Here is a 230,686-nt window from a genome sequence, read left to right as displayed (position 1 = left end):
TCTCGACCGGGCCGCCTCGGGGAGGACGAGCAGCGTCGTCCTGGCCGGCGACGCCGGGGTCGGCAAGACCCGCCTGCTCGACGAACTCACCGCCCGTGCGGCAGCGCGCGGGGTCCGGGTGCTGCTCGGGCACTGCGTCGACCTCGGTGACGTGGGACTTCCGTACCTGCCGTTCGTCGACCTGCTGCGCCCGGTGGCGGCCGACCCGGAGCTGGTTCCCGCCGCGGCGTCGAACCCCGTGCTCGCCGCCTTGCTGGCTGGGCAGCCCGTGTCCTCCCTCCCGGTGCTGCCGGTCACCGAGGGCCGCGACCTGAGCCGGCCGCTGCCGCACCGGGCGGCCCCCCAGCCGGTCGACGACGGTCGGCTGCAGCTGTTCGAATCCGTGGCCGGGCTGATCTGCGAGCTGGCCTCGAGCACCCCGCTGTTGATCGTCCTGGAGGACGTGCACTGGGCCGACAGGTCCAGCCGTGACCTGCTGCGGTACCTGCTGGCCCGTCTGGTCGACGTGCCGGTGGCGGTGGTGGCCTCCTACCGCGCCGACGACCTGCACCGCCGTCACCCGCTCCGCCCGCTGCTCGCCGAGCTGGTGCGGCTGCCCGGGGTGGAGCGCCTCGAACTCGCGCCGCTGCCCGACTCCGAGGTGGGCACCCTGGTCCGCCGGCTGGCTGCCGGCGCCGGGTCGCTGCCCGAGTCCACGGTGGAGGACGTGGTGGCGCGGGCGGAGGGCAACGCCTTCTACGCCGAGGAGTTGCTGGCCGCCGGTCTCCACGGGGAGGCGCTGCCGCTGGGGCTGACCGACGTCCTGCTGGCCCGGGTGGAGCAGCGCTCACCGGCCGCTCAGCAGGTGCTGCGCACCGCGGCGGTCGCCGGCCGCCGCGTGCGGCACGAGCTGGTGGCCGCCGTCGGGGAACTGGGTGGCGGCGAGCTCGAGGAGGCGCTGGCCGAGGCCGTGCACCACCACCTGCTGGTCGTCTCCGACGACGGCTACCGCTTCCGGCACGCGCTGCTACGGGAGGCGGTCCTGGCCGACCTGCTACCGGGGGAGCGGGTGCGCTTGCACGCGGCCATCGCGACCTACCTGGCTCGGGAGCCGGGCGCCGGGACGGCGGCGGAGCGGGCCCACCACGCGCGGGAGAGCAACGACCTCCCCGGTGCCCTGAGCGCCTCCCTGGAGGCCGCGACCGCGGCCTGCTGCGTAGGCGCCCCCGCCGAGCAGTTGCAGTACCTGGAGGCGGTGCTGGCGCTGTGGTCGGCGGTGCCTGACGCCGCTGAGCGCGCCGGCCGTGACCAGGTGGCTCTGCTGCTGGAGACCGCGGCCGCCGCGCGGATGGTGGGGGAGCTGCACCGTGCCGTCGCGCTCCTGAGGTCGGCGCTGGACCTCCTCGGCACCGACGCCGACCCGGTCACCCGAGCTCGGGTGCACTACACGTTGGCCCAGGCCATGGTGCGCGTCGAGGACCTCACCGGGGCGCACCGGGAGAGCAGCGCCGCCATGGCGCTGGTACCGGCTGACCCGCCGTCGGAGGTGCGCACCTGGGCGGCCGCCACGCACGCCCGGATGGCTTACTCGCTGATGCTCGTGGACGAGGGCGACGCGGCGGCCGAGGAGGCGCTGACCGCCGCCGACGCGCTGGGGCTGGACAGCGCCTGGTCCGATACCGCGGTGTCCCAGGTGCGTTCACGGCAGGACACGGACGCGGCCGCGGTGCAGCGCCGGCTGGACGAGGCGCTGATGCGCGCCAGCCGGTCGGGCGACGTGGACGTCGAGATGCGCGTCCTGTTCAACCGCGCGACCTTCGCCTTCGAGGACGGGCGGATCGCGGAGTCCCTGGACTGGACGCGGCGAGCTACGTCGCGCGCTCGAGAGCTCGGTATGGAGTGGTCGTTCTACCCAGCGGAACTACGCCACCTGCAGGTGACCGCGCTCTACATGCTGGGGCACTGGGACGAGAGCCTGGCCGAGGCCGATCTGCTGGCCCGCGTACCGGAAATGGCAGCGCACGTCCGCGCTGCGGGCCTGCTCGTGCAGGTGGGGCGGGGAGACGCCGAGGCGCAGCAGCGGCTGGCGTGGGCGAGAGAACTGATTCCGCGGTTGAACGCGCACGTGCTGCTCTCCCTCGTGACCGCCGCCGCGGAGATCGATCTGGCTGCGTGGGCCGGGGACGCAGAGGCCGCGGTCAGGATCGCCACTGACACCTCGCGCCGGCTGCAGCTGCTCTGGGAGTCCGACCACCTGGGCGTGCTCAGGCTGGTCGCCTCGGCGCTGCACCCGGTGGCCGACGCGGCGGTGGCTGCGCGGCTGCTCGGCGATACCGGCGCCGCCAGGCGGTGGACGGCGACGGGGGAGCCGCTGGTGGACATCGCGCGGTCTGCCGTGGCGGGCTTCCGGGAGCAGGTCGGCGAGATGGGCGTCGAGGGGACGGCGTGGTTGGCCCGGGTGGAGGCCGAGACAGCGCGATTGCGCGGGGACGCGACGACCGAGCTGTGGCGCGCCGCGGTCGAGGCGTTCGGCTTCGGGCACGTCTACGAGGAGGCCCGGTCCCGCTGGCGGCTGGCGGAGGCGCTGCTGGCCTGCGACGACCGCGCCGGGGCGGCGGAGCAAGCGGGGCTCGCCCATGAGGTCGCCGTCCGGCTGGGAGCGGTGCCGCTGCGCACCGCGCTCGAAGCGCTGAGTCGTCGTGGGCGGCTGGACGTCGGGGGAGTGCGGACCGTCGACGTCTCCGCCGTCATGACGCCGCGCGAGGCCGAGGTGCTGCGGCTGCTGGCGCAGGGCCGGACCAATCGCCAGATCGGTGCCGAGCTCTACATCAGCGAGAAGACCGCGAGCGTGCACGTCAGCAACATCCTCGCCAAGCTCGGCGCGAACGGCCGCACCGAAGCCGTCGCCATCGCCGCCCAGCGCGGCATGCTCGTCTGACGGGCGCGTCGCCGCTTCGCTCGTGACCGTTGGACCGCATCGGCCCAAGAATCCCTTCGGTCTGGGTCGCAGAGGTCCACCGCTCGCCGTCGACCGCGTCAGAGCATCGTGCGGAGGCGTTCCCGGCGGGCGCGGAGGACGTCGACCGAGGCGGACGCCGACGGCGGGCCGGGCACCGACTGCCGCAGCTGGGTGTGCACCACCGCCTGCGGCTGGGACGTCCTCGCCGCCACCCGGTTGACGAGGCGGTTGATCTCCCGCCGCAGCTCGGCGGCGTCGCGCCACGAGCGGCCGGCGTCGTCCTCATCCGGGTGGTCCTCGACGAGCATGACGTCGTCCCCGTCGGTGCGGTGGCTCGCGGCGATACGCAGGCGCAGCTCGTCGTCCCGCTTGGACAGCAGCTCGGCGGTCTGTGCAGGCGTCAGCAGGCCGGGGATCCCGAGGAACTCCTCGTCCTCGGCGTCGACGACCACCGTCGGACCCGAGCCCTCACCGGTGTGCGCGGTCCCGCTGTGGAGGATGTGGGCGAAGCGGGCGTCGGCCTCCAGGGCCTCCCACTGCTTCAGCCCCTCCTCGTCCTTCTCCTTGGGCGGGAGCGGCTCGAGGTCCAGTTCGTCGCCCTGCACCGTCTTCGGTGGGGGCATGACGTGGTTGCGTTCCTCCTCCATGGAGGCGGCCAGCGACAGCAGCGGCCGCACCGCGGGCAGGAACACCGTCGCCGACTCGTGGACAGCGCGGGAGCGGACGACGCGGCCGACGGCCTGGGCGAAGAACAGCGGCGTCCGGTAGGAGGTCATCCAGGCCAGGACGGCGGCCCGCGGGACGTCGACGCCCTCGGAGATCATCCGCACGCAGACGGCGATCCGGGCCGACCCGGTGGCGAAGCGCTCGATCTTCTTCGAGGCCTTCGGGTCGTCGGAGAGGATCAGCTCGGCCGCCTTGCCGGTCACCCGGCGGACGATCTTGGCGTAGGCGCGGGCGTCGTCCTGGTCGCTGGCGAGGATCAGCCCGGCGGCGTCGGGCATGCCGCCGTCTTCGCGCAGGTGGGTGATCCGGTCGTCCATCGCGGCGATCACGTGCGGCACCCACTGGCCCTTGGGGTCCAGTGCGGTTCGCCAGGCCTGCATCTCGACGGACTTGGTGCCGGCGTCCGACAGTGACGCGGCCACCACCTCACCGGCGGAGTTCCGCCAGCGCGACGTCCCGGTGTAGGCGGCGAAGACGACCGGCCGGACGACGCTGTCGGCCAGCGCCTCCTTGTAGCCGTAGGTGTAGTCGGCGCGGCTGACCAGGCCGACGCCGCGCTCCCCGTCGTCGCCCTCGAAGGTGTCCTCCTCGTAGCGGACGAAGGGGATGCGCTCGTCGGGCTTGGTGCGGAACGGCGTCCCGGTGAGGCAGAGCCGGCGGGCGGCGAAGGAGTAGGCCTCCTCCACCGCCTCGCCCCAGGAGAGGCCGTCACCGGCGTGGTGCACCTCGTCGAGGATCACCAGGCTCTTGACGGCGGTGGCGCGGGCGGCGTGCAGCATCGGCTTGCCGGCGACCTGCGCGTAGGTCGTGACGTAGCCCTGCGTGCCGGCGCGCACGGGGCCGACGGCGTTGGTGAGGCCGGGGTCCAGGATGATGCCCATGGCGTCGGCGGCGTCGGCCCACTGCATGCGCAGGTGATCGGTCGGGCAGACCACCACGACACGGGCGACCTCGCGCCGGGCGAGCAGTCGGGCGGCCAGGGTCAGGGCGAAGGTGGTCTTGCCCGCGCCCGGGGTCGCCGTCACCAGGAAGTCCTTCGGCGACTGCTCCTCGTACTGCGCGAGAGCGGCCTGCTGCCACGCTCGGAGCGGCCGGCTGTTCGTCTGCGGGCTCAAGGCCTCCGCTCGTGCTGCGCTCCCCATGTCGGGGTCCATCTTCGCTGTCCGAGGGGCAACACGCCCAACCGGGGACCTGCCGCGCGCCCCGGCGATCGCGACGTATAGGGCCTGCACACATGCCGCTGACCTGCGTAGATGCACGTCAGGAGTCCAGCCGTGTGGTGATCATCATGCCGTGAGGGACCGGAACGTCACGCCCCGCCGGTCCCGGCGTCCCCATCGGGCTCAGCGTTCCCGCGGACGCCGTCCAGCCATCCGGGAGGCGGCAAGGTCGGGGTGAGCCCTCAGCGGTCCGGGGTGGCCAGGATCCGGAAGAGCATGTTGTTCACGTCCGTCAGCTTCTGGACGTCGACGTGCCGAAGCAGGCGCTGGAGCCGCGCCTTGCGCAGACTCGTGATCAGCCCGGGCGCTGCCCACCCCTCGCCGAGATCGACACCGAATCCGGTATCCGGCTCGGTGCCGAACACCGGCACCACGATGACCGTGGGCTCGGAGGGGATCTCGTTGTAGACCGTCGAGGAGACGACCAGTACGGGCACCCCGGCGTCGGTGACCCAGAGCTCGCCTCGCCGGGGAGCGCTCAACGCTGTGCCAGCTCGTCGAGATTGCGATCGGCCCAGCTGTCGGCGAAGGCGACGGCGTCGGGGTGGGCGGAGAGCCACCGCTCGTGTGCGACGCAGCGCCGCCGCATGTCCTCGATGTCCAGCACGCTCTCGATCCACGTGTTCATGGACTGACGATCGGCTTCTGCGTGCCGCTTGACCGACTCGTACGCCTCATCGGAGAGCCGCAGCGTGATCGTCCGTGCCATGACGCAATGCTAGCAACGGATGCTGTCACTCGTTGGCTGCCGGCGTCCTACCTCACCGTTCCGGGTCCTCCCTCGCAGTCGACGATCCTGCTGGCCAATTCAGCGCGGCCTAGTGATCTTGGTTGGCGTGTTGTGTTGCCAGGTGGCCGGGGTTTGATGGTCCGGCGGCCGGTCTTCCCCCGTTCTCCCGGCCGTGGGGTGGTGCTGATGTGTGTGCAGCCGCAGTCATGGCCGGAGCCGGCACCGGAGGTGGCCGCCGCGGTGCGAGCGGCCTATCGGCGGCGGGAGTCGCCGTTGCCGGTGACGATTCGGGATCGGCTCGGTGAGTTGTTCCCGGACCGAGAGTTCACCGAGGCGTTCGGCGTGCGCGGCCGGCCGGGGTGGTCACCGGGTCGGCTGGCGCTGATCACGGTGTTGCAGATGGCTGAGAACCTGACCGATCGGCAGGCCGCCGAGGCGGTGCGGGACAAGATCTCGTGGAAGTACGCGTTGGGGCTGGGGCTGGATGAGGAGGGGTTCGACGCCTCGGTGCTGGCGGAGTTCCGAGCCCGGGTGCTCGCGCACAACCTGGAGCAGCGCGTGTTGGAGTTGCTGCTGGAGGTGTTGAAGGCCGAGGGGCTGGTGACCCCCCGCGGGCGTCAGCGCACCGACTCCACGCACGTGATCTCGGCGGTGCGCGACCTCAACCGGCTGGAGCTGGCCGGGGAGAGCGTGCGCGCGGCCGTCGAGGCGCTGGCGGCGGCGGCACCGGGCTGGTTGGCCGGCGTCGTGGACGTCGCCGACTGGGCGCACCGCTACGGCGCCCGGGTCGACAGCTGGCGGCTGCCGGCCTCCAAGGCCAAGCGGGCCGACCTGGCCGGCGACTTCGGCCGGGATGCGCTGAGGCTGCTGCGCGCGGTGTACGCCGAGCAGGCACCGGGCTGGCTGCGCGAGCTGCCCGCCGTGGATGTGCTGCGCCGGGTGCTGGTGCAGAACTATGTGCTCGGCACCGACACCAGCGGGCGGGAGGTGATCAGGATGCGGGAGGCGGCCGACGGTCTCCCGCCGGGCAGAGTGCGGATCAGCTCGCCGTATGACCCTGACGCCCGATGGGCGGCCAAGGGCGCAGACCTGATCTGGAACGGCTACAAGGTGCACCTGACCGAGACCTGCGACCCGCCAGCCCAGCACCCGGCCCAGCACCCGCCCGAGGAGACGGTCGGGCAGCGGCCGAACCTCATCGTCTCGGTGACCACCACCGACGCGTCGGTGCCGGACTCGGCGATGGTCGAGCCGATCCATGCCACGCTCGCGCAGCGGACTCTGCTGCCCGGCGAGCATCTGCTCGATTCCGGTTATCCCTCGGTCGCAGCAGTGCTCCAGACCGCCCGCCGGTGGGACGTCACGCTGGTCAGTCCGCTGCGCGCCGACCAGTCCCGGCAGGCCCGCGACGGGACCGGCTACGACCGAACCGCGTTCACCCTCGACTTCGACGCCCGGCAGGCCCGCTGCCCCCAGGGTCAGACCAGCACCTGGTGGACCCCGACCCGCGCCCAGCGCGGCACCGAAAAGATCAAGATTGGATTCACCGCCGACACCTGCCGCCCCTGCCCGGTCCGACAGCAGTGCACCCGTTCGACGCTGTCCCACGGGATCGGCCGCCAGCTCGCCGTGCCACCCCGCGAGGTCTACCAGGCCCAGCAGGCCGCCCGAGCCGAACAGAGCACCTTCGACTGGCGAACCCGCTACGCCGCCCGAGCCGGCATCGAGGGCACCATCGGTCAAGGCCTGGCGGTCACCAACCTGCGCTACGCCCGCTACCGCGGCCTGCCCAAAACCAGGCTGCAACACGTGTTCTCCGCCGTCGCGCTCAATCTGATCCGCCTGAGCGCCTACTGGAACGGACACCCTCTGGACCGAACCCGCACCAGCCACCTGACCCGCCTCGACCTCGCCCTGGCCGCCTGACGAATTGGCCAGCAGGATCGTCGACGATGAGGGAGGACCCAGTTCGATCAGCGAACCTGATCATCATGGGCCGCCGTGATCAGTCGGCGGGCTCGTCCACCCAGTCCGGGCCGTTGACCTCGCCCGGCCCGGCGAGGTCGGCGGCGTCGACGATCGTGTACGCGTAGCCCTGCTCCGCCAGGAACCGCTGCCGGTGGGCGGCGTACTCGCTGTCGAGGGTGTCGCGGCTGACCACCGTGTAGAAGTGCGCCTGGCGGCCGTCGGCCTTCGGGCGCAGCACCCGGCCGAGCCGCTGGGCCTCCTCCTGGCGGGAGCCGAACGTGCCCGAGACCTGGACCGCGACGGCGGCCTCGGGCAGGTCGATCGAGAAGTTCGCGACCTTGGAGACCACCAGCGTCCGGATCTCGCCCGAGCGGAAGGCGTCGAACAGCTTCTCGCGCTCCCGGTTAGTCGTCGATCCCTGGATCACCGGGGCGTCCAGCGCTGCACCGAGCTCCTCGAGCTGGTCGAGGTAGGCGCCGATCACCAGCGACGGCTCGTCGGGGTGTCGCTCCAGCACCCGCCGGATGACCGGCAGCTTCGACTGGGCGGTCGCCGCGATCCGGTACCGCTCCTCGGGCTCGGCCACCGCGTAGGTCATGCGCTCCTCGTCGTCGAGCGAGACCCGCACCTCGATGCACTCGGCCGGCGCGATGTAGCCCTGCGCCTCGATGTCCCGCCAGGGGGCGTCGTAGCGCTTCGGTCCGATGAGCGAGAAGACGTCGTCCTCCCGCCCGTCCTCGCGCACCAGCGTGGCGGTGAGGCCGAGCCGGCGGCGGGACTGCAGGTCGGCGGTCAGCCGGAAGATCGGCGCCGGGAGCAGGTGCACCTCGTCGTAGACGATCAGGCCCCAGTCCTGGGCGTCGAAGAGGTCCAGGTGCCGGTACTCGCCCTTCCGGCGGGTGGTGATCACCTGGTAGGTCGCGATGGTGACCGGGCGGATCTCCTTGCGCTCGCCGGAGTACTCGCCGATCTCCTCCTCGGTGAGCGACGTGCGCGCGATCAGCTCGCGCTTCCACTGCCGCCCGGCGACCGTGTTGGTGACCAGGATGAGCGTGGTCGCCTTGGCCTCGGCCATCGCCGCGGCGCCGACCAGGGTCTTCCCGGCGCCACACGGCAGGACGACGACGCCCGAGCCACCCGCCCAGAAGCCCTCGACCGCCTCCTGCTGGTAGTCGCGCAGGTGCCAGTTCGACTGGTCGAGCTCGATCGGGTGCGCCTGGCCGTCGACGTAGCCGGCCAGGTCCTCGGCGGGCCAGCCGACCTTGAGCAGCGCCTGTTTCAGCCTGCCCCGCTCCGAGGGGTGGACGACGACGGAGTCCTCGTCGATGCGGGCGCCGAGCATCGGGGCAACCCGCTTCGAGCGGACGATCTCCTCGAGGACGGCCCGGTCCGACGACGTGAGCACCAGCCCGTGCACCGGGTGGTTGGCCAGCGTCAGCCGGCCGAAGCGGTCCATCGTGTCGGCGACGTCGACCAGCAGCGCGTGCGGCACCGGGTAGCGGGAGAACCGCACCAGCGCGTCGACGACCTGCTCGGCGTCGTGCCCGGCGGCGCGGGCATTCCACAGCGCGAGCGGCGTCACCCGGTAGGTGTGCACGTGCTCGGGGGAGCGCTCCAGCTCGGCGAACGGCGCGATGGCCGCGCGGCATTCCTTCGCCAGCGGGTGATCGACCTCCAGGAGCAGGGTCTTGTCCGACTGGACGATCAGGGGGCCGTCACTCAACGGGCACTACCTTCCGCGAAACGGCAGCCGGCAGACGCCGGATGCAGGGGGACTACCTTGGTCAACCGCTCTCGGCGGCCGGTGCTTCCTCCTCGACGAGGGCCACCGAGGTGATCCGGTGCACCGCGAAGGTGCTGTTCTCGCCGCGGCGCTCGTCGTACCCCTGGAGGAAACCACCGACCAGCGACACCGGGCGCACCACGCGCTGGCTGCCGCTGCCCTGGGCATCGACGTAGCCGAGCCACACCGCCGCGCCCTCGCGGACCGCGCGGGAGAGCAGCTCCAGCGTCGTCGCGGTGGTCACGCCGGGAACCTGTCGCACGGCCTCGCCGCGACGGGCCGACAGGGCCGCGTCCCCGGCGCGCATCTGCCGCACCGTGGCGCCGACCTCGTCGGCCGTCAGCCGGCGGGGCGCGGGCGCGGACTCCGTGCCGGTCCGTCGGCCCATCGCCCGCGGACGGGCCGGCGGACGGGTGAGGACGGCGCCACCGGCCTGCTCGCCGGCCGGTGCGTAGCCGGCCTCCCGCAGCACGGTGAGCACCTCGTCCGCCCCGAGACCGCTGACCAGGACGCCGGGGGCCAGCCGGCGCAGCTCGGCGGCGGCGGTCCGGCGGTCGTTGAGCACCTGCGAGAGCAGCCCGTGGTCGTCGGACCGCACGTAGGACTCGATCGACCCGACCCGCAGGCGTCCGTGCTGCCGGGCGACGTCGTCGATCAGGTAGTCCAGCGCCTGCGGCACGGGCGTGCGGGAGGCGCGGGCGAAGAAGTCGTGCAGGTCCGACGCCGACCAGCCGGAGTCCAGCGCGCGGCGGACGCTGGACTCCGAGACCCGGAAGACCGTGGCGCCACCGGAGGACTCCACGTCGGCGACGACGGCGAGCGTGTCAGCCAACTCGGCCACCAGCGGGCCCGGGGCGATCAGCGAGAGGTCGGGCTGGGCCAGCACGTGGTCGACCGGCTCGGGCAGCAGCCCGCGCATGCTCATCGCCGCGCCGTCCTCACCGCGGGTCAGCAGGCCGCGGCCCGCCGTCGACAGCACGCCCCCGACCAGCACGCCCAGCCGGGCGGCCTCCTCGAGCATCCCGGGCACGGGGGCGAGCCGGTCTGCCCGGCGCGGGGTGCGCCAGCGGAGCAGGGCGACCAGGTCGGGAGCCGCCAACCCGGAGCCGGGCGGGTACTCCGCCAGCACGGTGAGCGCCGACCGCCGGATCGCCGGGGCGGTGTGCCGGGTCAGGTCCGGCGAGAGCGGATTCACCGCCTTGCCGGCGACGTCCCGCTGCCCGACCAGCGACGGCAGCCGGACCCCGCCCAGCCAGCCGGCCGCCAGCACGGCCCAGCGGTCGGCCAGGTCCTGCTCCCGCCAGATGTCGTAGGCGCGCGTGGGCAGCCACTCGTCGCGGTGCGGGCCTCCGACGTCGAGCAGCCCGGCGGCGTAGGCGAGCTCCAGTAGCCAGGCGGCCTCCGGCTCGCCGAGGTGCAGCACGCGGGCCAGCCGCTTCTGGTCACGGACGCCGACCCCGCCGCTGCGCAGCAGGCCGGCCGGTTCCTCCTCGAGCAGGGTGAGCAGCTCGCCGACCTTGCCCACGCTCTCCAGCGCCGCCCCGGCCGCCCGCCGGTCCACCGACGACTGCTCGTGGGCGGCCGCCGCGGGCTTCGGGCGCAGCCGCGGCGGGCCGTAGGGCCGGTCGCCGCGCAGGTGCAGGCCGATCTCGCGGGGGAGCTCCACGTTGAGCGCGTCGATCCGGGCGAGCAGGCCGCGCTGGAGGAGGCGACGGGCCGGCGTCCTCGCGTCGGACGGGGAGTCGGGCAGGTGGCCGACGGGCCGCTCGGTGGCGAGGCGCTCCAGCACCTCGCGCTCCTCCGGGACCAGCTCGCCGATCGCGGCCGTCAGGTCGCCGGGCAATTGCACGCGCAACTCGGTGGACCGCCGGCCGAGACCCGCCGGGTGCCGGACGGCACGCCGCACCGGGTCCGGCGCGTGCAGGACGTCGTCGCCCCAGAGCAGCGCCCGGGTGGTGAGCCGCTCGAGTCCGGCGGCGAGGACGTCGTCGGGCACGTCGGGCAGCGCGGCGAACAGCTCGTCGGGCGCCATGCCGTCGGTGGGCGCGAGCAGGACGACGTCGAGCACCTGGAGGGTCGCGGCATCCAGCTCGTCGAGCGCGCGGTCGACCGCGACCGGGACCGCGAGCCGGCTGGCGAGGGCGACGAGGTCGGAGGGAGCGGGGCGCGCCACGTCGGGACGGGCCGCCAGCAACGCGCTCAACTGCTCGTCGCTGCGGGTGCGCAGCCAGCCGGCGAGCGTCGCAGGGGGGTCCGTGGGCATCCGGTCCACGCTACGTCGTCGGCGCAAGCGAGCTCCTGACACCATGACCGGATGCCAGCCGCCGCCGACGACCCGCACACCCGCACGGCGCTGGCCGCCTACCAGGCCGGTGCCCTCCGGTGGCTCGGTGGCGGCGTCATGGCCGTCGTCCTCGGGGTCCTGTTGGGCGCCGCCGCTGTCTCCCTCTCCGACGGCGGACGGCGGGTGCCCGGGCTCGGCATCGCCGTCCTGGTCCTCGTGCTGCTGGGGGTGGTCGCCGTCGCCGCCGGGACCGGCGCCCTCGTGCGCGCCCGCCGCTGGCAGCGGGCGCTGGCGAGCACGCCGTGGCGGACCGGCCGGCTCCGGATCGCCGGTCCCGCCGCCATCTCCTTCGAGCCCGAGGGGTTCGACGAGCTGGACCCGGCGGCGGAGCCCGTGCGGCTCCGGTTGCTGAGCACCGCGATCTGGCGGACCCGCGCGGTGCAGGGGCTCCACGACGGCGAGGTGCACGCCGCGCCCGTGGGAGGCGAGGAGTGGGTGCTCACCGCCGAGGGCCTGCCCACGCTCTACGGCGCACGCGCCACCCGGCGCTAGGCCGACGCGATCCGCCCTGAGCTTGTCGTTTAACCCCTGATGCCGGTGAGTTACACGGATGTGGTTCAGGGTCTGGTCGTGAGGGCGGCCACCGCGTGATCCTTTGAAGTTGCGACGCTTCGAAGGAAACGGCGGTGGCCGCGATGGACAGTCTGGACCCAGCCGGTGCGGTTGACCAGAGCTCAGCCGCGGCAGGGTTGACGCGGCTGCGGGAGTTCCGCGGCGAGGTGTACCAGTGCCTGGGCCGGCGTGGCGATGAGCTGTTCGAGCTCACCGACGCACTGCTGTGCGCCGAGGGACCGGTGAAATCCCTGGTGGGGCTGTGCCTTGCTCCGGAGCATCGCCGTGGTCACGGCGCGCTGTACGACGCGCTCAACAGCGGACGAGTCGACGCCGACCGGCTGCGCGTCGCGCTGGCCGCGTTGCCGCTGCCGCGGATGTTCGGTGGGCGGATCGTGCTGGCCGTCGACGTCTCCCCGTGGCTGCGCCCGGACGCCGCGACCTGTCCCGACCGGCTGTTCTGCCATGTCTACGGGCGCGGGCGGAACGCCGATCAGCGGATTCCGGGCTGGCCCTATCAGGTCGTGGCCGCCCTGGAGAGCGGGCCCACCAGCTGGACGGCGATCTTGGATGCGGTGCGGCTGGGCCCGGCAGATGACGCGACCGCGGTCACCGCCGCCCAGCTGCGCGCGGTCGTGGGTCGGCTGACCGGCGCCGGGCACTGGCGCCCCGGTGACCCGGCGATCATGGTGGTGATGGACTCCGGGTACGACGTGGCCCGGCTGGCGTTCGTGCTCGCCGACCTGCCCGTGCACCTGGTCGGGCGGATCCGCGCCGACCGGGTGATGCTGGCCGCCACGCCGCCGCGGGGCCATGACTCCCGCGGCGGACGCCCCCGCAAGCACGGCGCCGTGATGGCCCTGGCCGATGAGGCCACCTGGCCGGTACCGACCACGCAGGCCAGCTCACCCACCGCGCGCTACGGAACGGCGCAGGTGTGCTCCTGGGATCGCATGCATCCGCGGCTGGCTCACCGCGGCCCCTGGGCCGACCACGACGGCCCGCTGCCGATCGTGGAAGGCACCGTGATTCGGCTGCAGGTCGAGCACCTGCCCGGACAGCGCGAGGCCAAGCCGGTCTGGCTGTGGTCATCGGTGACCGGCCCCGACGATGTCGACATCGACGACCTGGTCGAGGAGGTGGCCCGCTGCTGGCAGGCCTACCTGCGCCGCTTCGACCTGGAGCACACCTTCCGCCTGTTCAAGCAGACCCTGGGCTGGACCGCCCCGAAGATCCGCTCACCGGAGGCCGGCGACCGCTGGACCTGGCTGGTCATCGCCGCCCACACCCAGCTGCGCCTGGCCCGCCACCTCGCCGTCGATCTCCGGCGGCCCTGGGAGAAGCCGCTACCTCCCGAGCGGCTGACCCCGGCGCGGGTGCGCCGGGGGTTTCGCCACCTGCGCGCGAAGACCGGCCACCCGGCCAGCGCGCCGAAACCCTCCCGCCCGGGACCGGGACGCCCTCCCGGAGTGAAAAACCGGCGCCAAGCCACCCGTCATGACGTCGGCAAGACCGTCAGACGGGACACCACCAGCCCGGGCGACCACCAGATCAGGGGTTAAACGACAAGCTGAGGGGGAGCGTGCGTGCACGTGGGTACGGGTCGCGAGAGGATGACCCCTGACGTGCGCCGAGCGGTGCACCTGGACACGGAGGCGACATGGCCAAGCGCAACGAGAAGCACGCGCACCTGGTGGAGCCCACCTGGGGGGAGTCCGACGACGGCGGCCCGCCGCTGACCGAGCTGACCAGCGTGTCGGCCGGTCCGCTCTCGCCATTCGGTGAGGACCACAGCTTCCCGCTGCCGGTGGAGAGCCTCCGGTACGCCCACCCGACGGACAAGCCCAACCGGGCCGGGGTCCAGACGGCCGAGGGCCGCAAGCGGTGAACTCGCCCGCGCTGCCGTCCTACAGCAGCGGGACCTCCACGGTCCCCCTGCTGGGCGACACGATCGGGGCCAACCTGGATCGGACGGCGGCGCGGGTGGGCGACCATGAGGCGCTGGTCGAGTGCGCCACGGGGCGCCGGTTCAGCTATCCGGAGCTCGTCGCCGAGGTCGACGCGTGCGCGCTGGGCCTCGACGCGGTGGGCGTGCGCAAGGGCGACCGGGTCGGCATCTGGGCGCCGAACTGCGCCGAGTGGGTGTTCGTGCAGTACGGGACGGCGAAGCTCGGCGCGATCCTGGTCAACATCAACCCGGCCTACCGCACCCACGAGCTGTCGTACGTTCTGAAGCAGGCCGGGATCTCGGTGCTGGTCAGTGCGCCGGAGTTCAAGACCAGCGACTACCGGGCCATGGTCGCCGAGGTCCGCGGCGACTGTCCCGAACTGCGCGAGGTGCTGTTCCTCGGCAGCCCCGAGTGGGAGCGGTTGCTCGAGACCGGCCGGGTCGGCGACCGCGAGCTGCTGGCCCGCCGTGCGGCCGAGCTGTCGGCCGACGACCCGATCAACATCCAGTACACCTCCGGGACGACGGGCTTCCCGAAGGGCGCGACGCTCACCCACCACAACCTGCTCAACAACGGGTTCTTCGTGGGCGAGGGCTGCGGCTACACCGAGGCCGACCGCGTCTGCATCCCGGTGCCCTACTACCACTGCTTCGGCATGGGCATGGGCAACCTCGGAGCGACCAGCCACGGCGCGACGATGGTCATCCCGGCGCCCGGGTTCGACCCCGCGCTCACGCTGACGGCCGTGCAGGACGAGCGCTGCACCTCGCTGTACGGCGTCCCGACGATGTTCATCGCCGAGCTCGGGCTGCCCGACTTCGCCGACTACGACCTCTCCAGCCTGCGCACCGGCATCATGGCCGGCTCGCCGTGTCCGGTGGAGGTGATGAAGCGGGTGGTCAGCGAGATGGGCATGACCGAGGTGACCATCTGCTACGGCATGACCGAGACCTCACCGGTGTCCACCCAGACCGGCGCGGACGACGACATCGACCGGCGCACCTCCACCGTCGGGCGGGTGCACCCGCACCTGGAGGTCAAGGTCGTCGACCCGGTCACCGGACTGACCGTGCCCCGGGGAGAGCCCGGGGAGTTCTGCACCCGCGGCTACTCGGTGATGCTCGGCTACTGGAACGAGCCGGAGAAGACGGCGGAGGTCATCGACGCGGCACGGTGGATGCACACCGGCGACCTCGCGGTCATGGACGACGAGGGCTACCTGAACATCGTCGGCCGGATCAAGGACATGGTGATCCGCGGCGGGGAGAACGTGTACCCGCGGGAGATCGAGGAGTTCCTCTACAGCCACCCCGACGTCGTCGACGCCCAGGTGATCGGGGTGCCCGACGAGCGGTTCGGCGAGGAGCTCATGGCCTGGGTGCGGCTGCGCGAGGGCGCCGAGCCGCTGACCGCCGAGGCGCTGCGCGACTTCTGCGCCGGCAAGCTCGCCCACTACAAGGTGCCGCGCTACGTCAAGGTCGTCGACGAGTTCCCGATGACCGTCACCGGGAAGATCCGGAAGGTCGAGATGCGGCAGGTGTCGGTCGAGGAGCTCGGCCTGCAGTCCGCGGCGTCGGTCCACAACGCCTGAGACCGCCCGCGTCTGCGCGTAGGCATAGGAACCTTTACGTGCGTTCTCGGCCGGAGAACGCAGGTAAAGGTTCCTATGCCTGGCTCAGGTCTTCGCCTTCGACGCGGGGGTCAGGCGCAGGATCAGTTTCGAGAGCAGGTTGCCCGCGACCACCCAGATCAGCGCCGCCAGGCCGGCATTGATCGCCTCGGCGATCTTCGGGTCGTCCATCGTGAACAGGTTCTCGGTGAACCAGCCGAAGGTCCTCCGCGCCTCGGCGGTGAACTCGACCAGCACGTTCGCCGGGTTGGCCTCGAACAGGACGAAGACCGCGTAGACGACGATCAGCGCGGCGATCACCGAGCACACGACCCGCACGATCGTGGCGACGAGCGAGAAGACGCGGGCTGCACCGGAGCTGGCCATGATCGCATCGTGGCGCAGCGGCGCGGAGTGCGCGAGTCGTCGGGTAACAGTCAGACCGGTCCGCAGGGGACGACGAGGGCGCGGTGGTCCGACAGCGGCAGCTGCACCGCCTCGGCCGGGCCGGTCGCCCGCAGGCCGCCGCGCACCAGCACGTGGTCGAGCTGCCGCCTGGGCACGCCCACCGGGAACGTCGCTGCCGACGCGATCGGCCGCAGTCCGCTGACGCGGTTCGCCTGGCGCTGTTCCATGTTGAGGTCACCGACGAGGGCCAGCGGTTCCCGGGTGCCGGTGAGCGACCGGACCAGCCGGCTCAGCTGCAGTGCGCTCCACCCGGGGATGAACGACAGGTGGGTGTTGCACACCGTCATCTGGCCGAACGGGCCGTCCAGCACGGCGGCGACGGCGACCCGTGGCTCGTCGCTCACCCAGACCGGCTTCCGGGAGCCCTTGAACCACATCGGCACGCTGGCGCGCAGCGCCGGCAGGCGCACCACGCGCCACGAGACCACCGGGTAGCGCGAGATCAGCGCGATGCCGTAGGTGGCCGAGCCGGGCTGCTCGTCGCCCGTCGCCGCCATCCAGGTGCCCCCCGGGGTGCCGGCGAGGGCGGCGACGAACTGGTGCTCGTCGGCGCCCATCGCCTCGGCGGCCACCGCGGTGAGGTCCGCGCCCAGCGACCGGGGCTGGTCGCGATCGACCTCCTGCAGGCCGAGGACGTCGGCGTCCAGGCTCTTGACCGCATCGGCCAGCCGGTCGACGTCGACCCGGCCGTCGTCCAGGGAGCGTCCGTGCAGGATGTTGAAGGTGGCGATGCGCACGCGTTCCCTGTGCCCCGCGAGCGCCGGTTCTACCGCCCTCGTGCGTGCGGGCCGCCGTTGCGGGTAGCAGCACCGCCGTGCAGCCATCGGAACGGGACGAGATCCGCGACCTCCTGAAGCGGACCGCCGTCGCGCTCAAGCAGGGCGACGTGCCCTTCGCCCTCTGCGGCGGCTACGCCGCGTGGATGCGCGGCGCGCCCGAACCCGACCACGACGCCGACTTCCTGGTGCCGGAGGCGGAGGCGGACCGGGCGGCGAAGGTGCTGGCCGATGCCGGCCTGCAGGTCCAGGACCCGCCCGAGGACTGGCTGACCAAGGTCGTGAGCGGGGGCTCGTTCGTCGACGTCCTGTGGCGTACCTGCGGGCGGCCCGTGGAGACCGACCTCATCGAGCGCGCGGAGGTGCTCCCGGTTCTCTCGGTGCACATGCCGGTGCTGACGGCGACCGACATCGTCGTCACCAAGCTCATGACGCTGGACGAGCACTACTGCGACTTCGCCCGGATGCTCCCGGTCGCTCGCGCGCTGCGCGAGCAGGTCGACTGGGCGGCCGTCGAGGAGGCCGTCGCCGACAACGACTTCGCGGTCGTGTTCCTGCAGCTGCTCGACCGGCTCGGCGTGGTGCCGAAGGTCAGCGCTGCGTGACGACCACGACGGCCGCGACTACCGCGACCAGCACGGTGGCGCCGGTGGCCGTGCGCACCAGGCCCGGGACGGCGGTCCGCGGCCCGGCCACCAGCCGGCGGTAGCGGAGAGGCCCGAGGCCGCCCAGGACACCGAGCCCGAGCAGGGCAGCGATCCCCGCGGCGATCAGCGCCGCCGGCCGGCTCTCCCGCACCGCCCCGTGGGCGATCAGCGCGGCCACGGCCAGGACACCGAGCCCGGTGCGCTGCCAGGCCAGCGCCGTCCGTTCCGGCTGGGTCTCCACCGGCGAGCTCACCGGCCCATCACCTCGACCCCGACCAGGACGGCCACCACGACGATGACGGCGGCGACCGCGGCGGCCACCGCCGGCATCAGCCAGCTCGACGGCAACGGCCGGCCGGCGGTGATGGCTGCCTCGTTGGCCCGCCAGCGCCGGTAGCCCGCGAGGGCGGTGCCGAGCCCGATGAGGACCAGCCCCAGCGCCACCGCCGCACTGCCCCAGCGGACCCCGAGGTCGGGGGCGTAGGTCGCCACGGCGACCCCACCGGCGACCAGCGCCAACCCGGTGCGCAGCCAGGCCAGCAACGTGCGCTCGTTGGCCAGGGTGAACCGGTAGTCGGGGTGGGCGCTGGGGTCGAGGGGCGGGCGCACCGGATCAGGCTAGGGCCCGGGCGTGGAATACCAGGTCCGGGCCGGAGGTGGGACGGCTAACCTGTCGGCGAGCGGCCTCGCGCCGCCGTCACCCCCCGGCCTGCGTGCCGGACCGGAAGCGAGCAGGACGAGGGATCCAACGTGCCCACCGGCAAGGTCAAGTGGTTCAACCCGGAGAAGGGTTTCGGCTTCCTCGCGCGCGAGGACGGCCCCGACGTCTTCGTGCACAAGGACGCCCTCCCGGCCGGGACGGCGGAGCTCAAGCCGGGCCAGCGGGTGGAGTTCGGCATCGTCGCCGGACGACGCGGTGACCAGGCGCTCCAGGTGCGCATCCTGGACCCGCTGCCCTCGGTGGCCGCCACCGCCGCCGCGAAGACCCGGAAGAAGCCCGACGAGCTGGTGCCGATCATCGAGGACCTGATCAAGCTGCTCGACGACGTCGGCGAGGGGCTGCGCCACGGCCGGCACCCCGACCGCGCCGAGTCGCGGAAGGTCGCCTCGGTGCTGCGCGCGGTGGCCGCCGACCTGGAGGGCTAGGGACTGGACGTCTCGCCGAGGTCGCCGCCGGCGCGGATGAAGCCGACCGGCCAGGCGCCGGAGAACTCGCCGCAGGTCCCGCCCTTGTCCTCCACGACCACGAGGTAGAAGGCCGGGGGGACGACGTCGTCGGTGCCGATCTCCTCGAAGACGCGCTCGCCGGCCGGCACGTCGACCTCGCCGAGGAGCTCCTCGAGCTGGTCGTCGAAGACCTGCACGCTCCAGCCCTGCTCGGCCACCGCGTCGGGCACCGCCAGGCTGATGGTGGCGCCGGGGGAGACCTCGAGGATCGGCGCCGCGGTGTCGTAGCGCTGCCCCTCGCCGTCCAGGCAGTACTGGACGGGCCGGATGGTCAGCTGCTGGGCGCCGACCTCGACCTCGACGTCCGGCGGCCCGGCAGGCTCGGCCCCGCAGCCGGCCAGGACGAGCAGGAGCACGGCGGACAGAAACCCGTGCACGCCCCTGCTCACGACCACGAGCGTCCCACGGGCGTCGTCGGCGCATCGGGGGAGACCCCTGCCGGACGGACCGGCCGGCTCCCGCGGTACAGGCTCCACAGGACCAGCCCGACCGCCAGCCCCAGCAGCGCGGCGGCCACGGTGAACCCGAGCCAGCCGGTGGGCGGCAGCGCGATCCCCAGCCCGCCGCCGACCACCCAGGACATCTGCAGCCACGTCTCCGAGCGGGCGAACGCCGAGGCGCGGAGGCTGTCGGGCACCTCGCGCTGGATGATCGCGTCGAGGGACACCTTGCCCAGCGCGTTGGTCACCGCGGCGACCCCCGCGACGACGGCGGCCATCGCGAAGCTGTAGAAGATCGCGGCCAGCAGGGTGATCGCCGCGGCCGACGCGGCCGAGATCAGCACGAGGCGGTCCGGTGCGGCGGTGTGCATGCGCGAGCCGATCGCCGTGCCCGTGAAGCTGCCCAACCCCGCGGCGGCCGCGATGGCCCCCAGGGCCAGGGTCGCCGCCCACCCGTCGTCGAAGGTGGCCTGCACCAGGAAGGCGCTGAAGATCGTGAGGAAGCCTCCGAGCCCGCGCAGCGCCGCGTTGGCCCGCAGCGCCAGGACCACGTGCGGGCTGACCCGGCGCCGCCCGTTGCCCACCGGGATCTCCGCGGTGGTGAGGACGTCGGCGGCGAACTCTCCGGTCGGCACGTCGACGTGCGGGGGGAGCCGGACAGCCAGCACGCCGGCGACGGCGAAGACGATCGCCGTCGCGCCCAGCTCCCAGTCGAACCCGAGCACCGAGGCGATCCCGGCGGCGATCGCGCCGGCGACGCCCGCCGTCGCCAGCCCGAACACCGAGAGCCGGGCGTTGGCCGAGGTCAGCGACATGGCCGCGGGCATCATCCGGGGGACGACGGCGGCCCGCAGGACGTTGTGGGCCTTGGAGAGCACCAGGACGCCGAGGGCCGCCGGATAGAGCCAGAAGTCGTCGAAGTGCCGCATCATCACCAGCGCGAGCACGGCCCGCCCCAGATGGCTGCCCGCCATCGCCCACCGCCGGCCCCGCTGCAGCCGGTCCAGCAACGGACCGATGACCGGGGCGAGGACCGCGAACGGAGCCATCGTCACCAGCAGGTAGAGGGCCACGTTGCCGCGCTGGGCGTCGGTCGTGGCGGCGAAGAACAGGGTTCCGGCGAGGGAGACGGCGATCATCGCGTCGCCGGCCATGTGCAGGGCGTTGACCCAGAGCAGCTGGGTCAGGCCGCTCTCCCCGGCGCCGTCGGCCCGGCTGGCGGCGCGGACCCGGCGCGCCGCCGCGGTCGTGAGCTCGCGGGACCGGGCGGCGGCCACGCGGGTCACCGTCAGCTTCGCCGGGCCGGCGCCGCCGCCCGGCAGCGCCGGCGGAGGGCGATCGTCCTCCGCCGGGAACCCGCCCGCCGAGGGCATCGGCCGGGAGGGCACGTCGAGGGGAGTGGTGTCCATCCGGTCCGGACCGGTGCGACCGCTCCTGCGCAGGCGCCGGCCGGCACCGGGCGGACGACGAGACGCGGACACGCCCCCATCGTGCCGCACCAACAGTTCGGGTGGTCCTCCGCGGAGGTGGACGCGTCAGGGACAATGGGCCGGTGACCCAGTCCCCAGCCGATGTCCTGGCCGCCGCGGTCGAGCAGGCCCGCGCCGCCGCCGTCGAGACCGCCGGTGACGCCGCCCTGGTCGGCGACCACCTGGGGGCGACGCCCGAGCCGGTGAGCCCCGCGACCGACGAGGTGCCGGCCGACGCCCTCGGCGAGGTCCTGACCCACACGTTCGCCAGCCGGCTCCCCGGCTACGTCGGCTGGCACTGGGCGGTCACCGTCGCCCTGATCCCGGGCGAGGACGCGGTGACCGTCGACGAGGTCGTGCTGCTCCCCGGCGACTCGGCGCTGCTCGCCCCCGCCTGGGTGCCGTGGCAGGAGCGGCTGCGCCCGGGCGACCTCTCCGTCGGTGACGTGCTGCCGTCGACCGAGGACGACCCGCGCCTGGTGCCGGCCTACCTGGTCGACGACGACTCGGCCGAGGACCCGGAGGGCCGGGTCGTCGCCGAGGAGCTGGGGCTGGGCCGCGAACGGGTCATGTCCGCCGAGGGCCGCAGCGAGGCGGTCGGGCGCTGGGTGGCCGGTGAGTTCGGCCCGTCGTCCCCGATGGCGCGCCAGGCTCCCGGCCCGTGCACGACGTGCGGCTTCTACCTGCCGCTGGCCGGTTCGCTGCGCCGGATGGTCGGCGCCTGCGGCAACGCCTATGCCCCCGCCGACGGCCGCGTGGTCGCCGCCGACTACGGCTGCGGGGCGCACAGCCAGGCGACCCTCGTCGTCGACGAGGCCACCGAAGTGGTGCGTACCGCGCGCTACGACACGGGGACCTACGACGTCCTGGCGGACTGAAGAAGGACCCCCTTCCTCCCCACCCTTCGCATGCTCAGGGCGGGCCCCTGGAAGGGGGCCGTTCCATCAGCTCACCGTTGGCCCTGCAGCTTCATGATCCAGAGGCCGAGCGTCCCGAGGGCCATCGCCGCGAGACAGGTCCAGGTCCACATCCGGTCGACCCGGTCACCCAGGAGCAACAGCACGACGAGCGCGACCGCCCAGAGCGCGATGCCGACGAGCACGACGCGGGCGGTGTCCACCCTCAGCGGAGGCGGGGCCTGCTTGGTCGGTCCGGGCACGGTGCGACCTTAGGACGCACCGCCCGTTCCGATCGCAGAACCCCTCGGGACGGGTGGGGCGGCGCGTGATCCCGGCGCAACGATCGTGTGGCACGCTGTCGCCGCTCGTCGCCAGCAGCCGTCGTTCCGGGGAGTCCCCATGCCCGAGAAGTCCAGCCCCGCCACGGGGTCCGCCGACGCGGGTGCCGACGAGGGCACCCCCGCGGACGTGGTGGCCGGCGCGCCGAGCGCACACCGCCGCACCGACGGGCCGCACGTGCGGCCGAAGAACGGCCTCGACCGCTACTTCGAGATCAGCGCCCGGCGCTCGACGATGAGCCGTGAGCTGCGCGGTGGCCTGACCACCTTCTTCACGATGGCCTACATCGTGGTGCTCAACCCGATCATCCTGACCAGCATCGCGGGACCCGGCGACGTGCCGGGGGCCGACGTCGACGGCACGGTGCTCCCGTTCGGCTCGATCGCCGCGGTCACCGCGCTGCTCGCCGGGGCCCTGACCATCCTCATGGGGGTCGTCGGCCGGTACCCCTTCGCCCTGGCCACCGGGCTGGGCATCAATGCGATCGTCGCGGTCTTCGCGGCCACGCAGCTGTCCTGGCCGGAGATCATGGGCCTGGTCGTGCTGGAGGGCCTGCTCATCACGGTGCTGGTGCTCACCGGCTTCCGGAAGGCCGTCTTCGAGGCGATCCCGGCACAGCTGAAGACCGCGATCGCGGTGGGCATCGGCTTCTTCCTGACCATCATCGGGCTGGTCGACGCCGGGATCATCAGGCCGGGGAACCCGCTGATCAGCTTCGGCGTCGGCGGCCAGCTCGCCGGCTGGCCGATGCTGGTCTTCGTCGTCGGCCTGCTCCTCATGAGCGTGCTGGTGGTCCGCCGCGTGAAGGGCGCGTTGCTCATCGGCATCGTGGTCACGACGCTCATCGCGATCGTCATCGAGGCGATCGCCGAGGTCGGTCCGCGCTTCGGGGCCGACGGAGCGGTGAACGACCGCGGCTGGGCGCTGCAGGTGCCCGCGCTGCCCGACGACGTCGTCGGCACCCCTGACTTCTCGCTGCTCGGCAACTTCTCGCTCTTCGGCGCGTTCGAGCGGATCGGCGTCCTCGCCGCCCTGCTCATCGTCTTCTCCATCATGATCGCGGACTTCTTCGACACCGTCGGCACCGTCACCGCCGTCGGCGCCGAAGGTGAACTGCTCAACGAGAAGCGCAACCTGCCGAAGTCCCAGCCGGTCCTGCTGGTCGACTCGCTGGCCGCCGCCGCGGGCGGCGCGGGCAGCGTCTCGTCGAACACGACCTACATCGAGAGCACCGCCGGTGTGGCCGACGGCGCCCGGACCGGCCTGGCCAGCATCGTCACCGGCCTGCTGTTCCTGGTGGCCGTGTTCTTCACCCCGCTGGTGGCCGTGGTGCCGTCGGAGGCGGCCGCCCCGGCGCTGGTCATCGTCGGCGCGCTGATGATCAGCCAGATCAGGTATCTGACCTGGGACGACATGTCGCTGGTGATCCCGGCGTTCTTCACGATCGCGCTGATGCCGTTCACCTTCTCGATCACCAACGGCATCGGCGCCGGCGTCATCAGCTTCGTGCTGCTGCGCCTCGCGGTCGGCCGGCGCACGGACGTGCATCCGCTGATGTGGGTCATCGCGGTGATGTTCCTCGTGTACTTCGCCCTCGAGCCGCTGCAGCAACTGCTGTGAGCGGCTGCTGAGGCCGGCTAAGCATCCCGGACTAGGCTGGGGATCGTGAGTCGTACGACGCTGGACACCGCGGGGCTGGCTCACGACCTCCGGCTGGCCGTGATGCGCTTCTCGCGGCGGCTGCGCAACCAGCGGGTGGACAGCTCGGTCACGCTCACCCACCTGGCGGCCCTGTCCACGCTCAAGCGCATCGGCCCGATGAGCCCGGGAGAGCTGGCCGGGCAGGAGCGGGTGCAGCCGCCGTCGATGACCCGCGTCGTCGTCGCGCTCGAGGGCATGGGGCTGGTCACCCGCACGCCGCACCCCACCGACGGCCGGCAGGTCATCATCGGCCTGACGCCGGCGGCGGACGACCTGCTCAACGAGGAGGCGCGTGCCCGGGAGGCGTGGCTGTCCGGACGGCTGCAGGAATTGACCCCGGAGGAGCGGACGGTGCTCCGCGAAGCCGCGGCGATCATGGAGAAGCTCGCCGGTGGGTGACCCGCACGAGCGCTGATCGGTCGACCCCGTCGGACGCGGGGACGGGCTCCTTCCGTGCGCTGCGCGTCCGGAACTTCCGCATCTACGCCTCGGCCAACCTGGTCAGCCTCACCGGCACGTGGATGCAGCGCATCGGCCAGGACTGGCTGGTCCTGCAGCTCTCCGGCGACAGCGGCATCGCCCTCGGGCTGATCACCGCCCTGCAGTTCGGCCCCAGCCTGCTGCTGAGCATGTACGGCGGCGTCCTCGCCGACCGCTACGACAAGCGCCGGGTGCTCCTGGTCACCCAGGCGCTCATGGGTGCACTCGCCCTGGTGCTCGCGATCCTGGTGGCCACCGACGCGGTGGCACTGTGGCACGTCTTCGTGCTCGCCGGCGGGCTGGGTGCGGTCTCCGCGATCGACGCGCCGGTGCGGCAGGCGTTCGTCTCCGAGATGGTCGGGCCGACCCTGCTGGCCAACGCGGTGAGCCTGAACTCGACGATCTTCAACGGCGCCCGCCTGATCGGGCCCGCGGTGGCCGGTCTGCTCATCGGCTGGTCGGGCGGGGACACCGCGCCGGCCTTCTTCGTCAACGCCGCGAGCTTCGCGTTCACCATCGCCGCGCTGGCCGGCATGCGGGCAGCCGAGCTGCAGCCGAGCCCCCCGGTGACCCGGGCGAGGGGCCAGTTGCGGGCGGGACTGAGCTACACCTGGGCCCATCCCGACCTCGTGCTCGCCATGGGCCTCGCCTTCGTCATCGGGACGTTCGGCTTCAACTACCAGGTGACCATCGCTCTGATGGCCCGCGAGGAGTTCGAGCTCGGCGCCGAGGCGTTCGGGCTGCTCTCCACCACCTTCGCCGTCGGCTCGCTGACCGGTGCGCTGCTGTCGACCCGGCGCAGCACCCGCCCGCGACAGCGGTTCCTGGTGATCTCCGCCGTCGTCTTCGGGCTGCTCACGGTGATCGCGGGCCTGATGCCGGGCTACGTCTCCTTCGCCGTCCTGCTGGTGCCGACGGGGGCCGCGGCCCTGGTGTTCAGCGTCGCGAACAACAGCTTCGTGCAGCTGGGCGTCGACCCGCAGATGCGCGGCCGCGTGATGGCGCTGTACTTCATGTGCTTCATGGGGGGCACGCCCGTGGGGGCACCGCTGATCGGCTGGATCTCCGAGCACCTCGGTGCGCCCTGGGGGCTCATCCTGGGCGGCGCGGTGTGCGTGGTCGCCGGTATCGGCGCAGCCGCCTGGCTGGCGCGGGGACGACGGGTGCGGCTCGAGGGCGGGCCCAACCCGCTCCGGCTGCGGATGCGCATCGGCGCCCCAGGCACGCGGGTCCCGTCGGCGCGGCTGCGCGCCGCCGAGGAGGCCGCAGCCGGGAAGGTGCCGGGGCAGCAGTCCCTGGGCGGCTGACCGCGTCCGACGGCGGCGCGCGGAGTACCGTCGCCGGCATCCTTTCCGGGCCAGGGAGGCGAGATGCACGTCCCGCTGCTGCAGATCGGCGGCACCGTCGCCGTGATCGCCGCCCTCATCGCCTGGACGGGGCCCGTCTTCCGCTGGGCGCGCCGGAAGGCGGAGCGCCGCCGGACGGCCCGGTATCCGACGCCCGGCCGTCGGCCGCTCCAGGTGGTCGCCGCCGACGTCCGCCGGCTCGCCCGGTCGATCTCCCTCGTCCCGACCGGGGCGCCGATGGCCCGCCGTCGAGCGCTCGCCGCCGCGTACGACGACGTGCTCGTCGAGGCCGCGACCCTGCTGGAGATCCCGCACGAGCTGCGCACGACGCCCGATGGTCCGGCGCGGGACGTGGAGCGGCTGCGGTTGCTCGCCGCCCTGGAGGGCGCCGGGCTGGCGGTGCAGGGCTGAGCCCGGCCGGACGGCGGCTGTTCTTCGCCGTCGACCCGCCGGAAGACGCGCGCGCCGACCTGGCCGTGACGGTGGCCGGCCTGGGGGACCTCCCCGGGGCGCCGCGCTGGACCGCACCGGACCGCTGGCACCTCACCCTGCTCTTCCTCGGGGCGGTGCCGTCGGAGCGAGTGCCGTCGCTGGTCTCCGCGGCGACGCGTGCGGTCGAGGGCACGTCATCGATGACGCTGCGGCTCGCCGGTGGCGGACGGTTCGGGTCGGTGCGTCGTCCGCAGGTGGCCTGGGCGGGGCTCGACGGCGACGTCGACCCCCTCGTGGCGCTCGCCGCCCGGCTCGCGGACGCCGCCCGGGGCCTGCGGCTGCCGGTCGAGGACCGGCCGTTCCGCCCGCACCTCACGCTGGGCCGGTGGCGTCCCCGGCAGCCGGCGGACGGAACGCTGACCGACCGGCTCGCCGCCTACCGCGGGCCGGTGTGGCCGGTGACCGAGGTCCGGCTCTGGGAGAGCCATCTGGGCGCGACGCCGACCTACGACCTCGTCGCCGCTTGGCGCCTGGGGAAGCAGGCATAGGTACCTTTACATGCGCTTTGGTGCCGGAGATGCACGTATAGGTACCTATGCCTCGGCAGGTGGAGTCACCAGGCGTACTCCATGGGCGCGGCCTCGTAGCCGGGGAAGATCTCGTCGAGCCGGTCCAGGGCGGCGTCGTCCAGCGTCACCCCCAACGCGGCCAGCGACCCCTCGAACTGCGCCATGGTGCGTGGGCCGACGATGGGCGCGGTCACCGCCGGCTGGTGCAGCAGCCAGGCCAGACCGACGTCGGCGGGCGCCTGCCCGAGCTCGCGACAGAAGGCCTCGTACTGCTCGAGCGCCGGCCGATGCTTCTCGATCCGCTCCTGGTTGCGCTGCTCGTTGCGTCGTCCGCCCTCGGTCTTCTCCAGGACGCCGGCCAGCAGACCGCCGGCCAGCGGGCTCCACGGGAGAATGCCGACGCCGTAGTGCGTCGCTGCGGGGAGCACTTCGAGCTCCACGTGCCGGGTCAGCAGGTTGTAGTGCGACTGCTCGCTGACCAGGCCCTGGGAGGAGCGGCGGGCGGCGGCCTCGTTGGCGGCGGCGATCTGCCAGGCGGCGTGGTTGGAGGACCCGACGTAGAGGACCTTGCCCTGGGCGACGAGCGTCTCGCACGCCTGCCAGATCTCCTCCCACGGCGTCCTCAGGTCGACGTGGTGGAACTGGTAGAGGTCGATCCAGTCGGTGCGCATGCGGCGCAGCGAGCCCTCGCAGGCGCGCACGATGTTCCGGGCCGAGAGGAAGGTGTCGTTCGGCCAGTCGGTCATCGAGCCGTAGACCTTGGTGGCCAGCACCGTCTTCTCCCGGCGCTCCCCGCCCTGGGCGAACCAGCTGCCCAGCACCTCCTCGGTGCGGCCCTTGCCGGCGTCGAAGCCGTAGACGTTCGCGGTGTCGAGGAAGTTGATCCCCTCGGCGTGCGCCCGGTCCATGATCGCGTGCGAGTCGGGCTCCTCGGTCTTCCAGCCGAAGTTCATGGTGCCCAGGCAGAGGCGCGAGACCGTCAGGCCGCTGCGGCCGAGGTGCGTGTACTTCATGGAACACCACCCTGGCACCCTGATCGCCGTGCCGCAGGACGATCAGACCACCGCATTCGACGCCGCCACCGCCGTCCGGCGGGCCGAGGGCGGAGGCCTGGTCGCCGACCTCGACCCCGGATGGGACGTCGGCGGCGGCATCCTCAACGGTGGCTACCTGCTGTCGGTCGTCGCGCGGGCCGCGGTGCTGGAGAGCCCGCACCCGCACCCGGTGGCCGTGTCGGCCAGCTACCTGCGCGCGCCGGCCGCCGGCCCGGTTGCCCTCACCGTCGTGCCCGGACCGGCCGGGCGCACGCTGGCCCACTCGCTGGTCACGCTGTCCGACACCGGCGGCCCGGCGCTGACCGTCCAGGCGACGACGGCGACCCTGGGCTCCACGCCGTCGGAGTACAGCCACCCGATGCCCGACGTCCCATCCGTGGAGGAGTGCTTCTCGGTCGCCGAGCACCGCGACCTGGCGCCGCCCGGGGTGCAGGTGCCGGGGCTCTCCCTGCGGGTGGACACCCGCCTCGACATCGCCACCGCGGGCTGGGCGTTCGGTCGGCCCTCGGGGGAGCCGGTGCTGCGGGCGTGGATGCGGTTCGCCGACGGCCGCGAGCCCGACCCGCTGGCGCTGCTGACCTTCGCCGACGCGCTGCCGCCCACCAGCTTCGCGATGGGCAATCCGGGCTGGGCGCCGACGGTGCAACTGCAGGTGCTCGTGCGGGCACTGCCGGCGCCCGGCTGGTGCCTGGTCGAGGCCCGCTCCAGCGAGATCTCCGGCGGGTGGGTGGACGAGGACTACCGGATCTGGGACTCCACCGGCCGCCTGGTCGCGCAGAGCCGCCAACTCGCCCGCGCCCCCCGCTGACTCGTCCCCCTCCCCGACGATCAGGTGACCTGATCGAGCCTGTCGCGCGAACGGTGGCGGATGAGCCGCCGCGGTGCATCGCTGGGTGATGTTGCGCTGTGAGTCGGGGGGCGGGCGCCGGTTGATGGTGGTCGGGAGCGGGGATAGTGGCCCGGTCAGCGCTGTCGGCGGTGCCGGCCGCCCCCGGATCAGGCGGTGGCCAGCCGGTGGGCGTGGATCTTGCGCAGGTTGTGCACGGTGCAGGCCAGCGACCACTCGGTCTTGGCGTTCTGCAGGCCGCGGCGGAGGAGCTGGCGTAGTCCCTGCCGGTCTTTGATCTGGCCGAAGACCGGTTCGACCGTGCGTCCTCGGAGGGCGTATTTCTCCGTGCCTTCGGGGGTGCGCAGCCTGTCCTGGGCGCGGGCGGTGGCCGGGCGGGAGGTCAGCGGTTTGTCCCCGGCGGGGTCCTCGCCGGCGGCGCGGCGTTCGTCGCTGATCATCGGGGCCAGCAGGCGCAGGCCGCGGGTCTCGGCCTCGGTGAAGGTCTCCTCGTTGGCGTAGCCGGCGTCGGCGACCCAGGTGTCGGGCGTCTCCTCGATGCCGGCCTGGTTCAGCTGCTCGGCGGCGTCATCGAGGACGGGAAACAGCTGATGGGCGTCGGTGGCCGCCTGGGTCAGCGTCTGGCCGACGATGAGCTGGTCTTCGGTGACCGCGGCCTGGGCGTTGTAGCCCTGCACCAGCCCCCGCCCGCCCCGCATCGTCCGCGAGTCCGGATCGGTGGCGTTGGCCCGCGGCGGCTTGTCCTTGTCCGGATTGCGGCCCGGTGGATGCTCGCCCGGTTGGGCGCCGCGGCGGGTGCCGGCGTCCTTGCGGCGCTGCCACTCGGCCTTCCTCACCTCCTGCTCGGCCACGGCCGCGGCCTGCTCGTCGTCCAGGCGCTGCTTGGCCTCCTTCAGTCGAGCCAACCGCTCGGCCCGCCGGCGCAGCGGCGGTGGCAGCTCATCCCCGCGGTCGTCGCCGTGTTCGGCGTCCTCGGCCGCGTCGATGCGCGTCTGTTCGTCGAGCAGCTCGGCGGCCAGCTGGTCGTAGCGGGCCTGCTCCTCGGCGACCTGGTGGGCCAGCGACGCCGAGGTGTGGTTCTTCGACCAGGAGGCGTTCGCGGCGATCTTCGTCCCGTCCACCGCGATCACGCCCAGCCGCACCATCCCGGCCTCGTGACACACCCGCAGCACCTGCGCGAACAGCTCCTGCAGCGGCTGGCGGTGACGCGTGACGAACCGGGCGATCGTGGCGTGATCGGGCACCCGATTGCCGGCCAGCACCCGGAACGCCACATCGCGGACACAGTGCCGCTCGATCGCCCGCGACGAGCGCACCCCGACCGCGTGCGCGTACAGCAGCACCGCCACCATCAGCGCCGGGTCGAACGCCGCCGCGCCCTGCCCGTTGGCCCGATACGAGCGCTTGAACCCCGACAGGTCGAACGAGTCCACCGCATCCTTGACCGTCCAGGCCAGCTCCCCGTCGGGCAGCCAATCCCGCACATCCGGCGGCAGCAGGAACCCCTGATCGACATCCCCGCGGATGAAGTTCTGCGGCATACCCCAGTCTCCCGCCGCCCAGGATGATCATCAATCAGGCGCGCTTTGTGCGACAGGCTCGATCGTCGAGGGTCCTCCCTCAGCGTCGACGGCGAGGGAGGACCAGCTACGGCGAGGGAGGACGGCGTCAGGGCCGCTTCGGCAGTTGCACCTCGCCGGTCAGGTAGCGCTGCACGGTCGGGCCGATGGCCGCGACGATCGACTCCGGTGACGCGGAGGCGAGCGGTTCGACCTTGAGCACGTAGCGGGCCATGACGAGGCCGATCAGCTGGGACGCGGCCAGCGCGCCGCGTGCCTCGCGTTCGGCGGTGGGAAGCCCCAGCGTGCCGACCACGCGCCGCAGGATCTGGGACACGAGGAACTCGCGCAGCAGTTTCGCGGTCCACTCGTTGCCCACGGCGGACCGGACCAGCGCGAGTGCGGCGGGCCGCATCGGTCCGTCCCAGACGCGCACGAGCAGCCGGACGATGTTCTCGCCCAGGTTCTCCCGGCCTCCCGCCAGCACCTCCGGCAGCAGCTCCGCAGGGTTGGCCGGCGCCTCGATCGCGGCGAGGAACAACTTGTCCTTGCTGCCGAAGTAGTGGTGGACCAGGGCCGGGTCGACGCCCGCGGCGGAGGCGATCCCGCGGATGGTGGCGCCGTCGAAGCCGCGCTCGGCGAACGCCTCCCGGGCAGCGGCGAGGACGGCGTCCCGGGTGTCGGGGTTCCCGGGGCGCCGTCCCGACCGTCGTGCGGGTCCTGCTCCGCTCAGCTGGTCCTCCTCCGCAGGGTCGCCGCCGCCAGGGCGAGGGCGACCAGGGCGGCGCCGGCCACGATCCCGACGTCCACCCACATCCTGCCGGTGGCCTCGGACGACCGTCCGACCTCCTGCAGCGCCTCGACCGCGTAGGTGAGGGGGAGGACGTCGCTGATCGCCTGCAGCCAGCCCGCCATCTGCTCGCGCGGCACGAGCAGGCCGCAGAGGAAGAACTGCGGCAGCACGATCACCGGCATGAACTGCACCGCCTGGAACTCGCTGCGGGCGAAGGCGCTGGCCAGCAACCCGAGGGCGACGCCCAGCACCGCGTCGACGACGGCGATGAGGACGACCAGCCAGACCGAACCGGTCACCTCCAGGTCGTAGACCGTCGTCGCCACGGTCACCGTGACCACCGCCTGCAGGGCCGCCGCCAGCCCGAACGCGAGGCCGTACCCGAGCAGCAGGTCGAGCCGGGCGAGGGGAGTGGTCAGCAGCCGCTCGAGGGTGCCGGACGTGCGCTCGCGCAGCATCGCGATGCTCGTCACCAGGAACATCACCACGAACGGGAAGATCCCGAGCATCGTCAGGCCGACCCGGTCGAAGACGCCGGGTTGTCCCGGCATCATGGGCACGTCCTTCCAGAGCAGGTAGAGCAGGCCCAGCAGCAGGCTGGGCAGCACCAGCATCATCGCGATGGTCCGGTGGTCGTGCCGCAGCTGGCGGAGGACCCGGCCGGCGGTCGCGGCGGTGAGCCGAGGGCTCAGGTGTGCCGGAGCCGGGCGGCTCAGGGTCGCGGTCACGCCGCCACCTCCTCACGGGCGCGGACGACGTTGAGGAACGCCTCTTCGAGGTCCTCGGAGCGGCCGTCGGCGCGCAGCTGCGCCGGCGTGGAGTCGGCGATGAGCTCGCCGGCGCGGAGCAGCAGCAGCCGGTCGCAGCGGCCGGCCTCGTCCATCACGTGGCTGGACACGATCAGCGTCGTCCCGGCAGCCGCCAGGGCGTGGAACCTTTCCCACAGCTCGACGCGCAGCACCGGGTCGAGACCGACGGTCGGCTCGTCGAGGACGAGCACCTCCGGGCTGCCCACCAGGGCGCAGGCCAGGGAAGCGCGACCCCGCTGGCCGCCGGACAGATCAGCGACGAGCTGGCCCGCGGCGTCCGCGAGACCGACGTCGGCGATCGCGGCGTCGGCCTCCCGGGCGCTCATCCCGTACAGCGAGGCGAAGTAGCGGGCGTTCTCCCGCACGGTGAGGTCGTCGTAGACGCTCGGTGCCTGCGTGACGTAGCCGACCCGGGCGCGCAACCCCGGGGAACCGGCCGGTTCCCCGAGCACGGTGACCTGACCGGAGCGCACCTGCTGGACCCCGACGAGCGCGCGCATGAGCGTCGTCTTCCCGCTGCCGCTGGGCCCGAGCAGACCGGTGACCTGCCCGGCCGGGACGGCGAACGAGAGACCGGGCAGGACGCGCCTGCGCCCCCGGTCGACGCCGAGATCGGTGACGGTGACGGCGTCCATGCCGGCCTCCAGGAACTCAACGGCTGATGAACTCAACGCTAGATGAGTTGTTGGAGCGGCGTCAACGGAGTCCTTGGTCCCCGTGTCGATGATCAGGTCACCTGACCGTTCGGGGTCCTTCCTCACGGTCGACCGCGAGGGAGGACCCCTGGTGATCAGGTGACCTGATCACCGCGGCAGCGGGCGGGCAGAATCGGCGGCGTGCCCGCCCCCGTCGTCATCACCGATCCGCGCGACGACCGGGTGGCCGACTTCCGCGACCTCAAGGCCGGCGACCGGCCGGCCGGCACGCCACGCGGCGCGCTCGGCCCGGTCATCGTCGAGGGCGTTCCTGCCGTCGAGCGGCTGCTCGCCTCGCCGTACCGGGTGCGGGCGGTCTTCGGGGTGCCGGGGCGGGTGGCCGCGCTCGACCTGCCGGAGGGCATCCCGGCCTACGAGGCGGACAAGTGGGTGCTGTCGGAGGTCATCGGCTTCCGGCTGACCCGTGGGGTGGTGGCGTCGGCGGACCGCCGTCCGCCCGCGGACCTCGGCGACCTGCTGGCCGGGCCGGACCCGGCGGCGCCCCGCCGGCTCGCCGTCCTCGAGGCGCTCAACGACGCGGAGAACCTGGGATCGATCGCGCGGTCGGCGGTCGCGCTGGGCGTCGACGGGTTGCTGCTGGACCCGCGCTGCGCCGACCCGCTCTACCGGAGGTCGGTCCGGGTCTCGATGGGCCACGTGCTCGGGCTGCCGTTCGCCGTCCTGCCCGAGTGGCCGACCGGCCTGGACCGGCTGCACGAGGCCGGCTACACGACGGTGGCGCTGACCCCGGCTCGGGACGCCGTCGATCTCGGCGACCTCGACCCGGCGGCCCATCCGCGCACGGCGGTGCTGCTCGGCGCGGAGGGCCCCGGGCTCACCCCCGAGGCGCAGCAGGCGGCAACCGTGCGGGCCAGGATCCCGATGCGCACGGGAGTGGACTCCCTGGGCGTCGCCGCGGCGGCGGCGGTCGCCTTCGCCATGCTGCGCTGAGCTCTCAGCCGCGGAGGGAGAACCGCGCCAGGTGGGCGCGCGCCTCCTCGGCGTGGGCCGGCTGGCACATGACGTCGTAGCGGCTGGCGACGATCTTGCTCGTGCTGGTGAAGTCGCGCCGTCCCTGCGTGGCGGCGTAGCCAATCCCGCCGAAGATCGCGCCGAACACGAGGCCGATCAGCAGGCCGGCGAGCACCGAGCCGATCCAGCTGCTGCCGTCCGGGGAGAAGATGCCGAGGAGCAGGCCGACGAACAGACCCCACCAGGCGCCGGCCGCGGCGCCCGCGGCGACCGCCCGGCCCAGGGTCAGGCGCCCGGTCACCTTCTCGATCATCCGCAGGTCCGACCCGATGATCGTGACGTTCTCGACGGCGAACTTCTGGTCCGAGAGGTGGTCGACGGCGGCCTGCGCCTGCTCGTAGGAGTCGTAGGAGCCGACCTGGACGCCGCCCGTGGGCATGGAGACCGAGGCTGTCATGCCTGGTTCAACTGCGCAGCGGGCGAGGGTGTTCCCGGCGCCGCGGGGTCAGCGGTGGCGGCGGACCCCGAAGACGATGTCCTCCCACGCGGGGATGCGAGCGCGGGGATCCTCGTCCTCGCCCTCGCTGCGCCCCAGGACGACGGTGTCGTGGTCGGCCACCTCGTCGAGCAGGGCGTCGAAGCTCCGCTCGTCGGCGGGGGAGCCGCTGGCGGGGTGCACGTCCCGCACCAGCTCGTCGTCGTGCGCGGCCAGATCGGACGGCAGGACGTCGGGCGTGACGGTGTCGTGGATCGGGTCGTCGTCGGCGCGCTCGGTGTCGGTCCGGACGACGCTCACCGCGCGCGGGCGGGGAGCCGTCGCGGCCATGCCGGCGGGGACGTCGGGGACCACGCGCACGAGCCGGGTGCCCTCGGCGAAGTCCATGGTGGCCGCGTCGGCGGGCGTGACGGTGCGCGAAGGGAGGTCGAACGTCCAGCGGGTCAGGCCGGACTTGTCGCCGGCCCGCCACGCGCCGGTGACCTGCCAGGTGCCGTCGTCGGTGCGGTGGGCGTCCCACGTGACCGCGTCGATGTCGGAGTCGATCAGCCGGAGCCGGTCGGTCATGAATTGCTGCAGGGCGCCGCCGGGGGAGCCCTCGCTGAGCCGGACGCGGGCCTCGCGGGCCTGCTCGGCCACGCGCTGCCGCTCCTGGATCACCGGGTGGGCGAATCGCATGATCCGCTCGACGCGGGTGCCGGAGGCCGCCGCCACCTGCTCGGGGGTCTCCCCGGCGCGGATGCGTGCCTGGATGACGCGGGGCGGCAGCTCCACACCGGCGTCGACGTCGATCTGGGTCAGCCGGCGGGCGTCCCCGCGGGCCGCGGCGCGCACCCGGTCGTCGATGGGCAGCTCGAACCGCTCGCCCTCGGCACCGTCGGCGCCCTCGACGGCCAGCACGAGGCTCTTCCCGTCGGCGGAGAGCGCCACGAGGCGCAGTGCGCGCATGGGCGGACCTCCTGACTGCGCGACCGGCCGCCGGAGAGACGGACCGGAGCACGAGGCTATCGGCGAGCTCCGGGCAGCGCCCGCAGGCGGCCCGGCGTGGCGCGTCCCGGAACCGACCGGACCGTCCCCCGCCAGGGGGGTGCGGAACCGCCCGACCTCCGCCGATACCGAGCGATGACACGTGTTCGAAACACACGGTCCGCACAGTGGTGCCCGCGGCGCGGGCCGAGAGAGATTGTCGAGGAGGTGTCCATGGTCAGCCCACTGACCGACCGGCGGTCGTCCGCGCCCGCCGGACTGCTGGCCGCCCCCGCCGAGGCGTCGCCCGAGCTGCTGCCCGCGGAGGTGCGCCGTGCCGTCACGGAGATCGCGGCCGCCCCCGGCGCCTGGTGCCCGGCGCTCTCCCCGGACGGTTCCCGCGTCGCCTACGTCACCGACCGCTCCGGCATCCCGCGGCTGGAGGTGGCGGTGCTCGACGGGGCGACGCCGCCCGTCGTGCTGTCCGGCCCCGCCGAGGAGGTCGTCTCCGTGGCCTGGTCGCCGGACGGCGGCCGGCTGGCCTACCTGGTGAGCCCCGGCGGCTCCATCTGCGCCGAACTGCACGTCGTCCGCCCCGACGGGAGCGACCACCGCGTCGTCGCCGGGGAGGACCCGCGCGCCACCGTCTTCGCCGGCGGCTGGACCGGCCCCGGGCACTACGCCTGCTCGATCGCGCCGGGCGACGGCCCCGACGCCGACGTCGTCCTCGTCGATGCCGCCACCGGTGAGCACCGCACCCTGGCCCGCGGCGGCTTCCTCTCCGTCACCTCGGTGTCGGTCGACCAGCGGTTCGTCCTGGCCCGGCGCGGCCCGCGCGCCTACCGCCACGTCGTGGTCGTCGACGTGGGCTCGGGGGTGCAGCGTCGGCTGATCGGTCTCGACGCCCCCGGCGGCATCGCCTCGGAGGACGGCCGTTTCGGGCCCGACGGCCGCTCCGTGTACCTCCGGGCGTCGCTGCCCGGGGAGCCCTTCACCGACCGGTCCGGCCTGGTGCAGGTCCCGCTGGCCGAGGACGGCGTCCCGGGCGCGGGCCGCGTCGTGCTCGCCCGCCCGGACGCCGACCTGGACGGCTACGCCCTGCGCACCGACGGCACCGTCCTGGCCGTCTGGAACGCCGGTGGTGTCACCGAGCTGCGCGTGCACGCGCTGTCCGACGGGTCCTGCGTCCGCGAGATCCCCCTGCCCGAGCCGGTCATGCCCGGCTGGTCGCTCTCGGCGGACGGTGCCACGATGATCGCCGAGCTGACGGGGCCCCGCTCCCCGCGCGGGCTGTTCCGCATCGCCCTGGACGACGGCGTGCCCGCGTCGCTCCCGTCCGGTCCGTGCCGCCCCGACCCCGAGGGCCTGGTCACCCCGGTCCGGTACGACTACGTCGCCTCCGACGGGCTGCCGCTGTCGGGCTGGCTCTACGTGCCGCCCGGGGTCCAGGGGCCCAACCGGACGGTCGTGAGCTTCCACGGCGGCCCCGAGGGCGAGGAGCGGCCGGACTGGTCGCCGCTCGCCCAGTCGCTGGTGGCCGCGGGCTTCACGGTCTTCGCGCCCAACGTGCGCGGTTCCGGCGGCTTCGGCCGGGCCTTCCTCACCGCCGACGACGGCCCGGCGCGCGAGGCCTCCTTCGCCGACGTCCGGACGACGGTCGACGAGCTCGTCACGGCCGGCATCGCCGAGCCGGGCCGGATCGGCGCCCACGGCTGGTCCTACGGCGGCTACCTGACGCTGGTCGCGCTCACCCGCTGGCCCGGCCTGTTCGCCGCCGGGGTCACCGGCGCCGGCATGAGCGACCTGCGCACGTTCTTCGCCGGCACGGAGCCGTGGATGGCGGCGGCGTCGGTCACCGAGTACGGCGACCCGGTCGCCGACCGGGAGCTGCTCACCGCACTCTCGCCGATCACCGACCTGGAGCGGCTCACCTCCCCGGTGCTCTTCGTGCACGGCGACCGCGACACGAACGTGCCGGTGGCGGAGTCGGTGCAGGCGCACCAGGCGCTCCAGGCCCTGGGTGCGCCCAGCGACCTGCTGCTGCTCCCCGGTGAGGGGCACACCATCGTCGGCCGGAACCACCTCGTCGAGCTCGGCGAGCGCGTTGCCGCCTGGTTCGATCGCTGGCTGTGAGCAGGTCGGGGGACGCAGATCCGTTCGCCGGCTACCCAGCAGCCCCGGCTGACGAGGCGGTCAGCCCGGACGGCCGGCTGCGCGACGGGTACGCCGGGATCGGTTCGTTCCTGCAGCGGCTGGGGACGCCGGGCCTGACGGCTGCCGCCACCGCGCTCGCCGCGGAGGGGGCGGCACGGGGGATCGCCGTGGCCACCTGGTCCGACGGCCGGCAGGACGTGCGCCCCTTTCCGCTGGATCCGGTGCCGCGGATCCTGCCCGCCGCGGAGTGGGCCCGGATCGCCGCCGGGGTCGAGCAGCGGCACCGCGCGCTCAACGCCTTCCTCGCCGACGCCTACCGGGCCGCGGGCCGGCGGCGCGGGGACGTCGACCGCGACCCGCAGGTGGTGCGGGCCGGCGTCCTGCCGCAGTGGGCGGTCGCGCACAGCCCCGTCCGCGACCCCGGCGCCGTCGGTCAGGCCTGGCCGGGGCAGCGACGGGCCACCGTGGCCGGCGCGGACGTGCAGCGCACCGCGTCGGGGGAGTGGGTGGTGACCGCCGACCATCTGCGGGTGCCGGCCGGCCTGGGGTACGCGCTGGCCGGCCGGGATGCCCTCCGTGGCGCCGTTCCCGAGCTGCTCGCCGCCGCCACCGGGGTCGTCGACCCCTCCGACGCGCTGCCGCTGCTGCGCGCCGGGCTGGCGACCGCGGCGCCGCCGGCCTGCACGGGCACGCCACGGCTCGCCGTCCTGACCGCCGGGGAGAGCGACAACGCCTGGTTCGAGCACCGGCTGTTCGCCGATGCCCTGGGCGCGCCGCTCGTGCGGGCCGGGGACCTCTGGCCACGCACGGACGGCGGTGTGGAGGCCGCGGTCGACGGCGAGCGGCTCCCGATCGACGTCCTCTACCGGCGCTTCGACGACGGCCTGCTGGCCGCGTTCCGCACCCCGATCGGGCAGTCGCTGGACGTGCTGCTCACCGAGGCGGTGCGGGCCGGCCGGCTCGGCCTGGCCAACGTCCCGGGCAACGAGCTCGCCGACGACGCCGCCAGCTACGCCTGGGTGCCGCAGATGATTCGCTTCTACCTGGGGGAGGAGCCGCTGCTGGGCTCGGTCCCCACCTGGGTACTCGCCCACGAGGACCAGTGGGCCGCGGTGCGCGACCGGCTGCACGAGCTCGTCATCACGCCGGTCGCCGGGTACGGCGGCCGGGGGACGATCGTGGGGCCCGCGTGCTCGGCGGCGGAGCTGGCCTTCCTCCAGGCGGAGGTCTCGGCCGCGCCCTACCGCTTCGTCGCCCGGGAGCCGGTGACGCCGACGACGCTGCCGACCCTCGTGGACGGTGCGCTCCGGCCGCGGCACGTCGACCTGCGCGTCCTGTCCGTGGTGGGTCCGGGCGAGGGCACGACCGCGCTGCCGGCACCGCTCACCCGCGTGGCCGACGGCCCGGAGCCCGCGACCTGGTGGTGGGGCGGGGCCAAGGACACCTGGATCCTCGGCTGATCCAGCGCCTCTCAGGTGCGCGGTTCGCGACCGGCCGGCTGCCGCGGCTCGTCGAGCAACGGGGTCGGCGCACGGAGCGGCACGCGGCCGGGTGCCGCGGCCGTGACCGTCAGGGGTGCGCCGTCGACGACGACGGTCACCGGCCCGTCGCCACGCAGCAGTGCGACCGTGGTGGCTTCCTGCGTCGTCTCGACGCGGAGCAGCCTGCTGCGCCAGGTGACGTGGTAGGCGGTGCGCGAGAGCGACGTCGGCAGCAGGGGCGCGATCTCGAGGTCCTCGTGGTCCTCCCGCAGCCCACCGAGACCGGCGACGAACGCCAGCCACGCTCCTCCTACCGAGGCCAGGTGCAGCCCGCTGGCGGTGTCTCCCTGGACGTCGCGGAGATCCACCAGAGCGCACTCCCGCAGGTAGCGCAGGGCGAGATCGGGGTGCTGCGCCTGGGCGCACGCGACGGCCTGGACGGCCGCCGACAGCGAGGAGTCCCGGACGGTGCGCGCCTCGTAGTAGTCGAGGTCGCGCGCCACCTCCTCGGCCGTGAAGTCGTCGCGACACCACCACAGCGCCTGGACGAGGTCGGCCTGCTTGAGCACCTGCCGCCGGTAGAACTTGGCGTAGTGCTGGTGCTCCTGGACCGGGTAGGAGTCGCGCTTGTCCTCGAACCGCCATTCCCGGTAGGTCGTGAAGTTCTCGTTCATCGGGTGCACCCGTAGGCCCTCGTCCCACGGGACGTGCACCGCTGCCGCCGCGGCCCGCCAGGCGGAGGTCTCGGTGTGGTCCACGCCCAGCTGCGACGCGCGCGCCTGCAGCCGCTGGCACGCGTCGGCAGCACACAGGAGGTTGCGCCGGGCCATGAGGTTGGTGAAGACGTTGTCGTCGACGATCCCGGTGTACTCGTCCGGCCCCGTCATGCCGAACAGGTGCCACCCGCCCGCCGCGTCCTCGTGACCCATGGACATCCACAGGCGGGCCGTCTCGACGAGCACGTCCAGGCCTCCGACGGAGTCGAGGTCATCGGCCGTGACGTTCTGGTAGAGCCAGAAGGCGCGGGAGATGTCGGCGTTCACGTGCATCGCCGCCGTGCTCGCCGGCCAGTACGCGGACACTTCCCGCCCGCTGATCGTGCGCCACGCGAAGCAGGCGCCCTGCAGCCCCAGCGTCTCGGCGCGCTCGCGGGCGACGTCGAGCGTGGCGGAGCGCCACCGCAGCAGGCGGGCCGCCGCGTCCGGGTGCAGCAGCGTCAGGGCGGGCAGGACGAAGCCCTCGACGTCCCAGAAGGTGTGGCCGCTGTAGCCCATGCCCGTGAGGCCCTTGGCGCCCACAGGGGCACCCGAGATGCAGGCGGCGGAGCAGAACAGCTGGAAGACGCCGTAGCGCAGCGCCTGCTGGAGCTCGGGGTCGCCGTCGACCTCGACGTCCGCCGTCGCCCACAGTTCGTCGAGGACGGCCCGCTGACCGGCGACCAGGTCGTCCCACCCGAGATCGAGTGCGGAGCTCACGGCGGCCGACGCCTGCCCGATGAGGGAGTGCGGCCCGGCGTCGTGCGACCAGCTGTACGCGACGGCCTTGACGATCGTGAGGCTCCCTCCGGGCGGCAGGTCGGCGGCGACCGTGGTGACGACCTGGTGGTCGATCTGCGTACTCACCCGCCCGCCGTCGATCTCGTGGCCGACGGCGGCGGCGACACCGATGCCCGACCCGCGCGTCCGTGCCGCGAGGACGCCACCGTTCGCCGTGCGGACGTGGGCGAGCGTCTCGAAGGCGTGGTCCAAGGCCGCGGCGACGCGCGGGTCGGCGTTGTCCACGCCCGTCGGCGTGACCTCCCCGCCGACGAGCTCGGACCGGACGACGACGTGCGCCGGCCCGTCCACGGCGCGGACCTCGTACCGCACGGCGCAGACCGACCGTTCCACGAGGGAGACGATCCGCCGGGTGCGCAGCTCCAGCGTCGTGCCCGACGGCGCGGTCCAGCGCACCCGGCGGTCGAGCGTGCCGGCACGCAGGTCCAGCGTGCGCTCGTGGATGTCCGGGGATGCCTCCCGCACGTCGAGCGGGACACCGTCGACGAGCAGGTGCAGCGGCGTGCCGTCGGCGACGGTGAGCATCGCCTGCCCCTCGTCGGGGTGCCCGTAGCCGCCCTCGGGATAGGACAGCGGATGCGTCTCGTAGACCCCGGACAGGTATGTGCCGCGCATGCCATGCGGCTCGACCTCGTCCAGCGTGCCCCGGATCCCGACGTACCCGTTCGAGAGACTGAAGACGGACTCCGCGACGCCGAGCGTCCCGGGGTCCACGTGTGGCTCACGGACGAGCCACGGGGCGATGTCGAGGGTCGGGGCGGTCACGTCAGGTCCCTGCTCAGCAGGTTGCGGTGTCCGGTCGCTGGGCCGCCAGCGGGGTGGAGATGACCACGGTCGTGCCCTCGGGGCTGGGGGTGGCCGTGATCTCGGCGAACGCGCTCATCAGCGTGGAGCCACGGCCGCGATCCATGCTCGGCACCCGCTCCCGCCACTGCCCGTAGTCCCGCACCGCGATGCGGACGTGCCCGCCGTCGACCGCGGCGGTGACGTCGAAGTACGGCTGCGCCGGCTCCTGGGCGTGCTCGATCGCGTTGGTCACCGCCTCGCAGGCGGCCAGCAGCAGGTCGTAGGCCTGGTCCTCCCCGATGCCCGCGGTCGCCAGCCAGCCGCGCAGCCGGCGGCGCAGCACGGGGACGGAGGACGCGAACGACGGCAGCCGCCACTCCGCGAACGGCCCGGGCGTGGACTCCTGCGGCCGGCGGGGCGAGGGAGGTCCGGGCCTACCGGCTGCTGAGAGCGTGGGCGCCGGCGCGGGGGCCGCGATGGTCCTGGCATCCGGAGCGGGGACCACCGGATCCGCGGCCGGGAGGGCGGCGCGGCCGGCGGCGCGCTCCAGGGCCACCCGGACACGGGCGATGAGCTCGTCGGCCCGGAACGGCTTGGCCAGGTAGTCGTCCGCCCCTGCCTGGAGGCCCTCGACCGATGCCTCCTGACCGGCCCGCGCGGTCAGCATGATCACCGGGATGTGCCGGGTCGCCGGGTCGGCCCGCAGCGCGCGCAGCAGCTCGAAGCCGTCCACCCGGGGCATCATCACGTCGGTCAGCACGAGGTCGGGGAGCCGCTCCGCCACGGCCGCCAGCGCCTCCTCCCCGTTCGCCGTCGTCCGCACCGACCAGTGCGGCCCGAGCAGCCGGGTCAGGTAGGCGCGCATGTCGGCGTTGTCGTCGACGACCAGCACGTTCCGGCCCGCCGGCCCCCCGGTCGACACGGCCGCCGTCGGCTCGCCGGGCCGGGAGGTGTCCTCCTCCCAGCTCGCGGCCTCGCCGCGGGCCTCGTCCGACGGGCGGACCACGGCCCGCGGCTCGTCGTCGGCCACGTCCGGGGCGCCGTAGGGCAGCGTGACGGTGAACCTGCTGCCGGCCCCCGGCTCGCTGGTCACCGAGACGTGTCCGCCGTGCAGCGCGGCCAGTTCCTGCACCAGCGCGAGACCGATGCCGGTGCCCTCCCGCGTGCGGGCCGTCGCCCCGGGCACCCGGTGGAAGCGCTCGAAGAGGTGCGGCAGCTCGTCGGCGACGATCCCGACGCCGGTGTCGGTCACCGTCAGCACGAAGCCGTCGTCGGCGGCATGCAGGGCGACATCGATCCCGCCGACGAACGTGTACTTGACCGCGTTCGCGAGGAGGTTGACGACGACCTTCTCCCACATCCGCGGGTCGACGTAGGCCGGCCGGTCCAGCGGGGGGCAGTCCACGGTCAGCCGCAGTCCGGCCCGCTCGGTGGCGGCGCGGAAGATGCCGGCGAGCTCCGCGGTGAACGTGGCGACGTCGGTCTCCACCCGCACGGGGTTGGCCCGTCCGGCCTCGATGCTCGCGAAGTCGAGCAGGTCGTTGACCAGCCGCTGCAGCCGCTGGCCGTTGCGCATCGCGAGCTCCAGCTGCTCCTGCACCCCGGGCGCCAGCGGGGCGGTCGTGTCCTCGAGGACGTCGCCGATGGGGCCGAGCAGCAGCGTCAGGGGCGTGCGCAGCTCGTGGCTGACGTCGGAGAAGAACGTCGTCTTCGCGCGGTCCAGCTCGGCGAGGGACTCCGCCCGTAGCCGCTCGGTCTCGAAGGCTCGGATGTTGCCGATCACGCCGGCGAACTGCCCGGCCACGAGCTCGTAGAAGGACCGGTACTCCACGTCCAGCGCCAGATTGGGGCTCTTGCCTGCGAGGAGCAGCCCGAGCGGCTCGCCGTCCCGGGTGGCGGTGAGCGGGAGGACGACGGCCTCGGCGACCCGGTCACCGAACGGGCCACCGATCACGTCCAGCCGGTCGACGATGCCGGTGAGCTCCGCCGCGGTCCCCGCTGTCCCCGGCAGCAAGGTGGGATCGCAGCCGACCGCGGCGATGCGACGGAACCCGGTTTCGCCGGGCGAGGAGAGGTACACGGCGGCGAACGGCAGGTCCAGCGAGTCGGCCGACAGCGCGGCGCACATCGCCGCCACCGTCTCCTGCTCGTCCCCCAGCCGGGAACCTTCCGTCGCCAGGTCGTGGAGGAGTCGCTGTCGGCGCCCGCCGACGATCTGCCCGGTGACCTCCGTGCACACCCCGTGCATGCCGGCCACGGCGCCGTCGTCCCCGAACGCGGGCGCGTGGGAGACGGTGAAGTAGGTCTCCTCGCGGTAGCCGGCGCGCTCGAGCAGGAGGAGGAGACCCGGCAGCCAGGACGCCTCGAGGGTGGTCATGGCGTGCGCGATGGGCGGGCCGAGCGCGTCCCAGCCCTCGGCGAGGGTCTGGCGGATGTCCTTCCCGATCGCCGGGTGCTTCGCGCCGATGAAGGGCGCGTAGGCGTCGTTGTAGAACTGGATGAACTCCGGTCCCCAGGTCAGCACCATGGGAAACTTGGAGACCAGCACGGTGCGGATGGCGAAGCGCAGACTGGCCGGCCAGCTCTCGACCGGTCCTACCGGGGTGGCGGCCCAGTCGATGGCGGCCATGAGCCGGCCGGCCTCACCACCGGCGGCGAACAGCTCGCCGCGGTCGGGTCCCGACGGGGGATCGGGAACCACGTTCACCTCCAGCCGCAGAACGGGGATCCACCGTGGATCCCGGCGGAACACGCCCGGTCGACCGCCTGCTCGGCCACGACGGCGCCCCGGGAACGTACCTGCCGTCCCTGGGCGCGCGCCCGGGCAGCGCGGGACTACAGGCGCTCGACCACGTAGTCGATGCAGGCGGTCAGCGCCGTCACGTCGTCGGGGTCGACGGCCGGGAACATCCCCACGCGCAGCTGGTTGCGGCCGAGCTTGCGGTAGGGCTCGACGTCGACGATCCCGTTGGCCCGCAGGGTCTTCGCCAGGGCCGCTGCGTCCACCGAGTCGGCGAAGTCGATCGTCCCGACGACGAGGGACCGGTGGGCGGGGTCGGCCACGAAGGGCGTGGCGTACTCGGACTTCTCCGCCCAGCCGTAGAGCCGGCTGGAGGAGTCGGTGGTCCGCCCGACCGCTCCGGACAGGCCGCCCAGCGAGAGCAGCCACCGGATCTGGTCGGCCAGCAGGAACAGCGTGGCCACGGCCGGGGTGTTGTACGTCTGGTCCTTGGTCGAGTTGTCGACCGCGATCGACAGGTCGAGGAAGCCGGGGATCCAGCGACCGGAGGACTTGATCTCGGCCACCCGGGCCAGCGCGTCGCCGGACATGAGCGCCACCCACAGCCCGCCGTCGGCGGCGAAGGACTTCTGCGGGGCGAAGTAGTAGACGTCGGTCTGCGCGATGTCGACCGGCAGGCCGCCGGCGCCGCTGGTCGCGTCGATCAGCACCAGGGCGTCGTCGTCCCCGCCGTGCGGTCGCTGGATGGGTGCCATGACGCCGGTGGACGTCTCGTTGTGCGCCCACCCGTAGGCGTCGATGCCGTCCTGACCCTTCGGCAGGGCGAGGGTGCCGGGCTCGCCCTCGGCGATCACCGGATCGCCGAGGAACGGGGTCTCCTTGACGCCGGAGGCGAACTTGGCGGAGAACTCCCCGTAGGTGCCGAACGCCGCGCGGTCCCGGATCAGGCCGAAGGCGGCGGCGTCCCAGAACGCCGTCGTCCCGCCGTTGCCGAGGACGACCTCGTAGCCGTCCGGCAGGTCGAAGAGCTGCCGGAGGCCGTCGCGGACGTCGCGGACCAGCCCCTTGACCGGCGCCTGGCGGTGCGAGGTGCCCATGACCGAGGCTCCGTCGGCGGCGAGGGCGCGCAGCGCCTCCGGCCGCACCTTGGACGGCCCGCAGCCGAACCGGCCGTCGGCCGGCAGGAGCTCGGCGGGGATGGTGATGCTCATCCGGGAAGTGCCTCTCGGTTCGTCTCGGTGCCGGCGGTGCGTCGGGGCGGGGTGGAACGACGACGGCCCGGGACCGCAGAGCGCGGACCCGGGCCGTCGATTCGTAGCCGACGGCGCTCAGGCCGGGGCGACCTGGGTGGTCTGCTTGGTCTGGATGGTGTCCCAGCCCTCGACCTCCTCGGGCTTGCGCGGGTCGGGGCCGATGTAGCGGGCCGACGGGCGCACGAGGCGGCCGGTGTTCTTCTGCTCGAGGATGTGCGCGCACCAGCCGGCGGTGCGGGCGCAGGTGAACATCGAGGTGAACATGTGCGCCGGGACCTCGGCGAAGTCCAGGACGATGGCCGCCCAGAACTCCACGTTGGTCTCGACCGGCCGGTCGGGACGCCGCTCGCGCAGCTCCTTGAGCGCGGCCTGCTCCAGCGCCAGGGCGGCCTCGAACCGGGGAGCGCCCAGTTCCTCGGCCGACCGGCGCAGCACGCGGGCGCGGGGGTCCTCGGCACGGTAGACGCGGTGACCGAAGCCCATCAGCCGGTCGCCCTTGTCGAGCAGGTCCTTGACGTACTTCTCGGCATTCCCGGCCCGCTCGACCTCGTCCAGCATGTGCAGCACCCGGGAGGGGGCGCCCCCGTGCAGCGGGCCGGACATGGCGCCGATCGCTCCCGACATCGACGCCGCGACGTCGGCACCGGTGGACGCGATCACGCGCGCGGTGAAGGTGGAGGCGTTCATGCCGTGCTCGGCAGCCGACGTCCAGTAGGCGTCGACGGCGGCGACGTGCGCCGGGTCGGGCTCGCCGCGCCAGCGGACCATGAACCGCTCGACGATGGTCGAGGCCTCGTCGATGCGGCGCTGCGGGACGGCAGGGATGCCGATGCCACGGGCCGACTGCGCCACGTAGGACAGCGCCATGACGGCGGCCCGGGCGAGCTCCTCGCGGGCCTCCTCGGCGTCGATGTCCAGCAGCGGGCGGTAGCCCCAGATCGGGGTCAGCATCGCCAGCGCGGCCTGGACGTCGACGCGGACGTCGCCGGTGTGCACCGGGATCGGGAACGGCTCGGCCGGGGGGAGGCCCGGGCCGAACTTGCCGTCGACCAGGAGGGCCCAGACGTTGCCGAAGGTCACCTTGCCGACGAGATCCTCGATGTCGACGCCGCGATAGCGGAGGGCACCGCCGTCCTTGTCGGGTTCGGCGATCTCGGTCTCGAAGGCGATGATGCCTTCCAGGCCGGGTACGAAGTCGTCGGCCATCTCGCATGCTCCTCTGCGCGCGGACGCTGCGCGCCGGGGACATGGCACGCAGATTGCCTGCCGACCCTAGGTGGTGGTGCCACGCCGGGCACACGGGGGGCATCTCCCGGCCGTTCCAGCGGTGTCGTCGTCCTCCCGGGCCCGGCCCTCGCGCGCTCACGTCGTCCCGCGGTGCCAGCATGACGGCGTGCCCGACCTCTCCCGCATGCGCAACGACTACACGGCCGGCCGGTTGACCGAGGAGGAACTGGCCCCCACGTGGGTGGAGCAGTTCGACCGCTGGTTCGCCGACGTCGTCGCGGCCGAGGTGTCCGAGCCCAACGCCGTCGTCGTCGCCACGGCCGACGCCGACGGGGCGCCGGACGCCCGCGTCGTCCTGATGAAGGGCTACGACGAGTTCGGCTTCATCTTCGGCACGAGCTACGCCTCGGCGAAGGGCGCGCAGCTCGCGGCCAACCCCCGCGCCGCGCTCGTCTTCCCCTGGCACGCGCTGCAGCGGCAGGTGCGGGTCAGCGGGCGGGTGGAGCGGATCGGCGGCACCGCCTCCGACGGGCTGTGGGACCCGCGGCCGCGCGGGGCGCAGCTGGCCGCCGTGGCGTCGGTGCAGTCGACCGTCGTCGATTCGCGGGAGGAGCTGGTCCAGCGGCTGCGGCAGCTCGACGCGCAGACGGCCGACGGCCCGGTGCCCCGGCCCGAGATCTGGGGCGGCTACCGGGTGCTGCCCGAGCGCGTGGAGTTCTGGCAGGGCGGCAAGGACCGGTTGCACGACCGGCTGCGGTTCGTCCGCGACGACGAGGAGGGCGGAGGCTGGATCGTCCAGCGGCTCGCTCCGTGACGTCGCCGGTCGACCCGGTCGAGGGGGGAGGACCGGTCGAGCAGCCGGTGCCGGTCGACCGGCGGCGAGGCTGGGCGATCGACACCACGCCGCTGCGCAACCCGCACTACCGGCGGCTGTTCTGGGGCGTCGCCGCCACGATGCTCGGCCAGCAGATGACGCTGGTCGCCGTCCCGTTCCAGGTCTACCTGCTGACCGGCTCCTCGCTGATGGTCGGCGTCACCTCGGTCGTGGCGCTGGTGCCGCTGGTCGTGTTCGGTCTCCTCGGCGGCGCGATCGCCGACGCGATGGACCGGCGCCGGCTCATGCTCATCACCTCCGTCGGGGCGGCGGTGACCAGCGCGCTGCTCGCCGTCCAGGCGCTGCTGCCCGGCGGCGGCAACCTCGTGCTGCTGTGGGTGCTCACGGCGTGCGTCTCCGGCTTCGCCGCGGTCAACCAGCCCACGAGGAGCGCGGTGATCCCGGCGATCGTCGGTACGGCGGGCGTCCCCGCCGCCAACGCGCTGGCGATGACGGTGCGGCAGGTCGGCGTGATCGTGGGCCCGCTGCTGGCGGGGGTGCTCATCGGGATGGGCGAGCTCTTCCTGACCTACGTCGTCGACGCCCTGGGGTTCCTCGCGGCGGCGGTGCTGCTGCGCGGCCTGCCCCCACTGCCGCCGGCCGGGGTGGACGGACCGCTGCGCCTGCGGGCCGCGGTGCGCGGGGTGGGGGAGGGCTTCGCGTTCCTGCGTACCCAGCCGGTGCTGCTGATGACGTTCGTCGTCGACATCATCGCGATGATGTTCGCCTGGCCCCAGGCGGTCTTCCCGGAGCTGTCGCAGACCCGGTACGCGGACTCGCCCAACAGCCTCGGCTGGCTCTTCGCCGGCATCTCGATCGGGGCGCTGGTCTCCGGGCTGACGTCGGGCTGGGTCTCGCGGGTCGACCGGCAGGGCGCGGTGGTGCTCGCGGCGATCGCGGTCTGGGGCGTGGCGATCATCGGCTTCGGGTTCGCGCCGACGCTGTGGCTGGCCGTGCTCTGCCTCGCGGTCGCCGGCGCCGGCGACATGGTGAGCGCGGTGCTGCGCTCCTCGATGCTGCAGCTGGCCGCACCCGACGACATGCGCGGCCGGATGCAGGGCGTGTTCATCGTCGTCGTCGCGGGCGGTCCGCGGCTGGGCGACCTGCGGGCCGGGGCGCTCGCCAGTGCCGCGTCGGTGACCGTCGCGATGGTGTCCGGCGGGGTCGTCGTGGTGGTCGCCATGGCCGTCGTCGCGCTGGTCGTCCCGTCGTTCTGGCTCTTCCGCGCCTCGCGGGCAGCCAGCTGAGCCGTCGGTCGACCCCGCGAACCTCAGCTCCGGGTCGCCGACCTCGCGCTGCAGCACGTGGTCGGCGACCGCACGGTGAGGACGATGCCCAGACCCGGTGGGGCGACCTCACGCCAGCGCGCGGGCGACCACCCTCAGGTCGGCGACCAGCGCGTCGTAGGCGGCGTCGCGGGCCTCGTCCGGCGTGCGCAGGATCGCCGAGGGGTGCGTGGTCGCGAGCATCCAGGTCTGGGCCGGCGCGCCCTCGTCCGGCTCGTCGTCGTCGGCCTCCTGGTGCCCGTCGTCCGCGACGGCGGCGACGCCGGGCGGCGTCCACGGGATCAGCTGCCCGCGGTCCTTCGTGATCCGGAAGGACGGCGAGATCAGCGCCTTGGCCGCGGTCGCCCCGAGACAGACGACGACCTCCGGCTGGAGGACGGCGAACTCCGCCTCCAGCCACGGCCGGCACGCACGCAGGTGCTCGGGCTTCGGCGTCTGGTGGATCCGCCGCTTGCCCTTCACGATGTGGCCGAAGTGCTTCACGGCGTTGGTCACGTAGGCGTCCCGGCGGTCGATGCGCGCATAGCTCAGGGCCTTGTCGAGCAGCCGGCCCGCCGGCCCGACGAACGGCTCGCCCTTGCGATCCTCCTGGTCGCCGGGCTGCTCCCCGACGAACACGATCCGTGCGGTCTCCGGGCCCTCGCCGAACACCGTCTGCGTCGCCGGCTCCCACAGCTCGCAGGCCCGGCAGCCGGCGGCCGCGGCGCGCAGTCCCTCGAGCCCGACGCCGGCGGGCGGGTCCGCCGGCCGATTGCGTTCGCTCATGCGCCGATGACACCGCAGTGGCGCGGCGACCGCGACACGAGCGACCGATACGGTGCGGAGCAGTAAAGCCGCCGACCGCTGGGGGAGATGTGCTCGAGTTCGACGGTCTCCACAAGAGCTTCGGCGACAACCGCGTGCTCGACGGGGTCGGGTTCACCGTCGCCCCCGGCTCGATGTTCGGCTTCTGCGGGTCCAACGGCGCCGGCAAGACGACGACGATGCGGATCGCCATGGGCCTGATCCGGGCCGACGCCGGCGAGGTCCGCTGGCAGGACCGGGCCCTCGACCAGGGCACCCGCCGCCGGATCGGCTACATGCCGGAGGAGCGCGGGCTCTATCCGAAGATGAAGGTGGGCGAGCAGGTCGCCTACTTCGCCCGGCTGCACGGCCTGGCCGGTGCGGCCGCGGCGAAGGCCTCCGACGAATGGGTCGAGCGGCTCGGCCTCGCCGCCCGCCGCGGTGACGCCGTCGAGAAGCTGTCACTGGGCAACCAGCAGCGCGTCCAACTGGCGGCCGCCCTGGTCAGCCGGCCCGAGGTGCTGATCCTCGACGAGCCGTTCTCCGGCCTGGACCCGATCGGTGTGGACTCACTGGCCGAAGCCCTGCTCGACCAGGCCCGCAACGGCGTGCCGGTCGTGTTCTCCAGCCACCAGCTCGACCTCGTCGAACGGCTCTGCGATTCCGTCGGCATCCTGGCGCGCGGCCGGATGGTCGCCACCGGCACCGTCGACGAGCTGCGCCGCCGCGAGGCCGGCCGGCTGCTGCGGGTGGTGGTCTCTGAGGCCGCTCCGCGCTGGGCCGCCGAGCTGACCGGCGTCCGGGTGGTGTCGGAGCAGGCCGGGGACACGGTGCTCGAGCTCTCCGACGCCGCCGACGACCAGGAGGTGCTCGCGGCCGCCCTGCGCACCGGCCGGGTCACCCATTTCGCCTGGCAGCAGCCGACGCTGGTCGAGCTGTTCCGCGGGGCCGTCGCCGTCCCGACCCTCGAGGAGGTGGCGGCGTGAGCGGACCTCGCACGGTGAGCAGCGCCTCTCTGGTCCGGCTGGTCGCCGCCCGCGAGATCTCCGCCCGGGTGCGGGACAGGAACTTCATCATCAGCTCGGTCTTCATCCTCGTGGTGCTGGTCGGGATGCTCGGCCTCCAGGTCGCACTGGACTCCGGCAGCGAGGAGACCCGGGTCGGCGTCGTGGGCGACCTCAGCACGTTCGGCCCGGCACTGAGCGCCCAGGGCGAAGCCCTCGACGTCGAGGTCGAGACCGTGGAGCTGGCCGACGAGGCCGCCGCGCGCGCCGCGATCGAGGACGGCGACGTCGACGGCGTGCTCCTGGCCGACGGGGCAGGCGCACCGGAACTGCTGGTCGAGCAGTCGGCCGGCGGCTCGCTGCAGGCCGTCGTCCAGGGCGCGGTGGCCCAGCTGGCCCTCGCCGAGCAGCTGGCCGAGGCGGGGATCACCGGCCTCGACGCACCCGAGGTGGCGATCACCTCGCTGGACCCGGACCCGGACGCGGACGAGGACGGACAGCGGGTCGTCATGGCGCTCGTCGGCGTCGTGGTCCTGTACGGGTTGCTGATCATGTTCGGCCAGTTCGTGGCGCAGGGCGTGGTGGAGGAGAAGTCCAGCCGCGTCGTGGAGCTGCTGCTCGCCACGATGAAGCCGTGGCAGCTGCTCGCCGGCAAGATCCTGGGTCTGGGGCTGCTGGGGCTGGCCCAGATCGTCGTGATCGCGACCGTGGGGGTCGTGGGCGCCCTGGCTCTCGACCTGGTGGACATCCCCGGGGAACTGATCGGGACCGCGGTCTCGGTGGTGCTCTGGTTCGTCCTCGGCTACGCGTTCTACGCGGCCATCTTCGCCGTGGCGGCGTCCCTGGTCAGCCGGCAGGAGGACCTCAACACCGTGGTGATGCCGACGATCCTGCTCCTCGTCGCCGCCTTCGTCGTCGGTTTCCAGGCGGCGGCCGCCCCCACGGGGACGCTGGCGGTCGTCACCTCCTTCGTGCCGGGCCTCTCGCCCCTGGTGATGCCGGTCCGGCAGGCGGCAGGTGAGGTGGCGCCGTGGGAGGTCGGGCTCGCGGTGGTGATCATGCTCGTCGCGATCGCCGCCGTGGTGCGCGTCGGCGGCCGCATCTACGCCGGCGCCCTGCTCCGCACCGGCGGCAGGCTCAAGGTGCGGGAGGCGTTGAAGGCCGAGCGCGTCTGAGCCGGTTGGGTCCCACCCGCCCCGGGTAGCCGCGCGCCATGGGCATGCAGCTGGGCTACACGATGATGACCGAGCAGGCCGGGCCGAAGGACCTGGTCGGCCACGTGGTGGGCGCCGAGGAAGCCGGCTTCGACTTCGCGGTGAGCAGTGACCACTTCTTCCCGTGGCTGGACGAGATGGGCCACTCGCCGCACGCCTGGACGGTGCTGGGCGCGGCCGCCCAGGCGACCAGCCGGATCCCGCTGACGACGTACGTGACCTGCCCGACCTTCCGGTACCACCCGGCCGTCGTCGCTCAGAAGGCCGCGACGCTGCAGATCCTCTCTGACGGCCGGTTCACCCTCGGCCTCGGCGCCGGGGAGAACCTCAACGAGCACGTCGTCGGCGCGGGCTGGCCGCCGGCCGACGTGCGCCAGGACATGCTGGTCGAGGCGATCCACATCATCCGCGAGCTCTTCGACGGCGACGGCTACACCAACTTCCGCGGCGAGCACTTCGACGTCGAGTCCGCCAAGCTCTGGGACCTCCCGGAGAAGCGGGTACCCATCGGGGTCGCGGCCGGCGGGAAGCAGGCCGCCACGATCGCCGGCGAGCTGGCCGACGCGCTGATCGCCACCGACCCCCTCGCGGAGCTGGGGGATGCCTTCGACGCCGCGGGCGGGACCGGCAAGCCCCGCATCGCGCAGATGCCGATCAGCTACGGCACCGACAAGGCCGCCGCGGTCACCCGCGCGCACACCCTCTTCCGGTGGTTCGGGCTGGGCTGGAAGGTCAACGCCGAGCTGCCGGGGCCGACGGCGTTCGACGCGGCGAGCCAGTTCGTCCGCGAGGAGGACGTCGCCGGCAGCATCCCGTGCGGCGACGACGTCGGTGCCGTCATCGAGGCGGCGAAGGAGTACGCCGACGCCGGCTTCACCCACCTCGCGCTGGTCCAGATCGGCGGCGACCAGCAGGCGCCGTACCTCGAGTGGAGCCAGAAGACGCTGATGCCGGCCTGGCGGGAGGCCTTCGGCGGCTGACCTCTTGGGGTGAGGTCACCCTGACGGGAGACGCCAGGGCGCGTGCGGGCCGCGATCATCGGCGGCATGACCGAGGACCTGGACGACCGCCTCTCGCGGCTGCAGGCCTCCGACGACGTCTACGCGCTGATCGACCTCGGCTGCGACCTGGCCGACGTCGGGAGGCAGCGCGACGCCGAGTGGTGCTTCCGCCGCGCCGCCGATCTCGGTGACTCCGTGGCCTGGTTCAACCTCGGTAACGCGCTCGCCGCGCAGCAGCGGTTCCCCGAGGCAGTCGAGGCCTACGAGGTCGCACTGACCCACGGTGAGAGGGATGCCTGGCGGAACCTCGGCAAGGTGCTCGAGGACCTCGGCGACCTCGCCGGTGCGATGCGCGCCTACCGGGGTGCCGTGGAGGCCGGCGATCTCGAGGGCGGGCTCCAGCTGGCCTTCCTGCTGCGCGAGCAGGGCGAGCGGCACCAGGCCATGGACGTCGCCATGGAGATCGCGGCCATGGGCGACCAGGAGGCCGCGGCCGTCGTCGCCTGCTGGCGCTGGTGCGCGACGCTGGACCCCTCGCTCGAGCCCGACCTCTGGGCCGGCGCCGACCACTTCCCGGCGGCGCGCGCGGACCTCGCCCACCTGCTGCGGGAGACGGGACGCAACGACGAGGCCCGCTTCGTGCTGGAGAAGGGCGCCAAGCGCGGCGAGGCCGTGGCGTGGCTGCCCCTGGGCAACTTCTACGCCGACGTGCTGCAGGACGACGAGGCCGCCGAGGAGGCCTACCGCGGCGGCATCGCCGCGGGCGAGGCGTACTGCCACCACAACCTCGCCGTGCTGCTGGCCGAGCGGGGTGACTTCGACGGCGCCGTCGAGCAGTTCCGGCTGGGCGCCGCGGCGGGCGACCAGATGGCGGCCGACGCCCTCCGGGAGCTCGAGCACGGCTGATCGTGCGGCAGAAATGGCCATTTCTGTTCCGGGGACATGAGCCCGTCACCTTCGGGCCGGATACTCGGCGGGTGTCCGAAGCCACTGTCGACGTCGCCGACCTCCGCTCCTCCGGTTCCGCGGAAGGGGCCGACCGGGCCGACGACGCCCCGCTCCGCGACGACATCCGTCTGCTGGGCCGCGTCCTCGGCGAGGTGATCGGCTCCCAGGCCGGGCAGGACGTCCTGGACCTCGTCGAGTCGACCCGCGTCGAGGCGTTCAAGATCCGCCGCTCCGAGGTGGACCGGGCCGAGCTGGCGCAGCGGCTGGCGGGGCTGGACGTCCGTGCGGCCAATCACGTGATCCGGGCGTTCAGCCACTTCTCGGTGCTGGCCAACCTGGCCGAGGACATCCACCACGAGCGCCGCCGCCGGTTCCACCGCCGGGAGGGCTCACCGCCGCAGGCCGGCAGTCTGGCCGCGTCCATGGCGCTGATCGACGCGGCCGACCTGACGGCCGACGTCGTGGCCCGTGAGCTGACCGGCGCCCTGGTCTGCCCGGTGGTCACCGCGCACCCGACCGAGGTCCGGCGCAAGACGATCTCGCAGGTCCAGCGGCACATCGCCGAGCTCGTCCGGCAACGCGACCGTGCGGCCGGAGGCGAGCTCGACGACGACCGGTGGTCGGCGCAGCTGTGGCGCTCGGTGCTCACGCTCTGGCAGACGGCGCTGCTGCGGCTGTCCCGGCTGCGCCTGCAGGACGAGATCGACGAGGCGCTGCGCTACTACGACCTGTCGCTGTTCGAGGTCGTCCCCGCCATCAACGCCGAACTGCGGCGTGCGCTCGACGAGCGCTGGCCGGACGCCGGCCTGCTGCGCCGGCCGATGCTGCTGCCCGGCTCCTGGATCGGTGGCGACCGCGACGGCAACCCCTTCGTCACCGCCGATGCGCTGCGGCGGGCCACCACCCGGCAGGCCGAGACGGCGCTGGCCCACTACCTCGACGAGCTCGTGGCGCTGCGCGACGAGCTGTCGATGTCCGACCGGCTGGTCACCCCCACGCCGGCGCTCTACTCCCTGGCGGAGGCCTCGCGGGACGACTCCCCCTTCCGTGCCGACGAGCCCTACCGGAGGGCGCTGAACGGCATCTCGGGCCGGCTGGCCCGCACCGCGCACGGCGTCCTCGGCCGGATCCCCGGGCCGGCGCCGACCACACCGCTGCCGCCGTACGGGTCGCCCGACGAGCTGCGCGCCGACCTGGACGTGATCGACACCTCGCTGCGCAGCCACGGTGCCGGACCGCTGGCCGATGACCGGCTGCTGCGGCTGCGCGAAGCCGTCGAGGTGTTCGGCTTCCACCTCTGCGGCCTGGACATGCGGCAGAACTCGGGAGTCCACGAGGAGGTGGTCGGCGAGCTGCTGGCCTGGGCCGGGGTGTGCGAGGACTACGCCGCTCTCGACGAGGCGGCCCGCGTCGAGCTGCTGGCCGGCGAGCTGACCCTGCGCCGCCCGCTGGTACGGCCGGACGCCGAGCTCTCCGACACCGCCCGGGGCGAGCTCGACGTGCTGATCGCGGCCGCCGAGCAGGTCGCGCTGCTAGGGGCGCGGACGGTCCCGAACTACGTCATCAGCATGTGCGAGTCGGTGAGCGACGTCCTCGAGGTCGCCGTCCTGCTCAAGGAGGTCGGCCTGCTCGACCCCGGCGCCCCGTCCGATCCCGCCCACCCCGGGCCGACCTGCTCGGTCGGGATCTCGCCGCTGTTCGAGACCATCGACGACCTCAGGGCCGCCGGGACGACGCTGTCGGCCATGCTCGCCCAGCCGCTGTACCGCTCGCTCGTCGCCTCCCGGGGCGACCAGCAGGAGGTCATGCTCGGCTACAGCGACAGCAACAAGGACGGCGGCTATCTCGCCGCGAACTGGGCGCTGTACCGGGCCGAGCTCGACCTCGTCGAGGTCGCGCGCGCCGAGGGCATCCGGCTGCGGCTGTTCCACGGGCGCGGCGGAACCGTGGGCCGTGGTGGCGGGCCGAGCTACGAGGCGGTCCGCGCGCAGCCCCCGGGCGCGGTCGCCGGGGCGCTGCGGATCACCGAGCAGGGCGAGGTCATCGCCGCCAAGTACGCCGACCCCGATTTGGCCCGGCGCAACCTCGAGGCCCTCGTCGCCGCGACGCTGGAGTCGACGCTCCTCGACCTCGAGGGCCTCGGCGACGACGCCGAGCCCGCGTACGCGCTGCTCGACGACCTGGCCGCCCGGGCCCAGCAGGCCTACCGGGCGCTGGTGCACGAGACGCCCGGCTTCGTCGAGTGGTTCCGCGCGGCCACCCCCATCAGCGAGCTCGGCGAGCTCAACATCGGCAGCCGGCCGCCGTCGCGCAAGGCCGGGAACTCCATCGCGGACCTGCGCGCGATCCCCTGGGTGTTCAGCTGGTCGCAGGCCCGGATCATGCTGCCCGGCTGGTACGGCACCGGGTCGGCGCTGGAGTCCTGGGTGGACGGGGACGACGAGCGGCTGGCGCGGTTGCAGGAGCTGCACCGCACCTGGCCGTTCTTCCGGACGGTGCTGTCCAACATGGGCATGGTGCTGGCCAAGACCGACCTCGGCCTGGCCGCGCGCTACGCGGAGCTGGTGCCCGACGCGGAGCTGCGCACCCGCGTCTTCGACCAGATCACCGCCGAGCACGAGCGCACCTGCCGGATGGTCCTGGCGATCACCGGTGACGACCACCTGCTGGCCGACAACCCGTCGCTGGCCCGGTCGATCCGCAACCGCTTCCCCTACCTGGAGCCGTTGCACCATCTGCAGGTGGAGATGCTGCGCCGCCGCCGCGCCGGTGAGGACGACGAGCTGACCAGCCGGAACATCCACCTGACGATCAACGGCATCGCGACAGCCCTGCGCAACAGTGGCTGACCACCGCGTCGCGACCGGCGGCCCGGCGCTCGTCCGGGCGGCGGCCTCTCTCGGGCTCGCGCCTGCCGCCCTCGCGCCCGCCATCAGCGATCCGGCCTACCGGCTGCTCGTGGGGGAGGACTCGGCGGCGCTGCTGCGACGACAGTGGACGGCCGACGGGTTCTCCGAGGCGGTGCTGCTGGCGTCCGGGCGAATCGGCCCGGACACCCCGGCCGTGCTCGCCACCGCTGCCGCGTGGGGCTGCGACCGCGTGCGGGACCGGCCCGGCGGCCGGGGTGTTCTCCCGGTTCCCGCGCCCCGCCCGGACGCGCCGGTCGTCGACCGGTTCCTGCACCTGGCCGCGCTCGCGGCCACCCGCGTCGAGACGGCGGTCGCCCTCGCCCGGGGCGTCGGCGAGGACCGGGTCAAGGCCGACGGCAGCCCGTCCGTGGCTGCGGACGAGGCGGCACACCTGGCCGCGGCCGAGGTGCTCGCGGACCTCGGGCTGCCCCTGCTCAGCGAGGAGCGCACCGACGGGCACGTGCCCGAGGACGAGCCGTGGGTGGTGCTCGATCCGCTCGACGGCACCGGCAACTTCCGCGCCGGGCTGCCGCCGTGGGCGTTCTCGGCCGGTCTGGTGCAGGCCGGGCGGGCCGTCGCCGGCGTCGTGGTCGACCTGTCGTCCGGCCGCCGCTGGTGGGCCGACGGGAACTGCGCCTGGCGGGACGGGGTGCCGGTGTCCCCGCGGCCGGGCAGCACCGTCGTCGTCCCCACGGCACCCCCGGGCGGGTCGATCTCCGTACCCGGGCCGGCGCGCCGGGTACGGGTGACCGGCTGCACCGCCGTGGAACTGTGTCTGGTCGCCGACGGGTCGGCGGCCGCCTGGCACGACATCGACCGCACCGGCACCCACGTGCACGACGTCGCGGGCGGTCTGGCGGTCCTGGCTGCTGCGGGTGGGGTGGCGCTGGGCCCCGACGGCGCCGAGGTGCGGCTCCGGCCGGACACCGCCGCGACGATGCGGTTCGTCGCGGCGTCGTCGGCCGAGGCCGCGGCCGAACTGTTGCGCGCGGTCTCCTAACGGGGAGCTGCGGCCGCCGCGCGCACGGCCGCCATCAGGGACTCCCGTTCGTGCAGCGTCGTCCGGGCCCGGCCACGGGTGGCGCCGAGCGCGGTCTCGGCGGCGTCGATCGCGCGCCAGTCGTCGAGCAGCACGGGGTGTGCGCCACGGGTGACCAGCGTGTCCACGAGGTCGTCGACGGGACCGGCGGCGCGCAGCACCCCGTCGGCGGCGTCGGCGAGGAGGGACGCGATGGTCTCCCGGGCGTCGTGCTTGTTGTGGCCGACGACGCCGCTCGGGCCGCGCTTGATCCATCCCGCCACGTACTCGCCCCCGGACGGCGCCCCGCTCCGCAGCACCCGCCCCGCCTCGTTCGGCACGGTGCCCGACCGCTCGTCCACCGGCAGGCCCGGCAGCGGGAGGCCGCGGTAGCCGACCGAGCGGACGACGAGATCGGCGGGGAGGACTTCCAGCTCGCCGGTGCCCATGGCCCGGCCGTCGCTGTCGACCGCCGTGCGCTCCACCTCGACGCCGGTCACCCGGTCGGTGCCGAGCAGCCGCACCGGCCGGCGGAAGAAGCGCAGCCGCAGCCGCACCCGGCTGCCGGCGGCGCTGTGGTCGGTCCAGCCGCGCAGCACCGCGAGGTTGCGGCTGACGTTCCGATCGGCGGCGGCCCGCTCCTCGCTGGCGGGGTCGAGCTCGAGATCGGCGGGCTCGACCAGCACGGTGGCGTCGGCCAGCCCGTCGAGCTCGCGCAGCTCCTGGGTGGTGAAGGTGGCCTGCGCGGGGCCGCGGCGGCCGAGGACGGTGACCTCCTCCACGGGGGCGGCGGCGAGGACGTCGAGCACGTGCTGCGGCATGTCGGTCGGCTCGAGCTCCCCGGGCGTCCGGGACAGCACCCGCGCGACGTCGAGGGCGACGTTCCCGACGCCGACGACGACGACCGACCGCACGCCGGCCAGCGCCGGCTCCACGCGCGTCCGGTCGGCGTCGGGATGGCCGGTGTACCAGGCGACCAGGTCGGTGGCCGCGAGGCTGCCCGGCAGCTGCTCGCCCTCGATCCCGAGCTGCCGGTCCAGCGAGGCGCCGTAGGTGTAGACGACCGCGTCCACGTGCTGCCGCAGCTCATCCAGCGAGATGTCCACGCCGACGTCGACGTTGCCCACGAACCGGACCAGCGGGTGCTCCAGGCTGTGGTGCAGGGTGTCCCGGATGGCCCGCATCTTCGGGTGGTCGGGGGCGATCCCGTGCCGGACCAGGCCGAACGGCGTCGGCAGCCGGTCCAGCAGGTCCACGGCCACCGGGACGGCGTCCTGGCGGGTCAGCGCATCGGCGGCGTAGATGCCCGCCGGCCCGGCGCCGACGACCGCGACCCGGAGCGGATGCGCCGTCGACGGGGGAGGTGCCGACGGGGGAGGGGACGAACCGTCGGCGGACACGACTGGCATCCTGACCCCGACCGGGCCCTTTGCACCAGAGCAGGGCCCAAGTGATCGCCCGAGCCCGCCCCGAATCACCGCCCAGGAGGCCTGCGTGTCCGTCGTCGTCGTCGCCACCATCACCCCGAAGTCCGACCAGGTCGACGCCGTCCGGGAGGCGATCCTCGCCGCCGTCCCGAAGGTGCACGCCGAGCCCGGGTGCGAGCTGTACGCGCTGCACGAGGGCGACGGGTCGTTCGTCATGGTCGAGCGCTGGGAGAGCTTGGAGGCGCTGAAGGTGCACGGCCGCGCGGAGGCGCTCAGCACGCTCGGCGGCGAGCTGGCCGACAAGCTGGCCGCTCCGCTGGACGTGCGCCGGCTGACGCCCGTTCCGGCCGGGGACGCCGACAAGGGCGCGTTGTAGTCCTCAGTCGCAGGAGACGTTGTGGTCCAGGTCGTCGGGGACGTACTGGCTGAGGACCACTTCGCCGTCCGGCACCAGCGGGTCGTCGTCGCAGGCCGCTTCGGCCTGCTCGTCGGTCACCGAGCCGGCGAGCCAGCTGTCCAGGTCGGCCAGCACGCTGTCGTCGTCGACCTCGCCGACGATCTGCGACCACTGGTACCCGGTGGAGTAGACCCCGACGCGCGCGTCACGGGAGTGCAGGTACTCGGTCATGCCCTCGAGCGTCGCCCGGTTACGGGCGCGCGCCTCGTCGGAGCCGTACTGCCAGGTGTTCATCGTCTCGACGTCCAGCCACCAGACGTAGCGGGCCGGCTGGCTGTCGAGCCGTGCCGCGCGCGCGGCGGGGGTGAAGAAGGACAGCACGCTGTTCTGCGCCCGCTCCCAGCCGTACTCCCACGAGCAGGCCATCGAGTTCGTGCCGTCGCAGCTGCCGTACGGCGTCGAACCGCTCGTGGGCCACGTCGTGACCTGGTCGATCACCTGTCCCGGGTTGGCGGTGTTCAGATACACCTGGGCAGGCGGCTGCTCCTCCACCTCCCCGGAGGACTCCCAGGCCCAGGTCAGCTGCTCCTGGAGGCAGGGGTTGGCCCGGGTGGACAGGCCGCCGTTGACCCCGACGACGGCGAAGGCGCGATCGCGCGGCAGGTCGGTGTCGCACTGCGGGTAGGAGACGTCGTAGCCGACCTCGGTGGGCGCCGCCGAGGCGGTTCCGGGCACGACCACGACCGCCATCGCCCCGAAGGCGACGACGGCAGCCCTCCACGCTGACGATGCCATCAGGTCGAACGTACACGCGCGGCGGCCGGTGCTGGGGGGAGTCGCTCCATCGGGTAACCGCTGGTGACGGCCGGTGTGGAGTAGTCAGACCGCCTGGCAGACCGGGCACCAGTACAGGTTGCGCCCGACCATCACCTCGGTGCGGATGCCGGTCCCGCAGACCCGGCACGGCAGCCCGGTGCGCCGGTACACGTAGTGCGCGTCGTCGCGCTGCACCGCGCCGCGGCGTCGGATCCGGTCCTCGGGACGGGTGGTGACGATGCGGCCCAACCGCACGCCCGACCGCAGCAGCGTGACCAGGTCCGCCCACATCTCCTGCCAGAGCGGGGCATCGACGGCGCGGCCCGGGCGGAACGGGGACACCCGGTGCCGGAAGAGCAGCTCGGCCCGGTAGACGTTGCCGACCCCGGCGAGCACCGACTGGTCCATGAGCAGGGCACCGACCGCGGTCCGGCTGCCCGCGATGCGGCGGTGGGCGAGGCCGCCGTCCGCCCGGGGCCGCAGCGGATCCGGGCCGAGCCGCCCCAGGATCGCCGTCACCTCGGGGTGAGCCAGCACCTCGCACGCCGTGGGGCCGCGCAGGTCGGTCCAGGCGCCGGCCCCGTCGGGGCCGGCGGCGGTCCACCGCATGCGCAGGGCGCCCTTCGGCGGGGGCGGATCACCGCTGCCGCCGACGAATGTCCCGTACAGGCCGAGGTGCACGTGCAGGACGTCGGCGCCGAAGTCGGCGAACAGGTGCTTGCCGTAGGAGACGACCTCCTGCAGGACCCGGCCGTCGAGCAGGGCGGCGCCCGCGGCGAAGCGTCCCTGCGGGCTCGTGACGTGCACCGGGCGCCCGGCGAAGACCTGCTGCTGCTCGCGGGCGAGGCGGTAGAGCGTGTGCCCCTCAGGCACCGGGGGTCCTCTGGATTCCGGCCGCGGTCACGAGGACCGGACCTCCTGGTAGCGGGCGAGGGCGACCTGCCGCTCGACGGCGTGCTCCACGACCGGCTCGGGATAGCCGGCCGGTACGCCGCCGGGGGCCGTCCACGGCTCGTGCACGTGCGCGGTGGCGACGTCGCGCAGCTCCGGCACCCAGCGCCGCACGTAGTCCCCGGCCGGATCGAACTGACGGCCCTGCCGCGTCGGGTTGAACACCCGGTAGTACGGCGACGCGTCGGTCCCGGTCCCGGCGACCCACTGCCACCCGTGGTTGTTGCTGGCCAGATCGCCGTCGACCAGGTGCTGTAGGAAGTGCCGGGCGCCGCGGCGCCAGTCCAGGTGCAGGTCCTTCACCAGGAACGAGGCCACGATCATCCGCACCCGGTTGTGCACGTAGGCCTCGCCGAGCAGCTGGCGCATGCCCGCGTCGACGATCGGATATCCGGTGCGGCCCTCGGCCCACGCGGCGAAGTGCGCGTCGGCCTCGGGCCCGGTGTCGTACTCGATGGCGCCGGTGCGGGGGTCGAGCGGCTCGCGCGTCGACTCGGGCCGGTGCCACACCACGTCGGCGTAGAACTCGCGCCACGCCAGCTCGTCGGTGAAGCGCCGCACCGCCTCGGTCCCCTCCTCCTCGTCGGCCAGGTCGGCCAGCAGGGTGCGCGGGTGCAGGCAGCCGTACTTCAGGTAGGCCGAGAGCCGGCTGGTGCCGTTCGTGGCCGGCAGGTTGCGGGTCTCGGGGTAGCCGGGCAGCAGGTCGTCCCGGAACCGCTCCCAGGCAGCGAGCGCGGCGGCCTCCCCGGCGGGCGGTAGCCGCACGCCGTCGAGGTCCTGGCCTGGAGGCAGGGCGTCCGACGGGACGTCGAGCAGCCAGCGCACCGTCTCGGGCCGGGGCGCCGGTGCCCGCCAGCCGTGCGACCGCCAGGCCCGGGCGAACGGGGAGAAGACCCGGAAGGGCGTGCCCTCCTGCGTCGTCAGCCGGCCGGGGGTCACCGCGTAGGGGGAGCCGGTGCGGACCAGGGGGACGTCGCCGAGGGCCTGCTCGACGGCGGCGTCGCGGCAGCGGCCGTACGGTCCGGCGTCCGCCGAGACGTGCACGGAGGACGCCCCGACCCCGCGGACGAGGGCCGGCAGGACGGCGGACGGGTCGCCCGACCGCAGCACCAGCGCGCCGCCGAGCGACTCCTGCAGGGCGGCCAGGCAGTCGCGCAGGAACTGCCGGCGCGGTTCGCCCGCCGGCCGCCACAGCGCCGGGTCGACGACGAAGACGGCGAGCACGTTCCCGTCGGGGCCGGCGTCGTCGACGGCGGCCAGCAGGGCGGGGTGGTCGCCGAGTCGGAGGTCGCGGCGGAACCACAGCAGCGACGTCGGCACCTGCGGAGCGTAGGCAGGCGCTGCGACGACCGCAGGTCAGCGGGCGGCGGCCTCCAGGCCGAAGTGCGGCCGGTCGTCGGCCGCGACGAGGTCCATCTGCTCGGGATGCTGCTGGATGTAGTGCCGGATGAACGAGCAGTAGGGGAGGACGGTGAGCCCGCGCTCACGGGCGGCGTCCAGGACACCGGCCACCAGGGTGGTGCCGATGCCGCGACCGCCGACGCTCGGGTCGACCTCGGTGTGCGGGAGGGTCATCGTGGTGCCGTCGACGTGGTAACTGGCCAGACCGACCACCCGGTCGTCGAGCCGGATCTCGAAGCGCCCCTTCTCGGGGACGTCCACCACCTGCATGTCCATGTCCTCGCCCTTCCGTCTTTCCCCCGGCGCCGTTGCCGGACCCTGACGTCTACCCGGACGGTAGTCCCGGGACGCGTCGGTTCGTCTCACTTCTGGTGACGAGTCGGGTGTGCGGTGTGTTCCCCGGGCCACCGGATAGCCTCTCCGCATCGGCGCGGCGGTCGCATCCCGCCACGCCGCCGCCCCCGTAGCTCAGGGGATAGAGCATCGGTTTCCTAAACCGTGTGTCGCAGGTTCGAATCCTGCCGGGGGCACAAGCAAGAGTGCAGGTCACACATCTGGCGAAGGTCCTCGTCGGATCTGGTCGCGGGTGGCCGTAGTGGCGCTCGTGTTCCTCGACCACCGAGGAAAACTGCTCCAGTGTGGACGGAGCCTTGTGCTTCTCTCGATCGACTTCGCGTCGCGCGAGGTCGCAACACAGGGTCGGAGTCGGCAAGTCTTGATGTTCGGCGTAGTGCGGACCCAGCCATGCAATGCCGTCTTCCGGCCCGAATGAGCGATGCTGACCGGCCTGCATGTAGACGACCGGCCGAACGCGGTCAATGGTCTCCAATAGAACCCGACCTGCCAGCGTCGACCATGCGCCCTGCCGAATGCCACCGCTGGCCATGCCGCCGGTCGCGCCGGCCAGCGCAACGGCCAGGTCGACGCGGCCCTGGGTGCGGGCACGGGAGACCAGCGGGTCCGCGGCGGTGACCAACGTGGTGCCACCGAGCAGGCCGAGGTTCCAGCCCAGCCCCAGCAGCGACAGCGCGAGCGCGAGCAGCGCGACCGACCCGCCGGGCGCGCCGGCGGCGAGCCCACCGGCGGTGAGCAGGGCCAGGCCGCCGGCGGCGAGTACAGGCCGGTCACCGGTCGGCGAGCCGGCCGGTGACCGGCGAGGGTAAGTACATGGCACCGATGTGCACGGCGATGACCAGGCCGGTGGCGGCCAGCCCGTGGTGATGGTCGAGCATGTGAATCGGGGTCATCGTCATGACCGCGACCATGACCACCTGGGTGAGGACCATCGCGGTCGTGCCAGCCGCAGCGCGGCGGCGTCCCAGCCACCGGCGGCATCCCCGGTCGCGGCGGCGTTCTGGTCGCCGGCGGCCCGATCGCTTGCGGCCGCGGCCAGGGTTCGGGCGGTCAGCAGCGGGTCGGGTCGCAACCAGGTCAGCAGCACAACACCGGCGGCGGCGTAGGCGACGGTGGCGAGCAGGAACGGCCCGCTCAAGGTCGGCAGGCCCAGGTCGAGGGCCAGGTCGCCGGTCGGCTCGACGAGGTTGGGCCCGGCGACCGCGCCGACGGTGGTGGCCACCAGGATGCTGCTGATCGACGCGCGCGGTGCTCAGCCGGGGCGAGGTCGGCGCCGGCGTAGCGGGCCTGCAGGTTGGTGGCGGTGCCCGCGCCGTAGACCAGCAGACTGATCAGCAGCAGCCAGATGTTGTCCAGCGCGGCGGCCGCCACGACGCCGGCGCCCCCGACAGCACCGGCCAGGTAGCCGGCGGCCAGCCCGGGGCGTCGGCCCGAGCGCTGGCTGAGCTGCCCGACCAGCAACGCCGCGCCGGCCGAGCCGAGGGTGAACAGGCCGGCGGGTAGCCCGGACAACTGGGTGGAGCCGAGCATGTCCTCGGCCAGCAGTGCGCCGACGGTCACGCCGGCCGCCAGGCCGGCTCCGCCGAGCAGCTGGGAGATCATGAGCACCCGCAGGCTGCGGCGGTGCAGCGCAGGGGCGTCGACGACCGCGCTGGCCGGTTGCGCGGCGGTCATGCCGTGGCCCGGGTGACGGGCAGGCCGGCGGCGGCCCACTCGGGCAGCCCGTCGACCAGCCGCAGCGCCGGGCGCCCGGCTGCGGTGAGCGCGCGGACGGCGGTGTCGGCGTAGGCGCACAGCGGACCGCGGCAATAGGCGACGACCGGCTGCCCGGCGGGCAGCTCGGCCAGCCGGGCCTCGAGCTCGTCGGGTGGCACGTTGACCGCATCGGGCAGATGGCCGGCGGCGTACTCGGCCGGTGGCCGCACGTCGAGGACCATGACCTCCCCGGCGCGCATCCGTCCCAGCAGCTCCTCGCGGCCGATGGTGGCCAGCTGCGACCGGTCGCCGAGGTAGGCCGATGCGAGCTCGTCGATCCGGGACACGTGCGCGCCGGCGACCTCCCGCATCGCCCGCCACAGCGCGCCGACGTCCGCGCTGGCCAGCGAGTAGAACACCCGGGGCCCGTCCCGGCGGGTGCGCACCAGCCCGGCCCGCAGCAGCACCTGCAGGTGCTGGCTGGCGTTGGCCACCGTCTGGCCGATCTCGCCGGCGAGCTCGTCCACGCTGCGCTCGCCCTGGGCGAGCACGTCGACCAGCTCGGCGCGCCGGCCGTTGCCCAACGCCTTCGCCACCGACGCCAACGCGTCGAACAGCGTGTCCTTGGCCTGCCGAGTACCCACTCTGACCTCCTTATTCAAGAGATTGCTTGACACTGTACCGACCTCGCGACATGGTTCAAGGCATGGCACCGGAACTGGTCCCCGTCGTCGACGGCGGCTTGGGCAACACCACCTGGCTGGTCGACCTGGGCGATGACCGGGCGCTGGTCGTCGACGCGTCCCGCGACCTGCGCGCGGTGCACGCCGCGGCGAACAAGCGCCGGCTGACCATCGCCTACGCCGCCGACAGCCACCTGCACGCCGACTTCCTCACCGGGGCGGTGCAGCTGGCCCACGACGAGGGCGCGCAGGTGCTCGCCTCGGCCGCCGGGCACCGCGAGTTCGGCCACCGCGGGCTGGCCGACGGCGACGAGGTCGACCTCGGCGGGCTGACGCTGCGCGCGGTCGGCACGCCGGGGCACACCGACGAGCACCTGTCCTACCTGCTCGCCGACGGCGACCGCCCGCTCGGCGTGTTCACCGGCGGATCGCTGATCGTCGGCGCCGCAGCCCGCACCGACCTGGTCGACCCCGACCGCACCGAGGAACTGGCCCGCGCCCAGTACGCGTCGCTGCGCCGGCTGGCCACGCTGCCCGACGACGTGGCGGTGTGGCCCACGCACGGCGCCGGCTCGTTCTGCTCCGCGCCGCCCGGCGCGGCCCGCAGCAGCACCATCGGTGCGGAGAAGGCGACCAATCCGCTGCTGACCGCCGCCGACGAGGACGCCTTCGTCGCCCAGCTGCTGGCCAGCCTCGGCTCCTATCCGGCGTACTTCGACCGGCTCGGCGAGATCAACCGCCGCGGTCCGGACCTGCTGGACACCGCCGGGACCGGCCGGCTGGCTCCGCTGCCGGTGAGCGACGTCGACCGGCTGGTCGGCGACGGCGCGCTGATCGTCGACGTGCGGCCGGTGCCCGACTACGCCGCCGCGCACGTGCCCGGCGCGCTGTCGATCCCGCTGCGCGACCAGTTCGCCAGCTGGCTGGGCTGGCTCGCCGACCCCGATCGGCCGGTGGTGCTGGTCGCCAACCCCGATCAGGACCTCACCGACGCCGTGTGGCAGGCGGTGAAGATCGGCTACGAGCAGCTGGTCGGCGTGCTCGAGGGCGGCATGGGCGCCTGGGCCGCCGCGGGGCGCCTAGTCGCCCGCACCGCGCTGGTCGGGCCGGACCAGCTGGCCGGGCGCCGGGTGCTGGACATCCGGCAGGACGCGGAGTTCGCCGCCGGCCACCTGCCCGGCGCCGAGCACATCGAGCTCGGGGCGCTGGCCGGCGTCGCCGGCCGGCTCGACGGAGGCCCGACGGTGGTGATGTGCGGCCACGGGGAGCGCGCCGCTGGTGCGGCCAGCCTGCTCGAGTGTGCTGGGCACCGCGACCTCGCCATCCTGATCGGCGGCCCCGAGGACTGGGTGCGCGGGACGGGCCGGCCACTGGTGTCCGACTCGTGACTCCGGGCACGTCGGCGCCGATCCGGCTGGGCCTGCGCGCCAACGCCGCACAGTTCGCGCTGCTGGTCGCGGTCAACGCCCTGGTCGGCGGGATGGTCGGCCAGCAGCAGACGGTGCTGCCACTGCTCGCCACGGACGAGTTCGGCCTGACCGGCTACACGTTCATCTTCACCTACGTCGCAGCCTTCGGGATCACGAAGGCTGCCGCGAACTGGTTCGCCGGCACCTTCTCCGACCGCTACGGCCGCAAACCCGTGCTGCTGGTGGGATGGCTGTTCGCCATCCCGGTACCGCTGATGCTGATCGCCGCCCCGAACTGGGGCTGGGTCGTGGCCGCGAACGTGCTGCTCGGCATCAACCAGGGACTGACCTGGTCCACCACCGTGGTGATGAAGATCGACCTGGTCGGCCCACGGCAGCGCGGCCTGGCGATGGGACTGAACGAGGCAGCCGGCTACGGCGCGGTCGCGGTCACCTCCTTGCTCGCCGGCTATCTGGCCGAGCAGTACGGCCTGCGACCGGCGCCGTTTCTGCTCGGCCTCGCCTACACCGCCCTGGCCCTGCTGCTGTCCGGTGCGTTCATCAAGGAGACGCGCGGCCACGCCCGCTTCGAGGCCGGCCAGCACACCGCTCGCGCCGACGGGCTCCACGACCACCTGCACGCCGATCTCACCGACCGTCAGATCTTCGCCCAGATCAGCCTGACCGAACCCGCGCTGTCGTCGGCCAGCCAAGCGGGGCTGGTGAACAATCTCAACTTCGGCCTGTCCTGGGGCCTGTTCCCCCTGCTGTTCGCCACTGCGGACCTGCCGGTCGGCCAGATCGGCCTGCTGTTCGCTCTCTACCCGGGGGTGTGGGGCGCTGGGCAGCTACTCACCGGCGCACTGTCGGACCGAATCGGGCGCAAGCACCTGATCACCGCGGGCATGACGACCCAGGCCGCCGCCCTCGCCGTGATCGCCGCCTCCGATGGGTTCACCGGCTGGGCCCTCGGCACCGTGCTGCTCGGAGCGGGCACCGCGATGGTCTACCCCACGCTGCTGGCGGTGATCGGTGACGTGGCGCATCCGGCCTGGCGGGGACGGGCCGTGGGGGTCTACCGGGTCTGGCGCGACCTCGGCTACGCCGTGGGCGCCGTCGTTGGCGGAATCGTGGCCGACCTGGTGGGACTGCACGCCGCCGTCTGGGCCGCCGCAGGAATCAGTGCCGTTTCAGCCGCCGTCGTCGCCGTCCGGATGTACGAGACGCACGGACGTCCGTCGAGAACTTCGGGTTCGACCGGGTCGGTGGGATAGTCCGGCCATGGCCGGCTGCTGTGATCCCCGCGGCTGCGACCGGATGTTCGACGACCGGTTTGCGCGGCGGATGGCGACCCGCTATCGGAAGAGGGGCTTGGACAAGACCGCCCGCCGGATGGTCGCCCTGCTCACCGGAAACGGCGTGCGCGACGCGACGGTGCTGGAGATCGGCGGCGGGGTCGGCGAGATCGGGCTCGAGCTGCTCCACCAGGGTGCGGCGACTGTGACCAACCTCGAGCTCTCACCCAACTACCAGCAGGAGGCGGCGGCGCTCGCAGCCGAGGCGGGTGTGACCGGCCGGACGGTGCATCGCCTGGTCGACATCTCCGCCGATCCGGCCGCGGTTGAGCCGGCCGACATCGTGGTCCTGCACCGGGTCGTCTGCTGCTACCCCGACTACGCGACGCTGCTCGGGGTGGCCGCCGACCATGCTCGCCGCCAGCTGATCCTCAGCTTCCCGCCGCGCAATTTCGCTTCGCGCGCGTTCGTGGCCACGCAGAACACGCTGCTGCGCCTGAGTGACCGGCAGTTCCGCACGTTCGCGCACCCGCCGGGCGCGATGCTGGCAGTGCTTGCCGACCACGGGATGCGGCCGGCCGAAGCTCATCGGGGCCCGTTGTGGCAGATCGCGGCGGCCAGCCGCTGACCCGTGCACCGCGGCGCCGGGTCAGCGGCCGATAGCCGGGTCAGCTGGTGGACTGCTCGATGCGTTCCCTGAGCCGGGCGATGTTGGCTGGCATCTCCTTGCGCGCCTAACGGCGGACGAGCAGCGGCACCAGCACTCTGCCGATCCCGTGGCCGGTGAAGTCCACCGCGATCGCCACCGTTGACCGGTCGGCGCCCCGCGGCTCGACGGTCACGTCGACCGCGGCCCGAATGGGTCCGTCGAGGCCTCGCACCGCCCACGCCCGCGGTGGGTCCGGGCGGACCAGCTCGGACGTCGAGGCGTGCTCGGCGCCACCGATCCGGCGCACGGTGACGCACCGAGCGCCTACACCAGGGCCGCCGTCTGAGCCGTCGAGGTGCCCGCTGACCACCCCTGCCTGCCACTCCGGGAACTGGGACGCGTCGGTGGCGTAGGCGAACGCGGTCTCGGCGGGCCGGTCGACCTCGGTGCGGACGGTGATCGGCGGCATCAGCCGGCCTCGTCGAAGAGGGCGGCGTACCGGGCCAGGTACAGCGGCCAGCCGTCGTCGTGGCCGACGCCGCTGGCCACGGCCTCCCAGCCGGGGCCGTGCCGGTCGATGTGGCGGTGCTCGAGCTCCACCCGGGTGCGGTCGGGCCCCTCGGCCAGGAACCGCACCTCGACCTCGCTGGCGTTCTCCGGCTCGGTCTCCACCTGCCAGGTCGGGCCGATGTCCCAGCTGAACACCACCCGGGCGGGCGGTTCGTAGACCAGCACCCGCGCCCAGCGGCACTCACTTCCATCGGTGCCGCGGTCGACGATGTGCCCGCCGACCCGCGGTTCGAAGACTGTCTCGGCGATCGGGACGGCGAGCATGTTGTGCTCCCGCGGCTTGAAGTCGCCGAACCGCTGGGTGAACGTCTCGAACGCCGTCTCGATCGGTGCCTGGACGACGATCTGTTGCCGCACTACGGCGGCCGGTGCCTGGGTCATGTGTCCTCCTGTGCCGGTTCTTCGACTGTTGGCTGTTCGACAAGGTCCCCGTAGTTCGTCAAGGCCCGGGTCCAGAAGGTGTCCAGCTGGTCCCGCAGAGCGGCCACAGCGGTGGGGTCGAGCCGGTAGATCCGCCGCGTGCCGGCGGCCCGCTCGGTGACCAGGCCGGCGTCCTTGAGCACCCTCAAGGCCAGGGACACCGCCGGGCGGCTGACCGGCAGCTCGGCGGCCAGTTCACCCACCGCGCGCGGCCGCTCGGCCAGCGCTGCGACGATCGCCCGTCGGGTCGGGTCGCCGAGCGCGGCCCAACCAACTACGTCTCGGTCAGCGTCCACAAACGGTTAGCGTTCTCTTACCAAGGAGTCGTTGTCAACCCGCAACAGCCAGCGCTCGACCGGCACGACGTCCCCTCGGGCCAGCAGCGCCCTTGATAGCCGTCGAGCCGGGTGGGCCACCGTGCATGCTGTCCCCGCCGGTGACACAGACGCAGCCCGGCAAGGACATGGGAGCTGCGATGGACGTGCACGACCTCGTGACCGCGACCCGCGACGCGCTGACGGTGCGGCGGGTCTTCGGGGAGGCGCTCGAGCGCGACGGGGTGACCGTCATCCCGGCGGCGGTCCTGCGCGGTGGCGTCGGCGGTGGCGGGGGCCAGGACGAACAAGGGCAGCGAGGCGAGGGCGGTGGATTCGGTCTGGTCGCTCGTCCGGCCGGCGCCTACGTCATCCGGGACGGTGCCGTCACGTGGCATCCGGCCTTCGACCTGAACCGCACGATCGGTCTGGCGGCCGCTGTCGCCGTGGCGTGGCTATTCACAGTTGGCCGCCGCAGCGGCGGTCCCGGCGGCCAAACGCGGTAAGCGGCCACCTGCCGACATCTGCATGTCTGAGCCTGACTCGACGGCCTATGCGGAACGTCCGGGGCGTCGACACCTCAAGCGGAGTCGTCGAGACACCGCTGCTCGTCAGGGCGAGGGCGTCCGGGTAAGCAACAGCGCCTGCACCGACCTCGGTGCATGAATCGTTGTCTCAGCATTCGCCGTTCTGTCCCAGCCCGATTCGGGCCGGCAGCCGGGGGCTCGTCGGTACGACGAAGGTGCCCAGCGTGTCACGTTCGTGTCAGTAACCAGCACATAGACTTGCAGTCTCTTACCCCGTCATAGCGATCGGTGCAGGTCCGAAGCGCAGACTGCATGCTGACGGCAAGTCCTCCATCGGTTTCCTAGACCGTGTGCCGCAGGTTCGAATCCTGCCGGGGGGCACCTGCAGTGGCCGGTCGTCGGTTCTGCGACGGGACCGACGGCCGCAGCCTCGGGCCGTCGGCGGGTCTGGTCCGGGGAGATCCTCCGGCGTAGCCTCGGACTCACTGTGAACTGGATCACGGTCGAGGTGTTCGACGGCGCGACGTCCGCCGCCGCATGGGCCCGGGTGTGGCACGACCGGCTCATCGAGGCGGCGGTGACCGGCGGCGCCGTCTTCTGGGACGAGCACGAGCACCGGTGGGGCGTCGTCCTGGAGTTCACGTTCGACGACGAGCCCCGGCGCGACGCCTTCCGCGAGGCGCCGGTCCTCCTGGCCGCACTGGACGCGGCCCCCGACCCAGTCAACGGCGTCCTGGTCTACCCGCACCGAGGGGGCGGGGCCGGCAGCCGTCAGCCGCGGCGTCCGCGGCCGGTGCTCGGCAGCGGTGCCGTCGAGCTGCCGCTCCCCGGAACCGACGACGACGTGGTCCTGCCCTGCACGGCGTGGCCGGGCGACCCGGCGTCGGCGCGACCGGTCGGCTGACCACCCCACGGCTCCGGCCGGGCGAACTACGGTCGGCGGCATGGTCCTGGTCGTCCTCGAGCTGGTGGTGATCCTCGCCCTGCTCGCGGCGCTCGTCTGGGTGCTCCGGAACGCCCGGCCAGCGGGCACGGCCGGGGCGCTGCCCTCCCGGCAGCGGGCCGAGCTGGCCGCGGCCATCGCCCAGGCGAGATGGGTGCCCGCCCACGACGAGGTGGACGGCACGACCCGGGTGCTGGTGCGGCGGACCTACGTCGGGCTGGACGGCCGGCCCGAGGTGCTCGACGAGCGGGTCCTGGAGACCTTCCCGGCGCAGGACCCGGCCTGGGAGCCCCGGTTCACCGAGGCGATGTCGGCCGCGCGCTACCGCTGCACGTACCTGAACGCCGAGGAGGCGCAGTAGCCGGCTCGACGGTCCCGACCCGGCGGACGGCAGGATGGGGGCATGAGCCAGGTCGTCGCCACTGCCGAAAGAGTCGTCGCAGCCCCCGCGGAGCAGGTCCGTGCCGCCCTCGCCGACTACGAGGGTGCACGCCGCCGCGTGCTGCCCGAGCAGTTCAGCGACTACCGGGTCGAGGCGGGTGGGCAGGGCGCCGGCACGCGTGTCCACTGGCGGTTCGCGGCCACCTCCAAGCGGGTGCGCGACCAGCTCGTCACGGTCACCGAGCCCACCGCGGACTCCCTCGTGGAGTCCGACGAGAACTCGTCCATGGTCACCACCTGGACCGTCCTGCCGGCGGACGCCGGCGTCTCGACGGTGCGGGTCCGCACCACCTGGATCGGGGCAGGCGGGATCGGCGGCTTCTTCGAGCGCACGTTCGCGCCCAAGGGGCTGCGCCGCGTGTACGACCAGCTCCTCGAGCGGCTGGACGCGGAGCTCGCCTCTCGCTAGCCCTCTGCTCCAGGTGGGACGCCCGGTCAGCTGCCCCGCGGCGGCGGCACCCTCGAGGGCTCGATGTTCTGGTTCAGGTGGAACAGGTTCCCGGGGTCGTATCGCCGCTTGACCTCGGTGAGCCGCCCGTGGTTGGCGCCGTAGTTGTCCGGCGCCTTCTGCTGGTCGTCGGACGAGGCGAAGTTGATGTAGCCGCCGGGCTGGGAGTGCGGCGCGATCGCGGCGTAGTAGTCGCGCACCCAGGCGATGTTGTGCTCGTTCTCGGCCGGGTCTGGCCACATGCCGGCGATGTTGGCCACGTAGCGGGCATCGCGATGGCCGAACGCCGTCGCGTCGGAGGGCACCTCCTGCACCGCCGCGTCGAGCGTGTACATGTGCATGGCGCAGGTGATCGCCGGCATTCGGGCACCCAACTCCATGTGCGCCGCGATCGCGTCATCGGTGAGCTCGGTGACGAAGGCGTTCTTCCAGTAGTGCTGCAAGCCGGGCGGCAGCAGCGGGTCGAACAGCGCGTTCAGCGCCGGGTAGGGCATCGGCGCCACCATCTCGGCAGCCGGGGTGGCCACCTGGTGGAACCGGTCGAAGAACCGCTGCCCGTCGTCGAGGTCGCCGGTCCAGCAGGAGATGATCACGGCGAACGGCTGCCCGACCCGGTCCTCGGGGATGAACGGCAGCGGCGGGGCCAGGTGCATCGCCGGATAGCCGCCGTACTCCCGCGGAGCCTCGTCGAGCATGTCGTCGAAGAACCGGAAGACGGTCGGTCCGTCGGTCAGCTCGAAGAACATGAGCCCCACCAAGACGTCGCCGATCGGGTGCAGCCGGTAGGTGAAGTCGGTGACGACGCCGAAGTTGCCACCGCCGCCGCGCAGCGCCCAGAACAGATCGGGGTGCTCGTCCTCGCTGGCTGTGCGCTGGACGCCGTCGGCGGTGACCACGCGCGCCGACAGCAGGTTGTCGCACGAGAGCCCGTGCGCCCGGCAGAGGTAGCCGATCCCGCCGCCGAGAGTGAGCCCGGCGATCCCGGTGGTGGAGATGATCCCGCCGGTGGTGGCCAGGCCGTGGGCGGCGGTGACGTCGTTGAACCGGCCCCAGGTGGTGCCGCCGCCGGCGGTCGCGGAGCGCTGCGCGTCGTCGACCTGCACCGACTGCATCGGCGAGAGATCCGCGACGATGGCGCCGTCGGCGGTGCCGAACCCCGGCACGCTGTGCCCGCCGCCACGGACGGCGAGGTCCATCCGGTGATCGGCCGCGTGCCGGACCACGGCCACCACGTCCTCCTCCGACGCACAGCGGACCACCGCGGCCGGCCGTGCGTCGACCATCCCGTTGTAGACGCGACGGGCCTCCTCGTACTGCGGGTCTCCCTCACGGACGACCGTGCCCGCCACGCGGTCGGCCAGGGTCGACAGAGCCTGCGTCATGGCTGCTCCTCGTTCGGTCCGGTGGATACGCACCCGCGGTCCGGGAGCCCACGGACGGCGGCACCGACGCTAGGGGCGGTGCGGGGAAGCCGGACACGGCCAGAGGTCCCTGTCCGAGGCCGGGGCCGTGTCGGAGGCGATCCCCCTCGCTGCGCCGATGCGTCCGACGAACGCCCGACGTGCCCCCATGCCTTACCCGCCGGGTTGCGGCGCGGGAGGCGATCGGAGGGGACGATGACCGGGTGACCGCCGCACCCGTCGCCGACCCTGGCCAGGACGTCGCGCTGGACGCACTCGCCGATCTGCTGGCCGACGGGGAGTGCGTCGTCCTCTCGGGGGCGGGCCTGTCCACGGACTCCGGCATCCCCGACTACCGGGGGGCGGGCGGCAGCCTCCGCCGGCACACGCCCATGACCTACCAGACCTTCACCCGCGACCCGCGCGACCGGCACCGCTACTGGGCGCGGAGCTTCGTGGGCTGGCGGCAGATCCGCGAGGCGCGGCCGAACGAGGGGCACCGGGCGGTGGGCGACCTGCAGGCCGCGGGGCTGCTCGGCGGGGTGATCACGCAGAACGTCGATGGGCTGCACCAGGCGGGCGGCGCGGACGGCGTCGTCGAGCTGCACGGGGGACTGGACCGCACCGTGTGCCTGAACTGCGGCGACGTGGCGTCCCGGGCGGCGCTCGACGGGCGGTTGCAGGAGGCCAACCCGCACTTCGGTCCGCGCACCGACGAGGTCAACCCGGACGGTGACGCGGAGCTGCCCGACGAGGTCCTCGACGGGTTCGTCATGGTCGACTGCGTCGTCTGCGGTGGCGGGCCGCTCAAGCCCGACGTCGTCTTCTTCGGCGAGACCGTGCCGCGTGACCGGGTGGAGCGGTGCTTCGGGCTGGTCGAGTCGGCAGGCAGCCTGCTGGTCCTGGGTTCGTCCCTGACCGTGATGAGCGGCTACCGCTTCGTCCTGCGGGCGGCGAAGCTGGGCATCCCGGTCGCGATCGTGAACGTCGGCCCCACCCGCGGGGACGCCAAGGCCGACGTCCGGGTCGACGCCCCGCTGGGCGTCGTCCTGCCGGCGCTCGCCGCCCGTCTGGCCGGCTGAGCTGACCCGGCGGGTCGGGGGCACCTGACCGAGACTGGCGACGATGCAGACCTTCCTCCCCGTCGCCGACTTCGCCGAGAGCGCCCGGCTGCTGGACTCCCCTCGGCTGGGCAAGCAGCGGGTCGAGACGCTGCAGATCCTGCGCGCCATCGAGCTGCCCGACTACGGCTGGGCCAGTCACCCCGCCGTCCTGATGTGGCGCGGCCGGACGCCCGCGCTGGTCGCCTACGGGCTGGCGATGGCCCGGATCTGGCGGGAGCGCGGCTTCGCCGACACCACCGAGGCGCAGATCGGGGAGTTCGCGCCGGACGTCGTCGGCCTGCCGCAGGCGGAGCTGGCCGGTGCCGGGCTGCTGCCCTCGTGGCTCGGGGACGACGAGCTGCACCGGTCGCACCGGTCCAACCTCATCGCCAAGGATCCCGGGTTCTACCGACCGCGGTTCGCCGAGCTCTTCGGTCCCGAGCCCGACGACCTGCCCTACGTCTGGCCGGGACCCGATGACGTCCTGCCCGCCCCCCGGCCGGAGGGGATCGGCGTGTGGGTCGTCCGACCGCGGGCCCACAACGAGCTCGGCGCCTGCCTGGCCGCCGGCGTGGTGGGGCTGGGCACGCAGGCCGGCATCGACGTCGACGCCACCGGGCTCGCCCCGGACGAGCTGCGGGCGCTCTCCAAGGAGCTCTCCGGCCGGCGTCCGGCGAAGGACCTGCGCCAGCTGTCGGCCTTCCTCGACGAGATGGCGCCCGGCGACCGGGTCGCGCTACCGATCGAGCACGGCGCCGGCCTGCTGCTCGGCGAGATCGTCGGCGACTACCTGTTCCAGGGCCGCGAGCTGCTGCCGCACCGGCGGCCGGCCCGGTGGGAGCGGGTGGTCCCGCGGTCGGCGGCCCTCCCGCCGGCCACGCTGCAGGATCCCCGGGTGCTGTTCCGCGTCGTCCTCGACCCGGCGGCGCTGCGGGGCTGACCCGCCGCGGTCACGCCCCGGACAGCGGCACGTTCTGCAGCCGCACCTGCCCGCGGGCAACCAGCTTGCCGTCGTCGGCGCGGGTGAGCAGCACCTGCCACAGCTGCAAGGTCCGGCCCTGCTGGACCGGCTCGGCCACCACATCGAGCCGGCCCGACGTCATCGGCCGGATGAAGTCGGTGTTGTTGTTCACGCCGACCGCGAACTGGCCGCACTCCTGGACCGCCAGGCTCGCCCCGACGGAGGCGGCCGACTCCACGACCGAGCAGTACACGCCGCCGTGGACGACACCCCAGGGGGTGTGCTGGTCGGGCCCGAGATCGACCTGCCCGGTCACCCGGGAGCCGTCGGCGTCGGTCACCTCGAACTGCATCGCCGCCACGAACCGGCCGGCGGCCGTGAGATCCACCGAGGGGACGTCGGCGCTCATGCGTCCCAGACCAGGCAGAAGGGGTGCCCGATGGGGTCGGCGTAGACGCGGAAGTCACCGCCGCTGCCGGGCAGCCGCCGCGCACCCAGCGCCAGCACCTTCGGCTCGGCCTCGTCGACGTCGGCGACCCGGACGTCGAGGTGGAACTGCTGGGGGCGTTCGGGGTCGGGCCAGTCGGGCGGCTGGAGGTCGGGCGCCTGCTGGAAGGCGATCCGGTAACCGGCTCCGGTGACGACGACCCAGTCATCGCCCGGTGAGCCCTTCACCTCCATCCCGAGCAGCTCGGCGTAGAAGCCGGCGAGGGCATGGGCGTCGGGTGCGTCGATGACGAGGGAGTGGAGCTGACCGATCATGACCTCATCCTGGCGGCAGGGCCCGACGTGCGACAGCCGGGTCGGGCCGTGGGCGCGATCGGGACAGCCGGCCTGCGGCGTCCCGACGACGTGACGGAGGATCAGGACGTGACCACCTCGTCTGCTCCCCGGCTCGGTTCCCTCGACTGGCTGCCCGCGGCCGACCGGCTCGACCTGCTCGCCGCGCCGGTCGCGGCGGTTCTCGCGCAGCTGGACGGGGCCGCCTGGGTCGCCGAGATCGACGACGACCTGGCCGACACGGCCGCGTTCAGCGAGGCCTACGGCGTGCCCCTGGAGGCCTCCGCGAACTGCGTGGTCGTGGCCGCTCGCCGCGCCGGGCAGACCAGCCTGGCCGCATGCGTCGTCCTCGCCACCGGCCGCGCCGACGTCAACGGTCTGGTGCGCCGTCACCTGGAGGCCCGCAAGGCCTCGTTCGCGCCGCAGGACGTCGCGGTCGCCGAGTCCGGGATGGCCTTCGGCGGCATCACGCCGGTGGGTCTGCCCCCGGCGTGGCCGGTGCTGGTCGACGCGGCCGTCGCCGCGGCGGACCTGGTCGTGATCGGCTCGGGGACCCGGGGCAGCAAGCTGGCCGTGCCCGGGGCGGTCCTGGCCGCGCTGCCCGCCGCCCAGGTGCTGGAGGGTCTGGGCCGGCCGGTGGCGCCGGAGCCGTCCGCGCCGACGCCCGCGCCCAGCCGTCCCCTGCGGGCACCGGACGACAGCGACATCGGCTGGGGCGACCGGCCCACCGAGCCGTCGGCCGCCGACCGCCGCTACGTCGAGGACCGGCCCCCGCACTGGGGCAGCGACTGAGCTCCTAGAGCTGCCCGGGGAGGCTGGTCGTGCCCGGGCCCGACGGATCGTGTCCCGGCCCGCGCCCCTGCTGCGCGCGGAGCAGGTCGCGGATCTCGACCAGCAGCTCCACCTGGCTGGGCACGACCGGCCCTGCCTCCTCGCCACGCGTGCGCCGCTCCATGAGCGTCCTCATGGGAAGCACGACGACGAAGTAGACGACGGCGGCCGTCAGGACGAAGGTGATGACCGCATTGATGAAGGCGGCCCAGTCGAAGACCTGCTGGTCGATCACGACCGTCCCTCCCTCCAGGCCGCCGCCGCCGACGAGGCCGATGAGCGGCTCGAGGAACGACGCGGTGAACTGGGCGACGAGCGCGGTGAACGCGGCGCCGATGACGACGGCGACCGCCAGGTCGATGACGTTGCCGCGGAGCAGGAAGTCCTTGAAGCCCTTGATCATGGGGCCATCCATCCACACCGGCCTGGAGTGTGCCCAGCGCTCGCCCGGAGCGTCATGGCGGCGGCAGGCTGACCGTCAGCGTGGCCGTCGTCGACGCCGCCGCCAGATGGGCCGCGGTCGGGCCGTCCACCGCCAGGAGGAGCAGCCCCGCGGCAGGGTCCTGACCGTCGGCGCCGCTCCCGGGCGTGGCGAGGACCAGCGCCGACGCGGCCGCGACCTCGGCTGTGCCGGACTCCGGCGACGTGGCGAGGACGTCCACGCGGTCCCCGGCGGACACCAGCGCCGCCACGGCGAGATCGGCCAGCCGGACGGGCGCGGCGACCTGGCCCTCGGGCAGCAGGGCGGTCAGCCCCGCGCCCACCAGCCGCACGTCGGTCACCGGCTCCGCGGCACGGACCGCCCCGGCGAGGACCCGCCCGACGAGCGCCGACGGGTCGGCGGCCACCCCGGCGGGCAGCAGTTCGTCCGGGAACCGCGCGACCGTGAGGTCGGAGGCGGTGAGGACGGTCCCGGGCGGGAGATCGGCCGCGGCCACAGTCACCGCGGTGCCGGCGCGCGGCTGGGCAGCCCCCGACGGAGCCTCCGGGCGCACGGCGAGGACGAGGGCCAGGACCGCGAGCAGCACGGCCGCCGCCCGGCGGGCGGTGTGCAGGGGGAACCGGGGGCGGCGGAAGGGCGGCACCGCCCGAGCCTGCGGTGCAGACCGTCAGGACGGCCGGCGCCGGCTCAGGTTGTGGAGGGAGCGGAGCCCTGTGGACGGCCGCACCGCTCAGTTGGCTGCCTTGGACGTGCTGGTCGACGTGCTCGAGGAAGTGCTCGCGGCCGGGGTCGAGGAGGAGCTCTCCTTCGACGGCGAGGTCCCGTTGGACGTGCCGTTCGAGGTCGAGCTCTCCGACGAGGAGGAGGAGGCGGTCTTGCGGCTGTCGGTGCGATAGAAGCCCGAGCCCTTGAAGACGACGCCGACCGAGCCGTAGACCTTGCGCACCGTGGCGGCGCACTCGGGGCACTCGCCTACCGGGGCGTCGCTGAAGGACTGCACGACCTCGAACTCGTGCTTGCCCTCAGGATTGGTGCAGGCGTACTGATACGTGGGCACGGCGGTGGCTCCCTGGTGCTGCGAAGAGTCTGCTCCGGGCTGGCACTCGCACCCGGCGACTGCCAATGATGCGCCATCCCCGCACCTGACGTCCACGCGCGTCGCCCGGTGTGAGCAATCCGGCGGAGTCAGCGTGACAGGCGTGAGGCGATAGGTTCCTGGGCGGTGACACGGAGCTCGCGCCATGAGGAGGTTCGATGGGGATCGACGACGTCGTCGACCGATGGCACCGGTACATGGCCGGCGACCTCCCAGGCGGGCTCGAGGAGCTGCTCGCCGACGACGTCGTCTTCCACTCGCCGGTGGTCTACACGCCGCAGCGCGGCAAGGAGATCACCGTGCGGTACCTCGAGGCGGCATCCGCCTCGCTGGCCGGCGACGACGCGACCGGTGCGGGGGCCTTCCGGTACACGAAGCAGGTCCTCGCCGGCGACACCGCGGTGCTCGAGTTCGAGACGAGCCGGCACGGCACGTACGTCAACGGCGTCGACATCATCCGCTGCGACGACGCCGGGAGGATCGTCGAGTTCCGGGTCATGATGCGTCCCCTGCAGGCCATCCACGCCGTGCACGAGGAGATGGGGCGGCGCCTGACCGCCGGCGCGTGACGACCGTCCGCTGACCAGGGGTCTGCTACCCGTGCCCACGGTGAATCCATGACCCGTCACGAGCAGTACGGTCTCGCCCGTGACGGATCGGTGGCTCGACGACGAGCAGCAGCGGACGTGGCGCGCCTGGCTCACCGTGTCCGAGCTGGTCCCGCGCGCCCTCGACGCCCAACTGCAGCGCGACGCCGGCATCAGCCACGCCGCCTACGTCGTCCTCGCCATGCTCTCGGAGTCGCCCAGCCGCAGCCGTCGGATGAGCGACCTCGCCCGCCGCGCCAACCAGTCCCAGAGCCGGCTGTCGCACACCGTCGCGCGTCTCGAGGAGCGGGGCTGGGTGCGCCGCGAGCGCGCCGCCGACGACGGGCGGGGCAACCTCGCCGTCCTCACCGACGCGGGATTCGACGTCGTCGTCGCCGTGGCACCGGGACACGTCGACGCCGTGCGTGAGGCTGTCTTCGGGCCGCTGACCGCCGAGCAGACCCGGGTCCTCGGCGAGGCCCTGGAGGCCATCGCCGCCAAGCTCGACCCCGACCGGAGCCTGCGCGTCCGGGACGGCGCCGACCTTCCGGACTGACGGGCGCGGCGGATCCGAGGGGTCCTACCTCGCCATTTCGGGTCCTCCCTCGCGGTCGACGGCGAGGGAGGACCCAGTTCGATCAGGGAACCTGATCGTCGACCGGCGCGGCTCAGCGGCCGAGGTGGCGGTACCGGTGGAGGCGGCTGCGGAAGCGCTCGGTGTCGTCGCGGCCGAGCAGACCGGCCAGTTCCTCACCGAGCACCCGCCCGAGGCGGAGGCAGAACTCGTTGGGCTCGTCGGCGGCGTCGGGCCGCTCGGGCACCACCCGGTCGACGATGCCGGCCCGCCACAGGTCCGTCGCCCGGACCCCCTGCGCCGCGGCCATCTCCCCGGCGTGCGTGATGTCGCGGTGGACGATCGCGCTGGCACCCTCCGGAGGCAGCGGACCCAGCCAGCCGTTCGCGGCCGCCAGGACGCGGTCGGCGGGCACCAGCGCGAGCGCGCCACCGCCGGTGCCCTGGCCGAGCAGCACCGCCAGCGTCGGCGCCTTGAGCACCACGAGGTCGTGCAGGCAGCGGGCGATCTCGCCGGCCAGCCCGCCCTCCTCGGCCTCGCGGGACAACGCGGCACCGGGCGTGTCGATGAGGGTCAGCAGCGGCAGCCGCAGCTCCTCGGCCAGGTGCATCCCGCGCCGGGCCTCCCGCAGGGCCGCGGGTCCCAGCGGGGCCGACATCGACTGGCCCCGACGGTCCTGGCCGAGCACGACGCAGGGCGCGCCGCCGAAGCGGGCCAGGGCCAGGAGCAGGCCGGGGTCCTTCTCACCGGCGCCGGTGCCCGACAGCCCCACGACGTCGGTGGCCGCCGTCCGCAGCAGCCGCCGCACGCCCGGCCGGTCCTCCCGCCGGGAGGCGGTCACGACCTCCCAGGCGGTGCGGTGGTCCTCGGGGTCGTCGGCGTCGGTGCCGTCCTCGGGTGTCGGCCGCTCGGCGCCGCTGACGTCGGTGTGCCAGGTCTGGCGCGCGGCCAGCACGCGCAGGGCCCGGTCGGCGACATCGCCGACCTCCTCGTGCGGGACGACGGCGTCGATGAGCCCCCGTTCGGCGAGGTGCTCGGCGGTCTGCACGTTCTCGGGGAACGGCTCGCCGTAGAGGGCCTGGTAGACGCGCGGCCCGAGGAACCCGATGGCCGCGCCGGGCTCGGCGATGGTGACGTGGCCGAGCGAGCCCCACGAGGCGAGCACGCCGCCGAAGGTGGGATTGCGCAGGTAGACCAGGTAGGGCAGCCCGGCCTCCTTGTGCCGGGCGATGGCCGCGGTGATCCCGATCATCTGCAGGAAGGCGACGGTCCCCTCCTGCATCCGGGTGCCGCCGGACACCGGGGCGGCCAGCAGCGGCAGCCCCTCGTCCGTCGCGCGCTCCACGGCGGCGATCAGCCGCTCGGCGGCGGCGACGCCGATCGAGCCGGCCAGGAACCCGAACTCACCGGCGACGACGGCGACACGACGGCCGCGCAGTCGTCCTTCGCCGGTGATGATCGCCTCGTCCTGCCGCGACTTCTCCTCTGCCGCCGCCAGCTCGCCGGCGTAGTCCTCCGACACCTCGGGGCGGACGACCGGGGCGTCCCAGGACTGCCACGACGCGGGATCCAGCACCAGGTCCCGCAGCGACCGGGCGTCGAGCCGGGCGGGTTTCGCCGTCACGAGTCCAGCCAGGCGCGGATCGCGTCGCCGTCGGCACCCAGCACCGGGGGAGCGGTGTGCTCGCGGCGGGTCGTCTCGGTCTCGCCGTCCGGACTCGGCGCGAAGAACCGCAGCGGTGGGCCGGGCAGCTGCAGCCGGCCGAGGGTGGCGTGGTCGACGTCGACCAGCAGGCCCTGGGACAGCGCCTGGTCCCAGCCGTAGACCTCGTCGATCGTGCGCACCTTGCCCGCTGGGATGCCGACCTTGTTCAGCCGGGCCAGCAGGTCCTCCGCGTCGATCTGCGCGAACGCCTCCTCGAGGAGCCCGATCACCCGGTCCCGGTTCTCCACGCGCTCGCCGTTGGTCGCCATGCCGGGCGCCTCGGGGTCGAAGCCGAACTCGGCGCAGAGCTTCCGCCACAGCGACTCGCTGGCGCAGGCCACCTGCACGCTGCCGTCGGCGCAGTGGAAGAGGCCGTACGGCGCGATCGAGGGGTGGTGGTTGCCCTGCGCGCGGCCGACCTTCCCGGCCACCGTCCACGCCGTCCCCTGGAAGGCGTGCACGCCGACGATCGCCGCGAGCAGCGAGGTGCGCACGACCTGCCCCCGGCCGGTGCGCTCGCGCTCCATGAGGGCGGCGAGCACGCCGTAGGCGCCGTACATGCCGGCCAGCAGGTCACCGATGGGGACGCCGACCCGCTGCGGGTCCTCCGGCCCGGAGCCGGTGAGCGACATCAGCCCGCCCTCGCCCTGGGCGATCTGGTCGTAGCCGGCACGCCCACCCTCCGGGCCGTCGTGGCCGAAGCCGCTGATCGCCAGCGTCACCAGCCGCGGGTTGAGCTCGGCCAGGACGTCGGTGCCGAACCCGAGCCGCGCCAGCGTTCCCGGCCGGAAGTTCTCCATCAGCACGTCGGCCCGGCGCAGCAGCTCGGTGAGCGTCGCCTTGTCGGCCTCGTCCTTGAGGTCGAGGGTGATCGACTCCTTGTTCTTGTTGGTCGACAGGAAGTACGTCGACTCCCGGTCCGCTCCCTCGGGCTGCACGAACGGCGGCCCCCAGCCGCGGGTGTCGTCCCCGCTGCCCGGGTTCTCCACCTTGATCACGCGGGCGCCGAGGTCGCCGAGCATCATCGCCGCGTGCGGCCCGGCGAGGGCCCGGGTCAGGTCGACGACGAGGACGCCGTCCAGTGGTCCAGCCATGTGCTGCTCCGTTCGCTCACAGCCAGCCGGGGACGACGAAGACCAGCCAGGCCAGGAACGGCCCGGCGGCGACGACGATCGCGGCGTAGCCGAGGATCTGCTTGTAGAAGCGGTCCTTGTCGACGTCCTGTGCCGCGGCCAGGACGAGCGCACCGTTCGTGGAGAACGGGCTCACGTCGACGATGGTCGAGGCCACGGACAGGGCGACCACCACACCCACGGCGCTGATGTCCCCGGCCTCCAGGAACGGCACCGCGAGCAGGATGGCGACACCGATGATCGCCGTCGACGACGCGAAGGCCGACACCACCCCTCCGATGTAGGCCAGGAGGAGGGCGATCACGAGCGGCACCCCGAGCCCGATGACCGCGTCGCCGACGTAGTCGATCGTGCCGGCCGCCTCCAGGACGGACACGAACGTCAGCACGCCGGCGATGAGCAGGACGGTCGACCAGCTGATCTGGCTCACCGCGCCCTTGTGCTGCTTGGCCGAGAACAGCGCGAGGACGACGGCGACGGTGATGGCCACGAAGCCGATGTCCAGGTCGAAGGCCAGCGCGAGGACGGCGACCACGACGAGCCCGACGAGCGTGAGGATCTGCTCGAAGCGCACCGGTTCCGGCCGGTCGGGGTGGACGTGGTCAGCGTCATCGGCAGGGTCTCCACCGACGGCCGGGCCGGGGGCGGCGCCGTGCCCGCGTACCTCGGTGCCGTGCGCCTGCGCAGCCGCGGCGGTCGTGGTCGCGGCGGCCGTGTCCGCGTGGGTGTCCACCTTGCGGCCGATCAGCTTGCGACCGCCGAGGACGAAGAACAGCACCACGGCGATGGCGATGTTGAAGAACAGCGCGCCGAGGAAGACCGCGAGCGGGCTGCTCGGCAGGCCCTCGTCCTCCACGATCGTGTTGACCGTGACGCCGTAGACGCTGATGGGGGAGAAGCCGCCACCCTGCGCGCCGTGGATCACCATCATGCCCATCAGCAGCGGGCTGATCCCGTGCCGCGCGGCGAAGGTGAGCGCGATCGGCGCGATGATCGCGACCGCGGCAGGGGAGAGCGCTCCGATCGCGGTGAGCACCGCGGTGACGAAGAACATGATCCACGGGATGGCCGCGACGTGGCCGCCGACCATCCTCACCGCGCCCCTGACCAGCAGGTCGACGGTGCCGTTGTTCTGCGCGATGGCGAACAGGTAGGTGACCCCGATCAGGGTCAGCACCAGCCCCGCCGGGAAGCCGCCGATGATCTCGTCGGTGTCCAGCCCCACCGAGAGGGTGCCGACGACGAAGGCGGCGACGAAGGCCAGCGCGCCCATGTTGATGGGCAGGAACGTGGCGATCGCGAAGATCACGACCAGCGCGATGATGGTGACGATCTCAGGGGACACGGTCGCTCCCACGACGTCGGCGGATGGGCGCGTTCACTCTCCCAGTGACCGAGCGGTAGCGCCTGCCAGCGCCTCGGGCCCCCGGCGTCCGCCCGCCGGGCTGGCTACGCTGCCCGGGTGACCAGCCCTTCCGCCCGCCCGGCACGCAAGGCCGTCATCCCCGTCGCCGGGATGGGGACCCGCTTCCTGCCGGCGACCAAGGCCGTGCCCAAGGAACTGCTGCCGGTGGTCGACCGGCCGGCGCTGCAGTACATCGTCGAGGAGGCCGCGCGCGCCGGGCTGCCCGAGGTGCTGATGGTCACCGGCCGGAACAAGGCCGCCATCGAAGACTTCTTCGACCGCCACCCCGAGCTCGAGACCGCCCTGGAGAAGAAGGGCGACGCCGGCCGGCTGGCCGCGGTGCAGGAGTCCACCGACGTGGCGCAGGTCCACTTCGTGCGGCAGGGCGAGGCCAAGGGCCTGGGCCATGCGGTGCTCCAGGCCGCGGCGTTCGTCGGGGACGAACCGTTCGCGGTGCTGCTCGGTGACGACCTGATCGACGCCCGCGACCACCTGCTCGAGCACATGCTCGCCGTGCAGGCCGAGCACGGCGGGTCGGTGATCGCCCTGCTCGACGTGGGCCGGGAGAACATCGACAAGTACGGCGCCGTGGCGATCGAGCCCGGCGCCCACGCGGCCGTCGACGGCGACGAGGTGGTCCGCGTGACCGGCCTGGTCGAGAAGCCGCCGATCGACGAGGCGCCGAGCAGCCTGGCGATCATCGGCCGCTACGTGCTGTCGCCATCGGTCTTCGAGGTGCTGCGGGAGACCGCGCCCGGCCGCGGCGGGGAGATCCAGCTGACCGACGCGCTGGCCACCCTCGTCGAGCGTGGCGAGCCCGTCCACGGTGTCGTCTTCAGCGGACGGCGTTACGACACCGGCGACCGGCTGGACTACCTCAAGGCGGTCGTCCGGCTGGCCACCGAGCGCGACGATCTGGGCCCGCCGCTGCGCTCGTGGCTGCGCGAGTTCGTCGCCGACCTCCCTGCCGAGGGCGCGTCGTCGTCCTGACCGGCTCCGACAAGGGCACCATCGGCAGGATGAGCGGTCAGATCGACGGCGAGGACGGCGCGGGCGGTGCCTACCGGGGGAACCGGGACACCGCGCAGGTCGACATGGCGATGGCGGTGCCCCGCCGGAGCGGCCCGCTCACGAGGCCGGGCGCGCGCGTCGTGACGCCGTCCCGTCCCGTGCCCGGTCCACGGGACGTCGTCGAGGGCCCCATCCCGCTCCCGGCGACCGAGTCGGTGCCGCTCGACCGGATCTGCACGGTCGAGCGCCACCTCGACGAGATCCTGGCCGCGGTGCCCCAGCCGCACCCCATCGAGCTCGCCGTCCTGGACGCGCAGGGACTGCTCTGCGCCGAGGAGGTCGCCAGCCAGCGGGCCCTGCCGGCCTTCGACCAGGCGGCGCTGGACGGCTACGCCGCCCGGGCCGAGGACGTCGAGGCCGCGCTCCCGCAGGCGCCGGTCGAGCTGGCCGTGGTCGGGGAGAGCGTCGCGGGGGCCAGCGCCCCCTCCTCGATCGGCCCGGGCCTCGCGCTCAAGGTGGCCGCCGGCGCGATGCTCCCGGCCGGGGCCGACGTCGTCGTCCCCGCCGTCTGGACCGACCAGGGGACGGTGCGGGTCGCCGTGCACGCCGGGCCACCGGCCGGCAGCTACGTCCGCCGGACGGGGGACGACGTGGCGCCCGGCGACCCCGCGGTGCAGGTCGGCACGCCGATCGGGCCGGCGCAGATCAGCCTGCTGGCAGCCGTCGGCCGCGAGCGCGTGCTGGTCCGTCCGCGACCGCGCATCGCCGTCCTCTCCGCCGGTACGGAGCTGGTCGACGTCGGCACGGTGCCCTCGCCGGGTCAGGTCGTGGACGTCAACAGCTACGCGCTCGCCGCGGCCGCCCGTGACGCGGGCGCCGAGGCCTACCGGTCGGGCATCCTGCCGAGCGACCCCCGGCGGTTGAGCGAGGTGCTGGAGAGCCAGCTGCTGCGCAGCGACCTGGTGCTCGTCGCCGGGACGTTCGCCACCGGCGGATTCGACCAGGTCCAGGAGGCGCTCACCGAGCTGGGCGACATGCGCTTCCGCCAGGTGACGATGCACCCGGGGCCGTCGCAGGGCTTCGGCCGGCTGGGCCGCGACGAGATCCCGGTCATCTGCATCCCGGGTGAGCCGGTGGCGGCCCTGGTGGCGTTCGAGGTGTTCGTCCGGCCCGCGATCCGCCTGATGCTGGGCAAGCGCCAGCTGTTCCGCCGCACCGTGCAGGCGGTCGCCGGCCAGCAGCTCGTCTCCCCCCTGGGATACCGCCAGTACCTGCACGGCACGGTCATGCGCCACCCGGACGGCGGGTACGTCGTCGAGCCGGTGGGCGACGGCACCGACGCGCTGCTGGCGCGCATGGCCCGCGCCAACTGCCTGATCGTCATCGACGAGGACGTCACGGAGGTCGCCGCGGGCGGCCTGGTCACCGTGATGCCGCTGCTGCTCGGCGGCTGAGCTGGATCCCACCCTGCACCCCGGCTGGCCGGCCCGGCTGGCCTCGGGTCCCGTGGAGCTGCACCCGCTCTGGCGGCGGGACGCGGGGGAGTGGAGCCGGCTGCGGCTGGCCAACCAGAACTGGCTGAGCCCCTGGGAACCGACCACCGGCGTGCCGTGGCCGGAGCGGCACAGCCCGTCGGCCTACCGCGCGATGCGCGCAGTCGTCGCCCGACGGGCCCGCCTGGGCGCCTCGCTGCCGTTCGCCGTCCGCGTCGAAGGCCGGCTGGCGGGGCAGGTGACGCTGGACAACATCGTCCGGGGCGCGCTGCGGTCGGGATCCCTGGGCTACTGGATCGACCGCTCCGTGGCCGGGCGCGGAATGGCGTCCCTGGCCGTCGCACTGGTCTGCGACCACGCGTTCGGTGAGGTGGGGCTGCACCGGGTGGAGGCCGACATCCGGCCGGAGAACCTGCCCAGCCAGCGGCTCGTCGAGCGGCTGGGATTCCAGCGGGAGGGGCTGCGCCGCCGCTACCTGGACATCGACGGCGACTGGCGCGACCACTACTCCTACGCGCTGCTGGCAGAGGACCTGCCCGGCGGCGTGCTCACCCACTGGCGCCGCCGCATACCAGGCTGAGCGCGCCGGTCGGCGGACGGCGCGTGCGACACGCCCCAGTCGTCACAGCCGCCCCAGAAATCCATCCGCGACACACCGCGCGCCTCCCGGTGCAGGCCCGCTCGGCTGCATAACCTCGCCCTTGCGAGTGACTCATGTGACAGGTGGTGTTCGGATGGGATCGGGCGTGCTCTTGGCCGCTCTGGTCGTGCTGTGGTTCGTCGTGCTGGTGCCCATGGTGGTGACCCGCGGCGACGCACGGACCGGCCAGCTGGGGTTGGCTGACTCCGGTCGGACGCTGCAGCGCCGGCGGGCGGTGGACCCTGTCGTCCACGCCGACACCGAGCGGGTGTCGATCGACCGTGACCTGCTGCGCACCAGTGGTGAGCTGCAGGTGGACGTGCACGCCCTCCGGCGTCGCACACTGGCGGGCCTGGTGGCCCTGGCCGCGCTGACGCTGGTCGGTGCGCTCGTGTACAGCCCGTGGCTGTGGGTGGCGCAGGGGCTCTTCGACGCCGCCGTCGTCGGCTACGTGCTGGTCCTGCGCAAGGTGGCCCGCCGCGAGCGGCTGGCCGCCCGCCGGGCCGCCCGTGCCGCGGCCCGCGCGGCGATGCGGACCCCCGCTCCGCGTCCGGCGCCCGTGCCCGTGCAGCGGGACGTCGAACTGCACGAGACCGTGGCGCAGCAGAACCTGCCGAAGCTGCCGCACCCGAGCGTGCCGCTGGCGCCGGTGCACGCGTTCCCGATGGGCCGCATCGTCGCCGCCCGCACGCCGGCCCCGGCCGGCTGGCAGCACAGCGCCGTGGTCGGTCTGGACGACGACGACATCGGCTTCGCCGACATCGACGAGTACCAGCCCCGCCGGGTGGCCAACGGCTGATCGCTGACGACCCGGCTCCCCGGTGCCGCCCCGGTGGTGGCGTCGGGGAGCCGGGACGCTAAACTCGCTCCTCGAAGGGGCTGTGGCGCAGTCCGGTAGCGCACCTCGTTCGCATCGAGGGGGTCAGGGGTTCAACTCCCCTCAGCTCCACACCTTCACCGCACGACGAAGCGCACCACGAAACAGCACAGCACGATCCAGCCGACGCCGTCGGGGCCCGCCGCCCCGGCGGCGTTCGCCGTTGACGAGGAGACCACGTGAGCGCGGATGGTGAGCGCGGACCGGACGAGCGCCGACCGGACGACGAGCGCGCGATCCGGTTCCGCTGGATCGCCCGGGCGGTGGTCGCGGCGATCGGGGCCTGGTTCCTCGCCGACGGGCTCAGCGGCGTGTGGTCCGACGTCGGCCCCCTCGCGCGGGTGCTGATCGCGCTCGCCGTCGTCCTCGCGCTGGTGCTCGTCGTCGTCGGGCTCCTGCGCCTGGACCGCGGCAGCCGGGGGAACTGACCGTCAGCGGGCGCTGCGGAAGTCCGGGGCCCGCTTCTCGACGAAGGCCCGCACGCCCTCGCGGCCCTCGGGGTCGGCCGCCGACTCGGCGATGAGCTGCGCCTCATCGTCCAGCTGCTCCCCGAACGTGCGGGTCGCGGCCCCCCGGACCAGGGCCCGGGTGCGGACCATCGCCCGGATCGGTCCGGCGGCGATCTCGCGGGCGACCTGCTCGGTGGCGGCGCGCAGCTCGTCGTCCTCGACCAGGCGCGCCACCAGGCCGGTGAGGTGCGCCTCGGCGGCGGTCAGCGAGCCGTTGGTGAGCATCAGGTCCAGTGCCCGCGGAGCGCCCAGCGAGCGCGCCAGCGCCCAGGACGTGCCGCCGTCGGGGGAGAAACCGATCGCGCCGTAGGCCGGGCGGATCGTCGTCGTCCGGGCGCACACCACCAGGTCGCAGGCGCCGACCAACCCGACGCCTGCTCCGGCGACGGCGCCCTGCACGCCGGCGACCACCGGGACGGGGCAGGAGAGGACCGTCCGGACGACCTCGTGCCAGTCGTGCGCCAGCTGCCCGACGAAGGCGCCGGGGTCGTCGGCGCCGGCGAAGGACCGCACGTCGCCGCCGACGCAGAAGCGCGGCCCGTTGGCCAGCAGGAGGACGACCCGCGTCCGCTCGGGCCGGGCGGCGAGAGCGGCGGCGAGCTCCGCGGCGAGCGCCGGCGTCAGGGCGTTGCCGGTCTCCGGTCGGTCCAGGGTGATCCGCCAGATGTCGCCGTCGGTCTCGGTGAGCACGGCGGGGCGGTCCTCGGTCATCGTCGTCCCCTCCGTCCCGGCCGGTCCCGCCACCGTAGGCCTCAGAACCAGGAGGGGAACCACATGCGCAGCAGCCACTCCGGGTGCGACAGCGGCTGCCCGGTGAGCACCGGGTAGAAGAAGACGAAGGTGGCCGCCACCAGCGCCACGTAGAGGCACACCGCACCCAGCCCGATCTGCCGCCGGAGCGGATCGGCGTGGTGCCGGCCCAGGACGTCCTGGAGCGCGAGGACGACCGCCAGGACGAAGAAGGGCAGGGCGGGGGCCATGTAGAAGATGAACATCGTGCGGTCGAGGTTGAGGAACCAGGTGAGCCAGCCCGCCGCGATCCCCACGGCCACCGGGATCGCCGCCGGGTCCCGGCGCGCGACGATGCGCCAGCCCAGCCACAGCAGCGCGGGCGCGAACGCGAACCAGAGGGTCGGTGTCCCGAGCATCAGGATGTAGCGGATCACCTGGTCGCCGGCGGAATCGGTGAGGCCCTGGGGGTTCCACAGCAGGATCGGCCGCCCGTCGACCAGCCAGGACCACGGCCCCGATTCCCACGGGTGTGGCGAGGACAGCCCGTTGTGGAACTCCAGCCACTGAGCGTGCTCGTGCCACAGCGAGCGGAGGGCGTCGGGGATCCAGGGAAAGGCGGTCTCGGGATTCTGCTGCGCCCACGCCTTGCCCTGCGAGGTCTCACCCAGATACCACCCGGTGAACGACGTCAGGTAGGTGAGCACGGGGACGGCGGCCAGCGCCCACAGCGCACCGGGCAGGCCCCGGCGGACCGTCGTCCTGGTGGGGCTCGGGACGCGGGCCTCGCGCCACGCCGCCCGGTCCCAGAACAGGCTCAGGATCGCGAAGAAGGCGAGGAACCAGACGCCGCTCCACTTCACCGCGCAGGCGCACCCGAACAGGACGCCGGCCGCGATCCGCCAGCCCCGCGGACCGAGCCGCGCCGGCGCCGCCATCGCCCGCACCCGTGCCCGCACGACGTCGCGGTCCACCACGAGGCAGGCGACCGCCGAGACGACGAACACCTGCAGGAAGACGTCGAGCAGGCCGATCCGCGAGAGGGTGAACGAGAACGCGTCGAGGGCGAGCAGCAGGCCCGCCAGCAGGCCCAGCAGGGTCGATCCGGTGAGCCGCCGGGCCAGCCGCACCAGGACGACGACGGCGATCGTGCCGGCCACCGCCGACGGGAACCGCCAGCCGAAGGAGTTGTAGCCGAACAGCTGCTCGCCGGCCGCGATCAGCCACTTGCCCAGCGGCGGGTGGACGATGAACGAGTAGCCGCGGTTGTACTCGAAACCCCAGGTCAGCAGCTCGCGCGCCTCGGGTGGGTAGTACGCCTCGTCGAAGAGCAGGTCCCTGGGATAGCTGATGCCCCACAGCCGGACGGCGAGGGCGGTCACGCCCAGGATCGCGGTGAGGATCCAGGAGAGCCGGCGGTCGTCGGGAAGCGGAGGAGGAACGTCGCGGCGGGGACGCGGGAGGGGCCATCGGCGGGTGGCCCGGGCCGCGACGGGTGGCTGCGGTGCCGTCTCCGCCTGCTCGGGAGCCAGCACCGCCATGACTGCAGGGTAGGTGGACCGCTGCGCCGAGAGACCGTGACAGGCTCGTGCGCGTGAGCGGTCGGCTGGTGCTGGGTGGTGCACCCCTCGGGCAGCCGGGCGACGTCGGCCCGCGGCTGCGCGAGGTGATGGCCTCGGCCGACGTGCTCGCCGTGGAGGACACCCGCCGGCTGCACCGGCTCGCCTCCGATCTCGGGGTCACCTTCACCGGACGGGTGGTGACCTTCCACGAGTCGGTGGAGAAGGCCCGGCTGCCCGGGCTGCTGTCGGCGCTGGACGACGGCGCGACGGTGCTGCTGCTCACCGACGCCGGCATGCCGTCGGTCTCCGACCCCGGCTACACGCTGGTGCGCGCGGCGATCGAGGCGGGCGTGCCGGTGACGTCGGTGCCCGGGCCGTCGGCGGTGACGACGGCGTTGGCGGTGTCGGGGCTGCCGGTGGACCGGTTCTGCTTCGAGGGTTTCCTGCCCCGTCGCGGGGGTGAGCGGCGCTCGGCGCTGGCGGCGCTGGCCGACGAGCGGCGGACGATGGTCTTCTTCGAGTCACCGCACCGGCTGGCCGACGCGCTGGCCGACGCCGCGGCGGCCTTCGGAGCCGACCGCGAGGCGGCCGTGTGCCGCGAGCTGACCAAGACCTACGAGGAGATCCGTCGCGGGCCGCTGGCCGAGCTGGCGGAGTGGGCCGCCGAGGGCGTGAAGGGCGAGATCACCCTCGTCGTCGCCGGCGCGACCGCTGCCCCGGTCGCCCTGGAGCCGGCCGACCTGGCCGCCGCGGTGGCCGCGGAGGAGGCCGCCGGGGCGACCCGCAAGGACGCCATCCGCGCCATCGTCGTCCGCACCGGCCTGCCGCGCCGGACCGTCTACGACGCCGTCGTCGCCCACAAGCCGCCCCAGGCATAGGTACCTATACGTGCGTCTGGGAGCCCACGACGCACGTATTGGTACCTATGCCTGGGGCGTGGTCAGCCGGCGCGCAACTGCCGCATGCGGGCGGTGTAGACGGCGAGCACCTTGGCCCGGACGCCCTCCGGGTCCCGCAACACGTCGGCGTAGGTGAATCGGAGAACGACCCAGCCCAGCGCCGCCAGCTCACGATCGCGGGCGAGATCCTTCTGGCGGTCCTCGGGCGAGGTGTGGTGAGCCGCACCGTCGAGTTCGACCGCGAGCTTCACCTCTGGCCAGCAGCGGTCTAGTCGGATCCGTCCGGTCGGCAGATCGACCGCACGCTGCCCGACGCTCCGCGGCAGAGAATGATGCCTGAACACATTGAGGACCCCGTGGGCCTCCAGCTCGCTCTGCACGCCGTCCTCGATGAGATCGATCGCTTGGAGCAGTGCTCGGCGCCCGGCCACGTTGGAGCGCTCACTCAGGGCTTCCCGGACCTGAGCGGGGGTCACGAGGCCTCGCCGGCTGACATCGAGGACCAATGGACGCCGTTCCTGCGTGGGTAGCAGCGGCCACGAGTCGACGAGCGTGCGCGGAAGCCGCGTCACGCGCAGGCCCTGACGTTCGATGCACTGATCCGATCCCGGGTCGAAGCGCAGCCGTCGGTGCACCACGAGGTCGAGTGCGCCCGTCCGTTTCAGCCCTTGGTCGACCGTCAGGTGCAGCGGCCGCTCAAGTCCGCGCAGGCCCCACACGGCGAGTGCTGTCGTGTGGCTGAGAGCTGCGACGGGACCTGCGTGCAGCAACGCGGCACGCAAGAGAGCGTGGTCGTCGAACGCAACATCACGGTGGCGGTAGACGTGCGGAAAGACTCGGAGAAGATTGCGACGGCCGATGTGCCCGTCGAGGACGACGGCCGGGATGCGTTCGAGCAGCTGGCGCCGCGTCGCCAGCCCACCGTTCTCGTCCAGCGCGTCCCGGACCACCGCTCGCCAATCCATGCCGCAGAGAGTGCCGATGCCCGGCGCGCTGGTGGGCGCCGATCTGCTTGCCTGTGGACAACCGTGGCGAAGCCCGTGCCGGTGACTGAGGCATAGGTACCTATACCTGCATCGGCGTGGCGGAAATGCACGTATAGGTACCTATGCCCGGGGGCGGGGGGCCGCTTACAGCCAGCCGTTCCGTTTGAAGCCGCGGTAGAGCAGCAGCACGATCGTCGCGATCACCAGCAGCACCACCGGGTAGCCGTACCGCCACTCGAGCTCGGGCATGAACTCGAAGTTCATCCCGTAGATTCCGGCGATCGCGGTGGGGACGGCGATGATGCCGGCGTAGGCCGAGATCTTCCGCATGTCCTCGTTGTCGGCCAGCGTCGTCCGGGCCAGGGACGCCTGCAGGATCGACGACAGGAGCTCGTCGAGGCCGCCGACCTGGTCGCGCACCCGGATGGCGTGGTCCTGGACGTCCCGGAAGTAGGACCGCATGGCGTCCGGGACGACGTCGATCTGCCGCTCCGCCAGCTTCTGCAGCGGCAGCTCCAGCGGCCCGACCGCCTTGCGCAGGCCCATCAGCTCCCGCTTGAGCTGGTAGAGCCGGCCGATGTCGTCGGTGCGCTCGGGGCTGAAGACGGAGGCCTCGAGCTCGTCGACGTCGTCGGTCACCGCGCCGGCGACCTCCACGAACGTGTCCACCACGAGGTCCGCGACGGCGTAGAGCACCGAGGCCGGCCCCAGGCACAGCAGCTCGCGCTGCTCCTCGAGGCGCACGCGCAGGCCGGCGAGCCCGGAGTGCTCGCCGTGCCGCACGGTGATCACGTAGTTCGCACCGAGGAAGACCATCACCTCGCCGGTGTCGACCACCTCGCTGGTCGCCGTCAGCTCCTCGTGCGCCACGTACGTCGCCGTCTTGAGCACCATGAACAGGGCGTCGTCGTACTGCTCGAGCTTGGGTCGCTGGTGGGCGTAGACGGCGTCCTCGACCGCCAGCGGGTGGAGCCCGTACCGGTTCCCGATCGCGGCGAGCTCGGTCTCGGTCGGCTCGTAGAGGCCGAGCCAGACGAACCCGCCCTGAGCCACCGCCGTCCGCAGGGCGTCCTCCGGCGGGACCGGGGCCTGCCGGTGGCCGTCCACGTACACGGCGCAGTCGACGACGACGTCCGCGTCGGCGCGGCGCGCCGGCGCTGATCTCGGCGCGCCGGCCGGCCGCGGGCGCAGGGTCGGAGGATGCGCCGGGGAAGGACCCACCGGGAGGTCCGGGGGCGTGTCGGTGTCGGCCATCGCCCACCTTCCTGAGATCGATCCGGCGGGTGCAGCCTAGGCATCCGGATCGTGGAGGAACCGGGAGGACGCCGCGGCCGCGACCGCCGCGCGGGAGGCCTGACGCACCCTCACCCCCACGGGTGAGAACGACCGCCGGGCTCTTCAGCCGCGGCCCTGACGGGTCGAGCTGACCTGTGTGGCAGCCGTCCTCGACACCTTCGCAGCCCCGCAGGGCCGCGCCGCCGTGCGCGCGGCCGTCGAGACGCCGGCCACCACCCGCCGGGTCCCGCTGGCCGTCGTCGGTGCCGGGGTCATCGGCGTCGTCGAGGCGATCGCCCTCCTGGCCGTCTCCCTCACGGGCCTGGACGGCCTGCTCTCCGCGGGGCGCGCGCCCGGGTGGCTCGTCGCCGTCGTCCTCGTCGTCCTCGCCGGCTGGATCGTGCTCTGCGCCGGGAGTGCTGCCGCCATGGTCGACGGCGCCGGCCGCTCGCTGCTGACGGGCGTCGCCTACGCCGAGATGGGCCTCGTGGCCGGCCTGCTCGTGGTCGCGACCGTCACGCCGTTCGTCAATCCCACCTCGCTGCCGGTGCCGGCACTGGGTCTGCTGGCCCTGGCCGTCCCGGTCGGCAAGCTGCTACTGGCGGGCGCGCCGTCGGCGGAGCGCTGGATCGCCCAGGGTCCCCGCGCACGGACCCGTCGCCCCGACCCGGTCCAGGCCCACCGCCTGCTGGCCACGGTCACGCTGGGGGCCATCGGTTTCTCGCTGTGCGCCGTCGCGGTGCTGGAGCCGGTCCCCGCCGGCGACGTCGGCGACCCGGCCTCGGTCGTCTACAGCCAGGACTGACGCGAACCCGGCTGGACGGCGCTCCGTACTGTTGCCCTGTGAGTGATCGGCACATCCTGACCGCAGTCGCCTGGCCCTATGCGAACGGGCCGAGGCACATCGGCCACGTCTCCGGGTTCGGCGTCCCCTCCGACGTCTTCAGCCGGTACCACCGCATGGCCGGGGACGACGTCCTCATGGTCAGCGGGACCGACGAGCACGGCACCCCGATCACGGTCGCCGCCGACGCCGAGGGCGTGACGCCCCGGGAAATCGCCGACCGGAACAACCGGATCATCGTGGGGGACCTGCAGTCCCTCGGGCTGAGCTACGACCTCTTCACCCGGACGACGACGGCCAACCACGCCGCCGTCAGCCAGGAGATCTTCCTGGGTCTGCTGAAGAACGGCTACGTCTTCCCGAAGACGACGCTCGGCGCGATCAGCCCGTCGACCGGGCGCACCCTGCCCGACCGCTACATCGAGGGCACCTGCCCGATCTGCGGCTACGACGGCGCGCGCGGCGACCAGTGCGACAACTGCGGCAACCAGCTGGATCCGATCGACCTGATCAAGCCGGTCAGCAAGATCAACGGGGAGACGCCGAAGTTCGTCGAGGAGGAGCACTACTTCCTCGACCTGCCGGCGTTCGCCCGGGCGCTGGGCGACTGGCTGGGCACGCGCACGAACTGGCGCTCCAACGTGCTGAACTTCAGCGTCAACCTGCTCGAGGACCTCAAGCCGCGCAGCTACACCCGCGACATCGACTGGGGTGTCCCGGTGCCCCTGGACGGCTGGCGCGACCGGCCCGACAAGCGCATCTACGTCTGGTTCGACGCCGTCGTGGGGTACCTGTCGGCGTCGATCGAGTGGGCCCGCCGGTCGGGGGACCCGGAGGCCTGGCGGCAGTGGTGGCAGTCGCCGGACGCCGACGCCTACTACTTCATGGGCAAGGACAACATCGTCTTCCACTCCGAGATCTGGCCCGCCCAGTTGCTCGGCTACAACGGCGAGGGCGACAAGGGCGGGACGCCGGGCTCCTACGGCCGGCTGAACCTGCCGACCGAGGTGGTCTCGAGCGAGTTCCTGACCATGGAGGGCCGCAAGTTCTCCTCCTCCCGGAACGTCGTCATCTACGTGCGGGACTTCCTGGCCCGGTACGACGCCGACGCGCTGCGCTACTTCATCGCCGTCGCCGGCCCGGAGAATCAGGACACCGACTTCACCTGGGCGGAGTTCCTGCGCCGCAACAACGACGAGCTGGTCGCCGGCTGGGGCAACCTGGTCAACCGGTCGGTGTCGATGGCGGCGAAGAACGTCGGCGCCGTCCCGACGCCCGGGGAGCTGACCGACGACGACCGCGCGCTGCTGGCCACCACGTCGGGGGCGTTCGCCCCCGTGGGCGACCTGCTGTCGCGCAACCGGCAGAAGGCGGCGATCACCGAGGCCATGCGGGTCGTCGGCGAGGCGAACAAGTACCTGTCGGACCAGGCCCCGTGGAAGCTCAAGGAGGACCCGGCCCGGCGGGACACCGTCCTGCACACCGCACTGCAGGCGATCAAGGACTGCAACGCGCTGCTGACGCCGTTCCTCCCGCACTCCTCGCAGCAGGTGCACGAACTGCTCGGCGGGACCGGCGTGTGGTCGGTCGCGCCGCGGGTCGAGGAGGTCACCGACCTCGACGAGGGGTCGCCGTACCCGATCATCACCGGCTCCTACGAGCAGGGGCAGGCGGTCTGGGCATCCACGCCGCTCGCAGCTCCCGGGACGCCACTGGCCCCGCCGAAGCCGATCTTCGCCAAGCTGGACCCGTCGATCGTCGACGAGGAGATCCGGCGCCTGGAGGAGGGCGGCGAGTGAGGGCAGAAATGGCCATATCTGTCCTTCGGACGGCGACGTGAGCCGGTCGGCGTCGTCCCGCGCCAACCGGCGGGGTGAGCCACCGCCGTCCCCCGAGCCGCTGCCCGCACCTGCGCTGGACAGCCACACCCACCTGGACATCGTCCTGGGGGAGCGGCCGGCGGGGGACGAGCACGGCGAGTGGGCGTCGGACGACGACGTCGATGCCGAGATCGCGGCCGCGGTCGCGGTGAACGTGCCCCGGCTGGTGCAGGTCGGGGTCGACGTCGCGTCCTCCCGGTGGTCCGCGGCGCTGGCGGCCCGGCACCCGAACGTGCTGGCCGCCGTGGCGCTGCACCCCAACGAGGCCGGGGACGGGAAGGCGGAGGGCCACTGGCTGGACACAGCGCTGGCCGAGATCGACCGGCTGGCGGCGCTGCCCCGGGTGCGCGCGGTGGGGGAGACCGGCCTGGACCGGTTCCGTACCGGGCCCGAGGGATGGGCGGCGCAGGAGGCCTCCTTCCGGGCGCACATCCAGATCGCCAAGCGGCACGGCCTCGCCCTGGTCATCCACGACCGGGACGCGCACGAGGAGATCCTGCGGGTCCTGGATGACGAGGGTGCGCCCGAGCACACGGTCTTCCACTGCTTCTCCGGCGACGCAGACTTCGCGAAGGCCTGCGTCGAGCGCGGCCACGTGCTCTCCTTCGCCGGCACCCTCACGTTCGGCAACGCCGGCTACCTGCGCGATGCCGCGGCGGTGACGCCGGTCGACCAGTTGCTCGTCGAGACCGACTCGCCGTTCCTGACCCCCATGCCGTACCGCGGCCGCTCGAACTCCTCCCGGCTGGTGCCGCACACCGTGCGTGCCCTCGCCGAGGTCACCGGCACCGACCTCGAGAACCTCTGCAACCGCCTGACCGCGACCGCCGAACGAGTCTTCGGAACCTGGGAGACGGCGGACTGAAGCCCTGTGATCATGCCGAGTGGGGCCCGGAGGGCTCCGCGCAGGCATGACGCAGCGGCTCGACGCCACGGGGGACGGCACGTGGTGGCGGTGTCGTCCGGAGGACGACGGCGTCATTGCCCGGAGGCTCCCCAGAGGAAGGACGGGCAGCGCTCCACGCAGGCCGGGGACGGCACGTGGCCGCGGTGTCGTCCGGAGGACGACAGTGTTATGGCCGCGGCGTCGTCCGGAGGACGACGATGTAAAGGGAACGGCACGTGGCCGCGGTGTCCTCCGGAGGAGGACAATCAACACCGTGGGCCGCCTCATCGCTGTACTCCTGTTCATCGCCGTGCTCGTGCCGGGCGTCCTGCTGGCCCGCGCGTGGGGCCTGGCTGCCGGGCGCCGGGCGGTCGCGGGCGGCGCGGTGGAGCTCGTCGAGCCGACCGCCGAGGGCATGCGGACGCTGCGTCGTCAGGCGCTGCACGGCCGCCGGGTCCGCCAGGTCGGACTGCTGGCTGGTGTCGCCGGGGTCGTCGCGAGCGTGGTGCTGCTGGCCGAGGCATCGATCTTCCTCTGGGTGCCGGTGCTCGTGGTCGGCCTGCTCCTCGGGGTGCTGCTGGCCGAGGCGACGCGACCGCGGCCGCGGTGGAAGACGGCCGTGCCTGCCCGCCGGCCGCGCCGGAGGGAGCAGATCTCGGCGTGGCTGCTCTGGACGATGCGCGTCCTGGTCCTGGTCCAGCTGGCGGTCACCTTCTCGCTGTGGTGGGAGGGGGAGCTGGGTGACCCGGCCGCGATAGCGGCCCTGGCGGTACCCGCGGTGGCCTGGCTCCTGGCCGAGATCGCCCTCCTCCGGGCGCTGGTCCGGCCGGTGCCGGCGGACGGCGCGGACGTCCCCGTCGACGAGGCGCTGCGCACCTGGACGGCCCACCTGGTCACGGCCGCTGTGACCGTGCTGGCGCTGCTCCCGCTCGGCACGCTGCTGCTGCGCGCGGGTATCGATCCGGACGGCGTCAGCGAGGGCTTCGACTTCCTGCCCGTCGCGCTCGTCGCCGGCGGATTCTCGGCGCTCGCGGCCGGTATCGCCGTGGCGGCGTTCCTGCTCACCTGGCTGCGGCCGGTGCGATCGAACGCACGCGCGCTCACCGGCTGAAGAAGCGAAGGACTCCGCCGATTCGCAGTCTTCGCGACGGGGTCCCGCGGAAGACCCTCTGTGGGCTTGCTCACCGGTCACGAGGTGGTCACGCGGTCTCGTCACCTGCATCTTCCGCCCGCCGTGTCACGCAGGGTGTCGGCGAGCCCACGTAGTGCATGTGAATTCCTCTGCTGTACTTCCTGTGCAGCATTGCCACACGCACCGTGTTCGTTATCGTGTCGTGACCGACAGCCGGGGTGGAGAAACCATCCGGGCGGCGATCACCGGCTGGGCGCCCCGCGCTCCCGACCGGCTGCCGGCCCGGACTCCTGCCCGGGTTCTGTGACCCTGTGGAAGTATTTGTGCGCCGCTCACTCCAGCTCAGCCTGTTCGTCGTGGTCCTCCTCGGACTCCTCGGCGGCACGCTCGCCTACGTCGTCGCCCAGAAGTCCGTGACGCTCACCGTCGACGGACAGGTCCGCACCGTCGGCACCTACGCCGGGACGGTCGGCGAGGTGCTGGAGGAGGAGGGTCTGGAGCCGGCCGCGCACGACGTCGTCCTGCCGGCAGTCCAGCAGAGCCTCACCGACGGCGACGCGGTGGTCCTCAACCGCGCCCGGCCGCTGGAGCTCACGGTCGACGGCGTCTCGCGCGAGGTCTACGTGACCGCTCTGTCGGTGGACGAGGCCCTCGCGCAGCTCGGCTACCGCACCGACGGGCTGGTGCTGTCGGCCAGCCGCAGCGAGCGCCTCCCGCTGGACGGCATGCAGCTGACGATCACGACCCCGAAGGACATCGTCCTGGTCAGCGACGGACAGGAGCGCGTCGTCACCACGACCGCCGCCACCGCCGGTGACCTGCTCGCCGAGCAGGGCATCGCGCTGAGCGAGACCGACCGCACCAGCCTCTACCTGAACCAGGGCTTGCTGAACCAGATGCGCCTGCAGGTCTTCCGGGTGCAGGTCTCGGAGGTCACCGAGGCCACGGCGATCCCGCACGAGCGGATCGAGACGGCGAACGCCGAGGCGCTCGAGGGCGACGACACCGTCACCCAGGAAGGCGTGGACGGCGAGCAGACCACCACCTATCGCGTGACGGTCACCGACGGCGTCGAGACCGCTCGCGAGACGCTCGGCACGAGCGTCACCCGCGAGCAGGTGCCCGAGCTGGTCACGGTGGGCACCAAGGAGCGACCTGCCCCGCCGGCGGTCGCCGACGGCAGCGCCTGGGACCGGCTGGCCCAGTGCGAATCCGGCGGCAACTGGGCCATCAACACCGGCAACGGGTACTACGGCGGACTGCAGTTCAGCCCCGGCACGTGGCGCGCGTACGGCGGCACGGGCCTGCCGCACCAGGCCAGCCGGGAGCAGCAGATCGCGATCGCGGAGAAGGTCCGGGCCGCCCGCGGCGGCTTCGGTGACTGGCCGAGCTGCGCGTCCAAGCTCGGTCTCCCGCGCTGAGCCAGCCAGCAGCCGAGGACGGGCTGCTGGGCCCCGCCGCGATCCGCGAGCTGGCCCAGCGGCTCGACCTGCGTCCGACCAAGACCCTCGGGCAGAACTTCCTGCACGACGCCAACACCATCCGGCGGATCGTGCGGACGGCGGAACTGCGGCCGGACGACGTCGTCCTCGAGGTCGGCCCCGGACTGGGGTCGCTCACCCTCGGGCTGCTGCCCGCCGCCGCCCGTGTCGTCGCCGTCGAGATCGACCCGCGCCTGGCCGATCTCCTGCCGCAGACCGTGGCAGACCGTCGTCGCGACCTCGCCGACCGCCTGACCGTCGTCCACGCCGACGCCCTGCGCGTCACCGAGCTCCCAGGCCCCGCGCCGACGGCGCTGGTCGCCAACCTGCCGTACAACGTCGCGGTCCCGGTCCTGCTGAATCTGCTGGAGCTGCTGCCCACGCTCGACCGGGCGCTGATCCTGGTGCAGGCCGAGGTCGCCGAGCGGCTGGCGGCACCCCCCGGCGGCTCGGCCTACGGCGTGCCCTCGGTGAAGGCCGCCTGGTACGGCCAGGTCCGGCGGGCGGGCGCGGTGAGCCGGAAGGTCTTCTGGCCCGAGCCGAACGTCGACTCGGGTCTCGTGGCGCTCGTCCGCCGCCCCCCACCGCCGGGCGACCGGGCAGCCACCTTCGCGGTCGTGGACGCCGCCTTCGCGATGCGCCGCAAGGGCCTGCGTGCGGCACTCGCCCGCTGGGCCGGGAGCCCGTCGGCCGCCGAGGCGCGGCTGCGGGCGGCCGGCATCGACCCCGCTGACCGGGGTGAGCAGCTCTCCGTGACCGACTTCGCCCGCCTCGCCGCGACCGATCCGGTGCAGCCGTGAGCGTCGTCGCCGCGCGGGCGCCCGCGAAGGTCAACGTGCACCTCGGAGTCGGCCCCCTGCGGCCCGACGGGTTCCACGAACTGCGCACGGTCTACCTCGCGGTCTCGCTGTTCGACACCGTGACGGCCCAGGCCGGGGACGGGCTCGCCCTGACCGTGACCGGCGAGGGGACCGGGGGCGCTCGTGGCGCCGACCTCGTGCCGACCGACCGGCGCAACCTCGTGTGGCGGGCCGCCGAGCTGCTGGCGACGTCGGCCGGCGTGCCTGCCGACGCCACCGTCGAGATCGCCAAGTCGATCCCGGCAGCGGCCGGGCTGGCCGGTGGCAGCGCCGATGCGGCGGCCGCGCTCGTCGCCCTGGACGCCCTGTGGCGCACCCGCGCGAGCCGCGAGGACCTCGTGGGCCTGGCCGCGCAGCTGGGCAGCGACGTGCCGTTCAGCCTGGTCGGCGGGGTGGCCCTGGGCGCCGGCCGCGGCGAGCAGGTGACCCCCGTGCTGTCGCGCACCCGCCGGCACTGGGTCCTGGGCATCGCGGGGGAGGGCTTGTCGACGCCCGCCGTCTACGGCGAGCTGGATCGGATGCGGGCCGCCGGACGGGTGCCGGACGGAACGGACCTCGCCACCGCGGAGCCCGTCGTCGCGGCGCTGCGCAGCGGGCCCACCGCCGTGCTGGCCTCGGCGCTGGGCAACGACCTGCAGGCGCCGGCGCTGGCGCTGCGTCCGGAGCTCGGCCGCGCCTTGCGCGCCGCGACCGAGGCGGGCGCCGCAGCGGCGCTCGTCAGCGGCTCCGGCCCCACCGTGGCGGCCCTCGCCGGCGATGAGCAGGACGCCCTCCGACTCGCCGCGGAGCTGGCCGGTGCCGGCGTCTTCCGCACCGTCCGGGCCGTGCACGGCCCGGTGCCGGGCGCTCGCCTCGTCGGCTGAACGCGGCTCCCGGCGTCAGCCGCCGGGCGAGCTCCGGCGGGAGTCGCCGAGACCGGGACGCGGCTCCAGATGAGCCAGGCCGTTGTAGGACAGGTTGACCAGGTGCGCGGCCACCTCCCGCTTGCCGAGGGCCCGGTTGTCCAGCCACCACTCGCCGACGAGGGAGACCATGCCGACCAGGGCCTGGCTGTAGAGCTGCGCCAGCCGGGGGTCGTAACCGCGGGCGCCGAACTCGCGGGCGAGGATGTGCTCGACCTTGCGCGCCAGCTCGCCGATCAGCGACGAGAACGAGGCGCCGCCGCTCTGTCCCGGCGCGTCCCGGGTCAGCACGCGGAAGCCGTCGGTGTCCTCCTCGATGTAGTCGAGGAGGACCAAGGCCGCGCTCTCGAGCATCTCGCGGGGCGGGCGGGGGACCGACAGCGCCGAGGTGAAGCGGTCCAGCAGGGCCTGCATCTCGCGGTCGACGACCGCGCCGTACAGGCCCTCCTTGCCGCCGAAGTGCTCGTAGACGACGGGCTTGCTGACGTCGGCGTGCGCGGCGAGCTCCTCGACCGAGGTGGCCTCGAAGCCCCGCTGGGCGAACAGCTCGCGTCCGACGTCCAGCAGCTGCCGGCGGCGCTGCTCGCCGGTCATCCGCACCCTGGGACGTACCGTGCTGCTGCTCATGGGGCTTCCTTCCCTCGGGCACATCGTGTCCCGCGCACGGCTCCGCCGGCCGCGTTCAGAGGCTCGCTCTGGGTGTGCGAGGGGTGAGGAGGACGGGGTGTTCCTCAGGCCGACGCCGCGACCGGCGCGGGGGCGGCGTCGCGGCGCTTGGCCGCGAGCCGGACCGGGTCGGGCCATTTCACGGCGTGGGCCCAGCCGAGCTTCTCGAACACCCAGATCACCCGCGCGCTGATGTCGATCTGGCCGCGCAGGACGCCGTGGCGCGCGCAGGTCGGGTCGGCGTGGTGCAGGTTGTGCCAGGACTCGCCCGCGCTCAGGATCGCCAGCGGCCAGAAGTTCGTCGCCCGGTCCCGGCCGGGGGAGACGAAGGGCCGGTTGCCGACCACGTGGCAGACGGAGTTGATCGACCACGTCACGTGGTGCAGCAGGGCGACGCGCACCAGGCCGGCCCAGAAGAACGCCGACCACGCGCCGGCCCAGGATCCGGTCACCAGACCGCCGATGACCGCGGGGGCGGCCAGGCTGAGGAAGGCCCACACCACGAACAGCTTGCTGGTGGTGACCAGCGCGCCGTCCTTGAGGAGGTCGGGCGCGTAGCGCTCCTGGTTGGTCTTGCGGCGGTCGAACAGCCACCCCAGGTGGGCGTGGAACATGCCCTTGAGCAGCGACCGCAGGTCGGTGCCGTAACGCCACGGCGAGTGCGGGTCACCCGCCCGGTCGGAGAAGGCGTGGTGCCTGCGGTGGTCGGCCACCCACTGGATGACCGGCCCCTGGATGGCCATGGACCCGGCGGCCGCCAGCGCGAGCCGCAGCGGCCGCTTGGCCTTGAACGAGCCGTGGGTGAAGTGGCGGTGGTAGCCGACGGTCACGCCGAGCAGCGTCAGGTAGTAGAAGCCGACGGCGAGCCCGACGTCGAGCCAGGACAGGCCCCAGCCCCAGACGGCGGGTACGACGGCGGCCAGGGCGAGGAACGGGACGAGCACGATCACGTACAGCGTGACGATCTCGAGCGTGCTCTTGTGCCTGCCGATGGCATGGGCGGGCAGCCCGGCGTGCGGTTCGGCGAGGGGAGGAGCCGTGGGCCGGGTGAGAGCGGGAGCGGACAAGATGAACTCCTGAGCAAGGGGATCGGCCACGCGCGCGGGTCTTCGGCTGCCGTGGCTACGTCCCCGTAACCTACGGCAGCGTAGGAACTCCGGCGACCCGACCGGACCGGCCCGTGGATGCCCTCACCGACCGGTGGGCCCTAGGCTCGCTCCCGGGTGCCGGGGTCCGTGGCGCCCCTGCGGACGGCGACCGCCGCACCGCGGGTGGGGGATGGGGTAATCGGCAGCCCGCCGGCCTTTGGAGCCGTGCAGTCTCGGTTCGAGTCCGAGTCCCCCAGCTCGATGAGTGCCGTTCGTCAGAGGAGATCCGTGACCGTGCAGGAGCCGTCCGCCGCCGTCCCGACGTCGTCCCCGGCGGTGGCGGCCGTGGTCGTCCTCGCGGCCGGTCAGGGCACGCGCATGCGTTCCACGACGCCGAAGGTGCTGCACACCCTGGGCGGGCGGAGTCTGCTCGGCCACGTCCTGGCCGCTGCCGAGCCGCTGGGCGCCGGCACCACGGTCGTCGTCGTCGGCGCGGGGCGCGACCAGGTCGAGCAGCACCTGGCGCAGGTGGCCCCCGGCGCCGTGGCCGTCGTGCAGGAGGAGCAGCGGGGGTCCGGTCACGCCGCCGCCGTCGCGCTGGACGCCGTGCCCGATCTCGATGGCCCGGTCCTGCTGGTGAACGGGGACGCCCCGCTGCTGCGCGCCGACACGGTGGCCCGGCTGGTCGAGGCGCACCGCGCCACGGGCAGCGCCCTCACCGTCCTCACGGCCGAGGTCGACGACCCGACCGGGCTCGGGCGCATCGTCCGCTCCGCCGACGGCAGCGTCCGCGCGATCGTCGAGGAGCGTGACGCGACCCCCGAGCAGCGGTCGGTCCGCGAGATCAACGCGGGGGTCTACATCGGCGACGCGGCGGCCGTCCGCCGTGCCCTCGGCCGGATCAGCACGGACAACGACCAGGGTGAGCAGTACTTCACCGACGTCCTCGGGTTGCTCGTGGAGGAGGGTGCCACGGTCGGCGGCCACGTCGCCGATGACCCCGACGACGTCCTCGGCTGCAACGACCGCGTCGAGCTCGCTGCCCGCCGGCGCACCCTCAACGACCGGGTGCTCGACGACCTCATGCGCAGCGGCGTCACCGTCGTCGACCCGCTGACCACCTGGGTCGACGTCACCTGCTCCGTCGGGCCCGACGCCGTCCTGGAGCCCGGCACCCAGCTGCGCGGCACCACCTCCGTGGCGTCGGGGGCGGTGGTCGGCCCGGACACCACGCTGGTGGACGCCGAGGTGGGCGAGGGCGCGTCCGTCGTCCGATCGCACTGCCTGGGCGCGCGGATCGGGCCGGAGGCCACGGTGGGCCCGTTCAGCTACCTGCGCCCGGGCACCCGGCTGGAGCGCGGCGCCAAGGTGGGCGCCTTCGTGGAAACCAAGAACGTCGAGGTGGGTGAGGGATCGAAGGTGCCCCACCTGTCCTACGTCGGCGACGCGAGCATCGGCCGCGGCGCCAACATCGGGGCCGCGACCGTCTTCGTCAACTACGACGGCGTGGCCAAGCACCGCACGACCATCGGCGACCACGTGCGGATCGGCTCGGACACCATGCTCGTGGCGCCGGTCACGGTGGGCGACGGCGCCTACACCGCGGCCGGGTCGGTCATCACCTCGGACGTTCCCCCGGGCGCCATGGCCGTCGCACGGGCGCCCCAGCGGAATGTGGCAGGCTGGGTGCGCCGCCGCCGGTCCGGGACCCCTGCGGCCGAGGCCGCGGAAGCGGCCGAGAACCGGGCGGGGGCACCTTCGGGAGGCCGCTCCGACGCCTCCCGGACGGACACCGAGCAGTAGGGACAGCAGAGCCGATGAGCGCGATCCGGCAGGCGAACAGCAAGAGCCTGATGCTCTTCTCCGGGCGGGCCTTCCCGGAACTCACCGACGAGATCGCGGGACACCTCGGGGTGACGCCGACCCCGACCGCCGCCTACGAGTTCGCCAACGGCGAGCTGTTCGTCCGGTTCGAGGAGTCGGTCCGGGGGTGCGACGCCTTCGTCGTCCAGAGCCACACCGCGCCGATCAACACCTGGCTCATGGAGCAGCTCATCATGGTCGACGCGCTCAAGCGCGCCTCGGCCAAGCGGATCACCGTCGTCGCGCCGTTCTTCCCCTACGCCCGCCAGGACAAGAAGCACCGCGGCCGCGAGCCCATCTCCGCCCGGCTGGTCGCCGACATGTTCAAGACCGCCGGCGCCGACCGGCTGATGACCGTCGACCTGCACACCGCCCAGATCCAGGGCTTCTTCGACGGCCCCGTCGACCACCTCTTCGCCCTCGACCTCCTCGTGCAGCACGTGTGCGAGCGCTGGGGCGACCGCGACATCACCGTCGTCTCGCCCGACTCCGGCCGCGTCCGCGTCGCCGAGCGGTGGACCGACAAGCTCGGCGGCACCCCGCTGGCCTTCATCCACAAGACCCGCGACCCGCTGCGCCCCAACGAGGTCAAGGCCAACCGCGTCGTCGGTGAGGTCGAGGGCCGGGTCTGCATCCTCGTCGACGACATGATCGACACCGGCGGCACGATCGTGAAGGCCGCCGAGACCCTGTTCGAGGCCGGCGCCGCCGACGTCATCGTGACCGCCACTCACGGCGTCCTCTCCGGGCCGGCCGTGGACCGGCTGAAGAACAGCAAGGTCAGCGAGGTCATCGTGACCAACACGCTGCCCATCGAGTCCGAGCGCCAGTTCGACAAGCTCACCGTCCTCTCGATCGCCCCCCTCCTCGCGCGGGCCATCAAGGAGGTCTTCGAGGACGGCTCGGTCACCAGCCTCTTCGACGGCAATGCTTGATCGTCATCCTCCGGATGACACCGCGGCCATGACGCTGTCGTCCTCCGGACGACACCGCGGCCAGGTAGCGTTCCCCGCCTGCGTGGAGCCGCTGCCCGTGTCCCGCCCGGGGACCCTCCGGGCCCCGCGACCGGTCCACCCGCTGCGCGGAGTTGCTCGCCCGTCCTCCCTCGGGGGACCCTCCGGGCCTCCGCTCGGGAGGACCGCTGCGCGTCTGCCGTGGCTCTTCGCGTACTCTTGCCGTGCCCGGCGAGGGAGCGGTCCTGCTGCTCCGTGATCGACGTGCATGCCCCGGTGGTCGAAAGCCCTGACGGTGTGCCGCGCTCGTGCGCCGGCCCGCAGACCCGATCCACCTCCTGAGGAGCACATCACCGTGGCTGACTTCCGCCTCGAAGCCGAGATCCGCACCGAGTTCGGCAAGGGCAGCGCGCGTCGCACCCGCCGTGCCGGTCGCGTCCCCGCCGTCCTGTACGGGCACGGCCAGGACGTCGTCCACCTGTCGCTGCCGGCCCGCGAGTTCGCGGCCGCTCTGCGCAACGGCGGCACCAACGCGCTGCTGACCATCGTGCTCGAGGGCAAGGAGCAGCTGGCCCTCACCAAGGCCGTGCAGCGCGACCCGCTCAAGCGCACCCACGAGCACGTCGACCTGCTGCTCGTCCGCCGCGGCGAGAAGACCACCGTCGAGGTGCCGATCGTCATCGTCGGCGATGTCGCGCCCGACACCATCCCCAACCACCAGCTGAGCACCGTCTCCATCGAGGCCGACGCCACCCGACTGCCCGACAGCATCGAGGTCGACGTCAGCGGCCGGTCGGCCGGTCAGGGCATCACCGCCGGCGACCTGGTCCTGCCGAAGGGTTCGACGCTGGTCACCGACGCCGAGGCGCTGGTCATCGGCTTCCTCGGTGCGCCGACCGCCGAGGCACTGGAGGCGGAGCTGGAGCAGCTCGAGGCCGAGGCCGGCATCGAGAAGGAGGAGTCGGGCGAGGCTGCCGAGGGCGCCGGCGAGGGCGACGTCGTCCCCGAGCCGCAGGACCAGGGCAGCGGCGAGTCGATGGACTCGGCCGAGAAGTCCGCCGACAACGGCTGAGGCATCCCCTGAGCGAGAGCACGATCCCCGGGGGCGCCGGCGATGCCGGCGCCCCCGGGTCGCGCGCGTCCGAGGGGCCGTTCCTGGTCGTAGGACTGGGGAACCCCGGGCCCGGCTACGCCGGCAACCGGCACAACGTCGGCGCCATGGTGCTCGACGAGCTGGCCGGACGAGCCGGCGTCCGTCTCTCGGCGGGCAAGGGCGCGCGGTCCCGCGCGCTGGCAGGGGAGGGCCGGCTCGCCGGCCGCCGGGTCGTGCTCGCCCGCCCCCTGACCTACATGAACGAGTCCGGAGGCCCGGTCCGCGGCCTCCTCGACTACCACCACCTGCCGGCCGAGGACCTCGTCGTCGTGCACGACGAGCTCGACCTGCCCTTCTCGACCGTCCGCCTCAAGCGCGGCGGTGGGGAGGGCGGGCACAACGGCCTGCGGTCGATCTCCCGCTCCACGGGCACCAAGGACTACCTCCGGGTGCGCGTCGGCATCGGCCGCCCACCCGGCCGCCAGGACCCGGCCGACTACGTCCTCAAGGACTTCTCCTCCGTCGAGCGCAAGGAGCTCGACCTCCTCCTCGTCGAGGCCGTCGACGCCATCGAGACCCTGCTCGTCAAGGGCCTCGAGGGCGCACAGAACGAGGTCCACCCCCGGAGCTGACGTCGGCCGCCGCTCGAGCCACGCCAGGGACGCCTAGCCGCGACACCCCAGAGGGCACGTGTGGCGATCGTCGTCGAGCGTCGGCCCCGGTTGGCGCGCCCGTGACCGACGCCGTCCGGATCCTGCACGTCGCCCAGCCGGTCGACGCCGGCGTCCCGGGCGTCGTCGCCGACCTCGTCCGGGAGCAGGTGGCGCGCGGCTGGGACGTCGTCGTGGCGTGCCGCCCGAGGGCTGGCTCCCCGGGGCGGCGCAGGACGCCGGTCCGCGGATGGTCCCGTGGCGGGCCACCCGGGACCGCACACGTTCGCCGAGGCCGTGCGGCTGGCGGCCGTCGTCCGACGCACGCAACCGACCGTCGTGCACCTGCGCAGCGCCAAGGCCGGACTCGCCGGGCGCCTGGCCTTGCGCGGTCGCCTGCCGACGGCGCTCAGCTGCGCGCGTGGTCGTCAGAGGCGGCCGGCGGGCTCCTCGGCACGCGAGCCGGGTGTGGGAGAAGCCGACCGCTCGCTGAACCCACCTGGTCGTCGCGGTCAGCGATGCCGAGGCCGCCCGCGGCCGCGAGGCCGGGGGCACCTCGTCCCGTCCGGGAACGGCGAGGCTCTGGTCGACGAGCTCGTCCGTCGGTTGTCCGCCCCGGGCTGACGGCCAAAGAGGGGAAGGCCGGGCGCGACCGGGCGGCGGCCCGCTTCGACGTTCGCCGGACGACCGCCTCGATCTCCGACGCCGTGGCCCTGCTGGTGGCTCGGGCCCCGATCGTCCGGACCGACCGGCGCGCTGACCCCGCGGCGCAGGGTCCCCTCGCACGAGTGAGACGACTGCCCGCGGAGGGGGTCCCAACGGGTGAATGCTCACTGTGCGTGTTGCTCCTCGCCGGGGAGCCTGTGAGGGTCGTCCCAGGTAATGGCGGCGGATCGGCTGTCGGGCGAACCGCGCGAGCGTGCGCATCCGCTACAGCGCGTCATGGGGGTACCAGGGGGTTCTGTGCTGCTGGAACACGGCGGAGCGGCGGTCGAAAGACAGCCCGCCGTCCCCGGGCCGCGCACGTCCGTGGAGACGACGCCGAGCCCCCGACGGGACCTCCGGCGCCCCACGCCGGGCTGGGTGCGGGGATACCGCACCGGCCTGGTGCTCGCCGAGATCGCCGCGTCAGCGTTCGCCGGCGTCGTCGTGCTGACGACCCGCGACGTCACGCCCGTGACCGATGCGCTGTTCTGGGCATGCGTCTCCCTCCCGGTGCTCTGGCCCGCCACCCTGGCCGCGTCCGGCGCCTACGCGGAGCCGGTGTTCGGCACCGGCAGCGACGAGTACCGCCAGGTCGGCCGGGCCGGCTTCCTGCTGCTGGCCGTCGCCGGGTTCATCTCCTACGCCGCCGCGCTGGACCTCAGTCGCGCCCTGGTGGTCGTCGCCATCCCGGTCCTGACGCTGGCCACCCTGGTCGGCCGGTACGCCGCCCGTGCCGTGCTGCACCGCCTGCGCGCCAGGGGTCGCTGCACCAAGCGGTTGGTGGTCGTCGGACGAGGGGGTGCCGTCCTCGAGCTGGCCGGTCGGCTCGGGCGGCAGCGCTACGCCGGTCTGGACGTCGTCGCCTTCTGCGTGACCCCCGGTGACCGGGCCCGCGTCGCCGACACGGCCGACGTGCCGGTCGGGGGACTGGACGACGTGGTGGCGCTCGCCGCGGACCTGGCTGCCGACACCATCGCGGTGACCTCGGCCAGCGAGACGGCGGCGCACTACCTCCGGCAGTTGTCCTGGCAGCTGGAGGGCACCGGGATCGAGCTGCTGGTGGCGCCGGGGCTCATCGAGGTGGCCGGCCCGCGCCTGCACATCCGCCCGTTCGAGGGTCTGCCGCTGCTGTCGGTCGAGCAGCCCCGCTTCGAGGGCTGGCGGCGGATGGTGAAGGGCGCGGTGGACCGCTCCCTGGCGGCGCTGGCGCTGGTGACGCTGAGTCCGCTCCTGGTCGCCGTCGCGCTCGCCGTGCGAGTCTCCAGCAAGGGCCCCGCCCTCTACCGCCAGGAACGGGTCGGGATCAACAGCCGCTCTTTCACCATGCTCAAGTTCCGCAGCATGGTCGTCGACGCCGATCAGCAGGTGGACGTCCTGCGCGACGACAACATCTCCGACGGCCTGCTGTTCAAGCTGCGCCAGGACCCGCGGGTGACGCCCATCGGGCGCTGGCTGCGCCGGCTCTCCCTGGACGAGCTGCCCCAGCTGCTCAACGTGCTGGGCGGATCGATGTCCCTCGTCGGCCCCCGCCCGCCCCTGCCGGGCGAGGTGGCCCGGTACGACTCCTCGGTCAGCCGGCGGCTCCTGGTCAAGCCGGGGCTGACGGGCCTGTGGCAGATCTCCGGCCGCAGCGACCTGTCGTGGGACGAGTCGGTCCGCCTGGACCTGCGGTACGTGGAGAACTGGACGCTGGCGCTGGACCTGCTCATCCTGTGGAAGACCGCCGCCGCGGTCATCCGCTCCCGCGGCGCCTACTGAGCCGACGGCCCGGGAGGTCCGACCTCCACCGGGGAACCGTGGTCAGATGCCGCGGCCGCGCTCGTTCAGCGTGGCCAGGACCCGCTCCGGCGTGATCAGCCCACCGGCGACGGCCAGCGCGATGAACGCGCGCGGCTCTCGCCACTGCCGGCTCAGGGCACGGTGCGCCCACCGGACGGCCGTGCGCCGCCGGCCCAGCGCCGCGTTGCTGAAGGCCAGCTGGCCGTACACGCGAGCAGCGCCCCGGTCGTCGTCGGCGATCCCGGGGTGACGCTGGAGCATGTACTCCAGGGAGTCCCCCAGGGTCTCCCACTTCCGGGAGAAGTACGAGGTACGTCCCCACGGCACCCGTACCAGCGGCTCGTCGACGTGCTGGATCGGCGCGAGAGCCGCGGCACGCAGGAGCAGGTCCCAGTCCTCGTTCTGACTGCCGGGGATCTGCTCGTCCACCAGCCCCAGCGGGCCCAGGAGGGCGGAGCGGCGCAGCAGCACCGTGGAGCTGTGCAGCATGGCCATGCGGCTGCGCAGGAGGTCGGCGTGCCGGATCTCCTCCTGGCCGGCGAGTCGGGCTACCTCGGGACTGTCCTCGTAGGCCACCGTGATCGACGTCGTGACGAGGACGGCCTCCGGGTGCCGGCGCGCGCGTTCCAGCTGCGCGCGCAGCTTGCCCGGGGCCCAGGTGTCGTCGTCGTCGCAGAAGGCCACCCAGTCGGTCTCCAGGGCCAGGATGCCGGTGTTCCGGTTCCCGGCGAGGCCGGGCGTCCGCTGATTGGTCATGACACGCACGCGGCGGTTGCCGGTGCTGAGCTGCTCCAGGGTCAGGTCGGGCGTGCTCCGGTCGAACACCACGACGACGTCGAGGCCGATCGGCACGTCCTGGGCGAGGATCGCCATGAGCGTCCGCCGGAGGAGCGCGGGGCGCTGGTGGGTGGGGACGACGACGCCGACGGTTGGCCAGGTCTCCGGCGTGCCGGTCATCGGGCGCGCCGCCCGCCGCTCGGTCGCACATAGCCGTAGCGGACGAGCAGGGGGAAGGTCATCAGACCGACGAGTGCCCGGCGGCGGCGGGGGAGCCGTTCCCGCCAGGCGTCGTCCCGGCGCAGCGTCATGGGGCCGTTGCGGAAGCGCACGGGGTTGCCGGCCACGGTGTGCGACGGCGTCAGCGAGACGGTGGAGTCGTCGACGAAGGCCGTCACCTCCTGCGTGTCCGGGAGGCCGGCGAACTCGGCCAGCTCCCCTGTGCGCCGGCGCGGTTCGGCCACGAAGTCCTCGTAGCGCAGCAGCCGCGTGCGCGTGCCCAGACGCGCGAGCAGCGCGAAGAACAGGTTGTGGCCGATCCACAGCGCCGACGAGCCCGCCGGGGAGTACCGGTGCATGAGGTCCTCCGCGGCACCGGACTCCGGGCGCAGGACCTCCTTCGTCCAGGAGTAGGCGACGCCCCGGCTGTCCCGGACGACGTGGACCACCCGCAGGTCGATGCCGGGTGCACGGCGCACGCAGAAGGCGAGCGACGAGTGCTTGCTGGAGTCGATGACCACCGGGCACCCGGACACCTCGGCGATGGCCCGGTACAGCCGGGTGCAGACGTCGACGTACTCGGCGTGCTCGGCGCGGCGGCGGCGCCCCGGTAGACGCGGGAGGGCCAGCAGCGGCACGTGGCGGGTGCGGTCGACGCGCGAGCGCAGTTCGAGCATGCGCTCGGCGAGGGAGCGGTCCCAGCCGCCGAACGCGCGGTCGCCGACCTGGGCCCAGAAGCGGCACCGGCTGAAGGGCTCGCCGCACCCGCAGGTCTCGTCGTCGAGGACACTGCGCTGCCACAGGTGCACGAGCTCCCCGGCCGAACAGGTTCCGGGCAGTTCCCCGAGCACGCGCTCCAGCACGGTGGTGCCGCTGCGGCCCAGGCCGCCCAGGAACAGCACCGTCGGCACGGACGCGCGCGGCCCCGCGTCGACCGAGGCGGCGGGGCGGTGCGCGGAACGTGTCGTCACCCGGTGAGTTTCCCACCGGCAACTACGATCTGTAGACCCTTCGTCACCCTGAAGGGGTGCCACCGCGGGGTGGTGCGCCGGCACGCACCGCTCGCAGCGGTCCACTCCCTTCGGGTCAGGGCGCTGGACCGCCGCTCACCGGCTGGTCACGCTGTGCGCATGCGACGGAACAAGGCTGCCCTCTCCCTGGCCTTCTACGGGGGTCTGGTCCTGCTGATCGCCCTCGTGCTCGCGCAGGCGCTACCGCTGCTACTGCCCGACGGCCTCGCGATCCGGATCGGCCACAACAGCGAGGGCCTGGTGCTCGCGCTCGTCGTCGCCTGCTGGATCCAGTACGTGCGCCCGTGGGTCACCGCCGGCGGGCGGGGCGGCCTGGTGGTCGGCGTGGCCGTGACCTGCGCGGTGCTCGGGGTGGCCCTCCTGCTCTCCGATCTGCCGAGCCGGTTCCGGACTCTCAACGAGACGTTCCTCGCCGCAGCCGTGCTCCTTCCCTACCTGCAGGCCCGCCGCCCCCTGCCCCGTGGCGTGGCCGCCGCCCTGTCCGGGGCGGTGCTCCTGGCCGTGGTCGCGTTCAACCGCACCGGGGCGGTCACGGACCTGGCCGAGACGCTGGGTGTCCTGGTGCTCGCCCCGATCGCCTTCGACATCGTCGACCGGGGGATCCTCGACCCCACCGCCGCCACCTCGGCGCGCGTGCGTACCGCCTGGTACGCGTTCCTGGCTCTCGCTCCGGTGGCCTTCTCCCTGCTCGAGTACCAGGTCGGCGTGACGGGCCTGCTGGGAGAGGCCGTCCGCTACGCGGTGCGCATCACCGAGGCGTTCGTCTGCCTGCTCCTGGTCGGGCTGTACGTCACCGCCGTGCGCGGCCGCACGGACGGGGACCGGCGGCACGACCCGGTGCCGGCCCCCGCGGCGCGCTGATCCAGCGGGCCGGGCGCCTCGCGCCCGGCCCCCGCGGCGGGCCTTCTCGGGGCACTCATCACTTGGGGTGAAGGGTGCCCCGATCGACTGTCCCGCCATTCGTACCCCACGTCTAATGGACATGCGGAATTCAATTTTCGTTGGGGGAGAAATGTCGCATCGTCCCCATGTCGCGTCTCCGCGATTTCTTGGGGGTGTACTGGTGACGCTCGTTCCCCCGGCCACGGAATCGGCCCTCGGTGCATTCGTCGACGCGCTCGTCGAGAAGCGACGCATTTTGAGCGAATCCGGGTTGCCCGTCCGTGTCGCCTGGCTCAACCACTACAGCATCCGGCTCGCGGTCGACGACGCCCCGGAGGCGCTCGCCGAGATGGACGTCTGCGGCGTCGACGGGCAGCTGCTGAAGTGGCTGCTGCGCCACCCGGTCAGGACCAGTGCGGACCTCGTCGTCCCCGTGCTCCTGCGGTGCGACGACACCATCCGCACGGTGCTCGCGATCGGCGGTCCGGGGGACCGGGCCGCGGCCCTGTCCGAGGCGTTCAGCGGCCTGGCCGAGCGGCCCGTGGCGGTCCACTGCATCGACGGCTTCGACGGGCTGCTGCGCGGGGACGCCCTGCGACGCGCCGTGACCGAGGTGCAGCCCGACCTGCTCCTGGTCGGGCTGGGCGCCGGTCTCCAGGAGCAGGTGCTCGTGGAGGCGTCGACGGCCATGGCCCGGGGATACGCCCTGACCTGCGGTGGCTTCCTGGACCAGGTCCTGCAGACCGGCTACTACCCCGACTGGGCCTACCCGTTGCGCCTGAACTGGCTGGTGCGCCTCGTCCGCGAGCCGCGCCGGCTATGGCGTCGCTACACCGTCCAGGCGTTCTCCGCGCTCCTGCGCGCCCGTGTGTGGCGGCGTTTCATGCTCGGAGTCCCGGGCCTGGTGATGCACGCGCAGATGTGCCTGCTCGACGGCGCGACGCGCGACCGGGCCTAGCCCGCCGCCCGGGCCGCCGACGTCGGCCTGCGACCGCGCCGGGCCAGCGCACCGCGCAGCTCCGCCAGCCCGAGCACGTCGCGCGACGCCCAGCACAGCGCCGCGTACAGCGGTACCCCGACGGCTGCGGAGGCCGTGAGCGCCATCGGCACCGGTACCGGCACCAGCAGGAGCGCCCCCGGAACCAGGCCGAAGCACGCCACCGCGAGGAGCGCCGCCCGCCCGGTGGATCGGTCGAACGGGTGCAACCGCAGGACGAGACCGATCTGGGCCAGCGGCAGGAGGTTGTTCACCAGGATCGCTGCCGCCCAGGCCACCGCAGCGCCCAGGATGCCCAGCGAGGGGATGAGGAGCAGGTTCAGGCCGACGTTCACGGCGAGCGCGAGCAGGGTGTTGACCAGGTTCCAGCTGGTCCGACCCCCCATCGTGAGCAGCATGTCGACCATGCCGCAGCCGGTGGCCACGAGCATGGCCAGCGCGAGCACGACCACGACGACGGCGCCGGACGAGTAGCCCTCCCCGAAGATGCCGAGCAGCAGTGGCGCGAAGGCGGCCGACAGCAGGTAGATCGGCCAGCTCAGCAGCATCAGCCAGGCGGTCGCCGTCCGGTAGAGCGAGTTGGCGAGGGCGCGGTCGTCCCGGGCGAGGGCCTCGCCCAGCTGCGGCTGTGCGGCGGAGGAGATTGCCTGTGCGCCGAGCTGCCCGACCACGAGGAAGCGGGTGGCGGCGGTGTAGACCGCCGCCTCGGCGGGGCCGCGCAGCGCCGCCACCATCAGGACGTCGAGACGCTGCAACGCGAACTGAGCCAGGCTCGAGACGGTCCGTGGCCACGTGAAGGTCCAGAAGCCCCGAACCGTCCCGCCGTCCGGCGCGGCCGTCGCGGGGATCAGTGCCTCCTCGGTCCCGGCGTCAGCGGGCCCGGCGGCACGTGAGCGGGCGGAGCGCACCGCCGAGCGCGCCGCCCACGCCGCGGCTCCTGCCGCCACGAGGTACGGCGCCGCCCAGGCCAGCCCGAGCGACGGGCCGGTCGCGTAGGCCGCCACGAGCAGGACCAGCAGCAGCTGCAGGACCGACCGGAGGATCTTCTCGATCCGCACGGTGGCGGCCATCGAACCGAAGCCACGGGTCGCGGCCAGCAGGGTGTCGGTGAGTGCGGCGGCCGGCAGGAAGGGCGCCAGTGAGCGCAGCAGGGTGGTGAACTCCGCCTGGTGGCTCTGCACGGCGACGGAGGCGATCGCGGGGGCGAAGGCGAAGAGGGTGACGGCGCAGATCACCGAGACCACCGCGACCGGTGTCGTGCCGACGGCGATGATCGCCCGCATCCGGTCGAGCTGCCCCAGCGCACGCGCCCGCGACAGGAAGTAGACCAGCCCGGTCTGGGTGCCCAGTTTCGCGATCACGGCCGCGAGCAGGAAGACCGAGGTGACCGCGAAGAACGTGCCCGCGAAGACCGCCGGGAAGTTGCGGGTGATCACCACGACGAGCAGCAGGTTGGCGACCGCGGCGACGAGCGCGCCGACGAGGTTGGCCGCCCCGCCGCGGGCCAGGGACCCCAGCCGGCCCGCCGCCGGCCGCTCCCGGGTCGTCCCGGTCACCGCCGCCAGCTCGGCGCGCGACCCCACCATGCCGCCAGCCGCTCGTCGTAGGGCGCGTAGTGGGCGGTCAGGGACGCGCGCAGCGGCTCGGGCATCGCCGATCGGGGACGGGCGTTGTGCCGTTCGAACGGCGGGTGCCCGGCGCGCGGGAGGCCGAGGAAGTCCAGCACCTCGTCGTAGACGTCCTCCGGCCGGGAGAAGAAGTCGTGGCTGTCGACCACGTGCACGCGGTCGCGGCCCACGCGGTCGGCCAGCGGCTCCAGGTAGTCGATGTACTGCCCGCGGGTGACGTAGGCGTTGTGCCGGTGGTGGTGGCTCTCGTAGCCGGGGTCGTCGCACAGCCGCTCGGTCTCCCCGCGCAGCCGGCCCTCCTCCAGTTCGAGCGCGCGCTCGAAGGGCTCGGCCTCGAAGCCCCGCGCCAGCTCGTGCGCGTGCGCCGAGTAGGCCCGTTCCACGGGGTCGCGGACCAGTACCAGGAGCTTGACCCCCGGCAGGTCCCGCTCGATGCGTTCGGGGGCGAGAGGGTGGAACATGTAATAGGGGCTGGACTCGAACGTCTGGGCCGGTGCACCGGTGCGGCGCTCGACGCGGGTCGCCGACAGCCGGGTCGGGAAGTGGCTGCGGTACCAGGAGAGCGACCTGCCGTAGTTCACGTCGAAGTAGTGGACGCCCTTGTGCAGGACCGCCCGCAGCACGTTCGGGTGCTGACCCAGGGCCCGGTACATCGACGTGGTGCCGCTCCGCTGGGCGCCCACGATGAGGAAGTCGGGCATCATGCGAAGCCCGCTGGTCACCCGGCCGGCGGCGACCGACGCCCGCTGGATGCGTGCCAGGTTCTGCGGTGACACGTCCGTGACGCGCTTCATGGTCGTCGGCCTTCCGGTTGTCGTCATGGGCTTCATCGGCAGGGTGGAGCTCACAGCTGAGACACCCGTCCGACGAGCTCGGGCAGCAGCCACCGGCCGAGGACGCCGAGCCGCGCCCCCGCCTCGGCCTGCCCGTCCTGCAGGTAGCGCGTGGCCAGTGCCACCAGGTAGCTCAGCGCCACGACCGCCGCCTCGTCGCGACCGATGCCGAACGGGGCCAGCAGCGCGGGCGCGTCGGACAGGCAGCCGGCGACCGCCAGCCGCGCGTCGGCCCGCCGGCCCACGACCGCCCGCTGCAGGTGGAAGTGCAGCGCGTCGAAGCCCAGCGGTACGCCGTGCTCGAACCGCTCCCAGTCCCACACGAGGACCCGTCCCCGCACCGAGGCGCAGTTCCACGGCGTCCAGTCCCCGTGCCAGGCCCCGAGTGGGACGACGGTTCCCGCGGCGGCGGCGGTGAGCGAGGCGAACGCCGCGCGCAGCTGGGTGACCGTGTCGTCGTCGGCGAGGCCGTCCAGCGCGCCGTCCAGACCGGTCCAGAAGCGGCTGGTGGTCAGCGGCTCCTCGCCTGTCCCGCAGACCTGCGCCACCTCGAGCATCGCCGCGCCGAGCCCGGCGGGGGAGAGCGGCACCCGCTTCTGCCAGATCGGCAGCGGGGACTGCGCCAGGACCTCCAGGCCCCGCCATGTGCCGTGGTGCAGCACCCGGGGAACCTCGATGCGGGTGAAGTCCGCCGCCGCGAGCTCGGTGAGCGAGCGTGCCTCGTCGACGACCAGGCGGCGCGTGAGGTCGTTGATGCCGACCTTCGCGAATCCCAGCACCTCGCCGGCGTCGGACAGCAGTTGCAGGACCGGCTTGCGGTTCGCACGGGCCGGCCCGACGTGCAGGCTGACCCGCACCGGCCGGCCGAGCGCCTCAGCCAGGTGGGTCTCGATGGTGTCCGGCGGAGGCATGCTGTCCGAAGCCACGCTGTCGGGGGTTGCGGTGCCCACCCGGAGGCGGTCACGCATGACGGCGGGCCCCAGGCCGGCGCGCATCGCGAGGGCCAGCGCGTCCAGCCGGAGGCGGGCCGGCAGGCTGCCCGGTTCGCTGTACCGGCGCACCGCCGTGGCGGCGGCACGCGCCGAGCCCAGCGGGACCAGGAGGCGCGGGCGGTCGAGGGAGGGCACCACGACGAAGTCGCCTGCCATCCCCGCCGGGGCGGGCTCGCCGGCGCGTCCGGTCCAGACCGAGGCCGGCGCAGGCCAGAGCAGCCGGGCCACCTCGTGCAGGTACTCCAGGCGCAGCGCCGCGTCGGTGCGCGGCTGCTCGGTCGTGGCGTTCGATGCGGGGGTCATGCCGGGAACTCCTGCAGGGGATGGGCGGTCCGGCGCGCTGCCGGGAGGACGGAGCCCCCGCCGTCGCGCTGGTTGCGCCACAGGAGGCCGATCGACAGGAACGCGATGGTCAGCGGGATCGCCACCGCGTTGTAGATGAACATGAAGAACAGACACAGCAGGAGGGTCAGCAGCCCGGCGTCCCCGATGGCCGACTGATCACGCCGGTACACCCAGCCGCAGTAGACGAAGAAGCTCAGGAACAGGACCAGGCCGCCGTAACCCTGGGAGATGAGCACGAGCCACACCTGGCCGTTGCTGCCCAGGATGGGGTTGCCGCACGACGGGCAGTCGGGGGTCTCCCCGACGGCGATCGAGTTGGCGCTGCCCATGGCTGAGCGCGTCGCCCCGAGACCCAGCACCGGCGAGTGCCCGACCACCTCCAGGGTCTTCACGGTGGTGAACGTCCGGATGTCGTTGCTGTGCGGGTTGTCCAGCCGGTCCGCGACGATGCCGCTGAGCGGGCTGGCCAGGACCACGACGGCCGCCACGGCCAGGGCGACGACCAGCGCACCCAGCGCGGCCACCCGGCCCCGGACGGCGAGCCGGACGGTCATGAAGGCCAGCGCCAGGCCCAGGCTGATCCACAGGCCCCGGTTCAGCGAGTACACGACGGGGATCGCGGCGAGCGCGAGGATCGCCGCGCCGGCGATCCTGCGGGGCGTGCCGGCTCCGCGGAAGAAGCTCAGGACGAACCAGCCCAGCAGCAGGGCGAACGCGTTGCCCCAGATGTTGGTGTACCCGAAAGGCGCCGCCGGGCGGGGCGCCTCGTACCCCAGCACGTCGTGCAACTGCGCCGAGACGGGGTGGACCAGGCTCTGCACGAACCCGTTGGACGACATCCACCCCGGGAGCAGCAGCTCCACGGGCGATGTCAGGTCGAACGCCGGCACGAGGATGCCCAGCAGGCCGCCGACGACCACGACCACGAAGAAGACGCCCATGTTCCGCACCAGGCGTCGACGCGGGTACTCCTCCTCGGTCAGGTTGCCGACGTAGAGCAGCACGATCGTCGCCGCGAGGTACCCCGCCAGGTAGTAGGCCACCGGGATGATGCGGCCGGCCGCGGACTCGGCGAGAACACCCGGCGGGTCCATCCCCAGCATGAGGGTGCTGGCCACCACCCACACCAGGAAGAACACCCAGATTCCGAAGCCTCGAGGAACGGCGACCGGTCGCCGGCGCGCCAGGTGGACCACCATGGGAAGGGCGAGCACGAAGAGGATGAGCGTGCCCATGCCCAGGACCCACCACAGCGGGTAGAGCAGGAGGAGGGCCGTCAGCGGCCAGCCGGGGGACAGGGGCAGGAGCCGCGGCCGGACCGGCCGGTCGTGCCGGGGGGACCACCCGGGAGCCGTTGCCGCCGTCGGCGGCGCGGTCACCGCCGCGTGCCCGCCGGGGAGGGCGCGGAGGGACCCTGGACACCCAAGGACTCCGGTCGGAGGTTCTTCCGGACCGCGTCGGTCGGCCCGACCGCCCGCTCGGGACTGGCCGGCAGCTCCTCGCCCTCGTCCGTGGTGTCGCCGGCCTCCGTCCCGCGTTCCCGTGCCGGGGCGGGAAGCACGGCGGCACCGACGACGGGCGTCCGCATGGACTCGAACTGTGCGCGGGCGTCGACGATCGCCTGGGTGGTGGTGACGTTGACCTGGACGACGAGCAGGGCGAAGTCGGCGTACCGCGCCAGGGTCTGGGCGTCCGCGCCGGCGTCGGTGGCCGGAGCCTCCATGACCACCCACGTCGCCGTCTCGAGCAGGTCATCGATCAGGGCGCGCGGTGCCGAGGTCTGGAGCAGTTCGGCGGCGAGGTCGCGGTCGCGTCCGGGCCCGAGGACCTGCAGGTCCGGCAGTGACGGCACCGACCGCATGGCGTCCGCCGCGGTCGCTCGCCCGACCAGCACCTCGGCCAGGCCGTCGCTGCTGCGACCGAACAGCTGCACATCGGTGTCGGCGTGGACGTCGCCGCAGACGAGGACGGTCGGTTCGCCGGAGCGGGCCAGCGACGCGGCGAGGTTCGCCGCGATGGCGCCGGCCGGGGCTCCCACGCCGGCCACGAGGACCACGCGGGCCTCCCGGATGCTGCCGGCGGTCACGATGTTGCGCAGCCGGGTGAAGTTCCGCCCCTCCAGGCTGGCCGACGTGGCCAGCCGCACGCGGTCGGGATCCATCGATGCCGGGAGGTCGGCCAGGACCGGCAGGCCGGTCTGGCGGTCGACGTCATCGGGCTGGCGGACGTAGCGGTCGGATCGCTGGCGCAGGACGGCCAGGCCGACGCCCAGGAGGAGCCCACCCAGCGCGCCGGCGGCCAGGCTCAGCAGCGGCTGAGGGCTGCTCGGCGAGGCCGGCAACGACGCCTGCGTGATCACCTCACCAGGGCGGACGGCGAATGCGTCCAGCGCGTTGAGCTGCGCGCTCAGGTCGCCGAGCTGGTCGTTGAGGTTGGCAGCCTGTGCCTGGTTGTAGGCGCGGGAGGCGGAGTCGGAGGGCAGTGCGGCGGTGGCCTCGCTGAGGGCGGCCAGCCGTGCGTCCAGGTCGGCGATCCGGGCCTGCAGAGACTCCTGCTGCGCCCGGACGCTGCTCGCGGCGGCGTCCTCGCGGTTGAGCAGGTAGGCGGAGGCGAAGGCCTCCGCGCCCCAACGGGCGTCGGCGGCGGTCAGCCCGGTGAAGCTGATGTCCAGGATCTCGGTGTTGGGCGGGACGGAGATGCTCACCCGCTCGGCGAGTTCCCGAGGATCGCCGGCGAAGTTCAGCCAGTCCGCAACAGCCTCCATCACCTCGGTGGAGGTGATGATCTGCGCCTCGGTGTCCATGTTGATCGTCGTGCGTGGGCCGGAGCTGCTCGTACCGGCGGTGCCGGTGGGTGAAACCAGGACCGACGTGGTCGACGTGTACTCAGGGGTGGCGACGGCGGTGTACGTCGCGGCCAGCCCGATCGCCACGGCCACGGCGGCCACCACGACCCACCACTGCCGCCGGAGCAGAAAGGTGTAGTCGCCGAGCTGGGCGGAGCGTTCTGTCGCCATGTGTCCAAGTCCCCCAGTCGCTGTCGCCCGGCGGTGGTCGCCTCTCGCAATCCGGGGGCATTCTCCGGACACCGGCGCCGTACCGTACTCGCCTTCAATTCCTACCATTCTCGCGATGTCGGGAGCGGGCGCGCGAATTGCGCCGTCACCCGGATGGGGGAGGGGGTCGACGAGCGTCAGGAGGCCTTTCTCGGCCATGGAAGAATGGGTCCGGGCCGCGACCCGGATCGCGCTTTTCGTCGCCCGTCGCCCGTCGCCTCCGTGGCCGTGTCGAGAGAGCAGAGGGACGCATGGCTGGGGACAGCGTGGAGCGGATGGGCGCGACGGGCCGGCAGCGCTCGAGGCCCCGCGCCTCGCGTCGTCTGGTCCTGCCGGCCGCCGTCCTCGTGTGCGCGCTCGTGGGAACCGCCTGGTGGTGGGAGGGCCGGGAGCGGTACGCGGTCGACTGCCTGGCCGTTGGGGCCCACGTGGACGACCTCGGGCGCGACGACCGGCTCGAGACTTTCCGTGAGGTGGACCGGCTCATGGGGCCGCTGACCATGCGGCGCAGCTTCGATCCGGCGCTGCCTCCGTCGTTCGCGGAGTCCGACGCTGCCGGCGACGCCGTCGCCGGACTGCACTCCTTCGTCTCCTGGAAGCCCCCGGACGGTGATCACGCCGGCGCGGCACAGGGCCGCTACGACGACGAGATCGCCGCCTGGGCCCGCAGCGTCCCGCGGACCGGGGTCTACGCGACCGCCTACCACGAGCCCGAGAACGACATGACGGCCGCGGAGTTCGTCGCCCTGCAGCGACACCTGTACCGGGTGGTCAAGGACGCCAACGAGACGATCCGGTGGGGCCCGGTCTACATGTCCTACTGGTGGGATCCGGCCGAGCCCTCGCACTACGTCGGCGATCCGCAGGCGTGGTGGCCGGGTGCCGAGTTCGCCGATTTCGCGGGGCTGGACTGGTACGGGGCCGACCCACGACCCATGACGACCAGCCCGAACTTCCTGCACTGGTACGAGGCCATGAGGCCGACCGGCGAGCCGATGGTGATACCCGAGTACGGCCAGTACGTCCTGCCGGAGGCTGAGCGACCCGACCAGGCACGGCAGCGGGCCCGGGCGGAGGCGATCCGGGCGGACGCGGCCTGGATCGCCGAGCACCCGGAGATCCGCGTGTGGCTCTACTGGCAGGACACCGGGCACCAGGGGGACTGGGCGATGACCGACGAGGGCTCCCAGCGGGCCTGGGCCGCGGCTGCCCTGGCCGGCTGCCGTCCCTGACAGGTCGGACGCCGGCTCCGGCGGCGTGCACACGGTCGGGGGACATCCCCCCTCCGGTGGTGCCGCCTGGGGGTCACTGTCTGTGATGCTCGCGCGGCAATTCGGGGGGCGGAACCACCAGTGAGCCCCGCTGCGGAAAGGACGTACGGGGACATGGGCAGGTTCTGGAAGTTGGCGCGGGCGTGCACGGTGCTGGCCTGCGCGCTCCTCACCGTCGTGGGCGTGACCGCGGCACCGGCCTCCGCCGGGGCCGCCCAGGTCACCACGGTCTCTGCCGCCCCGCGAGTCGGGACCCCCGAGGTCCTCGACAACCGCGTGCTCGACTTCGCCGAGGCCGGCGGCCGGATCGTGGTGGCCGGTGACTTCACCCAGGTCCGCGACGCGGCGGCGAACGGCGGCGCGACGTTCGCCCAGCGCTCCGTCTTCGCGTACGACCCCGTCTCGGGTGCCATCGACCGGTCGTTCGTCCCCGCGGTGAACGGGGTCGTGAACGCCGTCCTCGCCGGGCCCGACAACACGGTCTACCTCGGCGGGACCTTCTCCTCGGTCAACGGATCGTCGGCCCGCAACCTCGTCCAGGTGTCGCTGGCAACCGGCGAGCGGATCGGCGCTTTCGTGCCGTCCGGCATCAACGGCGCGGTCTACGACCTCGAGTCCTCCGGCGGACGGCTCTTCGTCGGGGGCACCTTCGACTCCGTCCAGAGCGCACCGCACGGCGGCTTGGCCGCGCTGAACCCGACCACCGGCGCCGTCGACGAATATCTCGGCGTCGACGTGTCGGTGAACCACAACTGGTACGAGGGCAGCGAGGGCTCCCGCGGCGCCGTCGGCGTCCGCGACCTGGCGATGTCGCCGGACGGCAGCCGCCTGGTGGCGATCGGCAACTTCACCCTGGCCGACGGGCTCGTCCGCGACCAGGTGGTCTCCGTGCTGCTCCAGCCCGGCCAGGCGGTGGTCGACCCCGACTGGCGCACCCGGCGCTACGAGGCCGCGTGCTTCTCGTGGGCCTACGACTTCTACGTGCGCGAGGTGGACTTCGCGCCCGACAGCAGCTACTTCGTCATCGTGACGACCGGCGGCCACAACGTCGGCACCCTGTGCGACACCGCTGCCCGCTGGGACGTCGCCGACACCGGTGACGACGTCCAGCCCCGGTGGGCCGCCGACGCGGGCGGCGACACCCTGCACTCGGTCGCCGTGACCGGCGGGGCGGTCTACGTGGGCGGTCACCAGCGCTGGATGAACAACACCCTGGGCAACGACTCGCCCGGCCCAGGCGCGGTGCCGCGGCCCGGCCTGGCCGCGCTCGACCCCCGCACCGGGGTCCCGCTGGCCTGGAACCCGGGTCGCCACCCCCGCGGCATCGGCGCCGAGGCCCTGCTGGCCACGGCGAACGGCCTCTACGTGGGTAGCGACACCGAGTACATCGGCGCTCGCGACCACCGGCGTCCTCGCCTGGCGTACTTCCCGCTCGCCGGTGCGGCGGGCCTGCCCTCCGAGGACAGCGGGACCCTCCCTGCGAACGTCTTCCTCGGCGGCCGCACGACCCCAACCGGCGGGGGCACGGACAACCGCCAGGTCCTCCACCGGATCAACGCCGGCGGGGCGGCCATCGCGGCGCTGGACGGCGGCCCCGGCTGGGCGGCCGACACCGGGGCGATGCGGAACACCGGCAGCAACTCGGCGTCCTACCCCGCCGGCAGCGCGGCCGTTGACGGCAGCGTCCCGTCGACCACGCCCTTCCAGGTCTTCGACACCGAGCGCTGGGACCCGGGCACCGAGCCGGAGATGCAGTGGGCACTCCCCGTCGCCGCGGGCATGACCGTCGAGGTGCGGCTGTACCTGGCCAACCGGTGCACCTGCACTGACCAGCCCGGGGCGCGCGTGTTCGACGTCGACCTCGAGGGCGCGACCGTGCTCGACGACTACGACATCACCGCCGACGTGGGCCACGACGTAGGAACCATGAAGTCGTTCACGGTCACCAGCGACGGCACCGTGGACCTCCTCTTCCGGCACGTCATCGAGAACCCGCTGGTCAACGCGATCGAGATCCTGGAGGCCGGTGACGAGCCAGCCCCGGTCGAAGCCGGGATCGACGACCTGGTCGCACGCTGGGTCGACGGTGCCGCCATCGGCGCCGACACGGAGGTGGGCGCAGGCGGCCTGGAGTGGAGCCGGGTCCGGGGCGCATTCATGGCCGGGGACACGCTGTTCTACGGCTACCCGACCGACAGCGGCACGTACAGCCTGTTCCGCCGCACGTTCGACGGGGTGGGGTTCGGCGAACCCACGGTCCTGGACCCGTACAACGACCCGGCGTGGAGCGATGTCGACACCGGCTCGGGCCAGACCTTCCGCGGCACGCGCTCGGCCTTCTACAACCAGCTGTCGACGGTCAGCGGCATGTTCCTCGGCGACGGCCGCCTCTACTACACGCGGACGGGTTCACCGGCGCTGTACTGGCGGGGCTTCTCGGTGGACAGCGGCATCGTCGGCGTCGACGAGTTCGTCACCGTGCCCTCGGGATTCGCTGAGGTGTCGGGCCTGTTCCTGTCCGGCGACTCGCTGTACGGAGCCAGCCGCACGACCGGTGACCTGATGCGCGTGCCGTTCGCCGGCGGCACGGTGACCGGTGCCCCGACCGTGGTGAGCGGCCCGTCGGTGGACGGCCGGTCGTGGGCGACCCGCGCACTGTTCCTCGGCCCGGGCGAGGGCCCGCCGGCGCCGAACCAGACGCCGGTCGCCGACTTCTCGTTCGACTGCGTCGGCACGACCTGCGGCTTCGACGGCAGCGGCTCCAGCGACCAGGACGGTCAGGTGAGCGGCTGGGAGTGGGACCTCGGTGACGGGACGACCGCGTCCGGTTCCTCCGTCCGGCACACCTTCGACGACGGCGGGGAGTACCAGGTGGGCCTCCGGGTCACCGACGACGACGGCGCCACGTCGACGGTCACGCAGACCGTCGTGGTCGACGCGACCGCCCCGGTCGCGGGCATCGCGCTGCGCGGCTCGGTGGGCACGACCGCGCGCCCGGTGCGAGCCATCTCGGTACAGGTGCCCGACGCGGTCCAGGCCGGCGACGGCCTCGTGCTCGTGCTCTCGGTGAACTCGGGCCTGACCGGGACGGTGCCGGCGGGCTGGGAGCTCGCCGCGACGCAGACCGACAGGAGCAAGGTGACCACCCAGGTCTTCTCCCGGGTGGCATCCGCCGGGGACGCCGGGTCGACGGTGACCGTGGACGTGCCCGGCGAGGTGTCCTCGGCCCTGGGGCTGCAGCTGCTGGCGTACTCGGGAACCTCGACCAGCGGGCCGATCGCCTCGGTGACCGGCGCGGCCACCGGCAGCGGCACGTCGCACACGACCCCGGTGATGCAGGCGGAGTCCGGATCCCTGGTGGTCTCGGTCTGGTCGGACAAGCAGGCGGCGGCGCGGGAGTTCACCGCTCCGGGCGGGGTCGAGGTGCGCAGCAGCCTGGCCGGGGCGGGCAACGGTGACGTGGCCACGCTGGTCGCCGACAGCGGCGCGCCGGTGCCGGCCGGGCAGGTCGGTGGGCTGACCGCGACGGTGCCGACCTCCAGCAGCCGGTCGACGGCGATGACGGTGGTCCTCGCGCCGGGGAGCACTGCTCCGCCGGTGGATGCGGTGCCGGAGGCGGTGATCTCGTCGTCGTGTGCGGAGCTGACGTGTGAGTTCGACGGGTCGGGGTCGACCGATGGGGAGGGGGCGGTGGCTTCGTTCGCGTGGGAGTTCGGGGACGGGGTGTCCGGCTCTGGTGCGGTGGTGGAGCACACCTTCGCCGCGGCCGGTGACTATGAGGTGGCGCTGGCGGTGACCGACTCGGCCGGGCAGGTGAGCAGGCAGACGGCGACGGTGACGGTGGCCGCGGCGCCGACGGTGGGTGCCGGGATCGGGTTGCGGGGGTCGGCGGGGACGGCGGCGCGGCCGGTGCGGGCGATCTCGGTGGATGTGCCTGACGCGGTGCAGGCCGGTGATGGCCTGGTGCTGGTGTTGTCGGTGAACTCGGGCCTGACCGGGACGGTGCCGGTGGGTTGGGAGCTGGCCGGGTCGGCGACCGACGGCGGTCAGATGACCACGCAGGTGTTCGCGCGGGTGGCGACGGCCGAGGATGCGGGGTCGACGGTGACGGTGGATGTCGGGGGGAGTTCGTCCTCGGCGTTGACGTTGCAGTTGATGGCCTATTCGGGGACGTCGGCGGAGGGTCCGGTGGCGTCGGTGACCGGTGCCGGTGGCGGGCGGGGTCTGACGGCGCACACCACGCCGACCGCCGATGCCGCGGCGGGGTCGTGGGTGTTGTCGGTGTGGTCGGACAAGGCGCCGCACGAGCGGCTGTGGGTGCCGCCGGCGGAGCTGGCCGAGCGCAGCAACATCGCCGGTGCGGGCAACGGGGACGTGGCCACGCTGGTGGCCGACAGCGGCGCTCCGGTGCCGGCGGGGCAGGTGGGTGGGTTGACCGCGACGGTGGCCACGGCCAGTTCCCGGGCCACCACGCTCACCGTGGTCCTCGCTGCGGCCGGCTGACCCGGCGCGCTCGCTGCGGGCCTCCGACCACCGGTCGGGGGCCCGCAGTGCGTCAGCGGGGGACCGCGGACTCGCGTTCGGAGCGGGTGCGGGCCCTGGCCTCGGCGAGGATAGGGGCACGCGGGGGTAGACCGTGCCGCACCCGCGCGGACATCCACAGCAGCGGTCCGACGACCACCACCACGCCCAGCGTCGCCACCATGGCGAGGTCGGGCAGGCCGAGCAGCTTCAGCCCGGAGGCGAGCAGCACGAGCGCGAGCGCCCGCCGCACCAGCCCGCCCGGTGCCCGGGAGGACAGCCGCGCGCCCAGGTAGACGCCCGGCAGACACCCGACGAGCAACGAGGCCGTCAGGTCGAGGCGGAAGTCGCCGAAGAGCAGGTGGCCCAGGGCCGCCGACGCGACCAGGGGAACGGCCTGCACCAGGTCGGTCCCCACGAGGCCGGCGGCGGACAGCCGCGGGTACAGCGCCAGCAGCGCGATGATGATCAGAGATCCCGAGCCGACCGAGGTCATGCCGACGATCAGCCCGCCCAGGACGCCCACGAGAACGGTGGGGACCGGCCGGACCCGGTAGCCCCCCACGGTCGCCTCGTCCCGGGTCACCGGGCGACCGGCGGCCCGGTCGGCCGCCCGTCGTCCCCGGGCGACCAGGGACTGGTAGGCGCGCAGGATCAGGCCCGCCGCGGCGAGGAGCAGCGCGGCACCGAGGGCGATCTTCGTCCACTGCTGGACGCCGGCTCCCGACCCAAGCGCCCGCGAGACCAGTACCCCGCCGAAGGCCGCGGGCACCGACCCGGCGCAGAGCCAGCCGACCAGGCGGAGATCGACGGTGCCGCGGCGCAGGTGGACCACGCCGCCGACCGGCTTCATGACCGCGGAGACGACCAGATCGCTGGAGACGGCGGCCAGCGGTGGGACGTTGAAGAACAGCACGAGAGCGGGTGTCATCAGGGCGCCGCCGCCCATGCCGGTCATGCCGACGACGATGCCGATCACGAGACCGGCAACGACCAGCGTCAGCTGCAGGTCCACACGTCCCCCGTCCTCCGGTGCGCTCGAGCGCCGTGCGGAAAGGCTCGTGCGCCGGGCCGACGGTAGGTGCCGGAGCCGCGGCGTGGCGCCGGCCGGGCGATCGGGCTCACCCGTTCGGGGAGGTCTGCGGTCGCGGTGGACGAGGCCGGAGCGAGCCGCCGGTATCACGGACAGTGACGAATGGAGTGCGCGCAGCTCCGTGAAACTCACCTGTTGTGGGGAGATTCCCACGCTGCCGTGGACCCACTTCGCAACGCTGAGTGATGCTGCCGGGCGATCGGGGGCTCGGGAACACGGGGGAGCCCTCCATGCGGAGGGGCACTGACTCATGCACACGTTCGGTCGCTTGGTGGGTGCGGTGCTGATCGCCCTGCTGCTCGTGCCGTTGGGCCCGGGGACGGTTTCGGCGGGAGTGCCGCAGGCCGGCATCGTCACCGACGCGCCGGACGGGCGCACGCCGCACGTCCTGGACAACACGGTGCTCGACCTCGAGGAGATCGGTGGGCGCATCGTCGTCGCGGGCACCTTCACGCAGGTGCGCGACGCCGGGGTGAACGGCGGCACCACCTTCGACCAGCCCTACGTGTTCGCTTTCGACCCGGTCAGCGGCGCCGTGGACCAGGCCTTCCGCCCCGTGGTGAGCGGCAACGTCAACACCATCGCCCCCGGGCCCGACGGCACCGTCTACCTGGGCGGCACGTTCGCCACGGTGAACGGCGAGACGGCGCGCAACCTGGTGCAGGTCTCGCTGGCCACCGGTGCGCGCGTGCCCGGCTTCGCGGTGCCCGGCATCAACGGTGCGGTCAACGACCTGGCGGTCACGGGCGGGCGTCTGCTGCTGGCCGGCTTCTTCGGCTCGGTCAGCGGGGTGCCGCACGGCGGCCTCGCGTCGGTGCACCCCGTCACCGGCGCCGTCGACGACTACATGGGGGTCGACCTCTACGAGAACCACAACTGGCCGCGTGGGACCGCCAGGGCGCCTGTCGGCGTGCGCAAGATGGACGTGTCCCCGGACGGCTCGCGGCTGGCCGTCATCGGCAACTTCCGCAGCGCGGACGGTCTGCCGCGCGATCAGCTCGCACTTCTGCGGCTGGACGCCGGCAGTGCCGTGGTCGACCCGGACTGGCGGACCGAGAGGTACACGCCGGAGTGCCTGTCCTCCTGGTTCGACTTCTACGTCCGCGACGTGGACTTCACTCCCGACGGCTCCTCGTTCGTGGTGGTCACCACGGGCGCGAAGTACGACGGCACGCTGTGCGACACGGCTGCGGCCTGGGACCCGGCGGCGCGGGGGCAGGCGATCCAGCCGCGCTGGATCGCCGTCACCGGCGGTGACACCCTGCTCTCGGTCGCCGCCAGCGACAGCGCGGTCTACGTCGGAGGCCACCAGCGGTGGATGAACAACCCGAGCGGCCATGACACGCCGGGTCCTGGCGCGGTGCCGCGCCCGGGCATCGCCGCGCTGGACCCGCGGACCGGCGTGCCGCTGTCGTGGAACCCGGGCCGCAACCCGCGCGGCCACGGCGCCGAGGCCCTGCTCACCACGGCGTCCGGGCTCTACGTGGGCTCCGATACCGAGTACTTCGGCGACCGTGAGCACAGCCGGCCGCGGCTCGGGTACTTCCCGCTGGCCGGCGGCACCTCGGCACCGGCCGAGGCCATGGGGTCGCTGCCCGCCGACGTCTTCCTCGTGGGCCGGACGGGCGTCGGCTCCGCGACGGACACGATCCGCGCGCGGTTCTTCGACGGGACGACCGCCGGCACCGACCGCACGGTGGACAGTGGCGGCACGGTGTGGAGCCGGGCCCGCGGGGCCGTGCTCGTGGACGACGTCCTGTTCTACGGCTATCCGGGTGGGGACGGCAGCTACGCGCTGCACCGCCGCAGTTTCGACGGCCGCGACCTCGGGCCGGCGGAGCGCATCGACCCGTACAACGATCCGTACTGGAGCACCGTCACCTACACGCGGCACGGGGCCACCGAGTTCTATCGCGGTGTGGTGCCGACCTTCTACGAGCAGCTGGCGCGGGTGACCGGGATGGCCTACCGCGACGGACGGCTGTACTACTCGCTCAGCGACTCCACCTACCTGTACTACCGCTACTTCTCGCCCGAGAGCGGGATCGTCTCCCAGGATCAGTTCGTCGCGGCCGGCCCCGGCTTCCTGGGTGCCGCGGGCATGTTCCTGTCGCGCGACGATCTGTACGTCGCCACGGTTGGCGGGGACCTGCGCCGATTCGGGTTCGCCGGCGGTACCTGGGATGGCACGGCGCCGATCGTCAGCGGGCCCTCGCGGGACGGGCGGGACTGGCGCTCGCGGGGACTGGTCCTCGCCCCGCCGGCCAACCAGCCGCCGGTGGCCGCCTTCGTCGCGGACTGCCTCGGCCTGACCTGCGCCCTGGACGGTGCCGCGTCCGCGGACGTCGACGGGACGGCGGCCTCGTACCGCTGGGACTTCGGCGACGGTGCCACCGCCGCGGGGGCCGCGGTGCAGCACGCCTTCGGTGCTCCTGGTGCGTACGCGGTGACCCTGACCGTCACCGACGACGACGGGGCGAGCACCTCCACGACGCAGCAGCTGACCGTGACGGTGCAGGAGGAGGCCGGCATCGGGTTCCGGGCCTCGGCGGCGGCGACCGCGCGTCCGGCGACGCAGGTCTCGGTCGAGGTGCCGGCGTCGGTGCGGGCCGGGGACGGGCTGGTGCTGGTGCTGTCGGTCAACTCGGGTCTCACCGGCATGGTGCCGGCGGGGTGGGAGCTCGCGGGGACGCAGACCGACGGCGGCAGCATGACCACCCAGCTCTTCTCGCGGGTGGCCTCCGCCGGTGACGCCGGATCGACGGTGACCGTGGACGTTCCTGGCGAGGTGTCCTCCGCGCTGGGGCTGCAGCTGCTGGCGTACTCGGGCACCTCGACGAGCGGGCCGATCGCCTCGGTGACCGGCGCGATCGGCGGCAGTGGCACGTCGCACACCACCCCGGTGACGCAGGCGGAGACCGGGTCGGTCGTCCTGTCGATGTGGTCGGACAAGCAGGCGGCGGCGCGGGAGTTCACCGCCCCTGGCGCGGTGGAGGTGCGCAGCAGCCTGGCGGGAGCGGGCAACGGTGACGTGGCCACGCTGGTCGCCGACGGCGGCGCCCCGGTGCCGGCCGGTCAGGTCGGCGGGCTGACCGCGACGGTGCCCACCTCGAGCAGCCGGTCGACGGCCATGACCGTCGTCCTCGCGCCCGGGGACGGCACCCCGCCGGCGGACGCGGCGCCGGAGGCGGTGATCTCCTCGACGTGTGCGGAGCTGACGTGTGAGTTCGACGGGTCGGGGTCGACCGATGCGGAGGGCCCGGTGGCCTCGTTCGCGTGGGACTTCGGGGACGGGACGACCGCCACGCAGCCGCAGACCAGCCACACATTCGCCGCGGCGGGAGAGTACGAGGTGGCGCTGACCGTCACCGACGCGGCCGGGCAGGCGACCACGGAGTCGGCGACGGTGACGGTGGCGGCGCCGCCGGCGGCCGGTGCCGGGATCGGCCTGCGCGGGTCGGCGGGCTCGGCGGCGCGGCCGGTGCGGGCGATCTCGGTGGACGTGCCGCAGGCGGTGCGGGCCGGGGACGGTCTGGTGCTGGTGCTGTCGGTGAACTCCGGGGTGACCGGTACGACGCCGGCAGGCTGGGAGCCGGCGGGCTCGGCGTCGGACGGTGGTCAGATGACCACCCAGGTGTTCTCCCGCGTGGCCTCCGCCGGTGACGCCGGGTCGACGGTCACGGTGGATCTGCCGGTGTCGTCAGCGGTGACGTTGCAGCTGCTGGCGTACTCGGGGACGTCGGCGGAGGGGCCGGTGACCTCGGTGACCGGCGCCGGAGGGGGCCGGGGTCTCACGGCGCACACCACGCCGTTGGCCGATGCCGTGGCCGGGTCGTGGGTGTTGTCGGTGTGGTCGGACAAGGCGCCGCACGAGCGGGAGTTGGTGCCGCCGGCGGAGCTGACCGAGCGCAGCAACATCGCCGGGGTCGGCAACGGTGACGTGGCCACGCTGGTGGCCGACAGCGGCGCGCCGGTGCCGGCGGGGCAGGTGGGTGGGTTGACCGCGACGGTGGCCACGGCCAGTTCCCGGGCCACCACGCTCACCGTCGTCCTGGCACCCGCCGGGTCGCCTCCGGGTGCGGAGCCCGGTGACGGGGGGACCCCTGATGAGGAGATTCCGCCGGTGGATGCGGTGCCGGAGGCGGTGATCTCGTCGTCGTGTGCGGAGCTGACGTGTGAGTTCGACGGGTCGGGGTCGACCGATGGGGAGGGGGCGGTGGCTTCGTTCGCGTGGGAGTTCGGGGACGGGGTGTCCGGCTCTGGTGCGGTGGTGGAGCACACCTTCGCCGCGGCCGGTGACTATGAGGTGGCGCTGGCGGTGACCGACTCGGCCGGGCAGGTGAGCAGGCAGACGGCGACGGTGACGGTGGCCGCGGCGCCGACGGTGGGTGCCGGGATCGGGTTGCGGGGGTCGGCGGGGACGGCGGCGCGGCCGGTGCGGGCGATCTCGGTGGATGTGCCTGACGCGGTGCAGGCCGGTGATGGCCTGGTGCTGGTGTTGTCGGTGAACTCGGGCCTGACCGGGACGGTGCCGGTGGGTTGGGAGCTGGCCGGGTCGGTGACCGACGGCGGTCAGATGACCACGCAGGTGTTCGCGCGGGTGGCGACGGCCGAGGATGCGGGGTCGACGGTGACGGTGGATGTCGGGGGGAGTTCGTCCTCGGCGTTGACGTTGCAGTTGATGGCCTATTCGGGGACGTCGGCGGAGGGTCCGGTGGCGTCGGTGACCGGTGCCGGTGGCGGGCGGGGTCTGACGGCGCACACCACGCCGACCGCCGATGCCGCGGCGGGGTCGTGGGTGTTGTCGGTGTGGTCGGACAAGGCGCCGCACGAGCGGCTGTGGGTGCCGCCGGCGGAGCTGGCCGAGCGCAGCAACATCGCCGGTGCGGGCAACGGGGATGTGGCCACGCTGGTGGCCGACAGCGGCGCTCCGGTGCCGGCGGGGCAGGTGGGTGGGTTGACCGCGACGGTGGCCACGGCCAGTTCCCGGGCCACCACGCTCACGGTGGTCCTCGCTGCGGCCGGCTGACCCGGCGCGCTCGCTGCGGGCCTCCGACCACCGGTCGGGGGCCCGCAGTGCGTCAGCGAGGCCGGCGATGCGGGACTAATCTGGTCCTCCGGCCCCCGCCGCGGTCGGCGGTGTGCGCGGCCGCCCAAACCTCCAGGAGTGAAACCCTCGTGACCTTGCGCGGCGTGCTCGACGTCGTCCTCACCGATCCTGGGATGGCGCGCGTCGCCGCCTCGGCCGGCCGCACCTCGCTGGCCGTCACCGCGGCGCCGCCGGTCCAGCCCCTGGTCGCCGCGGCCCTGGCGGCGCAGCAGCCGGGCGCCGGCGTGCCCGTCCTCGTGGTGACGGCGGGGGAGCGGGACGCAGACCAGGTCGCCGACGTCCTGCGCTGCTTCGTCCCAGGACGGCGGATCGAGACCTTCCCCGCGTGGGAGACCCTGCCGCACGAGCGGCTGAGCCCGCGTGCGGACACCGTCGGCCGCCGGCTGGCCGTGCTGCGCGACCTCACGCACCCGGGCGAGAACGGCACCATCGACGTGCTCGTCGCCCCGGTGCGCAGCGTGCTGCAGCCGCTCGCCCCGGGCCTGGGGGACCTCGTCCCCGTGGAGCTGAAGCCCGGCGACTCCGCTGACCTCGACGACGTCGCGCGTGCGCTGGTCGACGCCGCGTACACCCGCGTGGAGCTGGTCGAGAAACGTGGTGAGTTCGCCCTCCGCGGTGGTCTGCTCGACGTCTTCCCGCCGACCGAGCCGCACCCGGTGCGCGTCGAGTTCTGGGGCGACGAGGTCGACGAGCTGCGCTACTTCTCCGCCGCCGACCAGCGCTCCCTCGACGAGCGCCCCGAACGGCTCTGGGCCCCGCCGTGCCGGGAGCTGCTGCTCTCGCCCGAGGTGCGCGAGCGCGCCACAGCCCTGGCTCATCAGCACCCGGAGCTGACCGAGATCCTCGGCAAGCTGGCCGAGGGGATCGCGGTGGAGGGAATGGAGTCGCTGATCCCCGCCCTGGTCGCTGGTGAGATGCAGCTGCTCACCGATCTCGTGGCGCGCGACACGCACGTCCTGGTCTGCGACCCCGAGCGGGTGCGCACCCGCGCCGCCGACCTGGTGCGCACCGCCGAGGAGTTCCTCGCCGCCTCCTGGTCGACGGCCGCGGAGGCCGGCCAGGCCCCGATCGACCTGGGGGCGTCGTCCTTCCGTGATCTGGCCGAGATCGAGACGGCGGCCCGGATCCGCGGCCTGCCGTGGTGGACGACGGGCGCCTTCACCCTGGCCTCGGAGGACGACGACGGGCACGTCACCCTCGATGCCACGACGGTCGAGCGGTTCTCCGGCGACGTCGGACGCGCAACGGAACAGGTGCGCACCTGGTCCCGCGAGGGCCGGCGGGTCGTCGTCACCTTCGCGGGACCCGGTCCGGCCCAGCGCGCCGCGGACCAGTTCACCGAGGCCGACCTCGGCGTCCGGCTGGTGCCGGACATCGCGGGTGCACCCGACGCCGGCCTGACCTACGTCACCCAGGGCAACCTGGAGTCCGGGTTCGCCTTCCCCGGCGTGGGCCTGGCGCTGCTCACCGAGCACGACCTCACCGGCCAGCGCGGCACGTCGATGCGCGACGCGACCAAGATGCCGGCCCGCCGGCGCAACGCCGTCGACCTCGCCCAGCTGCAGCCCGGCGACCTCGTCGTCCACGAGCAGCACGGCATCGGCCGCTACATCGAGATGATCAGCCGCACCGTCAACGGCGGGCAGCGTGACTACCTGATCGTCGAGTACGCGCCGTCGCGGCGGAACCAGCCGCCGGACCGGCTGTTCGTGCCCACCGACTCCCTCGACCAGCTCACCCGCTACGTCGGGGGCGAGGCGCCGGCGCTGTCCAAGCTGGGCGGCGCCGACTGGCAGAAGACGAAGAACTCCGCCCGCAAGGCGGTCAAGCAGATCGCCGCGGAGCTGATCCGGCTCTACTCCGCGCGGATGGCCACGAAGGGCCACGCCTTCGGGCCGGACACCGTCTGGCAGCGCGAGCTCGAGGACGCCTTCCCCTTCCAGGAGACACCCGACCAGCTCGGCGCCATCGACGAGGTCAAGGCCGACATGATGCAGCCGGTCCCGATGGACCGGATCATCTGCGGCGACGTCGGCTACGGGAAGACCGAGATCGCCGTCCGGGCGGCGTTCAAGGCGGTGCAGGACGGCAAGCAGGTCGCCGTCCTCGTGCCGACGACGCTGCTGGCCAACCAGCACGTCAAGACCTTCGCCGAGCGGTTCGCCCAGTTCCCGGTGACCGTCGCCGTCCTCTCCCGGTTCCAGTCGAAGGCCGAGAGCGACGAGATCATCCGCAAGCTGGCCGCCGGCGAGATCGACGTCCTCGTCGGCACCCACCGGCTGCTCCAGCCGACCACCCGCTTCAAGGACCTCGGCCTGGTGATCGTCGACGAGGAGCAGCGCTTCGGCGTCGAGCACAAGGAGTACCTGAAGAGCGTGCGGACGGCGGTCGACGTGCTGTCGATGTCGGCGACGCCCATCCCGCGCACGCTCGAGATGTCGCTGACCGGCATCCGCGAGATGTCGACGATCCTCACCCCGCCCGAGGAGCGGCACCCGGTGCTCACCTACGTCGGCGCGTGGGAGGACAAGCAGATGGCGGCGGCGATCCGCCGCGAGCTGCTGCGCGACGGCCAGGTGTTCGTCATCCACAACCGCGTGCAGTCGATCGACAAGGCGGCCGCGAAGATCCGCAACCTGGTGCCCGAGGCCCGCGTGGCCGTCGGGCACGGGCAGATGAAGGAGCACGAGCTCGAGCGGATCATGGTCGGCTTCTGGGAGAAGGAGTACGACGTCCTGGTCGCGACGACGATCGTCGAGTCCGGCCTGGACATCCCGAACGCCAACACCCTGATCGTCGACCGCGCCGACACCTTCGGCCTCTCCCAGCTGCACCAGATCCGGGGCCGCGTGGGCCGTGGCCGCGAGCGGGCCTACGCCTACTTCACCTACGACCCCACCCGGCCGCTCACCGAGACGTCGGTGGACCGGCTGACGACGATCGCGCACAACACCGACCTCGGCGCCGGCATGGCTGTGGCCATGAAGGACCTGGAGATCCGCGGCTCGGGCAACCTGCTCGGCGGCGAGCAGTCCGGGCACATCGCCGGCGTCGGGTTCGACCTCTACGTGCGGCTGGTCGGCGAGGCGGTGGCCGACTACCGCGCCCAGGTCACCGGCGAGTCCGCGCCGGTCGAGCCGCTGGAGGTCCGGGTCGACCTGCCGGTCGACGCGCACCTGCCGCACGACTACGTGCCGGGTGAGCGGCTGCGCATGGAGGCCTACCGCAAGGTGGCGTCGGTGCAGACCGACGAGCAGGCGCAGGCCGTGCTCGACGAGCTCACCGACCGCTACGGCGCTCCGCCGGCCCCGGTGCTCAACCTGCTCGCGGTCGCCCGCTTCCGGACGGCGATGCGCGCGCTGGGCATCAGCGAGGTGTCGCTGCAGGGGCGGGCCATCCGGATCTCGCCCGTCCCGCTCCGGGAGTCGCAGCAGATGCGCCTGGCCCGGCTGGCCGACGGCGCCTCGTACAAGGCCGCCGTCGAGACCATCTCGCTCAAGGTGCCGGTGGGCCCCGACCGCCGGACCCCGCTGCGCGACGTCGCGCTGCTGGAGAACCTGCACTCGGTGCTGAAGGCCGTCATAGAGCAGCCGGTAGCTGCCTGATGCCGGCCCGTAGCGGCAGATATGGCCATTTCTGCCGCACGCCTCGGCCGGTGTGCGGCGACCGTCACATCCGGTGTGGCAACCTGCGGGCGTGCTGAAGCGTCGAGTTCCCCGGGTGGTCGTGTCCGGGTTCCTCCTTGCCGTCGCGGTGTCGGGCCTCACTGCCTGCCGGACCTCGCCGAGCGTCGCCGCCTACGTGGGTGACGAGGAGATCTCGGTGAGCGAGCTGCAGTCGGCCGTCGAGGACCGGCTGGCCGATCCCGGGGTCGCCGCCTACGCCGAGGGCCAGCGGGACGACTTCACCCGTCGCGTGCTGGGCCTCCTGGTGCAGGAGGAGGTCTACGCCGAGGCGGCCGAGCGCTACGACGTGCGGGTCGGCAACGAGGAGGTGCGCGCCCGCATCGACGAGCTGCTCGGGGGTGACGATCCCGACGAGGTCTTCGGCCAGCTCGCCCAGCAGGGGATCGGTCGCGTGGACGTCGTCGAGAACGTCCGCCAGCAGCTGGTGCGGCGGGAGATCGCCGAGGCCGAAGGAGAGGCCGACGAGCTGAGCGACCAGGCACTCCGGGCGCGGTACCAGGAGGTGCGGGAGAGCCTGGGCGAGGTCTCGTTCGGCTACATCACCGTGCCCGACGACGCCACGGCGCAGGCCGTCGTCGCACAGCTCACCGCCGATCCGGCGGCGTACCCGGCGCTCGCCGCGCAGTACGCCGGGGCGGCCACGATCCCCGCGCTGGAGTCCCGTGCTCCCGACCAGCTGCCGGCCATCCTGGCCGAGGGGATCGCGGCCGCCGCCCCCAACACCGCCTTCGCGACGCCGGTGCCCGAGGCCGGCGGCGTCGTCGTCACCTTCGTCGAAGGCGTCGTCTACCCGTCGTTCGAGGAGGTCCGCCCCCAGCTGGAGAGCGAGGCGGTCGAGACGGCGGGCAACGAGCGGATCGAGGCCGTGCGGGACGACCTCGAGGTCACGGTCAACCCGCGCTACGGCGTGCTGGAGGACGGGCGGCTCGTCCCCGGCGGCGGCGGAGTCGTCGACATCCTCGGCGACGAGGACGCGGCCGCCACCGCCCCCGCCCCCGCCCCCGCCCCCGCGGAGTAGGGGCGGCACGGCGGTCCCGGAGACTGACCGGGTGCCCGTCGTCCAGTTCGTCACCGTCAACCCCCGTCTCCCCGCCCTCCTCGGCGCGTCCGGCTGGCGGGCGGTGACCGGGCCCCGGCCCGTCGTCGCGCTGCCCGGAGCGGTCGCCGAGGCGCAGATGCTGCGGGCCGCGGACGTCCCGGTCGAGGAGCTGCCCGACGTCGCGGCCGCGGCTGCGCGGACGGACGACGTCGTCTGCCTGGGGGCGCCGGCCGAGGCGGCCGACTTCCCAGGTGTCCCCGTGGTGGTGGGTGCGCCGGAGCCGCCCGGAGCCCGGCTGCTGGACGTCGTCACGGTGATGGACCGGCTGCGCTCCCCGGGTGGCTGCCCGTGGGACGCCGAGCAGACCCATTCCTCGCTGCGCGGCTACCTCCTGGAGGAGGCGCACGAGGCCTACGACGCGATCGTCGATGACGACCCGGTGGCCATGCGGGAGGAGTTCGGCGACGTCCTCCTGCAGGTGGCCTTCCACGCGAGGGTCGCGGCCGAGGCGTCGCCCGACCGCCGCTTCGACATCGACGACGTCGCCGGCGACCTGGTGGACAAGCTGGTGCGGCGGCACCCGCACGTGTTCGGGGACGCCGGCCCCCGGGACGTCGCCGCCGTCGAGGCGGGGTGGGAGGAGATCAAGCAGGCGGAGAAGCAGCGGCGCTCACCCACCGAGGGTGTCTCCCGGTCCCAGCCGGCGGCTGCGTGGGGAGCAGCCCTGGTGCGGCGCGCAGGCCGGGCCGGGCTGAGCACGCCGGAGCCCGCCGAGCTTTCCGTCGGCAGCCCGGAGGAGCTGGGGGAGCGGCTGCTCGCCGTCGTCACGGCCGCCGAGCAGCGCGGATGGGACGTCGAGGACGCCCTCCGCGAGGCAGTGCGCCGGTACGCCGGGGAGCTCGACGCCGAGGCCGCCGCTTCCTCGGTGGACCGACCGTCGTAGCCGGCACATCGCCGCTCCCCACCCCGCCGGCCGTTCGTCCACAGGTGGGCTCTCCACTGGTCGGCGCGCCGCATCACCGGTATCATCGAACGCATGTTCGAGCAGGGCTGCGGCGTGCGGGACGGTGCTTCCCTCCCATCGTCGTTCGAACGTGCCTTGACAACGGCTCTGCTGGACCGCCCTGAGCGGCCCGTGGTCGAGGTGCTCCGTCCCGGGCCGGAAGTCGCCTGGGAGTGGGTGCCCGGTGACCGTGGTGCGCGCCCGGGGCATTCGTCGGCCCCTGGGCGTCCCGCCGGGGACGACGGACAGGTCGGCGCTCCGGATCTCTCCGAACTGAAGCGCGTGCTCGACGCCGGCATCGATCATCTGGAGCGGGCCGTCGCCGCGTCCCGGGCGATCGCCCGGCTGTCGGCCGTGGTCGCGACGTCGCTGGCCGAGTTCGCCCGATGCCGGCCGTCGGAGCTGTTCGACCGGCAGCCGGGGGAGCAGGGGGCCATGTCGGCCGCAACCCGGGCCGCACGTCCAGCTGCGCTGTCGGGGGTGAGCGAGTGGGCGGTCGACGAGGTGGCTCCTTCGCTGGGCATCACCTCGACGGCTGCCGGAGCGCAGCTGGCGGAGTCGCTGGTGCTGGTCGAGCGGCTGCCCGGCACGCACGCCCTGCTGGCCCGTGGCGAGCTGACCCCGGCGCATGCGCGGCAGATGGTCAACGTGGTCGGGCCGGTCGAGGACGACGCGCTGCGCGCCGACATCGAGGGGCACGTGCTGGGGCTGCTCGACCGCAAGACGCCCCCTCAGCTGGGCGACTGTGCCCGGCGCATCGTGCTGCGCAAGGATGCCGATGCCGCCGCCCGCAAGCTGGTGGCGGCCGTCCGTGAGCGCGGCGTGCGGCTGCACGACCGCCGGGACGGCACCGCCACGGTGTCCCTCGACCTCCCCCTGCCGGCCGCGGCGGCGATCTACCGGGCGCTGGAGGTGTACGCCGAGGATGCCCGGGCCGACGGCGACGAGCGGACCAAGCAGCAGCGCATGGCCGACTGCGTCCAGGACCTGATCCTGCGACCCGGGGAGAACGGCATGCCGCCGGTCACCATCGCGCTCACCCTCGTGGCAACTCTCGAGACGATGCTCGGCGGCGCGGAGCCCGGGCAGATCGAGGGGATGCTCGTGCCGGCCGAGATGGTGCGCGAGCTCGGTTACACGTTCGGCCTGATGCCCCGCCCGGCACCGGACGTCGGGGATCTGCCCGACGACGGCGCCCCGGCGCCGAAGACCCATGCCTCCCCGGCAACTACCGGATCGTTCACCGAGTCCGAGTCCGAGTCCGAGTCCGAGTCCGAGTCCGAGCGCGACCCCGCCCCTGAGCCGGAGCCCGAGTCCGAGCGCGACCCCGCCCCTGAGCCGGAGCCCGAGCCCGAGCGCGACGCCGCCCCTGAGCCGGAGCTCGAGCTCGAGTCGGAGCCCGAGCCGCCCCGGGGCGGGACAGGTCACGGGCCCCAGCCCACGCCCGTGAAGGACCGCACGCTGAGCGAGTGGCTTGCACTCGCCCGGGCGCGGAACGAGGCCGCGGTCCGGGAAGGGCTGGCCGGGGCGAGGCAGGCGATCCTCGACGGCACCTGGACCGACGGTGAGCTGCGCACTCTGCTGGACGTGGGTGCGCTGATCGGTGTGCGCGACCTCGGCGGAACGGGGCTGGCCCATCGGCCGCACATCGCCGTCGTCGACAAGTTGCGGGGCAGCCTGATCGCCCTGACCGACGCCGCGGGGATCCGCCGCGGTGCGTGCCTCGGTCCGCCGTCGGAAACCGACGGGTACACGCCGGGAGCGGAACTCGACCGCTTCGTGCGGCTGCGCGACCGGCGCTGCCGGTTCCCGGGGTGCCGCGCCCGCACTCGGACGTGCGACCTCGACCACCGGCGGGAGTGGCCCGAGGGCCCAACCGCGTACCACAACCTCTGCTGCCTCTGCGAACACCATCACCGGCTCAAGCATCAGGCGCCGGGCTGGCGCTTCGATGCGGTCGACGACGGAGGGCTGGCGATCACCATGCCCAGTGGCAAGGTGCTGGTCAGTCGCCCACCGCGGTTCGGCAGCGACCTCGACATCCCGCCCTTCTAGCGTCACAACTGGGGGTCCAGTCGGCGAGCCACGAGATGCGGATGATGGCCGCCACGAGATGTCCCGTAGCGGCCCAGCTAGGAACACATTCGGACAGTCGTGCGTCGGCTTCCCCGCTGCCCGTAAGGTCCGCGTGCGTCGTGCCCTGCGCGAGGGGCTCGAGCTCTCTGGGAGGCCCCGTGATCGACGTCGAGCTCCCGGGCGGCCCGGACGCCACCGTGCTGGTCCGCGGATTCGCCACCTGTTTGGCATCCGTCACCGAGATTCCCGTGGGCGACGTGCCTCTGTCCGACAACGATCTGGCGCACGCTCTGGGCGCGTGGCGCACCTGGCTTGCCGAGCGCGGCTCGGGACTGGTGCCGATCGCCGACGCAGTGCGCTTCCAGTGGGCTGGCTGGTGGATCGCCGTCGTGGACGCCGCCGACCCTGCCGTCAGATCCAGACCCGACGCCCCTGGCGTGGCCGTGCTGGCCTTCGGCACGCCGCCGGGCGTCGTCCTGAGCCCTCAGGCCCCGGCACTGGTGGGCCGGGCGACTGTCGAACTCCGCATCACCGAGGCCTACGCGGTGGCCTCCCTCGACCCGGTACTCCGGCAGACCCCGGCTGTGCCCGACCTGCACGGCACCGTCGAAGGCATCGCCGTCGCGCCCGCGGCCGAGGCGCCGATGCAGCTACTGGAGATCGGGCAGGCGCGCGCCGGACGCGGACTCGAGGGCGACCGCTACGCCGCGCGTGCCGGCACGTTCAGTCCTCGTGCCGGACACCGCCCCGGGTACGACCTGACCCTGATCGCCGCCGAGGTTCTCGACGAGATGGCCGCGGCTGGGCAGCCGCTGAGCTTCGCCGGTACCCGGCGCAACGTGCTCACCCGGGGCATCGACGTCAACGCCCTCGTCGGACGCACCTTTTCCCTCGGCACCGCGTTATGCGAAGGTCGCCGGCTATGTGAGCCCTGCGTCCACCTGGACCGGCTCAGCGGGCCCGGGATCCTGCGGCCGCTGATCCACCGCGGCGGGCTGCGCGTCGACGTCCTCTCCGATGGGGAGATCCGTCTCGGAGAGCCGATCTCCCTCGTCTGACCTTCGCGCGGCAGGTGTCCCTGGAGCAGCCTTCAGGGGCATGCCGATGGTCGCGCCCGTGGAGCCGCGCGGGCGAGGGCTCCGGTTCCGACCCGCCCGGCGGGCCGTATAGAGACGCCAGTGACGCGCGGCTGACGAGCGGGACGGAGCAGCCTGGTTAGGCTGCCCCTGTGCCGAGCATCGATGCCGTAGGCGCGCGGGAGATCCTGGACTCGCGCGGAAACCCCACCGTTGAGGTCGAGGTCGCCCTGGACGACGGGACCATCGCCCGGGCCGCCGTGCCCAGCGGCGCCTCCACGGGCGCCTTCGAGGCGGTCGAGCTGCGCGACGGCGGCGAGCGCTACGGCGGCAAGGGTGTCACCCAGGCTGTGGACGGCGTCCTCGACGTCATCGGCCCCGAGCTGGTCGGCTACGAGGCGACGGAGCAGCGGCTGGTCGACCAGCGGTTGATCGACCTCGACGGCACGCCGGACAAGTCGCGCCTGGGCGCGAACGCGATCCTCGGCGTGAGCCTGGCGGTCGCGCGGGCCGCCGCGGACTCCACCGGTCTGCCGCTCTTCCGCTACGTCGGTGGTCCCTCGGCTCACCTGCTGCCGGTGCCGATGATGAACATCCTCAACGGTGGCGCCCACGCCGACAGCAACGTCGACGTGCAGGAGTTCATGATCGCCCCGATCGGCGCCGCCACCTTCGCCGAGGCGCTGGCCATGGGCACCGAGACCTACCACGCGCTCAAGGGGGTGCTGAAGGGCCGCGGGCTCTCCACCGGCCTCGGCGACGAGGGCGGCTTCGCCCCCGACCTCCCGAGCAACCGTGACGCGCTGGACCTCATCGCCGACGCCGTCGAGAAGGCCGGCTACACCCTCGGCTCGGACATCGCGTTCGCCCTGGACGTGGCCGCGACCGAGTTCCACACCGACGGCGGGTACGACTTCGAGGGCCAGTCCCGCTCGGCGGAGTACCTGGTCGACTACTACCGCGAGCTGGTCGACGCCTATCCGGTCGTCTCCATCGAGGACCCGCTCTCGGAGGAGGACTGGGACGGCTGGGTTGCGCTGACCGATGCCCTGGGCGACCGGGTGCAGATCGTGGGCGACGACCTGTTCGTCACCAACCCGACCCGGCTCGCCGACGGCATCGCCCGGGGGGCGGCCAACGCGCTGCTGGTGAAGGTGAACCAGATCGGCACGCTGACCGAGACCCTCGACGCGGTCAACCTGGCCCACCGCAGCGGCTACCGCTCGATGATGAGCCACCGCTCCGGCGAGACCGAGGACACCACGATCGCCGACCTCGCCGTCGCCACCGACTGCGGGCAGATCAAGACCGGCGCCCCGGCCCGCAGCGAGCGCGTCGCCAAGTACAACCAGCTGCTGCGCATCGAGGAGGAGCTCGACGACGCCGCCCGTTACGCCGGCGCCGCGGCCTTCCCGCGCCTGGCCGGCTGAGCCGCTCGCCGATGGGCACAGGCGGATGAGCAACGTTCGAGGCCGGCGGGGCGGATCGCCGGGCGACGGCCACCGCGGCAGCGGCCGGGTCACCCGCACCACCGGCCGGGCGCCCCGGGTGCACTCCACCCGGCCGGTCCCGGCTGGCCTGCGCAGCAGCGCCACCAGCCGGCCGGGTGCTCGTCGTTCCGTGCGCCGGTCGGTCCGGTCGACGGCCGCGACGGCGGTACGCCGGCGGCCGTTGGTCACCGGCCGGGCCGTCCTGCTGGGTGGGCTGGTGCTCCTGCTCGCGCTGACGCTGGCCGGCCCGATCCGGCAGTACCTGGCCGGGCAGGCCGAGCTCGAGCAGCTCGCCGCCGAGGGGCGGGAGCTGGATCAGCGGGCGGTGGAGCTCCGCGAGCAGCTCGAGCGGCAGTCCGACCCCGTCTACGCCGAGCGGCAGGCCCGGGAGCGGCTCACCTACGTCCTGCCGGGCGACCGGCTGGTCGTCGTCGTGGACGGCGAGGCCGTGGAGGGCGACGCCGGCACGCTGGCGTCGGCCGGCCCGGACGAGGAACTGCCCTGGTACGAGAACCTGATGCAGTCGCTGGCCGACGCCGACGCCGACGCGGAGCCTTCCGAGTGAGCGAGCTCGCGAGCTCACGGATGGACACGGCAGCCCTGGGAACGACGTCGACGAGCGCCAGCGAGGAGGCGGAGTGAGCCGAACCGTGACCGATGCCGAGCGGGAGATCATCGCCCGCCAGCTCGGTCGCCCGCCGCGCGCCCTGGTTGCGGTGGCGCACCGCTGCCCGTGCGGTCAGCCCGACGTCGTCGAGACCTCGCCCCGGCTCGAGGACGGCACGCCGTTCCCGACGCTCTACTACCTGACGTGCCCGCGGGCGACGGCCGCGGCCAGCCGGCTGGAGTCGGCCGGCCGGATGCGCGAGTGGCAGGACGAGCTGGCCACCGATCCCGAGCTGGCCGCCGGCTACCAGCGTGCGCACGATGCCTACCTCGCCACCCGTGACGCGCGGGACGTGCTGCCGACGCAGATGACCGCCGGTGGGATGCCCGACCGCGTGAAGTGTCTGCACGCGCTGGCCGGCCACGCCCTCGCCGCCGGCCCGGGCGTCAACCCGATCGGTGACCGGGCGGTCGAGGAGATGGGGGAGTGGTGGGCCGCGGGACCGTGCGCCCAGCCCGCCGCCGAGGAGGCTCCGTGACGCGGGTGGCCGCCATCGACTGCGGCACCAACTCCATCCGGCTGCTCGTCGCCGACGTGCCGGAACAGGGCGCGCACACGGACCTGGCCCGTCACATGGAGGTCGTCCGGCTGGGCCAGGGCGTGGACGCGACCGGCCGCCTCGCACCGGAGGCGATCGAGCGGACGCGCCTGGCCCTCCTCGGGTACGCCACCACTGCCCGCGAGCTGGGTGCCACGGTGGTCCGGATGGCGGCCACGAGCGCGAGCCGGGACGCCGCCAACCGGGCGGATTTCGAGCAGATGGTGACGGTGACGCTCGGCCGCCCGGCGGACGTGATCACCGGCCATGAGGAGGCCGAGCTCTCCTTCCTCGGCGCAACCGCCTCGCTCGAGTCGGCCGCCGGCGCCCACGGGTCCGCCGCGCCGCGCCCGCCGTTCCTCGTCGTCGACATCGGCGGGGGCTCGACGGAGTTCGTGCTCGGCGACGCCGATGGCGTGCGCGCGGCCAGGTCGGTCGACATCGGTTGCGTCCGTCTCACCGAGCGGCACCTGCACGGCGACCCGCCGACGCCTGCGGAGATCCGCCGGGCCGAGGACGACGTCCGGGCCGCCCTCGCCCAGGTGGTCGCCGAGGTTCCGGTGGGCGAGGCGGCCACCCTCGTCGGGGTGGCGGGGTCGGTGACCACCGTCGCCGCGATCGCCCTCGACCTGCCGGAGTACGACCCGGAGGCCATCCACGGCTCGCGGATCCCGGTGGCCATTGTCCGGGAGGTCTCCGCCGATCTGCTGGCCGCGACCCGGGAGCGCCGCGCGGCCATGCCGGTCATGCACCCCGGCCGGGTCGACGTCATCGGTGCCGGAGCGCTGATCCTGCGGGTGCTGATGGACGAGTTCGGTCTGGCCGAGGTCGTCGTCAGCGAGCACGACATCCTGGACGGCATCGCCCTGCGTTTGGCCCGCCCCCAGGCATAGGAATTTATACCTATGTTTTGGAGCCCCGGACGCACGTATAGGTACCTATGCCTGTAGACGCCGACGGCTTCCCCGTCACGCGCAGCCCGGCAGGGGTCGTCCGCTCGGCCGCATCGGTGCGCGATCTCGCCGTCCTCGATGCGCGGATCTCCGGGTGCCGCGCCTGCCCGCGCCTCGTGGCCTGGCGCGAGGAGGTCGCGCGGGTCAAGCGCGCCTCCTTCCGGGACGAGGAGTACTGGGGCCGCCCGGTACCAGGCCTCGGCCCGGCCGACGCGCGCATCGCCGTCGTGGGGCTGGCGCCGGCCGCGCACGGCGGCAACCGCACCGGCCGGGTGTTCACCGGCGACCGGAGCGGTGACTGGATCTTCGCCGCTCTCTGGCGGGCGGGGCTGGCCAACCAGCCGACGTCCACGCACATCGGCGACGGGCTGGAGCTGACCGGCGTCCGGGTCGCGGCCTCCGTGCGCTGCGCGCCACCGGACAACGCACCGACCCCGCAGGAGCGCAACACGTGCAACCCCTGGCTGGCGCGGGAGCTGGCCCTCCTGCCGGACCTGCGGGTGGTCGTGGTGCTCGGTGGCTTCGGGTGGACGGCGCTGTGGCCGGTGCTGGCCGCGGCCGGCTACCGACCGCCGCGGCCCAGGCCGAAGTTCGGCCATGGCATCGAGGTGGCGCTGGCGGGCCTGCACGGACCGCTGACGCTGCTGGGCAGCTACCACGTCAGCCAGCAGAACACCTTCACCGGCCGCCTCACCGAGCCGATGCTGGACGCCGTGCTGAGCCGCGCCACCGAACTCGCCGGGTTCCCGCCACCGCCGTAGTCCTCACCGGGTCGGCGCGCCCTCCCGGGCCTAGGCTCGTCGCATGGCTGAGGCGATCGCTCGCGAGCTGACTCACCGCCCCGTGATCCTGGTCGTGGGCGGGGGGTACGTCGGCCTCTACACCGCCCTGCGCCTGCAGAAGAAGCTCTCCCGGGGCCGGGCGGAGATCGTCGTCGTCGACCCGCAGCCGCACATGACCTACCAGCCGTTCCTGCCGGAGGCGGCCGCCGGTTCGGTCGAGCCCCGCCACGTCGTGGTCCCGCTGCGGCGGACGCTGAACCGCTGCCGGGTCATCACCGGCGCGCTCACCGGCCTCACGCACGCCGAGAAGCGGGCCCGGATCACCCCGATCGAAGGGAAGAGCTTCGACCTCTCCTACGACGTGCTGGTGATGGCCGCGGGTTCTGTCGCACGGACCCTGCCGATCCCCGGTCTGGCGGAGCACGGCATCGGGTTCAAGAACGTCGGGGAGGCCATCTACCTCCGCAACCACGTCCTCGCCCGGCTCGACGCGGCCAGCTCGACCGACGACCCCGCGGTCCGCGCCCGGGCCCTGACCTTCACGTTCGTCGGCGGTGGGTACGCGGGCATCGAGGCCTTCGCCGAGCTGGAGGACATGGCGCGCTACGCCATCGAGCTCTACTACCCGCGGCTCTCACCCAGCGACATGCGCTGGGTCCTGGTGGAGGCGACCGGGCGCATCCTGCCCGAGGTGGACCTCGACATGGGCGCCTGGACGGTGAAGGAACTCACCGCCCGCGGCATGGACGTGCGGCTCAACACGCGGCTGGAATCGGTCGAGGACTGTCACGTCGTGCTCAGCGACGGCGACGAGTTCGACAGCGACACCCTCGTCTGGACGGCCGGCACGAAACCCAACCCCGTGCTCGCCGAGACCGACCTTCCGCTGGACTCCCGGGGCCGGGTGGAGTGCGAGGCCACGCTGAAGGTACGCGGGCGACCGGACGCCTGGGCCGCAGGCGACCTGGCGGCGGTCCCGGACCTCACCAAGGACGAGCCGGGGGCCACCACCGCCCCCAACGCTCAGCACGCCGTCCGGCAGGCCAGGCGGCTGGCCGACAACATCGTCGCCGTCCTCTCCGGCGGTGAGCCGGTGCCCTACCGGCACAAGTACGTCGGTTCGGTCGCGAGCCTCGGGTTGCACCGAGGTGTGGCGCAGGTCTACGGCGTGAAGCTCAAGGGCTGGCCGGCATGGTTCATGCACCGCACCTACCACGTGAGCCGGGTGCCCACCTTCAACCGCAAGGCCCGGGTGGTCGCCGACTGGACGCTGGCCTCGCTGTTCCGCCGCGAGGTCGTCTCCCTCGGACAGCTGCAGGACCCCCGCCGCGAGTTCGTGTCCGCCGCCAACACCGGGCGGACCGGGCAGCTCCCGCCCCCGCGGCCCGACCACCCGGAGACCGCAGACACCTCCGGGCGCGCCGAGGCGGGCTGACGCGGGGGCCACTCGGTCATGTCCGGCCGGCGAGGTGACCGGATCAGTCGGCGACAGCGTGGGGCCGTTGATCCGACGCTGAGATCAGATGGGCCGCCAGTGCGGTGCCCAGCGCGGTGACCGCTGCCGTCGACGCGGTCACGAGCCCCGCCGACGCGTGTGCGACGTGCCACATGCCGTCCAACCGGCGCAGGTCGACAGGGACCCCCGCCGCACGCGCCCGGTGGGCCAGCCGCACGGCGTCCTCGAGCAGGATCTCCTCGCTGCCGACGTGCATCGTGATCGGCGGAAGGCCGGCGAGCCGGGCATCCAGCGGGGCGAGCTCGGCGGGGTCGGTGCCGCTCCCGAAGTCGCGGGCACACCGGCGCAGCCAGGCGGGGCGGAGCATCGCGTCGGTGCGGTCGTCGGGCCAGGCGCTGCCGGTCAGGTCGAGCCAGGGAGAGATCAGGCCGAGCGCGGCGGGCGCTGGGTCACCGGCGTCACGCAGCCGGAGCGCCGCGGTCAGCGCCAGCCAGCCACCGGCCGAGTCGCCCGCGAGCGCCGTGCGGGCGGGAGTCACGCCACGATCGAGCAGTTCCCGGTAGGCGGCCAGGACGTCGTCCAGGGCGGCCGGGAAAGGGTGCTCGGGCGCCAGCCGGTAGTCCAGGACGTGCGCGGTCGCCCCGCTGGCCGCGGCCAGATGGGTGGCCAGCGCCCGGTGCGTGGCTGGGGAGCCGGTGGTGAACCCGCCGCCGTGCAGGTACAGGAGCGCCGTGCCGGGATCCCCGTCGGCCGGGACGAGCGTCTCGGCCGGCCTCCGGCCCAGTCGGCCGGACCGGATCGTCACTCCCTCGGCCAGCGGCGTGGGCCGGGTGACCATGTGCAGCCACCGGCGCTGGATGCCGACCGGCACGCGGGGGCCGAGCACCGGCCGGACGAGGGCTCGCACGCCGGCACGCATGGCGCGGACCGGGACCTGAGGACGCCGGTTCATCGGGCGGGCGTCGCCGTTCTCGTGCTGGTCAACAGAACCTCCGTCCGGAACTCCACGCCGTTACCGTACGGGCCGTCACCGCCCCGCCCCGCTAGCGTGCGCAGGAAGCCCCCGTAGCCCAATCGGCAGAGGCAGGCCCCTTAAAAGGGTCCGAGTGTCGGTTCGATCCCGACCGGGGGCACGCCCGGGGCCTGCTTCGGTGACCCGGGAGAGGGAAGGCGCGACACGCCGGAACGTCTTGGGCGCGTCAGGCGTTGACCTGACCGAGTGGAGTGCAGCACCGTGAGCTCCACGGACCGACCAGTCACCTCAGGGAGATGACGATGCCCAGCAGCAACCCGGCCTTCAGCCGGTTTGGTGGCGCCGGCAACGGCCAGCAGTACGCCGGTTGGGGCAACCAGCCCCAGCAGTACGGCGCACCCGGCCAGTACGGTGCCCCCACCCAGCACGACCCCTATGCCGCGCCGTCGCCGTACGCGGCGACCACCACGCGGTACCTCACGATGGACGACGTCGTCACCAAGACGGGCATCACCTTCCTGGTGACCGTCCTGGCGGCTGCGGGCGTCTGGGCGCTGCCCGGGCAGACGGGCTGGGGCCTCGCGCTCCCGGCCGTGCTCGTGGCGTTCGTCCTCGGCCTGGTGATCGCGTTCAAGCAGATCGCCAACCCGGCGGCCACGCTGTCCTACGGCGCGCTGTACGGCGTCGCGCTCGGGGCGATCAGCGAGGCGTTCAACGACATCTACCCGGGCATCGTCATGCAGGCGCTGATCGGCACCTTCGGTGTCTTCGCCGGCATGCTGGTGGTCTACAAGACCGGCGCCATCCGGGTCACCCCGAAGCTGACCAAGTGGGTCCTGGCCGCTGGTATCGGCGCGCTCGTGCTCATGGTGGTGAACTTCGTCGCCGCCTGGATCGGTGGCGGCGACGGCCTGGGCCTGCGCTCCGGTGGCCCGATCGCGATCGTCTTCAGCCTGGTCGTGATCGGTATCGCGGCGTTCTTCCTGCTGCTGGACTTCGACCTGGCCGACGAGGCCATCCGTCGTGGTGCCCCGGCGAAGTTCGCCTGGTACATCTCGTTCGGCCTGCTGGTGACCGTCATCTGGCTGTACATCGAGATCCTGCGGCTGCTGAGCTACTTCCGCGAGTGAGCTAGCACCCGTACCGACGACGAAGGCCCGGTCCCCGCGAGGGGGCCGGGCCTTCGTCGTTCCGGCGACCGTGTGCACGGATGCGCAGTTCTCAGCGACGAACCTGCACATCCGTGCACACCGTCGGTCGACGGGCGATCAGGAGAGGCGCTCCAGCACCATCGCCATGCCCATGCCGCCACCGACGCACATGGTCTCCAGCCCGAAGGTCTTGTCCCGGGTCTGCAGGCCGTTGAGCAGCGTCCCGGTGATACGGGCGCCGGTCATGCCGAACGGGTGGCCGACGGCGATGGCGCCGCCGTGCACGTTCAGCTTGTCGATGTCGATGTCCAGGTCGCGGTAGCTCGGGATGACCTGGGCGGCGAAGGCCTCGTTGATCTCCACGAGGTCGATGTCGTCGATGGTCATGCCGGCCCGCTGCAGCGCGAGCTTCGAGGCGTCGACCGGGCCGTAGCCCATGATCTCCGGTGACAGGCCGGTGACCGCGGTGGAGACGATGCGCGCCAGCGGGGTCAGCCCCAGCTCGGCGGCCTTGGTGTCGCTCATGACGACCACGGCGGCGGCGCCGTCGTTGAGCGGGCAGGCGTTGCCTGCCGTCGCCCGGCCGTCGGGGCGGAACACCGGCTTGAGCTGGGAGAGAGCCTCGAGGGTAGTGCCGGCCCGCGGGCCGTCGTCCTTGCTGACGACGGTGCCGTCCGGGGTGGTGACCGGGGTGATCTCCCGCTCCCAGAAGCCGTCGTTGATCGCCTGCTCGGCGAGGTTCTGGCTGCGGACGGCGAACTCGTCCATCTCCTGCCGGGAGACGTTCTTCAGCAGCGCCAGGTTCTCCGCGGTCTGGCCCATCGCGATGTAGATGTCCGGGACGTCGCCGTTCTGGCGCGGGTCGGTCCACGAGTCGGCGCCGCTCTCGGCGACCTTGGCGCCGCGGGCCTCGGCGTCGGCGAACACCGGGTTCTTGGTGTCGGGCAGGCCGTCGCTGTTGCCCTTCACGAAGCGGGACACCATCTCCACGCCGGCGGAGATGAACACGTCGCCCTCGCCGGCCTTGATGGCGTGCATCGCCATCCGGGTCGTCTGCAGCGAGGAGGAGCAGTAGCGGGTGATCGTCGTGCCGGGCAGGTGATCCATGCCGAGCAGCACGCTGACGACGCGGCCCATGTTGTAGCCCTGCTCACCGCCCGGCAGGCCGCAGCCGAGCATCAGGTCGTCGATGTCCCGCGGGTCGAGAGCGGGCACCTTGTCCAGCGCCGCGCGGACGATGGTCGCGGCCAGGTCGTCGGGCCGCAGGTCCTTCAGCGACCCCTTGAACGCGCGGCCGATGGGCGAGCGGGCGGTCGCGACGATGACTGCTTCGGGCATGGGTCCTCCACGATGAGGTGGGCGCCGGGCACGGGTGCACAGGCGACGGGTCGACCCCGAAACTACTCCGCGGTAAAGGGGCCCAGCGGTGCCACGCCCCGGCCGGGGACCGACCCACCCGCTCAGGCGGTGACCGAGGCCTCCGCAGACTCCTGCGCCTCCTCCGGCGTGGGGATCCCGGTCGGGCGCCGGCGGCGCAGCAGAGCCCATGCCCCCCACGGCCCGGTGTCCGAACCGCGCACCTCGGCGGGCTGCACCTCGGTGCCGGTCCGGCTGGCGGCCCGCGCCGCGGCCTTCTCGATCGGCCGCACGGTGCCGCGGCGGATCGGACGCACGCCCCGGTCGGCCGAGGCGGGCCAGACGCCGACGGCATCGGCGACCGAGGGCAGCAGCACGGCCGCGGCCTGCGCGTAGCCGTGCGCGCTCGGGTGGAACTCGTCCACGCTGAACATGTCCCGGTCGGAGGCGAAGGCAGGCCCGAGGACGGAGCCCAGCGACACGGTCCGCCCGCCGGCCTCGACGACCGCGATGGTCTGGGCGGCGGCCATCTGCCGGCTCCAGCGCCGCGCCAGGGTGCGCAGCGGCTGGGCGATCGGCCGGATGGTGCCGAGGTCGGGGCAGGTGCCGACGACGACCTCGCAGCCGGCCGCCGTCAGCCGCTGCACGGCGTCCGCCAGGTGCCGGACGGAGACCGCCGGCCGGGTCCGGCTGGTGACGTCGTTGGCGCCGATCATGATCAGCGCGACATCGGGCTGCTCGACGAGGGCCTTCTCCACCTGGGTCTCCAGCTGCTCGGACCGGGCGCCGGAGACGGCCAACCGGACCATCCGCACGCGGCGCTCGGCGAGCTCGGCGAGCGCCGCGGCGATCAGGGCGCCCGGTGTCTGGGAGGAGTGCTCGACACCCAGGCCCACGGCGCTGGAGTCGCCCAGCACGGTGAACACAAGCGGCTTGCCTCCTCCACGGCCGTAGACGCCGTCGCCAGAGGGCGGGCCGGACTTGTCGGTGCGGGCCTCGATGTTGCGGCGGGCGGCGCGCGCCTCCTCGCGGAGGAGGGCGACCAGGGCGGCGCTGCCGAGGGCCACGCTGCCGCCGCCGTAGGCCGTTGCGGCGGCCAGCCGTCGCGCCATCGCCGTCCGCGTCACGGTGCCTCCGTTCCGGTGCTCTGCGTTGGTCCTGGCCTGCCCTCGTCCCTGTCACCGAGGTTATCGGCCCTCTACGGTGCCTCCTGTGGCCCTATCACCCGCAGGTGTGACCCATCCCATAGATCCCGAGAAGCGCGGGAAGCTGATCGTCGACGTCCTCGTGGAGGCGTTCGCCGACCTCATGGCCGCCGACGCGGGCGCTTTCCGCACGAAGTTCCGCAAGATGGCCGCCGATCCCTTCGCCTTCTACCGGGGCAGCGCGTGCCTGTTCTACGCCGACATGGCCGCCATGGAAGACCGGTGGTGTGACGAGAAGACGTCTCGCGTGTGGATCCACGGTGACCTGCACGCCGAGAACTTCGGCACCTACATGGACGCGACCGGACGGATCGTCTTCGACGTCAACGACTTCGACGAGGCCTACCTGGGCCACGTCAGCTGGGACCTGCGCCGCTTCGCCGCCAGCTTCGCCCTGATGGCCTGGCGCAAGGCGTTCTCCGACCAGGTGATCGGCGACCTGCTCGCCGGCTACCTGAACGCCTGGCTCGACCAGGTAGAGGCGTTCACGCGCTCGGACGCCGACCGCGACTTCGCCCTGCTGGCCGGCAACACCCACGGCGCGGTGCAGGAGCTGATCCGCCGGACGGCCACCCGCACCCGGCTGGGCCTCCTGCAGCGGATGACGCTGGTGGAGGACAACGAACGCCGCTTCGCCGAGTCCCCGCGCAACCGCCGGCTGGAGGGGGACGAGCACGGTGAGGTGATCGAGGCGCTGGAGCGGTACAAGGCGACACTGCCGCCGCGGCCGTGGCGGCGGGAGGTCGCCTACGACGTCAAGGACGTCATCGGCACGGGCGGTTTCGGGATCGGCAGCGCCGGCCTGCCCGCGTACAACGTGCTGCTGGAGGGCTACGACCAGGCGCTCGAGAACGACGTCGTCCTGTCGCTGAAGCAGGGCAACGTGCCCGCACCCAGCCGGATCGTCGACGACCCGGAGATCCGCGACTACTTCGAGCACGAGGGCCACCGGACGGCGGTCAGCCAGCGAGCGCTGCAGTCGCACGCCTCCCAGTTCCTCGGCCACACCGAGATCCGCGGGACCGGCTTCGTCGTCGCGGAGCTGTCGCCCTACGAGCTCGACCTCGACTGGGACGACCTCACCGAGCCGACCGACATCCGGCCTGTCCTGGAGCAGCTCGGCCGGGCGACGGCGAAGCTGCACTGCGTGGGCGATGCCGACAGCGACCACACGCTCGTACCGTTCCAGACCGAGGACGCGATCGTGGCGATGCTCGACGGGCGCCGGAAGGAGTTCGTCGACGACCTGGTCGAGTTCGCGCACTCCTACGCGCGCCGCACCCAGGACGATTTCCGCCTGTTCGTCGACGCCTTCCGGGCGGGCGCGATCCCGGGCATCAGCTCGAGCGAGTAGTCGCTGCCGACGGACGCGGCAGGTCGATGACCATGCCGACGTGCCGGCCAGGCCGTCCGTCGTCCTCATCAGGGCGGGAACAGGTACAGCAGGAGAGGTACCGACGCGACCACCAGCAGGATGCGCACGAGGTGGAACACGGCCACCTGCCCCGCCCCGTAGTTCCGCTCGACCGCGATCGCGATCAGCACCTCGAGGGCGCCGGGCGACGTCGCCAGCACGTCACCCCGGGGGCTGCGGCCGGTGCGACGCAGTATCCAGGTGATGCCGAGGCCGCCCGCGATGAGAACCAGAGCCGCCGCAGTCGCAGGCAGCAGCTGTCCGCCGAGCAGCTGCACGGTGTCCCGCGTGACGCGCATCCCGATCTGCGCACCCACGCAGATGAGCACCAGGTTGGCCAGCCACGGTGGAACAGTGATCTCCCACCCGGTGACGAGACCGGCAGCGGCCGCGCCCACGACCGAACCGAAGATCAACCCACCCGGTATGCCTGCCGCGCCGGCGAGCATCCCCGCCCCGGCGCCGGCGACGAGGATGACCAGGAACCGTCCGGCGGCGTGCACGCGACGCCTCACGGGTCGGGGTGCCGCAGGAGGGCCACCAGCAGCGGCGACAGCAGGACGACGAGCATCAGCCGGACCATGTGGAACATGGCCACCTCCACGCTGCCGGTCTGCACTTCGATCGCTGTCCCGACGAGCACGCTGAGCGCCCCCGGCGACGTGGCGAGGGCGACCGCGGGTGGCGCCCACCCGATCGCTTCGAGTGCCGCGGCGACACCGAGCCCGAGCGCGATGATCGCCACGCCCGAGCACACCGCCATCAGCAGTACGGAACGGAGTTCGCGCACCGCTTTGCGCGTGAGCAGCAATCCGGTCAGCGTCCCCACCGCGATCGGGATCGCGATGTGCATCGCGGCCGGGACGGGTAGCCGGCTTCCCGACATCAGCGTCACGGCCGCGGCGCCGATCGCGGAGCCGACCAGCAGGCCCCCGGGAAGTCGCAGGCGCCGCGCGAGCAGGCCGCCTGCCGCGGCGGCCGCCAGCGTCGCGAGCATCAGCACGGAGGCCTCCCGTTTCTGGCGAAGATGCCTATATCGTATATGGAGCGCACGGCCGTGCTCCCGGCCGCTCAGGTGTCGCGATGTGCCGAGATCACGCGATCTCGGCTCGTCCCCTCAGTGGGCCCGACGGCCCCGTCGCGTCCGGAGGTAGTCGGCGACCACGTACTCGCCGAGCCTGTCCGCGTCGGGCTGGAACACCCGGCCACCGGCGCGCTGGGTGAGGTCGTGGACGAAGTGGATCAGGCCCGGGTCGGGGTCCAGGGCGAACACGTTCACCGTGGCGCCGGTGCGCGCCACCCGCTCCATCTCGGCGACGGTGCGGGCGATGGTCTCCGGCATGGGCGGCCAGCAGAAGAACGGCGTCCCGTCGTCCTCGAGGTGGGCGGTGGGCTCACCGTCGGTGACGACGAGGACCACCGGCTCCGCATCGCGGTGGTGGGCGAGGAACCGCCGGGCCAGCATCAGCCCGTGCTGCAGGTTCGTGCCCTGAAGGGTGTCCACCGACAGCTCCGCGAGGGTCTCCGGGCGCAGCACCTGCGCCGTGGAGGAGAACCCGATGATCTGGATGGCGTCCTGCGGGAAACGGGTGGTCACCAGCGAGTGCAGCGCCATCGCGGTCGACTTGGCCGCGCCCCAGGTCCCGCGCAGCGCCATCGAGTAGGAGAGGTCGACCAGCAGGGCCACCGCGGCGCCGGTGCGCCGCTCGGTCTCGACGACCTCGAAGTCCTCGACGGCGATGCGAACCCCGCCGTCCGCTCGTGGTGTCCCCGCCGTCCGCAGGACGGCGTTCTTGACCGTGCGGACGACGTCGAGCGGCTGCTCGTCGCCGAACCGCCACTCCCGCGAGCTGCCGGTGAGCTCGCCGGCGGCTCCGGCGTCGGCGACGTCGTGCTCGCCGCGGCCGGCGGCGTCGAGCTTCGCGAAGACCCGCCGCAGGGCCGTGGCGCCGAGCCGGCGGACGGCCTTCGGGGACAGTTCCAGGCGGCCATCCGACCGGTTGAGGAAGCCCTGTCGCTCCAGCTCGCGCTCCAGCTGGCGGAGGGCAGCGAGATCGTCGACGGCCGGCCGCCCGAGCGCACGCTCGAGCAGCTCCTCGTCGATGTCGGCCAGGGACGCGCCGGCGTAGCCCTGCGACAGCTGGCTGGACAGTGCCTCGAGGTCGGCGAGCTCGGCGACGGCGCTGGTGGCGTCGCCCATCCCCAGGGACTGCTCGCCGTCGGGCACCTGGCCCCGCTGCCCCCACGGCAGGTCGGGGCGGGCCTGGCGCAGGGCGTCGGAGAGGTGGGCCATCTCGCTGGCCAGCCCCATGTCGGACATCGTCTGCGCCATGAGCTCGGACAGCTCGGCCCGCTGCTCGGGGGAGAGGCCGGCCATCATGCGTTCCTGCGCGGCCGCCCGGCGGGCGAGGGAGTCGATCAGCTCCTCGACCGACTGCGGATCGTCGGGGAAGAACTGGCCGTGCTTCTCCATGAAGTCGCGGAACCGCTCGTCGGTGTCCTCACCGCGGTTGTGCGCGTCGATGAGCGCCGACAGGTCGGCGACCATGTCCTTGACCGCCTGGATGTCCTGCTCGCCGGCGTTCTCCAGCGCCTGCTTCATCGACGCGAACGAGCTGTCGAGCACCTCACGGCGCAGCAGGTCCTGGATCTGCTCGTAGGCCTGCCGGGCCTCCGGTGAGCGCCACGGGTACTCCTTGAGGGCCCGCACCGCCCCCGCGGTGTCCTCCGGCAGGGCGTCCAGCTCGGCCTCGGCCAGCCGCGCGGCGTCGTCCGGGTCGGGGAACAGCTCCCGTTTCTCCGCGGTGAGCGCCTTGTCGAGCAGCTCCCGGACCTCCTGGAGCGTACCGTCCATCCGCCCGGCGGTGCGCGCCTTGCGCAGCCGCTCGCGCACCGAGCGGCGCAGCTCGTCGAGTCCGCGCCGTCCCTCCGTGCCCCTCCGGAGCAGCTCGCGCAGCGCCTCTCGCACGCCACTGCCGCCCAGCACCGAGTCGCCGATCTCGTCCACGGCGTTGCCCAGGTCGTACGGCGGCGCCAGCGGGTCCGGTCCGCCGTGCCAGCGGCCGTAGCGATAGCCCTTCCCGGGCCGGCGCGCCATCGTCAGGCCCCGTAGACCGTGCGGGTGCCGTCGGTGTCCTTGGCCAGCCGGCGGGTGAGGTAGAGCCCCTCGAGGGCGAACTCGACCGCGGCGGCCGCCTGCTCGGCCGACTGCTCGCCCTCCGGCACCCCGAGCCGGCCCAGCAGCTCCGCGAGCTTCGGGATGGTGCCCAGCTGGCCGAGCAGCGCCGGCGCGGACACCAGCTCCCCGGACTCCACGGTCTCCCCGCCGGTGAAGTGCTCCTGCAGGCCGGTCAGGTCCAGACCGGCGCAGCGGGCGCGGAACGTCTGCGCGGTCGCCTGGCGCAGCAGGTGCTCCAGGACCTCGAGCTCCCGTTCGTCGTCCGGATCGGAGCCGGCGTCGGCGAACTCGACCTTGCCGCGACTGGCCGGGACGACGCTCGGCAGGTCGACCACGCGGGCGACCGGCCGGGTCTCCCCGGCGATGGCGGCCCGGCGGACGGCGGAGGCGGTGGCCGTCTCCAGCCCGGCGATGGCGAACCGCGCGCTGACCCCCGATCGCTGGTCGACGTGGCTGGACTCGCGGACGAGCCGGGTGAACCGGGCGATGATCTCGACCAGGTGTTCGGGGACGACGGGCATGCCGAAGGTGCCGTCGCCGCTCCAACTGGTCTGCGCCTCCTGGTGCAGCAGCCGGATCTCGTCGGTGAGCTCGATCGGGTAGTGCGTGCGCACCTCGGCCCCGAACCGGTCCTTCAGCGGCGTGATGATCCGGCCGCGGTTGGTGTAGTCCTCGGGGTTGGCGCTGGCGACCAGCAGCAGGTCCAGCGGCAGCCGAACCCGGTAGCCGCGGATCTGGATGTCGCGCTCCTCGAGCACGTTGAGCAGCGCCACCTGGATGCGCTCGGCCAGATCGGGCAGCTCGTTGACGCTGAAGATGCCGCGGTTGGTCCGCGGCACCAGGCCGTAGTGCACCGTCTCGGGGTCGCCCAGGGTGCGCCCCTCGGCGACCTTGATCGGGTCGACGTCGCCGATGAGGTCTCCGACGCTGGTGTCGGGGGTGGCGAGCTTCTCGCCGAAGCGCTCGCTGCGGTGCAGCCAGCCGACCGGCGTGGCGTCGCCGTGCTCGGCGATCTGCCGGTGGGCCCACACCGAGATCGGCTGCAGCGGGTGCTCGTTGAGCTCGCTGCCGACGAGCACCGGCGTCCACTCGTCGAGCAGCCCGACGAGGGTGCGGATCAACCGGGTCTTGCCCTGGCCGCGCTCGCCCAGCAGGACGAGGTCGTGGCCGGCGATGAGGGCGCGCTCGACCTCGGGGAGCACGGTGTCCTCGAATCCGACCATGCCGGGGAGGCTGGGCTGTCCGGCGCCCAGCCGGGCGAGCAGGTTGGCGCGCAGTTCCGCCTTCACCGGGCGGAAGCGGGCCCCTGTCTTGCGGAACTCGCCGAGTGTCGTGGGGGCGGGGGCAGGCGAAGAGGGTGCGGGGACGTCCGTCACCTTCGCCACGGTACGACGGGAACGGCGTGGCGGGTGGTCCTCCCTCGCCATCGTGGGTCCTCCCTCGCCGTCGACCGCGAGGGAGGACCCAGCGTGATCAGCGAACCTGATCGACATCGACCCCGCGGGGGTGGCGGCCTGCCATGATCGGCGCGTGGCCCCTGACGTACCCCTCGTGACCGGCGCAGACGTCGAGTCCGCCGCCGAGCTGCTCGCCGACGTCGTCCGGCACACGCCGCTGTGGCACTCCCGCGGGCTCGCCGACCGGGTCGGCGGCCCGGTGTGGCTCAAGTGCGAGAACCTGCAGCGGACGGGGTCGTTCAAGATCCGCGGCGCCTACACGCGGATCTCCCGGCTCACCGACGCCGAGCGGGCCGGCGGCGTGGTCGCCGCCAGCGCCGGCAACCACGCCCAGGGCGTCGCGCTGGCCGCGCGGCTGCTCGGGTGCTCGGCCACCGTCTTCATGCCCGAGACCGCGCCCCTGCCCAAGGTGGCGGCCACCCGGGCCTATGGCGCGGACATCCGGCTGGGCGGGCCGACGCTCACCGAGGCGCTCGTGGCCGCCGCCGAACACGCCGAAACCACCGGAGCGACCTTCATCCACCCGTTCGACCACGTCGACGTCATCGCCGGCCAGGGCACCGTCGGCCTGGAGGTGCTCGACCAGTGCCCCGACGTCGCCACCGTCGTCGTCTGCGCCGGTGGCGGGGGACTGGTCTCGGGTGTGGCGGCCGCGGTGAAGGCGCGTCGTCCCGACGTCCGGGTGGTGGCGGTGCAGGCCGAGGGGGCGGCGGCCTTCCCCGGGTCGCTGGCAGCGGGCCGGCCGGTGCCGCTGCCGGTCATGGCCACGATGGCCGACGGGATCGCCGTCGCCGCCCCGGGCGACCTCACGCTCGCGCACGTCCAGGGCCTGGTCGACGAGGTCCGGACGGTCAGCGAGGAGGACCTCTCGCGAGCGCTGCTGTTCTGCCTGGAGCGGGCCAAGCTCGTCGTCGAGCCGGCGGGCGTCGCCGCGGTGGCCGCGGTCCTCGCCGACCCGGAGGCGTTCGCGCCGCCGGCCGTGGCCGTCGTCTCCGGCGGAAACATCGACCCGGTGCTGCTGCTCAAGGTGGTCCAGCACGGCATGGCCGCGGCGGGGCGCTACCTGTCGCTGCGCCTGCGGGTGCCGGACCGGCCGGGGTCGCTGGCCGGCGTGCTGGCCGAGCTCGCCGCCGTCGGCGCCAACGTGCTCGAGGTCGAGCACGAGCGGACGGCGACCCGGCTCGACATCGGTGAGGTCGAGGTCTTCGTCGTCCTGGAGACGCGCGGCCCCGACCACGCGGACGACGTCGTCGCCGCGCTCCTGCAGGCGGGGTACGCGGTCATCCGGGAGTGAGACGCCTCCGGCGCCGATGAGTTCTGCCGGTCGGCGATGTCCTGAGTGCCGTGGACGTGAACATTCGGAAAGCTGTTCGCCGACCGCGTGAAGCGGTCGGGAACTGTCACCGTCGCCCCCTAGCGTGGCCGGCATGACCGACGCGATCGTCGTCGACGGGCTGGTGAAGCGCTTCGGTGCCACCACGGCTCTCGACGGAGTGGACCTGACCGTCGCCGAGGGCTCGGTGCTCGGGCTCCTCGGCCCGAACGGCGCGGGGAAGACGACGGTGGTGCGGATCCTCACCACGTTGCTCCTCGCCGACGCGGGGCGGGCAGAGGTGGTGGGCCTCGACGTGGTGCGCGACGCGGACGCGGTGCGGGCGTCGATCGGCCTCACCGGTCAGTACGCCGCCGTGGACGAGTACCTGACCGGCTTCGAGAACCTCGAGATGGTGGGCCGGCTCTACCACCTGCCCAAGGCCGAGGCCCGGTCGCGGGCGGGCGAGCTGCTGGAGCGCTTCGACCTCTCCGGCGCGGCCGACCGTCCGGCCAAGACCTACTCCGGCGGCATGCGGCGCCGGCTCGACATCGCGGCATCGCTGATCAACCGTCCCCGGGTGCTGTTCCTCGACGAGCCGACGACCGGGCTGGACCCGCGCAGCCGGCTGGCCATGTGGGAGTTCATCGCCGAGCTGGCCGACGGCGGGACGACGATCCTGCTGACCACCCAGTACCTGGAGGAGGCCGACCGGCTGGCCGACCGGATGGTCGTCATCGACCGCGGCAGGGTCATCGCCCGGGGGACGGGTGACGACCTGAAGGCGCAGGTCGGTGGTCAGCGGCTGGAGTTCACGCTGGCCCGGGCGGTCGATCTGGCCGAGGCGACCGAGCGACTGCGCCCGCTGGCCGTCGACGAGCCGCGCGCGGACGAGCAGAGCCGGCGGCTCAGCCTGCCGGTGCGCGGCGGCACCGAGGTGCTCGCCGAAGCGCTGCGCAGGCTCGAGGGCAGCGGCGTGGAGGTGCTCGACGTCGGTCTGCGCCGTCCCGACCTCGACGACGTCTTCCTCACCCTCACCGGCCACGCGGCCGAGGACATCGCGACCGGCGACGAGATCCCGTCCGAGCCGGTGCCCGCCGCAGGAGGAGCCCGATGACCACGCTGGCCATGACCGTCTCGGACAGTCTGACGATCACCCGGCGCAACCTGATCAAGGTCAAGCGGGTGCCCGACCTGATCGTCTTCGCGACCCTGTCCCCGATCATGTTCGTGCTGCTGTTCCGGTACGTCTTCGGCAGTGCGATCCCCGTGCCCGGCGGGCTCAGCTATGCCGAGTTCCTCCTGCCGGGCATCTTCGCCCAGACCGTCGTCTTCGGGAGCACGATCACCGGCGCGAGCCTGGCCGAGGACCTGCAGAAGGGGCTCATCGACCGCTTCCGCTCGCTGCCCATGGCCCGGTCGGCGGTGTTGATCGGGCGTACCGTCTCCGATCTCGTCCTGAACGTCCTGACCATCGCCGTCATGATGATCACCGGCCTGCTGGTCGGGTGGCGGATCAACACCTCCATCGGCGAGGCGGTCCTCGGGGTCCTGCTGCTGCTGACCTTCGCCTATGCGATGTCCTGGGTGATGGCCCTGGTCGGATTGCTCGTGCGGACCCCGGAGGTGGTGAACAACGCGAGCTTCATCGTGATCTTCCCGATCACCTTCATCGCGAACACCTTCGTGCCGATCGACAACTTCCCGTCCGTCCTCAAGACGTTCGCGGAGTGGAACCCGGTGTCCGCGGTCGTCCAGGGCGCCCGGGAGTTGTTCGGCAACGTCGCACCGGGCGCGCCGGCGCCACAGGGGTGGGCGCTCCAGAACCCGGTGCTCTACGTGTTCATCTGGGTGGCGCTGTTCCTGGCCGTCTTCGTGCCGCTGGCCGTGCGGACCTACCGCCGCACCGCCGGCCGCTGAGTCGCGACGCCTCGCTCCTGGGGTGTTGTCCCCGCTCAAGGGTCCCGCAGGACCCCGGAAGCGCGAGCAACACCCCAGGAGCGACAAGATGGACGGTGATGAGCGCCGCTGGCACCGCCGCCGTGTCCCCTGACAACCCGCTGGCCCAGGTGTCGGAGCTGCCGTTCCGGCTGCCGCCGTTCGCCGACATCTCCGACGAGCACTGCCGGGAGGCGCTGCTGGCGGGGATGGCCGAGCAGCGGTCGGAGATCGCCGCGATCGTCGGCTCGGCCACGGCGCCCACGTTCGAGAACACGGTCGTCGCCATGGAGCGGTCGGGAGCTCTGCTGACCCGGGCGTGGAGCGTGTTCGGCAACCTGACCTCGTCGGTGTCCACACCGAGGTTGCGCGAGATCGAGCGGGAGGTCGCCCCGCTGGAGGCGGCCCACTCCGATGCGATCCGCCTCGAGCCGGCGCTGTTCGCCCGCATCGCCGCGGTGCACGCCGCCCGGCACGACGGCGGGCTCGACGAGGAGGCGGTGCGGCTCGTCGAGCGCTACCACCTCGACTTCGTGCTGGCCGGTGCGCAGCTCGACGAGGAGGGCAGGGCGCGGCTGACCGAGCTGAACCAGGAGCTGTCGACCCTCTCGACCACTTTCGGGCAGAACCTCCAGCTGGCCACCGAGGCCGCGGCGGTTCGGGTGGGCGAACGGGCCGAGCTCGACGGCCTGAGCGAGGAGGAGATCGCCGGGGCCGCGACCGCGGCCGCCGACCGCCGCCTGGACGGCTACCTCCTGGCGTTGCTGCTGCCCACGGGACAGCCGGTGCTGGCCAAGCTGCGGAACCGGGAGTTGCGCCGGCGGGTGCTCGAGGCGTCCCTGGGCCGGGCGTCCGCGGGGGAGCACGACAACGGCCCGGTGGCCACTCGCATCGCGACGCTGCGGGCCGAGCGCGCCCGGCTGCTGGGCTTCGCCACGCATGCCGACCTGGTGCTCGCCGACTCGACCGCGCGCACCACCGCGGCCGTCGACGCGATGCTCGCCTCGATGGCTCCGGCCTCGGTGTCCAACGCCGAGGCCGAGGCGGCGATCGTGCGGGAGGCCGCCGCACGGGACGGCGTCGAGCTCGAGCCGTGGGACTGGGCGTTCTACAGCGAACAGGTGCGGGCCGAGCGCTACGCCGTCGACACCGCAGCGCTGCGCCCGTACTTCGAGCTGGACCGCGTGCTGGTCGACGGCGTCTTCCACGCCGCCGGACTGCTGTACGGCTACCGGTTCACCCCGCGTCCCGAGCTCGTCGGCTACCACCCCGACGTCCGCGTGTGGGAGGTCAGCGACGCGGGCGGCGCCGCCGTCGGCCTCTACCTGGGTGACTTCTTCGCCCGCGAGGGCAAGCGCGGCGGGGCGTGGATGAGCTCGTTCGTCCGCCAGTCCCGGCTGCTCGGGTCGTCGCCGGTGGTGGTGAACAACCTCAACGTGTCACGTGCGCCGGCCGGCCAGCCGACCCTGCTGACCCTCGACGAGGTGAACACGCTGTTCCACGAGTTCGGCCACGCCCTGCACGGACTGAGCTCGGCGGTCACCTACCCGCGGTTCTCCGGCACGGCGGTGCCCCGCGACTTCGTCGAGTTCCCGAGCCAGGTCAACGAGATGTGGGCGCTCTGGCCGGAGATCCTGAGCAACTACGCCCACCACGTGGAGACCGGCCAGCCCCTGTCGCAGGCCGCTGTCGAGTCGATCGACGCTGCCCGGCTGTGGGGAGAGGGCTTCGGGACGCTGGAGTACCTGGCGGCGACCCTGCTCGACCAGGCCTGGCACCGCATCACCCCGGACACCGAGATCGGCGACCCGCTCACCTTCGAACAGCGCGCACTGGAGGACGCCGGGGTCGCGTCCTCCCTCGTGCCGCCGCGATACCGCACGACGTACTTCCAGCACATCTTCGCCGGGGGCTACGCGGCCGGGTACTACTCCTACATCTGGTCGGAGGTCCTCGACGCCGACACCGTGGAGTGGTTCAAGGAGAACGGTGGCCTGCGCCGCGAGAACGGCGACGCGTTCCGCACGAAGCTGCTCGCCGTCGGTGGCTCCGTCGATCCGCTGGCGGCCTTCCGCGCCGTCCGCGGCCGCGACGCCGACCCCCAGCCGCTGCTCCGCCGAAGGGGCCTGGCGCCCGCCTGAGGCCGCTTCATGGGTGTTCCTCGTGCTCCTGGGGTGCTGCAGGACTACAGGAGCACGAGAAGGACTCCAGGAGGGCGGGTATCACAACCAGGGGAGCGAGAGAACCAGGTCGAGGTCGTCGGGGCTCTCGCCGTCGCGGACCAGCCGGTTGGGTTGGCGATGGCCGCACGCCGTGCAGCGGTGCACCACCTGCCAGCCCTTGCCCGACTTCTCCACCAGCCCGATGGGTTCCATGGCCTGCCGGCACTCGCTGGCCCGGTCGCCGGGCAGCTCGTCGACGTGCAGCGACCACAGGCAGAACGGGCAGTGGTTGCGGTAGTGCCCGTCGGTGTTGGCCGGTACCGGCGCGGTGCAGTGGACGCACTCGAACCCGGTGTTCTCCGCCTGGCGGGAGCGGGTCCTCATCGCCCGCGTCAGGGGACGAACGGCTCGACGGCGACGACCTCGACGCTGATGTCGCGGCCGTTGGGCGCCTGGTAGGTCACCGTGCTGCCGGGTGCCGCGCCCATGATGGCCGCGCCCATGGCCGATTCGGGGGAGTAGACGGTGAGCTCCGTCGTCCCGGCGATCTCCCGGGAACCGAGCAGGAACTTCTCGGTGTCGTCGTCACCGGCGAACTTGATGGTGATGACGGTGCCCAGGGCGGCGTTGGTCGCCGTCTTCGGGGCGTCGCCCACCCGGGCCTTGCGGAGCAGGTCGGTCAGCTGCCGGATGCGGGCCTCCTGCTTGCCCTGCTCGTCCTTCGCCGCGTGGTAGCCGCCGTTCTCCTTGAGGTCGCCCTCCTCGCGGCGGGCGTTGATCTCCGCGGCTATCGCAGGCCGGCCGGCCACCAACTGGTCGAGCTCGGCCTTGAGCCGGTCGTGGGCCTCCTGCGTCAGCCAGACGCCCTGGTCCTGCTCGTCAGTGGGGGTGGACACGTAGGGGTACTCCTGAGACTCGGGTGGCCGGCCCCGGCTGGGGACGGCCGCTTGTCGATCCGCCAAGCTAACACCGGGCGCGACGCCGACGCACTGATGCGGGAGTCGTCCCGGAGATGCGGAACCGTACCGGTCCACCTGGTGATCAGTGACACAGGTTCCCTCGACCGGGTAGCCGACCAGCCCCTTCGCGTGCGGCCGGTCCGGGCACGCGCCGGTCCGCGGCGGCGACGGGTGACAATGGTTCCGTGACCTCACCCGACCAGTTGCGCCTGCTCGCGGTGCACGCCCATCCGGACGACGAGTCGAGCAAGGGCGCGGCCACCATGGCGAAGTACGTCGCCGAGGGCGCGCGCGTCCTCGTGGCGACCTGCACCGGTGGCGAACGCGGCTCCGTGCTCAACCCGGCGATGGACCGCCCGGAGGTGTGGGAGCGACTGCCGCAGATCCGGGTCGAGGAGATGGCCCGGGCCCGGGAGATCCTCGGCGTGGAGCAGGAGTTCCTCGGCTTCGTCGACTCCGGCCTCCCCGAGGGCGACCCGCTGCCGCCGCTCCCGGAGGGCTGCTTCGCCCTGGTCCCGCTGCAGGAGGCCGCCGCCCCGCTGGTGGCGCTCATCCGCCGCTTCAAGCCGCAGGTCATCACCACCTACGACGAGCGCGGCGGCTACCCGCACCCCGACCACATCAAGACCCACGAGATCTCGGTCCACGCGTTCGAGGCCGCGGGTGATCCGGACCGCTATCCCGAGCTGGGCGAGCCGTGGCAGCCGAGCAAGCTCTACTACCACATGAGCTTCACGCTGCCGCGCACGAAGGCGCTGCACGAGGCCATCCTCGCCACGGGGGTGGAGTCGCCGTACACCGAGTGGCTGGACAAGTGGGACCCGGCGCACGACATCTCCCACCGGGTCACCACGCGCGTGCCGTGCGCCGAGTACTTCCCGGTCCGCGATGCCGCCCTGATCGCGCACGCCACCCAGATCGACCCGGAGGGCCGGTGGTTCGCCTGCCCGCCGGAGACCCAGCAGCGGGTGTGGCCGACCGAGGACTACGAGCTGGCCCGGACCCTGGTCGACGTGCCCGTGCCGGAGGACGATCTGTTCGCCGGGATCCGCAGTGAGGTGGGTGTGCGATGACCGATGCGTTCGCCGTACTGGCCGGGCAAGCGCCGGAGGACGTCGGCAAGTCCGGTCCGCTGGGGCTGCTGCTCACCGTCGTCCTGCTGATCGCCGTGTTCCTGCTGGTCCGCTCGATGAGCAAGCATCTCAAGCGGATCCCGGCCAGCTTCGACCCCGCGGAGCGCGGACCGCAGGTGCCCGACACCCCGGAGGAGCTCTTCCAGCCGCAGCCGGGGGGGCAGTTGCTGGACGAGCTCCGCCGCGCTCCGCTGGCGATCGAGCCGCCGCGCGATGATCGCCGGGACGACCCGGGGCCGCGCGGCTGACCCGACCGGCCACGGATTCGGAGGGCGCTGAGCGCGGGCGTCACCAGATGTGGCCGACGTCGATGACCAGTCGGAAGCCCTGGTCGGTCCCCGGCGCGCCGGGCAGCGGAAAGACGCGGAACGGAAGTCGCGCCCGTGTCCCGATGCCCAGGCTCGTCTGCCCCTCGAACGAGCCGCCCCAGGCGACCTGCCGGAACGTCTCGAAGGACGCCACGTCGAGGATCTCGCGGCGGTCGCCGGGCAGGTACGTCGGCTGCCCGCGATCGTTGTACGCGGGCGCTCCGACCAGCACCTGGAGGGTCGCGCCGCCGCGCAGCGGGATCTCGTCGCCTGAACCCGGCGCGGACAGCCGGTCGACGTAGCGGACGTCGTAGGAAGGCGCGGCGTCCGCCGTCCCGCCGAGGTCGATGACCAGGCGGTCGAAGCAGACGTGCCGGCCGGCGCGGACGTCGGTGACGATGGCCGTGGACGTCGACATCTGCTGTGCCTCGGGCAGCGAGCCCCACACCTGTCCGCAGAAGGGCTGCGGGCCGTGCCGCGTCGGGGAGGCCTGGGCCGGCCCGGCCAGCACCCCCGTGGTCAGGACGGTCCCGACGAGCAGGGGCAGGAGCCGGGAACGCTGTCGCTTCACGATCGCCTCCGTGGGCGGGGGTGTCCGGTGCCCGCTCCGTACCCGGTACATCGCGTGGGGTCCTGGGCATCGCGCGATCGTCATCAGGTCGTCACGGGCTCGGCGCGATGCACCCGCCGTCCCCGAGGGACCGGGGACGGCGGGCTGTGGTGCGGTTACCAGCGGTGCGCGACGTCGATGACCAGCCGTGGGCCGTGGTCGGACGCCGGTGTGCCGGGCAGCGCGAAGACGCGGACCGGCAGGCGGGCCCGGACGCCGAGGGCCATGGTCGTGGAGCCCTCGTAGGAGCCGGCCCACGCGACCTGGCGGAACGTCGAGTAGCCGTAGACGTCCACGACCTCGTGGCGGTCCGCAGGCGCGAATGTCGCGTTCCCGTACTCGTCGTACGCCGGGGCGCGCAGGACGATCTGCAGGTCCGCCGCCCCGCGCACCGGCACGGCGCGGCCCGAGCCGTCCTCGGAGACGAGGGACACGTAACGGACGTCGTAAGAGCCGAAGGTGGTGTCCTGCCCACCGAGATCCACAACCAGGCGGTCGAAGCAGGCGTGCCGGCCGGCCCGGACCCCGTTGACCATCTCGGTGTCCGACGCGGTGGCGACCTTCGGGAGCGAGCCCCACTCGATGCCGCAGTAGGGGTCTGCGGCCGAAGCGGGGACGGCGGCGACCGCGACGGCGGTCGCTGCGGTGAGGGCGAGAACGAGGAGACGGGCGGGCTTTCGTGTCATGGCGGATGCCTCCTGGCGGGATAGCGCCGGACTCGGCGCTGAGGACGAGAGTCCGCCGACACGCCCGCTGGCACCAGGGCCTTCATATGTCTACCGTTGCTGAATATCGGCGTGTCGATGAGCGTGATATGCCCGGATTGGAGGCTTTCGCGAGCGCCCCTGCTTGGCAGGTGTCCCCAAGTGAATCGGGCCGCCACGCATGGTGGGGGCGCTCCCATCCGTTCGGGTAGCGGGTCGCCGGAAACGGGGTGCGCGCCGCTCGGATCCGACATGATCGCCCGATGCCGCCCAAGCGGAGGGATGACCCCGAGGCCGACGTCCGGCCCCCGGGCTTCAGTCGCGCGGGCACGCGCGCTCTCGAGGTTGCCGAGAACCTGATCTACGGCGGGATCGCACTCTTCCTCGTGGTGTCGGCGTTCGTCCTCCTGGCGGTCGCCGGCAAGACCTCGTGGGGCCTGGTGAGCGACTTCTCGCAGAAGCCGCTGCTCGAGGTTCTCGACATCCTGTTGCTGGTCTTCATCGTGGTGGAACTGCTCTTCGCGGTGCGGACGACGGTCGAGAGGCGTGAGCTGGTCGCGGAGCCGTTCCTCCTGGTCGGGATCATCGCCTCGATCAAGGAGATCGTCGTGCTGTCGGTCGAGGCGGCGAGCGCACTGGGCACGGGTGCGGAGTTCGACGACCGCATGGTGGAGATCGGTGTCCTCGGTGTCCTCGTCGTCCTCCTCGGCGTGACGTCCTACCTGCTCCGGCGCAAGGAGCGCGAACCCGACGAAGGTGACGCGTCCCCGGATCGGGGCCGTCGCTGACGGGGTAGGCCAGGGCTCGTGCCGAACCGGCTTGCGACCACCACGAGCCCGTGAGGGCGGACGCTGGGACGCGGACCAGTTCGAGTCCACCGACCGGGGCACGTTCGAGCGGGGCGCATCCAGGTTGCAGTGGCTGCACTATTCCGAGACCCCGCCCGGCTGGCGTCGGTGAAGCGACTCCGCGACTCGCTCGTGCACCGCCCCGTCGACCATGGCGACGGGCCGACGCCACCCCCCCCCGCCACCGGGAGCTCGGCGAGGCCGCTGCTGGCCGGCCCGCTGGAGGTGGCGGTGAGCGGCGGGGCCGGAGTGCGACGCCCTGGCGGCCGCAGCCTGCGCGGTGACGAGTTCGTGCGCCGTCGTCGTCGTCGGCGAGCCCGAAGAGCCCGGCGTCCCGCTGCTCGCCGATCGGCCGGTCCTGGCCGACCGGTAGGCCGCCCCCGTCTGCTGGGGCCTCGCCTGCTCCGCGCCGCTCGCCGGCGTATTCGCTCTGAGCGCAGCGATGTCCCCTTCCTGATGCTGACTGCCGGGGTTACTGTGTAAGCGTGTAATCAACGCGGACCACGGAGGTCGCCATGCACGCTCACCGATTCGCCGATGCCCCCTTCGGGCCCGGTTTCCGCCGTGGCCGGGGCCGTGGTCCGGGTGGCCGCGGGGCGGAGACCCCGCCCCCGGTCGAGCGGGCCGAGGTCGCCGGCTGGTTCGCCGGCCGGCTGCCGGACGGCTGGTTCGCCGGTCCGGTGGAGCTCACGATCGACCGCGACGAGATCACCGTCGTCGGCGCGCTGCCCGAGCCGGAGGCCGGCGAAGGGGACCCGGCAGCGGCACGTGCCGGACGGATCGCGCGGTTCCGCGAGGAGACCCGCCAGCAGCGCATGGCGATCGCCGACGCCGCCCAGGAGCGGTACGGCCGCTCCGTGGCCTGGGGAGCGGCCTGCGGGGACGCGCGTGAGGTGTTCACCAACGTGTCGATGCCGGTGATGACCCGGTTGCGCCAGCGCGAACGGCTGGTCCTGGACACCTTGGTCGACGCCGGCGTGGCCCGGTCCCGCTCCGAGGCGCTCGTCTGGGCGGTTCGACTGGTCGGGCAGCACACCGAGGAGTGGCTGACCGAACTGCGCGACGCGATGGCCTCGGTCGAGGAGGTCCGCGGCCGGGGTCCGCACGTCGGCTGAGATCTGCCAGGCTCCGGCCGTGCACGAGTCGCTGAACCTGCTGCGCACCGCGTACGGCGGCCTCTCCGACGTCCTCTCGTCGTTGACCGTCGAGGAGGGCTGGCTGCCCACCGGCTGCGCCGGCTGGTCACCGGTCGACCTCGGTTTCCACCTGCTCAGCGACGCCCGGCGGGCGCTGGTGGCGCTCAACACGCCGTCGTCCGGCCCGGCCGACACGAACGCCGTCGACTACTGGACGGCGTGGCAGCCGCCGGCACCCGGGGACGACGAGGAGCTCTGGAGCACCCGGATCGCCGCCTCCGTGCACGGTGGCCTGGTGAGCATCGCCGGGCGCTATGCCGAGGCGTCGGCGGCGGTGCTGGTGGCCGCCGAGCGAGTGCGGGCCGGTGAGCTGGTGCGGACGCAGGGCCGGGTGCTTCCCGTGGCCGACCTCCTCTCCACGCTCACCGTCGAGGCCGCCGTCCACCACCTGGACCTGGTCGTGCACCTGGACCGGCCGGGACCGGCGGGAGGCCCGCTGGCGGAGGTGCGCCGGGTGCTGGAGGGCCTGCTCGGCCGGCCCCTCCCGGCCGGCTGGGACGACGGCACGGCGGCGCGCCGCGGCACCGGACGCGAGCCGCTGTCCGACGCCGATCGCGCCGAGCTGGGGGACGACGCCGACGCGTTCCCGCTGTTCGGCTGAGGGGTGCACGGTCGAAGTCCTGGGACACTGGGCCCGTGCCCGTCGATGCCGTCCCTGTAGCGACCGACGTCCTCGTGGTCGGGGCCGGGCCCGCGGGCTCCGCGGCGGCCGCCTGGGCGGCACGGGCGGGGCACGACGTCGTCCTGGCCGACGCGGCGGTCTTCCCGCGGGACAAGACCTGTGGTGACGGCCTGACGCCCCGGGCGATCGCGGAGCTGGACCGGCTCGACCTGGGGGACTGGGTGCGCGGGCACGCCCGCAACCGCGGTCTCCGGGCGGCGGGATTCGGCCGGCAGTGGGAGCTGCCGTGGCCGGGCGGGGATTTCCCGGACCACGGCAGCGCCGTGCCGCGCACGGAGCTCGACACCCGCATCCGGCAGGTGGCGCTCGACTCGGGCGCGACCGCCGTCGACGGGGCACGCGCCGTCGACGTCGAGCGGGACGGGGACCGGGTGACCGGCGTGGTCTTCGAGCTCGACGACGACCGTCGCGTCACGGTCGCCTGCCGCCGGCTGGTGGTCGCGGACGGCGTGCGGTCGCCGTTGGGCCGGGTGCTGGGCCGGGAGTGGCACCGCGACACCGCGTACGGCGTCGCCGCGCGCAGCTACGTCGGCTCCGGCCGCAGCGACGACGAGTGGATCTCCTCCCACCTGGAGCTGCGCGGTACCGAGGGCGAGCTGCTCAGCGGGTACGGCTGGGTGTTCCCGCTGGGCGCGGCAGCCGGTGAGGTGAATCTGGGCGTCGGCACGCTGGCGACCGCGCGCCGGCCGGCCGGGGTGCAGCTGAAGTCGCTGCTCGAGTACTACGCCGAGTCGCGGCGCGAGGAGTGGCAGCTCGACGGGCCGGTGCGCGACGTCGCCTCCGCGCTGCTGCCGATGGGTGGCGCCGTCTCCGGGGTGGCCGGCCGGAACTGGGCGCTGATCGGTGACGCCGCCGGCTGCGTGAACCCGCTCAACGGCGAGGGCATCGACTACGGCCTGGAGACCGGCCGCACCGTCGTCGACCTGCTGGGGGAGGACGACTGGTCGCTGGCCTGGCCGGCCACCCTGCGCCGGCACTACGGCGAGGCGTTCTCCATCGCCCGGCGGCTGGCCGGCCTCCTCACCGTGCCCCGATTCCTGCCCGCGGCCGGCCCGATCGGCATGAGGTCGGGGGCACTGATGACCGTGGCTCTGCGCGTGATGGGCAACCTGGTCACCGACGCCGACCGCGACGCCGTCGCCCGAGCCTGGCGTCTCGCGGGCAAGGCCTCCGTCAAGCTCGACGACCGAGCCCCGTTCAGCTGAGTCGTTCCGCCGAGCGGGGGCCGGAGGCTCCCCGAGGTGGGGCGAGACTCCTTGTCGTCGGGAGTGGGGGGCCGGAGGCTCCCCCGAGTGACGACGGGAGGGGCTCAGCGCAGCTGGGGTACGGCACGTGGCCGCGGTGCGGTCCGGAGGACCGCCATGTCATGGCACGGCTCCTGGCCGCGGTGAGGTCCGGAGGACCTCAGAGAAAAGGAGAGCTGTACATGGCGAAGTAGACGGCGATGTAGTGGCAGATCGCGGCCACGATGGTCATCGCGTGGAAGACCTCGTGGTAGCCGAAGGTGCCCGGCCAGGGGTTGGGCCACTTGATCCCGTAGGCCACGCCGCCGACCGTGTAGAGCAGTCCGCCGACCGCCAGCAGCACCATCGCGGTGACGCCGGCGATGTGCAGGATGTCGGTGAGCACGAACACGGCCACCCAGCCCAGCCCGATGTAGAGCGGCACGCCGACCCAGCGGGGCGCGGTCGGCCAGCTGAGCTTGAGGACGACGCCACCCAGCGCGGCGGCCCAGACCCCGGCGAGGACCCAGAAGCCGGTCGGCTGGTCGACGGCCAAGAGCGAGAACGGCGTGTAGGTGCCGGCGATGAACAGGAAGATCATCGAGTGGTCGAGCCGCTTCATGATCTTCCAGCCGCGCGGTGACCAGCGGCGGCGGTGGTAGAGGGCGCTGACCCCGAACAGCCCGCAGATCGTGACGCAGTAGACCGCGACGGAGAAGCCTGCGCGGGCGCCCAGCACCGAGGCGAGCGGGATCAGGACGGCCCCGGCGACGATCGCCCCGAAGAAGGCGAACAGGTGCAGCCAGCCGCGCATGCGCGGGCGGGTGTCGGGGTGGTCCCAGTCGCTGTCGGCGAAGTCGGTGGCGGTCCAGGCCCGCTCGACCTGCTCGCCCTCCTCGCGGACGGCGGTGACGGCTTCCTCCCGGGGCGCCTCGAGCTCGGCGGCGTCGGCCTGCACCCGGACCTGTTCGCGTTCGTCGGGAGCAAGACCCATGCTCCGAGGTTACGGACGCGTAGGTAGGCCGTCATCCCGGAGCACCTGTGACTTCGCTGGGTGCCCGAGGTGTCCGGCGTGGCCCCGGTCGCCTGCTCGGCCCGGCTTCCGGGAGGGGCCTAGGGTGACCGCGTGGGGGCGCGTCAGAAGGTTCGCGACGCGGTCGTCGGAGTCTACGAACGGCGTCTGGCCCGCGCGCTGGAGGGCGCCGACGTCCCTCGGCACGTCGGCGTGATCATGGACGGCAACCGGCGTTGGGCCCGCGCGATCGGGCTGGAGGACGTCGCCCACGGCCACCGTCGTGGAGCGGACAAGATCGTCGATCTGCTCGGCTGGTGCGATGACGCCGGGGTCTCCGTCGTCACCCTGTTCATGCTCTCCACGGACAACCTCAACCGGCCGGAGCCGGAACTGCAGGCGCTGCTGCAGATCATCGAGGACGTCGCCGTCGACCTCTCCCGGCCCGGCCGGCGCTGGCAGGTGCGCGCGATGGGGGCGCCCGAGGTACTGCCGCCGGAGACCGTCGCCGTGCTCAAGCAGGCGGAGGAGGACACCTGCGGCCGGCCCGGGGCCACGGTCAATCTGGCCGTCGGCTACGGCGGTCGTCAGGAGATCGCCGACGCCGTCCGCTCTCTGCTGGCCGAGCACGCCGCGCGCGGCACCTCGCTGGAGCAGCTGGTCCAGGCGCTGGAGGTCGAGCACATCGCCGAGCACCTCTACACCCGCGGCCAGCCCGATCCTGACCTGGTCATCCGCACCAGCGGTGAGCAGCGGCTGTCGGGGTTCCTCCTCTGGCAGACGGCGAACACCGAGTTCCACTTCACCGACGTGTACTGGCCGGACTTCCGGCGGGTGGACTTCCTGCGTGCGCTGCGCGACTACTCCGCGCGCCACCGCCGGTTCGGGAGCTGACCCTCCGGTTCCGGAGCTGCCGGGCGCGGCTGCGAAACTGCGGGTCATGTCGGCCCTCCCTCTCGACCTTCCCCTGGAGTACGTGCGACTGGGACTGCGGTTCGACCGGCTGGAGTCCGGCTTCGTGGATGCCTACACCGGCGATCCGAAGCTGCGTGCCCAGGTGGCCGACGAGCCCGCGCCGACCCCCTCCGGGCTGCGCAACCAGGCGCGGACTCTCCTCCGCGAGCTCGACTCCGCCGGCCTGCCCGCCGACCGCGCCGACTACCTGCGCGGCCAGCTGACCGGTCTGGAGTGCACCGCCCGGAAGATGAGCGGTGAGCCGGTCGGGTTCGTCGACGAGGTGCGGGCGTACTTCCAGGTCGACGTCGTCCTGGCGGATCCGGCGCAGTACGCGGCCGCCCACGCCGAGCTGGACGCCCTGCTACCGGGTAGCGGAACGCTGGCCGAGCGGTACGCCGCGCACCGCCGTCGCGAGGAGTGCCCGCCGGCCCGGCTGGAGTCCGCGGTGCACGCGCTGTCCAGCGCCCTGCGGGACCGCGTCCGGGGGCAGTACGGCCTGCCGGAGGTGGAGACGGTCCGGTACGAGGTCGTCACTGACAAGCCGTGGTCGGGGTTCAACTACTACGAGGGCGACTACCGCTCCCGGGTGGCGATCAACGCCGACCTCCCGCACCGGCTCTCGCAGTTGCCGCACCTGGTGGCCCATGAGTCCTATCCCGGCCACCACACCGAGCACTGCCGCAAGGAGCGGGGCCTGGTGGAGCGTGCCGACCGGACCGAGCACACCGTCTTCCTGGTGAACACCCCTGAGTGCCTGATGGCCGAGGGCCTGGCCGACCTCGGCGTCCAGGCATCGATCGGGGAGGGCTGGGGCCCGTGGGCGGCGGAGATCCTCGGCGATCTCGGCCTGCGGTTCGACGGTTCCCTCGCCGAGCGCATCAGCGCCGCGGCCGCCCCGCTGAACCGGGTGCGGCAGGACGCCGCCGTCCTGCTGCACGACCGTGGCGCCGACGAGGCGGAGGTGAGCGCCTACCTGCAGCGCTGGTCGCTGGTCAGCCCCGAGCGGGCCGCCCAGCAGATCCGCTTCCTCACCGATCCGCTCTGGCGGGCCTACACCTCCACGTACGTGGAGGGCTACGACCTGCTCTCCCGGTGGCTGGACGGCAGGCCCGCCGAGCAGTCGGTGGCCGACCGCTTCCTCCGGCTGCTCGACGAGCCGCTGACCCCCCGGGCCGTCGCCGCCGAGCTCGGGGGCGCCTGACCCATGAGCCGCCACGACGCCCGGGAGGCCCGCACGCTGGGGCTGTGGACGGCGGCCTGGCTGGGCGGGCTCCTGCTGGCCGGGCTGCTGTGGCTGGGTGACCTGTCCCTGCAGTGGCCGGTGCTGCTGATCCCGGTGCTGTGGGCGCTGGTCGCGGTGCGTCCGCGCGGGGGACGGCGGCGCGAGGTGGAACCGCCGGGCGACCTCGGCCACCGCACCGACACGGTCGAGCGTCCGGCGCTCCGGCCGCCGGACCGCGACGGGTGGTACTGACCGCTGCGCCGTGGGCGAATCGGTTCGACTCCTGTCGGTGGCGTGGCGGATGCTGTCGCCCGTGATCCACGCCCGCGCCATCCGCAAGAGGAAGCGGGAAGTACGTGCCGTCGTCGGCGTCGACCTCGACGTCGAGGCAGGGGAGATCGTCGGCTTCCTCGGCCCCAACGCGGCCGGCAAGACGACGACGCTGCGCATGCTCACCACGCTGCTCGAGCCCACGGCCGGCACGGCCACGGTCGCCGGCTGCGACCTGATGACCGACCCGGTGGGGCGCGGGAGACAGCTGTTCCGCGAGCTCGACCTCGACGGGCTCTGGGAACGGCAGCCCAAGGCGATGTCCGGTGGGCAGCGCCGGCGGCTGGACATCGCCATCGGCCTCATCCAACGTTCGCGTCGGTCTCGTACGCGCTGGCGCTGACCCTCAAGAGCGAGGACGCGTTCGCGCCCCTGCTCAACGCGTTCGTGCTCCCGGTCCTGCTGCTGTCGGGGATCCTGCTGCCGATGACGCTGGCGCCGTGATGGCTGCAGACGATCAGCGACCTCAACCCGCTCAAGCACGTCGTCGAGGGCGCCCGCGAGTTCTTCGTCGGTGGGTACGGCACGTCGACGGCCTGGTGGGGTGCGGCGCTGACCGTCCTCCTCGCCGTTCTGGGCTGGGTGTTCGGCATCCGCCGGTTCCGCCGCGAGTCCAGCTGAGCGACGCCGGCGACCCTCGGGACGACTGGGGTCCCTGGTACTCCATCGAGTGAACGTCGGGTGTCTTTCGGGGTGGTGCGCGCGCTTCTGTCGGTGGCCGGGCCTAGCGTCCGATGTGGACGACGAGCTGCCCTCGCCGTCCACGGGAGGCCCGGTTGGTGCTGACGAGTTCGTCGACCAGGGGGGCCGGAACCCGGCCTCTGCGCCGGGGCCCGGCCACCTTCGAGCGGGGGCGTGCCGTGCGCCCCACGGGAGTCGAAACATGACCGAGCTTGCGAGGCCATGCAACAACTCAGCACCCTCGGGCACGAGGCCGGCGAGCGTCAGCGAGGTGGCCTCGTGACCACTCGCCGTACGTATGTCCTCGACACCTCCGTCCTGCTCTCCGACCCGGGCGCGTTGATGCGCTTCGGCGACTCCGACGTGGTGCTCCCGCTCGTCGTGATCGGGGAGCTGGAGGACAAGCGGAACCACCCGGAGCTCGGCTGGTTCGCGCGCCAGGCGCTCCGGATGCTCGACGACCTCCGGGTGGCGCACGGCCGGCTCGACGCCCCGGTCCCCATCGGCGAGGACGGTGGCACGCTGCACGTCGAGCTCAACCACAGCGACCCGTCGGCGCTGCCGGCCGGCTTCCGCAACGACAGCAACGACAGCCGGATCATGGTGGTCGCGCTGAACCTGCGGTCCGAGGGCCGCGACGTCTGCCTGATCACCAAGGACGTCCCGCTGCGGGTGAAGGCGGCAGCCGTGGGGCTGGACACCGACGAGTACCGCGTCATGGACGCCGTCGACGCGGGGTGGACCGGCATGGCAGAGGTGTCCCTCGAGGACGCCGAGCTCGACGAGCTCTACGCCGCCGGGGAGACCCTCGTCCCGGCCGCTGCCGAGATGCCCCCGCACACGGGCCTGGTGCTGCTGTCGTCCCGCGGCTCGGCGCTCGGCCGGGTGATGCCCGACAAGCAGGTCCGGCTGGTGCGCGGCGACCGCGAGGCGTTCGGGTTGCACGGTCGGTCGGCCGAGCAGCGCATCGCGCTCGACCTGCTGCTCGACCCCGAGATCGGCATCGTCTCCCTCGGCGGGCGGGCCGGGACCGGCAAGTCGGCGCTCGCGCTGTGCGCCGGACTCGAGTCGGTCATGGAGCGGCGGGCGCACAAGAAGGTCGTGATCTTCCGGCCGCTGTACGCCGTCGGCGGGCAGGAGCTCGGCTACCTGCCGGGCAGTGAGAACGAGAAGATGTCGCCGTGGGCCCAGGCGGTCTACGACACCCTCGGAGCGCTGGTGTCCCCGGCGGTGATCGACGAGATCGACAGCCGCGGCCTCATCGAGGTGCTGCCGCTGACCCACATCCGCGGCCGTTCCCTGCACGACTCGTTCGTCATCGTCGACGAGGCGCAGTCGCTCGAGCGCGGCGTGCTGCTGACCGTGCTGTCGCGGCTGGGCGCGGGATCCCGCGTGGTGCTGACCCACGACGTCGCGCAGCGGGACAACCTCAGGGTCGGCCGGCACGACGGCGTCACTGCGGTGATCGAGGCGCTCAAGGGCCACCCGCTGTTCGCGCACGTGACCCTCACCCGCTCCGAGCGCTCGCCGATCGCCGCCCTGGTCACCGAGATGCTGGAGGACCTCCCGCTCTGACCCCGGCTTTTGGGGTGTTGCGGTCGTTCGTCTGCCCTTGCGGTGGTGCAGCACCGCAAGGGCGGGTGGACCACCGCAAGATGTGCAGTCAGCGATGACCCCTGGCGAACGCCCGGCGGACCCGGCCCTCGATCAGCCGGGGACTGTCGAGGTCGTCCCAGGTCCAGCGCGCCACCTCCCACCGGTGGTCACGCAGTTCGTCCTCGCGGCGCTTCTCATGGAATACGGCGTCGCCCGGGTCCTGGCCGGGCTTCAGCAGACGGCCGTACTTGATACGGCCGTCGAACTCTCCGATCGTCCGGTGGCTACGCCACCCGAAGTCGCAGCGACCGATGGCCGAGCTGTCCGGGCGTAGCACGCGGACCTGCAGATCTGGCGTCGGCAGACCCAGCCGATGCAGCAGGACGCGGCTGCGACTCTCCCCGACGCTCTCGCTCAGCGGGTCGGCGAACGCGATGACGCGGGCGGCCTGCCGCGAGCCCGGAACGGAGCCCATCCGCTCGAGACATTCGCTGAGCCGCTCCCGGGAAGTATCTCTCGTTCTGACCGCCCGGTCCGACAGCACGACGGCGGACTCGAAGGAAACCGTCCGGGCGACGTCGACGACCGTCCTCGTCACGTCTGTCGCGAGGATGCCGTTCACCAGGGTGACCTGGTCATCAGGCACCCGGGCCACGTGCAGGTGCACGCGGGCGCTGCCGCTTCCGCCGGTGGGTGGCGGCCGCAGGACGTGCACGCGGCCGAGCGGCACTTGCCACAGCGGGAGCCCGTGCAGTGCGGCAGCGGACGCATGACTCACCACGCCGGGAATGCTCAGACCGGCGACCGTGGCGGCGACCATCAAAGTGTGGCGTGCGGCTGCGTCGTCCGGAAGCGTTCCCGTGCTCTCCACGTACGTGCCGCGCTGGAGCCGGACCAGTTCCTTGCGCTGGACCGCGCGGGCGAGTTCGGCGTCGGAGAAGCCATCCCGTAGCGCGGCTGCGCGCCGCAGGAAGACGGGATGCCCGGGCTCTTCGGCGATCACATACCGAGCCTGGGGTGATCGCCGCGCTGTCTGAAGGAGGATCGGCGGATCTGTGGACAGCCGGTCGCAGGCTCTTGCGGTTGTTCGCCCGCCCTTGCGCTCGTGCAATGCCGCGAATGCGGCAGGGACACCGCAAGAGCGGGGTGCCATCCGAAAGCGTCGCGTCAGGCAGCGGGGGAGGAGTCCGCGGGCTCGGTCGGCTCCGGTGCCGGGCGCGAGGCCTTCGGCGTCTTCGGGGCCGGCGGCGGAGTGGTCGCGAACCGCAGCACCGCGACGACGACGTAGCCGGCGCCGAGGCACCAGAGCACCCGCGTCATCATCTCCTCGGTCGACAGGTCCCCCCGCAGCCCGAGCGCGAGCACGGGCAGGGCCAGCACGAACCCGACGAGCAGGACGTCCCAGCGGAACGGGCTCATGTCGCCGTGCTCTCCAGCCGCTCGCAGAGCAGCGAGGCCCATCGGTGCGGCGTGGCCCGGACGCCGTCGAGGAGGGCGACGGGCGCGTCGACCCGGCGGAGGACGGCGGCGGGGTCGGCGCTGAGGTCGACGTCCTGCACGATCAGCGCATCGACCCGGGGCAGCCCGTCGATCCACTGCTCGAGGTCCTCCGGCTTGCGGGTGGCCTCGACGACGGCCCAGACCACGATCGGCGCCCAGACGCTGACCATCTGAGCCATCCAGTGGGCGTCGGTACGCAGCGGCGCGTCGACCGCCACGATCGTCACGGTGCCGGCGGTGAGGGACTCCTGGCGCCGGTCGATGGCGGCATCGACCGACGTGACCCGGCTGGTCCTCGGAGCGAGGCCTGCGAGGTCGCCGCGCGTCGCCCAGTGCACGCACTCGGGGTCCAGGTGCAGGGACGCCGCCAGTGACCGGGCGGCGCGCAGGGCGTCCGCGCCGGGACCGACGACGAACACGGCCTGGCCCGCACCGCGGGGGAGTTCGGGCGCCGTGGGGAGCTGCAGCGCGAGGCTGCGGGTGAGGGCGGCGTAGGTGCCGAGTTCGGCGACGTCCGCGTCGAACGTGCTGCTGAGCAGCCTGGCGGGCAGTCCCAGCAGCCGGAGCCGGCCGGCGACGTCGTCCGCGGGGAGCACCACGGGGTCGGCAGCGGGCACAGCCGGTACGTCGGCGGGGGCAGCAGTCGTGGCGGCCACGGGCGCGAACAGGTCCGAGGCGTCGACCTGATCGGCCTCCTCGGGCATCTCCGGCCCGGCCATCAGGGGCGCCACGGGCAGACGGGTCACCGTCGCGAGCGAGCGGAATGCCGGCACGTCCGTTGCCGGCTCGACGGCGGCAGTCCGGGTCTCCGCGGCCTCGGCACCCGAGAGCAGGGGGTCGGCGGACTCCTCCGCCGCCGCGGCCGCAGCCGGGGTCGACGACGAGGACGACGACGGGCTGGTGCGCGGCGCCACCGGCGGCACCGGCGGACGTCCCCGGCCACGGCCCCGGGACGACGGAAGCGGGGGCAGCAGGGACAGCGGCGGCATCACGGTCGTCGCGTCGAGCGACATCATCGGCGCGGGATCGCTCGCGGTGCGGGCGAGCACCGGGGCCAGCTCGGCGACCTCGGCCTCCTCGAACTCCTCCGCCGCGACTTCCTGGACCGCCTGGTCGCGGGCGTCGTCAGCGACCGACTCGTCGACGTCGGTCGCGACCGCCTCGGCCACATCGGTATCGGTCACCGGGGTGTCGACCACGGGGACCTCGGCGTGCGGCGCCTCGGCGACCGGCTCCTGCGCAGCGGGCTCCTCCACGGCCGGGATCTCGGTACCGGTGGCCTCGTCGACGGCCTCGGCCACCGGCTCGGCGGCTGCCGACGGAAACAGTGCTCCGATGCTGGAGTCCTGGCGGGCGACCTCGGCCCAGATCGGGACATCGGCCTTCTCGGTGCGGGTGCTGGCGGCCGGAAGGGCGTCGCCCCACAGGGACGTCGACGTGGGCAGCCCCCACATGGAGCCGGCGGAGGGCGACACGAATACGGGCGGCGCGGCCGGCGCGACGCCAGGGATGGACGGGGGAGTCGCCGGGAGGGCGGAGACCGTCACGAGAGCCGGGATCTCGGCGATCGGGGCCTCGGCGACCGGTGCCTCCACGACCGGTGCCTCCACGACCGGGGCCTCGGCCGCGGAGGTGTCGGCCGCGACGGTGTCGGCCGGGGTGGATGGCTCTGCAGCCGCCGGCAGGCCCAGGCCGAACACGTCGCGCGCGGGCAGGTCTAGTGCGGGCACGTCGCGCGCGGGCAGGTCTAGTGCGGGCACGTCGCGCGCGGGCAGGTCGAGGACGGGCACGTCCACGACAGGAGGCGCGACCGTCGGAACGGGCCCGGACGGCACTGCGAACACCGGCTCGGCGGGTGCGGTGGCCGGCTCGGTCAGGGCCGTCTGGGGGGAGGCCCCAGCCAGGACCTTGCGCAGGATGCCGGCGAGCGCCTCGTCCGAGTGACCCTGCGCCAGCGCGCCGCGAAGCAGGTCGGCGATCGCCTCCTCCCGCGGGGACACCGACGCCGCGGTCACCTCGGGCGCGGCCGCCCAGGTGGGCATCTCGACCTGTCGATCCGTCGTGGAGGGCGGCGCGATGACCTGATCTCCCACCGTTTCCTCCTCCTGGCGCGCCACGGGCGGCACCGATGTCTCTGCTGTTCGGACGGGTTCGGAGCGCACCGGCCAGGGCTCGGCATCGGCGCCTGGGCGTTCCTCCGCCGGCCGGGCGAGAGCGTCCTGGACGGCCTGCCGCACGTCCTGGTCCCCGGCGACCATCCGCGCGAGCGCGGCGGTGAAGGGGGAGGGCGTGGCCGGGGCGGCTGCGGGGATCACCTTCTGGCCACCACCGCGGACCGGCGGCTCCACGTCCTCCTCGTCGGGGAGGGAGGCCGCGGAACGGGAGACGCTCCCCGTGCGAGGGAAGGTCGCGCGCGGGAACGTGGCCCGGGAATGGGCGGGGATGGCGGGCTCGGGCTGCCGGGCGGTGAGCAGGCCGACGAGCTCGCTGACCCGGTCGTCGTCCGCCGGGCGGGCCGGGGCGGGGGAGGAGGTCTGGGGACCGGTCCACGCCGGAGCGGCGGTACGGCCGGCCGGGGCCGGGGCCGGGGCCGGGGCCGGGGCCGGGGCCGGGGCCGGCGATCGGGCAGGCGTGTTCGAGCGCGCCGCCCGGGCCGCCGCCGCGGCTGCGCGGACCTCGTCGGGGATGTCGTCGGCCGGCCGGGCCGCGGCGGCCCAGGCCGCCGCGCCGTTTCGGGCGGGGGCGGCCGCACGGGCGCGCGCCGGCGCGGCAGAGGCCAGCGGGGAGGAGAAGTCGGCGGGCGAGGCGGCGTCGTCGCTGCTGCGTGCCGGGACCGCGGGACGGACGGCGGCCTCGGGCGCCAGCTCGGCGACCTCGGCGACGTAGCGCTCGGTCGCGAAGAAGCCGAGCACGCCGCCGGAACGCACGCGGCGCACGCCGACGACGCGGGCCTGCGGCCCGAACTGCTCGCGCGCGGCGGCGATCGCGTCGTCGCGCGAGGCTGCCTCAACGGATCGCAACGGCACCGCTCACAACTCCCAGCGATTCGATCTGCGCTGTCCGGGAGACCTCGGCGTAGGAGATCACCGGAAGCCGCGGCAGGACCTGGCGCATTAGGCGCGCGAGTGCGGCGCGCACCTGGGGCGAGCACACCAGGACGGGGGACAGGCCGGAGCGCTCGGCCTCCTCGAGCACGCCGCTGCAGCCGTTGACCAGGGCGTCGATACCGGCCGCGTCCAGCGCCAGCACCAGGCCCGCGTCGCTCTGCCGGATGGACTCGAGCAGGCGCTGCTCGAAGCCGGGCTCCAGGGTGAGGACGTGCAGGCGCTCGTCGGGCGTCACGTACGGATGGCTGATCGCAGAGCCGAGCGCCGCCCGGGCCGCCTCGACGAGACCGTCGAGTTCGGTGGACGACTTCGCACGTACAGAGAGTGCCTCGAAGATGCGGACCAGGTCCCGGATCGACACACCCTCTTCGAGCAACGCGTGCAACACGCGTTGCACCTCTCCCAGGGTGAGCAGAGCAGGAGTCAGTTCCTCCACGACGACGGGGTGCGTGCGGCGCACCATCTCGGCCAGGAGGCGGACGTCCTCGCGGCCGAGCAGGTCGGCTGCGTTCTGGCGGACGACCTCCGCGAGGTGGGTCGTGATGACCGAGGAACGGTCGACGACGGTTGCGCCGGCCATCTCCGCCTGCCGCTGCAACTCCACCGGGACCCACTTCGCGGCCAGCCCGAACACCGGCTCGCGGGTGGCCTTGCCGGGGATGCCGTCGAGGTTGTCGCCGATGGCCAGGATGGTGCCGGCGGGCGAGATGCCCTTCGCCGCGGGCACGCCGTTGAGCCAGATCACGTACTGCGAGCCGGGCAGGTCGAGGTTGTCCCGGGTGCGGACGAGCGGGATCACCAGGCCGGTGTCCATCGCCACCTTGCGGCGCAGCGCCTTGACCCGGTCGAGGAGGTCACCGCCGCGCGACGGGTCGACCAGGTCGACCAGGTCGAAGGCCACCTCGAGCTCCAGCGGGTCGACCCGCATCTTCTCGGCGATCGCCTCGGGGGAGTCCGGCCTCGGCTCCTCCGCGGCGGCGGCCGCGGCGGCCTCGGCCTCCTCGTCGACCTCCGGGGCGTCGGTCATGCGCGAGGCGGCGAACAGGCAGAGCGCGCCGACGGTCACGAACGGCAGCTTGGGCAGGCCGGGGATCAGGCACAGGGCGAGGCAGGCCGCCCCGGTGATCTGCATCGGCTGCTTGAACCGGCCGAGCTGGGCGAGCAGGTCGGTGCCCATGTCGCCCTCGGTGGCCGACCGGGTCACGATGATGCCGGTGGCGGTCGACATGAGCAGCGCCGGGATCATCGAGACCAGGCCGTCGCCGACGGTCAGCAGCGAGTACGTGCTGACCGCCTCGCCCGGCGGCAGGCCGCGCTGCATGACGCCGATCGCCATCCCGCCGATCAGGTTCACCAGCGTGACGATGATGCCGGCGATGGCGTCGCCCTTGACGAACTTGCTGGCGCCGTCCATCGAGCCGTAGAAGTCGGCCTCGGCGGTGACCTCGTGGCGCCGCTTGCGGGCCTGGGCCTCGTTGATCAGGCCGGCGTTGAGGTCGGCGTCGATCGCCATCTGCTTGCCCGGCATCGCGTCGAGGGTGAAGCGGGCGCCGACCTCGGCGACCCGGCCGGCGCCGTTCGTGATCACCACGAACTGCACGATCACCAGGATCAGGAAGATCACCAGGCCGACGATGAGCGAGCCGCCGATGACGATGTGCCCGAAGGCCTCGATCACCTTGCCGGCGTAGCCGTCGGTGAGGACCAGCCGGGTGGAGGAGACGTTCAGCGACAGCCGGAAGAGGGTGGCCACCAGCAGCAATGACGGGAAGACGGCGAAGTCCAGCGGCTTCTTGATCTGCATCGCGACCAGCAGGATCAGCAGCGAGACGGCGATGTTCAGGCCGATGAGCAGGTCCAGCAAGGCCGCGGGGAGCGGCACGACCAGCATCAGGACGATGGCCACGACCCCGACGGGGACGGCGGCCTTGCTCATGCCCTTCACGCGCCCGCTCCGGGGACGCAGGACAGACGCTGGCTCACGCCCTTGTCATCGGCAGGGCGCGGCGACGGCGGTACCGCCGCGTCGCCGTCGTCCTACCTCACCGTGCAGGGCCCTCCCTCACCGTCGACGATCCTGCTGGCCAATTCGTCAGGCGGCCAGGGCGAGGTCGAGGCGGGTCAGGTGGCTGGTGCGGGTTCGGTCCAGAGGGTGTCCGTTCCAGTAGGCGCTCAGGCGGATCAGATTGAGCGCGACGGCGGAGAACACGTGTTGCAGCCTGGTTTTGGGCAGGCCGCGGTAGCGGGCGTAGCGCAGGTTGGTGACCGCCAGGCCTTGACCGATGGTGCCCTCGATGCCGGCTCGGGCGGCGTAGCGGGTTCGCCAGTCGAAGGTGCTCTGTTCGGCTCGGGCGGCCTGCTGGGCCTGGTAGACCTCGCGGGGTGGCACGGCGAGCTGGCGGCCGATCCCGTGGGACAGCGTCGAACGGGTGCACTGCTGTCGGACCGGGCAGGGGCGGCAGGTGTCGGCGGTGAATCCAATCTTGATCTTTTCGGTGCCGCGCTGGGCGCGGGTCGGGGTCCACCAGGTGCTGGTCTGACCCTGGGGGCAGCGGGCCTGCCGGGCGTCGAAGTCGAGGGTGAACGCGGTTCGGTCGTAGCCGGTCCCGTCGCGGGCCTGCCGGGACTGGTCGGCGCGCAGCGGACTGACCAGCGTGACGTCCCACCGGCGGGCGGTCTGGAGCACTGCTGCGACCGAGGGATAACCGGAATCGAGCAGATGCTCGCCGGGCAGCAGAGTCCGCTGCGCGAGCGTGGCATGGATCGGCTCGACCATCGCCGAGTCCGGCACCGACGCGTCGGTGGTGGTCACCGAGACGATGAGGTTCGGCCGCTGCCCGACCGTCTCCTCGGGCGGGTGCTGGGCCGGGTGCTGGGCTGGCGGGTCGCAGGTCTCGGTCAGGTGCACCTTGTAGCCGTTCCAGATCAGGTCTGCGCCCTTGGCCGCCCATCGGGCGTCAGGGTCATACGGCGAGCTGATCCGCACTCTGCCCGGCGGGAGACCGTCGGCCGCCTCCCGCATCCTGATCACCTCCCGCCCGCTGGTGTCGGTGCCGAGCACATAGTTCTGCACCAGCACCCGGCGCAGCACATCCACGGCGGGCAGCTCGCGCAGCCAGCCCGGTGCCTGCTCGGCGTACACCGCGCGCAGCAGCCTCAGCGCATCCCGGCCGAAGTCGCCGGCCAGGTCGGCCCGCTTGGCCTTGGAGGCCGGCAGCCGCCAGCTGTCGACCCGGGCGCCGTAGCGGTGCGCCCAGTCGGCGACGTCCACGACGCCGGCCAACCAGCCCGGTGCCGCCGCCGCCAGCGCCTCGACGGCCGCGCGCACGCTCTCCCCGGCCAGCTCCAGCCGGTTGAGGTCGCGCACCGCCGAGATCACGTGCGTGGAGTCGGTGCGCTGACGCCCGCGGGGGGTCACCAGCCCCTCGGCCTTCAACACCTCCAGCAGCAACTCCAACACGCGCTGCTCCAGGTTGTGCGCGAGCACCCGGGCTCGGAACTCCGCCAGCACCGAGGCGTCGAACCCCTCCTCATCCAGCCCCAGCCCCAACGCGTACTTCCACGAGATCTTGTCCCGCACCGCCTCGGCGGCCTGCCGATCGGTCAGGTTCTCAGCCATCTGCAACACCGTGATCAGCGCCAGCCGACCCGGTGACCACCCCGGCCGGCCGCGCACGCCGAACGCCTCGGTGAACTCCCGGTCCGGGAACAACTCACCGAGCCGATCCCGAATCGTCACCGGCAACGGCGACTCCCGCCGCCGATAGGCCGCTCGCACCGCGGCGGCCACCTCCGGTGCCGGCTCCGGCCATGACTGCGGCTGCACACACATCAGCACCACCCCACGGCCGGGAGAACGGGGGAAGACCGGCCGCCGGACCATCAAACCCCGGCCACCTGGCAACACAACACGCCAACCAAGATCACTAGGCCGCGCTGAATTGGCCAGCAGGATCGTCGACCATGAGGGAGGACCCTCGATGATCAGGGAACCTGATCATCGACGCGGCCCCTGGCTCAGGCGGCGACGCGGCGGCGGCCGGCCTTGGGCAGACCCTCGACCTCGGGCGGCTCGAAGCCGGGCCGGTGGAAGCCGCCCTTCACGCCCCGCGCGCCCAGGTGCATGACGAAGGCGAGAACCCGCGCGACGGCGGTGAACAGCTGGGCGGGGACCTCCTGGCCCAGCTCGCACGAGGCGTGCAGGGCACGGGCGAGTGGGATGTCCTGCACCATCGGCACCCGGTTCTCCTCGGCGAGCGCGCGCAGCTTCGCCGCGACCTCGCCGGCGCCCTTGGCCACCACCCGCGGGGCCCCCTTCTGCGGGTCGTACTTCAGCGCCACGGCGACGTGGGTGGGGTTCACCAGCAGGACGTCGGCGTCGGCCACCTCGGCCATCATCCGGTTCCGGGACATCGAGAGCTGGACGCCGCGGCGGTGCGCCTTCATGTACGGGTCGCCCTCGGCCTGCTTGTGCTCCTGCTTGATCTCGTACTGGCTCATCTTGAGCTGCTTCATCATCTTCATGCGGACGACGACGTAGTCGGCGACGGCGAGGACCAGGCCGGTGACGGCGACGACGCGGAACATGAGGATCGCCGAGTCGGTGAACGTGGCGGCCACGGCCGACAGCGGGAGCGCTCCTGCCGAGGCGACCAGCGCCTGCGCGCGGTCGCTGGTGATGATCACGACCACCGCGAGGGCCGAGGTCTTGATCAGCGCCTTGACCGCCTCCCAGATGCCCTGGGTGCCGAACATCCGCTTGATGCCGGGGAAGGGGTTGAGCTTCTTCAGCGTCGGCTTCAACGGCTTGCTCGCGAAGGTGACACCGCCCTGGGCTGCCGCCGCCAGGGTGCCGACGACCATCATCCCCACGGCCATGGGCAGCAGCGTGATCATGAAGACGCTGAGCGCCTCGCCGAGGAGCATCGAGATCTTCTCCGGCCGGGGATCGCTGGCCACCGAGCCGATCTGCACGAACAGCTTCTGCGCCGACTCGAACGCGTTGCCCACGAGCACGGGCAGCAGGACGCTCGCGGCCGCGACGCCCAGCCACGTGCCCAGCTCCTGGGTGCGGGGGATCTGCCCGTCCTTGCGCGCCTTCTTCAGGCGCTGGGGAGTGGGCTTCTCGGTCTTCTCCCCACCGGGACCGTCCTTAGCCACGACTCACCTCCCTCATCCGCTCCGGAGGGAGACCATGGCCCGGCCCGCGTGCTCGAGCAGCGCGTCCAGGGCCGGGGGCAGCAGCGGGAAGGTCAGGCCCAGCATCGTGAGGGTCAGCAGGATCTTGACCGGGAAACCGAAGGCGAAGATGTTCAACGCGGGCGCGGCGCGGCTCAGCAGGGACAGCGCCACGTCGGCCAGCAACAGCACCGCGACCATCGGCCCGGCGATCTGCAGCGCGGCCAGGAACATCATCGAGAACGCGGTCACCAGCACCGCGGCGAGCTGGTCGGTCGGCACGTCCCCGCCGACGGGCAGCCCGACGTAGGAGGTCGCGAATCCCTTGACGATGAGCAGGTGGCCGCCGCTGGTGAACAGCAGCGTGATCGCCAGCAGGTAGTGCAGCCGGCCGATCGAGGAGTTCTGCGTCATCGACAGCGGGTCGTAGGCCGGCTGCAGCGAGAAGCCACCGGTGATGTCGAGCAGGTCACCGGCCATCTGCACGGCCTGGAACAGCACCTGGACGACGAAGCCCAGCGCCGCCCCGATGATCACCTCGGTGACCGCGGCGACCACGAGGAACCCGGCGGTCGGTTCGGGGAGGGTGGGCGCGATCTGGGTGGAGAGCAGCAGGGAGAGCGCCAGCGCGAACGCGGCCTTGACCGGCCCCGGGATGGTGCGCGAGTTGAACGGCGGGGCCAGCAGCACGAAGCCGGTGGCCCGCGCCGTCCCCAGGAGGAGAGCCGCCAGCGTGACTGCCGGGACCGAGAGGTCCATCGCGGCCTCAGGTCCGGTCGAGCAGCGCCGGCAGCTGGTCGAACAGGCTCTGGGTGAAGCTGACCAGCTCGGCGAGCACCCAGTTGCCGGTGACCAGCAGCGCGATCGCCACGGAAATGATCTTGGGCACGAAGGAGAGGGTCTGCTCCTGGATCTGGGTGGCAGCCTGGAACAGCGAGATCAGGAAGCCGACCAGCAGCGCGGTCAGCAGGACCGGGGCCGCGACCTTGGCCGCGACCATCATCGTCTGCGCGGCGATCTGGGTGACATCGGCGTCGCTCACAACAGCTCCTCGCTGGCGCTCGTCGCCGTCGCGAGCGACGCGGTCGGCTCTGTCATCGGTGAACTAGCAAGCTCGTTCACGTCAGCCACTACCCCCGTAGGAACCCACCAGCGCGGTGGTGATCAGCGCCCAGCCGTCGACGACGACGAAGAGCAGCAGCTTGAAGGGCAGCGACACGATGGTCGGCGGCACCATCATCATGCCCATCGCCATCAGCGAGGCGCTGACCAGCATGTCGAGCACCAGGAACGGGATGAAGACGACCAGCCCGATGATGAAGGCGCTCTTGAGTTCCGAGAGCACGAACGCCGGGATGAGCGTGGTCATGCTGACTTCCTGCGGCGTCGCCGGCGCTTCCTCGCCGGAGAGCCCGATCATCAGCTTCAGTTCGTCGTCCCGGGTGTTGCCGAGGAGGAACTCGCGCAGCGGGACGACGCCGGCGTCGTAGGCCTGGGCGACGGTCATGGCGCCGTCCATGTAGGGCCGGAGGGCGACCTCGTTGATGTCGGAGAAGACCGGGCCCATCACGAACAGGGTCAGGAACAGCGCGATGCCGGTGAGCACCTGGTTGGGCGGCGAGGACGGCAGTCCGAGAGCGTTCCGGGTCAACCCCAGCACGACGATGATCTTGGTGAACGACGTGGCCAGCAGCAGCACCGACGGCGCGACGGAGAGCACCGTGATCGCGAGGATGAGCGTGATCGAGCTGCTCGGTGAGCCGTCGCCGATCGAGATGTCCACGTTCCCGTCGCCGGGGACGACCGGCGCGACCGGCGCCGTGGGCGCGACCGGGTCGGTCGGGGCGGCGGAAGCGGGTCCGGCGAGCAGCAGCGCCGCCACGGTGCACAGCACCGAGAACAGCAGCACGAGGGCTGCACGACGACGCATCGCGGGTCCCTCGGGCGCCTGCAGCGGGCGCACCGACGAGGTCATGACTTGCGGACCGTGCGCTCGCGCAGCTGGTTGACGAACATCCCCCAGCCGTTGCGGTCGAACACCGAGCCGGCCAGCGCCGGGCTCGTCGACCGGGCCACCAGGGCGGGCCGGTCCATGACCTGGGTGGCGTCCTCGGCCGCACCGACCACCACGGGCACCCGGCGCTCGCGCAACGCGGCGTCCACCGTGTCGGAGTCGACCTCGGCGAGCAGGGTGACCTGCTCCTCGGTGGCACCGACGACGAGGACGACGTCGCCGATGCGGACGACGTTGACGGTGCTGGTGCGGCCCATGCGCTGCCGGGCCACGACCTCGATCAGGCCGTTGCCCTGCCCGAGACCGCGCTTCTTGGCCACGCGCGCGGCGAAGAGCAGCACGGCGGCGATGAAGGCCAGCGAGAGGACCAGCCGGATGATCATCCACGTCATGCGTTCTGCCCCAGCTCCTGCGCCGCCGCGTCGGTGACGATCTCGCTGATCCGGAGGCCGAAGTCCTCGTCCACGACGACGACCTCGCCGCGGGCGATGAGGGTGCCGTTGACCAGGAGGTCGGCGGGCGCGCTGGCGGCGCGGTCGAGCTCGACCACCTCGCCGGGGTGCAGGGAGAGCAGTTCCTGGACGGTCATCCGCGTGCGGCCGATCTCGACGGTCACCTCCATCGCCACGTGCCGGAGGAGGTCGAGGCTGCCGCGCTGGGTCCGCGCGGTCGGAAGGGTCACCTGCAGGGCGAACGTGGCCTGGTGCTCGGTGCCGGCCATGAGGGGCACCGCGACGAACATGCCCTTGTCGCGCATGCCGTCGAGCGCGGCCACCGGCTCCTCGATGCGCTCGGAGGCGATGCGGACCCGGCCCAGGGTGGCGGCGGCCGCCTCGAGGGCGGGCCGCAGGGCGGCGGCGACGTCCATCCGTCCGACCGGGGAGTTGTTGAGGGCCTCGACGACCTCGGGGGAGACCACCAGGACGATGTCGCCGCTGACCTCGCCGGAGAGGCCGGCCGCGACCGCCGATGCGGCGCCGGGGGGCAGCGGGACGCTGTCCGGGTCGCTGACGGGGGCGCCGGGGACGAGCTCCACCGTGGCCGGGACCAGGGCGGCGGCGGCGCGGGCGGCCGCCGTGACCACCGCGGAGACGGTCTGGGAGTCCTGGGAGGTGTCGGTGCTCATGCTGTGTCCTTCGCGGCGGCGTACGGGGTCGGGACGATGGCGGCGGCAAGTCGGCGCCGGTGGTTGCTGGCGATCGCGTACGCGAACGTCACGTCGTTGGTCGTCACCTCGAGCGGCGCATCGGGCGGGTGGCGCAGCAGCAGGACGTCACCGACGGCGAGGGAGAGCAGATCGGCCGAGGAGACGGTCAGCGGGGCGAACCGGACGCTGACGTCGACCGGCACGAGGTTCACCCTGGCGGCCAGCGCCTCGGCAGCCCGCTTGCGCTTGGCCAGGGCGCTCTCCGACAACTGCGGGGAGGCCGCGTTGTTCAGCGCCTGGGCGAACGAGGAGAAGGGCAGCACGAGCGTGGCCTCGCCCTCGCGGGCGCCGACCGCCATGGAGTAGCTGGCGACCATGACCGTGTCCGAGCCGGACGCCGCCTGCGCGAGCTGCGGGTTGTACTCGAACCCGTTCAGCGCCGGTTGGATCTCGGTGATCGAGGCGAAGGAGGCGGCGAACTCGTCGAGCAGCCGGCCGAGCAGGTGGTTGGTGATGGAGGACTCCATCGCCGTCATCGGCCGGTTCGGCTGCTGGGCCCGACCGGAGCCGCCCAGCATGTGGTCGACGATGGCCATGGCCATGTCCAGCGGGTAGGCCAGCAGGCCCTTGCCGGCCAGCGGTTCCAGCGTGAACGTGGTGATGAAGACAGGGTTGGGGAGCGTCGCCAGGTAGTCGTCGTAGGAGAACTGCTCGATCCCGACCAGCTCGAGGCGGGCACCGGCGCGCAGGAACGTGGTCAGGATGGTCGTCGCCTGGCGGGCGAAGGCCTCCTGCGCGATCTGCAGGACCCGGACGTGTTCACGGGAGAGCTTCGTCGGCCGGCGGAAGTCGTAGGTACGGGGCTCGCCGCGGCGGCTCCGGACGCCGGTACCGCTACCGGGAGCCGCGGGCGCAGTGGTCGCCGGAGGAGTGGCCGGGCGCTCCTGTGCGGGCGCCTCCGCCGGTGACTCCTCGGGGGACTGGGGACCCGCCTCGCTGGGGGCCGGTCCGGTCTCGGGTGAGGTCACGTTCCACCTCATCGGCGGAATCGGGACCGACCCTGACCGGCGGTGATCGGTCGCTCACGGCTGCGGGAGCGGTGTGACTGGTGATGCGTGGCGTGCTCGTCGCGTGACGTCCTCCGGCCACCCGGGTGGGGCCGGAGGACATCGGCGGGGACCTACTGGGTGACGTACTCGGTGTAGTAGATGCCCATGACCATCTGCACGCCGTCCTCGGTGTACGCCTCGATGATCTTCTGCTCCAGTGCCTCCTTGAGCGCGTCGCGGGCACCGGTCACGTCGGCCGGGCTCGCCTGGGAGAACGTGGAGATGATCTGGTCGTAGGCCTTGGCGCCGTCGACGCCGCCGCCGCCGTGGCCGCCACCGGCGGCGGCCACGGTGTAGTCGAGGGTGACCCCGATCTTGAGATAGCCGCCGCCGGCGAGGTTGACCGCCACCGGCTCGAGTGCGGTGTAGCCGCCGTGCTCGGGCGCCGCGGCCTCGGCCTCGCCGGGCGCGGCGAACAGGAAGAAGTACGCCGCCCCGGCTGCGGCGACGAGCAGGACGCCCACGATCATGAGCAGCTTCTTCTTGCCGCCCTTGGCCTCGGCCTCGTCGGTCTCGGCGCTCTTGTCCTTGCTCATGGTGTTGCCTCCTGCTGGGTGGCCTGGTGAGTTGCATCGATGCCCGGCAGCAGCGCGTTGGCCTCTGCCGAGGCGGTGGACAGGACGACGATGTCGACACGTCGGTTGACCGAGAGGGCGTTCGGATCGGACTCCGGCACCAGGGGGCGCGTGGAGGAGTAGCCCGTCGCCGACATCCGTGGTTCGGGGACGCCGCCTCCGGCGAGGTAGCGCAGCACGGTGCTGGCCCGGTAGCCGGAGAGCTCCCAGTTGGAGGGCCACCGTCCTCCGGCGGTGACCGGCAGGTGGTTGGCGTGCCCCTCGACGCGCAGCACGTTGGGCAGCCCGACCAGAGCCGGGGCGGCGGCGTCCAGGATCTGCCGGCCCTCGGGCCGAAGGTCGGCCTGCTCGGCGTCGAAGAGCACCTCGTCGGCGACGATGTGCACGACCAGGCCGCGCTCGTCGATCTCGAAGCGCGCCGCATCCGCGTAGCCGGCGGCCGCCAGCGCCGCGGCGATCCTGTCCCGGGCGGCCGCGAGGTCGTCGTAGGCCCTGGCCGCCTCGGCGGCGACCCGCTGGGCCCGCTCGGCCGCGGCCGCGGCCGCCGCCGCGTCGACCTGGGCCTGCTGGACCGCGGGGTCCGGGGGGATCGCCGAGGCGATGTCGATGGCGCCGGGGAGCCCCTCGAGCACCGAGCTCTCGGGGGTCGGCCCGGGGAGGGCCGTGATGGGTCCGCCGAAGCTCTCGGAGAGCCCGCTGGCCAGGGCGGCGAACTTCGACTTGTCCACCTGGCTCATCGCGTACAGCACGATGAAGAGGACGAGCAGCAGCGTCATCATGTCCGCGTAGGACACCATCCACCGCTCGTGGTTCTCGTGCTCCTCCTCCTCGTGCTTCTTGGCGCGTCGGCGGCCGGGATGCGGCGCCGAACTCATGCCGCCTCCCGCTCGACCTCGCTCGGCGGGATGAGCGAGCTGAGCTTCTGGCGGACCGCGCGCGGGCTGGTGCCCGCCTGGATCTCGGTGATGCCCTCGACCAGCAGCTCCATCTGCGCGGCCTGCAGCTCGCTGACGCGCAGGATCTTGGCCCCCATGGGCAGGAACCAGAAGTTCGCGGCCATCACGCCCCACAGGGTGGCGACGAACGCCGCGGCGATCATCGGGCCCAGCGACTCGGGGTCGCTGAGGTTGCCCATGACGTTGATGAGCCCGACGATGCAGCCCACGATGCCGATGGTCGGGGCGTAGCCGCCCATCTGGTTGAAGAACTTCGCCGCCACCTTGTCCTCGGACTTCTTCGCCGAGATCTCGCCCTCGAGGACGGCGCGCAGCTCCTCGGGGTCGGTGCCGTCGATGCCCATCTGCAGGCCGCGTCGCAGGAAGGGGTCGTCGATGCTCTTGACCTGCGCCTCCAGCGCGAGGAGTCCCTCCTTGCGGGCCTTCTCCGCGAGGCTGACCAGCGTCTGGATCTGCGCTCCCGCCTTGGGCACCCTCGCCGGCATCGCCGCCATCTTGAACCAGGCGGGGATCTTCTTGAGGTCGTCCATCGTGAAGCTCGACGCCGCGGCGCCGAACGTGGCGAGGATGACGAGGATGATCGCCGGCAGGAAGAGCAGCGACATCGGGTCCGCGCCCTCCATCACCATGAAGACGAGCAGCGCGACGAGTGAGATGACGAACCCGATCAGGGTGGCCGGATCCATGGGTCAGCGCTCCTCTCGGCTCGGGAACGGCACGACCGAGGAGTCGCCGGTCACGCTGTCGCGCTGGGGTGCGCGGTACTCGCCGCGGTCCATCTCGTAGGAGGTGGCGAGGATGCCGGCGCGGTACTCGCGAATCTCGCGGAGCACCTCGTCCACGGACTCCTTGACCACGTACTTGGTGCCGTCCACCAGGAAGGCGACCGTGTCGGGGTGCGCCTCCACCCGCTCGATCAGGTCGGGGTTGAGCGCGAACTGCTCACCGTTCAGGCGCGTCACACGGATCACGGTTCGGTCCTCTTGCTCGGTGGGGGCGGGTGGGTGGCGGGAACAGCGGGCGGGAACAGCACTCTTCTCATCGGCTCACCTGGGCCTTTCCTTGAGCCGAATGCCCCGCGGGGACGACGGCGGAGGCCCGGGATGCCGCGGAAAGGCAGGTGGCCCGGCCACCCCCGAGGAGTGACCGGGCCACCCGGTCCGGCGATCGGTGCAGAAGGCCGGAGGAGCAGTCCAGCTCTCGCCGTCGAGACCTGGACCTGTGACGTCAGCGCTTGAGGTTGACCAGGTCCTGCAGGATCTCGTCGGAGCTGGTGATGACGCGGCTGTTGGCCTGGAAACCGCGCTGGGCCACGATCAGGCCGGTGAACTCCTCGGCGAGGTCGACGTTCGACATCTCCAGTGCGCCCGAAACCAGATCGCCGCGGCCACCGACACCGGCGAGGCCGATGGCCGCTGCACCCGAGTTGTCCCCGACCCGGAAGGAGGAGCTGCCGGCCTTCTCCAGCCCGCTGGGGTTGTTGAACGAGGCGACCGCCAGCTGGCCCAGCGCCTGGCGCAGGCCGTTCGAGTAGACCCCGGTGATCGTGCCGTCGTTGCTCAGTCCGAACGACTGCAGGCTGCCCATGGCGAAGCCGTCCTGACCGTCGGCCTTGACGTCGCTCTTGCCACCCAGCTGCGTCACGTCGGCCAGGTCGATGTCCAGGTCCCCGGTCCAGCTCGGGTTGGCCAGGCCGGCGAGGGGGACGGTCACCGTGTCGGCGGAGGCCAGCGTGCCGTCGGCGTTGAAGGTGACGGGCGCGGTGCCGAGCGTGGTGACGACCGGCGGCTCGGCGTTGCTGGTGTGCGCGACGGACAGCGTCCAGGCGTTCACCGCCGGCGCGGGATCCTTGGTGAACGTGTAGGAGATGTTCTGCGCGACGCCGAGTTCGTCGTACATCGTGACCGCCGTCTGCACCGGGGCGCCACCTTCCGCGGACAGGTTGCCCGCGACCTTGCCGCTGGTGCTGGCCACCGGGTTCACGATCTGGCCGTAGGGGACCGACAGGTCGACGACCGGGCCGTTGGGGTTCACCTCTCCGTTCGCGCCCGCCATCCATCCCCTCAGGACCGAGCCGTCGGGCGTGACCAGCTTGCCGGTGGCGTCGAAGTCGAAGGAGCCGGCGCGGGTGAACAGCTGCTCGCCACCGGCGCCACGGGTCACGAAGAAGCCGTCGCCCTCGATCATGAAGTCGGTGGAGCGGCCGGTGGACTGGGTCGCACCCTGGGTCCAGTTCGTGGTGATGGCGGCGACCTTGGCGCCCAGCCCCACCTGCGCCGGGTTCGTGCCACCCCGGTCCTCGGCGGGGGCGCCGCCGGCGCGGATGATCTGGGACAGCGTGTCCTGGAAGACGGTCTGGCTGCTCTTGAAGCCGACGGTGTTGACGTTGGCGATGTTGTTGCCGGTGACGTCCATCTTGGTCTGGTGGGCCTTGAGGCCGGAGATGGCCGAGAACATCGAACGAAGCATGGGGAGGAGCTCCTCAGGTGGTGGTCCGCCGGACGGCGGGTCAGTCGGTGGGGTCGGGGCGATCAGGACGCCGTGGTCTCCGCGATCTCGGTGAGTCGGCCGACGGGGATGGGGACGCCGTCGATGACGGCGACGGCCTCGCTGCCGCGGCTGGCGAGACGGACCGAGGAGACGAGGCCCGTCCGGGACTCGCCCGCTTCGTCGGTGTAGGTGGCGGTCCGCCCGACGAGGGCGCCGGCCGTGGCGGACTCCTGGAGGACCAGCAGCGATGCGTTCTGGTTGACCAGCTGCTCCAGCTTCTCGACCTGGCTGAAGACGGCCGTCTGGGACATCATCTGGCTGCTGTCGACCGGGTTTCCCGGGTCCTGGTACCGCATCTGGGCGACCAGCAGCTGCAGGAAGACGTCCTTGCCCATCTGGTCCGGACGGTCGACCGTGGAGGAGGCGGGGGTGTAGTAGGTCCCCGCTGTCCCCGTCACGCCTGGGGTGGTCATCGGTCGGTCACTCCTTCGCTCAGACGCGCAGGTCCACGCCGGACGACGTGGATCGCTGGGAACTCGGGGTCGGTCCGCTGACTGCGGTATCGGCAGGGACGCCCCATGGTCGTGACCGGTCGCCCGGCTCCTGGCCCCGGTCCTGCTGGTGGCCGCGCTGCCCGAACGCCTGCTGTTCGGCCTGCTGCTGGGCGTGGCGGGAGAGCCAGGACCCGCCGGTGTCCCGGTCGACCTCCAGCCGCGAGGGGTTCAGGCCGGCGGCCTCGAGGTCCCGCCGCAGGTCGGGCAGTCCGTCGAGGAGCGCGGCCCGGCCGAGCTCGTGGGCGCCGCGGAGGGTGAGGTCGACGGCTCCCTTCGTCAACGTGACCGAGACCTCGACCGGGCCCAGGTTCTCGGGGGTGAGGACGAGGGTCATGGTCTGAGCGCCGTCGGGTCCGCGACCGAGCACGGCGACCTGGCGGGCGACCTGGGAGCCGACGGGCATGGCCGCCGCCGCGCCGGTCGCGCCGGAGACGGCAGCCGGAGCTCCGGCCGCCGGTGCGGGGCCCGTGCCCGAGGCGAGCGGGGTCACGTCGGCCGAGCCGTCCCCGGTGGGCGTGCCCGGGTTCCCGGACCCGCTGCCGGGGTTCCCGGCGCCGGACGAGAGGGCCCCGCCGGAACCCGCCGCAGCGATGGGGGCGACCGGGGTGCCGGTAGCGGTGGCGACCGGAGCGGCTTCCCCGCCGGACGAGGTTCCCGGTGCCGCACCGGTGGCCGGGACCGGTACGACGACCGGGGCGGCTGCCGCGGTCGCCCCGGCGGACGGGACGGTGGCGGTCGGAACGGGGACGGCGGGCACCGCAGGAGATGCCGCGTCGGTCGTGGAGGGCACGGGTGCCGCGGCCGGCTGGGTGCTCGGCGCGGTCGTGAGCAGCGGCGTCGTCGAGGTGCCGGGCTGCGCCACCTCGGCGGTGATGGCGAGACCGGCCGGCGCGGCAGCGGCTGCTGGTGCGGAACCGGGGGCGGTGGCCGGAGCCGACGCCGCCGGGGTCGCGCCCGGGGTGGACCCCGCAGCGACCGGGACGAGGGGAGGGGGGACGGCCGCGTCCGCGTCCGTCGCGCCCGTCGGTGCGGGAGCGGTGACCGTCGGGACGGCGACGTCGCCGGTGGTGGTCGCCACGACCTCGCCCTGGGCGGCCGTGGTCTGCGGGACGCCGAGGGCCATCGCCCAGAAGGTCGGGATCCCGGCCGAGGCCGTGTTCGCGGCGGTCTCGCCGCCGCCCCCGGGCACCTCGATGGCGGCACCCGCGGTGTCGGCGGAGGCCGCCTCGCCGGTGGCGTCAGGGATGCGGGCCTCGGCGCTCGCCCCGGCGTCCGCTGCCCGGTCGACAGCGCGGTCCGTCCTCTCCGCAGCCCGGTCCGCCGGGGAATCGCGCTGATCGGCCCGGTCGGCCCGCTCGGCGGCGCGCGCCCGCGCCGCGGCGGCCCGCGCGCCGGCCTCCGCGGCACGGTCGTACGCCTGGGCCGCGCGGTCCTCCGGAGTGCTGCGACGCTCGGTCGAGCGCTGGGAGCCGCCCCGCGACCGGTCCGCGGCCAGGGCGTCGTCGAGTGCGGACGCGAACGGCGCAGCACCGGACGAGCCGCGCACGTCCACCCCGCCCGCCGTTCGCGCCCGGGTCGTGCTCGCGGCCGAGTGGATGGGAAGAGATGTCATCGGTAGGCCTCCGCCTTGCTCATCACCGCGCGCACGTAGTTCTGGGTCTCGGGATAGGGCGGGATGCCACCGTGGCGGGAGACCGTGCCCGGCCCCGCGTTGTAGGCGGCCAGGGCCAGTTCGGTGGAGCCGAACTGCTTGGTCAGGCTGCTCAGGTAGCGCGCGGCGCCGTCGATCGCCGACGTCGGGTCCAGCGCGTTCACCCCCAGGCCACTGGCGGTCGCCGGCATGAACTGCATGAGGCCCTGCGCACCCGCCGGGGAGACCGCCGAGGCGTTGAAGCTCGACTCCTTCGACGCCACGGCCGCGAGCAGTGAGGGGTCCACCCCGTGCCGGGCGCCGGCCCGGGTGAACAGGTCGGCGTAGGGCACTCCGGCGAGCGCGCCACCGGCGGGCATGGCCGGGACGCCGGCGCTCTGCGCGGGCAGCACGCGACGGATCACCGTCGGGCTGCCCACGTCCTGCACCTTCACGACCTCGCCGGCCTGAGGGGCGGCGATCATCTTCCCGTTGCCGATGTAGACGCCGACGTGATCGATGCCGGCCCGCGACGAGGAGTGGTCGAAGAACACCAGGTCGCCCGGGCGGGCCTCGGCGAGGGAGGCCACGGCCTGGCCGCTGGTCGCCTGCTGCGAGGACGTCCGGGGGAGCTCGATGCCGAGGTTCTCGTAGATCAGCTGGGTGAAGCCGGAGCAGTCCAGGCCCTTGCTGGGGTCGGTGCCACCCCACAGGTAGGGCACCCCCAGGTACTTCTGCGCCTCCGCCACGACGGCGCTCTCCGAAGCGGTCGCTCCCGCGCCGGAGAAGGTCGCGCTGCTCGTCCCGGTGAGACCGGCGGCAGCGGCGGCGCTCGCCCAGTTGGCCGACGTCGACGCGGGGCGGTGCACGAACCGGCCCTGGATCTCGCTGATCCGGGCCTGCACCTGGGTCACACCCTCCACGGCACCTCCCCGGTCTCGTGTTCCTGCTCCGTGTCCTCGGCACTGTCATCGGCAGGCTGGGCGGCCGACCGTCCCGCGCGGCCGGTCACGAGGTCGTCGACGGCCCGTTCCTCGGCGGCGTCCTCGGCGTGCCGGAGCGCGGCCATGTGGCGCTCGCGGAGCCGTTCCATGCCCTTGGTCCGCTGCGCGGCCGCGGTCCAGCGGGCACGCACCAGCTCCGACTGTTCGGCGGAGGCGGTCGCGAGGGCACGGGCGTCCGAGGCGTTGGTGGCCGCGGTGCGCAGCATCGTCATGGCGGCGAGGAACTGGCCGACGGGTAGCGACCGGGGGAGGACCGCGGTCGCCAGCACCGTCTCGTACTCGGTGGCCCGGCGGTCGGCGTCGGCCGCGGTGCTCGCCGCATCCGCTGCGGCCGCCGCGGCGGCCCGCTCCTCCGTGCGGCGCAGCTCGAGGACCGGCTGCAGCCGGAACGTCGCGCGCTTCATGCGCTCCTCACGATGCGCTGCAGCCAGCCCCAGGCCTCCTCCGCCGGGGTGGACTCACCCATGGGCTGCTGGAGGAAGGCCTCGATGGTGGGGGCGAGCGCGCGGGCCCGGTCGACGAGCGGATCGCTGCCGGCCTGGTAGGCGCCGATCTCGATGAGCTCGCGGACGTCGCGCAGGGCGCCCATCAGCCGGCGGATCTCCCGGGCGTCGGCCATCTGCTCCGGCGGGACGACCGCCGTCGCCACCCGGGAGATGGACTCCAGCACGTCGATGGCGGGGAAGTGGCCGGTCGTGGCGAGTGTGCGGGTGAGCACGATGTGCCCGTCGAGGATCGAGCGGGCGGTGTCGGCGATCGGCTCGTTGTGGTCGTCACCCTCCACCAGCACGGTGTAGAGGCCGGTGATGGAGCCGGTGACGCCGGTCCCGGCCTTCTCCAGCAGCTGCGGCATCATCGCGAAGACGCTCGGCGGGTAGCCGCGCGTCGCCGGGGGCTCGCCCGCCGACAGGCCGACCTCGCGCTGGGCCATGGCGGTGCGGGTGATCGAGTCCATGAGCAGCAGGACGTCGCGGCCCTCGTCACGGAACGACTCGGCGATGCGGGTGGCCACGAAGGCCGCCTTCAGCCGCACCAGCGGCGGCTCATCGGACGTGGCGACGACGACGACGGTGCGCGCCATCCCCTCCGCGCCGAGGTTCTCCTCGAGGAACTCGCGCACCTCGCGGCCACGCTCGCCGATCAGTCCGATGACCCGGACGTCGGCGTCGGTGCCGCGGGTGATCTGGGCCAGCAGGCTGGACTTGCCGACGCCGGAGCCGGCGAAGATGCCCAGGCGCTGACCCTTGCCGCAGGGCACCAGGGTATCCAGCGCCCGGACGCCGAAGGTCAGCGGCTCCTCGACGCGGGTGCGGGACAGCGCGTGTGGCGTCTCGCTGGAGAGGTCGACGAAGGAGACGCGGGAGTCCAGCGGCGGGCCGCCGTCCACGGGCCGGCCGAGGCCGTCGAGGACCCGGCCCAGCAGCGCCTCGCCGACCGGCACCTGCAGCGGCATGCCCGTCGCGCGCACCGGCGCGCCCGCGTGGACCCCGGACAAGGTGCCGAGCGGCATGCAGGTGAGCCGGTCGCGACCCACGGCGACCACTTCGGCCAGCAGCGGCCGGTACCCGGGGTTGACCTCCACGAGATCGCCGACGGCCGCGCGGATGCCGTCGACGCTCAGGGTCAGGCCCATGGCGCCGGCGACCGAGCCGGTCACCTGCGGGCGGGCGGCGGCCCGGGCGCGGGTGAGCACGGTGGCCGGGAACATCGCAGGGGCGGCGGGTGGCGTCATGTGCTGAGCACCGCCTGGACGCGCTCGAGCGCGGCGCCGAGCTGGGCGTCGATCCGCCGGGGGCCGGTCTCGGCGACGGCGCCGGCCCGCTCGATGGACGGGTCGCCGATCACCCGGACCGTGTCCGGCAGCTCGGCGAGGACCTCGGCCGGGAGCTCGCCCAGGTCGTCGGGGTGGACGCGCACCACGACCGGAGCATCGGCCGGTACCAGCGCGAGGGCGCGCCGGACGGCGTCCAGGACGGGGGAGTCGGCCAGGGCCAGCTCGCGGCCGAGCAGGTCCTCCACCAGCGTGAGCACGGTGCCGAGCACGGTTTCGCGGATCTCGTCCGCCGTCGGCACACCCGCCTCCTCGAGGCGTGCGGCGGCCGCGGCGAGGGCGGCGGTCGCCGACGCCATCCGTCGCTCCCACCGGGCCTGCACGTCGGCCAGCCGCTCGGCGGCGACCCGCTCGGTCTCCGCGACGACAGCAGCCGCCGCCGTCATGCCCTCGGCGTGGCCGGCCGTGAAGCCCTCGGCGTGCGCGTGCTGCCGCAGCCGCGCCAGCTCCTCGGCGTAGACGTCGCCGAGCCGGAACGAGGGCCCGCTGCCGACGACCGGGAGGTCGGCAGCACGCCGGATGGTCGACCGCCGCTCGATGGTCTGCTCCGGACGTTGGACCGGGGTCGACTGGTGGTGAGGTTCCCGGGGCGCGTCCCGATAGGGGGTGGCCCGCTGCGCGCTGTCGCCGCGCAGCAGGACGCCCTCACGCGACGAACTCATCGTCCTGTCCCCGCGTCAGCGTCAGGACACCCTGCTCCTCGAGCGTGCGGATGATCCCGACGACCTTGGCCTGCGCCTCCTCGACGGTGCGGGTGCGGACCGGGCCGAGCAGCTCGATCTCCTCGTTGAGGTTCTCGGCAGCGCGCTCGGAGAGGTTCCGGACCACCTTGTCGCGGACGTCGGGTCGCACGCCCTTGAGCGCGGTCGCCAGGTCGTTGGCCTCGACCTCGCGCAGCACCTGCTGCAGAGAGCGGTCGTCGATCGTGACGATGTCCTCGAAGACGAACATCTGGTCTCGGACCTGCGCGGCGAGCTCCGGGTCGGTGGTGTCCAGCCATTCCAGGATCGACCGCTCGGTGGGGCGCGGCGAGCGGTTGATGATCTCCACGAGGGTCTCGACCCCACCCACGGTGGTCATGTCCTGGTGCGCCAGGAGCGAGCCCATCCGGCGGCCGAGCTCCTCCTCGACGAGGCGGACCATCTCCGGCGACGTCCGGTCCATCGTGGCGATCCGGTGGGCCACCTCGGCCTGCTGCTCGGGCGCGAACCCGGAGAGGACCTCGGCCGACTGGGCAGCCGTGAGGTGGGCGAGGACCAGCGCGATGATCTGGGCGTGCTCGTCCTTGAGGAAGGTGACGAGCTGCCGGACGTCGGCATTGCGCAGCGAGGCGAACGGCACTTCGGTGTAGACGACGTTCAGCCGGGACAGGATGCCCTCGGCCTTGTCCTCGCCCAGGCCGGCGGCCAGGATCTCCCGGGCGAAGTCGACGCCGCCGCGGCCGATGAAGTGCTGGGCGGTCATGAGGCTGTGGAACTCGCTCATGACGCCGTCGACGTCCTCGGCCTCCACCGAGCCCAGCCGCATCAGCTCGCGGGTGAGCGACTCCACCTCGCGGGGGCGGAGCTGCGTCAGTAGCGCGCCGGCCTCCTCCTTGGACATCTGGGCGAGGAAGATCGCGGCCTTGCGCAGGCCGGGGAGCTCGGCGCGCGACGTCTCCGGGACGGCGGGAAGGTTGGCCGCCCCGCCCAGGAGCTGCTCCATACCAGCCAGCGTCATGACCGCTCCTCGCTGGCGCTCGTCGTGGCCATGACCAGCCATGCTCTGCTCATTGCGGAGCTCGCAAGCTCGCTCACGACTTGCTCTCCGTCAGCCAGCCGCGCAGCATGGCCGCGACCTCGTCCGGGCGCTCGTTCACCATGGCCGAGATCTCCCCCCGCACCTTCTGCCGTTCGGCGGCCTCGAGCTCCATCTGGCGGTTGTCGATCCGCACCTCGTCGCGGCTGCTCGCGACGCGCAGCCGGTCGAGTTCGGCGAGCATGTCGTCGGTGAGCTCGAGGGGCTCGTAGTCCTCCTCGACGTCCCCGCGGCGGCGCGAGCGGAGCCAGACGATGAGGACGACGAGCGCGATGCCGGCGGCGATGCCACCGGTGCGGATCATCGACCACATCTGCTCGGCGGCGTCGGCCTCGCGGGCCGCCTCCATCTCCGCCGCCGCAGCCTCCGCCGCAGTGTTGTCGAACGGGAGGGCGGCCACGGTGATGTCGTCACCGCGGGCCTCGTCCAGGCCGACCGCGTTCCCGACGAGTTCGCGGATCTGCTGCTGGGGCAGGTTGCCGGCGATCGCCTCGTCCATGACGACGGAGACGGTGAGCCGGTTCAGCCCGCCGGGCGCGCCCTGGATGACCTCCGTGGTCTTGCCGACGGCGTTGTTCGCCGTCGTCGACTCCTTGTTGTACGTGGACTCGCCACCGCCGGCGTTCTCCGCGGCGTCGGGCATGTTCTCCGGCCCGAGGACCCCGCCGACCGGGGCGCCCCCGCCGACGTAGTCCTCGACGGTCGTGCTCTCCGACAGCGGCGGTGTGCCTTCCTCGTAGACGTAGGTCTCCGAGGTGGTGTCCCGCTGGGCCAGATCCACGTCCGCGCGGACCGACACCACGGCGCGCCCGGGGCCGACGACGCGGTCGAGGATCTGCTGTGCGTTCGCGGCCAGCCGGTTCTGGTACTCCTGCTCGACCTGCGACCGGGCGTCGCCGGCAGCCGCGGTCATGCCCTCGCCGGCGGCCGAGAGCACCTGGCCGGTGGAGTCGGCGACGGTGACCTGGTCGGGCGCCATGTCCTGGACGCTGGAGGAGACCAGGTTCGTGACCGCCTGGATCTGCTCGCCGGAGAGGGCGGTGCCGGGCGTCAGGTCGAGCAGCACGGAGGCGGTGGGCTTCGCCTCCTCGGTCACGAACACCTCGTCCTCGGGCAGCGCGACGTGGACGACGGCGGAGCGCACGCCCTCCAGCGCTTCGAGGGTCTTGGAGAGCTCACCCTCCAGGGCCCGCTGGTAGGTGACCTGCTGCTGGAACTCGCTGGTGGTGATCCCCTGCTCGTCCAGGAGGGCGTACCCGGTGTCCTGGCCGGCCGGCAGTCCCTGGCCGCTCATGGTCAGGCGCAGGTCGTAGACCTGGTCCTTGGCCACCAAGATCGTCTGGCCACCGTCGGTGAGCTCGTAGGCGACGCCTGCCGCGTTGAGCTCGTCGACGATCGCCGACGCGTCGGTGGAGGCCAGGTTCGAGAACAGCGGGGCCTGTGTGGGGGTGGTGATCCAGCGGAAGAAGAAGAACCCGCCGAGAAGCAGCCCGACGAGCAGAAGGCCGATGACGACCTTCTGCCCCAGGCTGATCGTGGAGAACGTGGAGCGGGCGCGCTCCATCGTCCCGGCGAGTGCCGCGTTCATCAGACAGGCATCCTCATGATCTCGTTGAAGGCCTCAACGGCCTTGTTCTTGAAGGTCACGACCATCTCGGTGGCCAGGGACGCCTCGGTCCTGGCGATGATGTAGTCGTGCACGTCCTTCAGGTCTCCGGTGGCGGCCTTCGCGCCGAGGACGTCCGCGGCGTTCTGGGTGCCCTGCAGCCTGTCGAACGTCGATGCCAGGACCGAGGCGAAGCCGTCGGCGTCCGCGCCGGCCTGGACACCGGGTTCGGTGACGCCGCCGATCGCGCCGAGGCCGACGGGGACGATCCCGCCGATGGGGGACGTCATGGTCAGCCCTTCCCGAGCTGCAGCGCAGCCTGGTACATGTTCGTGGCGCGTTCCACGACCGCGAGGTTCGCCTGGTACCCGCGCTGCGCCATCAGCAGCTGGGTCATCTGGTCACCGAGGTCGATGTCGGGGTACTTGACGTAGCCCTCGTCGTCGGCGAGCGGGTGGTCGGGCTGGTAGACCATGCGGCCCTCGGGGTCGCCGAACTCGGCGCGTGCGACGCGGACGCCGCCTTCCCCCGAGCCGTAGTCCACCGACTGCGCGACGATGAACCGCTCCTGGAACGCGTCCTCGTCGGTGCGCCGGACCGTGTTGATGTTGGAGATGTTGTCCGAGACGGCGTCGAGCCACTTGCGGTGGACCATGAGGCCGGACCCGGAGATCCCGAGCGTGTCGAACATGGCCATCTCACTGCGTCCTGAGGGCGGTGCGGATGCTGTTGTACTTGCCGTCGAGCGCGTTCAGGGCCAGCTGGTAGCGCAGGCCCGTCTCGGTGGCGATCAGCGTCTCCGCGTCGAGGTTGACGTTGTTGCCGTTGGTGTTGGTCGGCTCGAGCGAGCGAGCGACCGTGCCACCGTTGATCTCGGGGGTCTCGCCGTTGCGCAGGGCGCCGCGCAGCGAGGACTCGAAGTCGACTCGGCCGGCGAGGAATCCCGGGGTGTTGACGTTCGCGAGGTTGTCGGCGGTGACCCGCGAGCGCTGAGCCAGCCCCGAGAGGCTGGCGTGCAGCGCGGCGGGGGTGATCTCGCCGATCATGGAGCGGGTCGCCGACGGGCGCAGCAGGACACGTTCGACCTCCGGGGTACGCGGAAGGGCACTCGCGAGCGAGTGCGGGGTCCGCCGATCCATGGCGAGGTGGTGCTGTCCGTGCAGCTCTTTCATCGGCATCCGGCCCGGCCGGGCTGACCCTCGCTCCGCCACGCGAGGGACACCGGTGGCCGGATGGGGTGACCGTGGCGGGTGTGGCCAGCGGTGACCTGGCCGTGTCCTGAGCCGACCGGGACGGGGGAGTTGTCGGCTTTCGTGGTTACCGGCCCGTGGGCGGCCGATCCTGGGCGCACATGCACGAACGCCCCGCCGCCGGGAGCCGGCGACGGGGCGTTCAGGAAACGGGTCGGTCAGGAACGTGCGGGAACGAGGCGGCCGCCGCCGAGGGCGCGCGTCCGGTTGTCACGTGCCGTCCGCCAGGCGGCCGCCCACCGCTCGGCGGTGTGCTCGGTCAGGTGGTGGGCCAGGACCTGCTCGCGAGCCGCCGCCGCGACCTCACGCTGCCGGTCGCCGTCCTTGACCCCGAGCATGAGCCACTTCGCCCAGTCCTTGGCCGACCGGGCCGGCATCCCCAGCCCGAGCCGCTCGTACTCGTCGGTCCGGGCGCGCACGCAGTAGACGCCCCGCGCCGAGTACTCCAGGGGCTTGAGCCAGCTCTTCGCCGTGTTGAACCGGTCCACGCGCAGGGGGGCGATGCCGATGTCGAAGAGCTCACCCATCCGCGCGACGTAGGAGTCCACGTTCATGAGCCACGGCACCTCGTCCGGCTCCTCGGGAAGACCCAACCGCTCCCGGAGGTCCCACTTCTGCCCGAGGATGAGCAGCCGGCTCTCCGACTCCGTCCGGTCCAGCGCCTGCTGGAGCCCCGACCCCATCTCCTGGAGGTCGTAGGGGTGGCCCATGACGTTGCCGGTCCACCCGATCGTCACGGTTCCCGCGCTCCGTTCGTACGCCGGCGGCAGCTCGGCGATCCGCCGGGGGATGGCATTCTCGATGACGGCCCCTCGCCCGTGCCTGGCGTACTCCTGGAGCAGCAGCGGCGTCGACGTCGTCACGAAGTCCGCCTCGCGGGCGGCCTGGAGCGTGAAGTCACCCATGCGGTGCCGCATCAGGGCGTCGTGCCCCATGTGGCCGAAGGGCACCCCGGAGAGCAGGTCGTCGATCTCCACGACGACGGCGACGCCCTGGGCCTGGAGCACGCGCTGGGTCTGGAGCATCGCCGCGGTCTTGGGGGTCTGGAGGACGACGACGTCCGCGCCCTGGGCGTCGGCCTCGGCCACCTCCGGCTCGGCGCCGTCGGACAGCGGGCGGACCGTGGTGGTGATACCCCGCGCGACGGCGACCTCGATGCCCAGGCCCGCGTCCTGCACCGCTCGGGCCGGCTCCTCGATGCGGTAGTAGGTGGAGCCATTGGCGATCGCGTGGGTGAGGAGGACGCGCATGGGGGAACCCTTCTGTCTGGAGCTGCTACCGGCGGATCGGCCGCGCGGGACGGGCCCGGCCTCAGGTCCCGGCACGCCCCTGATGTCATCGGCAGTCGATGCACCCGACGGGTTCCGTCAGGGACGGCAATCCGGGGTGGACGGCGATGAGCTCAGAGCGCTCGGTCGATGAACGACGCGACCGGTCGCTCGGCGCCGTAGGACATGCGAGCGGCGACGTCGCGCTGCTTCTGGGACTGCGTGATCCGCTCGACCAGCGCCTCGGCGACCGCCAGCTGGTGCTGCAGCAGCCGGGCGGCCCGCTCGCGCAGGTCCTCGGGCAGTGGGCCGAGCCCGGCGGGGGGCACCCAGTCCTCGGAGCGTCGTCCCCAGGCGGCGATCTCCTCGGCCCGGCCGCGGGCGAGGGTCTGCTCCGCGGCGAGGACCTCCCCCTCCAGTTCGGTGAGGGCGTCGTGCCAGTCGACCGGTGCGCGACGCTCCTTCCGCTCCCGCTCCCGCTGCCGCTTGCCGGAGCCCTCCGATGCCGACGGCGGTGTGTAGGGGGTGTAGCCGAAGCCCGCGGCGGACCCGCCACCCACCGGGCTCACCCCGGTCATGACGAGGCGCCGACCAGCGAGGCAGCGGCCTGCCGCCACGCGTCGCGCAGCGGCTCGACGACCTGCCGGCAGGCCGAGATGCGGTTGCCGTCCATCTTCACGTTCGCCTGCACCATCTCGCCGTTCAGCCAGTTGTAGAGGGCCGCCAGCCGGGGACCTCCCTCCCAGGCATCCACCCGGAGGCTCGAGAGCAGCTCGAGGACGATCGCCTGCGCGTGCTGCAACTGTTCGTTGGTCCCGGCCCGGTCCCCGGCGGAGACCGCGGCCTGGGCCCGTTCCAGGTCGAGGGCCAGCCGGTCGTAGAGCATCACCAGCACCTGCTGCGGTGAGGCGGTGGCGACAGCGTCACCGAGGTAGCGGGCGCGAAGCGAAGCGGCACTCATCGGGAAGGGCTCCTGGAACGAAGAGTCGAGCGGGCGGGACTGGCGGCGTCAGGACTACGACGGCAGCGAGCTGAGCTGACCGGCCAGCCAGTTGGACTGGTTCTGCAGGGAGCTCAGCGCGGTCTCCATGGCGGTGAACTGGCGGGTGAGCGTCACCTTGCGCTTGGCAAGGCGCACGTCCCAGTCGGCGATGCGGTCCTTGATGTCGCGGGCCAGGGAGTCCTGGCCCTTGGCCAGGGAGCTCAGCGTGCCGGTGGTCGCGTTCGAGGCGATCTCGGCCACCTCGCGGACCCGTCCGGCGATTCCCGCGACAGCACCCGGATCGCCGCTCGTCCCCGAACCGGTCACCAGCCGCTGGGCGAGGTCGGGCGTCGTCTGGAGGGCGGCGGTGAACTTCTCCGCGTCGAATTCGATCGTGCCGTCGCGGGTGAGCTCGATCCCGATCCGGGCCGGTGAGCCGTCGCTGCCGACGGCGTCGGACACCGCCTGGAGAAGCTGGCTGCTGATCGACGTGACCGCGTACTCGCCCCGCAGCGCGGCGGTGCTGCCCTGGGCGTTGTTGGTGTAGGTCTTGATCGTGGACAGGGCGTTGTTGACCGCGTCGACCAGCGAGGAGACCTTGCTCGCGACGGCGTCGGGGTCCGCGGCGACGGTGACCGTCACCGGCGTGGTCTCCTCCTTCGTCACCGTGAAGGTCGCGCCGGCCAGCACCCCCTCGAACGTGTTGCTCGCGGAGCGGATCGTGTAGGCCGTGGTGGTGGCGGTGTCGGCGCCCACCGTCAGCTCGGCGTCCTGGCCGATGCTGGTGGGGTCGAAGGTCTTGTTGCCGACGACGGAGAAGCCGGCCGCCTGGCCGGACGTGCTCGCGCTGATCTGGAGCGCGAACTGCCCCGGTGCGACCTGCACGGCCGACGCCGTGAGTCCGAGAGCGCTGTCGGCGTTGATCTTGGCCGCGACCTGCGTGAGCGATTCGGTGCCGTCCAGGGCGACGGTGCCCTTGCTGGTGCTCCCGTCGGCGCTGCGGATGTCGAGGGTGGTGATTCCCGCCGGGTCGCTCGTCGTCGCCCAGCGGTCGGCGCTCACGCTGGCGGCGGTCGTGGCGACCTTGGCGACGGTGAAGGTCAGCGAGCCCGGGGTGGCCGACGACGTCGTCGTGACGGTCACGCCGGTGGAGGTGCTGCTGCCCTTGGCGCTGCTGAACCCATCGGGCTCGAGCAGCGATCCGGCCTTGGTGGTCAGGGCCTGCAGTGCGCTGTTGACGGTCCGGTAGGCGCTGGCGGTGACCTGGCTGGTGGCCAGCCGGGACTTGAGCGCGGTCTGGGGGGCGGCCTCGACCTGCAGGAGCTGGCTGACGAGTGACCCGGCGTCGATCCCGGACACCAGGCCGGTGTTGATGCTCATCGTCATGTCACTGGCTCCTGGGTCGACGGACGAGGGACGAAGCGAGCGAGGGGGGAGGCACGAGGGCCTCCCCCCTCACCCGGGGTGGTGCTGAGGGTCTGCTCCTCAGCTGCTCAGCTGATCGGGGATCAGCGGAGCAGCGACAGGACGCCCTGCGAGGCCTGGTTGGCCTGCGCGAGCATCGCGGTGCCGGCCTGGGACAGGATCTGGGCCCGGGTGAACCCGACCATCTCCTGTGCCATGTCGGCGTCGCGGACCCGGCTCTCCGACGCGCTCAGGTTCTCGATCGAGACGTTGAGCGAGTTGATGGTGCTCTCGAAGCGGTTCTGCGAGGCACCGAGGGTGGCGCGGGACTGCGACACCGTCCCGATCTGGCTGTCGATCGTCGCCAGGTCGGCCGACGCGCTGTACGTGCCCGAGGCCGCCATGTTCGTGGCCACGCCGGAGACCGCCGTCGCCACCGTGGTGACGTTGCTCAGGCTGACGCTGACCGTCTCGCCGCCGTTGGCACCGGTCTGGAACGTCAGGCTGGAGGCGCTGCCGTTCAGCAGCTTGGTGCCGTTGAAGTCCGTCCGGTTGGCGATGTCGGTCAACGCGCCGGCGAGCTCGTTGACCTCCTTGGCGATGTAGCCGCGGGCGGTCTCGGTGACCACGCCGGTGTTGCCCGCCTGGACGGTGAGGTCACGCACCCGCTGGAGGATGGCGTGGACCTCGGTGAGAGCACCTTCCGCCGTCTGCACGACGGAGACGCCGTCCTGCGCGTTGCGGACGGCGACCTTGAGGCCACCGACCTGCGAGCGCAGGCCCTCGGAGATCGCCAGACCGGCCGCGTCGTCGGCGGCACGGTTGATCCGGAAGCCGGAGGACAGCTTCTCCAGCGACTTGTTCATCTGGTTGTCGGTGATCGACAGGTTCCGGTGAGCGTTGAGGGCGGCGATGTTCTGGTTGATGCGCAGACCCATGATGATCCTCCTTGGATTTCAGGCCTTGATGGTTCCCGCTGCATCCGTGCTGCGGGGTGGTACGCATAGGTCTTCGGCTCGGGACGGCAGGGTCTTGAGCCGAGAGCGCGACTTTTTCTCGGCCGGGTCAGGCGGTGCGCGCGGCGCCCTCGGGGGACGGGGACCACGGGATGCGCGGCGCCGGGGTCCCGCTGCGGCCGGCCACGCGGTCGACGTAGGCGAGTTGCTGGTTGCGGGCCCGGACCCCGCCGTCGGCCGGCACCGTCCGGCCCTCCCACACCTCGCTCATCGCGGCGTGCAGCAGGGTCAGCGCCCGGGCGCGCATCTGCGAGACGCGAGAGAGGGTGACGCCGAGGTCCCTGGCGATGTCGGTCAGTGATTCGTCACCGAAGAAATTGCGCTCGATCACCTCGTCGAGCCGGTCGGGCAGGGCCCGGATCGCCGCATGCAGGTGCCGGGCCCGCTCACCGCGCAGCAACACCCGCTCGGGTGACTCCCCGGTGTCGGGCAGGTCCAGCGAGCCGCCGTCGGCGGTGGTCTCGGCGTCGATGCTGACCATGACGGCGCGGTGGACGTCGACCTGCAGGCTGTCCAGCTCGGTCCGCGGGACCCCGAGGCTGGCGGCCAGCTCCTCGCGGGTCGGCGGCCGACCCAGCGAGATCGTCAGCGCGTCGGCGGCGGCGTCGGTGCGCCGGGCGGCAGCGCGCACCGAGCGGCTGGCCCAGTCACCGGAGCGCAGCTCATCGAGGACGGCGCCCTGCAGCCGGGCCAGAGCGTAGGTGGAAAAGGTCGCGCCGGCCGAGGGGTCGAAGCGCTTGGCCACCTCCACCAGCGCCACGTGCGCGCACGACAACAGGTCCTCGCGGCTGACGTGTGCGGGCAGCGAGATGCGCGCGGCGACGGCGTTCACCGCGAACGACGCCAGAGGCAGGTGCGCGGTGACGAGGGCGTCGACCTGCGCCTGGCCGTGCGCCTTGGACGGGTGCGCGGTGCGGCCGGATGCACCTCGCTCGACGGGGACCCGCTCACGGTGGAAGCGCTCGGTCGCGACGGCACGGGCTGGGCTCACGCCCTACTTCTCGGCTGACCGGGGACGGGGTGGCACCGCCCTCGGCACATTTCCTCCCGAACTTGAGCCCCACTTGGCGGCTTCGGCTTGAGGGTGCTCCGGCGGGTGCCGAAGCCAGGTCGACGAAGAACGCGCCGGGCGTACCCCGGTGGCGGCGGAGCGAGACGACGGAGAGGCGGTGGACACGTGGACTACCAGCGCTTGTCGTCGTTGCTGTGGCGGGAGCAGGAGCTCCTGGACCTCCTGCTGTTCAAGGCCGAGGAGAAGCAGTACCTGATCCTCACGGGCAAGACCCGCTGGCTGGCGCGCATCGCGCACGAGATCGAGGTGATCCTCGACCAGCTGCGCACCCTGGAGGTCGAACGGGCCGCTGCCACCGAGGCCATCGCGCTGTCCCTCGGCATCGGCGCCGACCCCTCCTTGCGGCAGGTCGCCGATGCCGCTCCCGCGCCCTGGGGCGACCTCTTCGCCAAGCACCACGAGGCGCTGCTGGCGCTGATGACCGACCTGCGCAGCCTCTCCGACGCCAACCGGGAGCTCGTCGAGGGTGGCCTCGCCGCCATCGGCGACGTCCTCCTGCAGACCCGGACCCCCTCGGCCGGCACCTACGGCGCCACCGGCCGGCACGCCGACGGTGCCCACCGGGCGGTCACCCTGGACGGAGCACTCTGACGTGAGCACCTTCAGCGGCCTGAACACCGCCAACACGGCCCTCTGGGCCCAGCGGCGGGCGCTCGACGTCACCGGCCAGAACATCTCCAACGTCAACACCGAGGGGTACTCCCGCCAGCGCGTGGACCTCAAGGCCATCGGCGGCAGCGCGGTGCCCGCGTTCTACTCCGTCGGCTCGGGCATCGGCGGGGGAGTCAACGCCGATGACGTCACCCGGATCCGTGATGCGTTCCTCGAGGGGCGCGGCCACACCGAGCACGCCAACAGCGCCCGGCTCACCGCGGAGACCGGGGCCTACGAACTCGTCGAGCAGGCGTTCCGGGAGCCCGGCACGACCGGCCTGCAGAACCTGATGGCCGACATGTGGCGCGGGTGGCAGGACGTCGCCAACAAGCCGGAGGACCCCGCGGCCCGCGGCCAGGTGCTCAAGCGACTGGAAACCCTGGTCGGGGGGCTGCACTTCAGCCGCGCCCAGCTGGACGGGCAGTGGGAGCAGACCCGCGACAGCCTCGGCGTCCTCGTGGACGACGTCAACGCGGCCGCCGGCACCATCGCCACGCTGAACACGGCGATCCAGCGGGCCACGCAGAGCGGCCTGCCGGCCAACGACCTCACCGACCAGCGCGACCTGCTGGTCATGAAGCTCGCCGACCAGGTCGGGGTGTCGGTCCGCCCGCAGGCCGACGGCGTCGTGGACGTCGCCGTCGGCAGCGTCACCCTGGTGTCCGGTGGGGTGGCGTCCAAGCTCAAGGTGGCGGGCACGACCGACCCCACCGCCACCGGTGGTGACCCGCCGCGGGTGGTGACCGCCGTCGGTGACCTCACCGTCTCCGTCGGGGGTACGGCCGGTGGGCAGCTGAGCGCCCTGAACTCGATCCTCCCCACCTACCGGGCGGACCTGGACGGCATCGCCGTGGCGCTCGCGGACACGTTGAACGCCGCGCACGCCGACGGCTACGACCTGAGCGGTCTCCCTGGTGGGCCGCTCCTGGGTTCCTCCGGCGGAGCGATCACCGCGGCGTCCATCACCGTCGTGCTCACAGATCCGGAGCGCGTCGCCGCGTCGTCCATCGGGCCCGGCACGCCCAACCTCGACCACGGCAACGCCGACAAGCTGGGGCAGCTGGGGAACGGAGCCGGCTCGCCGGACGCGGCCTACCGCAGGATGATCGTCGAGCTGGGCGTCCAGTCGGCGGTCTCGCAGCGCAATCTCGGCATCCAGTCGGTGATCACCACGCAGGTGGACGCCTCCCGGGAGTCGGTGGCCGGCGTGAACCTCGACGAGGAGATGACCAACATGCTGTCCTACCAGCACGCGTACTCGGCTGCGGGGCGTCTGGTCACCGCGATCGACGAGCTGCTCGACGTGCTGATCAACCGCACCGGCCGCGTGGGGCTGTGATCTGAGTGCGCATCACGCAGAAGGCGGTCAGCCTCACCAGCCTGCAGGGCCTCAACCGCAACCTCGACGCGGTCGCCAGGCTGCAGGAGCGGCTCACCTCCGGCCGGACCATCAACGCGCCGTCGGACTCGCCCACCGGCACCAACAAGGCGATGCAGACCCGGTCGGACCAGGCAGCCGTCGAGCAGTTCGGCCGGAACATCTCCGATGCCGACAGCTGGCTGTCGATCACCGACTCCACGCTCCAGCAGATGCTCGACGTCACCCGGCGGGTCCAGTTCCTCACGACCCAGGGCGCCAGCACCGGCAACTCGTCCGAGGCGAGCCGCACGGCGTTGGCGACCGAGGTGGCCTCGCTGCGGGAGAGCCTGCTGGGCCTGGCGAACACGACCATCCAGGGGCGCCCCCTCTTCGGCGGGGTGAGCACCGGCGCCAAGGCGTACGACAGTGACACCGGCGGCTACCTGGGCATCGCCGGGGCCGGCGGCGCCGACGTCATGCGTCGGGTGTCGTTCACCGAGTCGGTCCGGGTCGACCTGACCGGCCCGGAGGCCTTCGGGCCGCCGGGGGACGACCTGTTCGCGCTGGTCGGTCGGATCGCCGACGACATGGTCAACGACCCGGCGGCGCTCGGGCAGGGGCTCGACGACCTGGACACGGCGATGAAGCGGATGCTCGGCGGCGTCGCCGATGTCGGCGCGCGACAGGCGCGGATCGACCGCGAGCAGCAGATCAACACCGACCTGGCGCTGTCGCTGGAGATCCAGCTCGGCGACGTGGAGAACGTCGACCTGCCGGACACGATCATGCGGCTGCAGATGCAGCAGGTCGGCTACCAGGCGGCGCTGCAGGCGACGGCCAAGGCGATCTCGCCCACGCTCATGGACTACCTGCGCTGATGGCCGGCCGTTCTCGATCCGCCGCATGCGCGGAGGTACCCGCATGACGCCGTCCCGGGCGGTGCTCGCCGAGCGCAGGTCCGTCCCCGGGCGCGCGGCCGCCCCGGCGGCCGCCGTCCCCGCGGTGCAGGCACTCCACCTGGTGGAACCGCTGCCCGGCTTCCCGGGGCACAGCGACTACGTGCTGGTCGCCGCCGAGGACGGCGGCCGGCTCTTCTGGCTGCAGTCCGTGGCGCCGGACGGGCCGCGGTTCCTCGCGATCCCGGCCCGGGCGTACTTCCCCGACTACGCACCGACCCTGCCCGCCGCCGTGCACGTCGAGCTGGGCCTCGCCGCCCCCGCCGAGGCCCGGTTCTACTGCCTGGTGACCGTTCCGGACGGCGACGTCGGGGCCGCCACGGCGAACCTCCGGGCGCCGGTGGTCGTGAACCAGGAGTCGCACCTGGCCCGCCAGGTCGTCCTCCTGGACGGGGCGCATCCCATCAGGGGGCCACTGCGCCGATAACTGTCGAGGGCGGCTGTGCGATCGTGCAGCCGCAGCTCCCGCGCTACGGCGCACCCGCCTGCTCAACGCCAAGGACGGCCACCACACACCCATGGAGGGGTATCCGTGCTCACACTGACCCGCAGCGTCGGCGAGACCATCCGCATCGGGGACGACATCGAGGTCCACGTCGTCGAGGTTCGGGGCGGCACCGTCCGGCTCGGCTTCAAAGCTCCTCGCGAGGTCGCCATCCACCGCGAGGAGGTCTACCGGCAGATCGCCGAGGCGAACCTCCTCGCTGCCCAGGTGACCGCCGACAGCCTGGGGGCGCTCGCGGCGTTCGCCCCTCCTGCGGCCACCGGCGAGACCGTCGACGACCCGGCGGACGCTGCGTCCGACTGACAGATCTGCATGGCGAGCCGCGGACGTCTTTTGGCAGACGATGCCAACGTGTGGCTCCTCAGACGCTGTTCGCGAGCGACACGGGCAACATCTGCCGAAGCATTGGCCCATAACTGCGTATGACACGGCGAGTGTTGTGCCCTTCGATGCCGAGGCCGTAGGGCAGATTTCCCCTCAAGCACGTGACAGGGGGCGATCAGAATGCAACGCAGTGCAGCAGACGCACAGGCCATGGAGCAGGGCGAGCCGGAGTCGGTGGTCGTCCACGTCCAGTTGCGCCCGCGGCGTGGGGCGACGCGCAAGTGCCTGGCCGCCCTCTCGGCGCTGGCCGCCGAGCACGAGGCGGTCTCCTTCGCCGTGACCGGGCTCAGCAAGGACGACCGCGTCGTCCGCGTGACCGTGGGCGTCGACCTCGGGCCCCGGGCCGCCGTGGCGAAGTTCTCGCCCCAGGCCCAGGCCGCCTACGCGTTCGTCAGCGCGATCTTCGCGTCGCTGTACGACCACATGCCGGTCTACACGGCCGAGCCGAGCGGCGCCGAGCGCGCTGCCGCGGCGATGCTCCTCGACAAGGCCGCAGCCGGTGTCCCCGCCGCCGACGTCCTCGAAGGCCTCCCCACCACGCCGGCATTCCCCGTTCCCTCGCCCCGCATGCCGGGGCCGGGCGAGCGCATCCCGGCCTGACGGCCTCCCCGGAACTTCCCGGGCCACCTTCCCCGTGGTCCGTCTTCCCCGTAGTCCCAGGAGAACCGGTGACCGATAACGCCCTGTCCCCGACATCGCTGGCCCCGACGTCGACCGCCATGCCCATGTCCGCCGGGCCCGCGGGTACCGACCCCCGCCACCGCATCCGTCAGCCGCTCGTCTTCGGCGGCATCCCCGAGGCGGAGGGCTGGGTGCTGGCACCCATCACCCCCCGCGACCGCGTCCACTTCCGCGTCGACCACGAGCTGCCCCTGGCGGAGTTCCGCAGCGAGCTCCCCGACGGCGTCACGGTCACCTACGACCAGGGCGACGGCCTCTACCGCGTCGACGGCGCGTGCGGGTCCGCCGCCGTCCTGGCCGACTGGATCCGCGCCTGGGCCGCCCGGCACGGGTCCTCGACCATCGGCCTGCGTGCCGAGACCGACGTCCGGCGCCGGGCACCGCGGGATCTGCCCGCCGACTTCCTGACCGACCTCTGCCGGCACTACGGACCGGTCAGCCTCAAGCGCCTGCAGCGCAACATGAGCACGATCCGGCTGCACCTGCCCGACCCGGACGACCTGGGGCAGCAGGTCTACGAATGGGTGCTGAAGGCCGTCGCGCAGTACGACGAGACCAAGGGCGTCCCGTTCGGCGCCTTCCTCGCGACCCAGCTGTCGAAGTGGGTGCACGACCTGGGCCGCAATGCCCACGGCCGGACCGCGGCGGACACCGAGCACAAGCAGCAGAAGGCGATCGCCGCCTTCATCACCGAGCACCAGCGGCGCCCCAGCGAGAAGGAGCTCGCGGCCTACATGGGCCAGAGCGTGGCCACGCTGCGCCGCAACTCCCAGACGGTGGCGACCCTCAACGGGCTGCGGAACCTGCAGTCCCTGGACGGCGGGCCGGACGCGACCGAGGTCCTGCTGCCGGACTCCTCGGAGGCCCCGGACGAGATCATGGGTGAGGCGGAGCAGACCCTGCTCTCCCACGCCCTCACCGCGGCCTGCGCACCCGACCCCGAGGCCCGGCGCGACCAGCGGGCCGGTCAGCCCAACGTGCTCGGCTGGGCCACCTGGTACCTCACCACGTGGGGCGGCCAGACCAAGACGCAGCTCTCCCAGGAGCTCAACACCTCGGTGCGGAACATGAACGTGTACGCCGACCGCGTGGAGCAGGCCATGAAGAAGCGCCTGGCCGAACTCGTCGACTGACGGTGAGCATCGACGATCAGGTTCCCTGACCCAACGGGGTCCTCCCTCGCCGTCGACCGCGGGGGAGGACCCAGAACCGCGAGGTAGGACGCCGGTTGTCCACAGCCGGCGTCGAGGCGACCCGCAGTGCCGCGTCCCCCGCGAGACTTCCCGACGTGCATCCGGAGCTGAGTGCTGTCGCCGCCGGTCGCCTCGGCGTGTTCACCAGCCAGGAGGCGTTGAGGGTCGGGTACCGGGTGGAGGACATCCGCGCCGAGCTCCGCAGCCGGCGGTGGTCGCGACTCCGGAAGGGCATCTACATCGGCACGGACGGCCTGGTGTCGATGGACACCCGGGAGCGACACCTGATCGATTGCGTGGCAGTGCTGCTGAGCCTCGGTCCAGGACCTGTGCTGAGCCACGCCTCCGCGGCACGGCTGCACGAGCTGACCCTTCCCTGGCGCCACTCGTCGGAGGTGCGGGTCACGGCTGTCGACCAGTGGCGCCGGGGACGCGGGTACCGCGTGGCCCAGGCGACCATGACCGCTGACGAGACCGAACCGTGGTTGATGTTCGGGGCGATGTCGGTGCCTCGCACCCTGGTGGACTGTGCCCGTGAGTGGTCGCTGACCGACGCCGTCGTCGCCATGGACGCGGCGTTGTACGAGGAGAAGGCCACCCGCGCGGAGCTGGTCCGGGCCGTGCTCGGCGGGACTCACCGGGTCGGCATCGCCCAGGCGGCTCGGGCACTCAACCTGTCCGATGGGCGAGCGGAGTCACCGCTGGAGACTCGGGGACGCCTCGCCCTGCTGGCATCCGGACTTCCGCGGCCGGAGTTGCAGGTCGAGATCCATGACGCCGCAGGATTCGTCGGCCGTGTGGATGCCTGGTACGAGGACGCGGCGGTCGCCATCGAATTCGACGGGCAGGTGAAGTACACCGATCCGCAGTACGCATCCTCGCCTGGCGAGGTGCTGTGGAAGGAGAAGCGCCGGGAGGACCGGATGCGCGCGGTCGGGGTACGCGTCGTCCGCGTCGTGAACGACGATCTCGGCCCGCCGTGGCCGGAGATGGCAGCACGTATCGGCGGCCTGCTGGCGGCTCCCTATGTCGGGCCACGCCGCTTCCGGGCCGTGCCCACCGACGAGCCGGGCGGGGCAGTCGACGCAGCGTGATCCCGGGTAGCGCCGCCGTCCTACCTCGTGATCCAGGGTCCTCCCTCGCCGTCGACGATCCTGCTGGCCAATTCAGCGCGGCCTAGTGATCTTGGTTGGCGTGTTGTGTTGCCAGGTGGCCGGGGTTTGATGGTCCGGCGGCCGGTCTTCCCCCGTTCTCCCGGCCGTGGGGTGGTGCTGATGTGTGTGCAGCCGCAGTCATGGCCGGAGCCGGCACCGGAGGTGGCCGCCGCGGTGCGAGCGGCCTATCGGCGGCGGGAGTCGCCGTTGCCGGTGACGATTCGGGATCGGCTCGGTGAGTTGTTCCCGGACCGAGAGTTCACCGAGGCGTTCGGCGTGCGCGGCCGGCCGGGGTGGTCACCGGGTCGGCTGGCGCTGATCACGGTGTTGCAGATGGCTGAGAACCTGACCGATCGGCAGGCCGCCGAGGCGGTGCGGGACAAGATCTCGTGGAAGTACGCGTTGGGGCTGGGGCTGGATGAGGAGGGGTTCGACGCCTCGGTGCTGGCGGAGTTCCGAGCCCGGGTGCTCGCGCACAACCTGGAGCAGCGCGTGTTGGAGTTGCTGCTGGAGGTGTTGAAGGCCGAGGGGCTGGTGACCCCCCGCGGGCGTCAGCGCACCGACTCCACGCACGTGATCTCGGCGGTGCGCGACCTCAACCGGCTGGAGCTGGCCGGGGAGAGCGTGCGCGCGGCCGTCGAGGCGCTGGCGGCGGCGGCACCGGGCTGGTTGGCCGGCGTCGTGGACGTCGCCGACTGGGCGCACCGCTACGGCGCCCGGGTCGACAGCTGGCGGCTGCCGGCCTCCAAGGCCAAGCGGGCCGACCTGGCCGGCGACTTCGGCCGGGATGCGCTGAGGCTGCTGCGCGCGGTGTACGCCGAGCAGGCACCGGGCTGGCTGCGCGAGCTGCCCGCCGTGGATGTGCTGCGCCGGGTGCTGGTGCAGAACTATGTGCTCGGCACCGACACCAGCGGGCGGGAGGTGATCAGGATGCGGGAGGCGGCCGACGGTCTCCCGCCGGGCAGAGTGCGGATCAGCTCGCCGTATGACCCTGACGCCCGATGGGCGGCCAAGGGCGCAGACCTGATCTGGAACGGCTACAAGGTGCACCTGACCGAGACCTGCGACCCGCCAGCCCAGCACCCGGCCCAGCACCCGCCCGAGGAGACGGTCGGGCAGCGGCCGAACCTCATCGTCTCGGTGACCACCACCGACGCGTCGGTGCCGGACTCGGCGATGGTCGAGCCGATCCATGCCACGCTCGCGCAGCGGACTCTGCTGCCCGGCGAGCATCTGCTCGATTCCGGTTATCCCTCGGTCGCAGCAGTGCTCCAGACCGCCCGCCGGTGGGACGTCACGCTGGTCAGTCCGCTGCGCGCCGACCAGTCCCGGCAGGCCCGCGACGGGACCGGCTACGACCGAACCGCGTTCACCCTCGACTTCGACGCCCGGCAGGCCCGCTGCCCCCAGGGTCAGACCAGCACCTGGTGGACCCCGACCCGCGCCCAGCGCGGCACCGAAAAGATCAAGATTGGATTCACCGCCGACACCTGCCGCCCCTGCCCGGTCCGACAGCAGTGCACCCGTTCGACGCTGTCCCACGGGATCGGCCGCCAGCTCGCCGTGCCACCCCGCGAGGTCTACCAGGCCCAGCAGGCCGCCCGAGCCGAACAGAGCACCTTCGACTGGCGAACCCGCTACGCCGCCCGAGCCGGCATCGAGGGCACCATCGGTCAAGGCCTGGCGGTCACCAACCTGCGCTACGCCCGCTACCGCGGCCTGCCCAAAACCAGGCTGCAACACGTGTTCTCCGCCGTCGCGCTCAATCTGATCCGCCTGAGCGCCTACTGGAACGGACACCCTCTGGACCGAACCCGCACCAGCCACCTGACCCGCCTCGACCTCGCCCTGGCCGCCTGACGAATTGGCCAGCAGGATCGTCGACGGTGAGGGAGGACCCTCGATGATCAGGAACCCTGATCATCGAACGGAACGGCGCGCGGGCTGACGGCCACGGACGGGGAACGCGGGAGCCGACCTGGCGTCGAACGGTGCCACCACCGGTCGACGGCGGGAAATGCTGCCCGCAGGGGTCCGTCCGGGTGCCGGGCTGCCGATATCCACCACGTGACGCCCCGCAGCCGCACCCGCCACCGCGTCGCCGCGGTGCCGGACGGTGCCGGACGGCGACCCGCCGGCCACGGGTACCCGGAATGAGCGCCCTCCCGGCCGGCGAGTCCGGGGTCGAGATCCTCGTCCCGCACTGGCTCGCCGCCGATCAGCGGACGCAACTGGCCACGACGGTGCGTCAGGCCTTGACGAGTCGGCCGGTCCATCCCGTCGCCGCTCTCCACCTCGAGGACGTCCTCACCGAGCTCCACGTCGCCGCCGCCCGCGACGCTGTCTGGCCGGCGTCGGCGGCGCGGGTCCGGCGGGCCACCGGCTGGGACTCCGACGTGCTGCCGGTGCGGCTGAGCGCGGCCGAGCTGGCGAGCGTCCTGTCGCTGACCGAGCTGCCGGACCCAATCCGCGCGCTGCTCGACGGGAGTGCCGGCGAATGACCGACACCCGTTTCGGCGGCTCCGCCGGTCTCCTGCAGCGGCTGCGACCGGTGCGCATCGGCGTCGCGGACCTCCGCGAGGTGGCCGACACGGTGCTGCCGGCGCTGACCACCTCCCGCCTCCGACTCCACGTCGTCCAGCGCTCCGGCGCCGGGTCGCTGGTCGTGCTCGAGGAGGACGAGCGGCGGGTGCGGACCCACCTCGGCGAGCTCGCCGACGACATGACGCGTGCCGGGGTGTCCCCGACGCACGAGGGCATCGCCGCCGCGCTCGTCTCCTGGGTGGCCCACCGGCCGGTCACCGACGCCGCCGCCGCAGCCACCGGGATCGCCGTCCTCGACTGGTCCGACCGCAGCGAGACCTCCGTCGGCTGGCGCATCGTCGTCCGCCGGGGAGCGCTGGCCCTGCCGTGGACGCCGTCGTCCTCGGCGGACGCCGACACGATCGGGCGCACCCGTGCCTCGGCCACCGGTCGGGCGCACGACGTCCCGCTCACCCTGCGGGTGGAGGGGCCGGTCGCGCTCTGGGCGCACCCGGAGGTCCCCGTGCTCGCCAGCGCCGCGCTCGTCGCACCCCGCCGGATGCTCGAGCGGATCCAGGCTGCCGGACTGGACCTGACCGACATGCACGTCGTCGTCACGCCGCGACGGCCGGTGGCCTGCGCGGGCCCGGCGGTCGCGGCCCGCCTGGCGGGTGAGACGACGGAGGCGAGCGTCACGCTCGCCTGGTCGCGCCTCGCCGACCTGTCGTGGCTCTGAGGCCTGCCGGCCGCCCGGTCAGCTGATGTAGCCGTACTCCCAGTGCCACGGCTCCGGCTTCTCCCCGCCGGGGGAGGCCCAGGCCGGCTGGACGAATCCGAACCGTGCGGCGTTGGCCGTCATCCAGGTCCACTGCGCCGAGCCAGCGACGTTGATCCCGCCGCACAGGTCGACCGCCAGGGCCCAGCCGTGGTTCGACGTCCCGGGCACTGCCGCCAGCTTCGGCTTGCGGGCGAACGCCGAGACCTGCCCGCCGAGGGAGCGGTAGGAGTCGGTGATGCACAGCCGGGTGCCGAACGCGGCCGCGTAGGCGGCGTCGAGCTGCCCGTAGGACGCCGCGGCGTCGCAGCGCAAGGCGTGCCGGTGGACGCCGAGCCGGCACAGGGCGTCGCCCGGGATCTGACCGTTGCTCCAGCCACCCCAGGCCGCCGTGCGCTCGCCCGGCGGCGGCAGGGCCGCGCCACAGGCTCCGGCCTCGGCCACGGGCAGCGGCGCGTTGGCCTGCGCCGGCGCCGGCAGAGTCACGCGCGTCGCCGACGATCCGGCGGTCATGGGACGCACCGACACCTGGTAGGTGCCCGCCGAGGCCGCGATGACCTCACCGTCGCCGAGATAGATGCCGACGTCCTGCCCACCCGGCGCGTACACCAGGTCGCCGACCTGCACGTCGGCGAGGGGGACGGCCGCACCGGTCGCCCACTGGTCCTGCGGGGGCGCCGGGACGGCGTAGCCGGCCAGCAGCCAGGACGCCGAGGTGAAGCCGCCGCAGTCGTAGGTGTCGGGGCCGCTGGCGCCCGGGACGTAGGGCTTGCCCAGCTGGGACAGCGCGCTGCTGACCGCCGCGACCGTCTCGGCCGGCAGCACCGTGACGGGGCTGCTGCCGACGATCGCCCAGACGACCCCGGGGATCGGCTGACCGGACGCGTCGAGGGCGGGGGACAAGCCGCCGGGGAGGTTCGTGGGGTCGGCGATCTGCGCCGCAGTGGGAAGCTCGATGCCGGCGCCGCTCACCTGGGCGAGGTAGTGCTGCCAGCGGGCCACCGCCTGCTCGTTGCGCGCCTGCTGAGGCCCGGCGACCGGCACCACGCCCAGGCCGGCGAGCGCCGAGGTGATCTCCGGGGTCAGGTCGCCGACGGCCGACCGCACCGTCGCGAGGACGGCGTCGGCGCGGGCGCGGGCGGCCGCGACGGCCGACCGCGCCTGCGCGACGCGGCTGCCGGCGACGGCGAGGGACACGGTGGCGCGCTCGGCGCGGACGATGTCACCGGCCAGGGCGAGGTCGGCGCCATCGGCCACCGCCTGCCCGAGGAGGGCGCCGGCGGTGGCGTCCCCGTCGCGCACGCTGAGACCCAGGAGGGGATGGCGCTGCTGGGGGGTGGCCCGGTAGCGCTCCGCCGCCGTCGCGCCGATCGTCTGCTGCTGCGCCTGCACCTGTTCCAGGGCTGCCTGCTCGGTCTGGCGCGCCTGCTGCAGCTCGGTGCGTCGCTGGGCCACCTCCTGTTCCAGCTGCCGGTAGTGCCCGGCGTCCTGGAGCAGCGAGCTCTGTGCGGTGAGAGCGAGGGCCATGGTGTCGCTGGGGCCCTCGCCCGGTCCGGTGCCGTCGGTGCCGGGCAGCACCAGGGTGGCCACGACCGGCATCAGGAGCGTGCCCAGTGCGACCACCCGGAGACGGACGGACCAGCTCGCCCCGGTCCGGTCGGGGGACCGAGTGGGCTTCCGCCGGGCGGGGCGGGTCGCCGGGCGCTGGGTCGTCGGGCGCTGGGTCGTCGGGCGCTGGGTCGTCGACCGCGCCGCGGCAGGACGGCGGGCGGGGGAGCGGCCGGTCGTCCGGGCAGCGCCCGGAGCGGTGCGCACGGCGGCACCGGTCGCGGTGCGGAGGGCGGCGGCCTGTGCGGGCGTGAGGGGCTGGCCGGCGGCGAGCGCCGAGCGCAGTGCGAGCGCCTCGCGGAGCGCCTGCGCCTCGCGGGCGCTGGGGACCGGCCGGGCGGGGCCCCCGGGACGGGGAGACGTGCGCGATGCAGGCACTGCAGCGTCCCCCGGCGGTCTCGTCGTTCCGTGGCCTGCTCCGGCTGCGGGTGCAGCCGAAGCGTTCTGACCTCGTATCGACGTGCCGAGGGGGATCGCTGAACGGGGGTGTGCGGGCGCTTCACCCCTCGGGGTGAGGGTGAACCTTCCGGGGGGACGGCGTCGGTGACCCGTGCGGGGGAGGGGTCAGGGCGCCCACCAGGCGCCGTGGCGATGGGTCAGGGGGATGCGCAGCTCGCCGCCGTCCTCGGTGGAGACGACGACCTCGACCTTGCTGATGCGGACCGGCGGACCGTCGCCGTCCGGCTCCAGCATGCTGCCGCTGGCGAGGGGGATCGGAGGCACGACGAGGACGTCGTCGCCCGACGGCGGCTCGGTCATCACGGTCCTCCTGGGGTGCGCTGCCCTCGGTGGGCGCCCCCACCGTAGGGGGCGGCGTCGGCGGGCAGGGATCGGGCCGGGCAGCCCTCCCAGGTGGGAAGGCTGCCCGGCCCGATGGCGCCGGAGTGCCGGGCGGTCAGGTCAGCGCTGCGCCAGCGGGACGAAGTTCCGCTCCGTCTCGCCGGTGTAGAGCTGTCGCGGACGGCCGATCTTGGTGGACGGGTCGGCGATCATCTCGCGCCACTGCGCGATCCAGCCGGGCAGCCGGCCCAGCGCGAACAGCACCGTGAACATCCGGGTCGGGAAGCCCATCGCCCGGTAGATCAGGCCGGTGTAGAAGTCGACGTTCGGGTAGAGCTTGCGCTGGATGAAGAACTCGTCCTCCAGCGCGATCTCCTCGAGCTGGCGGGCCAGGTCGAGCAGCTCGTTGTTGCCACCCAGCTTGTCCAGCACGGTGTCCGCGGTGGACTTCACGATCGCCGCGCGCGGGTCGTAGTTCTTGTAGACGCGGTGGCCGAAGCCCATCAGCTTGACGCCGGGCTCCTTGTTCTTCACCCGCTCGACGAAGCGCGGGATGTTCCCGCCGTCGCGCTGGATGGCCTCCAGCATCTCCAGCACCGACTGGTTCGCGCCGCCGTGCAGCGGGCCGAAGAGCGCGTTGATGCCGGCCGAGACCGAGGCGAACAGGTTGGCGTGCGAGCTGCCCACCAGGCGCACGGTCGACGTGGAGCAGTTCTGCTCGTGGTCGGCGTGCAGGATGAACAGCATGTCCAGCGCCTTGACCAGGTCGGGGTCCTGCTCGTAGGGCTCGGCCGGGAAGCCGAACGTCATCCGCAGGAAGTTCTCCACCAACCCGCAGGAGTTGTCCGGGTACAGGAACGGCTGACCGACCGACTTCTTGTACGCGTAGGCGGCGATGGTCGGCAGCTTCGCGATCAGGCGCAGCGTGGAGATCTCCACCTGCTCCTCGTCGAACGGGTCGAGCGAGTCCTGGTAGAAGGTCGACAGCGCGCTGACCGCGGAGGAGAGCACCGGCATCGGGTGCGCGTCCCGCGGGAAGCCCTTGAAGAACTGCTTGAGGTCCTCGTGCAGGAGGGTGTGCCGGCGGATCCGCTGGTCGAACGCGCCGAGCTGGTCGGCGGTGGGCAGTTCGCCGTAGATCAGCAGGTAGGTGACCTCGAGGAAGCTCGACTGCCCGGCGAGCTGGTCGATCGGATAGCCGCGGTAGCGCAGGATCCCGGCGTCACCGTCGATGTAGGTGATCGCCGAGGTGCAGGAGGCCGTGTTCACGAAGCCGATGTCGAGGGCGACCTTGCCGGTCGTCGCCAGCAGCTTGCTCGTGTCGAAGCCGTCGGCGCCCTCGGACGCCTCGACGACGGGAAGGGGTAGTTCTCCACCGGGGTAGCGCAGGGCCACGTCGGCGGAGCCGACTACGGGTGCGCGATCTGTCTCACTCATCACGGGGAGACGTTAGGCCCCTATCGGCCGGCGAGCGACCCTCACACGGCGAGCGGCTGCAGTTCCTGGGCGTGGGCGGTCGCCGAAAGGACGCCGCCCAACAGCGGTGAGGACACCAGCCGCTCGACCCGGTCGAGGGCCTCGTCCGTCGGCGTCAGTTCCCCGGGCACCGTGACGGTGCTGTGTGGCGCGTGGCTCTCCAGCCCGATGTCGCCGCAGTCGTCCGGGGTCTGCCCCACGTCGGCGAGCAGTGCGGTCAGGCAGGCGACGCTGCGCGTCCCCTGCACGTCGTCGTCCGCGACGAACGGCAGGCTCACCCTCAGACGCGGGTGGACGGCAGCGAGCGCGAGCAACCGGCTCGTCCATGCCGGGTGGTCCTGCCACCCCTGTGCCACACGGGCGAGGATCGGAGAGTCCACCTCGCGGATGAGCGCCGCGCTCAGGTCCGACTCCATCGTGGCGTCGAACAGGGTCCCGAGGGGCCCGGCCATGCGTCGAGGATCGGGGCTGGCCGGAGCCGGGGAGAACGCGCTGAGCAACAGGGCGCCGTACCGGTCGTCCGTGGGCGAATCCCCCAGCTCGTCGATGCTGCCGGCCGGGAGAGAGCGTGCCTGCTCGTACAGGGACTCCAGCCGCGAGCGCCATCCGGATCCGTCGTGCACCGCGAGCACCCCGGCCCGGGCGTCGGCCCCCTCCGACCGCCTCAGCTCGGGGTCGACGGCGAGGCGGCGCACGGCCACGGCGAACTGCTCGGGGGTGGTCGCGACGGGGCGCTCGTCGAGTCCGGGAGAGCACGTCTGGAAGATGCGCGCAGGATCCCCCTCGGGGGCGTCGGCCAGCGCGACGACCGGCAGACCGAGCATGGCCGCCTCCAGCGGCGTCGTCCCGGCTCGGGTCGGGTAGGACTCGAGGTAGATGTCGCCGAGGGCGAAGTACGGGGCAGAGTCGGGCACCCTCCCCACCACGAAGACCCGTCCGGGGTAGCGCTTGCTCAGGCGGTCCCAGTTCGCGTCGGGCGTGACGCCGACGAGCACGAAGCTCAGCTGAGGGGACCAGTGCAGGACGCGGTCGAGCACGTGGTGCATCCCGCGACCCCAGCAGGCGGCCACCTTCCAGTTGTCGCTGACGGTCAGGGCCACGACGGCGTCGGGGCGGATGCCGAGTTCGCGGCGCAGCGCGTCGCCCGGGGACGACGTCATCGCCTCGACCGGCATGGGCAGCACGCCGATCCGCGCGTCGGGCACGCGGCGCAGTTCGACGTCGAGCTCGCGGGCATGGGTGCGCAGGTCGCACAGCAGATCAGCGCCGGCGACGCCGAGCCAGAACGAGAGGTCGGCATGGTTCTCGTACACCACGGGCGGACGGACGCCGGGCAGGTTGACGGCGGCGAGCGCGACGGCGTCGTAGGGGTGCACGTGCAGGACGACGAGATCCGCCCGGTCCATGTGCTGGCGGAGTGCGCGGGCCCGGTCCAGGAGGTCGTGGGCGGTCGATCGCAGGTCGTGCAGGTCACCGCCCGCGTCGCGCACCGACTCGACGAGGCGGTCGGGTACCGGACCGAGCTGGTTGGTCAGGACGACGTCGCTGGTGCGCTCGTCCAGGTTCATCCACCGCCACACCAGCCGGGTGTGACCACCGATGGAGTAGGCCTCGGACAGGACGTGCAGGATCCGTCCCCGGCGGCGCTCGCCGTCGACCTCGACCCGGCCCGAACCCCGGACGGCGCGGACCACGGTGCGCTCGAGGCGTAGATCGCTCAGCAGACCCACCGGAGCGAGCCAGGCGTAGTTGCCGGCCAGCATCGCCGCCCGGAGCGTGTGTTCCACGTCGCCCTGCCCGGCGTAGTGCCGGGCCATCTCGACCAGGAGTTCGTAGTGTCGCCGGTTCTCGGCGATGACTCCGGGTGAGTGGTCCGGGGGACGGTGCACGGCTCAGCCTCCAGCGCTACGGGCGAGGCCGGTCCCCGTCCACGTCTCACTGAATCGGCAGGTGCCGGCTCCGCAGTGACCCCGGGCGCCGCCGCTGGGCCCGACCCTCGGGCGGGCAGGCCGTGGTGTCCCGCGCTGGACGCGACACCGGACCGCCCGCCCCCTTCGTCACGGGTGGGTCATCGAGAGGACGTCGAGAGCCTCGTCGAGCTGCTGCTCGGTGAGCTTGCCCTGCTCCACGTAGCCGCGCTCCAGGACGACCTGGCGGATCGTCTTCTGCTCCTTCAGCGACTGCTTGGCCACGATCGCCGCTTCCTCGTAGCCGATGTACTTGTTCAGCGGCGTCACGATCGAGGGCGAGGACTCGGCCAGCTCGCGGCACCGGTCCACGTTGGCGGTGATGCCGTCGACGGTCCGGTCGGCCAGGATGCGGCTGACGTTGGCCAGCAGGCGGATGGACTCCAGCACGTTGCGGGCCATCAGCGGCAGGGTCACGTTGAGCTCGAAGTTGCCCGTCGTCCCGGCGAAGGTGACGGCGGCGTCGTTGCCGATGACCTGGGCGGCGACCTGGATGGTCGCCTCCGGGATCACCGGGTTCACCTTGCCCGGCATGATCGAGCTGCCCGGCTGGAGGTCGGGGAGGAAGATCTCGCCGAGCCCGGTCCGCGGGCCCGAACCCATCCAGCGCAGGTCGTTGGCGATCTTCACCAGGCCGACGGCGATGGTCTTGAGCTGGCCCGAGGCCTCCACCAGCGCGTCCCGCGAGCTCTGCGCCTCGAAGTGGTTGCGCGCCTCCGAGAGCGGCAGGTCCATGTCGGCGGCGAGCATCTCGATGATGGCGGCGGCGAAGCCGGGCGGGGTGTTGATGCCGGTGCCCACCGCTGTGCCGCCCAGCGGCAGCTCGCCGACCCGGGGGAGCGAGGCCTGCAGGCGCTCGACGCCGTAGCGGACGGCTGCCGCGTAGCCGCCGAACTCCTGGCCCAGGGTGACCGGGGTGGCGTCCATCAGGTGGGTCCGGCCGCTCTTGACGACCTCGGCGAACTCCTCGGCCTTGCGCTCCAGGGAGGCCTCGAGGTGCTGCAGCGCCGGGATCAGCGTCACGACGATGGCGCGGGTGGCGGCGATGTGGATCGCCGACGGGAAGACATCGTTGGACGACTGCGATGCGTTGACGTGGTCGTTCGGGTGCACGGGCCGGCCGAGCGCCTCGGTGGCGAGGGTGGCGATGACCTCGTTGGTGTTCATGTTGCTCGACGTCCCCGAACCGGTCTGGAAGACGTCGATCGGGAAGTGCTCGTCGAACTCTCCGGTGGCCACGCGCGTGGCGGCCTCGGCGACGGCGGCGGCGATCTCGCGGTCGAGCACCCCGAGGTCGGCGTTCACCGTGGCGGCGGCACCCTTGATCGCGGCCAGCGCACCGATGAGCTCCCGTTCGATGGGGGTTCCCGAGATCGGGAAGTTCTCGACGGCGCGCTGGGTCTGGGCCCGCCACTTCGCCCAGGCCGGAACGCGGACCTCCCCCATGGAGTCGTGTTCGATGCGGTACTCGGTGCCGTCCTGCTGAGGGGCCACGCTGCGCTCCCGGGTGTGGTGGATGGTGACAGTGCTCCGCAAGGGACCCTAGACATCAGCGGGTGGACGTGCGGTTCCGGTCCGGTCCCGGGGAGCCGATGACGGCGGCGACGGCGGGACCCTGCCGGCCGCACGCATCGAGCCGAGGAGTTCCCTTGTCGCAACCGCCCACCCCGCCCGTGGACGGTCCGGCGCCGTCGTCCCCGCAGCCGTCGGGTCAGCCCTCCGCTCAGTCCTCGGCCGAGGCGGCGACGCGGTCGGACCCCTCGGGTTGGGCGCCGCCGCCAACGCCGTCCTGGGCGCCGTCCTGGGCGCCGTCCTGGGCGCCGCCCGTCCCTCCTGGCGGGCCGGTCGCCGGTTCCCAGGCCTCCGGTCCGCATGCGGCCGCTCCCGCGCGGCCGACGGGGACGCTCCTGCTCGCGCTGGTGGCCGTGGCCGGATTGCTGATCGGAGTGGTCGGCTCCGGCCTCGTGGTCACGGCGCTGTTCACCGCCAGCGCCGAGGACATCGGCCAGGAGATGGCCGAGCGAGTGGGATCCGCCGTCGAGCGGGGCATCGTCGACGGGACCAGACAGGCGATGGAGGAGGCGATGGGTGCCTTCCCCGAGGACCTGGGGTTCCCGAGTGGACCGGTTCCGACCTCTGAGCAGTTCCCGCCCGTGCCGCCGGAGGACTTGGGGCCCGATCCCGTCCTCGACGACTACGCCCAGCTGTGCTTCGACGGGGCGCTGCAGGCGTGCGATGACCTCCTGTACGAGTCGCCCCCGATGTCGGACTACGAGACCTACGCGACCACCTGCGGTGGCCGGGTGAAGGAGTACACCGTCATGAGCTGCACCGAGCTGGAGTAGCCCAGGCGGGTGCCCCGGGAATTGGCGCGAGCAGCGCCGGCTGTGGCGGCGGGGCTCCGGGCCCTACCATCCACGAGCGCTGATCCCGTCGCCGCCTCGAGGAGTGCCCATGTCCCAGCCGCCGTACCCGCCGCAGGGCGGCAACGAGCCTGGTGGAGAGCATCCTGGCCGGCCGGGGTGGAACCCGCCGAACGGTGCCGACGAGCCCACCCGACAGTTCGGTCCTCCGGGTGGCGAGGGGCAGCGCGACCAGACGCGGCAGTTCGGTCAGCCGGGCTACGGCCAGCAGCAGCCCTACGGCCAACAGCAGCCCTACGGGCAGCAGCCGGGTCAGCCGCCGCCGTACGGGCAGCTGCCGCCGTACGGGCAGCCGCCGTACGGGCAGCCCGGCTACGGGCAGCAGCCCTATGGCCAGTACGGGCAGCCCGGCCAGCAGTGGGGCCCGCCCGGTGGGCAGCCGCCGAAGAGCAACAAGAGCACGCTGGTCGCCCTGGCGGTCGCGGGCGTGGTGGTGCTGGCCGCCGTAGGTGTAGCCCTGTGGTTGCTGCTGCGCGACGAGGGCGGCGGCTCCACCGCCGCCGTCTCGACCTCGAGCGCCAGCAGCAGCGAGGCCAGCCCCTCCACTTCCGAGCGCAGCAGCCCCTCGAGCTCCCGCCCGTCCTCCGCCCCGACCGAGTCCGAGCCGTCCGGGGAGATTCCGCCGCCCACCGTGACACCGGAGGGACTCGGGAACGACCCGCTGCTGGACGGCTATGCCCAGGACTGCTACGGCGGCGACATGGACGCCTGCGACTCGCTGTTCCTGGAGTCCGACTTCGACTCGGCCTACGAGGACTACGGCGACACGTGCGCAGGCCGGCAGCCGGTCGGCACGGGCATCCTCTGCACGGTGACCTTCCCGACCGACTGATCGCGCCCTGCCGGGGGGCCCGGCCCTAGCCCTGCCCGTCCTCCCGGTCGAAGGGCACCGCGGAGTAGGCGCGCAGCTTCTCCAGCGAGTGCAGGCTGTCGATCGAGCGGATCGTCCCCGACCTCGACCGCATCACCAGCGACTGCGTGGTGCAGCCGCCGGAGCTGTAGCGGACGCCGCGGAGCAGCTCGCCGTCGGTGATGCCCGTGGCCACGAAGAAGACGTCACCGCGGACCAGGT

At 73.0% G+C, this 230,686-nt stretch carries 214 protein-coding genes and 4 tRNA genes (2 of these 218 running past the window's edge); 107 read left to right on the top strand and 111 right to left on the bottom strand.

The window, feature by feature from the left end; genetic code table 11:
* Positions 1-2,917 carry the 3' portion of a helix-turn-helix transcriptional regulator gene (locus FHU33_RS26345; protein WP_281281694.1) on the top strand. Its footprint begins 158 nt before the window's first position, so only the last 2,917 of its 3,075 coding nucleotides appear in the window; its start codon lies off the left edge, out of view; its stop codon occupies positions 2,915-2,917.
* A 98-nt stretch (positions 2,918-3,015) separates the two neighbouring features.
* Here the strand turns inward: FHU33_RS26345 and FHU33_RS21345 are convergent, their stop codons facing one another.
* From FHU33_RS21345 to FHU33_RS21335, 3 genes are all read right to left on the bottom strand, one after another.
* On the bottom strand, positions 3,016-4,779 hold the full coding sequence (locus FHU33_RS21345; RefSeq protein WP_246064087.1) for a DEAD/DEAH box helicase: 1,764 nt from the start codon (positions 4,777-4,779) through the stop codon (positions 3,016-3,018).
* 287 nt (positions 4,780-5,066) lie between these two features.
* Positions 5,067-5,366 carry a type II toxin-antitoxin system PemK/MazF family toxin gene (locus FHU33_RS21340; RefSeq protein WP_142027602.1) on the bottom strand — a complete coding sequence of 100 codons (300 nt, stop codon included), beginning with the start codon at positions 5,364-5,366 and terminating at the stop codon, positions 5,067-5,069.
* Entirely contained in the window at positions 5,363-5,593 is a 231-nt protein-coding gene (locus FHU33_RS21335) for a hypothetical protein (protein WP_142027601.1), read from the bottom strand. Before FHU33_RS21335 ends, FHU33_RS21340 begins: the two co-directional genes overlap by 4 nt.
* Positions 5,594-5,800: 207 nt before the next feature.
* Between FHU33_RS21335 and FHU33_RS21330 the strand changes: the two genes are divergently transcribed.
* Positions 5,801-7,540 carry an IS1182 family transposase gene (locus FHU33_RS21330; protein ID WP_142024161.1) on the top strand — a complete coding sequence of 580 codons (1,740 nt, stop codon included), beginning with the start codon at positions 5,801-5,803 and terminating at the stop codon, positions 7,538-7,540.
* Positions 7,541-7,619: 79 nt separating this feature from the next.
* Here the strand turns inward: FHU33_RS21330 and FHU33_RS21325 are convergent, their stop codons facing one another.
* Together FHU33_RS21325 and FHU33_RS21320 are read right to left on the bottom strand one after the other, a co-directional pair.
* Complete coding sequence (locus FHU33_RS21325; protein WP_142027600.1) at positions 7,620-9,305, bottom strand: DNA repair helicase XPB; 1,686 nt, start codon at positions 9,303-9,305, stop codon at positions 7,620-7,622.
* A gap of 61 nt (positions 9,306-9,366) precedes the next feature.
* On the bottom strand, positions 9,367-11,628 hold the full coding sequence (locus tag FHU33_RS21320) for a helicase C-terminal domain-containing protein (RefSeq protein WP_142027599.1): 2,262 nt from the start codon (positions 11,626-11,628) through the stop codon (positions 9,367-9,369).
* Positions 11,629-11,679: 51 nt separating this feature from the next.
* On the opposite strand from FHU33_RS21320, the gene FHU33_RS21315 reads away from it, so the two are divergent.
* The 4 genes from FHU33_RS21315 (at position 11,680) to FHU33_RS21300 (ending at position 15,801) form a co-directional block, all read left to right on the top strand.
* The gene (locus tag FHU33_RS21315; protein ID WP_142027598.1) at positions 11,680-12,201 is read left to right on the top strand and encodes a hypothetical protein; all 522 of its coding nucleotides are present in this window, start codon (positions 11,680-11,682) and stop codon (positions 12,199-12,201) included.
* A gap of 134 nt (positions 12,202-12,335) precedes the next feature.
* A complete protein-coding gene (locus FHU33_RS21310) occupies positions 12,336-13,823 on the top strand; it encodes an NF041680 family putative transposase (RefSeq protein WP_142024800.1) in 1,488 nt (495 codons plus the stop codon).
* Between the two features lie 98 nt (positions 13,824-13,921).
* A complete protein-coding gene (locus FHU33_RS21305) occupies positions 13,922-14,149 on the top strand; it encodes a hypothetical protein (protein WP_142027597.1) in 228 nt (75 codons plus the stop codon).
* Positions 14,146-15,801 carry an AMP-binding protein gene (locus tag FHU33_RS21300; RefSeq protein WP_142027596.1) on the top strand — a complete coding sequence of 552 codons (1,656 nt, stop codon included), beginning with the start codon at positions 14,146-14,148 and terminating at the stop codon, positions 15,799-15,801. The genes FHU33_RS21305 and FHU33_RS21300 overlap by 4 nt, the downstream gene beginning before the upstream one ends.
* Positions 15,802-15,885: 84 nt before the next feature.
* Here FHU33_RS21300 and FHU33_RS21295 read toward each other — a convergent pair whose 3' ends face one another.
* On the bottom strand, positions 15,886-16,206 hold the full coding sequence (locus FHU33_RS21295) for a hypothetical protein (protein WP_142027595.1): 321 nt from the start codon (positions 16,204-16,206) through the stop codon (positions 15,886-15,888).
* A 50-nt stretch (positions 16,207-16,256) separates the two neighbouring features.
* Positions 16,257-17,024, bottom strand: coding sequence for an endonuclease/exonuclease/phosphatase family protein (locus FHU33_RS21290; protein WP_142027594.1), 768 nt, complete (start codon positions 17,022-17,024; stop codon positions 16,257-16,259).
* A gap of 77 nt (positions 17,025-17,101) precedes the next feature.
* Between FHU33_RS21290 and FHU33_RS21285 the strand changes: the two genes are divergently transcribed.
* Positions 17,102-17,668 (top strand): nucleotidyltransferase family protein, encoded by a 567-nt coding sequence (locus FHU33_RS21285; protein WP_142027593.1) that lies wholly within the window; start codon positions 17,102-17,104, stop codon positions 17,666-17,668.
* Here the strand turns inward: FHU33_RS21285 and FHU33_RS21280 are convergent.
* A complete protein-coding gene (locus FHU33_RS21280; RefSeq protein WP_142027592.1) occupies positions 17,655-17,963 on the bottom strand; it encodes a DUF202 domain-containing protein in 309 nt (102 codons plus the stop codon). The genes FHU33_RS21285 and FHU33_RS21280 overlap by 14 nt on opposite strands.
* On the bottom strand, positions 17,960-18,319 hold the full coding sequence (locus FHU33_RS21275; RefSeq protein WP_142027591.1) for a YidH family protein: 360 nt from the start codon (positions 18,317-18,319) through the stop codon (positions 17,960-17,962). Before FHU33_RS21275 ends, FHU33_RS21280 begins: the two co-directional genes overlap by 4 nt.
* 141 nt (positions 18,320-18,460) lie before the next feature.
* Between FHU33_RS21275 and FHU33_RS26535 the strand changes: the two genes are divergently transcribed.
* On the top strand, positions 18,461-18,856 hold the full coding sequence (locus tag FHU33_RS26535) for a cold-shock protein (RefSeq protein ID WP_142027590.1): 396 nt from the start codon (positions 18,461-18,463) through the stop codon (positions 18,854-18,856).
* Here FHU33_RS26535 and FHU33_RS21265 read toward each other — a convergent pair.
* Positions 18,853-19,326: a DUF2771 family protein gene (locus FHU33_RS21265; RefSeq protein WP_246064085.1), complete on the bottom strand. Its 474-nt coding sequence runs from the start codon at positions 19,324-19,326 to the stop codon at positions 18,853-18,855. The genes FHU33_RS26535 and FHU33_RS21265 overlap by 4 nt on opposite strands.
* On the bottom strand, positions 19,323-20,786 hold the full coding sequence (locus FHU33_RS21260; RefSeq protein WP_246064082.1) for an MFS transporter: 1,464 nt from the start codon (positions 20,784-20,786) through the stop codon (positions 19,323-19,325). Before FHU33_RS21260 ends, FHU33_RS21265 begins: the two co-directional genes overlap by 4 nt.
* Positions 20,787-20,929: 143 nt before the next feature.
* Between FHU33_RS21260 and FHU33_RS21255 the strand changes: the two genes are divergently transcribed.
* The gene (locus FHU33_RS21255; protein WP_211355314.1) at positions 20,930-21,724 is read left to right on the top strand and encodes a DUF3027 domain-containing protein; all 795 of its coding nucleotides are present in this window, start codon (positions 20,930-20,932) and stop codon (positions 21,722-21,724) included.
* A 71-nt stretch (positions 21,725-21,795) separates the two neighbouring features.
* Here FHU33_RS21255 and FHU33_RS21250 read toward each other — a convergent pair whose 3' ends face one another.
* Positions 21,796-22,005 (bottom strand): DUF2530 domain-containing protein, encoded by a 210-nt coding sequence (locus tag FHU33_RS21250; protein ID WP_142027586.1) that lies wholly within the window; start codon positions 22,003-22,005, stop codon positions 21,796-21,798.
* Between the two features lie 139 nt (positions 22,006-22,144).
* Between FHU33_RS21250 and FHU33_RS21245 the strand changes: the two genes are divergently transcribed.
* The 5 genes from FHU33_RS21245 (at position 22,145) to thpR (ending at position 26,591) form a co-directional block, all read left to right on the top strand.
* The gene (locus FHU33_RS21245) at positions 22,145-23,704 is read left to right on the top strand and encodes an NCS2 family permease (RefSeq protein WP_142027585.1); all 1,560 of its coding nucleotides are present in this window, start codon (positions 22,145-22,147) and stop codon (positions 23,702-23,704) included.
* A gap of 45 nt (positions 23,705-23,749) precedes the next feature.
* Entirely contained in the window at positions 23,750-24,184 is a 435-nt protein-coding gene (locus FHU33_RS21240) for a MarR family winged helix-turn-helix transcriptional regulator (protein WP_142027584.1), read from the top strand.
* Positions 24,181-25,572, top strand: coding sequence for an MFS transporter (locus FHU33_RS21235; RefSeq protein ID WP_142027583.1), 1,392 nt, complete (start codon positions 24,181-24,183; stop codon positions 25,570-25,572). The genes FHU33_RS21240 and FHU33_RS21235 overlap by 4 nt, the downstream gene beginning before the upstream one ends.
* Before the next feature lie 63 nt (positions 25,573-25,635).
* Positions 25,636-26,022: a hypothetical protein gene (locus tag FHU33_RS25175; RefSeq protein ID WP_170182605.1), complete on the top strand. Its 387-nt coding sequence runs from the start codon at positions 25,636-25,638 to the stop codon at positions 26,020-26,022.
* Entirely contained in the window at positions 26,019-26,591 is a 573-nt protein-coding gene (gene thpR, locus FHU33_RS21230) for an RNA 2',3'-cyclic phosphodiesterase (RefSeq protein WP_142028091.1), read from the top strand. The genes FHU33_RS25175 and thpR overlap by 4 nt, the downstream gene beginning before the upstream one ends.
* Before the next feature lie 65 nt (positions 26,592-26,656).
* Here thpR and FHU33_RS21225 read toward each other — a convergent pair whose 3' ends face one another.
* Positions 26,657-27,625, bottom strand: a complete 969-nt coding sequence (locus tag FHU33_RS21225) for an aldo/keto reductase (RefSeq protein ID WP_142027582.1) — start codon at positions 27,623-27,625, stop codon at positions 26,657-26,659.
* On the opposite strand from FHU33_RS21225, the gene FHU33_RS21220 reads away from it, so the two are divergent.
* Positions 27,624-28,475 carry a thioesterase family protein gene (locus FHU33_RS21220; RefSeq protein ID WP_246064078.1) on the top strand — a complete coding sequence of 284 codons (852 nt, stop codon included), beginning with the start codon at positions 27,624-27,626 and terminating at the stop codon, positions 28,473-28,475. The genes FHU33_RS21225 and FHU33_RS21220 overlap by 2 nt on opposite strands.
* Before the next feature lie 188 nt (positions 28,476-28,663).
* On the opposite strand, the gene FHU33_RS21215 is transcribed toward FHU33_RS21220, so the two are convergent.
* From FHU33_RS21215 to FHU33_RS21200, 4 genes are all read right to left on the bottom strand, one after another.
* Positions 28,664-30,055: a transposase gene (locus tag FHU33_RS21215; RefSeq protein WP_142025713.1), complete on the bottom strand. Its 1,392-nt coding sequence runs from the start codon at positions 30,053-30,055 to the stop codon at positions 28,664-28,666.
* A gap of 127 nt (positions 30,056-30,182) precedes the next feature.
* Positions 30,183-30,887, bottom strand: a complete 705-nt coding sequence (locus FHU33_RS21210; protein ID WP_211355313.1) for a TetR/AcrR family transcriptional regulator — start codon at positions 30,885-30,887, stop codon at positions 30,183-30,185.
* Positions 30,803-31,594, bottom strand: a complete 792-nt coding sequence (locus tag FHU33_RS21205; protein WP_246064077.1) for an ABC transporter permease — start codon at positions 31,592-31,594, stop codon at positions 30,803-30,805. Before FHU33_RS21205 ends, FHU33_RS21210 begins: the two co-directional genes overlap by 85 nt.
* Positions 31,591-32,310 carry an ABC transporter ATP-binding protein gene (locus FHU33_RS21200; protein ID WP_142027581.1) on the bottom strand — a complete coding sequence of 240 codons (720 nt, stop codon included), beginning with the start codon at positions 32,308-32,310 and terminating at the stop codon, positions 31,591-31,593. The genes FHU33_RS21205 and FHU33_RS21200 overlap by 4 nt, the downstream gene beginning before the upstream one ends.
* A gap of 201 nt (positions 32,311-32,511) precedes the next feature.
* Here FHU33_RS21200 and FHU33_RS21195 point away from each other — a divergent pair, with 201 nt between their 5' ends.
* The gene (locus tag FHU33_RS21195) at positions 32,512-33,321 is read left to right on the top strand and encodes a TrmH family RNA methyltransferase (protein ID WP_142027580.1); all 810 of its coding nucleotides are present in this window, start codon (positions 32,512-32,514) and stop codon (positions 33,319-33,321) included.
* Positions 33,322-33,325: 4 nt separating this feature from the next.
* On the opposite strand, the gene FHU33_RS21190 is transcribed toward FHU33_RS21195, so the two are convergent.
* Both FHU33_RS21190 and sepH read right to left on the bottom strand, forming a co-directional pair.
* Positions 33,326-33,781, bottom strand: a complete 456-nt coding sequence (locus tag FHU33_RS21190) for a YflT domain-containing protein (protein WP_246064075.1) — start codon at positions 33,779-33,781, stop codon at positions 33,326-33,328.
* Between the two features lie 66 nt (positions 33,782-33,847).
* Positions 33,848-34,786, bottom strand: coding sequence for a septation protein SepH (gene sepH, locus FHU33_RS21185; protein WP_142027578.1), 939 nt, complete (start codon positions 34,784-34,786; stop codon positions 33,848-33,850).
* A gap of 252 nt (positions 34,787-35,038) precedes the next feature.
* Between sepH and FHU33_RS21180 the strand changes: the two genes are divergently transcribed.
* Both FHU33_RS21180 and FHU33_RS21175 read left to right on the top strand, forming a co-directional pair.
* Positions 35,039-36,937: a S9 family peptidase gene (locus FHU33_RS21180; protein ID WP_142027577.1), complete on the top strand. Its 1,899-nt coding sequence runs from the start codon at positions 35,039-35,041 to the stop codon at positions 36,935-36,937.
* Positions 36,934-38,418 (top strand): circularly permuted type 2 ATP-grasp protein, encoded by a 1,485-nt coding sequence (locus FHU33_RS21175; protein WP_142027576.1) that lies wholly within the window; start codon positions 36,934-36,936, stop codon positions 38,416-38,418. Before FHU33_RS21180 ends, FHU33_RS21175 begins: the two co-directional genes overlap by 4 nt.
* An 11-nt stretch (positions 38,419-38,429) precedes the next feature.
* Here the strand turns inward: FHU33_RS21175 and FHU33_RS21170 are convergent, their stop codons facing one another.
* The 4 genes from FHU33_RS21170 to FHU33_RS21155 all read right to left on the bottom strand — a co-directional run bounded on the left by FHU33_RS21170 (position 38,430) and on the right by FHU33_RS21155 (position 45,980).
* A complete protein-coding gene (locus FHU33_RS21170) occupies positions 38,430-40,760 on the bottom strand; it encodes a glycoside hydrolase family 65 protein (protein ID WP_142027575.1) in 2,331 nt (776 codons plus the stop codon).
* Between the two features lie 13 nt (positions 40,761-40,773).
* A complete protein-coding gene (locus tag FHU33_RS21165) occupies positions 40,774-43,482 on the bottom strand; it encodes an ATP-binding protein (protein ID WP_246064073.1) in 2,709 nt (902 codons plus the stop codon).
* A gap of 134 nt (positions 43,483-43,616) precedes the next feature.
* Positions 43,617-44,732 carry a phosphoserine transaminase gene (gene serC, locus FHU33_RS21160; RefSeq protein WP_142027574.1) on the bottom strand — a complete coding sequence of 372 codons (1,116 nt, stop codon included), beginning with the start codon at positions 44,730-44,732 and terminating at the stop codon, positions 43,617-43,619.
* A gap of 117 nt (positions 44,733-44,849) precedes the next feature.
* Complete coding sequence (locus FHU33_RS21155) at positions 44,850-45,980, bottom strand: citrate synthase 2 (protein ID WP_142027573.1); 1,131 nt, start codon at positions 45,978-45,980, stop codon at positions 44,850-44,852.
* A 187-nt stretch (positions 45,981-46,167) separates the two neighbouring features.
* On the opposite strand from FHU33_RS21155, the gene pdxH reads away from it, so the two are divergent.
* Both pdxH and FHU33_RS21145 read left to right on the top strand, forming a co-directional pair.
* A complete protein-coding gene (gene pdxH, locus FHU33_RS21150; RefSeq protein ID WP_211355312.1) occupies positions 46,168-46,815 on the top strand; it encodes a pyridoxamine 5'-phosphate oxidase in 648 nt (215 codons plus the stop codon).
* Positions 46,812-48,122, top strand: coding sequence for an MFS transporter (locus FHU33_RS21145; protein ID WP_142027572.1), 1,311 nt, complete (start codon positions 46,812-46,814; stop codon positions 48,120-48,122). Before pdxH ends, FHU33_RS21145 begins: the two co-directional genes overlap by 4 nt.
* Positions 48,123-48,230: 108 nt before the next feature.
* On the opposite strand, the gene FHU33_RS21140 is transcribed toward FHU33_RS21145, so the two are convergent.
* Positions 48,231-48,989 carry a UdgX family uracil-DNA binding protein gene (locus FHU33_RS21140; RefSeq protein WP_281281708.1) on the bottom strand — a complete coding sequence of 253 codons (759 nt, stop codon included), beginning with the start codon at positions 48,987-48,989 and terminating at the stop codon, positions 48,231-48,233.
* Between the two features lie 26 nt (positions 48,990-49,015).
* On the opposite strand from FHU33_RS21140, the gene FHU33_RS21135 reads away from it, so the two are divergent.
* The 6 genes from FHU33_RS21135 (at position 49,016) to FHU33_RS21110 (ending at position 57,020) form a co-directional block, all read left to right on the top strand.
* A complete protein-coding gene (locus FHU33_RS21135) occupies positions 49,016-49,930 on the top strand; it encodes an ABC transporter ATP-binding protein (protein ID WP_142027570.1) in 915 nt (304 codons plus the stop codon).
* Positions 49,927-51,123, top strand: a complete 1,197-nt coding sequence (locus tag FHU33_RS21130; RefSeq protein WP_142027569.1) for an ABC transporter permease — start codon at positions 49,927-49,929, stop codon at positions 51,121-51,123. Before FHU33_RS21135 ends, FHU33_RS21130 begins: the two co-directional genes overlap by 4 nt.
* Before the next feature lie 38 nt (positions 51,124-51,161).
* On the top strand, positions 51,162-52,142 hold the full coding sequence (locus FHU33_RS21125) for a TIGR03557 family F420-dependent LLM class oxidoreductase (protein ID WP_142027568.1): 981 nt from the start codon (positions 51,162-51,164) through the stop codon (positions 52,140-52,142).
* Between the two features lie 66 nt (positions 52,143-52,208).
* Positions 52,209-53,069: a tetratricopeptide repeat protein gene (locus FHU33_RS21120; RefSeq protein WP_142027567.1), complete on the top strand. Its 861-nt coding sequence runs from the start codon at positions 52,209-52,211 to the stop codon at positions 53,067-53,069.
* Between the two features lie 71 nt (positions 53,070-53,140).
* Positions 53,141-55,960: a phosphoenolpyruvate carboxylase gene (gene ppc / locus FHU33_RS21115; RefSeq protein ID WP_142027566.1), complete on the top strand. Its 2,820-nt coding sequence runs from the start codon at positions 53,141-53,143 to the stop codon at positions 55,958-55,960.
* Complete coding sequence (locus tag FHU33_RS21110; RefSeq protein WP_142027565.1) at positions 55,953-57,020, top strand: inositol monophosphatase family protein; 1,068 nt, start codon at positions 55,953-55,955, stop codon at positions 57,018-57,020. Before ppc ends, FHU33_RS21110 begins: the two co-directional genes overlap by 8 nt.
* On the opposite strand, the gene FHU33_RS21105 is transcribed toward FHU33_RS21110, so the two are convergent.
* On the bottom strand, positions 57,017-58,447 hold the full coding sequence (locus FHU33_RS21105) for an FAD-dependent oxidoreductase (protein WP_142027564.1): 1,431 nt from the start codon (positions 58,445-58,447) through the stop codon (positions 57,017-57,019). The two genes, FHU33_RS21110 and FHU33_RS21105, sit on opposite strands and share 4 nt — an antisense overlap.
* 85 nt (positions 58,448-58,532) lie before the next feature.
* On the opposite strand from FHU33_RS21105, the gene FHU33_RS21100 reads away from it, so the two are divergent.
* On the top strand, positions 58,533-58,841 hold the full coding sequence (locus FHU33_RS21100) for a putative quinol monooxygenase (protein ID WP_142027563.1): 309 nt from the start codon (positions 58,533-58,535) through the stop codon (positions 58,839-58,841).
* A gap of 3 nt (positions 58,842-58,844) precedes the next feature.
* Here FHU33_RS21100 and FHU33_RS21095 read toward each other — a convergent pair whose 3' ends face one another.
* The 4 genes from FHU33_RS21095 to FHU33_RS21080 form a co-directional block, all read right to left on the bottom strand.
* On the bottom strand, positions 58,845-59,657 hold the full coding sequence (locus tag FHU33_RS21095) for a glycoside hydrolase family 25 domain-containing protein (RefSeq protein ID WP_142027562.1): 813 nt from the start codon (positions 59,655-59,657) through the stop codon (positions 58,845-58,847).
* Between the two features lie 84 nt (positions 59,658-59,741).
* A complete protein-coding gene (locus tag FHU33_RS21090; protein ID WP_142027561.1) occupies positions 59,742-60,551 on the bottom strand; it encodes an Fpg/Nei family DNA glycosylase in 810 nt (269 codons plus the stop codon).
* 27 nt (positions 60,552-60,578) lie between these two features.
* A complete protein-coding gene (locus tag FHU33_RS21085) occupies positions 60,579-61,949 on the bottom strand; it encodes a cryptochrome/photolyase family protein (RefSeq protein ID WP_142027560.1) in 1,371 nt (456 codons plus the stop codon).
* Between the two features lie 36 nt (positions 61,950-61,985).
* On the bottom strand, positions 61,986-62,300 hold the full coding sequence (locus tag FHU33_RS21080) for a GNAT family N-acetyltransferase (protein ID WP_246064071.1): 315 nt from the start codon (positions 62,298-62,300) through the stop codon (positions 61,986-61,988).
* Positions 62,301-62,487: 187 nt separating this feature from the next.
* Between FHU33_RS21080 and FHU33_RS21075 the strand changes: the two genes are divergently transcribed.
* Positions 62,488-62,560 (top strand) — tRNA-Arg (locus FHU33_RS21075).
* Between the two features lie 594 nt (positions 62,561-63,154).
* On the opposite strand, the gene FHU33_RS26340 is transcribed toward FHU33_RS21075, so the two are convergent.
* The 4 genes from FHU33_RS26340 to FHU33_RS21065 are packed head-to-tail and all read right to left on the bottom strand — an operon-like array spanning position 63,155 to position 64,723.
* Positions 63,155-63,283 carry a hypothetical protein gene (locus tag FHU33_RS26340; RefSeq protein WP_281281691.1) on the bottom strand — a complete coding sequence of 43 codons (129 nt, stop codon included), beginning with the start codon at positions 63,281-63,283 and terminating at the stop codon, positions 63,155-63,157.
* Positions 63,280-63,522, bottom strand: a complete 243-nt coding sequence (locus tag FHU33_RS25555) for a hypothetical protein (RefSeq protein WP_211355311.1) — start codon at positions 63,520-63,522, stop codon at positions 63,280-63,282. Before FHU33_RS25555 ends, FHU33_RS26340 begins: the two co-directional genes overlap by 4 nt.
* Positions 63,519-64,058 carry an MFS transporter gene (locus FHU33_RS25550; protein WP_211355310.1) on the bottom strand — a complete coding sequence of 180 codons (540 nt, stop codon included), beginning with the start codon at positions 64,056-64,058 and terminating at the stop codon, positions 63,519-63,521. The genes FHU33_RS25555 and FHU33_RS25550 overlap by 4 nt, the downstream gene beginning before the upstream one ends.
* Positions 64,055-64,723 (bottom strand): ArsR/SmtB family transcription factor, encoded by a 669-nt coding sequence (locus FHU33_RS21065; protein ID WP_142027558.1) that lies wholly within the window; start codon positions 64,721-64,723, stop codon positions 64,055-64,057. The genes FHU33_RS25550 and FHU33_RS21065 overlap by 4 nt, the downstream gene beginning before the upstream one ends.
* A gap of 62 nt (positions 64,724-64,785) precedes the next feature.
* Here FHU33_RS21065 and FHU33_RS21060 point away from each other — a divergent pair, with 62 nt between their 5' ends.
* From FHU33_RS21060 to FHU33_RS21050, 3 genes are all read left to right on the top strand, one after another.
* Positions 64,786-66,150 (top strand): MBL fold metallo-hydrolase, encoded by a 1,365-nt coding sequence (locus FHU33_RS21060; RefSeq protein WP_142027557.1) that lies wholly within the window; start codon positions 64,786-64,788, stop codon positions 66,148-66,150.
* Entirely contained in the window at positions 66,147-67,445 is a 1,299-nt protein-coding gene (locus FHU33_RS21055; RefSeq protein ID WP_142027556.1) for an MFS transporter, read from the top strand. The genes FHU33_RS21060 and FHU33_RS21055 overlap by 4 nt, the downstream gene beginning before the upstream one ends.
* Positions 67,446-67,542: 97 nt before the next feature.
* Positions 67,543-68,094, top strand: a complete 552-nt coding sequence (locus FHU33_RS21050; RefSeq protein WP_211355309.1) for a methyltransferase domain-containing protein — start codon at positions 67,543-67,545, stop codon at positions 68,092-68,094.
* A 106-nt stretch (positions 68,095-68,200) separates the two neighbouring features.
* Here the strand turns inward: FHU33_RS21050 and FHU33_RS21045 are convergent, their stop codons facing one another.
* From FHU33_RS21045 to FHU33_RS21035, 3 genes are read right to left on the bottom strand one after another with little or no spacing between them, the layout of a single operon-like run.
* Entirely contained in the window at positions 68,201-68,584 is a 384-nt protein-coding gene (locus FHU33_RS21045) for an SRPBCC family protein (protein WP_211355308.1), read from the bottom strand.
* Positions 68,584-69,066, bottom strand: a complete 483-nt coding sequence (locus FHU33_RS21040) for an SRPBCC family protein (RefSeq protein WP_142027554.1) — start codon at positions 69,064-69,066, stop codon at positions 68,584-68,586. Before FHU33_RS21040 ends, FHU33_RS21045 begins: the two co-directional genes overlap by 1 nt.
* Positions 69,063-69,401, bottom strand: a complete 339-nt coding sequence (locus tag FHU33_RS21035; RefSeq protein ID WP_142027553.1) for an ArsR/SmtB family transcription factor — start codon at positions 69,399-69,401, stop codon at positions 69,063-69,065. Before FHU33_RS21035 ends, FHU33_RS21040 begins: the two co-directional genes overlap by 4 nt.
* A gap of 140 nt (positions 69,402-69,541) precedes the next feature.
* On the opposite strand from FHU33_RS21035, the gene FHU33_RS21030 reads away from it, so the two are divergent.
* The 4 genes from FHU33_RS21030 to FHU33_RS21015 all read left to right on the top strand — a co-directional run bounded on the left by FHU33_RS21030 (position 69,542) and on the right by FHU33_RS21015 (position 71,739).
* The gene (locus FHU33_RS21030; RefSeq protein WP_211355307.1) at positions 69,542-69,925 is read left to right on the top strand and encodes a hypothetical protein; all 384 of its coding nucleotides are present in this window, start codon (positions 69,542-69,544) and stop codon (positions 69,923-69,925) included.
* Positions 69,926-70,433: 508 nt separating this feature from the next.
* Positions 70,434-70,850, top strand: a complete 417-nt coding sequence (locus FHU33_RS21025; RefSeq protein WP_142027552.1) for a hypothetical protein — start codon at positions 70,434-70,436, stop codon at positions 70,848-70,850.
* Between the two features lie 40 nt (positions 70,851-70,890).
* Positions 70,891-71,250, top strand: a complete 360-nt coding sequence (locus FHU33_RS21020) for a hypothetical protein (protein WP_142027551.1) — start codon at positions 70,891-70,893, stop codon at positions 71,248-71,250.
* A gap of 42 nt (positions 71,251-71,292) precedes the next feature.
* On the top strand, positions 71,293-71,739 hold the full coding sequence (locus tag FHU33_RS21015; protein WP_142027550.1) for an SRPBCC family protein: 447 nt from the start codon (positions 71,293-71,295) through the stop codon (positions 71,737-71,739).
* 26 nt (positions 71,740-71,765) lie between these two features.
* Here the strand turns inward: FHU33_RS21015 and FHU33_RS21010 are convergent, their stop codons facing one another.
* Entirely contained in the window at positions 71,766-73,160 is a 1,395-nt protein-coding gene (locus FHU33_RS21010) for an FAD-binding oxidoreductase (protein WP_142027549.1), read from the bottom strand.
* A gap of 242 nt (positions 73,161-73,402) precedes the next feature.
* Here FHU33_RS21010 and FHU33_RS21005 point away from each other — a divergent pair, with 242 nt between their 5' ends.
* Positions 73,403-74,260: an NAD-dependent protein deacetylase gene (locus FHU33_RS21005; RefSeq protein ID WP_246064069.1), complete on the top strand. Its 858-nt coding sequence runs from the start codon at positions 73,403-73,405 to the stop codon at positions 74,258-74,260.
* 43 nt (positions 74,261-74,303) lie between these two features.
* A complete protein-coding gene (locus FHU33_RS21000) occupies positions 74,304-75,221 on the top strand; it encodes an MSMEG_6728 family protein (RefSeq protein WP_142027548.1) in 918 nt (305 codons plus the stop codon).
* 10 nt (positions 75,222-75,231) lie between these two features.
* Here the strand turns inward: FHU33_RS21000 and FHU33_RS20995 are convergent, their stop codons facing one another.
* Complete coding sequence (locus FHU33_RS20995; protein ID WP_142027547.1) at positions 75,232-75,651, bottom strand: PaaI family thioesterase; 420 nt, start codon at positions 75,649-75,651, stop codon at positions 75,232-75,234.
* On the bottom strand, positions 75,648-76,004 hold the full coding sequence (locus FHU33_RS20990) for a VOC family protein (protein WP_142027546.1): 357 nt from the start codon (positions 76,002-76,004) through the stop codon (positions 75,648-75,650). The genes FHU33_RS20995 and FHU33_RS20990 overlap by 4 nt, the downstream gene beginning before the upstream one ends.
* A 108-nt stretch (positions 76,005-76,112) precedes the next feature.
* Between FHU33_RS20990 and FHU33_RS20985 the strand changes: the two genes are divergently transcribed.
* Positions 76,113-76,814: a YbaK/EbsC family protein gene (locus FHU33_RS20985; RefSeq protein ID WP_246064067.1), complete on the top strand. Its 702-nt coding sequence runs from the start codon at positions 76,113-76,115 to the stop codon at positions 76,812-76,814.
* Positions 76,815-76,818: 4 nt separating this feature from the next.
* On the opposite strand, the gene mscL is transcribed toward FHU33_RS20985, so the two are convergent.
* The 3 genes from mscL to FHU33_RS25545 all read right to left on the bottom strand — a co-directional run bounded on the left by mscL (position 76,819) and on the right by FHU33_RS25545 (position 78,352).
* Complete coding sequence (gene mscL / locus FHU33_RS20980) at positions 76,819-77,256, bottom strand: large conductance mechanosensitive channel protein MscL (protein WP_142027544.1); 438 nt, start codon at positions 77,254-77,256, stop codon at positions 76,819-76,821.
* A gap of 52 nt (positions 77,257-77,308) precedes the next feature.
* Positions 77,309-77,938, bottom strand: coding sequence for a Flp pilus assembly protein CpaB (gene cpaB / locus FHU33_RS20975; RefSeq protein WP_142027543.1), 630 nt, complete (start codon positions 77,936-77,938; stop codon positions 77,309-77,311).
* Between the two features lie 87 nt (positions 77,939-78,025).
* Positions 78,026-78,352 carry an FmdB family zinc ribbon protein gene (locus tag FHU33_RS25545; RefSeq protein ID WP_211355305.1) on the bottom strand — a complete coding sequence of 109 codons (327 nt, stop codon included), beginning with the start codon at positions 78,350-78,352 and terminating at the stop codon, positions 78,026-78,028.
* Positions 78,353-78,549: 197 nt separating this feature from the next.
* Between FHU33_RS25545 and FHU33_RS20965 the strand changes: the two genes are divergently transcribed.
* A complete protein-coding gene (locus tag FHU33_RS20965; protein WP_142027541.1) occupies positions 78,550-78,960 on the top strand; it encodes a nuclear transport factor 2 family protein in 411 nt (136 codons plus the stop codon).
* A 79-nt stretch (positions 78,961-79,039) separates the two neighbouring features.
* On the top strand, positions 79,040-79,534 hold the full coding sequence (locus FHU33_RS20960; RefSeq protein WP_142027540.1) for a MarR family winged helix-turn-helix transcriptional regulator: 495 nt from the start codon (positions 79,040-79,042) through the stop codon (positions 79,532-79,534).
* A 112-nt stretch (positions 79,535-79,646) separates the two neighbouring features.
* On the opposite strand, the gene FHU33_RS20955 is transcribed toward FHU33_RS20960, so the two are convergent.
* The 3 genes from FHU33_RS20955 to FHU33_RS20945 are packed head-to-tail and all read right to left on the bottom strand — an operon-like array spanning position 79,647 to position 83,735.
* Entirely contained in the window at positions 79,647-81,176 is a 1,530-nt protein-coding gene (locus tag FHU33_RS20955) for a carboxyl transferase domain-containing protein (protein ID WP_142027539.1), read from the bottom strand.
* Complete coding sequence (locus FHU33_RS20950) at positions 81,173-82,351, bottom strand: CaiB/BaiF CoA transferase family protein (protein WP_142027538.1); 1,179 nt, start codon at positions 82,349-82,351, stop codon at positions 81,173-81,175. The genes FHU33_RS20955 and FHU33_RS20950 overlap by 4 nt, the downstream gene beginning before the upstream one ends.
* Before the next feature lie 16 nt (positions 82,352-82,367).
* Positions 82,368-83,735, bottom strand: coding sequence for an SLC13 family permease (locus tag FHU33_RS20945; RefSeq protein WP_142027537.1), 1,368 nt, complete (start codon positions 83,733-83,735; stop codon positions 82,368-82,370).
* A 117-nt stretch (positions 83,736-83,852) separates the two neighbouring features.
* Between FHU33_RS20945 and FHU33_RS20940 the strand changes: the two genes are divergently transcribed.
* The 6 genes from FHU33_RS20940 to FHU33_RS20915 all read left to right on the top strand — a co-directional run bounded on the left by FHU33_RS20940 (position 83,853) and on the right by FHU33_RS20915 (position 88,244).
* A complete protein-coding gene (locus tag FHU33_RS20940; protein ID WP_142027536.1) occupies positions 83,853-84,785 on the top strand; it encodes a UTP--glucose-1-phosphate uridylyltransferase in 933 nt (310 codons plus the stop codon).
* A gap of 29 nt (positions 84,786-84,814) precedes the next feature.
* Entirely contained in the window at positions 84,815-86,260 is a 1,446-nt protein-coding gene (gene glp, locus FHU33_RS20935; RefSeq protein WP_211355304.1) for a molybdotransferase-like divisome protein Glp, read from the top strand.
* Positions 86,261-86,312: 52 nt separating this feature from the next.
* Positions 86,313-86,879: a GNAT family N-acetyltransferase gene (locus FHU33_RS20930; RefSeq protein WP_246064065.1), complete on the top strand. Its 567-nt coding sequence runs from the start codon at positions 86,313-86,315 to the stop codon at positions 86,877-86,879.
* A 166-nt stretch (positions 86,880-87,045) separates the two neighbouring features.
* The gene (sepX, locus tag FHU33_RS20925) at positions 87,046-87,738 is read left to right on the top strand and encodes a divisome protein SepX/GlpR (RefSeq protein WP_246064064.1); all 693 of its coding nucleotides are present in this window, start codon (positions 87,046-87,048) and stop codon (positions 87,736-87,738) included.
* Between the two features lie 76 nt (positions 87,739-87,814).
* Positions 87,815-87,888: transfer RNA gene (locus FHU33_RS20920), tRNA-Ala, on the top strand.
* A 107-nt stretch (positions 87,889-87,995) separates the two neighbouring features.
* Positions 87,996-88,244, top strand: coding sequence for a hypothetical protein (locus tag FHU33_RS20915; protein WP_142027533.1), 249 nt, complete (start codon positions 87,996-87,998; stop codon positions 88,242-88,244).
* Between the two features lie 3 nt (positions 88,245-88,247).
* Here FHU33_RS20915 and FHU33_RS20910 read toward each other — a convergent pair whose 3' ends face one another.
* A complete protein-coding gene (locus tag FHU33_RS20910; RefSeq protein ID WP_142027532.1) occupies positions 88,248-89,036 on the bottom strand; it encodes an enoyl-CoA hydratase/isomerase family protein in 789 nt (262 codons plus the stop codon).
* A 41-nt stretch (positions 89,037-89,077) separates the two neighbouring features.
* The gene (locus tag FHU33_RS20905) at positions 89,078-90,595 is read right to left on the bottom strand and encodes a dolichyl-phosphate-mannose--protein mannosyltransferase (RefSeq protein WP_142027531.1); all 1,518 of its coding nucleotides are present in this window, start codon (positions 90,593-90,595) and stop codon (positions 89,078-89,080) included.
* A 53-nt stretch (positions 90,596-90,648) separates the two neighbouring features.
* Here FHU33_RS20905 and rsmI point away from each other — a divergent pair, with 53 nt between their 5' ends.
* Positions 90,649-91,494: a 16S rRNA (cytidine(1402)-2'-O)-methyltransferase gene (gene rsmI / locus FHU33_RS20900; RefSeq protein WP_142027530.1), complete on the top strand. Its 846-nt coding sequence runs from the start codon at positions 90,649-90,651 to the stop codon at positions 91,492-91,494.
* 62 nt (positions 91,495-91,556) lie between these two features.
* Here rsmI and FHU33_RS20895 read toward each other — a convergent pair whose 3' ends face one another.
* Together FHU33_RS20895 and corA are read right to left on the bottom strand one after the other, a co-directional pair.
* On the bottom strand, positions 91,557-92,465 hold the full coding sequence (locus FHU33_RS20895) for a DUF559 domain-containing protein (protein WP_246064062.1): 909 nt from the start codon (positions 92,463-92,465) through the stop codon (positions 91,557-91,559).
* A 180-nt stretch (positions 92,466-92,645) separates the two neighbouring features.
* Positions 92,646-93,755, bottom strand: a complete 1,110-nt coding sequence (gene corA / locus FHU33_RS20890) for a magnesium/cobalt transporter CorA (protein ID WP_142027528.1) — start codon at positions 93,753-93,755, stop codon at positions 92,646-92,648.
* Between the two features lie 178 nt (positions 93,756-93,933).
* On the opposite strand from corA, the gene FHU33_RS20885 reads away from it, so the two are divergent.
* The 7 genes from FHU33_RS20885 (at position 93,934) to FHU33_RS20855 (ending at position 101,722) form a co-directional block, all read left to right on the top strand.
* Positions 93,934-94,581: a hypothetical protein gene (locus tag FHU33_RS20885; protein WP_142027527.1), complete on the top strand. Its 648-nt coding sequence runs from the start codon at positions 93,934-93,936 to the stop codon at positions 94,579-94,581.
* A 38-nt stretch (positions 94,582-94,619) separates the two neighbouring features.
* A complete protein-coding gene (gene metG, locus FHU33_RS20880; protein WP_142027526.1) occupies positions 94,620-96,419 on the top strand; it encodes a methionine--tRNA ligase in 1,800 nt (599 codons plus the stop codon).
* Between the two features lie 37 nt (positions 96,420-96,456).
* On the top strand, positions 96,457-97,365 hold the full coding sequence (locus FHU33_RS20875; RefSeq protein ID WP_142027525.1) for a TatD family hydrolase: 909 nt from the start codon (positions 96,457-96,459) through the stop codon (positions 97,363-97,365).
* 295 nt (positions 97,366-97,660) lie between these two features.
* The gene (locus FHU33_RS20870; protein WP_142027524.1) at positions 97,661-98,497 is read left to right on the top strand and encodes a hypothetical protein; all 837 of its coding nucleotides are present in this window, start codon (positions 97,661-97,663) and stop codon (positions 98,495-98,497) included.
* Between the two features lie 344 nt (positions 98,498-98,841).
* On the top strand, positions 98,842-99,939 hold the full coding sequence (locus FHU33_RS26335) for a resuscitation-promoting factor (protein WP_142027523.1): 1,098 nt from the start codon (positions 98,842-98,844) through the stop codon (positions 99,937-99,939).
* Positions 99,900-100,799, top strand: coding sequence for a 16S rRNA (adenine(1518)-N(6)/adenine(1519)-N(6))-dimethyltransferase RsmA (gene rsmA, locus FHU33_RS20860; RefSeq protein WP_211355343.1), 900 nt, complete (start codon positions 99,900-99,902; stop codon positions 100,797-100,799). Before FHU33_RS26335 ends, rsmA begins: the two co-directional genes overlap by 40 nt.
* Positions 100,796-101,722 carry a 4-(cytidine 5'-diphospho)-2-C-methyl-D-erythritol kinase gene (locus FHU33_RS20855; RefSeq protein WP_142027521.1) on the top strand — a complete coding sequence of 309 codons (927 nt, stop codon included), beginning with the start codon at positions 100,796-100,798 and terminating at the stop codon, positions 101,720-101,722. The genes rsmA and FHU33_RS20855 overlap by 4 nt, the downstream gene beginning before the upstream one ends.
* A gap of 15 nt (positions 101,723-101,737) precedes the next feature.
* Here FHU33_RS20855 and FHU33_RS20850 read toward each other — a convergent pair whose 3' ends face one another.
* Positions 101,738-102,388 (bottom strand): TetR/AcrR family transcriptional regulator, encoded by a 651-nt coding sequence (locus FHU33_RS20850; protein ID WP_246064057.1) that lies wholly within the window; start codon positions 102,386-102,388, stop codon positions 101,738-101,740.
* A gap of 104 nt (positions 102,389-102,492) precedes the next feature.
* On the bottom strand, positions 102,493-103,494 hold the full coding sequence (locus FHU33_RS20845) for an acyl-CoA desaturase (protein ID WP_142027520.1): 1,002 nt from the start codon (positions 103,492-103,494) through the stop codon (positions 102,493-102,495).
* Positions 103,495-103,699: 205 nt separating this feature from the next.
* Here FHU33_RS20845 and FHU33_RS20840 point away from each other — a divergent pair.
* The 6 genes from FHU33_RS20840 (at position 103,700) to FHU33_RS20815 (ending at position 110,537) form a co-directional block, all read left to right on the top strand.
* Positions 103,700-103,772 (top strand) — tRNA-Gln (locus tag FHU33_RS20840).
* A 31-nt stretch (positions 103,773-103,803) separates the two neighbouring features.
* Positions 103,804-105,318, top strand: a complete 1,515-nt coding sequence (glmU, locus tag FHU33_RS20835) for a bifunctional UDP-N-acetylglucosamine diphosphorylase/glucosamine-1-phosphate N-acetyltransferase GlmU (protein ID WP_246064055.1) — start codon at positions 103,804-103,806, stop codon at positions 105,316-105,318.
* 14 nt (positions 105,319-105,332) lie between these two features.
* Positions 105,333-106,313, top strand: coding sequence for a ribose-phosphate diphosphokinase (locus FHU33_RS20830; protein ID WP_142027518.1), 981 nt, complete (start codon positions 105,333-105,335; stop codon positions 106,311-106,313).
* A gap of 373 nt (positions 106,314-106,686) precedes the next feature.
* Positions 106,687-107,403 (top strand): 50S ribosomal protein L25/general stress protein Ctc, encoded by a 717-nt coding sequence (locus FHU33_RS20825; RefSeq protein WP_142027517.1) that lies wholly within the window; start codon positions 106,687-106,689, stop codon positions 107,401-107,403.
* 8 nt (positions 107,404-107,411) lie between these two features.
* Positions 107,412-108,056 carry an aminoacyl-tRNA hydrolase gene (pth, locus tag FHU33_RS20820; RefSeq protein ID WP_342778702.1) on the top strand — a complete coding sequence of 215 codons (645 nt, stop codon included), beginning with the start codon at positions 107,412-107,414 and terminating at the stop codon, positions 108,054-108,056.
* Between the two features lie 981 nt (positions 108,057-109,037).
* On the top strand, positions 109,038-110,537 hold the full coding sequence (locus FHU33_RS20815; protein WP_246064053.1) for a sugar transferase: 1,500 nt from the start codon (positions 109,038-109,040) through the stop codon (positions 110,535-110,537).
* A gap of 42 nt (positions 110,538-110,579) precedes the next feature.
* Here the strand turns inward: FHU33_RS20815 and FHU33_RS20810 are convergent, their stop codons facing one another.
* Together FHU33_RS20810 and FHU33_RS20805 are read right to left on the bottom strand one after the other, a co-directional pair.
* Positions 110,580-111,515 (bottom strand): glycosyltransferase family 2 protein, encoded by a 936-nt coding sequence (locus FHU33_RS20810; protein WP_142027514.1) that lies wholly within the window; start codon positions 111,513-111,515, stop codon positions 110,580-110,582.
* On the bottom strand, positions 111,512-112,525 hold the full coding sequence (locus FHU33_RS20805; protein ID WP_211355303.1) for a sulfotransferase: 1,014 nt from the start codon (positions 112,523-112,525) through the stop codon (positions 111,512-111,514). The genes FHU33_RS20810 and FHU33_RS20805 overlap by 4 nt, the downstream gene beginning before the upstream one ends.
* 159 nt (positions 112,526-112,684) lie before the next feature.
* Here FHU33_RS20805 and FHU33_RS20800 point away from each other — a divergent pair, with 159 nt between their 5' ends.
* Complete coding sequence (locus FHU33_RS20800) at positions 112,685-113,446, top strand: hypothetical protein (protein ID WP_142027513.1); 762 nt, start codon at positions 112,685-112,687, stop codon at positions 113,444-113,446.
* Positions 113,447-113,648: 202 nt separating this feature from the next.
* Entirely contained in the window at positions 113,649-114,425 is a 777-nt protein-coding gene (locus FHU33_RS20795; RefSeq protein WP_170182622.1) for a WecB/TagA/CpsF family glycosyltransferase, read from the top strand.
* Here FHU33_RS20795 and FHU33_RS20790 read toward each other — a convergent pair.
* From FHU33_RS20790 to FHU33_RS20770, 5 genes are read right to left on the bottom strand one after another with little or no spacing between them, the layout of a single operon-like run.
* Positions 114,422-116,050 (bottom strand): oligosaccharide flippase family protein, encoded by a 1,629-nt coding sequence (locus FHU33_RS20790; protein WP_142027511.1) that lies wholly within the window; start codon positions 116,048-116,050, stop codon positions 114,422-114,424. The two genes, FHU33_RS20795 and FHU33_RS20790, sit on opposite strands and share 4 nt — an antisense overlap.
* Positions 116,017-116,886, bottom strand: a complete 870-nt coding sequence (locus FHU33_RS20785) for a sulfotransferase family protein (RefSeq protein WP_142027510.1) — start codon at positions 116,884-116,886, stop codon at positions 116,017-116,019. The genes FHU33_RS20790 and FHU33_RS20785 overlap by 34 nt, the downstream gene beginning before the upstream one ends.
* A gap of 50 nt (positions 116,887-116,936) precedes the next feature.
* On the bottom strand, positions 116,937-118,220 hold the full coding sequence (locus tag FHU33_RS20780; RefSeq protein ID WP_142027509.1) for a hypothetical protein: 1,284 nt from the start codon (positions 118,218-118,220) through the stop codon (positions 116,937-116,939).
* Positions 118,217-119,641: a hypothetical protein gene (locus tag FHU33_RS20775; RefSeq protein ID WP_211355302.1), complete on the bottom strand. Its 1,425-nt coding sequence runs from the start codon at positions 119,639-119,641 to the stop codon at positions 118,217-118,219. The genes FHU33_RS20780 and FHU33_RS20775 overlap by 4 nt, the downstream gene beginning before the upstream one ends.
* Positions 119,638-121,278, bottom strand: a complete 1,641-nt coding sequence (locus tag FHU33_RS20770; protein WP_170182621.1) for a Wzz/FepE/Etk N-terminal domain-containing protein — start codon at positions 121,276-121,278, stop codon at positions 119,638-119,640. The genes FHU33_RS20775 and FHU33_RS20770 overlap by 4 nt, the downstream gene beginning before the upstream one ends.
* 290 nt (positions 121,279-121,568) lie before the next feature.
* Here FHU33_RS20770 and FHU33_RS20765 point away from each other — a divergent pair, with 290 nt between their 5' ends.
* Positions 121,569-122,549, top strand: coding sequence for a hypothetical protein (locus FHU33_RS20765; protein WP_142027507.1), 981 nt, complete (start codon positions 121,569-121,571; stop codon positions 122,547-122,549).
* A gap of 153 nt (positions 122,550-122,702) precedes the next feature.
* Positions 122,703-127,091 carry a PKD domain-containing protein gene (locus FHU33_RS20760; RefSeq protein ID WP_142027506.1) on the top strand — a complete coding sequence of 1,463 codons (4,389 nt, stop codon included), beginning with the start codon at positions 122,703-122,705 and terminating at the stop codon, positions 127,089-127,091.
* A gap of 52 nt (positions 127,092-127,143) precedes the next feature.
* Here the strand turns inward: FHU33_RS20760 and FHU33_RS20755 are convergent, their stop codons facing one another.
* A complete protein-coding gene (locus tag FHU33_RS20755; RefSeq protein ID WP_211355301.1) occupies positions 127,144-128,124 on the bottom strand; it encodes a sulfite exporter TauE/SafE family protein in 981 nt (326 codons plus the stop codon).
* 328 nt (positions 128,125-128,452) lie between these two features.
* Here FHU33_RS20755 and FHU33_RS20750 point away from each other — a divergent pair, with 328 nt between their 5' ends.
* The 12 genes from FHU33_RS20750 (at position 128,453) to FHU33_RS20695 (ending at position 148,057) form a co-directional block, all read left to right on the top strand.
* Positions 128,453-133,231: a PKD domain-containing protein gene (locus tag FHU33_RS20750; RefSeq protein WP_142027504.1), complete on the top strand. Its 4,779-nt coding sequence runs from the start codon at positions 128,453-128,455 to the stop codon at positions 133,229-133,231.
* A gap of 149 nt (positions 133,232-133,380) precedes the next feature.
* Entirely contained in the window at positions 133,381-136,917 is a 3,537-nt protein-coding gene (gene mfd, locus FHU33_RS20745; RefSeq protein ID WP_211355300.1) for a transcription-repair coupling factor, read from the top strand.
* A 91-nt stretch (positions 136,918-137,008) separates the two neighbouring features.
* Positions 137,009-138,016, top strand: a complete 1,008-nt coding sequence (locus FHU33_RS20740) for a SurA N-terminal domain-containing protein (RefSeq protein ID WP_142027503.1) — start codon at positions 137,009-137,011, stop codon at positions 138,014-138,016.
* Between the two features lie 31 nt (positions 138,017-138,047).
* Positions 138,048-138,980, top strand: a complete 933-nt coding sequence (locus FHU33_RS20735; protein WP_142027502.1) for a nucleoside triphosphate pyrophosphohydrolase — start codon at positions 138,048-138,050, stop codon at positions 138,978-138,980.
* A 156-nt stretch (positions 138,981-139,136) separates the two neighbouring features.
* Positions 139,137-141,095 (top strand): HNH endonuclease signature motif containing protein, encoded by a 1,959-nt coding sequence (locus FHU33_RS20730; protein ID WP_170182620.1) that lies wholly within the window; start codon positions 139,137-139,139, stop codon positions 141,093-141,095.
* A gap of 179 nt (positions 141,096-141,274) precedes the next feature.
* Positions 141,275-142,174, top strand: coding sequence for an MOSC domain-containing protein (locus tag FHU33_RS25540; protein WP_211355299.1), 900 nt, complete (start codon positions 141,275-141,277; stop codon positions 142,172-142,174).
* A gap of 170 nt (positions 142,175-142,344) precedes the next feature.
* Positions 142,345-143,622: a phosphopyruvate hydratase gene (eno, locus tag FHU33_RS20720; protein WP_142027500.1), complete on the top strand. Its 1,278-nt coding sequence runs from the start codon at positions 142,345-142,347 to the stop codon at positions 143,620-143,622.
* Between the two features lie 25 nt (positions 143,623-143,647).
* On the top strand, positions 143,648-144,247 hold the full coding sequence (locus FHU33_RS20715) for a septum formation initiator family protein (protein ID WP_142027499.1): 600 nt from the start codon (positions 143,648-143,650) through the stop codon (positions 144,245-144,247).
* 73 nt (positions 144,248-144,320) lie between these two features.
* Positions 144,321-144,827 (top strand): DUF501 domain-containing protein, encoded by a 507-nt coding sequence (locus FHU33_RS20710; RefSeq protein WP_142027498.1) that lies wholly within the window; start codon positions 144,321-144,323, stop codon positions 144,825-144,827.
* Entirely contained in the window at positions 144,824-145,780 is a 957-nt protein-coding gene (locus tag FHU33_RS20705) for a Ppx/GppA phosphatase family protein (RefSeq protein ID WP_211355298.1), read from the top strand. Before FHU33_RS20710 ends, FHU33_RS20705 begins: the two co-directional genes overlap by 4 nt.
* A 47-nt stretch (positions 145,781-145,827) precedes the next feature.
* A complete protein-coding gene (locus FHU33_RS20700; protein ID WP_142027497.1) occupies positions 145,828-146,601 on the top strand; it encodes a uracil-DNA glycosylase in 774 nt (257 codons plus the stop codon).
* Positions 146,602-146,644: 43 nt separating this feature from the next.
* The gene (locus tag FHU33_RS20695) at positions 146,645-148,057 is read left to right on the top strand and encodes an NAD(P)/FAD-dependent oxidoreductase (RefSeq protein WP_142027496.1); all 1,413 of its coding nucleotides are present in this window, start codon (positions 146,645-146,647) and stop codon (positions 148,055-148,057) included.
* Positions 148,058-148,100: 43 nt separating this feature from the next.
* Here FHU33_RS20695 and FHU33_RS20690 read toward each other — a convergent pair whose 3' ends face one another.
* Entirely contained in the window at positions 148,101-149,030 is a 930-nt protein-coding gene (locus FHU33_RS20690) for an alpha/beta hydrolase (protein ID WP_142027495.1), read from the bottom strand.
* Between the two features lie 107 nt (positions 149,031-149,137).
* Here FHU33_RS20690 and FHU33_RS20685 point away from each other — a divergent pair.
* A tRNA-Leu gene (locus FHU33_RS20685) sits at positions 149,138-149,211 on the top strand.
* A 142-nt stretch (positions 149,212-149,353) separates the two neighbouring features.
* Positions 149,354-150,181, top strand: coding sequence for a Bax inhibitor-1/YccA family protein (locus tag FHU33_RS20680; protein WP_142027494.1), 828 nt, complete (start codon positions 149,354-149,356; stop codon positions 150,179-150,181).
* 138 nt (positions 150,182-150,319) lie between these two features.
* On the opposite strand, the gene FHU33_RS20675 is transcribed toward FHU33_RS20680, so the two are convergent.
* On the bottom strand, positions 150,320-151,540 hold the full coding sequence (locus FHU33_RS20675; RefSeq protein ID WP_142027493.1) for an acetyl-CoA C-acetyltransferase: 1,221 nt from the start codon (positions 151,538-151,540) through the stop codon (positions 150,320-150,322).
* Positions 151,541-151,662: 122 nt separating this feature from the next.
* Positions 151,663-152,685: an SGNH/GDSL hydrolase family protein gene (locus tag FHU33_RS20670; RefSeq protein ID WP_142027492.1), complete on the bottom strand. Its 1,023-nt coding sequence runs from the start codon at positions 152,683-152,685 to the stop codon at positions 151,663-151,665.
* 106 nt (positions 152,686-152,791) lie between these two features.
* Here FHU33_RS20670 and FHU33_RS20665 point away from each other — a divergent pair, with 106 nt between their 5' ends.
* Positions 152,792-154,117, top strand: a complete 1,326-nt coding sequence (locus FHU33_RS20665; RefSeq protein WP_246064051.1) for a DUF2252 domain-containing protein — start codon at positions 152,792-152,794, stop codon at positions 154,115-154,117.
* Positions 154,118-154,185: 68 nt separating this feature from the next.
* Here the strand turns inward: FHU33_RS20665 and FHU33_RS25170 are convergent, their stop codons facing one another.
* The 4 genes from FHU33_RS25170 to FHU33_RS20650 all read right to left on the bottom strand — a co-directional run bounded on the left by FHU33_RS25170 (position 154,186) and on the right by FHU33_RS20650 (position 158,731).
* Positions 154,186-154,680: an AbrB family transcriptional regulator gene (locus tag FHU33_RS25170; protein WP_246064050.1), complete on the bottom strand. Its 495-nt coding sequence runs from the start codon at positions 154,678-154,680 to the stop codon at positions 154,186-154,188.
* Between the two features lie 8 nt (positions 154,681-154,688).
* Positions 154,689-155,180 (bottom strand): AbrB family transcriptional regulator, encoded by a 492-nt coding sequence (locus FHU33_RS25165; protein WP_170182618.1) that lies wholly within the window; start codon positions 155,178-155,180, stop codon positions 154,689-154,691.
* Between the two features lie 114 nt (positions 155,181-155,294).
* The gene (locus FHU33_RS20655; RefSeq protein ID WP_142027490.1) at positions 155,295-157,274 is read right to left on the bottom strand and encodes a VWA domain-containing protein; all 1,980 of its coding nucleotides are present in this window, start codon (positions 157,272-157,274) and stop codon (positions 155,295-155,297) included.
* A 2-nt stretch (positions 157,275-157,276) separates the two neighbouring features.
* Positions 157,277-158,731, bottom strand: a complete 1,455-nt coding sequence (locus tag FHU33_RS20650; protein WP_246064048.1) for a sigma 54-interacting transcriptional regulator — start codon at positions 158,729-158,731, stop codon at positions 157,277-157,279.
* A gap of 154 nt (positions 158,732-158,885) precedes the next feature.
* On the opposite strand from FHU33_RS20650, the gene ilvA reads away from it, so the two are divergent.
* From ilvA to FHU33_RS20630, 4 genes are all read left to right on the top strand, one after another.
* Positions 158,886-160,106 carry a threonine ammonia-lyase gene (gene ilvA / locus FHU33_RS20645; RefSeq protein ID WP_211355295.1) on the top strand — a complete coding sequence of 407 codons (1,221 nt, stop codon included), beginning with the start codon at positions 158,886-158,888 and terminating at the stop codon, positions 160,104-160,106.
* 133 nt (positions 160,107-160,239) lie between these two features.
* Positions 160,240-161,241 (top strand): ATP-binding cassette domain-containing protein, encoded by a 1,002-nt coding sequence (locus FHU33_RS20640; protein ID WP_142027488.1) that lies wholly within the window; start codon positions 160,240-160,242, stop codon positions 161,239-161,241.
* Positions 161,238-162,044: an ABC transporter permease gene (locus FHU33_RS20635; protein ID WP_142027487.1), complete on the top strand. Its 807-nt coding sequence runs from the start codon at positions 161,238-161,240 to the stop codon at positions 162,042-162,044. The genes FHU33_RS20640 and FHU33_RS20635 overlap by 4 nt, the downstream gene beginning before the upstream one ends.
* A 98-nt stretch (positions 162,045-162,142) precedes the next feature.
* Positions 162,143-164,203, top strand: a complete 2,061-nt coding sequence (locus FHU33_RS20630; RefSeq protein ID WP_142027486.1) for a M3 family metallopeptidase — start codon at positions 162,143-162,145, stop codon at positions 164,201-164,203.
* 81 nt (positions 164,204-164,284) lie between these two features.
* Here FHU33_RS20630 and FHU33_RS20625 read toward each other — a convergent pair whose 3' ends face one another.
* Together FHU33_RS20625 and greA are read right to left on the bottom strand one after the other, a co-directional pair.
* Entirely contained in the window at positions 164,285-164,608 is a 324-nt protein-coding gene (locus FHU33_RS20625; RefSeq protein ID WP_142027485.1) for an RNHCP domain-containing protein, read from the bottom strand.
* Between the two features lie 8 nt (positions 164,609-164,616).
* Positions 164,617-165,120, bottom strand: a complete 504-nt coding sequence (gene greA / locus FHU33_RS20620; RefSeq protein ID WP_142027484.1) for a transcription elongation factor GreA — start codon at positions 165,118-165,120, stop codon at positions 164,617-164,619.
* Positions 165,121-165,368: 248 nt separating this feature from the next.
* On the opposite strand from greA, the gene mca reads away from it, so the two are divergent.
* Together mca and FHU33_RS20610 are read left to right on the top strand one after the other, a co-directional pair.
* Positions 165,369-166,256, top strand: a complete 888-nt coding sequence (gene mca, locus FHU33_RS20615) for a mycothiol conjugate amidase Mca (RefSeq protein WP_142027483.1) — start codon at positions 165,369-165,371, stop codon at positions 166,254-166,256.
* Positions 166,253-166,564 carry a hypothetical protein gene (locus FHU33_RS20610; protein ID WP_142027482.1) on the top strand — a complete coding sequence of 104 codons (312 nt, stop codon included), beginning with the start codon at positions 166,253-166,255 and terminating at the stop codon, positions 166,562-166,564. The genes mca and FHU33_RS20610 overlap by 4 nt, the downstream gene beginning before the upstream one ends.
* 40 nt (positions 166,565-166,604) lie before the next feature.
* Here the strand turns inward: FHU33_RS20610 and FHU33_RS20605 are convergent, their stop codons facing one another.
* Together FHU33_RS20605 and FHU33_RS20600 are read right to left on the bottom strand one after the other, a co-directional pair.
* A complete protein-coding gene (locus tag FHU33_RS20605) occupies positions 166,605-167,195 on the bottom strand; it encodes an AMIN-like domain-containing (lipo)protein (RefSeq protein WP_246064046.1) in 591 nt (196 codons plus the stop codon).
* A 155-nt stretch (positions 167,196-167,350) separates the two neighbouring features.
* Positions 167,351-167,920: an AMIN-like domain-containing (lipo)protein gene (locus FHU33_RS20600; protein WP_142027481.1), complete on the bottom strand. Its 570-nt coding sequence runs from the start codon at positions 167,918-167,920 to the stop codon at positions 167,351-167,353.
* A 281-nt stretch (positions 167,921-168,201) separates the two neighbouring features.
* Between FHU33_RS20600 and FHU33_RS20595 the strand changes: the two genes are divergently transcribed.
* From FHU33_RS20595 to FHU33_RS20580, 4 genes are all read left to right on the top strand, one after another.
* Complete coding sequence (locus tag FHU33_RS20595; protein ID WP_142027480.1) at positions 168,202-168,726, top strand: phosphate-starvation-inducible PsiE family protein; 525 nt, start codon at positions 168,202-168,204, stop codon at positions 168,724-168,726.
* Positions 168,727-169,301: 575 nt separating this feature from the next.
* Entirely contained in the window at positions 169,302-169,901 is a 600-nt protein-coding gene (locus tag FHU33_RS20590; RefSeq protein ID WP_142027479.1) for a hypothetical protein, read from the top strand.
* 19 nt (positions 169,902-169,920) lie between these two features.
* Positions 169,921-170,583 carry a maleylpyruvate isomerase N-terminal domain-containing protein gene (locus FHU33_RS20585; protein WP_142027478.1) on the top strand — a complete coding sequence of 221 codons (663 nt, stop codon included), beginning with the start codon at positions 169,921-169,923 and terminating at the stop codon, positions 170,581-170,583.
* A gap of 35 nt (positions 170,584-170,618) precedes the next feature.
* Positions 170,619-171,869: a geranylgeranyl reductase family protein gene (locus FHU33_RS20580; RefSeq protein ID WP_142027477.1), complete on the top strand. Its 1,251-nt coding sequence runs from the start codon at positions 170,619-170,621 to the stop codon at positions 171,867-171,869.
* Between the two features lie 199 nt (positions 171,870-172,068).
* Here FHU33_RS20580 and trhA read toward each other — a convergent pair whose 3' ends face one another.
* Positions 172,069-172,881, bottom strand: coding sequence for a PAQR family membrane homeostasis protein TrhA (trhA, locus tag FHU33_RS20575; RefSeq protein WP_142027476.1), 813 nt, complete (start codon positions 172,879-172,881; stop codon positions 172,069-172,071).
* A gap of 132 nt (positions 172,882-173,013) precedes the next feature.
* Between trhA and FHU33_RS20570 the strand changes: the two genes are divergently transcribed.
* The 5 genes from FHU33_RS20570 to phoH2 all read left to right on the top strand — a co-directional run bounded on the left by FHU33_RS20570 (position 173,014) and on the right by phoH2 (position 177,664).
* Positions 173,014-173,793, top strand: a complete 780-nt coding sequence (locus FHU33_RS20570) for an isoprenyl transferase (protein ID WP_142027475.1) — start codon at positions 173,014-173,016, stop codon at positions 173,791-173,793.
* 46 nt (positions 173,794-173,839) lie between these two features.
* On the top strand, positions 173,840-175,057 hold the full coding sequence (locus FHU33_RS20565; protein ID WP_142027474.1) for a DUF885 domain-containing protein: 1,218 nt from the start codon (positions 173,840-173,842) through the stop codon (positions 175,055-175,057).
* Between the two features lie 3 nt (positions 175,058-175,060).
* The gene (locus tag FHU33_RS20560; protein ID WP_142027473.1) at positions 175,061-175,330 is read left to right on the top strand and encodes a hypothetical protein; all 270 of its coding nucleotides are present in this window, start codon (positions 175,061-175,063) and stop codon (positions 175,328-175,330) included.
* A gap of 61 nt (positions 175,331-175,391) precedes the next feature.
* Entirely contained in the window at positions 175,392-175,751 is a 360-nt protein-coding gene (locus FHU33_RS26330; RefSeq protein ID WP_281281690.1) for an ATP-binding cassette domain-containing protein, read from the top strand.
* Between the two features lie 617 nt (positions 175,752-176,368).
* Entirely contained in the window at positions 176,369-177,664 is a 1,296-nt protein-coding gene (phoH2, locus tag FHU33_RS20545; protein WP_142027472.1) for an RNA 5'-3' helicase PhoH2, read from the top strand.
* A gap of 88 nt (positions 177,665-177,752) precedes the next feature.
* Here phoH2 and FHU33_RS20540 read toward each other — a convergent pair whose 3' ends face one another.
* From FHU33_RS20540 to FHU33_RS20365, 34 genes are all read right to left on the bottom strand, one after another.
* Positions 177,753-178,688, bottom strand: a complete 936-nt coding sequence (locus FHU33_RS20540; RefSeq protein WP_142027471.1) for a type IV toxin-antitoxin system AbiEi family antitoxin domain-containing protein — start codon at positions 178,686-178,688, stop codon at positions 177,753-177,755.
* Positions 178,689-178,852: 164 nt separating this feature from the next.
* A complete protein-coding gene (locus FHU33_RS20535; RefSeq protein ID WP_142027470.1) occupies positions 178,853-179,104 on the bottom strand; it encodes a hypothetical protein in 252 nt (83 codons plus the stop codon).
* Complete coding sequence (locus FHU33_RS26325) at positions 179,101-182,211, bottom strand: hypothetical protein (protein WP_170182617.1); 3,111 nt, start codon at positions 182,209-182,211, stop codon at positions 179,101-179,103. Before FHU33_RS26325 ends, FHU33_RS20535 begins: the two co-directional genes overlap by 4 nt.
* Entirely contained in the window at positions 182,192-184,228 is a 2,037-nt protein-coding gene (flhA, locus tag FHU33_RS20515; protein ID WP_142028074.1) for a flagellar biosynthesis protein FlhA, read from the bottom strand. Before flhA ends, FHU33_RS26325 begins: the two co-directional genes overlap by 20 nt.
* Before the next feature lie 156 nt (positions 184,229-184,384).
* Positions 184,385-186,124, bottom strand: coding sequence for an IS1182 family transposase (locus FHU33_RS20510; RefSeq protein WP_142024161.1), 1,740 nt, complete (start codon positions 186,122-186,124; stop codon positions 184,385-184,387).
* A 185-nt stretch (positions 186,125-186,309) separates the two neighbouring features.
* Complete coding sequence (locus FHU33_RS20505; RefSeq protein ID WP_142027466.1) at positions 186,310-187,452, bottom strand: EscU/YscU/HrcU family type III secretion system export apparatus switch protein; 1,143 nt, start codon at positions 187,450-187,452, stop codon at positions 186,310-186,312.
* A 12-nt stretch (positions 187,453-187,464) separates the two neighbouring features.
* Positions 187,465-188,229, bottom strand: a complete 765-nt coding sequence (gene fliR / locus FHU33_RS20500) for a flagellar biosynthetic protein FliR (protein ID WP_142027465.1) — start codon at positions 188,227-188,229, stop codon at positions 187,465-187,467.
* A gap of 7 nt (positions 188,230-188,236) precedes the next feature.
* Positions 188,237-188,512: a flagellar biosynthesis protein FliQ gene (fliQ, locus tag FHU33_RS20495; RefSeq protein ID WP_142027464.1), complete on the bottom strand. Its 276-nt coding sequence runs from the start codon at positions 188,510-188,512 to the stop codon at positions 188,237-188,239.
* Positions 188,513-188,593: 81 nt separating this feature from the next.
* Positions 188,594-189,445, bottom strand: coding sequence for a flagellar type III secretion system pore protein FliP (gene fliP / locus FHU33_RS20490; RefSeq protein ID WP_142027463.1), 852 nt, complete (start codon positions 189,443-189,445; stop codon positions 188,594-188,596).
* On the bottom strand, positions 189,442-189,876 hold the full coding sequence (locus FHU33_RS20485) for a FliO/MopB family protein (protein ID WP_142027462.1): 435 nt from the start codon (positions 189,874-189,876) through the stop codon (positions 189,442-189,444). The genes fliP and FHU33_RS20485 overlap by 4 nt, the downstream gene beginning before the upstream one ends.
* Positions 189,873-190,610, bottom strand: coding sequence for a flagellar motor switch protein FliN (gene fliN, locus FHU33_RS20480; protein WP_142027461.1), 738 nt, complete (start codon positions 190,608-190,610; stop codon positions 189,873-189,875). The genes FHU33_RS20485 and fliN overlap by 4 nt, the downstream gene beginning before the upstream one ends.
* A complete protein-coding gene (locus tag FHU33_RS20475) occupies positions 190,607-191,659 on the bottom strand; it encodes a flagellar motor switch protein FliM (RefSeq protein WP_246064044.1) in 1,053 nt (350 codons plus the stop codon). Before FHU33_RS20475 ends, fliN begins: the two co-directional genes overlap by 4 nt.
* 152 nt (positions 191,660-191,811) lie before the next feature.
* The gene (locus FHU33_RS20470) at positions 191,812-192,276 is read right to left on the bottom strand and encodes a flagellar basal body-associated FliL family protein (RefSeq protein WP_142027459.1); all 465 of its coding nucleotides are present in this window, start codon (positions 192,274-192,276) and stop codon (positions 191,812-191,814) included.
* The gene (locus tag FHU33_RS20465) at positions 192,273-193,190 is read right to left on the bottom strand and encodes an OmpA/MotB family protein (protein ID WP_142027458.1); all 918 of its coding nucleotides are present in this window, start codon (positions 193,188-193,190) and stop codon (positions 192,273-192,275) included. The genes FHU33_RS20470 and FHU33_RS20465 overlap by 4 nt, the downstream gene beginning before the upstream one ends.
* Complete coding sequence (locus tag FHU33_RS20460) at positions 193,187-193,957, bottom strand: motility protein A (RefSeq protein ID WP_142027457.1); 771 nt, start codon at positions 193,955-193,957, stop codon at positions 193,187-193,189. The genes FHU33_RS20465 and FHU33_RS20460 overlap by 4 nt, the downstream gene beginning before the upstream one ends.
* Before the next feature lie 3 nt (positions 193,958-193,960).
* Positions 193,961-194,242 carry a flagellar FlbD family protein gene (locus FHU33_RS20455; protein WP_142027456.1) on the bottom strand — a complete coding sequence of 94 codons (282 nt, stop codon included), beginning with the start codon at positions 194,240-194,242 and terminating at the stop codon, positions 193,961-193,963.
* 256 nt (positions 194,243-194,498) lie between these two features.
* Positions 194,499-195,740: a flagellar hook protein FlgE gene (locus FHU33_RS20450; RefSeq protein WP_142027455.1), complete on the bottom strand. Its 1,242-nt coding sequence runs from the start codon at positions 195,738-195,740 to the stop codon at positions 194,499-194,501.
* A gap of 62 nt (positions 195,741-195,802) precedes the next feature.
* Positions 195,803-196,234, bottom strand: coding sequence for a flagellar hook assembly protein FlgD (locus FHU33_RS20445; protein WP_142027454.1), 432 nt, complete (start codon positions 196,232-196,234; stop codon positions 195,803-195,805).
* 19 nt (positions 196,235-196,253) lie between these two features.
* The gene (locus FHU33_RS20440) at positions 196,254-197,927 is read right to left on the bottom strand and encodes a flagellar hook-length control protein FliK (RefSeq protein WP_142027453.1); all 1,674 of its coding nucleotides are present in this window, start codon (positions 197,925-197,927) and stop codon (positions 196,254-196,256) included.
* Positions 197,924-198,868, bottom strand: a complete 945-nt coding sequence (locus FHU33_RS20435; protein ID WP_142027452.1) for a lytic transglycosylase domain-containing protein — start codon at positions 198,866-198,868, stop codon at positions 197,924-197,926. The genes FHU33_RS20440 and FHU33_RS20435 overlap by 4 nt, the downstream gene beginning before the upstream one ends.
* Positions 198,856-199,353 (bottom strand): flagellar FliJ family protein, encoded by a 498-nt coding sequence (locus FHU33_RS20430; RefSeq protein ID WP_142027451.1) that lies wholly within the window; start codon positions 199,351-199,353, stop codon positions 198,856-198,858. Before FHU33_RS20430 ends, FHU33_RS20435 begins: the two co-directional genes overlap by 13 nt.
* Positions 199,350-200,681, bottom strand: coding sequence for a FliI/YscN family ATPase (locus FHU33_RS20425; RefSeq protein WP_246064042.1), 1,332 nt, complete (start codon positions 200,679-200,681; stop codon positions 199,350-199,352). Before FHU33_RS20425 ends, FHU33_RS20430 begins: the two co-directional genes overlap by 4 nt.
* Positions 200,678-201,442: a FliH/SctL family protein gene (locus FHU33_RS20420; RefSeq protein ID WP_142027450.1), complete on the bottom strand. Its 765-nt coding sequence runs from the start codon at positions 201,440-201,442 to the stop codon at positions 200,678-200,680. Before FHU33_RS20420 ends, FHU33_RS20425 begins: the two co-directional genes overlap by 4 nt.
* Positions 201,426-202,499, bottom strand: a complete 1,074-nt coding sequence (fliG, locus tag FHU33_RS20415; protein WP_142027449.1) for a flagellar motor switch protein FliG — start codon at positions 202,497-202,499, stop codon at positions 201,426-201,428. Before fliG ends, FHU33_RS20420 begins: the two co-directional genes overlap by 17 nt.
* Positions 202,500-202,572: 73 nt before the next feature.
* Entirely contained in the window at positions 202,573-204,165 is a 1,593-nt protein-coding gene (gene fliF / locus FHU33_RS20410; protein WP_142027448.1) for a flagellar basal-body MS-ring/collar protein FliF, read from the bottom strand.
* A complete protein-coding gene (gene fliE, locus FHU33_RS20405; RefSeq protein ID WP_142027447.1) occupies positions 204,165-204,473 on the bottom strand; it encodes a flagellar hook-basal body complex protein FliE in 309 nt (102 codons plus the stop codon). The genes fliF and fliE overlap by 1 nt, the downstream gene beginning before the upstream one ends.
* 2 nt (positions 204,474-204,475) lie before the next feature.
* Positions 204,476-204,880: a flagellar basal body rod protein FlgC gene (gene flgC / locus FHU33_RS20400; RefSeq protein WP_142027446.1), complete on the bottom strand. Its 405-nt coding sequence runs from the start codon at positions 204,878-204,880 to the stop codon at positions 204,476-204,478.
* A gap of 1 nt (position 204,881) precedes the next feature.
* Positions 204,882-205,355 carry a flagellar basal body rod protein FlgB gene (gene flgB, locus FHU33_RS20395; protein WP_246064041.1) on the bottom strand — a complete coding sequence of 158 codons (474 nt, stop codon included), beginning with the start codon at positions 205,353-205,355 and terminating at the stop codon, positions 204,882-204,884.
* Positions 205,356-205,591: 236 nt separating this feature from the next.
* Positions 205,592-206,683: a glycosyltransferase family protein gene (locus FHU33_RS20390; protein ID WP_142027445.1), complete on the bottom strand. Its 1,092-nt coding sequence runs from the start codon at positions 206,681-206,683 to the stop codon at positions 205,592-205,594.
* Between the two features lie 152 nt (positions 206,684-206,835).
* A complete protein-coding gene (locus tag FHU33_RS20385; RefSeq protein WP_142027444.1) occupies positions 206,836-207,279 on the bottom strand; it encodes a hypothetical protein in 444 nt (147 codons plus the stop codon).
* On the bottom strand, positions 207,276-207,662 hold the full coding sequence (gene fliS / locus FHU33_RS20380) for a flagellar export chaperone FliS (protein ID WP_142027443.1): 387 nt from the start codon (positions 207,660-207,662) through the stop codon (positions 207,276-207,278). Before fliS ends, FHU33_RS20385 begins: the two co-directional genes overlap by 4 nt.
* A 54-nt stretch (positions 207,663-207,716) precedes the next feature.
* Positions 207,717-209,069: a flagellar filament capping protein FliD gene (gene fliD, locus FHU33_RS20375; RefSeq protein WP_142027442.1), complete on the bottom strand. Its 1,353-nt coding sequence runs from the start codon at positions 209,067-209,069 to the stop codon at positions 207,717-207,719.
* 122 nt (positions 209,070-209,191) lie between these two features.
* A complete protein-coding gene (locus FHU33_RS20370) occupies positions 209,192-210,025 on the bottom strand; it encodes a flagellin N-terminal helical domain-containing protein (RefSeq protein ID WP_142027441.1) in 834 nt (277 codons plus the stop codon).
* A 127-nt stretch (positions 210,026-210,152) separates the two neighbouring features.
* On the bottom strand, positions 210,153-211,094 hold the full coding sequence (locus FHU33_RS20365; protein ID WP_142027440.1) for a sigma-70 family RNA polymerase sigma factor: 942 nt from the start codon (positions 211,092-211,094) through the stop codon (positions 210,153-210,155).
* A 186-nt stretch (positions 211,095-211,280) separates the two neighbouring features.
* On the opposite strand from FHU33_RS20365, the gene FHU33_RS20360 reads away from it, so the two are divergent.
* From FHU33_RS20360 to FHU33_RS20310, 11 genes are all read left to right on the top strand, one after another.
* Complete coding sequence (locus FHU33_RS20360) at positions 211,281-211,766, top strand: flagellar protein FlgN (RefSeq protein ID WP_142027439.1); 486 nt, start codon at positions 211,281-211,283, stop codon at positions 211,764-211,766.
* A 1-nt stretch (position 211,767) separates the two neighbouring features.
* The gene (flgK, locus tag FHU33_RS20355; RefSeq protein WP_142027438.1) at positions 211,768-213,168 is read left to right on the top strand and encodes a flagellar hook-associated protein FlgK; all 1,401 of its coding nucleotides are present in this window, start codon (positions 211,768-211,770) and stop codon (positions 213,166-213,168) included.
* A 5-nt stretch (positions 213,169-213,173) separates the two neighbouring features.
* Positions 213,174-214,067, top strand: a complete 894-nt coding sequence (flgL, locus tag FHU33_RS20350; RefSeq protein ID WP_142027437.1) for a flagellar hook-associated protein FlgL — start codon at positions 213,174-213,176, stop codon at positions 214,065-214,067.
* Between the two features lie 43 nt (positions 214,068-214,110).
* The gene (gene fliW / locus FHU33_RS20345) at positions 214,111-214,572 is read left to right on the top strand and encodes a flagellar assembly protein FliW (RefSeq protein ID WP_142027436.1); all 462 of its coding nucleotides are present in this window, start codon (positions 214,111-214,113) and stop codon (positions 214,570-214,572) included.
* Positions 214,573-214,677: 105 nt separating this feature from the next.
* Positions 214,678-214,953, top strand: coding sequence for a carbon storage regulator CsrA (gene csrA, locus FHU33_RS26530; protein ID WP_142027435.1), 276 nt, complete (start codon positions 214,678-214,680; stop codon positions 214,951-214,953).
* A 231-nt stretch (positions 214,954-215,184) separates the two neighbouring features.
* Positions 215,185-215,634: a hypothetical protein gene (locus FHU33_RS20335; protein WP_246064039.1), complete on the top strand. Its 450-nt coding sequence runs from the start codon at positions 215,185-215,187 to the stop codon at positions 215,632-215,634.
* Between the two features lie 68 nt (positions 215,635-215,702).
* Positions 215,703-216,848, top strand: coding sequence for a sigma-70 family RNA polymerase sigma factor (locus FHU33_RS20330; RefSeq protein ID WP_246064037.1), 1,146 nt, complete (start codon positions 215,703-215,705; stop codon positions 216,846-216,848).
* 155 nt (positions 216,849-217,003) lie between these two features.
* Positions 217,004-218,002, top strand: a complete 999-nt coding sequence (locus tag FHU33_RS20325; protein WP_246064036.1) for a hypothetical protein — start codon at positions 217,004-217,006, stop codon at positions 218,000-218,002.
* 180 nt (positions 218,003-218,182) lie between these two features.
* Positions 218,183-219,922 (top strand): IS1182 family transposase, encoded by a 1,740-nt coding sequence (locus tag FHU33_RS20320; RefSeq protein ID WP_142024161.1) that lies wholly within the window; start codon positions 218,183-218,185, stop codon positions 219,920-219,922.
* Positions 219,923-220,215: 293 nt separating this feature from the next.
* A complete protein-coding gene (locus tag FHU33_RS20315; protein WP_142027433.1) occupies positions 220,216-220,563 on the top strand; it encodes a hypothetical protein in 348 nt (115 codons plus the stop codon).
* On the top strand, positions 220,560-221,321 hold the full coding sequence (locus FHU33_RS20310; RefSeq protein WP_142027432.1) for a hypothetical protein: 762 nt from the start codon (positions 220,560-220,562) through the stop codon (positions 221,319-221,321). Before FHU33_RS20315 ends, FHU33_RS20310 begins: the two co-directional genes overlap by 4 nt.
* An 18-nt stretch (positions 221,322-221,339) precedes the next feature.
* Here FHU33_RS20310 and FHU33_RS20305 read toward each other — a convergent pair whose 3' ends face one another.
* From FHU33_RS20305 to FHU33_RS20285, 5 genes are all read right to left on the bottom strand, one after another.
* Positions 221,340-223,346: an NlpC/P60 family protein gene (locus FHU33_RS20305; RefSeq protein WP_246064034.1), complete on the bottom strand. Its 2,007-nt coding sequence runs from the start codon at positions 223,344-223,346 to the stop codon at positions 221,340-221,342.
* Positions 223,347-223,532: 186 nt separating this feature from the next.
* Positions 223,533-223,727, bottom strand: a complete 195-nt coding sequence (locus FHU33_RS20300) for a hypothetical protein (protein ID WP_142027431.1) — start codon at positions 223,725-223,727, stop codon at positions 223,533-223,535.
* Between the two features lie 141 nt (positions 223,728-223,868).
* Positions 223,869-225,185, bottom strand: a complete 1,317-nt coding sequence (locus FHU33_RS20295) for a citrate synthase (protein WP_142027430.1) — start codon at positions 225,183-225,185, stop codon at positions 223,869-223,871.
* Positions 225,186-225,226: 41 nt separating this feature from the next.
* On the bottom strand, positions 225,227-227,113 hold the full coding sequence (locus FHU33_RS20290) for a glycosyltransferase (protein WP_142027429.1): 1,887 nt from the start codon (positions 227,111-227,113) through the stop codon (positions 225,227-225,229).
* Positions 227,114-227,281: 168 nt separating this feature from the next.
* Positions 227,282-228,685 (bottom strand): class II fumarate hydratase, encoded by a 1,404-nt coding sequence (locus FHU33_RS20285; protein ID WP_142027428.1) that lies wholly within the window; start codon positions 228,683-228,685, stop codon positions 227,282-227,284.
* A 425-nt stretch (positions 228,686-229,110) separates the two neighbouring features.
* Here FHU33_RS20285 and FHU33_RS20280 point away from each other — a divergent pair, with 425 nt between their 5' ends.
* On the top strand, positions 229,111-229,536 hold the full coding sequence (locus tag FHU33_RS20280) for a hypothetical protein (protein ID WP_142027427.1): 426 nt from the start codon (positions 229,111-229,113) through the stop codon (positions 229,534-229,536).
* A gap of 109 nt (positions 229,537-229,645) precedes the next feature.
* Positions 229,646-230,446, top strand: a complete 801-nt coding sequence (locus tag FHU33_RS20275) for a hypothetical protein (protein ID WP_142027426.1) — start codon at positions 229,646-229,648, stop codon at positions 230,444-230,446.
* Positions 230,447-230,471: 25 nt separating this feature from the next.
* On the opposite strand, the gene glpX is transcribed toward FHU33_RS20275, so the two are convergent.
* On the bottom strand, positions 230,472-230,686 hold the 3' end of the coding sequence (gene glpX / locus FHU33_RS20270) for a class II fructose-bisphosphatase (RefSeq protein WP_211355292.1). The gene runs 841 nt beyond the window's last position; 215 of the gene's 1,056 nt are visible here — the last part of the coding sequence; the start codon falls outside the window, past its right edge — the gene reads right to left on this strand; its stop codon occupies positions 230,472-230,474.

This window comes from Blastococcus colisei, assembly GCF_006717095.1.
Lineage (GTDB): Bacteria > Actinomycetota > Actinomycetes > Mycobacteriales > Geodermatophilaceae > Blastococcus_B > Blastococcus_B colisei.
This window is presented reverse-complemented; position numbering and strand designations above follow the sequence as displayed.

Bases quoted from the DNA above. Each gene is read 5' to 3' on its own strand.
- FHU33_RS21125 (WP_142027568.1), top strand. From the start codon at position 51,162: ATGGGCATGCAGCTGGGCTACACGATGATGACCGAGCAGGCCGGGCCG.
- FHU33_RS20430 (WP_142027451.1), bottom strand. From the start codon at position 199,353: ATGAAGCGCGCGACGTTCCGGCTGCAGCCGGTCCTCGAGCTGCGCCGC.
- FHU33_RS20450 (WP_142027455.1), bottom strand. From the start codon at position 195,740: ATGCTTCGTTCGATGTTCTCGGCCATCTCCGGCCTCAAGGCCCACCAG.
- FHU33_RS20675 (WP_142027493.1), bottom strand. From the start codon at position 151,540: ATGCCCGAAGCAGTCATCGTCGCGACCGCCCGCTCGCCCATCGGCCGC.
- FHU33_RS21335 (WP_142027601.1), bottom strand. From the start codon at position 5,593: ATGGCACGGACGATCACGCTGCGGCTCTCCGATGAGGCGTACGAGTCG.
- FHU33_RS20950 (WP_142027538.1), bottom strand. From the start codon at position 82,351: ATGGCTGGACCACTGGACGGCGTCCTCGTCGTCGACCTGACCCGGGCC.
- FHU33_RS20905 (WP_142027531.1), bottom strand. From the start codon at position 90,595: ATGGCGGTGCTGGCTCCCGAGCAGGCGGAGACGGCACCGCAGCCACCC.
- FHU33_RS26340 (WP_281281691.1), bottom strand. From the start codon at position 63,283: ATGACGATGACCCCGATTCACATGCTCGACCATCACCACGGGCTGGCC.
- FHU33_RS21045 (WP_211355308.1), bottom strand. From the start codon at position 68,584: ATGCCGCCGATCACCGTCCGCACCGAGGTCGACCGGCCCGCCGAGACC.
- FHU33_RS21155 (WP_142027573.1), bottom strand. From the start codon at position 45,980: ATGGCCGACGACTTCGTACCCGGCCTGGAAGGCATCATCGCCTTCGAG.
- FHU33_RS21305 (WP_142027597.1), top strand. From the start codon at position 13,922: ATGGCCAAGCGCAACGAGAAGCACGCGCACCTGGTGGAGCCCACCTGG.
- FHU33_RS20625 (WP_142027485.1), bottom strand. From the start codon at position 164,608: ATGAGGACCCGCTCCCGCCAGGCGGAGAACACCGGGTTCGAGTGCGTC.
- FHU33_RS20610 (WP_142027482.1), top strand. From the start codon at position 166,253: ATGACCGATGCGTTCGCCGTACTGGCCGGGCAAGCGCCGGAGGACGTC.
- FHU33_RS25175 (WP_170182605.1), top strand. From the start codon at position 25,636: ATGCACGTCCCGCTGCTGCAGATCGGCGGCACCGTCGCCGTGATCGCC.
- fliW (WP_142027436.1), top strand. From the start codon at position 214,111: ATGACGCCGTCCCGGGCGGTGCTCGCCGAGCGCAGGTCCGTCCCCGGG.
- FHU33_RS20800 (WP_142027513.1), top strand. From the start codon at position 112,685: ATGCGACGGAACAAGGCTGCCCTCTCCCTGGCCTTCTACGGGGGTCTG.
- FHU33_RS20485 (WP_142027462.1), bottom strand. From the start codon at position 189,876: ATGACGTGGATGATCATCCGGCTGGTCCTCTCGCTGGCCTTCATCGCC.
- FHU33_RS20425 (WP_246064042.1), bottom strand. From the start codon at position 200,681: ATGACGCCACCCGCCGCCCCTGCGATGTTCCCGGCCACCGTGCTCACC.
- FHU33_RS20420 (WP_142027450.1), bottom strand. From the start codon at position 201,442: ATGAGTTCGTCGCGTGAGGGCGTCCTGCTGCGCGGCGACAGCGCGCAG.
- FHU33_RS20700 (WP_142027497.1), top strand. From the start codon at position 145,828: ATGCCTGTAGACGCCGACGGCTTCCCCGTCACGCGCAGCCCGGCAGGG.
- FHU33_RS20995 (WP_142027547.1), bottom strand. From the start codon at position 75,651: ATGAGCGCCGACGTCCCCTCGGTGGATCTCACGGCCGCCGGCCGGTTC.
- FHU33_RS21330 (WP_142024161.1), top strand. From the start codon at position 5,801: ATGTGTGTGCAGCCGCAGTCATGGCCGGAGCCGGCACCGGAGGTGGCC.
- FHU33_RS21040 (WP_142027554.1), bottom strand. From the start codon at position 69,066: ATGACCCAGGCACCGGCCGCCGTAGTGCGGCAACAGATCGTCGTCCAG.
- FHU33_RS20310 (WP_142027432.1), top strand. From the start codon at position 220,560: ATGACCGACACCCGTTTCGGCGGCTCCGCCGGTCTCCTGCAGCGGCTG.
- FHU33_RS20510 (WP_142024161.1), bottom strand. From the start codon at position 186,124: ATGTGTGTGCAGCCGCAGTCATGGCCGGAGCCGGCACCGGAGGTGGCC.
- FHU33_RS21215 (WP_142025713.1), bottom strand. From the start codon at position 30,055: ATGCCGCAGAACTTCATCCGCGGGGATGTCGATCAGGGGTTCCTGCTG.
- FHU33_RS21320 (WP_142027599.1), bottom strand. From the start codon at position 11,628: ATGCCCACGGACCCCCCTGCGACGCTCGCCGGCTGGCTGCGCACCCGC.
- serC (WP_142027574.1), bottom strand. From the start codon at position 44,732: ATGAGCATCACCATCCCCGCCGAGCTCCTGCCGGCCGACGGCCGGTTC.
- FHU33_RS20655 (WP_142027490.1), bottom strand. From the start codon at position 157,274: ATGGCGCGCCGGCCCGGGAAGGGCTATCGCTACGGCCGCTGGCACGGC.
- FHU33_RS20630 (WP_142027486.1), top strand. From the start codon at position 162,143: ATGAGCGCCGCTGGCACCGCCGCCGTGTCCCCTGACAACCCGCTGGCC.
- FHU33_RS25550 (WP_211355310.1), bottom strand. From the start codon at position 64,058: ATGACCGCCGCGCAACCGGCCAGCGCGGTCGTCGACGCCCCTGCGCTG.
- FHU33_RS20560 (WP_142027473.1), top strand. From the start codon at position 175,061: ATGAGCCGCCACGACGCCCGGGAGGCCCGCACGCTGGGGCTGTGGACG.
- FHU33_RS20465 (WP_142027458.1), bottom strand. From the start codon at position 193,190: ATGAGTTCGGCGCCGCATCCCGGCCGCCGACGCGCCAAGAAGCACGAG.
- FHU33_RS20275 (WP_142027426.1), top strand. From the start codon at position 229,646: ATGTCCCAGCCGCCGTACCCGCCGCAGGGCGGCAACGAGCCTGGTGGA.
- FHU33_RS21080 (WP_246064071.1), bottom strand. From the start codon at position 62,300: ATGCAGGTGGTGGACGTCCCCGAGAAGGGGCGCTTCGAGATCCGGCTC.
- FHU33_RS20910 (WP_142027532.1), bottom strand. From the start codon at position 89,036: ATGACCGAGGACCGCCCCGCCGTGCTCACCGAGACCGACGGCGACATC.
- FHU33_RS20785 (WP_142027510.1), bottom strand. From the start codon at position 116,886: ATGAAGCGCGTCACGGACGTGTCACCGCAGAACCTGGCACGCATCCAG.
- FHU33_RS20600 (WP_142027481.1), bottom strand. From the start codon at position 167,920: ATGACACGAAAGCCCGCCCGTCTCCTCGTTCTCGCCCTCACCGCAGCG.
- FHU33_RS21225 (WP_142027582.1), bottom strand. From the start codon at position 27,625: ATGAAGTACACGCACCTCGGCCGCAGCGGCCTGACGGTCTCGCGCCTC.
- FHU33_RS20635 (WP_142027487.1), top strand. From the start codon at position 161,238: ATGACCACGCTGGCCATGACCGTCTCGGACAGTCTGACGATCACCCGG.
- flhA (WP_142028074.1), bottom strand. From the start codon at position 184,228: ATGAGCAAGGCCGCCGTCCCCGTCGGGGTCGTGGCCATCGTCCTGATG.
- FHU33_RS20770 (WP_170182621.1), bottom strand. From the start codon at position 121,278: ATGGCGACAGAACGCTCCGCCCAGCTCGGCGACTACACCTTTCTGCTC.
- FHU33_RS21105 (WP_142027564.1), bottom strand. From the start codon at position 58,447: ATGCCAGTCGTGTCCGCCGACGGTTCGTCCCCTCCCCCGTCGGCACCT.
- fliE (WP_142027447.1), bottom strand. From the start codon at position 204,473: ATGACGTCCCCCATCGGCGGGATCGTCCCCGTCGGCCTCGGCGCGATC.
- FHU33_RS21015 (WP_142027550.1), top strand. From the start codon at position 71,293: ATGAGCCAGGTCGTCGCCACTGCCGAAAGAGTCGTCGCAGCCCCCGCG.
- fliN (WP_142027461.1), bottom strand. From the start codon at position 190,610: ATGAGCACCGACACCTCCCAGGACTCCCAGACCGTCTCCGCGGTGGTC.
- FHU33_RS20810 (WP_142027514.1), bottom strand. From the start codon at position 111,515: ATGACCGGCACGCCGGAGACCTGGCCAACCGTCGGCGTCGTCGTCCCC.
- FHU33_RS20445 (WP_142027454.1), bottom strand. From the start codon at position 196,234: ATGACCACCCCAGGCGTGACGGGGACAGCGGGGACCTACTACACCCCC.
- fliP (WP_142027463.1), bottom strand. From the start codon at position 189,445: ATGACCTCGTCGGTGCGCCCGCTGCAGGCGCCCGAGGGACCCGCGATG.
- FHU33_RS20300 (WP_142027431.1), bottom strand. From the start codon at position 223,727: ATGACCGAGCCGCCGTCGGGCGACGACGTCCTCGTCGTGCCTCCGATC.
- FHU33_RS20295 (WP_142027430.1), bottom strand. From the start codon at position 225,185: ATGAGTGAGACAGATCGCGCACCCGTAGTCGGCTCCGCCGACGTGGCC.
- fliR (WP_142027465.1), bottom strand. From the start codon at position 188,229: ATGGACCTCTCGGTCCCGGCAGTCACGCTGGCGGCTCTCCTCCTGGGG.
- FHU33_RS20850 (WP_246064057.1), bottom strand. From the start codon at position 102,388: ATGAGCAGCAGCACGGTACGTCCCAGGGTGCGGATGACCGGCGAGCAG.
- FHU33_RS20440 (WP_142027453.1), bottom strand. From the start codon at position 197,927: ATGACATCTCTTCCCATCCACTCGGCCGCGAGCACGACCCGGGCGCGA.
- FHU33_RS21295 (WP_142027595.1), bottom strand. From the start codon at position 16,206: ATGGCCAGCTCCGGTGCAGCCCGCGTCTTCTCGCTCGTCGCCACGATC.
- FHU33_RS21200 (WP_142027581.1), bottom strand. From the start codon at position 32,310: ATGGACGCCGTCACCGTCACCGATCTCGGCGTCGACCGGGGGCGCAGG.
- FHU33_RS21245 (WP_142027585.1), top strand. From the start codon at position 22,145: ATGCCCGAGAAGTCCAGCCCCGCCACGGGGTCCGCCGACGCGGGTGCC.
- FHU33_RS21010 (WP_142027549.1), bottom strand. From the start codon at position 73,160: ATGACGCAGGCTCTGTCGACCCTGGCCGACCGCGTGGCGGGCACGGTC.
- fliG (WP_142027449.1), bottom strand. From the start codon at position 202,499: ATGACGCTGGCTGGTATGGAGCAGCTCCTGGGCGGGGCGGCCAACCTT.
- FHU33_RS21095 (WP_142027562.1), bottom strand. From the start codon at position 59,657: ATGGCATCGTCAGCGTGGAGGGCTGCCGTCGTCGCCTTCGGGGCGATG.
- FHU33_RS20470 (WP_142027459.1), bottom strand. From the start codon at position 192,276: ATGAGCAAGGACAAGAGCGCCGAGACCGACGAGGCCGAGGCCAAGGGC.
- FHU33_RS20790 (WP_142027511.1), bottom strand. From the start codon at position 116,050: ATGGTGGGGTCGCGCGCCGAGCTGGCGGCGGTGACCGGGACGACCCGG.
- flgB (WP_246064041.1), bottom strand. From the start codon at position 205,355: ATGAAAGAGCTGCACGGACAGCACCACCTCGCCATGGATCGGCGGACC.
- FHU33_RS20690 (WP_142027495.1), bottom strand. From the start codon at position 149,030: ATGAACCGGCGTCCTCAGGTCCCGGTCCGCGCCATGCGTGCCGGCGTG.
- FHU33_RS20965 (WP_142027541.1), top strand. From the start codon at position 78,550: ATGGGGATCGACGACGTCGTCGACCGATGGCACCGGTACATGGCCGGC.
- FHU33_RS20535 (WP_142027470.1), bottom strand. From the start codon at position 179,104: ATGAGCCCGTTCCGCTGGGACGTCCTGCTCGTCGGGTTCGTGCTGGCC.
- FHU33_RS20390 (WP_142027445.1), bottom strand. From the start codon at position 206,683: ATGCGCGTCCTCCTCACCCACGCGATCGCCAATGGCTCCACCTACTAC.
- FHU33_RS20990 (WP_142027546.1), bottom strand. From the start codon at position 76,004: ATGATCGGTCAGCTCCACTCCCTCGTCATCGACGCACCCGACGCCCAT.
- FHU33_RS20590 (WP_142027479.1), top strand. From the start codon at position 169,302: ATGCACGCTCACCGATTCGCCGATGCCCCCTTCGGGCCCGGTTTCCGC.
- FHU33_RS20335 (WP_246064039.1), top strand. From the start codon at position 215,185: ATGGAGCAGGGCGAGCCGGAGTCGGTGGTCGTCCACGTCCAGTTGCGC.
- fliF (WP_142027448.1), bottom strand. From the start codon at position 204,165: ATGAACGCGGCACTCGCCGGGACGATGGAGCGCGCCCGCTCCACGTTC.
- fliS (WP_142027443.1), bottom strand. From the start codon at position 207,662: ATGAGTGCCGCTTCGCTTCGCGCCCGCTACCTCGGTGACGCTGTCGCC.
- FHU33_RS21020 (WP_142027551.1), top strand. From the start codon at position 70,891: ATGGTCCTGGTCGTCCTCGAGCTGGTGGTGATCCTCGCCCTGCTCGCG.
- FHU33_RS20750 (WP_142027504.1), top strand. From the start codon at position 128,453: ATGCACACGTTCGGTCGCTTGGTGGGTGCGGTGCTGATCGCCCTGCTG.
- FHU33_RS20315 (WP_142027433.1), top strand. From the start codon at position 220,216: ATGAGCGCCCTCCCGGCCGGCGAGTCCGGGGTCGAGATCCTCGTCCCG.
- FHU33_RS20565 (WP_142027474.1), top strand. From the start codon at position 173,840: ATGTCGGCCCTCCCTCTCGACCTTCCCCTGGAGTACGTGCGACTGGGA.
- FHU33_RS20715 (WP_142027499.1), top strand. From the start codon at position 143,648: ATGAGCAACGTTCGAGGCCGGCGGGGCGGATCGCCGGGCGACGGCCAC.
- trhA (WP_142027476.1), bottom strand. From the start codon at position 172,881: ATGGGTCTTGCTCCCGACGAACGCGAACAGGTCCGGGTGCAGGCCGAC.
- FHU33_RS21120 (WP_142027567.1), top strand. From the start codon at position 52,209: ATGACCGAGGACCTGGACGACCGCCTCTCGCGGCTGCAGGCCTCCGAC.
- FHU33_RS21315 (WP_142027598.1), top strand. From the start codon at position 11,680: ATGCCAGCCGCCGCCGACGACCCGCACACCCGCACGGCGCTGGCCGCC.
- FHU33_RS20595 (WP_142027480.1), top strand. From the start codon at position 168,202: ATGCCGCCCAAGCGGAGGGATGACCCCGAGGCCGACGTCCGGCCCCCG.
- FHU33_RS20385 (WP_142027444.1), bottom strand. From the start codon at position 207,279: ATGACCGGGGTGAGCCCGGTGGGTGGCGGGTCCGCCGCGGGCTTCGGC.
- mscL (WP_142027544.1), bottom strand. From the start codon at position 77,256: ATGATCAAGGGCTTCAAGGACTTCCTGCTCCGCGGCAACGTCATCGAC.
- FHU33_RS21260 (WP_246064082.1), bottom strand. From the start codon at position 20,786: ATGGACACCACTCCCCTCGACGTGCCCTCCCGGCCGATGCCCTCGGCG.
- FHU33_RS20640 (WP_142027488.1), top strand. From the start codon at position 160,240: ATGACCGACGCGATCGTCGTCGACGGGCTGGTGAAGCGCTTCGGTGCC.
- FHU33_RS20460 (WP_142027457.1), bottom strand. From the start codon at position 193,957: ATGGATCCGGCCACCCTGATCGGGTTCGTCATCTCACTCGTCGCGCTG.
- FHU33_RS20765 (WP_142027507.1), top strand. From the start codon at position 121,569: ATGGCTGGGGACAGCGTGGAGCGGATGGGCGCGACGGGCCGGCAGCGC.
- FHU33_RS20780 (WP_142027509.1), bottom strand. From the start codon at position 118,220: ATGACCCCCGCATCGAACGCCACGACCGAGCAGCCGCGCACCGACGCG.
- FHU33_RS21220 (WP_246064078.1), top strand. From the start codon at position 27,624: ATGGAACACCACCCTGGCACCCTGATCGCCGTGCCGCAGGACGATCAG.
- FHU33_RS21180 (WP_142027577.1), top strand. From the start codon at position 35,039: ATGGTCAGCCCACTGACCGACCGGCGGTCGTCCGCGCCCGCCGGACTG.
- FHU33_RS20320 (WP_142024161.1), top strand. From the start codon at position 218,183: ATGTGTGTGCAGCCGCAGTCATGGCCGGAGCCGGCACCGGAGGTGGCC.
- flgC (WP_142027446.1), bottom strand. From the start codon at position 204,880: ATGGCCATGTTCGACACGCTCGGGATCTCCGGGTCCGGCCTCATGGTC.
- FHU33_RS20760 (WP_142027506.1), top strand. From the start codon at position 122,703: ATGGGCAGGTTCTGGAAGTTGGCGCGGGCGTGCACGGTGCTGGCCTGC.
- sepH (WP_142027578.1), bottom strand. From the start codon at position 34,786: ATGCGCGCACTGCGCCTCGTGGCGCTCTCCGCCGACGGGAAGAGCCTC.
- FHU33_RS20695 (WP_142027496.1), top strand. From the start codon at position 146,645: ATGGCTGAGGCGATCGCTCGCGAGCTGACTCACCGCCCCGTGATCCTG.
- fliD (WP_142027442.1), bottom strand. From the start codon at position 209,069: ATGACGATGAGCATCAACACCGGCCTGGTGTCCGGGATCGACGCCGGG.
- FHU33_RS21000 (WP_142027548.1), top strand. From the start codon at position 74,304: ATGCAGACCTTCCTCCCCGTCGCCGACTTCGCCGAGAGCGCCCGGCTG.
- FHU33_RS21190 (WP_246064075.1), bottom strand. From the start codon at position 33,781: ATGCCCACGGGCGGCGTCCAGGTCGGCTCCTACGACTCCTACGAGCAG.
- FHU33_RS20830 (WP_142027518.1), top strand. From the start codon at position 105,333: ATGAGCGCGATCCGGCAGGCGAACAGCAAGAGCCTGATGCTCTTCTCC.
- FHU33_RS20680 (WP_142027494.1), top strand. From the start codon at position 149,354: ATGCCCAGCAGCAACCCGGCCTTCAGCCGGTTTGGTGGCGCCGGCAAC.
- corA (WP_142027528.1), bottom strand. From the start codon at position 93,755: ATGGCCGACACCGACACGCCCCCGGACCTCCCGGTGGGTCCTTCCCCG.
- glp (WP_211355304.1), top strand. From the start codon at position 84,815: ATGAGCGGTCAGATCGACGGCGAGGACGGCGCGGGCGGTGCCTACCGG.
- FHU33_RS20370 (WP_142027441.1), bottom strand. From the start codon at position 210,025: ATGGGTCTGCGCATCAACCAGAACATCGCCGCCCTCAACGCTCACCGG.
- FHU33_RS21060 (WP_142027557.1), top strand. From the start codon at position 64,786: ATGGCACCGGAACTGGTCCCCGTCGTCGACGGCGGCTTGGGCAACACC.